Here is a 230,686-nt window from a genome sequence, read left to right as displayed (position 1 = left end):
AGGCGATGGCGGCCGAATGTGACCTCGTGCTGGTGGTGGGTTCGAGCAACTCGTCGAACTCGCAGCGGCTGGTCGAAGTCGCGCTGCAAGCGGGCGCGAGCGGCGCGCACCTGATCGACTACGCCAGCGAGGTCGATCCGGCCTGGCTGGAAGGCGTCACGACCGTCGGCGTGACCAGCGGAGCCTCCGTGCCCGACGTGCTCGTGATGGAGCTGCTCGACGACCTCGCCGAACGCGGCTGGGCGGACGTGCAGGAGGTCACCACGGCCAACGAGAAGATCTCGTTCGCGCTGCCCCGCGAGCTCCGTTCGGACAACAAGGAGACACGCAGCAGCGTGCGCTGATCCGGCGTTCGGACTGCTGGACCGAACAGCACCGGCACCGGACAACAGCATCCGAACAGCGGCGAGGCCGCCCCTCCCGATACGGGAGGGGCGGCCTCGCTCGTGTCCGCTGCGCAGGTCGTTACGGGTGGCGGTGGTCGCGGGCCGGCCGCCGACGGGCGCTGCCCGTGTGGTGTGGACCCGCGGATCGTGCGGATCAGTCCTCGGAGTCCCAGGGGCGCCGGCGCGGCTGGTCACGACCGGGCCGGTCGCTGCGTGGTGGTTCGGACCGAGGTGGTTCGGACCCGCGAGGACGTTTGGGCCGCTGCGGGGGGTCCGGCCGCTCTCCCCTCGGTGGCCGCTGCGGACGCTTGGGGCCGGGGACCGCGTCGGGCCATTCGTCGATGCGCCGTTTGCGTTCCGCGGCGTCGGGCGGCGTCCGCGGGGGCCTGGCCGGCCGGCGGTCCGGAGGCGGCGTGCGCGGTCCACGGTCCTGGTCGGCGGGCCTGGGGCGGCGCGGCGGGGGAGCGTCCTCCGGCCCGCGCGGGCCACGGCCGCCGTCGGCGGGGCGGGGGCCGCGCGGGGGCTCGCCACGTCCGCCCTGGGCATCCGGCCGGTCCTCGGGCGGGCGGGGAGTGCGCCTGCGTCCGGACGTGGCGGAATCGTCGGCAGGGCGCCGACCACCGGCCACACCCGCCCCGGCTGCACCGGCTGCACCGGCTGCGGCGTCGGCCGTGCCGGAGGCTTTGCCCTTCGCGGGGCGCTTCTCCTTCGGGGCGGACTGGCGGTCACCCGTGTCGTCGACTCGGCCGCGCTTGCGTTCGGAGGTGTCCTTGAGCGGCCGGTCGGGGTCGCGTTCGCGGTAGATGCGCAGCACCCCGAGGCCGACCGTCAGCGCCGTCGCGATCGCCATCACCGGAAAGTTGTTGATCAGTGGAGTGCTGATCGCCAGCACGTTGGCGAGGGTGTCGTTGCTCTCCGGCAGCGACGTGTCGGTGAGTACGACCAGCGGCACGGTGACGGCCATGACCAGCGGCGGCTGCACCATCGGCCCGAACAGGTTGCGCCTGCGCACCGCCGCGACGGCGGCGAGCGCGCCCACGACGTAGATCAACTGGAACGGCAGGCCGAGCCCGTCGCTGATCTGCATGCTCAGTACCGCACCCGCGATCGCCGTGACGAGGGCGAGCAGCACCGCGCCCCACCAGGGCAGACCGCGCCTGGTACCGAACGCGAGTCGCTCGTCCCATGCGACGGGCTCGTCCTCGTTCGCGGCGTCAGGATCGCTGCGGCGATCTCGTGTGGCGGTCACAGGGCAACACCGTAGCCGGTAGATCGGCCACGATCGCTACGGATCCTCGACGTTCGTTGCACCGGGTGGTCGGACGAGGTCTCCTGCGGTGACGTCTCGCACAGTCAGGGGGCATGGTGTGAAGTCGACATGAACCCGTGACCTGTGGTTCGGGTGATTCGTCGGGGTATCGGTTCGGTCACAGCCTCCCGGCGTGCGTCCCGGCGGGTCCCGTCGCGTCTCCCGGCCGTGGTCAGTTCGCCGCGGCCTCGTCGCTCTTCCGGATGGCGGGTACCGGCGCCGGGCTGGCCGCGGCCTCCGTCAGCGGGGCGACCGTGCCGCGGAAGTTCTCGAGCGCCTCCAGCTCCCGTTTGCGGGCGGACAGGAACCGCTGCAGATGCGTGCTCGACAGATTCACCGCGTCGACGGCACCCGCGGCCGCGCGGTGCGCCGAGGCCGCGGAGGCACGTACCTGCTCGACGTCGTCCAGCAGGGTGCGTTCCGTCGCGGCGAACATGGCGGCCGAGGCGATGACGGCGAAGCCCGTAGGGCCGCACAGGAACACGCGCCGATCGAGCATCCACCGCAGCAGTTCGGGGTCGGTGTCGAGCGCGGCGACGACCGCGGCGTCCGACGGCACGAACATGACCGTGCCGTAGATCGCGTCGGCCCAGCGCTGGTAGCCCTTGCCCGCCAGTTCGGTCGCACGGGAACGCAGGTTCCGCACATGGACGCGCAGGGCGTCGATGCGCTCGTCGGGGTCGTCGGTCTCGACCGCCTCGGCCCAGATGGCGAGACTCGCCTTGGCGTCGACCGGCACGGTGCGGTCACCGCCGACCCGCAGCACCATGTCCGGTTTCGCCGCGCCGCCGCCCGCCAGGTCCGTCTGCAGGGTGTAGTGCAGGCCCTCGCGCAGGCCGAGCGAGCGCGCCGTCTCGGTCAGTACGTGTTCGCCGAGCTCACCTCTGCCGCTGATCGAGGCGAACGCCACCTCGTACCGGCGCAGCGCCGCCTGCTGCTGGTCGAGCTTCTCCCGCTCCGCTTCGACCTGCCGCGCGGCGGCGTCGGCACGGCGCATGCCGTCCTGGTACAGCCGCCACAGCAGCACGACCGCGGCCGCCAGCAGCGCGGCGGCCACTGTCGCGACCGCCGCGAACACCGTCGAAGCCACAGAGCACGCTCCTCGCTCGTCGATCCCTTCCGGATGTCCCGGCCCGCCGGATGCACCGGCCCGGCCGCGCCGGATCGTCCGGTGGCGGTCGGCCACGTTCCGGGCGGGGGTCGCATCATGGCGCACGCCCCCGACAGAAACCGTTCGGCCGGACCCAGGAGCCTAGTGGGAACACACGTTCTAGTGACACGCCGGGTGGGTGTGCCGGGTTCTGTCGGAGCGGGCACCTAGCGTTGATCGCGTGCGAATGCTCCATACCTCCGACTGGCACGTGGGACGAACCTTCCACGGCGCGGATCTGCTCGCCGAGCAGGACGCGGTCCTCGAACGCCTCGCCGGCCTCGTGGCCGACGAGGCGGTCGACGTCGTCCTCGTCGCCGGCGACATCTACGACCGTGCCGTCCCGTCCGCGGAGGCCGTGCGGGTCGCGACCGCGGGCATGCGGCGGATCCGCGAGGCGGGCGCGGAGCTGGTCCTGACGTCGGGCAACCACGACTCGGCGGCCAGGCTCGGGGCGTTCGCCGAGTTCGCGGCCGCGGGCGGGCTGCATCTGCGGACGACGGTCGCCGGCATTCCGGAGCCCGTGGTGTTCGACGGCGACGGCGCGCCCGTGGCGGTGTACGGCATCCCGTACCTCGAACCCGAGACCGCCCGGCACGCGCTCGGCATCGACGGCAGGGGGCATACGGCGGTGCTGACGGAGGCGATGCGGTGCGTGCGCGAGGACCTGGACGGCAGGCCGGCGGGCACGCGCTCTGTCGTGCTCGCGCACGCGTTCGTCACCGGCGCCGCGGGGTGCGACTCGGAACGGCCGATCGCGGTCGGCGGCGTGGAGCAGGTCCCCGGGTCGGTGTTCGAGGGGGTGGACTACGTCGCGCTGGGTCATCTGCACGGTCCGCAGGTGATCGAGGAGCACATCCGCTACTCGGGCAGTCCGCTCGCGTACTCGTTCTCCGAGGCGGCGCAACGGAAATCGGTCTTCCTGTTCGATGTGGACGGTGACGGTGTCGGCGAGGTGCAGCGGCGGGATCTGCCGGTTCCCAGGCCACTCGCGACGATGCGCGGCCCGCTCGACGACCTGCTCGCGGCACCCGAACACGCCGAGCACGTCGACAGCTTCGTGTCGGCGACGCTGACCGATCGGGTCAGGCCGGTCGACGCGATGCGCAGGCTGCGGGAACGGTTCCCGTACGCGGTGCACCTGGAATGGGAGCCGGAGGGGGCGAAGCAGGACACGCTGCGGTACGCCGAGGCCGTCCGGGGCAGGTCGGACACCGAGATCGCGCGGAGCTTCGTCGAGGACTGCCGGGGCGCACCGCCCAACGACCGTGAGGAGGCACTGCTCGTGGCGGCTCTGGAATCCGCGGGCAAGCACGACCCCGGGCAGGACGGTGCGCCGCGATGAGGCTGCACCGGTTGGAGGTCTCCGCGTTCGGGCCGTACGCGGGCCGGGAGGCCGTGGACTTCGACACGCTCGGCGCCGACGGCCTGTTTCTGCTGCACGGGGACACGGGCGCCGGCAAGACGACGCTGCTGGACGCCGTGGCGTTCGCGCTGTTCGGCAGGGTCCCCGGTGCGCGGGCCGAGGCCAAGCGGTTCCGTTGTGACGTGGCCGAACGCGGCACGCCGACCGAGGTGACGCTCGAACTGACGGTGCAGGGGCACCGGTTCCGGATCGTGCGCAACCCCGAGTACGAACGGCCGAAGCTGCGCGGCGACGGCACGACGAAACAGCAGGCGAAGGCGTCGCTCACGTGGCTCGACGACCCACCGGGCGGCCAACCGCCCGAGGGCGTCACACGCATCGACGAGGTCGCACGCACCGTGGAGCGGCTGCTCGGCATGACGGCCGACCAGTTCTTCCAGGTCGTGCTGCTCCCTCAGGGTGAGTTCGCGCGGTTCCTGCGGGCCGACACGAAGGATCGTGAGGAGCTGCTGGAGAAACTGTTCGGCACGCAGCGGTTCTTCGAGGCGGAGAAATGGTTCAGCGACCGTCGCCAGGCCAAGCGGCGTGAGCTGAACGAGCGCAGGCAGTCGGTGCGGGAGTGGCTCGCGCGGATCGGCCAGGTCGCACGGGAGGAGCCGCCGGAGGACGGTGCTGCCGACTGGGTGGCCGACGTCCGTGCCAGGGCGGGGGAGGCCGTCGCCGCGGCGAGAACGGCGGCCGACGAGTCGGCCACGGCACGTCAGCGGGCTGCCGACGTGCTCGACGAACGCCGCGTCGAGGCCGAGCGGGTCCGCAGGGTGCGCGGTGCTCACGAGAGCTTGGCGGAGCTGGCGAAGGAAGCGGACCTGCGCGCCGAGTGGAAGGCCGAGTTGACGGCCGCGCGGCGCGCCTCGGCCGTGACCGGTCTCGCCACTGAGGCGGACCGGCAGCGCACCCGGCTGGAACGGGCCGGAGAGCGGGACCAGCGGGCGCGCGAGACGTTGGTCGCCCGCGGACGCGCCGACGGCCGGGTGGGGTCGGAACTCGAGGGTGGCGAGCCGGACGTCGGGGCGTTGCGTGCCCGCGCAGGAGAGGTTCGCGAGGAGGCGGGCACGCTGGCCGGGCTCGTCGAGGAGGCGGAGCAACAGGAGCGGGACCGCAAGCGATTGCGGCAGCTGGTCGACACAGCCGAACATGCGACGGCACAGGCTGCGGCGCTGGGCGAGAAGCTGGCCGGACTGCCGGAACGCACGCGGCAGCTCCGGGTGGAGCTGGACGCCGCGGCCGAGGCGGCCGTGCGCCTCGACGCCGTGCGCGCGCGGGAGGCCGAACTGGCACGCACGCTGGGGGAGGCCGAGCGGGTGCCGACCCTGGAACACGAGGCCGCACGTGCCCGCGAGGCCGAGCAGGCCGCGATCGACGCGCATCAGACGGCGCGCGAGGGGCTCCTCGACCTGCGGTCCCGGCGACTCGCCGGAATGGCGGGCGAACTGGCTGGGCAGCTGAGGGACGGCGAGCCCTGCGCCGTGTGCGGCTCGGCGGAGCATCCCGCGCCCGCGGCGGGCACCGACAGCGTGGGCGAGGCGGAGGAACGGGCGGCCACCGAGGCCGAACAGGCCGCAGAGCAGCGCAGGAGCCGGGCGGCGACCGCGCGCCACGAGGCCGACACGGCGCTCGCCGCCGTCGTCGAACGGTTGCAGGATCGCACGGCCGAGCAGATCCGGGCCGAGCTCGGCGAGGTCCGCGAGGAGCTGGCCACGCTGACCGAGGTGGCCGGTCGCAAGGAGCGGCTCGAGCAGCTCGTCCGGGACGGGGAGGCCGAACACGAGGACCTCACGGCGCAGCGGACGTCTGCCGAACGGGAGGCGGCCGCCGCGGAGGAACAGCGGCGCGCCCTCGCCGATCAGGTCGACCAGCGGCAGCGGCGGCTCGAGGAGGCGGCGGGCGAGTTCGCCGACGTCGCGGCGCGGCGGGCCCACCTGATGGAACTGGCGGGTGCGCTCGACGGGCTGGCGGATTCCAGAGCCGAGCTGAGGGAGGCCCGCGAGCGGGTCGACGAGCATGCGGCGGCCGCTGCGGAGGCCGCGCGCACCGCGGGCTTCGCCGACGTCGGCGAAGCCAGGGAAGCGGCTCGCGACGAGGAACGGATCGGCGAGCTGGAACAGTCGCTGGCCGATGCCGAACAGGCCGAGGCGACGGCCCGTGCCGTGCTGGCGGAGCAGGAGCTGGCCGGCGTCGAGCCGGATCGGGCCGTCGATGTCGAATGGGCCCGGCAGGCGGCCGAACAGGCACGGCAGCAGGCAGAACGGGACGCCGCCACGTTGCAGGAGCTCATGCAACGTGTCCGCGACCTCGACGCACTCGCAGGCGAACTGGATTCCGTACTGAGCCGGCTGGCACCGGCGGAGGAGGAGTTCGCCGAACTGGACGCGCTCACCGACGTCGTGAACGGTCGCGGGCAGAACGCTCGCCGCATGTCGCTGCGGTCGTACGTGCTGGCCGCCCGGCTCGAGGAGGTCGCGGTCGCGGCGACGGTCCGGCTGCGGTCGATGAGCCACGGGCGGTACGCGTTCGTCCACTCCGATGCGCCCGGCAGCCACGGCAAGAGCGGCGGGCTCGGCCTCGACGTGCTCGACGACTACTCCGGCATGGTGCGTTCGGCGAAAACCCTGTCCGGTGGCGAGTCGTTCCTGGCTTCGCTGTCGCTGGCGCTCGGCCTGGCGGACGTCGTGGCCGCGGAGACCGGCGGTGCGCTGTTGGACACGCTGTTCGTCGACGAGGGTTTCGGCACGCTGGACGGGGAGACTCTCGACGTGGTCATGGACGTACTCGACGAACTCCGCGCGGGTGGCCGCGTCGTGGGCCTGGTGTCGCACGTGGAGGAACTCCGGCAGCGCATCCCGACTCGACTGCGGGTGCGCAAGGCCCGCACCGGCTCCAGCGTGCGGATCGAGGGCGGGCTCGACGGCGATCTCGGCGTGGCCTAGTCGTTGCGGGGCAGGAGGTTCGTCGCGGTGGCCGGCCTCCTCGGTGTTCCGGCTCAGCGCATCCGGGTGCGGAGGTGGATGCGTTCGCCCGACTTGCCGAAGAGGCTGAGGATCTCCACGGTGCCGCGTCCTGCGGCGCCGAACCAGTGGGGGATCCGGCAGTCGAACTCCGCTGCTTCGCCTGCGCCCATGACGAAGTCCTGGTCGCCGAGCTTGACGCGAAGTTGTCCTCGCAGGACGTAAAGCCATTCGTGGCCGGTATGGGTCCGCAGATGTGGATCCTCGTCGTGGGCGGGGACGACCATTTTGTAGGCGCGGGGTTCGCCCTGTTGCCGCGACAGTGGGATCAGTACGCGGCCGTCCTTTTTGGTGGGTTGTTGGGGTACGCGTGGGTCGGCGATGCGGGGTGCGGCGACGATCTCGTCGAGCGGAACACCCAGCGCCGCCGTGATCGGAAGAAGCAGCTCGAGACTGGGCTTGCGCTGGCCTGATTCGAGCCTGGACAGGGTGCTGGTGGAGATGCCTGTGGCCCGGGCGAGGCCGGCCAGGCTCAGGTTCTTCTTCTCGCGGGCATCGCGAAGCCGCGGAGCGATCTGTTCGATCACGGCGCCGACGCTGGGCTGATCGTCCACGGAATCCAGTTTGCCAGCTGTCCCGGAATCGGCAACGAAAGTTGTCGATTCCGGCGTCGTCGCCGGAAGCTGTCGGCGGAGGTGATCCACATGGACACAACGCCGTTCTCGATCAACCCAGGCAAGGGGATCTGCACTGCTGCGCGCGCCGGTTCGGTAACCGTTGTCGCGACGCCGGCCCGGCTTCCGGCCGATGAATCGTCCGAAGTGGCCGACCGCTTCGGGAGGGAGTGCTGATGGCCGACACCACTGCGGAGACGTCCCGAACCGCGCGGTCGGGCAGGTTGCCTGCCGGCGTGTATCTCCTCGGGTTCTGCCTGTTCGCGATGGGAAGCGCAGAGTTCCTACTCGCCGGCGTTCTCCCCTCGGTCGCCACCGACCTGGAGGTGTCACTTTCCTCCGCGGGATATCTGATCACCGCGTTCGCACTCGGCGTGGTGATCGGCGGCCCACCGTTCGCCGTGCTCAGCGTGCGCTGGCCGCGGCGGACCACCCTGATGATCACGCAGGGAGTCTTCGCAGTCAGTATCGCCGTCGGACTCGTTGGCGACGACTACTCGGTCCTGCTCGCCACCAGAGTTGTAGCCGGCGTCGCCTACGCGGGCTTCTTCGCGGTCGCGACCGTGACCGCCATCAGCCTGGTCACAGCCGAGCGGAACGCCCGCGCCTCGGGCGTCGTGGTCAGCGGCCTCAGTGTCGCCATGGTCGCGGGCGGTCCTGCCGGCACTCTGCTGAGCCATTACACCGCATGGCAGGGCGGTTTCTGGGTGGTGGTTACTCTGACCGTCGCCGGAGCCGTCGGGTGTTCGTTCGTCGTCCCGAAGGGGCAACGCCGAACAACCCCTGCCGCCGAATCACTCGTTTCGCGCGAACTCGCCAACCTGCGCAACCCGCTGCTCTGGGGGATGTGGGCGATCACCGTCCTGACGACCGGTGCCTACATGATCACCTACAACTACCTCGCCGCAATGCTCGCCGACATCACCGCCCTCTCGGAAGCATGGATCCCTGCGGTGCTCACGCTTTTCGGGGTCGGCGCCTTTGTCGGCCTGTCGATCGGTGGTCGGGTCTCCGACAGGAGGCCGCACAGCGCGCTGTTGTCGGGGACCGTGGCCGTAGCGGTCCTCTCCCTGACGATGGTGGTTGCCATCCAGCAGGGCTGGGCTGCGGCGGCGATCGCGTTCCTGCTGGGCATCGGGGCCTTCGTGGTGAATCCGGCCATCTACGGCCGGGTGTTCGCGCTTGCCGCGCACGCACCGACCCTCGCCGGCGCGACCACCGTGTCGGCGTTCCAACTGGGCATCAGCCTCACCCCGGCCCTCGCCGGATTCGCGCTCGGTCAGGGGGCGGCGCTGACCGTCGTCTGCGTGATCGGAGCAACGCTCGCCTGCTGCGCCCTCCCGTTGATCCTGAACGACCGTGCACACCGACGCCGGCAACGATGACCCTGTCGAACGGTCCGCCGAGTACCGGAGGTGCCATCGGTTCGTCGGGCGTGTCCCGACGAACCGGGCGCAACGGTCGCCGTGTTGCCGGCGGTGCGCAGGCGTGGCGCGCGCCGGGCATCGACCGCAGAATCCCGGTACGACGATTCGCAATACTTTACTGGGGTATCAGGCGCGACTGCGTACGCTTTCGCGCAATGACTTCTGACGGCACCGAACAACCGACCGGGATCGTCGACGGCGATCACCACGATGCGCCGGAGGGTACGCAGTCTCCGGAGACCTCGCTTGCCCCGGAGGCCTCGCCCGAGCAGGCCGATCCCTCCGGCGTTCCCACCGCGGGTACGGGTGCCTCCGGTTCCGGCGCCGGAGTTCTCGGCGGCATCGCCGTGGTCAGCGCCGGGCTCGGATTGAGCTCGCTCATCGGTAATCCGCTGAGTGACATGCTGCGTGCCCGCCAGGAGATCGTCGGCCAGATCGAAGCCGGTGCCGGCGGCGGCGATCAGATCGAGGCGTTCTACGGCGCGCCGTGGCATACGACCGCGCTGGTCAACGGGATCATCGCGCTCGTCGCCGCGGTGGTCGGGGGCGTGGTGCTTCTCGCGTACGCGCGACGTTCCGACAAGCGGCCGTGGGTCACGGCTCTGGCCGTGGGCGGTGTCGTCCTCGGACTGCTCGGACTGTTGCTCGCCGGTGGCATGTATCTGGACCTGTTCGCCGCCCAGCCCGAACTTCCCACGGCGCCCCAGCTGGGCACAGGCGGCTGACGCCGACCGTTTCGCCGTTCTTCCCTTTACTCTTCGGAGGTTCCGATATGCGACCTCACCTGACATTGCTCGCCACGGTCGCGGCGGGTGCAATCGTGCTGACCGGGTGCGGCGGCGAGGCGAGTGACAACGCGGGCCAGCAGGGCGAGGCGGCGGGTTCGGCGTCGAGTTCCGCGGCCCCTTCGCAGTCCCAGCAGGGCGGCAAGGGCAGCTCCCAGGTCAGCGACGAAGGCGTCCGCTGGATGGACGGGTTCTGCGGGAGCATGGCCGAGTTCTCGGCTTCGTCCCAGGGCACGCCGAAGCCGCAGACACAGGACCCGGCTGCGCTCAAGAAGTCGATGGACACGATGCTCGGCGCGATCACCCAGAGCACCGACAAGTTCCTGTCCGACATGAACGCGATGGATTCGTCACCCACCGACGGGGGCGACGAGTTCCTCTCGACGGCCAAGGAGTCGTACCGGAAACTCCGCGAGACGGCGAACGAGGCGAAGTCGGAACTCGCCAAGGCGCCCGAGTCGGACAAGCAAGCGACGAGTCAGGCGGTGCAGGCGGCGAGCAGCAAGCTGCAGCAGGTGAACCTGCAGAAGCCGATCAAACAGCTGCAGTCGAATCAGCAACTGGCCGGTGAGTTCCAGCAGGCCCCGAAATGCCGGCAACTGCTGCAGGCCGCACAGCAGCAACAGCAAGGGGCCGGCGGTCAGCAGCAGCCACCACCGCCGGGGAACTGAGCCCGTGCCGCCGCCGACGCCGCCTCGTCCGTACCCGGGCGGCGCTTAGGAGTCCGGTGAGGTGGCGTCGAGTGTGGTGGAGTCAGGCGAAGTGGCGTCAGGCGAAGTGGCGTTCGTGGTCGAGCAGTCGCCGTTTGACGTCGACGCCCCAGCGGAAACCGCCCATCGCACCGCCGACGCGCAGCACGCGGTGACACGGCACGAACAGGGCGCAGGCGTTGCGGGCGCACGCCGACGCCGCGGCCCGAGCCGCGTCGGGGCGACCGGCGAGTGCGGCGAGTTCGGTGTAGGTCACGGATTTCCCGGCGGGCACGGTGCGCAGGACGTCCCAGGAATGGCTGAGGAACTCGCCCGATCGCTGGCGAACGGCGATCGCGTCGACGGCGTCGAACTCGCCCCGGTGGTAGCGGTTCACGGCTGTCGTGACGGCGCCGAGGTCGCGCTTCTCGCGTAGCTCACCGGGACGCAGCGACGGTGACATCACCGGTACGAGTTCGTCCACATCGGATGTCCAGCCGGAGGCGAGAACGGCTCCGTCCGGTGCCACGATCGCGGTGAACGGGCCGGCGTGGGTGTCCTGTGTGGACCAGTGTGCGGTGGTCATGGCGTTCCTTCCTGAAGGTCGGTCACCGGTCGCGGCCGGTCGAGTCGAGTGGGCGGGTGCCGGTGGTGTGGCCGTGGGCGGCCGCGTGGATGTCGTCCGCGGCGGCCCTCGTCGGGGCGGCGTCCTTCGCCGTGGCTGCCGGGTCTTTCTCCGTGGCTGCCGAGCGCCAGAGGTGCATGCCCGCGTAGGAGCGCCACGGGCGCCAGGCGAGCGCGCGGCCGGGCAGCTCGGCCGGATCGATGCCCGCGGCGGCGGACCCCGTTCGCAGTGCGAGGTCACCGTCGAGCAGCACGTCGGGGCGGCCGAGTGCGCGCATGACGACGTAGTCGGCGGTCCACGGCCCGATGCCCGGCTGGGCGAGCAGGTCCCGGCGCAGGTCGTCGGGGTCCCGGCCGGCGTGGACGTCGAGCTCGCCGGATGCCAGCGCCCCCGCCACGGTGCGGACCGCTTCGACCCGGGCGCGGGGTCCGCGGAGAACGTCGGCGGCGTGCTCGGCGACCGTGGACGCGGCGGGGAACAGCCGGGTCGTGCAGCGCAGGCGATCGAACGGGTCCTCGCCGGTGGGGTCGTGGTGGGACCGGTCGTCCCTGTCCGGGCTGTGACCCGGAACGCTCCCGCCGGGCGGGGCCTCGCCGGGTAGGGGCTCGCCGAGCTCCGCGGCGAGCCGGCTCGCCGCGGAGCGGGCGGCGGCGACCGACACCTGTTGGCCGAGCATCGTCCGCAGCACGAGTTCGGGCCCGTCGACCGCGCCGGGGACGCGGATGCCGGGGCGAGCGGCGACCAGCGGCGCCAGTGCGTCGTCCCTGCGCAGTGCGTCGTCCACGGCCACCGGGTCGGCGTCGAGGTCGAGCAGCCTTCGGACGCGGGTGACGGCGCCTGCGAGGTCGCGGACGTCGGTGAGCCACAGTTCGCACGGCACGTGCGCGGTGTCGGCGGCGGCCGTCACGGAGGCCGGTGTCACGGTCATCCGCCCCGGGCCGTGGGGCAGCCGGAGGGTACGCGTGTACCGGGTCGAGGTGGCCCCTTCGACGTCGGCGACCGCGCGGGCGGCGAGGAAGGCCAGCAGCCCGTCGCCGTCGAACGGCGGCCGCAGCGGCAGTCGCAGGCTGAGTGTCGCGCCCGACACCGGTGCCGGGGCCCCCGTGGCTTCGACCCGGCGGGAGGTCGCACGTGTGCGCAGGTCGGACGGGGTCATGCCGAACACGGCGCGGATCGTGTCGTTGAACTGGCGCACGCTCGCGAAGCCTGCGGCGAAGGCGACGTCGGTGAGCGGCATCGCGGAGCGTTCGATGAGCAGCCGGGCGGCGTGGGCCCGGTGGGCACGGGCGAGGGCGAGCGGGCCCGCGCCCAGTTCGGCGGTCAGGACCCGCCCGAGCTGGCGTTCGGAGTAGCCGAGCCTCCGGGCGAGCCCCGGCACGCCTTCGCGTTCCACGATGCCTTCGGCGATGAGCCGCATGGCGCGGGCGGCGAGATCGGCGCGGACGTTCCAGTCCGGCGAGCCGGGCACCGCGTCCGGCAGGCAGCGGCGGCAGGCGCGGAACCCGCGGGCCTGGGCAGCGGCGGCGGTGGGGAAGAACTCGACGTTGCCGCGCTTGGGCGTGATCGCCGGGCACGAGGGGCGGCAGTAGATGCCGGTGGTGCGGACACCGGTGATGAACCGGCCGTCGAACCGGGCGTCGCGCGAGCTCACGGCCGCGTAGCAGCGGTCGATGTCGTGCCAGATGCCGGTGGTGGCCGTTTCGGTCATGCCGTCGATACTGCCACCAGGTCAGCGCCGTGACTCGCGGAAATCGGACACCGCGGCCGGAGTGGTGGCACGGGACCGAGGGCGGCGGCCGGGCGGCACGTACACTTGCGAGCCGTGAGTTTGACCCTCGGCATCGTAGGCCTGCCCAACGTCGGCAAGTCGACCCTGTTCAACGCCCTGACGCGTAACGACGTGCTCGCGGCGAACTACCCGTTCGCGACGATCGAGCCCAACGTCGGTGTCGTCCCGCTGCCCGATTCGCGCCTGGACAGGCTCGCCGAGATGTTCGACTCGGCGAAGACCGTCCCGGCGACCGTCTCGTTCGTGGACATCGCGGGCATCGTCAAGGGTGCCTCGGAGGGCGCGGGGCTCGGCAACAAGTTCCTCGCCAACATCCGTGAGGCCAACGCGATCTGCCAGGTCATCCGCGTGTTCGACGACCCTGACGTCACGCACGTCGACGGCACGATCGACCCGCTGTCGGACATCGAGACGATCAACACCGAGCTCATCCTCGGTGACCTGCAGACGCTCGAGAAGGCGTTGACGCGGATGGAGAAGGAGGCGCGCACCAAGAAGGAGGCGCGCCCGGCCCTCGAGAACGCGAAGAAAGCCAAGGAGATCCTCGACTCCGGTCGCACGCTGTTCGCCGCGCAGCAGGAAGTCGACTTCGAGTCCCTGCGGGAACTGAGCCTGCTGACGACGAAGCCGTTCCTCTACGTGTTCAACGCCGACGAGGGCGTGCTCGCCGACGAGGCCAAGCGCGCCGAGCTGGCCGAGCTGGTCGCGCCCGCCGACGCCGTGTTCCTGGACGCGAAGGTCGAGGCCGAGCTGCTCGAACTGGACGACGAGGAGGCGGTGCTGGAGCTGCTCGAGTCGGTCGGCCAGGAGGAGCCGGGCTTGAACGCGCTGGCGCGCGCCGGGTTCCACACGCTCGGGCTGCAGACGTACCTCACCGCGGGCCCGAAGGAGGCGCGCGCCTGGACGATCCCGCAGGGCGCCACCGCGCCGCAGGCGGCGGGCGTCATCCACACGGACTTCGAGCGCGGCTTCATCAAGGCCGAGATCATCTCGTACGACGACCTGATGGCCGCCGGTTCCATGGCCGACGCCCGTTCCGCGGGCAAGGTCCGCATGGAGGGCAAGGAGTACGTCATGCACGACGGCGACGTGGTGGAGTTCCGCTTCAACGTGTAGCGCAAAATCCCGGGGCTTATACACCTGCTGGTCAGACGTGTCAAACGCCCAGGTCAAGCCGTAGAGGGTATGTATGTCATATCCGGGGATGGCAAAGGGTGTTCCCTGCTGTACTCGGACCCGTGCTGACTTTTCAGGCCGATTGGGGGCTGCCCTGGACGCTGGGCTGTCCCTATGTTGATCTCGCGATGAACCGTCACGGGTAAGGGACCGGCTTCGGTGTTAGACCAGCGCCGGTCGGCGTGGTGGTTGTTGAGCGTAGTAGGCGGACTCGTATTCGGTCGGGCTGAGGTAGTTCAGGCGGGAGTGTAGGCGCGCGTTGTTGTACCAGTCGACCCATTCTGCGTTGGCGATCTCGGGGTCGTCGAAGCCTTTCCACGGTCGGCGCGGCTTGACCAGCTCGGTCTTGTAGAGCCCGATGACCGACTCGGCCAGGGCGTTGTCGTAGGACGAGCCCACGGCTCCGGTCGAGGGCTTGATCCCAGCTGTGTCCAGTCGCTCGGTGTAGGCCACGGACATGTACTGCACTCCGTGGTCGTGGTGCGCGATCAGGCCGGTCAGGTCTTGCCCTCACGGCTTCGGGTCCAGATCGCCTGCTCGACGGTGTCGACGACGAGCTGGCTGGTCATCGTCGTGGCCACTGACCAGCCCAGGATCCGACGGGCGTAGGCGTCAATGACGAACGCGGTGTAGCACCAGCCCGACCATGTCGAGACATACGTGAAGTCCGCCACCCACAGGCGATCCGGTGCCAGGGGCGCGAAGTTGCGGTCCACCAGATCCAGCGGCTTGGGCGTCTTCGTGTCGCTGGTCGTGGTCCGCTTGACAGTCCCGCGGACCGCCCCGGTCAGGCCGAGTTCGCCCATCAGTCGCTCGACCGTGCAGCGCGCGATCGGCGGCTCGTTCTCTGGGCGTTCGCGGTTCAGGGTGAGCCACACCTTCCGCGCTCCGTAGACGCCGTAGTTCGACGCGTGGACCGCGGCGATCCTCGGCTTCAACTCCTCGTCCCGTTGCTCGCGGGCTGTGGGAGTGCGGGAGCGGTGTTCGTAGTAGGTCGCGGGGGCGATCGTGGCGCCCAGATCGGACAGCTGGGCGCAGATCGACTCGGGCACCCCAGCGCAGACCGTCGCCATCGCGGACACCGACATGCTCGTCGATGAACCGCACGATCAGCGCTGTGGCCGGTCGAGTTCGGCCGCGAAGAAAACCGACGCGGACTTCAGGATCGCGTTGGCCCGCTTGAGCTCGGCATTCTCCCGCTTCAACCGCTTCAGCTCCGCCGACTCCTCCGTCCTCATCCTGGGCCGCTCGCCGGCGTCGACCTCAGCCTGGCGGCACCACTTCCGCACCGTCTCCGGCGTACCGATACCCAGCAGCTCAGCGACCTTGCTCATCGCCGCCCACTCCGACTCGTGCTCAGCCCGAACCTCAGCGACCATCCGGACCGCCCGCTCACGCAACTCGGCCGGGTACCTGTTCGACGTACTCCCTGACATGACTCCATCCTTCCCACAGAACGGAGTCTCCGGACTTACCGGGGCGGTTCAGACCTCCGACCCTCCTACAGTTAGGGCCGTCAGCGTGCTACTCCGGGCCATTGCCCGGGCTCTGATCAGTCAGCCCGGAGGAACGCCGGCCCACGCGGCGTCCCACGTCTCCGGTCCGAGCTTGCCGGATGTCGGCAGGCTGTTGGCCTCCTGAAGGTCCAACACGGCTTCCTCGGTCTCCTCGGCGTAGCACCCGGTGCCCTGGAAGTCGTAGCCGTAGGTGTTCATCTGGAGTTGCCAGTCCACCAAGGCCGGATCGCAGTCGCCGTAGGTGTACACGGTGCCTGGCCAACTGGGCCACAACGGATCGTCGGCGACGTCCGGCAACTCCGGGCTGGACTCTGGCGCGGCTGGTTCGGGCGTTGACTCCTCGGGGCTTGCTGACGGGAAGTCATCCATAGGCGGAGGTTCGATTTCGTCGATCCCGGCTGCCTTCTCGGGCTGGTACATCTCCGGGTCGTAGCCCTTGTCGCAGGCGAACTCCCACAGGGCGCCCATCTGGTTGGCCGCCCGCTTGGCGGCCTCCGGGCCGGACATGCTGCCTAGAGCCTTCAGGCCCATAAGGTCTTCCTTCGACATCTGGCAAGTGATCGACTTAGCTTGCTCGAACTCCTGGCGGGCTGCTTCGTCGTTGACGTCGAGAGGCTGACCGGTCTTCATCTCCCCGCCGCCCTTGTTGACCTGCTCTACGTAGGCCTCCCAGGGGTCCTCGGAGGAGCATCCGACGACGAAGAGTACGACGGCAGCGGCAACACCGACGAGCCACAGTCCTCTGAGCATGATTCAGATCCTTTGCTGGAACAGGGTGGACCAGTGTGAGCGGCATTCCGATACTTCCGAAATGGACGAAGGTCCCAAGATTTCGGGCCGTCAGACCGTCAGAAGAAGACGCCGCCGGGAAGGCGGCGGTTCTCGTCGGAGTTATACGCACCTTCCGGAAACCGCCGCCACTCGCGCGCACGGTCGGCATGTTCCCGGCCTTCGACGGGGATTGTGAATTCTTCCCCGTCTGGCGAAGGTCTGGGAGCGCCAGGCGGCCGGATCATGACTACCTGGCTCGCCCGGTACGTGGAAGAAGGGCCGCCAGTATGAAGCCGAGAACCGCCGCTCCTGCCTCGTTCCCGCCGTCACGACGCGTGCCGGCGCACGAAGGCGTCCCGGCAGGAGTGCGCGCAGAAGCCGTACCGCGTGCCGTCGTGCTCGAGAGCGATCGCCTGGGCTCGATCCTTCACGAGCATTCCGCACATCGGATCCAGCAGCATCCCGTCGGGTACCTCGACCTTCCCCGCATCCAAATCGGACCGGAACTCGCGGCTCATCTCGGCGACGACACCGTCCGCCGTCATGGCTTTGCCGTCCAATCCGATGCTGCCGTCGGCGACTCCGACCAGGTTGATCCACAGCCAGCCGTCGGGCCGCTGCCAGCCGTGATCGTTGTCGACGCGGTGCACGGCGCGGCGGAGCCACCCCATCTCGTGCCGTGCGATCTCGTCCCGCCAGGCTTCGGGGACGGTGACGGTGATCCACAACGGCGGTACATCGCCGGGCGCGCCCCAGGTGCCGTCGCCGGTCTGCCAGCCGGCAAGCTCGGCGAACGCGACGTGGGTCATCGCCCTGGCTCGGCGCAGGGTGGATTCGGGCACGATGTCGTCCCCCATGTCACCGGTCAGTCCCATCGTGATTTCGGCCGCCATGGCGGTCTGATCCTCCGGGCCGAGGGCGCCGGCGGGGTGGCGGATCTCGATCAGGTTCATGGCCCCATCCTTCGGTTGCGTTCCGGACGATTCACCCGACGATGGCCCGCCTGCTGCACGGCGTCGATTACTTCGGAAGTAGTTGGAGTCGGCCCCGCTTTGCGGCAGGCTGACCGGTATGACGCACGTCGAGGAGATTTCGGTCGGCAGACTGGTGCGGGAATGGCGGGAGCGACGGTGCCGCTCCCAGCTCGACGTAGCCGTTGCCGCCGACCTCTCGGCGCGTCACCTCAGCTTCGTCGAGACGGGCCGGTCGCGGCCGAGCCCGGACGTGATCGAACGCCTCTGCGAGGAGTTGGAGGTTCCCTTGCGGGAACGAAATCGGCTTCATCTCGCGGCCGGCTTCGCCCCGCCCCACCCGGAACGGCCGCTCGCCGACATCGGTGAAGCCGGCGCCGCCGTGGAGGCGCTCCTCGCCGGGCACGAGCCGTACCCCGCCATGGTTGTGAACGTGCGCTGGGAACTGCTCGCCGGAAATCGGCCGGCGTGGGCCGCCTTCGGTGACGTGGCGCCGTCCCTCCTGGAGCCGCCGGTCAACGTCCTGCGCAGCACGCTGCATCCCGACGGCTTGGCGCGCCAGCTGGGGAACTACAGCCAGTGGCGAAGCCACGTCCTGCGCCGCGTCAGGCGGCAACTCGACCGGACGGCCGCTCCCGGACTGGCCGAGCTGCTCGCCGAGCTCGCCGCCTACCCCGTTCCCGCCGACAACGACGTCGTACTCGGTGAACCCGGTGATCCGGTCATCCCGATGCTGTTGCGGACGGCCCATGGTCCGATGCGACTGCTCTACACCCTCACCGTCTTCGGGGCGGCTCGGGACGTGACCACGGACGAGATCGCCGTCGAGTCGTTCTTCCCCGCCGATGCGGTGAGCAGGAAGTTGCTTCACGAGCTGGCTGCCGACGCCGCTGCTGACACCGCGGCCGACGCCGCCTCGCCGGGGAGTACGTCCCGGTGACCGGAGGCGCCGGGGTCGACCGGGCGGGCCGTTCGCGGGGATCGCCGGTTGCGGTCCGGGTGCTGCGGGCCTACGTTCGGCTGGAACCGATTGCGACCGGTAATCGGTCGTGAGGGTGATGACGTGTGGGGACACTGAGCTACACCGCGACCGTCTCGATCGACGGGTACGCCGCCGACGCGGACGGCGACTTCCAGTGGTCGGCGCCGAGCGACGAGGCGTTCCAGTTCCATGTGGACCGCATGGCCGCGGTGTCGACCGAGGTGCTGGGGCGCAACACGTACCTGCTGATGCGGTATTGGGAGTCCGCTCCGGAGGACGGTTCGTGGGGTGCGGCCGAGCACGAGTTCTCCCGGCGATGGTGCGGCATCGAGCGCGTCGTCGTTTCCTCGACGTTGACACGGGACGACGTCGCGTCCGAACGGGTTCGGCTGGTGCCCGAGCTCGGGCTCGCCGAGCTGGAGAAGATCGTCGCCGAGGCTCGGGGCGAGGTCGAGATCTTCGGGCCGACGACGGCGAGCGCGGCGATCCGTGCCGGCATGGTGCAGGACTTCCGGTTCTTCGTGGTTCCCAAGGCGGTCGGCGGAGGTCTCAGAGCGCTACCGGACGCGGTGGATCTCGACGTGCGTCTGGTCGAGCACCACATCTTCGGCAACGGCACCGCATACCTCCACTACCGGCAACGCTGACCGGACGGGACGTCGACGCGGGCGCCGATGCGTCATGCGGAAGCCGGGGCTCGGGAGGTCGCCGTCCGCAGTGCGAAGAACGCGAGAAGCCCGCCCGCGGTGAACCGCTGGGCCGTCATGAGCCGGGGCCGCGTGGAGACGAAACCCGCGATGTGTGCCGCGGCGAGCACGACCAGGCCGTTCACGGCGACGCCCACCGCGATCTGGACACTGCCGAGCTGCAACAGCTGCGCCCACGCGGGGCCCGCCGCCGGATCGAGGAACTGCGGTAGCAGCGCGGCGTACAACAACGCGATCTTGGGGTTGAGCAGGTTCGTCAGCAGTCCCATCGAGAACAGCCGAGCCTTCGAATCCGGTTCCATGGCGACATCCGTCGAGAAAGGTGAACTGCCACCGGGCTTGAGGATGTTCCAGGCGAGGTAGGCAAGGTACGCGGCGCCGGCGAACTTGACCGTGGTGTAGGCGATCGGCACGGCGGCGAACAGGGCCGACAATCCCGCCGCGGTGGCCAGCAGATAGCACACGAACCCGACAGCGGTTCCGCCCAAACTGATCATGCCGGCGCCGCGGCCCTGGGTGACCGACCGAGAGGCGAGGTAGATCATGTTCGGCCCGGGCGTCAAAGCCATGCCCAGTTCGAGCAGGGCGACTGCACCGAATGCGCTCCATGAGATCACCTGTACGCCTCCTGCGTCTTGGATCGCGTCGTGGGCGCTCGCGGCACCACTGGTCAGGACCATTGTCCCGGGCGGGCGAGCGTGCGAGGGACGCAGCGCCATCCCGCTGACCGGCGTCACCCGAGCTTCGAGCCCCGGTCCGGCTTCGCCCGGAATCGGGTGACAGGACCCCTCGCCTCGGTAGGATCTTCGCCATGTCGGTGTTCTGGGGTGTGCTGGCGGTGATCGGGGCGATCCTGGTGCTCGTCATCGGTGCAGGGGTGGTTGCGTTCGTCCTCGCCAGGATGCGGCTGCGCAGCCGGCTGAACCGGCAGCAGGAGGAGAGCTCGGAGTTCCCTGCCTGGGCGAGCGAGCACGGCTACGAGTACGCCGAGGAGTTTCCGGATTCCGAGGCCGAGCGGACTCGCGGCATGGGTGCGTTGATGCCGTTTCGGGACTTCGTGTTGTCCCGAGCGCATCATGTCTTCTACGACACGGAGAGCGAGAAGGCGCGGTTCGTCTTCCAGCTGACCGTCTACAGCGATCCGCACGACGGCGCGCCGCCGAGAGGCGCGCTGACCGTCGCCGTTGCCGAGGTGCCCGCGAGGAAACCGCCGCATGCCGACGACGTCCACGTGCAAACGAAGAACCGCCGGGAACCGAGCATCCACGCACACGGCCGGTGGGTGACGAGCTATGTCGGCGGCCCGCTCACGTTCGCGTCGATGGACACCGTCACCACCGGCCTCGCGCGGTACCTCGACACCGTGTGAGGTGCCGCGGCGTGGGCGAACAGCACGACCGCGCCGCTATCCGAGGGCGAGTTCGTCGACCACCTCGGCGACCGCGGTCCGTTGCGCGTCGTCGAGCCCCTGGATGGGCAGCGGCAGGCACCGGTGCGGGGCGAGGCCGAGGTGTTCGGCGACGGCGGCGACCACGCGCAGACTGCCGCCGCACTCCGCGAACAGTTCCCACAGCGGTGCGAGCCGGTCGGATTCCGCGGCCGCGTCCGCGGCCCGCCCCTCCTGGGCGGCGCGGGTGATCGTCAACGCCGGTGACGGCAATGTGCCTCCGACAACCGAGTACCAGGCGTCGCAGCCCGCGTTCAGTCCGGTCGCGGCGAAGGCGTCCCCGGAGACGCCGATCGTCACGTGCTCGCCGACGGCCGCCCGGATCGCGGCGACCCGGTCACGGGCCTGGGCCGGGTCCGCGGGCACGCCCGGGATCTTGATCGACGCGATCCCCGGCAGCTGGGCGATGCGGGCGTAGAGATCGACGGTGAAGCCGAACCGCGTGGTGCCGGGGTTGTCGTAGACGATGACCGGCAACTCGGTGTGCTCGGTGACGGTGCGGAAGAGTTCGAACACGTCGTCGTCGGTGAGCGGCTGGTAGGTCATCGGCGCCAGCAGGATCCCCGCCGCGCCGGCGGTTTCCGCACCCTCGACGTGCGCGAGGACCCGGGACGTCCGCAGGTCGCCGACTCCGACGAACACGGGGACACCGTCGGCGTGCTCGACGGCGAGGCGGGCGACGCGGGCGCGCTCGGCCCCGGTCAGATAGGCGTACGAGCCGGTCGACCCCAACGCGGTGACCGAATCCACGCCCGCGTCCACGAGCCGTTCGACCAGCCCGGCCAGCGCCGCCTCGTCGACGGCGTCGTCCCGGAGGCGAGTGTCGTCCCGCAGGGGAGTGAGGGGGAACGCGCTGAGGCCGGTGAACAGCCCGGCTGCGCCGGGTCGTTGCCGCAGGTCGGTCATACCGTCTCCCTCGTCGTTGCACCGATCAGCCTGCGAGTGATGCCCACCCGGTCGCCGAGCTGTCCCACCGCGTCGGCCAGTTCGTCGGCCGCCGACGTGAGTGCGTCGTCGGTCATGGGCGCGAGCGCGTCGACGATGAACAGCGCCGACGTGGTGGCGTCGGTGAGCCCGGTGCGGCGGCCCTGCCGCCAGTTCCACCGGCGGCACGTCACGCCCGACCCGTCACGCCACACGACCTCACCGGGCTGCGGGTGTTCGATCACGGTCTCACCGCCGGCGGCTGTGTCGAACGGCTCGTCTCCGGTCGCCCTGACCAGCCGTGCCGGGCCGTCGTAGGCGTGGAGGTCCTCGCCGCCGAGCGGAACCTGGTGCAGCACGGAAACGGCGTTGTAGATGTCGGTGAGTGCGTTCACCCGTGGCAGGCTCTTCTCGGCGCGGCGGGTGAGCGCTTCCAGACTGTTGCGGGTGCGCTGCGGCTTGGCTCCGAACGCGCGGTAGGCCTCGCGCCAGGCTGCGATGTGCGGCAGCTCGTCGACCGGCGAGTTCGCCAGCAGCGTGCGGGCGTGCGCCTCGGCGGCGGCGATCAACCCGTCGGCGGCACCGTCATCGGCATCCGGTGCGAGACCGTCGACGACGAGCAGCACGGCGCGATAGTCCGGTCGCAGCTCGAACACGTCCGGCTCGACGCTGCAGGCGGCCAGGAACGCGTCGGGGGTCATGGGTTCAGGCATCGGGTGTCTCCGTTCTGTGCGTCGTTCCCACACCCGGTTCGAAGACCGTCAGCGAGAAGCGCGCGGGCTCGTCGTGCGGGTTCGCGTAGGAATGCCGCATGTCGCCGTGAAAGGTCAGTGCGTCCCCGGTACCGACCTCGTGGTCCTGCCCGTCGACCTCGACCGTGATCGCACCCTCCTGAACATGCAGCAGTTCGCGCGTTCCGGCGGCGTGCGCCTCGCTCTCGTGCCGTTCGCCGGCGGCGAGGGTCCATTCCCACAGTTCGACCACGTCGGGCGGGTGCGTGCCTGCCACCAGGATGCCGCGGCCGCCCGAGTCGCCCGTCCACAGCACGGCACCGTCGCCGGCCCTGGTGAGCTTCGTCGTGCGGGAGACGGGTGGTTCGACGAGGGAGGGAAGTCCGACACTGAGCGCCTGCGACAGTCGCAGCAGCGTGCCCACGCTCGGGTTCGCCGTTCCGTGTTCGACGTTCACGACCATGCGCCTGCTCACCCCGGCATGTGTGGCGAGCTGGTCGAGTGTCCACTCGCGGGCACGCCGCTCCTGTTTCACCCGCGCGCCGATCGCACGTGCGAGTGTCTCTGCGTCCTCGTCCACGGAGTGCATCATAGTGCACTGTTCGGGTAGTCTTGCGAGAGAGGTGCGGGCTCGTGGTGGAGTGTCGCGGCCGCTCAGGAGGTGGTGGGGTCTTGCGGTCGCCGCGCCCTGAGTTGCTCGGCCAGGATGTCGCCGTGCCCCGCATGGCGGGCGAACTCGGCGATCATGTGCCCGTAGATGAAACGCAGATCCACGGGGCCGCGGTGCCACGGAAACTGCTCGTCGAGGTCGCGGCCCGCCGTCACGGTGCGGGAGTGTGCGCACGCTTCCAGGAACGACCGGCGGACGGACTCGATCGTGTCGCCGGGAGTGAGAACGAAACTGTCGTCGACGCTGTCCGGCAGTCCCAACTCGGCCCGGGGGACGCCGGCCACTCGCGAGTGGAACCAGATTCGTTCCACGAAGACGGCGTGCTTGACCAGTCCGAGGGGAGTGGTCAGCGACGGCACCAGTCGTGCCCGCGCCTCATGTTCGTCGAGATCGGCCAGGATGCCCAGGATCTGCTCGCGCTGACTGTCGAGTCTCGCCTCGAGCTGCGTGCGTTCGTTCGCGACGTGGATCTCCATGGTGAGACCCTGGCACGGATCGCCCGCCCGCGTGGCGGGAGTCTCGGACCGTGGCCGCGTGGACGGCGATCGGATCGGGCAAGGAAGATCGGGCGGGCGGACGCGGCGGTTCGTGAGAATCAATCACGAAGGGAGCAGTCGTGATCGAGATTCTGAATCGCCTCGTCTCCGCGGTGGAGGACCAGCTCGGCGAGGACCTCGACGTGGCCGCGTTCGCCGGTCGGTCGGGCACCACGGAGTACCACCTTCGCCGCATGTTCTCGTCACTGGCCGGAATGCCGGTGTCGGAGTACGTGCGGCGTCGGCGGATGACTGTCGCGGCGGCGGATGTGGTCGGCGGGGAGGACCTGCTGACGATCGCGGTCCGGTACGGCTACGGGTCGACGGAGGCCTTCGGGCGTGCGTTCCGTGCCGTCCACGGCGCCGGTCCTGCCGAGGTTCGCCGCGACGGCGGCCCCCTTCGCAGCCAATCGCAACTCAGGTTCCGCCTGACCGTCGAAGGGAGCACCGCCATGGATGCCCGCATCGTCGAACGACCCGATCTCCGCCTCATCGGACACGCGGCCCGTGTCCCGCTGATCCACGAGGGCGTGAATCCGCACATCCAGCACCACATCGAGTCGCTTCCCGTCACCGAGCACGAACGCCTCAAGCAGCTCGGCAGCACCGACCCGGCGGGATTGCTGCAGGTGAGTGCCGACCTCGACCCGGACTACACGGAGGGCAGCGAACTGACGTACCTCCACGGCGTGGCCGTCGCCGCCGAGACACCCGTCCCGGAGGACCTCGACGCGATCGAGGTGCAGGCCGGCACGTGGGCGGTGTTCCGCACCGCGGGCGAGCATCCGAAGGCGCTGCAGGACGGGTTCGCGGCGACGGCGACGGAGTGGTTCCCCGCCAACCCGTGGCGGCTCCGCCCCGGCCCTTCGATCGTGTCCGTACTCGAACGGGCAGCCGATTTCAGCACCGCGACGTGCGAGATCTGGCTACCCGTCGAACGGGACTGACCCGGTCCGACGGGTAAGTGGCCTGCCGGACCCGCCGGACGTAGGCTGCGCTGGTGGCCACCGTCGTCCAGGTCAACCTCGTCGTCGCCGACCTCGAGCGCAGTCGGGCGTTCTACGAGCGGCTCGGGTTCGCGTTCCGCGGCCGGAACCGTGCCGGTGCAGGCCCGGCGGAGGCGTGGGTGTCGACGAACGCCGGTGTCACGATGGTGCTGCATTCGACGGGTTTCGCCGCATGGTGGGACGAGAGCGCGCCGCAGCCGTCGGCCGGCGGTCCGCAGGTCGACGTCGAGCTCGAATCGCGCGAACGGCTCGACGAACTCGTCGGCGAGCTGGAACGCGACGGGGCGATCGTCGTCAAGCGGCCGGCCGACATGTCGTGGGGACAACGGTTCGCGATCGTGCGTGATCCCGACGGGCACCGGGTCGGGCTCAAGGCTTCGCTGTGACGGCACCGCGCGGGTGGTGCCGGGCCGACGCGTACGGTCACGGCCGAGATCGACGGAGGGCCGCGCCGTTTGGGGTGTCAGGGGGCGGCGGGCACGCCCGTGCATCTCGGAGGCGGTCGTGAAGATCCGCAAGCGTGACACGGCGTCGTTCGTCAGCCGCCTCCTGTGCGAGTGATCAACGGACGTCGCTTTCGGAGCCCGAACGCCCCCGCGGCCATCGACGCCGCTCCGGCGATACCGGCGACTGCGGCGGTCAGCGCAGCGCCCGCGAATCCCAACATGCTGGACATGGCGCCGAAGGCGAACGGTGCGACGGTGGCGCCCGCGTATATACCGACTTGGACGGTGTGCCCCGCATTCTCGGCTCGGCCCGGGACCAGCCGTAACGTGGCGGCCAACAGTAGTCCGGTCCAGCCCCAACCCGCTGAGAACGCCAGTATCGCGCCGAAGACGAACGTCACCGGGTTTCCGATTGCGATCAGTGCGAGCCCGAATGCCCCGGCGAGCATCATTGCGGTGATCACCGCCGGGTTGCGGTGTGGCGCCCGGTCGGTGAGTGCCCCTGTGGTGAGCCGTACGGCGATGGCGAGGACCGCGCTCAGCGCGAGGAGGTTACCGACGACGGCCGTAGCTACCCCGGAGTGGGTGCCGAGTTGAACGAAGTACGAGGCGACGGCGTTGTTGCCGGTTGCGGACAGGGCGGCGGCCACTGCCCAGAGCACCAACACCCGCCCGACGTTCGGCCGGACGTCGTCGACGTTCTCCGCTTGTACCGGACCTCGGTGGTCCTGGGTCCTGGTCAACGACGAGAGTGTGGCGGGGAGCAGTGCGACCACACCAGCGATCAACATCGCGGCCCGCCATCCGAACGGCTGCAGGACGAGCGCCACGAGCAGGCCGGGGACGAGAGTGGCGGCGCCGAGTGCAGCGCCGACCAGCCCTGCGGCGAGCGAACGGCGGTGCTCCGGAACTCGCGTCGCGATCAGGCGACCCGCAGCCGGCTGGACCACTCCGTTGGTGAAGCCTCCCAGCACCATCACCGCGATCAGTATCGCGAAGCTGGTCGTCTGCGACATCGTGAGCATGACCGCCGACGCGACGAGGCTGGCCGTGGCCAGTACCGCGGAGACGGGCAGTCTCGCGGCGAGGCGCTTGGTGGCAGGCGATCCCAGTGCGGTGGCTGCATAGAAGGCGCTCATCGCCAGCCCGAGGGCAGTGCGGGAGATGTGCAGGTCGGACTGGATCGACGGAGCGAGGGCACCGACGGCAAAGCCGGGCATCACTGTCACGGTTGCGGTGAGCGCGACGGTGACCGTTGCCGGCCAGTGCCCGGCGGCCGGCTCCACGAGAGATTTCTGCGCTGTCGCCATGGTGATCGTCGACGGCGGTTCAGTCGGTTACCGGACGCCAGGCGGGCCCGTCGCCGTCGAGATGAACCTCGCCGAACACCACGTCGGCGAAATGGACGCCGAATCCGATCGTGCGGGGTTCGGCCAGTTCGGCCACCATGCGGCGGCGGACGTCGGCGGACAGGCCGTGGTCGTGATCGGACGCGGCAGACCATTCGGGATGGTCGACCTGGATCGGTGAGTGCAGGACGTCACCGAAGGCGATCAGCCGTTGCCCGTTCGCGGTGATGACGTAGGCCGTGTGCCCGGCGGTGTGGCCGGGCGTGACCATGACGTGCACGTCGGGGAAGATCTCCTCGCCGTCGGCCACGGTCCGCACCCGCGGGTGCAGGGCATCGAGAATCTCCCCGGTCGTGCCGTGCGCTTCGACCAGATGACGCTGTGACCACTCGCGCTCGGCCACCAAGTACTCGGCACCGGTGAACACGCCGGGGGTGGGTTGCCACGCCCAACCGAGGTGGTCGATGTGCAGATGAGTGAAGGCGACCGCCTCGATCTCCTCGGGCTTGCGGCTTAGTGTCGCCAGGTTGTCCAGCATGGTGCCGCCGTGGATGGCACCGTGCGGGTTGCCGGGCTGCGCCGGCAACGACCGGGGGCCGAAACCGGCGTCGATCAGCAGCGCGCGGTCGCCGCGCTCTACCAGCAACCCGCCGATGCTGCCGACCAAGTTGCCGGACTCGTCGAGGTATTCGGGATGCGCAGCCCACACCTCATCGGTGGTGTCGGGAAGCCAGCCACGTGGGGTGAGCTGCACCGACCCGTCCGGCACGTAGGTCACCTTCGTCTCGCCCAGCCGCAGTGACCGCATGCTCGCAGGTCGCCGGAGTCGGCCGGGGTGGCTCGACACGGAGTTCGTCATGATTCGGGTCCCTTCGGTGACATGGGCCGTCGCCGACCTCGGACAACAGCAGGGACGAGCGTAAGGTTATCACTTAAAACTTTCAAGTTATAAATATGCTGACTTCACACGTTTTGCTAGGCTGTGGTCATGACGACGCCGGAACCGCAGGTCACCGCGGAGCGGGAGCTGTGCGGACTGGTGAACGAACTGTCCCGCCAGATCAGCGAGCATGTCCGGGAACGCGCGGCCAAACTGGAGCTGACCGCAGCGCAGGCGACCGCGTTGCGGGAGATGACGGGGCCGATGACCCTGAGTGAGCTGGCCGAACGGATGAGCTGCGAGCCGTCCAACGCGACTTATGTCATCGACAGGCTGCAGAAGCAGGGCCTGATCGAACGCCGCCCGCACCCCACCGACCGCCGCGCGAAGCAACTGGTTCTCACTGCGGAAGGCATCGCGCTCCGGGAGCGGCTCATCGAACTTCTCGTCGAGGAGTCACCGCTGGCAGGGCTGACGCGGGAGCAGCAGAACGTCCTGCACGAGCTGCTCGACCAGGCGGTCACCCAGCGGTGAACTGATCGTGCACTTGCGACGGAGCGCGACCGGACCGGCAGTGGCGAACCGCTGGACAGCCACCCGGTTGGCGAGTCCAGGCAGCTGCAGGCGAGGTCGCGTGACGTCACGAGTCCGGCGGATCGCCCCCGGCCGGGGGCTGGGCGCGTTCGGCGGCGCGGTCCCGCCACAGGGACAGTGTCAGCGACACGCACAGTCCGATGAGGATCACGGCGAACGGTGCCGCGGCGACGACGGCCGAACCCTGCAGCGTCGTCACGCCACGTCCCAGCAGCAGGACGGCGGCGAACGCGGCCGCGAACGACCACATCAGCCGCAGCGGTCTCGGCGGTTTCATGCTCCCGTCCGACGTGGTGCTGCCGAGCATGAACGACGCCGAGTCCGCCGAGGTGATGAACAGCAGCGCCAGCACGGGCACGAGCAGGACGAACGCCAACGTCGCGCCGGGCAGACTGCCCAGCACCTCGACCGTCGCGACGGCCTTGGTGTTGCCCGCGACGTGCGAGACGTCCACGGCGCCGGTCTGTTCCCGTTGCAACGCGGTGCCGCCGAAGACGGAGAACCAGACGACGCTCACCCCGCTCGGCACCAGCACCACCCCGGCGACGATGCTGCGAATCGTGCGGCCGCGGGAGATCCGGGCGATGAACGTGCCGACGAACGGGGCCCAGCCGATCCACCATGCCCAGAAGAAAAAGACCCACTCCTGGTTCCAGGTGTCCCCCGCGGCACCCTCCGCGGCGACGCTCATGGGCAGGAAGCTGCCGGCGTAATCGCGGAGCCCGGTGCCGAAGGTCCCGAAGATGTGCGCCGTCGGCCCGAGAATCAGCACGAATCCGAGCAGTACCCCGCACAACGCGATGTTGACCAGGCTCAGCACACGGATGCCACGGCCGAGACCCGTCATGGCCGAGATGGTGCTGACGGTCATCAGCCCGGCGATGATCGCGATCTTGACGCCGTACGACTCGGGCGCGTCCAGCACGTGGCTCAGACCGGCATTGAGTTCGCGGGTGCCGAGCCCGAGGGACGTCGCGACCCCGAACAGGATCGCGAACACGGCCAGGATGTCGACGGCCTTGCCGATCGGGCCGTCGGCCTTGCTGCCCAGCAGTGGCCGCAGGGCTGCGCTCACCAGCAGCTTGCGGCCGTGCCGGAAGCTGGAGTAGCCGACGGCGATGCCGACGACCGCGTAGATCGCCCAGGCGTGCAGCCCCCAGAACAGGAACGAGTACCGCACACCGACGGCGGCGGCCTCGGCCGACCCGGGCGCAGCCGTGCCGCCGGGCGGATCGGCCAGGTGGATCAGCGGCTCGGCGGTGCCCCAGAACAGAAAACTCAGCCCGACACCGGCGCTCAGCAGCATCGCGATCCACGACATCCAGCCGAACTCCGGTCGCGTGTCGGCGGTCCCGAGCCGCATCCGGCCGACCGGCGTCAGCGCGAGCGCGGCAACGAAAAGCAGCAGCACCAGGACCGTGACCGGATAGGCCGGGCCGAACGTGTCGACCACCAGTTGCCGCGTCGCTTCGAGAACGTCGGCCACGCGCGACGGCACCGCGAAGCCGACGACGATGAACGCCACGGATGCGACGAGCGACACGTAGAAGACCGGTCCCAGCCGCGGGTTGTCGGCCGCGGCGCCGGGTTGTCGGCCGCCCATGTCAGCCGAGTGTAAAGTCTCGCGGCCTCGCGAGCTGCCGTTTCGGTGACGCGGACCGTGTGGCCGTCGTCCTGTTGGAGCCGATCCGCCGCAACCATCCCCGTGTCGAGGGGGACGAATCGCCGGGCGACAGGCGGTCAGGGCCGCCCGGCGTGGGCGGCCCTGACCCGTACGGAGCGCAGCACGGCTTCGCGGGCCGCTGTTCGCGCGTCCTCGTGGAAGTCGGGTGCCGTGCACAGGTACAACGTGCGCCCGTCCGCACCGCCGAGCATGCACGCGAACACGCCGGTGCCGGGCCGGATCTCGTCGACGATCTCACCGCCCCGGCGCACGCGGATGGCACGGTTGCCCGTGGCATCGGCTATCCACAGGGCACCGTCGGAGTCCAGGCAGCAACCGTCCGCGGCGACGACGACCTGCGACAGCGCCTTCTCGATCTCCTGCTCCGTGGGCGGTTCACCGAACGCGGCCCACGTCCTGCGGTTCGTGAGGGTGCCGCCGGCGGCGATGTCGAACGCCGTCACCCGGTTGCCCATGGTTTCGCACACCAGGAGCGTGCCGTCGTCGGTGATGACGCTGCCGTTGGGGAACAGCACGTCCTCGGCCGCCTTCGTGACCGTCCCGTCCGGATCGACCCGCAGCAGGTTCGTCGGCCGCGTCGGCGCGCCGCCCATGAGGTCGAAGCCGAAGTCGCCGACGAACGCGCGGCCGTGATCGTCGACGACGAGGTCGTTGAGATGCCCGCCCACGTAGGGGGACAGGTCCGCGTGGCACACGAGCCGGCCGTCGGACTCGCGCCGCAGCAGGCGGGCGTCCCGCATCGAGACGACGAGCAGCCGGCCGTCGGGCAGCCAGCCGAGCCCGGACGGCTGCTGCGGGACCTCCGCCTCGACGCGCCGATCACTGCCGTCCTCGGCTGCGGAGTAGACGCGATGGGTGTAGAAGTCGGACACCCAGATCCGGCCGTCGTGCCAGCGAGGGCCCTCCAGGAACGACAGGTCGCTCATGACGGTCGTCAGGTCGTGGCTCATTGATTCCTCCCGGATGGGCCGGTGGCCCGGCGTAGCTGTCATTCGGTCGATTGCCGACACGGCCACGGTCACCCGCGGGCCGCGTCGAGGAACCGTTCCAGTTCGGACTGGACATCGGGGCCGCACGGCTGGAAGACGATCTCGCTGACGCCGCTGCTGCGCAGCGTGTCGAGCTTGCGGTGGACCTCGTCGCGGGTGCCGCTGAGGGTCACGTCGCGGAGGGTGGTGTGCCCGCCTGCGTCCCATGCCGCCCGGTCGGCCGGGTTCAACTCGACACAGTGTCCGGAGTGGACGGCAAGGTGTCGTTCGTCCTCCGGTGTGGCGGTCACGACGTCGAGCCATTCACCGCCGCCGGGCAGCGTCCGCACGGCGTCGGGACCACCGAACTCGTACGCGCCGTGCAGGGACAGTGCCCATCCGGGCCCTCCAGCGAGACGGGCGTGTTCCGAGTCGGGTCTTTCGTCGTCGTCCAGCACCGTGCCCCAGGCGAGATATGCGCTCCAGGAGTACTCGTTCACGAAGTCCGGAACCTGCAGCGTGGCGAAGAGTCCGTCGCCCATTTCGGCCGTGACCCCGTTGCCCTTCGGGCCGAGTGCTCCCACCAACACGGGAACGTCGACCGGTCGGGCTGGAGCATGCCCGTCCGGATGCAACATCTGCATGCGCGAACCCTCCCATTCGACGACCTCGCCGCGCAGCAGACCGCGGTAGGCGCGGATGTAGGCGGCCATGAACGACCACGGGACCGCCCGATATCCCATGGCCCGCCGGCCGGTGAAACCCGTGCCGAACGCGACGGCAACCCGGTCCGGGGCGAGCGCGCACAGTGTTGCGGTCGCGGAGGCATTGGCCATCGGATGGCGCAGGCTGGGAACGAGCACGCCCGGGCCGATCCCGATCCGCTCGGTGCGGGCGGCCGCGAGCGCCAGTGTCATCCAGACATCGGGGCTCTGCTGGGGTGTGTCGTACAGCCACGCTCTGTCGTAGCCGAGCCGCTCCGCCAGCACGATGTTGTCGGCCGAATCCAGCGCGGTCGGAAAAGCACAGGACACCTGCATTGGTGCCTCCCTCGGCGTCATCGCCTACTGGGTCGCATGTTCGACGGTTCGTCGCTGTGACCGTCGCAGTGGCACGGCCGCTCTCGTCGCGGTCGCCGTTGCCGTCGCCGTTGCCACCGTCGCCGGCGGGCATCGAGCACTCGGAAAGCCGGATACTGAGCGCTCATTCACCTACCGCGCCGATGCTACTGTGAACCACGTCATAGTCGCAAGGTGGCCTTGTCGAGGTGGTGGAGGAGGCCGAAGGCGCCTGAACACGACGGTGTCGGCACAAGACCGTGCCCGAGTACGGCGGGAGGGCGACGTGACGGAACGCGGAGACCGCACGGCGGCGGAACCCGGCAGGCAGCAGGGCGATCCGGGCGCCGAGTCGGCCCGGTTCTGGGGCCTCGAACGCAGTGAGCAGTCGCGCCGGTTGCTGACCTCGGGGGTGCACTGTTTCGCCGCGAGTGGATTCCACGCCACGACCACGCGCGACATCACCTCCGCCGTCGGCCTGTCACCCGGTGCGCTCTACGTCCACTTCTCGTCGAAGGAGCAACTCCTCTTCGAGATCATCCGCACCGGTCACGTGCGTTCTCTCGACACCGTGCGCGGCGCGGGCACCGGCGCGGACGCGGCAGCCCACCTGCGGGCGCTCGTGCGGCGGTTCGTCGTCTGGCACGCCGAGCACCACGTCGTCGGCCGCGTCAGCCAGTACGAACTCGGGGCCCTCTCGCTGCCGCACCACGAGGAGATTCTCGATCTGCGCAGGGCCACGACCAGCGTGTTCCACGATGCGGTCCGGCGTGGCATCGACGAGGCGACGTTCGCGAACGTCGACGTGCCCCGGGTCGTTCGCGCCGTCCTGTCCCTTGGTGTCGACCTGGTCCGCTGGTACCGACCCGGCGGCGACGATTCGCCCGAGCAGCTCGGTGAGTTCTACGCAGGCCTTGCCCTGGGAATGGTCACGAGTGCGGCCGAGGCGTATCCCCGCCCCGGGCCGCACGCCGCGGTGGGGACGCACCGCTCGACGCGGCCGGACAGGGCGTGAACCGTCGGTGGGCGCCGCTACGGTGAGCGGCAACCGCCGAGAACGGAGCGACCATGGCAGTGGAGATCACCGGTACGGACGCGTGTGGCAACTCGCCGAAGAACGTGTTCGTCGCACGGTTCGAAGAGCAGCTGGCACGCGGTGACACCGACGCGCTGGCCGCGGTTCTCGCGCCGGAGTGTGTGCTCGACGTCGTCGGTTCCGGTGGGGTGCGCACGGTCGAGGGGCGTGAAGCGGCCGCGGCCGCACTGGCCGAGATCGTGCCGAAGGGACTGACGGGTGCGCACGTCGAAGCCGCAGTCACGCACGGCAAGGCGGCCGCGGCCTGGGGGTCCTGGACACTGCGCGGAGAAATCGTGCAGTGGTCGCACGTGTTCTGGTTCCGCACCCTCAAGGCGCAGGACTTCGACCGCATCCGGGTCTTCGGCGGCTGAGCCGCTGGGAGTCCTCGGGCTGCGAACCTGCCCCTCCTCCGTTCGTCGGTAGTAGCAAAGTAGGGACTTTCGGGCTTTCCGGACCTGGTCCAGGTCGACTCACCTAGGTTCGCGATCAACGAGCACGGGCCGCCGACGCCGGCGGCCCGCGTCCGTTCGAGACATCGCTGCCGTCCCCTCCCGGAGGAAGAATGTCGACCGACCAGACCCCGAATCCCCCTCGCGGCTTTTCCCGTCGGCGCATGCTCGCCGTGACGGGTGGCACCGCCGCGGCCGCTGTCGTGGGCGTACCCGCGCTCTTCCGCGGTGGCCTCCCCGAGGCGGCGGCCTCCTCGGTACCGGAGTACCCCGGCGCCGACGACTGGGTGGCCGCCGGTTCCAACGCGCTGGGCGACACCCGTTCCAGCGTCAGTGCCGTGGTCATCCACACCACACAGGGCAGCTATCGCGGTGCGATCAACCACATGGCGGGCGAGAACGGCGTCGCCGCCCACTACGTGGTCCGGTCCTCCGACGGCCACATCACGCAGATGGTGCGGGAGAACCGCATCTCGTGGCACGGCAACGGTGCCAACGACTACTCGGTCGGCATCGAGCACGAAGGCTGGGTCTCCGAGCCCGGCCGGTTCTACACGGCGGAGATGTACCGCGAGTCGGCGAAGCTGGTGCAGCACCTGTGCTCGCGCTGGGGCATTCCGAAGGACCGGGACCACATCATCGCCCACTCCGAAGCTCCCGGTGCCACGCACACCGACCCGGGCCCCGGCTGGGACTGGGACTACTTCATGAAGCTCGTCCGCGGCGAGTGGGTGCCGGCCCAGCCGCCGGCGCCGTGGACCGTCGCGGATTCCGGGTACACGACCGTCTCGACGAACCGCACGGCCCCGCCCCAGACCGCGAAGACCGTGCAGCACCTGCTCAACGAGCACGGTGCGAGCCTGGAGGTCGACGGCATCTTCGGATCGGTTTCGGCCGCCGCGGTCAAGGATTTCCAGCGGGCGAACGGGCTACAGGTCGACGGCGTCGCCGGCCCCAATACGTTCGCCGAGCTCGTCGTGACCAGGAAGAACGGTCACAGCGGCGACGCGGCCGAGGCCGTCCAGGCCGGCCTGAACAAGTACGGTGCCCGCCTCCTGGAGGACGGCCAGTTCGGGCCGCTGACCGCCGAGGCCGTCAAGGAGTTCCAGACCGCCAACGGCCTGTACGTCGACGGGGTCGTCGGCCCGCAGACGTGGGAGTGGATCGCCTGACCGGCCGTCGCCGGCCGGCCCACCCCGGTCCGGTGCCGTTCCCGGGGTTTCCGCCCCGGGAACGGTGCCGGTACCGGCGGTGCCCGGTTCGCGGACGCCTGATTCGCGGATACCTGGTTCGCCGGACACCTGATTCGCCGGACGTCGCGGCGGGCTCGGCGCCCCGGTGGAATCAGGTGCGCGGCCGCCACCGCTTCCACACGGCGGTACCCGCGGCCCGCAGTTTGCCGCCGTGGTGGATCTCGCAGACGACGGTCATCTCCGGTTCGTCGATCGTCGTCAGTTCTGCGGTGATCTCCAGCGGTTCGTCCAGCGGGGTCGGCCTGCGGAACCTCACGTCGAGCCCCGCGGTGACGTAGGCCAGGTGCTCGCCCGGTGCGGGCTCCCAGCCGCGGCGGTCGGCCTCGAGCATGACGGCCGCCGCACCGTGGCAGTCGAGCACCGTGGAAATGATCCCGCCGTTGAGGTAGCCACCGCCGTTGTCGTGCCGCGGCCACGGCGTGAAGGTCGCGCGGACGACACCGTCGACCTCGTAGCTGCTCAGCCGAAGCCCGTCCGGGTTAGCGGGTCCGCAGCCGAAGCACTTCATGTCGGGGAACAGCAGCTGCTGGATGCTCGGGCCCCGGGTGTCGTCGGTGTTCGCGGTCTCGGTGCTCATGGCGCTCATCATGGTCGAGGTCTACCGTCGGCGGTGAGCCGGTCGCGACCGGCCTGCTGACGATGTGAGTCAGGAGACACCAGCATGCCCGAACCGAACAGGAACACCGAACCGAACACACAGCCGCCCGGCGGCGGGACCCGACCGGAACTCGACTGGTTGCCGGGGGCTGAGCGGAATCCAGGGCCGCAACGGAATCCGGGACCGCAGCGGAATCCGGGGGAGCGGCGACACGGCTCCGACCTGCCGCCCGACCACCCCGGCCCGCAGGAGCCGTACCCGCGTCGCCGCAAGCCCGAGGGCTCGGCCGACCAGTACCCGCACGAGACCCCGCAGCGCTACCCTGGCGACGGTGCCCACATCGAGGGTGTGCCGGACGCGCCGACGCGGCGCGCGCCGGGCGAGCGGTGACCGCGGTCGACCGGTTCGTCACGCTCACGGACCGGCTCGGCTGACACATCCGCAGCAGGGCCGGGACCGAGCGGACGGTTGTCACGGGTGCGGGTCGCCCGCCAGTGCCGCGAGGATGTGGACGTCCGCCCGCTCGCCGTCGGCGACGACGGCTTCGCGGCGCGTGCCCTCGAGGACGAAGCCGGCCGCCTCGTAGGCCTCCCGCGCGCGAACATGGCATGCCGCCACCTGCGTCTCCACGCGGTGCAAGCGGGCCCCGTCGAGTGCGTACTCGAGCAGTAGCCGGGCGGCTTCGTCACGGTGGCCGTCGCCGTAGGGGCCGAGCAGGCCCAGCCGGAGCCGGCAGGACGCGTTGTCCGGGTCGAGGTCGGCCAGCACCGCCTCGCCGATGAACGACCCGGTCCCCCGATCCACGACGGCAAGATCGACCCGGTCGCCGCGCTTGCCGCACGAGCCGTACCAGTGCTGGGCCGCCGCCAGATCGTCGAGTGCGGGCACCGCGGCGCCGCGCCCCGGGCACCACGTGAGTGCCTCTTCCCGCATCAGCGCGACCAGACCGGGAGCGTCGGCGGGTAGCGCGGGACGCAACTGCACCAGCTCGCCGGTGAGGACGGGCTTGTTGGCGAAGGCCGGTGGTGCCGTCATCGGGTCTGCGGTCGCCGGGCTCAGTGCGGTTGTGTCTGCCTGCGGTGGCCCTTGGCCGTGTAATACAGCACGGCGCCGGCCAGGCCGATGATCATCACGAACGCGGTGCTGCCGACGACCACCGCCTGCGTGAACGCGTCCCACGGATCGGCGACGGCCTGCCGCTTGTCCTCCTGGTCGGCCAGCGCGGGCGCCGCGCCCGCCAGTAGTGAGCCGAGCACGGTCAGGACCGACAGCGTCGCCGCGGCGGTCGCGCGCCGCAGTCGCCTACCGGGCCCACTCGCGGACACGGTGCGGAAATCGTTGGTACGTAAGGCGATTCGGCTCATGCGCACTCCCTCCTTCTGCTGTCGGATACCCGTGCAACGCCGCGTGACACCGGAAGGTTGCCGGATGCTGCGCACGTCACAGGACATGGGTGAGACGGGGTCAGGAGACTTCCATGATGGCGTCCACGGCACCGTCGATCTCGGCCGCCAGTGAGACGTCCTTCTCCGTGAGTCCGCCGGCACTGTGTGTGCTCAGGGAGAAACGTAACGTGCGCCAGCGGATGTCGATATCCGGGTGATGGTCTGCGCTCTCGGCGAGCTCGGCGACCCGGTTCACCACCTCGATCGCGCGGGGGAAGCTCGGCAACTTCGCCTCGCGCACGATCGCCTCGCCCTCGCGGTGCCAGTTGGGGAGGTGTTCGAGTGCTGTCTGGATGCGGTCGTCGCTGAGTAGCTCCGTCATGTGTCCATGGTGGTGCCGGGAGGGGTAAGCTGCACAGTCGCAGTCGGGCATGTCGGCCGTAGCGTGTCGAGATCACCGTTTCGTGATCATGGTGGCGCGCTCACGGCGCGGGGTGCCCGCCGCCACGGGAGTCCGGTGAACCGGCCGGACTGAGAGGTGGGCACCGAGCCCACGACCGTTCGCACCTGATCCGGGTCATGCCGGCGCAGGGAGGCATGCTCAGCTCGAGCCGTCGTACTCCGAGCCGCTTGCCCTCCGGGTCGCCTGCGGCCCCGGTCGGCGCCGCGGACGGTGCCGACGAGGAGAGACGATGTTGCCGCGCCGTTTGAGCCAGCTGACCGCCGTTGCCCTGACCGGCCTGTTCACCACCGGGTGCACGTTGATCGGGGGTGGGGACGGCGGTGGTGGCGACGCTTCGTCGGCGACGACGGTCACGCTGGCCACGCACGATTCGTTCGCCGTTCCGCAGGAGGTGCTCGACGAGTTCGAGTCGCGGTCGGGTATCCGCGTCAAGGTGCTCAACCAGGGCGATGCCGGAGCGCTGGCGAACAAGCTCGTGCTGACGAAGGCCAACCCGGTGGCCGATGTCGCCTACGGCATCGACTCGACGTTCGCCTCCCGCACTCTCGCCGAGGACGTGTTCGCCCCGTACGACGCCCCGGCCGCAGCAGAGGGTCCGCAGCGTTACGCGCTCGACGACGCGGGCGACCACGGTGCGAGCGGTGACGGGGCCCGGCTGACGGCCGTGGACGTCGGCGATGTGTGCGTCAACATCGACACCGAGTGGTTCGCCTCCCACGACGTGCCCGCCCCGCGCACGTTCGCCGACCTGGCCAGGCCGCGCTACAGCAAGCTGCTGGTGACGCCGAGCCCCGCGACGTCGTCGCCCGGCCTGGCGTTCCTGCTCGCGACCATCGCCGAGAAGGGCGAGAACGGCTGGCAGGACTACTGGCGCAACCTCAAGGAGGGCGGTGCGCAGGTCGTGAGCGGCTGGACCGAGGCCTACACGCAGGAGTTCTCCGGGTCGTCCGGCAACGGCCCGCGCCCGATCGTCGTGTCGTACGCGTCGTCCCCGGCCGCCGAGATCGGCGACGACGGCACGCCTCGCACGAAGGCGCTGCTGGAGACCTGTTACCGGCAGGTCGAGTACGCGGGGGTGCTCTCCGGCACGGAGCGTCCCGACGCGGCGCGCCGGGTCGTCGATTTCCTGCTGTCCCCGGAGTTCCAGCGCACCGTGCCGGAGAACATGTACGTCTATCCGGCCAGGTCCGACGTCGAACTGCCCGGTTCGTGGCGGAAGGCGGCCCCGTTGCCGGACGACCCGGCGCAGTTGCCCGCCGCCGAGGTCAGCGAGGGCCGGGAGCAGTGGATCCAGCAGTGGCGCGAGCTGTACGAGGGCTGAGCCGAGTCGGGCGTCGCGGCCCCGCGGCCGGAGGGGGCCGCGGGGCCGGCGTCGTCGCGCTCGCGGCGCTGCCGATCGCGTTCCTGGGCGTGCTGTTCGCCTGGCCGGTCGTGGCGATCGTGCGGCTCGGCGTCACCGACGGGGGAGTCGCAGCGGCGCTGGCGCAGGCACAGACCTGGGACCTGGCTGCGTTCACCCTCGGGCAGGCGGCGGCGTCGACGGCCGTGGCGGTGTTCGCCGGAATGCCCGTGGCGTTCCTGCTCGCGAGGGCGCGGCTGCACGGGTTCGGATGGGTTCGGACGTTCCTGCTGGTGCCGTTCGTGCTGCCGACGGTCGTCGTGGGGCTGGCGTTCAAGGCGTTGTGGCCCGGCGGTGGGGTGGCGACGATCGTGCTGGCCAACGCGTTCTTCAACGTCGCCGTCGTGGCGCGCACCGTCGGCGGGTTGTGGGCGCACCTCGACCGGCGCGCCGAGGACGCGGCCCGCAGTCTGGGCGCCTCGCCGTGGCAGGCGTTCCGCACCGTGACGCTGCCCGCTCTCGCACCGGCGCTCGCGTCGTCGGCCGCGGTCGTGTTCCTGTTCTGTTCCACGAGTTTCGGTGTGGTGCTGATGCTCGGCGGCGGGCGTTATCGCACGCTCGAGACCGAGATCTACCTGCGGACCGTGGAGCTGCTCGACCTGTCCGGTGCGGCGGCGCTGTCGCTGGTGCAGCTCGCGGCCGTGATCGTCGCGCTCGTGATCGGCGGGGTGGCGCGGCGGCGACGGGAGCGTGCCGCACCGCTTCGCGCCCCCGTGGTGACGGCCCGCAGGCCCGCGGGCCGCGAGTGGTGGGTGGTCGGAGCGGCGCTGACGGTCGTGGCGGGTCTGCTGGTGCCGATCCTGGCACTCGTCGTCCGTTCGCTGTCCACACGCGACGGCTGGGGGTTCGACGGTTACCGCGCGCTGGCGGGTTCCGGCGACGGTGCGCTGAGCGTCACCGGCTGGGAGGCGGCACTGAACTCCCTGCGGACGGCGTTCGACGCGACGGTGCTGGCGATGATCGTCGGGGTGCTCGCCGCCGTCGCGCTGGTGGCGGCGGGGCGGGCCCGTGGCCGGGTGGCACGGCTGGCAGGGGAGACGCTCGACGCGGCGCTGATGCTGCCGCTCGGTGTGTCCGCGGTGACCGTCGGCTTCGGTTATCTGGTCACCCTCGATGCGTTGCCCGGGGATCTGCGCACGTCGCCGATGCTGGTGCCGTTGGCTCAGGCGCTCGTCGTCGTGCCACTGGTGATCCGCATGGTGCTGCCTGTGCTGCGGTCGGTCGACGTCCGGCTGCGCCAGGCCGCGGCGACACTCGGCGCGCCGCCTGCGCGGGTGTGGTGGACGGTGGACCTGCCGCTCGCGGCCCGGTCGCTGGCGGCGGCCGCGGCGTTCGGCTACGTCGTCGCGCTGGGCGAGTTCGGCGCGACGAGCTTTCTCGCCCGCCCCGAGGCGCCGACACTGCCGGTGGCGATCAACGAGCTGATCAGCAGACCGGGCGAGGAGAACACTCAGTTGGCCTACGCGGCGTGCACGCTGCTGATGCTCGTCACCGCGGGCGTGGCCGCCGTCATCGACCGCCTGCGGGCGCCGCACGTCGGGGAGTTCTGAATGCTGACCGTGGACCGGGTCACCGTCACCTACGACCGCACACCCGCGGTGCGTGACGCGTCGCTGGAGATCGCCGACGGCGAGGTGTTGGCGTTGCTCGGGCCGTCCGGTTCGGGCAAGTCGACGTTGCTGCGCGCGATCGCGGGTCTCGAACCGGCCTCCGGCGCGGTCCGCTGGGACGGCGACGACCTGGCGGGCGTGCCGGTGCACCGCCGCGGCTTCGGGCTCGTGTTCCAGGACGGCCAGCTGTTCCCGCATCGCGACGTGGCGGGCAACATCGCGTTCGGCCCGAGGATGCAGGGCATGGCAGCAGGCGATCGCGACCGTCGCGTGGCCGAGCTGCTGGAACTCGTCGGTCTGGCGGGTTACGAGCGGCGGCCGGTCACCGAACTGTCCGGCGGTGAGGCCCAGCGCGTGGCGCTGGCCAGGGCGCTGGCGCCCCGGCCGAGGCTGTTGCTGCTCGACGAGCCGCTGTCCGGGTTGGACGCCGAACTGCGCGAATCGCTGGCGCTCGACCTCGTCGGCGTGCTGCGCCGCGCCAAGGCCACGACACTACTGGTCACGCACGACCAGGAGGAGGCGTTCACGCTGGCCGACCGCCTCGCCGTGCTCGACGAAGGGCGCATCCGGCAGTCCGGCGACGTGATCGACGTCTGGCGCGCACCCGCCGACGAACGCGTGGCCCGTTTCCTGGGGGTCACCACCGTGCTGCCCGGCGAGGTCACCGACGGCCGGATGAGCTGTGCCTTCGGTTCGGCCGATGTCCCGTGGGCCCTCACCGGGCCGGCCACCGTCGGCCTGCGGCCCCACGCGTTGCGTGTCGCCTCCACCGGAGTGCCGGGGGAGGTGGTGTCGCGGGCGAGGCGCCGCGACCACACGCGGGTGACGGTCGACGTGTCGGAGACCGTTCCCGACGTGTCCACCGTCGATGCGGTCGCCACGATGGCGGACGCGGCGCGGCCCGGCGACGAGGTCCGCCTCACCTTGGACCCCGGCGGTGTGGCGATCGTCGGTTAGCGCCGAACCCGCCCGTGGCGTAGTCCGGTTCTCCGTTGGTCGGAACCCCGCTTGGCCGCTGTGAGCTCGTGCTGCTTAGAAGGGTGGTTCGTCGGGCAGTGGCGGCGGTGGTGTCGGTGGCAGCGTGGTGCGGTGTCGGCGGCCGAGGTGGGGCCGTGGTGGGCGGTCCATTCGTGTTGGTGGTCGAGGTCGCAGTGGCGGGCGGGTCGGTGGCACCGGGGATGCATCCGCGATCGCGCACGCGGACGAGGTCGCGGATGGCGGCGGTGGGGCGGCGTCGTCTTCTGCCGAGGCCAGCGAGGCGAGCAGTACCATCTCCTCGGCATCAACCTGCGCCCGTCGGCATCGCAGCGACACGGCCACAGCAGCACTATCCCCAGAACCAGTCGCACCGCGTACTGTTTCGAACCAGAGTTCGAAACAGCAACACCCATAGGTGTGCGCCTGCAGCGAAGTGCCCTCCCGTCGACCTGCCCAGCCGGCGAGGCGAAAGGCCCCCCGAGACGTGCAACTCCGCCTCGGAGACCTGCCGATGAGTCGACAAATCCCGGAGTCGCAGTCCTCGCCGAGAATCGCGAACCCCGGCGGTCAACGGCCGTCGTACCGCCGGGGTCCGGAGAACGCATCACCCGTCCTTGGAAACCAACCGCGCGTACGCGAGCGACCCGCCGATCGCCAGATAGCACGCGGCCTTCAGTGCGCCGTCGATCAGATCGCCCGAGGGGATCGGATCGCGCAACACGTCGACGAGCGACCACCACGCGTCGGTGAGCAGGAACGGGTGCAGCCAGGACAGTGCGTCGAGGCTGCCGAGCACGGCGAACACGATGATGCCGCCGAGCACGGATGCGAGCACGACCATGGGGTGTTCGGTCAGCGCCGAGATCGCGAGCGCGACCGCGCCGACCGCCCACAGCTGCAATGTCACCCAGGCCACGGCGAGTGCGATGCGGCCGAGCGCGTCGGGTATCGACAGCGTCGTACCCGACAGCGTGTACAGCGTGCCGCCCCCGTTGATGACCAATGCGGTGAGGATGCCGCTCACCGCGATGACGGAGGCCGCCACGAGCGTGAACGTCGCCACCCCCAGTGCCTTGACCAGCAGCAGCCTGGCGCGCCCGACCGGCGCGAGCAGCCAGCCGCGCAATGTGCCGGTGGAGGTCTCACCCGCGAGCGCGTCGGCTCCGGACATGGCGGCGGCCAACGGCAGCAGCATCTGCATCGTCATGGTCAGTGCAGCGATCGGCAGGATGAGCACGCTGCCCGCGGCCGCCGCCAGCAGGCCACCGCCGTCGTCGCCGCCCGGCCCACCACCGGGACCGCCACCACCGGGTCCGCCGCCACCGGGTGATGCCGCCGGACTGGTCGTCGCCAGTGCGATACCCATGATCACCGGGATGAGCGCCAGCAGCCCGAGCACGGCGAGCGTGCGGGGCCTGCGGAAGATCCAGCGTAGCTCGGCGCGCACGAGCCGCGGCACTGGAGCCGTGCGCCGCGCAGGTGTCGTCATGACGTCCATGTCGGCGCCTCCTCACTGTCCTGGGTCAGCCTGGCGAACAGGTCCTCCAGGCCGGTGCGGCTGCGCCGCGCTTCGTGGACCGGTACGCCCGCGCCGACGAGCGTGGCGATCACGTCCGGCGCCGCGGCTCGCGTCAGCTCGACGCGCACGCCGTCCGGTGTCGGACGTGCGTTCAGGTGTGCCGCACGCAGGGCAGCCACCGCCGCCGACGCGTCCGTTGTGGACACTTCGAGGCCGGGTGACTCGGATTCGAGCAGCTCCGTCAGGTCGCCCTGCGCGACGAGGGTGCCCTCGTTCAGCACGGCGACGTGCGTGCACGTCGCCTCCACCTCGGCGAGCAGATGGGACGAGACGAGCACCGTCACGCCTTCGCGGTGCAGATCCGCGATGACCGACCGGATCTCCCGGGTGCCAGCCGGGTCGAGCCCGTTGGTCGGCTCGTCCAGGACCACGAGCCTGCGCGGTACGAGTAGCGCGCCGGCCAGCCCCAGCCGCTGCTTCATGCCCAGCGAGTAGCCGCGGTAGCGGCGCCCGCCCGCGCGGCTCAGCCCTACCCTTTCGAGCGCGTCGTCGACCGCGGCGGAGATCTGACCCGCCGTCAGCCGGGGTTCGGCGGCTCCCAGGCGCAGCAGGTTCTCCCGCCCCGACAGGAACGGATGGAACCCAGGGCCCTCCACCAGCGCTCCCACGTCCGGCAGCGCGTCGGCGGCCCGCTCCGGCATCGCATGGCCGAGCAGCTCGACCTCGCCCTCGGTCGGCTGCACCAACCCCAGCAGCATGCGGATCGTCGTCGTCTTTCCCGAGCCGTTCGGGCCGAGCATCCCCAGCACCGCGCCCTCGGGGACGTCGAGGTCGACGTGATCGACCGCGACCGTCCGGCCGTAGGTCTTGCGCAGTCCTCGGGTGCGGGCCGCGAGGGCGGGCCCCTCCTGCTGAGAGGGACCCGCCACCACCGGCTCGGCCTGCGCGGTCACCGGTTCTCCAGTGCCTGGCGCAGGACCTGCTCGGGCACGGCGCCTGCCGCGAGCCTGCCGTCCTCGGTGATCAGTGCGGTGCCGATGCGGGTCTCGATGACGTGCCCGGAGCCGAACTCGCCCTGCACGGGCTTGCCGAACCGGTCGAGCATGCCCTCGACGTCGGTGCCGCCGTTCTCGCCACGATCGCGCAGTTCCTGCGGCACGCGGGTGAGCACGACCGTGTCCCAGCCGTCGCCCGTGGTCCGGAACTGCGGTTCGTCACCGCTGCCGCCGCGGTGGCCTTCGGGCCGGCCCGCCTCGGATTCGGTCACCTCGGTGCCTTCCGGCGGGGAGAACTCGAACAGCCGCTCCGGCTGCGGGCCGAACTCGACCTCGGAGAAGCCGATCTCGAACGCCGGCTCGGTCGTGCCGTGTGTCAGCACCGACATGCGCAACGGCAACCGCTCCTCGGCGTCGACCGCCACGCGGACCTCGCGAACCAGCGTCCGCTCGTCGGGTTTCGGCGTCAGCACCAGCTCGTATGCCGCGCGACCCGCCACGCGCGCCGTCCCGTCGACCGAGACGTTCGACGACTCCTCAAGCTTGTCGACGACCTGCGTCGCGGCCCTGGCGGGGTCCGCCCCGTCCGCCTTCGGGCTGCGGTGCTCGCCCCGCGCACCGGCGGGCAGCGGGGTCCGCGTGGCCGTGCCCTCGGCCGAGTCGTAGGACCAGAGCTCCTTCTCGCCGAGGACGTAGGTCAGCTCGCTCGACTCCTGCTCCAGTGCGACCCGGCCCTTGCCGTCGCCGTCGTAGTAGACGCGTGCGGACTGCGCGTCCAGCGCCGGTACGCCCGGCACGGCCGGGATGCCCAGCTCGTTGTCGACCGTCGCCGTGCCCGACATCGCGGGCGGCTGCGCCTTCAGCACCGAGCCGACCAGCTGCTGCGCCCCGATCTCAGGGAGTTCGGGCGCGCTGTCGGCGCCCGCGGGCATCGCGAGCAGCCCCAGTCCGAGCGCGCCTGCCGCCGTCCCGGCCACCGCCACCGTCGCCGCTTTCCGTTTCGTGTTCACGAGTCCTCCTCGCCCCCGGAGTAACCGCCAGTTTCCCAGTCACCGGCGTTTCCTGACACCGTTGAGTCTTCGCGGCCGGTGCTGAGACCGAGCTGAGAAGGTGCGCCACGCTGAGAAGGCGCTGAGAGATCCCGCGCCCGGGCCGGGAAGGCGGCATCCTGACAGATGTGGAACCGCGAGTGCTGGTCGTCGACGACGAAGTGGGTGTGCGCAAGGCGCTGCGCCGTGGCCTCGGTGCGGAGGGCATGGACGTCACCGTGGCCGCCGACGGCCACACGGCGCTGAATCTCGCCGGGACCGGGGCGTTCGACGTCGTCCTGCTCGACATCATGCTGCCCGGCCTCTCCGGCTACCGCGTGCTCGAACGGCTGCGCGCGGACGGCGTGACGACGCCGGTGCTGCTGATCTCGGCCAAGGACGGCGAGATCGACCAGGCCGACGGTCTCGACCTCGGTGCGGACGGATACGTCGTGAAGCCGTTCTCGTTCGTCGTGCTCGTCGCGCAGGTGCGCGCGACCCTACGGCGCGCCGCCGCCGAAGGTGCCCGTGGACAGTTGCGGATCGGCCCGCTCGTGCTCGACCGCGGACGTCGTGAGGTGTATTGGCGCGAGGAACCGGTTCCGCTGAGTCCCAGGGAGTACGCGTTGCTGGAGGCGCTCGCGGGCCGCGCGGGCACGGTGGTGACCAAGGAGGAGCTGCTGCAGTCGGTGTGGGGCGACCAGCGAGCCGCCACGCGCAACGTCGTCGAGGTGTACGTGGGTTATCTGCGGCGCAAGTTGGACGCGGTGGGGGCGACCGCGTTCGTGCGCACGGTGCGGGGCCACGGGTACGTCGCGGGCGACCCCGATTCGGGCACTGCGACCGGCGAGTGACGAGACCGGCGAGTGACGAGGACCGGCGCGTGACGAGCCCGCCCCCGCGCACGGGAGATCCGCGTCGCCGTCGCTGGTGGCGCGGGAGAAGCCTGCGACTGCGCATCACCGTGGTGGCGACCGTCGTCGCGGCGGCCGTCCTGCTCGTGCTCGCGCTCTTCGCCGGGCGCTTCGTCGGCCCGTGGCTGCGCGCCGGCGTCGATGCCGACCTGCGGACGGCGGTGGCCACGGCCGCACGGGCCGTCGAGTCCGGCACGACGCCATCCACATCGGACGGCCTGCGCGTTCGGGTGCTCGACACCGCGGGCGACCCGGTGGACGGCGGCGCGCCACCCACGCTCGGCGATGAGCACGTCGGCGACCTCAAAGCGGGTCTCGCGGTGACCGTCGGGGGCCGTGACAGTGCCGTGCCCACGCGATGGGCCGGCTCGGTGGTCACCGCACCCGACGGTGCGCAGCGCCTCGTGGTGGCGGAGGCGCCGCTGGCCGGTGCGGCGGCGGTGATCGCCGACGGGGGCAGGCTGCTCGTCGGGCTCGCCGTCGCGGGCGCGGTGCTGGTGGGCGCCGCGACGTGGGTCGTGACCGGTGCAGCATTGCGTCCCGTCGGCCGGATGCGCCGGTCGGTGCGGGCACTGCCGAGCGGTGGGCGACTGCCCGAACCAGGGTCGGCCGACGAGATCGGGGCGCTGGCCGCCGAGTTCAACGGCCTGCTCGCGCGCTACGACGAGGTCGGCGAGCGGCTCCGCAGATTCACCGGCGACGCGGCGCACGAGCTGCGTTCGCCCGTCGCGTCGATCCGGGTGCAGGCCGAGGTCGGCGTCGCGGCCTCCGACGGCGACCTCGCGCAGGAGACGCTCGCGGACGTCCTCGTCGAGACCGAACGCCTGTCGACGCTGCTCGACGGCCTGCTGACCCTCGCGCGCGCGGACGCGGGGGAGGTGCCGGTGGCCGAACCGGTCGAACTGGTCACGGAGGCGCGCGCGGCCGTCGAACGGCTCGGCGCGGACGGACTCGACGTGCGGGTCAGCGCGCTCGTGCCGTCGGCGTGGGCGCTGGCCGCCCCGTCGGAGGTCGAGCTCGTGCTGGACAATCTGCTGCGCAACGCCTGCAGGCACGCGGCGAGCGGCATCGTCGTGTCGGTGCTGGCCACGCGTGCGTGGGTGCGCGTGGTCGTCGACGACGACGGTCCGGGCATCGATCCGGAGCACCGGGGACACGTGTTCGACCGATTCTACCGGGCTTCCGACGACCGGGCGCGCAGCTCCGGCGGAACGGGTCTCGGGCTGGCTCTCGTGGCCGAAGCGGTGCGCCGACGCGGCGGACGGGTCGTCGTCGGCGAATCGCCGGACGGGGGAGCCCGCTTCGAGGTGAGCTGGCGCAGGCACACGACCGCCGACCGTGAGGAGCGGACATGGACCGGGTGATCGTCGGGGCGGCGATTGTCGACGACGGCAAGTTGCTCGTGGGGCAGCGCTCCTATCCCGACGACGTCGCCGGGCTGTGGGAACTGCCGGGAGGCCGCGTGGAACCGGACGAGTCGGAGGCCGACGCGCTGGTGCGGGAATGCCGCGAGGAACTGGGCGTCGATGTCACCGTCGGCGTCCGCGTCGGGGGCGACATCGCGTTGCAGAGTGGCGCCGTTTTGCGCGTCTACGCCGCCGCACTGGTCGACGACGGCGGTACCCCGCAGGCCGCCGAACACAAGGCCTTGCAGTGGGTCGGTGCGGGCGAGGTGGCGGCCGTCGACTGGTTGCCCGCCGACCGCGTACTGATTCCCGATCTCGAGGAACTGCTCGCCTGATACCGGCGAACCCGGTCGCGCGCCGCGGCGGACCGGCGGCGGCGCTCGTCCAGCGCGGCCCGTGCGCGGGCGCAGAACGCGCGGGTTTTCCACGCTGCGCTGGGATGGTGGCGGACGTACGGTCGAGGTATGTACGTCGTATTGGTTACCTACACGGCCCCGGTCACGGACGTGGACTACGCCTTGCCGGACCACGCCGAGTGGCTCACCAAGCAGTACGAGCAGGAGCACTTGATCGCGTCGGGTCGCAGGGATCTGCATCGCGGCGAGGTGATGATCGTGCGCCCGATGTCGAGGTTGAAGATCGACGCGATGTTGGCGTCCGATCCGCTCTCGATCCGGCATCTCGCGTCGTACGAGGTCATCGAGTTCGCCGCGACTCGCACCTGTCACGAGCTGAACGACATCAACGAGCTCCTGGCCGGCTGACGGCGAGCGCACGAGCCGAGCGGGCATGCATCCCGCCCGGGCGGGACAGCACGGCCCGGGACGGTCTCCGTCTGAAACGTCATGCCGACGTGAGCGGTTCCGCGGTACCGGGTCCGACGCGGGCCGGTCGGCCGTGCAGGTCAGGCCGCCTTCGACACCTTCGACTGCATCGTCTTGGCGGTCTGCAGTGCCATGACCGGGCACTTCTTGCACCGCGGCTTCGACTTGCAGCATTTCTTCTTCAGCTGACCGGCCTTGATCATTCCGCGGACCGCGGACTTCGGGTCGTCCTCCTGTGCGAGCGCCACCGCCAGCTTGGTGCTGGCTTTGATGTGCTTGCCGGACTTGTGCTTCTTGCCCACGGGCACGCTCCAGGGGCGACGTCGATTGCCCCTGTTAGGTTAGGCCAACCTCAGTTGTTGTGAAGGGTGGCGCTGACCACACCGAGTCCGACGACGTGCCCTACGGGCGCCCCGCGCCTGGTCGGGCGCTCCCGTTGCGGGGCCGTAGCCCGGGCGGGCGCGGGCGTTGTCCGGGGTGGTCGCGAGGTGTGGCGCCGGGCACATCGCCGCCCCCGGTACGCTGGGAAAAGACCCCGCGCCGCGGCGACGGCGCAGGTCACCCCAACCCTCTTCTCGTATCAGGAGTTCTCGCGTGCCTGCACTCACCTCCGAGAAGGTCAGGACAGACCTCCGGAACATCGCGATCGTGGCTCACGTCGACCACGGCAAGACGACGCTCGTCGACGCCATGCTGCGGCAGTCGGGCGCGTTCAACGAGCGCGACGAGCTGGTGGACCGCGTCATGGACTCGGGTGACCTGGAGCGGGAGAAGGGCATCACGATCCTGGCCAAGAACACGGCCATCCGCCGCAACACCCCGGACGGCCCGGTGACGATCAACGTCATCGACACCCCGGGCCACGCCGACTTCGGCGGCGAGGTCGAGCGCGGCATGTCGATGGTCGACGGCGTCGTCCTGCTCGTGGACTCCAGCGAGGGCCCGCTGCCGCAGACGCGGTTCGTGTTGCGCAAGACGCTCGAAGCCGGTCTGCCCGTCGTCCTCGTGGTGAACAAGGTGGACCGCGCCGACGCCCGCATCGCCGAGGTGGTCGAGGAGACCCACGACCTGCTGCTCGAACTGGCGGGCGACGTCGACGGCATGACCGACGAGGCGATGGACGCCGTGCTGAACATGCCGGTGATCTACGCGGCCGCCCGCGACGGGCGCGCGAGCCTGGAGCGGCCCGTCGACGGTCAGGCCCCGGCCAGCGAGAACCTCGACCAGCTGTTCGAGGTGCTGCTCGACCACATGCCGCCCCCGGCCGCCGATCCGGAGGCGCCGCTCAGCGCCCTCGTGACCAACCTCGACGCCTCCAGCTTCCTCGGCAGGATCGCGCTGGTGCGCATCTACGCGGGCAAGATCCGCAAGGGCCAGACGGTCGCCTGGATCAGGGAGGGCGGTGAGGTCCAGCAGGTGCGCATCTCGGAGCTGCTGGTGACCCAGGCCTTGGAACGGGTGCCTGCGCAGGAGGCGACCGCGGGCGACATCGTCGCGATCGCCGGTATCCCCGACATCACCATCGGTGACACGCTCGCCAACCCGGAGCACGCCGAGGCGCTGCCGCGCATCACCGTCGACGAACCCGCGATCTCCATGACCATCGGCGTCAACACCTCGCCGCTGGCCGGCCGTGGCGGCGGCGACAAGGTGACCGCGCGCCTGGTGAAGGCGCGGCTCGACCAGGAGCTCATCGGTAACGTCAGCGTGCGCGTGCTGCCCACCGAACGCCCCGACACCTGGGAGGTGCAGGGCCGCGGTGAGCTGGCGCTGGCCGTGCTCGTCGAGCAGATGCGCCGCGAAGGCTTCGAACTCACCGTCGGCAAGCCGCAGGTGGTCACCAAGACCGTCGACGGCAAGCTGCACGAGCCGTTCGAACGGCTCTACATCGACGCTCCCGAGGAGTACATGGGTTCGATAAGCCAGCTCCTCGCCGCCCGCAAGGGCCGCATGGAGGAGATGGAGGGCTCCGGCACGGGCCGGATCAAGCTGGAGTACGTGCTGCCCTCCCGCGGCCTCATCGGCTTCCGCACCGACTTCCTCACCGAGACCCGCGGCGCGGGCATCGCCAACCACGTCTTCGAGGGCTACTTCCCGTGGGCGGGCGAGATCCGCACGCGGAACTCGGGTTCGCTGGTCGCCGACCGCCCCGGCCCGGTGACGACGTACGCGATGCTGCAGCTCGCCGACCGGGGCGAGTTCTTCGTCGAGCCCGGTGCCGAGGTGTACGAGGGCATGGTCGTGGGCGAGAACCCGCGCGCCGAGGACCTCGACATCAACATCACCAAGGAGAAGAAGCTCACCAACATGCGTTCGGCCACCGGCGACGAGCTCGAACGGCTCGCCAGGCCGCGCAAGCTCGGCCTCGAGGAGGCGCTGGAGTTCTGCTCCAGCGACGAATGCGTCGAAGTGGCCCCGAAGGTCGTCCGGGTCCGCAAGATGACGCTCGACGGGCCGCAGCGGGCCAAGGAACGGTCGCGCGCGAAGGCACGCGACCGTTCCTGAGCCGGTCGCAGACCGCGGGACGGGTTCGGGAGAAGGGGGAGAACCGGACCCGTGCCGCGCCGGCGGCTCTCGCGTGGTGCGGTGGCGAACGGGCCGCGGCCGGGGGAACCGGTTGACCCTGTCGTGCGTCGGCAATGGTGGCCTCGCCGGGAGTTGACAACCGGTCTGGCAGGCTCGAACCGGCCCGGTGGCGCGTTCCGCGCCGGGGTAGGCGACACGTGAGGGGAGCAGCGGCAGGTGCGCGCGATCATTGGGGGGCGAGCGGGCCGGAAACCGGTCGTGCTCGTGTTCGCGCTGGTGGCCGTCCTGATGACGGCGTGTACGAACATGCCGCCCCCTCCGGTGGTGAGCTCTCCCGTCGCGGAGACGTCTCAGGCGGCGCCCGGTGACAGCTCGGACATCGCCGTGGCGGTCGACTCCATCGGCGGCGGCTACAACCCGCACATCCTGGCTGACCAGTCCACGACCACCCAGGCGCTGGCGACGATGCTGTTGCCGTCGGTCTTCCGGAAGGGCGACGACGGCAGCCGGGTGCTCGACGAGCGGCTCATGCGGTCGGCCGAGGTCACCGCGCACGATCCGTTCACCGTCTCCTACCGGATCCGGCCCGACGCGTCCTGGTCGGACGGCGCGCCCATCGCGGTCGAGGACTTCGTCTACCTTCACGAGGCGATGACGTCCCAACCCGGCGTGGTGGGCGACGCGGGCTACCGGCTGATCTCCGAGATCCGCCCGGCCGACGGCGGTAAACGCGTCGACGTCGAGTTCTCCGAGCCGTACCCGGGGTGGCGGACGTTGTTCGACCACCTGCTGCCGCAGCACCTGATGAAGGACGTCCCCGGCGGTTGGCAGAACGCACTGACCGGCAGCTTCCCCGCCTACGGCGGTCCGTTCGCGATCACGACGATCGACTCCGCCAGGGGTGAGATCGTCCTCGAACGCAACGAGCGGTACTGGGAGGCGCCCGCCGCCGTCGACCGGGTCGTGCTCCGCCGGACCGACCCGTCCGCGCTCGCGGGTGCGCTGGGCAGCGGTACCGACCAGCTCGCCGTCGTCGGTACCGACGAAACCGTCAGACAACGACTCGACGAACTCGATGCCGACGTGAGCGTGTCGGAGGTGCCGCGGCCCTACGTCGTCTCGACGCTGCTGCGGCCGGTGGCCACGCTCGCCGACGGCCAGGTGCGGGAAGCCGTCGAGGCGCTCATCGATCGCGACGCGCTCATCGAGGCGGGCGCCGACGGCGGCCCTTCCGGTTACGAGCGGGCAGGGGCGCACGTCCGGCCGCCTTCGGACGAGGCCTACCGCGCGACGCTGCCCGCCGGCGCGTCGCCGCACCACCCGCAGCCGCGCAAGGCCCGCAGGCTGCTGCAGGAGGCGGGCTACGAACGCGTGGCGGGCACCTGGACCCGTGACGGGCAGCCGTTGTCGCTCGCGCTCGCGGCGCCGGGCCAGCGGCAGCCGTTCGCGGCCGTGGCCGAAGAGTTGACGCGCCAGCTCGTCGAAGCGGGCATCGAGGTCAGGGACGCCACCCCGCAATCGTCGCGGGAGCTGTACAACCGGCTGCTGGCACCCGGTGAGAACGCCGACGGGGCGTTGCAGGTCGACATCGCCGTCGTCGGCCGCCCGGTCAGCGGCGACCCGGCCTCGTCGCTCGCGTCGTCCTACGGTTGCGCCCCGCTCGCCACCGGCGGTGCCGACGGCCGAGAAGGCGAGGACGGTTCCGGGGAAGGAAATACCGACGAAAGTTCGGAATCGGCCGACGGTCGTACGGCAGAAAGTACGCCGGGCGGAGCAGGCGACGGTTCCGGATCCGACGAAAGTGAATCCGGCGAATCCGGCACACAAACCGGTGAGGCCGCTGATTCCGGTGCCGGTTCGAACGAGACCGAAAGCGCGCAGAGTGGCGATTCGGACGATGCCGGGATGCGGCCCGCCAATCCGGCCGGCTACTGCGACCCGGAGCTGCAGTCGGTCATCGTCGATGCGCTGACCGGCTCGAAACCGCTCGACGAGGCGCTGCGCACCGTAGAGCCGGCGCTGTGGGACGCCGGGGTGACGATTCCCCTGTTCCAGCCCACAGACACGGTGGCCGTCACCTCCGACGTCGAGGGTGTGCGAACCGCGCCGATGCCCGCCGGTCCGTTCGCCTCGGCGGTCGAGTGGAGCCGCGGCGAGAAGTGATTCGGGCGGGCGGGCCGTCACGACCGTCGAACATTCCCGCCGTTTCGATACCCGTGCTTGTGCTCGAGGGTTTACATTGCTCCTCACATGCCACTCGGTGGGCGGCAAATGTTTACCGAACGTAAGAAGTGGATGTCCGGACGCTAGGCGGAAGTCACCCTTTGGTCACGATCGCTAGGCAGATGGTGACTCGCAGTGCCTCCGGTTCCTAGCGTTCCTCCGCATATGCGCCAAACGAGTGGCTTGGCGTGTCATATGCTCCGGTCAGACCGGCCGGAGGGTGTGGACTCTGCGGTGCGGACAACCGCAGAGTCTTCAGTGCTAGGAGGGCACACGAATGAGGAGATCCAAAGCAATCTCCGCCATGGCTGTGACGGCTGTGTCGGCTCTGGTGCTGACCGCCTGTGGCGGTGGAGGAGGAGACAACTCGGACGGCTCGTCGGCCGACGTGGCGAGCATGGCCGAGGGTAAGGCGCAAGAGGGCGATGTCTTCAAGCTCGCCGATGTGCCCGAGATGGACCCGGTGACCGTCGCGATCGACGACAAGTTCACCGCCTACAACAACGACACCGCGGATGCCAACAGCTCGTACAACAACTACGTGCTGACCTCGGTGCTCGCCGGTCCGACTCTGCTGGACGGCAACAACAAGGTCCTGACCAACGGCGACCTCATGGAGTCGATCGAGGTCACCTCCGAGGACCCCTACACGGTCGAGTGGAAGATCAAGGAAGGCGCCAAGTGGTCCGACGGTGAGCCGTGGGACTGCTCGGACTTCTACCTCTCCTGGTTGGCGCACTCCGGTAAGGCCGAGGGCTTCAACGTCGCCTCCAGCACCGGCTACGAGCTGATCGACCAGCCCGAGTGCAAGGACGCGCAGACCTTCACCGCCGAGTTCTCGCAGCCCTACATCGACTACAAGGGCCTCTTCGCTGCGGGCGCCATCCTCCCGGCGCACGTGCTGGAGAAAGGCACCGGCATCGACGACATCACGTCGATCAAGCCGGACTCGCCGAAGGTCTCCGACGTCGCCGAGTTCTGGGCCGGTGAGTGGAAGGGCTTCGACGCCGAGACGATGCCGGGTTCCGGTCCGTACAAGATCAAGAGCTTCGACCGGAACTCCGGTCGGGTCGTGCTCGACAAGAACCCGGAGTGGATCGGCGCCAAGGGCGGCCCCAAGGAGGTCACCGTCCGCACGATCCCGGACACGCAGGCCATGGCCACCGCGCTGGAGAACGGCGAGATCGACGTCGCCGCCTCGACCCAGCCGGACGCCACCGCTGCCACGACGATGCAGAACCTCGAGTCCCAGGGCGTCACCTACGGCTCCGCGCCGCAGCTGACCTACGAGCACCTGGACCTGAACTTCAAGCGCATCTTCGCCGACGAGGCCGCGCGTAAGGCCTTCTTCGCGGTCGTTCCGCGGCAGCAGATCGTCGACAAGCTGCTGAAGGGTGTCCAGCCGGACGCCGAGGTGCTGCAGAGCATCGTGTTCTTCCAGGGTGAGGACGGCTACCAGGACGTCTACTCCGACAAGGCGGGCCAGGGCGCCGAGGCGGCCGAGAAGATCCTGCAGGAGGGCGGCTGGAAGAAGGGAAGCGACGGCATCTACGCCAAGAACGGCGAGCGGTTCTCGATCGAGATCTCGCACAACGAGAACGCCCGCCGGAAGCAGACCGTCGAGATCATCCAGTCGGCGGCGGCGAAGGCCGGTATCGAGGTCAAGGACGACCAGGACGCCAACTTCCTGGCGGGCCGCGTCGACAAGGGTGACTACGACGTCGCCCTGTTCGGTTGGTCCTCGGAGCCGTTCAAGACTACGCAGGCGGCGCTCTACTCCTCCGACGGTGGCCAGAACTGGCAGGGCCTCGAGAGCAAGGAGGTCGACAAGGCCTACGAGCAGGCCGTCGCGTCCACCAAGGAGGACGAGGCCCGGAAGCACTACCAGGAGGCCGACAAGGCGCTGGCGAACGAGTACGCGACGCTCCCGCTCTTCGCCACTCCCTCGATGTGGGGCTTCCGCGGTATCGACCGGGTGTACATGCAGTCCTACAACGGTGCGCTGTGGAATGTCGGTGAGTGGGAAGCCGCCGAGTGACCACTCGGTTTCTCGCCCGCTGACAGTGCCCTGAGCACTCGACCGCGCTGACGCGGACCGTCGGGGGTCGGACAGACCGTCCGGCCCCCGACGTCCGACGTAAGTACCTGTTTACTCTGCACTCGGAACCACTATCGTGGCGCGAGCAGTAGCGCATGATTTCCGGGCGGGGCTCGGACTAGGAGCAAGTCGTTGAACCTGGTTGTCTATATCCTTCGCCGCTTGGCGATTTCGATTCCGATCCTGTTTGTCGGAAGTTTCCTGGTTTTCTGCATGGTCGCGGCCGCGGGTGATCCTCTCGGCGAACTCAGAACGCAGCCAGGGGTGAGTCAGGAGTCGATCGACCAGCTGTCGCATCAGCTGGGGCTCGACATGGGCATCGTGCCGAGATACTTCGACTGGCTCGGTGGCTTCCTCACCGGCGACTGGGGTATCTCCATCGCCCAGGGCTCGAACATGCAGCCCGTGTTCCCGAAGATCATGAGTGCCTTCGAGGTCACGATCCAGCTGATCCTCGCGGCGGAGATCATCGCGCTGCTGCTGGGTGTCGCCGTGGGTGTGCTCGCGGCGGTGAAGCAGTACACGCCGATCGACTACATCGCCACGACGATGGCCTTCATCTTCTTCTCGATGCCGATCTTCTGCGTGGCGATCGTGCTGAAGATGTACGGCATCGACCTGAACGTGATGATCAACGATATGGGCTGGGACTCCTGGCTCGGCAATCCGTTCCTGAAGACCACGAGCCCCGAATCGCTCAGCGGGGACGGCTTCTTCGATTCGATCATCGGATACATCGGCGGGTTGCTGCTGCCGACGCTGTCGATCATGTTCATCAGCTTCGCGGCCTACAGCCGTTTCCAGCGGTCGTCGATGCTGGAGACGATGAACATGGACTACGTCCGAACGGCGCAGGCCAAGGGTATTTCGCAGGGTCGGGTGATCATGCGGCACGCTTTCCGCAACGCATTGATCCCGGTGACGACGCTGTTCTCGGTGAACTTCGTGACGGTCGTGACCGGCGCGATCATCACCGAGCGGGTGTTCGCGTGGAACGGTATGGGCTCGGTGCTCGTCGAGGCCGTGAACAAGAACGACCCGAACACGCTGATGGGCTGGATCGTGGTCATCGCCGTCGCGGTGGTCGTCGCCAACCTCATCGCAGACCTGGTTTACGGCATTCTGGACCCGAGGATTCGCGTTGGCTGACTTGAACTCGATGGAGGCCGGTGTCGAGTCCGGCCACGGCAAGAACTCCGGCGGAAGCGACCCCGAGGCGCTTCCGGAGGCCCGCAGTCAGGGCAGGATGGTGCTGCGGAAGTTCCTGCGGCACAAGCTCGCGATGGGCAGCGTGGTCGTACTCGCGCTGATCATTCTCGGCTCGATCATTCTGCCGCTGTTCTATCCGCACAGCTACGCCGACGCGTCGTTCTCGTCCTATGTGGAGCCGAGCGCCGAACATCCGCTCGGCACCACCCAGGTCGGCAAGGACATGATGGCCCAGGTGCTCAGGGGAACCCAGTTCTCCCTGCTCATCGCCATCACCGTGGCCATGCTGACGACGATCATCGGCGTCGTCCTCGGTGCGCTCGCCGGCTATCTGCGCGGATTCACCGACTCGGCGATCTCCCGGCTGACGGACCTGTTCCTGATCGTGCCGTCGATCGCGGCGGCGGCGATCATGGTGCGGGTGCTCAGCGGCAGCTGGTACGTCGTGGCGCTGGTGCTGGCGATGTTCGCGTGGATGCCGATCGCGAGGATCACCCGAGCCGAGGCGATGTCGCTGTCGCAACGCGAGTTCATCGAGGCCGCGCGCGCGTCCGGCGCAGGAACCGGGCGGGTCGTGTTCAAGCACCTCGTGCCGAACATGGTCGGCACGATCACCGTGAACGCCACGCTCGCCGTGGCGCAGGCGGTGCTGGCCGAGGCCGCGCTGTCGTTCATCGGCCTGGGTGTGCAGATCCCCGACACCTCGCTCGGCCTGGTGATCTCGGAGAACTACGAGCAGATGCAGGGCAGGCCGTGGTTGTTCTTCGGCGCGTTCACGGTCCTGGTGCTGATCTCGCTGACGATCAACTTCATCGGTGACGGGCTGCGGGACGCCTTCGACCCGCGGCAGCGCAAGGTGAAGGCATAACGCCGCCGGTGGGCCGCCGCCTCACGGGGCGGCGGCCCACCGCCGTGTCGACGGCACTAGCCGGCGGCGGCACTAGCAGCAGCGGGCGCGAGGGTTTCCTCGCGCCCGTTCTCGTGTGTTCGGGGATGTTCTCCTCCGGTGCCGGGCGGGCTTCTCACGCGCGAAAACGGGGCGGTCGCCGCTTCCCTGAGGAAACGACGACCGCCCCGTTGATCGGCAAACGCGCTAAGCCGTAGTAGCGCTGAGCCGCAAGCAGCGCTAGCTCATTCGGCGAGCGTGTAGCGGCCCGCCTCCCAGGCTTCGCGGCGTTCCCGCTGCTTCGCCGGGTCGGCCACCGGGGCGGCGGCCAGCAGGCGTTTGGTGTAGTCGTGCTGCGGGTCGTGCAGCACCTGGTCCCGCTCGCCGGTCTCGACGAGCTGGCCCTTGCGCATCACCGCGACCCGGTCGGCGAGCAGGTCGACGACGGCGAGGTCATGGCTGATGAACAGGCACGCGAAGTGCAGGCGTTGCTGCAGGTCGAGGAACAGGTCGAGGACCTTGGCCTGCACCGATACGTCGAGTGCCGACGTCGGCTCGTCGGCGATGAGCAGCTTCGGGTCGAGCGCCAGCGCACGTGCGATCGCGATGCGCTGCCGCTGGCCGCCGGAGAGTTCGTGCGGGTAGCGGTTCCGGTAGTGGCCGGAGAGCTGCACCTGGTCGAGCAGATCGGTGACGCGCGAGGTCAGCGCCTTGCCGGAGAGCACCTTGTGCAGCACCAGCGGCTCGGCGATCGATTCGCCGATCGTCATCTTCGGGTCCAGTGTGGAGGCCGGGTCCTGGAAGACGATGGAGAAGTAGCGGCGCATCGGGCGCAGCTGCTTCGTCGACAGCTTCGTGATGTCACGGCCGCCGACGGACACGGTGCCGGATGTCGGGTCGAGCAGCCGGGTCGCACACCGGCCGACGGTCGACTTGCCGGAGCCGGACTCGCCGACCAGGCCGAGGATCTCGCCCCGCTGGATGCTCAGCGACACGTCGTCGACGGCGCGGACCTTGTTCTTGCGGCCGCGGCCGGGGAACTCCAGCACGAGGTTGCTGAGTTCGAGTGCCGGTGCCTCGTCCTTGACGTCGCCCGCGAGTTCCTCCTCGACGGCCTTGAGCCGTTCCGCGACCTCGGAGTCGGAGATCTCCGGTTCGGACGGCGTGGCCGATTCGGATTCGAGGAGCCTGCGTCCCGCGGGGCGGGAGCCCAGCACCGGCACCGCGGACAGGAGACGCTTGGTGTACTCCTCCTGCGGTTCCGCGAACAGGTCCGCCACGGGCGCCTGCTCGACGATCTCGCCATTGTACATGACGAGCACGCGGTCGGCGAGGTCGGCTACGACGCCCATGTCGTGCGTGATCAGCACGATCGCGGTGTTGAGCTCGTCGCGCAGCTGACGCAGCAGCCCGAGGATCTCCGCCTGCACCGTCACGTCGAGGGCCGTCGTGGGCTCGTCCGCGATGATGATCTTCGGGTCGCACGAGATCGCCATCGCGATGACCACGCGCTGGCGCAGCCCGCCCGAGAGCTGGTGCGGATACTGCGTGATCCGCGTGTCGGGCTCGGGGAATCCGACCAGTTCGAGGAGCTCGACGGCTCGCTTGTCGGCGGCGGCCTTCGACATGTCCTTGTGGTGCGCCTGCAGCGACTCCCGCAGCTGCCAGCCGATAGTGTACATCGGGTTCAGCGCGGTCATCGGCTCCTGGAAGATCATCGCCACGTCGTTGCCGCGGTGCTTGCGCAGCTCCTTGGGCGACAGCCCGCCGAGGTCGAGGTCCTCGACCCTGCGTGCGCCCGTGATCGACGATGTCTTCGGCAGCAGGCCGGGCACGGACATCGAGGTCACGGACTTGCCCGACCCGGACTCGCCGACGATCGCGAGGATCTCCCCGGGTTCGACGTCGAAGCTGATGCCCTTGACGGCATCGACCGGACCGTCCTCGGTCTTGAACGAGATATGGAGGTCCGAAATAGACAGGACTGGCCCGGTTGTGCCGGCGACCTGCGGTGATTGTGTTTCTGTGCTCACCAGATGCCCTTCGAGTGCGGGTTCGGGTGCCACGTTCGGTGGTCGTGGACGTGGCCGCGAGGATAGTCGACATGGGCCGTTCGAGGGACGGGTCGAAGGAACTAATGTTGAGCTGTGATCTCGGACGATGAGCGCGGGACTGACGGACAGCGGGGACCCGGCGGACGCGAGAACGGCGCACCCGGCGTCGTGCTGGTGCATGCGCATCCGGACGACGAGAGCATCACGACGGGCGGCACGATCGCCCGCTACGCGGCAGCCGGGGTGCCTGTGACCGTGGTCACCTGCACTCTCGGGGAGGAAGGCGAGATCATCCCGCCCGCCCTGAGTGAGCTCGGCGCGTGGGCGGGCGATCAGCTGGGCGGATACCGCAGCGGGGAGCTCGCCGCGGCGGGAAGGGCCCTCGGCTGGACCGGCCACCGGTACCTCGGCGGCATGGGCCGCTGGCGCGACTCGGGGATGGCGGGCACCCCGGCGGCCGAGCATCCCCGCGCGTTCACCGGCGGCGACCTCGACCAGCAGGCCGAACAGCTGACGGCGATCCTCGACGAGTTGCGCCCCCAGGTCGTCGTCACCTACGACGCCCACGGCGGGTACGGGCACCCCGACCACATCCGGGCCCACGAGATCACCATGGCGGCCGCACCGCGGGCGGCGTCGGTGCAGCGGGTGTTCCACACGGTCTCGTCGCGGCGGGCGGTCGCCGACGGCCTGGCGGCCCTGCGCACCAGGGGTGACGTCGGGTTCCGGGTGCCCGCCGACGACGAGCTGCCGACGACCCCGGACGAGGCCGTCACGACGGTGGTCGACATCGGCGCACACCGGTGGCGCAAGTTCGCCGCACTCGCTGCGCACGAGACCCAGATCGACGTCGGGCCGGACTGTTTCGCCCTGTCCAACGGCATCGCCCAGCCGGTCCCCGAGGCCGAGTACTTCGTGCTGGCCCACGGTCCGGCCGAGGGCGCGGAGAAGGACCTGTTCGGAGGTCTGCGGTGAGCCCGGAACGGTCGTGGGTGACCACAACGGCATGGCTCGTGCTGCTCTCCTTCGACGCCGTGCTGCTGGCCCTGCTCGAACTGTTCTTCCTGCCGCTCCGCCTCGACGGAACGTTGCTGCCCCGTATCGGCGACGTGCCGTTCCCGGTCGTGGTCGTGCTGGCGGCCCTGACGACGCCGTGGCTGGTGTCCGCGGCCAGCAGGCTCGGCGAGCGCAGGCTCGGCATGGTGCCGCTCGTGGTGTGGGTACTGACGGTATTGGTGGTGGGCATCGCGGGTCCCGGTCACGACCACGTCCTCGTGGCGGACCTGCGTACGCTGCTGCTGCTCGGCTGCGGGGCGATTCCCGCGGCGCTCGTGCTCGGCGGCGTCCTGGGCCGCGCGGCACGGGACAGGGAACGGCGGAAATCGTCGCCGCAGGCGAAACGCACCGGGCCGAGCCCGACACCGACACGGAGGTGACCGCGGACATGGCCGAGCACATCACCGACGCCTACGTGGTCGGCGTGTTGCGTCCGTACGTGCGCGCCACGGGGCCGCTGGTGGACGCCCTGCGGGAGAAGGACCCGTTCTCGGTGCTGGCGCGGGAGGCCGAGGACCCGGTGATCGACGAGCCGCGGGTGCGCGACCGGCTGCTGCACGGGCTCAACGCCGTGAAGCTGCCGGGGACGGCCGCCTGGACGGACATGGACACCGAGGCGCGCACGAAGTGGTGGACGGGCCGGGTGGGCCGGTTCACGTCGTTGCTCGCGGCCGTCCCCGGAATCGCCGGGGCGGTGTCGGACCTGTTGCCGGTGCAGGACACCATCGGCGCGGCCGGTCAGGGTCTGCTGCTGTGCGCACTCGCGGGCGAACGCGGCCACACGGACGTGGCCACGCGGGTGCGGCTGATCGCCTGGGTGCTGTTCGAACGGGAGATCCCGGCCGAGCTCGCGGAGGGCAGGAAGGCCGACCGCGGCGCAGAGGACGCCGAGACCGAACGTCTCACCGAGGAACTCGACGGCGAACGGTCGGCACGCGGCAAGGCGTCGCTCAAGACGGTGGCCCGCACACTGTGGCACCTCGGCCGGTCGCTGCAGCAGATCCCGGACGAACTGGAGAAACGGCCCAGCGGACGGTTCTATCACCACGCGATCGGGATGCTGCCCGGTATCGGGCTGGCAGGCGACTACCTGGGCGAGCGGTCCGGGCTCAAACGGGTCGCGAAGCGAGCGGACAAGTGGTTCGCCGCCCATCCGGCACCCGTCGACCGGGGTGACGTGTCACCCGGCCGGGACTGACCGACCGGCAGCGAACCGGACTGGCCGGTCGCACGAGCCGCGAGGCGGGTTCCCCGTCCAGGGCGGATCAGCGCCAGAACATGAACGCCAGCTGGCCGAGCTGCGCGGCGATGTCGCTGCCGCCGACCGCGCCGAAGATGGCGCCCGTGACGTCCCACAGCGCTGCGCTCACGCCCGGCACGGCGATGATGAAGGCGAACAGCACCAGCGGGGCCCACGGCCGGGCCTTCGCGCCGAACTCGCGCGCCTGCGGCGACAGGTACGGCTCGATCGCGCCGTAGCCGTCCAGTCCCGGCACGGGGAGGATGTTCAGCACGAACGCCAGGATCTGCACCGACGCCAGGTAGGACAGGCCGATCCCGAGCCCGGCTGGCATGGGCACGAGCACCACCACGAGCGTCAGCAGGACGCCCAGCACGAGGTTGCTCAGCGGGCCCGCGAGAGACACCCACGACGACACCTTGCGGGAGCGCAGCGCCCAGCGGTTGATCCACACCGCGCCGCCGGGGAGCGGGATGCCGCCGATGGCGAGGATGATCAGTGGCAGCACCAGCGAGAGCACCGGATCGGTGTAGTGGCGGATGTCCATCGACAGGTAGCCCTTGAGTGCCACCTCCCTGTCACCGCCGCGGTAGGCCACGATCGCGTGACCGAACTCGTGCAGTGTCAGCGATACCGCCCAGCCGCCGAGGACGAGCACGACGATGCCGAGCGTGCCGACGACGTCGCGGTCGACGCCGCCGAGGTTGACCGACAGCGGCGGGAACAGTGCACAGAGCACACCGCCGACGGCGGTGGCGGCGAGCAGGGCGTAGAAGAGCGGGCTGGGCCGGACCACTGAACGTTGCACGTGCCCATCCTCGCGCACCGGGTGCACGGCCCTTGTAAGTGGCGTGCGGAGTCGGTGGCGGGCCGGGTATGTGACCGGCAGGGCGGCGCCCGGTGGTCCGGTCCAGCCGTCCGCCGATCGGTGCCGCCCGGTCGACGCGTCGCGTTCGACGTGGTGGGATCGGGCACGGAAACCAGGTGTGAGATCGGCGTGTGGTTCCCTCGGCGTGTCCGCTTGCCAAACGGCCGCGATCTATCCCCCATCCTCGCTACTCCGCTTGACCTCGTCGCACTACACAGGTGTAATCACATTGATGTCATTCGCTGCCGAAGGGGGGCAGTGCAGGGCAGGTTCGCACTGCGAACCGGTCTGACGGGCTCAGGGGACGAACACCGCCAGCCTGGGAGTGCGTGGAAGCGAGGAGGCGGACGTGCGGTTGGACATGACGGGAACCGAGCGGGGGCGGCCGGTGGACCGGGCGGCTCAGGCAGACGGCGAATTCGAGGCTCTCGCAGAGCTGCTCGACGTCACCGAAGAGCAGGAGTGGCAGGAACGTGCACTCTGCGCGCAGACCGACCCGGAGGCGTTCTTCCCGGAGAAGGGCGGCTCGACGCGCGAGGCCAAGCGGATCTGCCAGGGCTGCGAGGTCAAGGACGACTGCCTCGAGTATGCACTGGCACACGACGAGCGCTTCGGCATCTGGGGCGGACTGTCCGAACGGGAGCGCCGCAAGCTGAAGAAGCGCGCCGTCTGACGGTGCTCGACACTCACTCTCACGGGCAGGCGTAGCGTGCGCACGCGAGTGTGCGCGAGAAGGGCGAGCCCGGTGCGGGAACCTGTGACGTTCACATGCTGACGTCGCTACCGGTCATTCGCTGCGGCCGGTGATCTCCCCGCGCCGGTGGTCCTCCCGCGCTGGTGACCCTCGAGCCCCGGAGTGACTGAGTGCCCCGAACATCGCAGTCCGGACCCGCCGAATCCGACGGCCCCGAATCCGACGGTTCCCGTGCCGGGCGGGACGAGGTCGATCAGCACGAGATCGAGCCGGACGGTGCGTCCGATTCGGACGGTGCGGCAGCCGCCGGTGGCGACACGGCAGCCGGCGACACGGCAGCGGACGTGGCAGCCGGCGGCGACGAGCCGGTCGACGCGGACGGCACACCGTCGCCGGATCACTCCTCGTCCTCGGCTCGGCCGGTCGGCTCCGCGTTGCGGCGATTCCTGACGGCACCTCCGACCGTGCTGGCCGTGTCGCTGGCCGGGTTGTCATTGTTGCTCAACGGGGTGGCTGCGGACCGGCTCGGCCTCGAGCTCGCGGGTGGTGCGCTACTGCCCGTCGGTGACCTCGGCGCGGTGTGGTCGGCCTACCTCGACGCGTGGCACGGCGTGGCAGGCGGCACGACGAGTGCAGGCTCGCCCGCGCTGGCCGTGCTGGGTACGGCAGGTGCCGTGCTGGGTGGACCTGCCGCGGCCGTGTCACTGCTGCTGCTGTTCGACCTCCCCGCGTCGGCGCTCGTCGCGTATGCGGCGACCCGGCGCCTCAACGCGGGCCGGTGGGTTCGCGCGGGTGCGGCCGCCGCCTATGCGCTCGCGCCCGCCTCGATCGACGCGGGCGCGTCGGGGCGGATCGGTGTGGTGGTCGTCCACATCGCGTTGCCCGCGGTCGTCGCCGGAATCGCGTCGCTGCTGACCAGCGGCGACATGCGCAGACTGCCGCTCGGCGCGTGGTGCGGGCTGGGTATGGCGCTGATCGGCGTGTTCTCCCCGATCGCCTACGGCATGGTGCTGGCAGGACTGATCGTCGCGTTCGTGGCGTTGCCCGTTCCCGGTGGGCGGTCGTGGAAGGGGCTGTCGGCGCTGGTCATGGTGGTGTTGCTGCCGCTCGCGCTGGCCCTGCCGTGGTTGCCGACGCTCGTCACGCATCCGGAGTTGCTGCTGCACGGGCTCACCGGACCGGCGGACGCGGTGTCCGTGGCAGGCCTGGCCGGCTTGCATCCGTCGGGTGGGGCGCCCCTGGGGCTCGTGCTGGTGGTCGTCGCCGTGGCCGCCGTCGTCACCGCGGCGTCCGCGCGGATGGCCGCTGGGGCGATGCTGGTGGTGATCGGCTGCGCCGGCGTGGCCGTGACACAGCTCGTGCGGGCCGAGCCGGTCACCGGCGGTGGGCCGATGCCGGGATACGCCGGGGCGCCGCTGGTCATCGTCACCGCAGGTCTCGTCGCGCTCGTGCTCGGCGCTCGTCGCGGTGCGGGAGGCGGTGCGGATGGCGGTGCAGGAGGCGGTGCGCCGCGGGCCGCGCTGCTCGGCGGTGCGGCGGTCACGCTGGCCGTGCTGGCGACGGCCGCTTTCCTCGGCGTGGCCGGTGAGGTGCGCACCGGTGGTGGTGTCCGGCTGCCCGCTGCCCTCGACGAGGACCTCGACGACAATGGACGTGGAGTGCTGGTCCTCGGCCACGACGGCCCGGGCGGGCCGGTGCCGGACCGGTTGGCTGCCGGGCGCACTCCGCAGTTCGGGGACGACGCGCTCGCACCCGTCGGAGGTATGGCCGAGCGGCTCGAAGGCTGGCGCAACGGGTTGCTCGGTGGTTCCCGCGACGCCGTCACGAACGCAGCGGCGGCCGGTGTCGAGCTCGTCGTGCTGCCGCCGGGGGAGAGCGGCGACGCGCTGCGCCGCGACGCGAGCGAGCTCGTTCGTCCCGCGCCGTCGACCTCCGACGGCCGGACGGTGCTCCGCCTGACACCGGAGGCCGGTCAGGTCACACTCGTGTCCCCCGAACAGGCGCACCGCGCGGTCAGCGGCAGCGCCCCGAACGACGAGCTCATGCGCGGTTCGGCGATCGCTCCGGTGGATGCGCGGCTGCCCGAAGCGCGGGTTCGTGTCTCCGAAGGTCCCGGCGGCAGGCTCCTGGTTCTGGCCGCGGAGTACGAACCGGGATGGAGCGCCACGGTCGACGGCGAACCGGTGCCGATCACGCCCGCGTGGGGACACCAGGTGTCGGTGGCGGTTCCGGAGTCGGAATCGGAGGTCGTGGTCCGCTACACCGCGCCGTGGCACTCGGTGTTCCTGCTCGTCAGCGTGGCCGCGCTGCTGTTCGCGGCGCTCACGGCGGTCCCGGGAAGCGGCGGACGCCGGCGCCCGTGATCCGGCTCAGTGGCCGCCGTCGATGATGTCCGGTTCCACGCCGATGTAGGCGGCGATCTGTTCGACGAGCACGTCGTGCACCAGGTCGGCCAGATCCGAGGGGTCCTGGGCACGTGCTTCGAGCGGCCTGCGGTAGAGCACGATGCGCGCCCGGGTCGGCAAGCCCGAACGGTCGACGCCCGCCGGGACCAGCCGTGACAGCGGAACGGCGCCGTCGTGCAGCACCCCTTCGTCGACGGTGCCGGGTGGGCCGTCCTTGACCTCGGGCACGTCGTCGACAGCGACGTCGAGCTTGGTCAGTTCGCTGCGCCAGCGGCCTTCGATGGGTTCGAGTGCGTCCAGCACCAGCGAGTCGAACCGCTCGGCGGGACTCGACGCCGCGGGCAGGCTGGCCGGATACAGCGGGCCGCGGAGGCCCCGCCCGTGGCGGTCGCGTCGCATACGCCGTCGAAACCGTGCACCTCGAGCCGTCGTCACCGGGCCAAGGGTACCTATCTGCCCGCCCGCGCCGCACCAACCTTCTCGGCGAACCACGCCGCAGGCCGACCAGCGAGACACGGGTACCCGAGCCCGGCCACCGACGAGTGGGTCGCCTACTGCGCAGGGGCTGCCGCCGTGTCGCAGGGACTGCCCGGGTACGTACCCGCCCACCCCTCAGCTCCGGCACCGCCGAGATGGTGGTGGCGGGCGACGGGTGGGCGGGCGTGTCAGCTACCCCTCTCGTGGGATGAGGGGCTATCGTGATCAACCGTGCGGAGCGTACGGAAGTGTTCGCGGACGGGCTGTCATGAGCCCGCTGTCGCTACGCTGACCTACGCCTATGGTGACTCGACCGCTGTGGTCGGCCCGCTCGCGACGTCGTCCGAGCCGCATTCCTACGACCTGTGTGAGGCGCACGCGATGCGGTTGACCGTCCCGCGCGGCTGGGAGGTCGTGCGGCACGAGGGGGAGTTCTCGCCTCCTGAGCCGACGGTCGACGAGTTGACGGCGTTGGCGGAGGCGGTGCGTGAGGCGGGCCGTCCGGAGCCGGCCGAGCAGCCGGCCGCGGTGTCGGACCGTTCCGGGGAACCGGGTGCGATGGGGACGACGGGTACGGAACCCGGAAGGCGCGGACATCTCCGTGTTCTTCCCGGTCACGCCTGACTGCGGCGGGGCGACGTCGGCGCCCGCCGGTAGCGGTGTGCGCAGTCCGGCCGGGCCGGGCGATCCCGTCACCGGTGCGACACGCTCAGTGATTCCGTCCGGGTGTCGTTACCGCTGCGTTGGGTTGATCGGGCGAATGGGTAGGCTCCGGGGCGGTATTTCAGGCTCTGGGGAGTCACCAATCGGATGATCTGGGAGTGAGGCGTGTCAGACCTGTCGGCCATCGTGAAGGCCTACGACATTCGTGGCGTCGTCGGTGACCAGCTGGATGCAGGCCTGGTGCGGAACTTCGGTGCCGCGTTCGCCCTGCTCATCAAGCCCGACTCGCCGTCGGTGGTGATCGGGCACGACATGCGTGATTCGTCGCCCGAGCTGGCGTCCGCCTTCGCCGAGGGGGTGACGTCGCAGGGACTCGATGTCGTGTCCATCGGCCTTGCCAGCACCGACGAGCTGTACTTCGCGTCCGGCAAGCTGGCCATGCCGGGTGCGATGTTCACCGCGAGCCACAACCCGGCGGAGTACAACGGCATCAAGCTCTGCCGTTCGGGGGCAGCGCCGGTCGGCCAGGACACCGGCCTGGCGGAGATCCGCGACACGGTCGAGCACGGGGTCCCGGAGTTCGCGGGCCAGGCGGGCGCGATCACCGAGCGTGACGTGCTGTCCGAGTACGCCGAGTATCTGCGCTCGCTCGTCGACCTGACGGGGATCCGCCCGTTGAAGGTGGTCGTCGACGCGGGCAACGGCATGGGCGGCCACACGGTGCCCACCGTTTTCGAGGGACTGCCCATCGAGGTCGTACCGATGTACTTCGAACTCGACGGCACCTTCCCGAACCACGAGGCCAACCCGCTGGACCCGAAGAACCTCGTCGACCTGCAGGCGAAGGTGCGTGAGACCGGTGCCGACGTCGGCCTGGCCTTCGACGGCGACGCCGACCGCTGTTTCGTGGTCGACGAGAACGGTGATCCGGTGTCTCCGTCGGCGGTCACGGCGCTCGTGGCGACCCGGGAACTGGCCAAGGAGCCGGGCGGGGTCGTCATTCACAACCTCATCACGTCGAAGGCCGTGCCGGAGATCGTCGCCGAGCAGGGCGGCACGGCGATCCGCACCCGCGTGGGCCACTCGTTCATCAAGGCCGAGATGGCGCGCACGGGCGCGGTGTTCGGTGGTGAGCACTCTGCGCACTACTACTTCCGCGACTTCTGGCGCGCCGACACGGGCATGCTGGCTGCGCTGCACGTCCTCGCCGCGCTGGGCGAACAGCCGGGCACGCTGTCTGAGCTGACCGCGCGGTACTCGCGCTACGCCGCGTCCGGAGAGATCAACTCGACGGTGGCGGACCAGGCGGGCCGCGTCGCCGCGGTGAAGGACGCCTACCAGGGCCGCAACGGTGCCTCGGTCGACGAGCTGGACGGGCTGACCGTCGACTTCGGCGACCGGTGGTTCAACCTCCGTGCGTCGAACACCGAGCCGCTGCTTCGGTTGAACGTCGAGGCGCCCGACGAGGCGGCCGTGGCGGCGTTGACCGACGAGGTGCTGGCCATCGTCCGTGCCTGACCGGTCCGCGGCGGAAACCGGACCGGCCGCGGACGAACAGTTTTCGACTGCCCTCCGGGAGGAGGGCCAACCGTGGTAAATAGGAAAAATGGCCGTCACTCTCGATCCGCAACTGCTCGACATTCTCGCGTGCCCGTCGGCGGACCACGCCCCGCTGACGGCCGGCTCGCCGGATGACCCTGCCGCCGACGTGCTGACCTGCACGTCCTGCGGCAGGCAGTACCCCGTGCGGGACGGCATTCCGGTGCTGTTGCTCGACGAGGCCGACGGCGGCGATCCGGCCGCCGACACCGCAGGCACGGGCGATTCGCCGGCCGGCGGCGATTCCGGGGCCGGCAGTGCTTGACGACACGCTGCTCGACGACCCGCGCCGGCTCGACGACGCCGACACGGGTGGCGTGTTGCGCGCGGCCGCGATGGCCGGTGCGCAGGTGCGGTCGACGATCGAGGCCGCGACGGAGCTGGAGCTGGCCGAACGGCTGGACATCGGGCGGCCCCGATCGCTGGTGATCATCGTGCGGCCGGGTGCAGGGCACGGCGCGGCCCAACTGTTGACGGCCCTGCTCGCGCCCGCCTGCCCGGTGCCGGCGGTGGTGACAGACACGGTGCCGCCGTGGATCGGGGCGCTCGACGTCGTGCTGGCACACACCGACGACCCGTACGACCGTGACCTCGCGGTGTCGCTCGAACGCGCGGCCCGCTACGGCGCGACGGTCGTGCTGTCGGCGCCACCGGACGGCCCTGTTGCGTCCGCCGTGGCCGGCCGCGGCCTGGTGCTGTCGCCGCGGGTGGTCGGCCCGCCCGAGCTGGCGTTCCCGCGTGCGCTGACCACGGGTCTGCTCACCGCGGGTGCGCTCGGCCTGCTGGTGTCCGACGTCGACGGCCTGGCGGACCGGCTGGACAACGAGGCGGCCCGCGGGCATCTCGAACACGAGGCGTTCGTCAACCCGGCGAAGTCGCTGGCGCTGCGGATCGCGGACCGGACGCCGCTGCTGTGGGGGCTCGACCATGCGGGCGTGGCCGTCGGGCAGCATGCGGCGTACGCGCTCGGGGCGCACGCGGCGGTCGTCGCGGACGTGTCCGATTACCGCCAGGCGCTGGCCCGTCCTGCGCTGCACGCGATGGCCGCCCGCGGGGGTGACGAGCGGGACATCTTCGCCGACCCGGATTTCGACGAGGTGAGTGGTGCCGCGCCCCCGCGCGCACTGCTGTTGTCGGTGCGCAGTGGCCCGGCGACCGACGAAGCGCGGCTCCGGGTGGGTGAGACCCTGCCCACGGCCGACGTCCTCGCCCCGGCGGAAGAGCTGGCCGACGCCGATGACGTCGCGTGCGCCGCCGTGCTGGCGTTGCGATTCGAGTTCGCTGCGGTGTACCTGGGGCTCGCGGCTGGAACCATCGGGGGAGCCGGCCGCGTCGCGCCGCTGTCACTGTGACGGTGGCACGGCCGGGCGAGGCCGGCGAGGAGTGGAGTTGACCGTGGAGCTGCTGCAGGGCGCGGTGCGGGCATATGCGTGGGGGTCCCGCACGACGATTCCGGAGCTGCTGGGCCGCCCTGTCCCGTCGCCGCATCCGGAGGCGGAACTGTGGTACGGGGCGCATCCCGGCGATCCGGCGCGGGTGCGGCGGGCGGACGGCTCCGAAGTCAGCCTGCTTGAGATCGTCGACGCCGATCCGCACGGTCAGCTCGGCACCCGGTGCGCCGACCGGTGGGACGGGCGGTTGCCGTTCCTGCTGAAGATCCTCGCGGCGGAGGAGCCGCTGTCGATGCAGGCACACCCGTCGGCGGAGCAGGCGGCCGAGGGGTACGCACGCGAGGAGGCCGCGGGCATCGCGCGCGACGCGGCGAACCGCAACTATCCCGACCCGACGGCGAAGCCGGAGCTGGTGTGCGCGCTGACCGAGTTCCACGCGCTCGCCGGGTTCCGCGATCCGCATCGGACCGTGCGGTTGCTGCGCGAGATCGAGACGCCCGGGTTGGCCCACTACGTCGGACTGCTGGCGGGGCAGCCCGACCCGGACGGGTTGCGCGCGCTGTTCACGACGTGGATCACGCTGCCGCAGTCGGCGCTCGACGAACTGCTTCCCGAGGTGCTCGATGCCTGCGTGCGGCACGTCGAGGGCGGGGGAGAGTTCGCCGAGGAATGCCGCACGGTGCTGCAGCTCGGCGAGGCGCATCCGCGCGACGCGGGTGTGCTGGCCGCGTTGCTGCTCAACCGCGTCACGCTGCATTCGGGCGAGGCGCTGTACCTGCCCGCGGGGAACCTGCACCTGTACCTCTACGGCACGGCGATCGAGATCCTCGCCAACTCCGACAACATCCTGCGCTGCGGGTTGACCCCGAAACACGTCGATGTGCCCGAACTGCTGCGGGTGGTCGATTTCCGGTGCGGTGACCCGCCGGTGCTGACCGGGGAGCCGGACGGACCGGCCGCGGTGTACCGCACCGGCACGCCGGAGTTCCAGCTGTCCCGGGTCGACTGGGAGGCCGTGGACCGGCGCGAGGTCGAACTCGACGGTCCGGGCCCGGAGATCCTGCTCTGCACTGCCGGCGAGGTGCTGCTCTACGACGACGAGGGTACGAAGGTGGAGCTGCGCCGGGGCGAGTCCGTGTGGCGGCCGGCTTCGGATCCGGCGGTGCGGGTCAGGGCCGTCGGCGAGCACGTCGCACAGCTCTTCCGCGCCACCGCGGGCACCTCATTGCGCGGGCATTAACCTTCCTTTACTCACCGTGCTCGACCGGTCACCCTGGCGGGTTCCGGATCGCTCGCGGGCTCTAGGCTTCGGCCGTCACGTCGAGGAGACCGGAGGGTTGAACTGTGGCGGCAACCGGAGGAACGAAGGCGATCCTGGCGGCGCTGGCCGCGAACGCGGGTATCGCGGTGGCGAAGTTCGTGGGCTTCGTGATCACGGGTTCCTCGTCGATGCTCGCCGAGTCGGTGCACTCGGTGGCCGACACCTCCAACCAGGGCCTGCTGTTGCTCGGCCAGAAGACGGCCAAGCGGAAGGCGACCAGCGAACACCCCTTCGGTTACGGACGTGACCGGTACTTCTACTCGTTCATCGTCGCGTTGCTGCTGTTCACGCTCGGGTCGGCGTTCGCGCTGTACGAGGGGGTGCACAAGGTGCAGCATCCGGAGGAGCTGAGCTCGCCGCTCGTCGCCGTCGTGATCCTCGTCCTCGCCATCGCGCTCGAGAGCTACAGCTTCGCCACGGCGGTCAAGGAGTCGAAGGCGATCAAGGGGAACCGCAGTTGGTGGGGGTTCGTCCGGCAGTCGAAGACGCCCGAACTGCCGGTGGTGCTGCTGGAGGATGCGGGGGCGCTGTTCGGCCTGGTGTTCGCGCTGATCGGCGTCGGGCTGGCGGTCGTGACCGGTGATCCGGTGTGGGACGGCGTCGGCACGCTGATGATCGGGGTGCTGCTCGGCATCATCGCGATCACGCTGATCATCGAGATGAAGAGCCTGCTCATCGGCGAGGGATCCGGCGAGAAGGAGCTGGACACGATCGTCGGCGAGCTGACCGCGGGTGAGGTCGAGCGGGTCATTCACATCCGTACCCAGTACATCGGCCCGGACGAGCTGTTGATCGCGGCCAAGCTCGCGATGCGGCGGGGGATGGCGCTGACCGAGGTGGCAGCGGCGATCGACGACGCCGAACGCCGCGTCCGCGAGGCCGTCCCCACGGCGCGGCTGATCTATCTGGAGCCGGATCTGGACCGCACACCCGCGTAGGCGCCGGGGTACGCCGCACCCCGGCCACACCCTCCGGTACTGCAGGCCGAGGCGCGCCGGGTTCGGGATCGCGAGGGCGCGGACGGACGGCGCGGACGGACGTTGCCGGGTGTGATCGACCGGCGATCAGCAGATCGGTCACGTTCAGTCGTCACGACTGTGCTCCACCGCGAGGACGTTGTGACTCGATCAGGTTACTGATTCGGCCCGAAGTGATCACTTTGACCGTGATCGACTAGGGAGTATCACCCGGTCGGGTCTAGGGTTCGGACGGCCCGTTTGCCTCGTTGCAGACGTTCGTCCCCGATGTCCCCCGCGTCCGATCCCCAGGAGTCTCCTGATGTCTGTTGGTCCGCGTCTCCGCCTGCGCGCGCTCGTCACATCGACGATGGCGCTGGGCTTGCTGGCCGGTTCGATGCCCCTCGCCGCGGCGACCGACGAGCCGAACGAGGATTCCCGAGCCGTGGTCGTCGAAGGCAACGTCGACGCGGGTATGAAGGGCGCCTGCGAGAAGGCCGGATTCGACGGCGAGCCGATCGACAAGGCCGACGTCGCCTTCACCGGCGGGCAGAACGAGCGGTTCCTGACCATCACCGACGTGCCCGCCGACGTCGAGATCACCGGAATCCTCGTGAAGGGCGGCCCGCGCTACAACCGGTACGAGCCGGGCGAGCGAGGGCTGCCGCAGGAACCGGCGTGGGTGAAGCTGCGGTCCCCGCTGAACAACGGCGGGCAGCTCCCGGCCATCAGCCACTGGTTCCTCTGTGGAACGAGCGGCCCGACGGAGACGACGACTCCGCCCGAGACGACGACCCCGCCGGAGACGACGACCCCGCCGGAGACGACCCCGCCTCCGAAGACGACGACGCCTTCCGAATCGACCACTCCGCCGGAAACGACCACGACCGGTACCGACACGACGTCGTCCACGACGGCATCGAGCGGCCCGTCGTCCACGACGTCGAACGCGGGCGCGCCGACCACGACCTCACAGCCTGCCGTCGCGCCGGCGGGCGACACCGACGACCTCGCCTCGACCGGCTTCGGCGCAGGCTGGTTGCTCGGCCTGGGCGCCCTGCTGCTCGCCGGGGGAGGGGCCCTGTTGGCGCTCACGCGTAAGCGGCGCACGACCTCCTGACGGACCTGTCACCCTGACCCGCCCGGGTCGTGCTGCTCAGCACGGTCCGGGCGGTGGTGCGCGGTTACCGGGAGGCGACGGTTCCCCCTGAGCCGACGCCGTGGGGATATCCTCACCGGGTTGGTTGCTGTGAGGTGACGACTTGCCGGAGTGCTGCTCGCCGGAGTGGACGCGGCGGCGAGTGGGTGGCCGATCAGCCTGCGGCCCAGGCGAGGCAGGGAGGCAGTGGCATCGTGGCCGGTAACGGGATCTGGCGCACCAAATCCGTAGAGCGGTCCATTGCGGACACCGACGAGCCGGGGACCCGGCTGCGCCGCAACCTCAGCGCGTGGGACCTGACGGTATTCGGCATCACGGTCATGGTCGGTGCCGGCATCTTCACGCTCACCGCCCGCACGGCGGGTGACCTGGCCGGGCCGTCGGTCGCCGTCGCGTTCGTACTGGCCGGCATCGCATGTGGTCTGTCGGCTCTGTGCTACGCGGAGTTCGCCTCGACGGTGCCGGTGGCCGGCAGTGCCTACACGTTCTCGTACGCCACGTTCGGCGAGTTCCTCGCGTGGATCATCGGCTGGGACCTCGTGCTCGAGTTCTCGGTCGCCGCGGCCGCGGTGTCCAAGGGCTGGTCGGTCTACCTCGAAGAACTGCTGGCCTCGATCTTCGGTGCGAACGTCGCCACGACCATCGAGTTCGGCGGGATCAGCGCCGACTGGGGTTCGCTGCTGCTCGTGGTGACGCTGGCGGTACTGCTGACGCTGGGGACGAAGTTGTCGTCGCGGTTCAGCATGGTGGTCACCACGATCAAGGTGCTGATCATCCTGTTCGTGATCGCGCTGGGCATCGCTTACATCACCCCGGACAACTACACCCCGTTCATCCCGCCCGCGGCGGCGGGCGAGGACGCGGGCGGCGGCATCGAACAGTCGCTGTTCTCGGTGCTGGCGGGTGGTTCCGGCAGCGTCTACGGCGGCTTCGGCCTGCTCGCCGGTGCGTCACTGGTGTTCTTCGCGTTCCTCGGGTTCGACATCGTTGCCACGACCGCCGAGGAGACGCGCAACCCGCAGCGGGACGTGCCCCGCGGCATCCTCGGCTCGCTCGCGATCGTCACGGTGCTGTACGTGGCGACCTCGCTGGTGATCGCCGGGATGGTGCCGTACGGCGAGCTCTCGACCGCCGCCGAACCCGAGGGGCGCAAGACGCTCGCGACGGCGTTCACGTATCACGGCGTGGACTGGGCCGCCCACATCGTGTCGATCGGTGCCGTCGTCGGCCTGATCACCGTGGTGATGGTGCTGCTGCTCGGCCAGCAGCGGGTGCTGTTCGCGATGTCGCGCGACGGGTTGTTGCCGCGCGGACTGGCCAAGACCGGGCAGCGCGGCACGCCGGTGCGGGTGAACGTGCTCGTGACCGTCGTGGTCGGGGTCGCGGCGACGTTCTTCGACGCGAGCCAGCTCGAAGAGATGGTCAACGTCGGCACGCTGTTCGCGTTCATACTGGTGTCGGCCGGTGTGATCGTGATGCGCAAGAAGCGGCCGGAGTTGCCACGCGGCTTCCGGGTGCCGTGGGTGCCGGTCATCCCGATCCTGGCGATCGGCGTCTGCCTGTGGTTGATGCTGAACCTGACCGTGCTGACGTGGCTGCGGTTCGTGCTGTGGATGGCGCTGGGCGTGGCGATCTATTTCGCCTACGGCCGGCGGAGTTCGGTCCTCGCGCGAGAGCAGAAGGAGGTCTCGACCGACTCCTCCGATTGAGGCAGCTTCCCAATGCGACGGGCTTCCCAATGCGACGGGCTGCATCACCCGGTGTAGGCGCGACGTACGAAAGATGGTCCCGGCGCCACTCGTGTGCGAGTAAAGTTCCGCGCGGCACATCACTGCCCGTCACTGCGGGTGGGGTGGATCGACCTGCCGCCGGATCTGTACGGAGTGCCTCATGCGCGTGACCCGTTCGTTGGCCGTGGCCGTCGTGACCGGTGCGGTCGTGTTCGGTTCCGCGGGCATCGCGAGTGCCGGCCAGGATTCCGGGATTCCGCACGGTGACGGCGGTGTGGTCGTGCAGGGGAAGGACGACCGTGATCCGGTCGATCGCGGTGAGGATCCGGGTGAACCCGCAGGCGGCGAGGACGGCTTGGGCGGCGGTGACGACCGGCGTGGCCGCGGCGACGGAGGCCACGAACGACGCGGCGGCGACAGCGACCGGCCGCTGTGCGAGGACGACCGGATGCACCGCGGCGAGCTGGCGATCGACCCCGATCGGGCCCGCGGGGCGTCCGGCTGGGACGAGGCGGACTGGGACCTCGGCGACGGCCGCCTCGGCGGCAAGCAGGGATGGTTCAGCCACTGGACGCACTGTGTCGAAACCCCACCCGCTCCGGACAATCCCGGGCAGCCGCCGAAATCCGAACCCGATGCCGACGTGCACGCAGGCCCCGACGACGACGGTGGGGACGACGGTTCCGAGTCCGAGTCCGGATCCGACTCGGACACCGATTCCGGGCCCGAGGTCGAACGCACCGAGCGGCCCGAGTCGCACGTGGACGGTGCGCCCGCGGAACCGACGCGGGACGCGACCGCCGATCGGCATCCGCAGGATCCGGCGGGTGGGCACTCGGTGAACCACGATGCGTCGTCCGCGGCACCCGCGCCCTCGATGCAGCGGGCCGATGCGGGCCCCGACGACGACGGCGCCGCCGCAGCCGCTTCGGGATCCGACGACGGCGAAATGGGCTTAGGTGGCGCCCTGCTGCTGATCGGCGGCGGTGGTCTGCTGGCAGCCGCCGCGGCGACGCTCCTCGCTGCCCGCACCCGCCGCGCCTGACTCGTACCCGGGCATCCGTCGGCGTCCTGCGCGGATCGCACACGTATCAATCAACATCACACACTTTCGATTGCTGCACTTGTGTGACTGTGTTGACTTTTGGGTGATTCGGTTTCAAGGTGAGGATGATCGAGGAACGGAGTGGTTCACCGATGTCCCTGACCGGGCCGGACAAGCGAGTCAACGACGATCAGCCGGCTGAGTCCGGCGTCTCCCGAGGAATCAGCCGCCGCGGGATCCTGGGTGCGGGCGCCGCGGTGCTCGGCGGACTGGCGGTGCCGGGCATGTCGGCCGCGTCGCTGCTGCCGTGTGCACCCGCTGCCGCACAGGCGAGCGGCGGCAGCGGCTATCCGGAGTGGAACAACAATCTCGAGCTGTTCGATGTCGGCTCGGAACCACCGCACGCGACACTCATGCCGTACGCCGGTGTGGACCAGGCGCTTGCGGCCGATCGCACGCGGTCGCCGTTCCGGCTGGACCTCGATGGCGAGTGGCGCTTCCGGCACGCCGACAACCCGGCGTCGCGCGACCCGGAGTTCCACCGTCGCAACGTCAACGATCGCGGCTGGGACACGATCCCCGTGCCGGCCAATTGGCAGTTGCACGGGTACGACTTCCCCATCTACACCAACATCACGTATCCGTGGTCCGGAGCCAACGGCAAGGGCGAGAACCCGGAGCCGCCGTTCGCGCCGACGAAGTTCAACCCCGTGGGTCAGTACCGGCGCAGCTTCACGTTGCCGCCGAACTGGCGGGGCCGCCGGACCTTCCTGCACTTCGAAGGCGTCAAGTCGGCGTTCTACGTGTGGGTGGGCGGCGAACTGGTCGGGTACCGGGAGGACTCGTACACCTCGTCCGAGTTCGACGTGACGCGCTTCGTCAAACCCGGTCACAACGAGATCGCCGTCGAGGTGTACCGCTTCTCCGACGGCGACTGGATGGAAGACCAGGACATGATCCGGTTGTCCGGCATCTTCCGGTCGGTCTACCTGTTCTCGACGCCGACCGTGCACGTGCGCGACTTCCGGATCGACACGCCGTTGCGTGACGGCTACACGAACGCCGACCTGGCCGTCACGGCGAACGTTCGCGACTACACCGGTGCCGAGCGCGGCACGTTCACGGTCGAGACGCAGCTCTACGACGACGGCGGGAATCCCGTGTGGAACGATCCGCTGCGCCTCCCCTCCGACTTCGGTGCGGGCGGGGAGGAAGTGACCACGCGTGGCAGCAAGCCGGTCGAGAAGCCGCAGTTGTGGTCGGCCGAGCATCCGAACCTCTACACCGCGGTGCTCGTCCTGCGCGGCCCGGCCGGCGACGTGCTGGAAACCTTGTCCACCCGAGTGGGCTTCCGCGAGTTCGCCATGGTCGACGGGCTCATGCGGATCAACGGCGAGCCGATCACGATCAAGGGTGTCAACCGGCACGAACTCCATCCGGACCGTGGCTCGGCACTGACGCGTGAGGACATGGTGTCCGACATCCGTGTGATGAAGCGGATGAACGTCAACGCGGTGCGGACCTCGCACTACCCGAACGATCCGCTGTTCTACGAACTCGCCGACGCCTACGGCCTGTACGTCATGGACGAGACGAACCTCGAGACGCACGGCATTCGTGACGAGTACCCGGGTTCGCATCCGGAGTGGACGGACGCCGTCGTGGCGCGCGCCAAGAACGTCGTGCACCGCGACAAGAACCACGCCAGCGTCATCATTTGGTCGCTCGGCAACGAGGCGGGAGGCGGCAGCAACTTCGTCGCCATGCACGACTGGATCCGCTCCTACGACGACATGCGGGTCATCCACTACGAGGGCGACGACAGGCCGGAGGTCAGCGACGTCCGGTCGGCGATGTACGAGAGTCCGTCCAGAATGGAGGAACGGGCGAGCGAGTCGGACACGCGCCCGTACGTGATGATCGAGTACGCCCACTCGATGGGGAACTCGACCGGAAACTTCCGGGAGTACTGGGACATCGTGCGGTCGCACGACGTGCTGCAGGGCGGGTACATCTGGGACTTCGCGGACCAGTCGCTGCGCGAGCCCGTTCCGAACGGCCGGGGCACGTATCTCGCCTACGGCGGCGACTGGGGTGACGATCCGAACGACGGAAACTTCTGCGCCAACGGCGTCGTCACGGCGGATCGCGGGTTGAACGGCAAGGCCGCCGAGGTCAAGCACGTCTACCAGGACATCCTGCTCTCGTCGGACGACCCGAGCTCGGGCAGGGTGACGATCACCAACGAGCACCTGTTCACCGACGTCGTAGCGTACGCGGGAAGCTGGGAGGTGGTCGCCGACGGCGAGGTCGTCGAGACCGGCGAGCTGACGCGGGAACAACTGTCCGTGCCGCCGTCGTCCAGTGCGACGGTCACCGTGCCGTTCACGAAGCCCGCGAACCCGGCGCCGGGGGCTGAGTACTTCCTGCGGCTGTCGTTCACCACACGCCAAGGCACGCTGTGGGCCGATCCCGGGTTCGAGGTCGCCAAGCACCAGTTCCCGATCGACGTGGGCAGTCCCGAGGTCGAGCCGGTGCCGCTGGACTCGGTCCCTGCGCTGGCGGTGGACGACTCCGGCGGTTCGGTGACGGTGACCGGTGACGACTTCACGGTCGTGATCGGGCGAGAGACGGGCGTGATCACGTCGTACGTCGCGAACGGGCGCACGCTCGTCGAATCCGGGCCGGTGCCGAACTTCTGGCGCGGGTCGACGGACAACGACCTCGGCAACGGCCAGCCGGATCGCAACGGGACGTGGCGTCACGCGGGTGCGCGTCGCACGGTGACGAACGTGTCGGTGGAACCGGTGCGGGACCGGGCGGTGGTCGTCACGGTGGAAGGCACGCTGCCGACGTCGACGGAGTCGAGGTACACGACGGTCTACACGATCTTCGGCAATGCGGAGATCAAGGTGGACAACACGGTGCAGCCGGGGTCGGCCTCGTTGCCGTACATTCCGGAGGTCGGCACGATGCTGCGGTTGCCTGCCGGACTCGACACCATGCGGTTCTACGGCCGCGGTCCCGAGGAGAACCATTGGGACCGCAAGTCGGCCTCCGAGGTGGGCGTGTACGACTCGACCGTCGACGAGCAGTGGACGTCGTACATCCGCCCGCAGGAGAACGGCAACAAGACCGACGTCCGCTGGTTGGCGTTCGTCGGTACCGACGGCGCCGGGCTGCTGGCGACCGGGGAGCCGGTGCTGGAGATCAACGCCTCGCGCTTCACACCGGAGGACCTCTCCGGCGACGCGCGGCACGACTACCAGCTGACACCGAGGGACGAGATCGTGCTGCGGTTGAATCACCGGCAGACCGGTGTCGGCGGCAACGACTCGTGGGGCCAGCAGCCGCTCGACGAGTACAAGCTGTTCGCCGACACGGACTACGCCTACAGCTACCGACTGCGGCCACTGTCGAATGTGGACGAGGCGATGGCGCTGTCGCGGAAGCCGACCGCGAGCCCGTGACCGTGGCTCGCGCACGGTCGGTGGCGAGGACCCGGTGTGAGGTGGGGCCGGCCAGGGAGACGGCGGTCGTCGTTCCCGCCCGCCCGCGGACAGGCGGGCGGGTCAGGCGGGATCCGGCGGGTGCGGGTACCGCTGGTCGCCGATCTGCCAGCCTGGCCCGCTGTCGAAGTACTCGCCGGAGGCGACGGGCAGTGCGAGGTTGCGTTCGACGGTGGTGAGCATGCCTTCGTACCACCGTGCGTAGTCCGGGTCGGACACCCGGCGGGTCAGCGCGGGCTCCGCGTTCTCGAGGAGGTCGGCGATATCGGCCGGTGCCGTGGCCGCGGTGACCTCGGCGTCGAGGAAGGAGGTCTCGGAGCCGGTCGTGTACTTGACGGCCGGTGTACCGGATCCCTGCGCCCATACCTGGATCCGCAGGTGCAGTCCGGTCGGGGCCACGCCGGCCGTGATCCGTGCGTGCTGTTGTCCGCGCCGGTGCAGGACACGCACACCCTGCAGGATCCGCAGTGGGATCAGCTGCAGGGTGGCGTGGCGCAGGGACTGCAGGGCGCCGTCGTCGAAGGCGACGAGCCGGACGTCGGTCACGTCCGTGCGGGTGGTGGCGATCGTGTAGGCCGCCGTGAGCGCGGCCTCGCGCTGAGGCCAGCCGTAAGCACCCGCGCTGATCAGTGGGAAGGCGACGGTGCGGGCGCCGAGTTCGTCGGCGACCTCGAGAGCGCGGCGGTAACAGGGTTCGAGCAGGCCGCGGTCGCGCTCACCCGCGCGGAGATTCGGTCCGACCGTGTGGATCACCCACCGCGCGGCCAGTTCGCCGGCGGTGGTCCAGCCGGCGTCACCGGTCGCGAGCCCGTCGGGGAAGCGCCGCACGCAGTCGTCCAGTACGGCACGTCCGCCCGCGCCGTGGATGGCACCGTCGACGCCGCCTCCGCCGCGCATGCCGTTGTTGGCGGCGTTGACGACGGCGTCGACGTCCTGTTGCGCGATGTCGCCGAGGACCGGCGTGATGGTCGGCATGCGGCCGATTCTCGCGCAGGTGCCGCCGCCTCCGGGCGGGTGCTCCTACGTGGTGCAGCGTGATTTGCCGAGGATGTCGCCGAACAACGACACCTGTTCGGCCAGTCCGGCCGACAGGTCGGCGTCCTCGAGGCCCGCGGCCATGACGACGGCGCGATCCCACTCCGGGTCGCCCACGTAGTCGGCGTGTTTGCGGACGCCCGCGGCCCAGCGCCTGCCGCTCACCGGTTCCCGCATCGGATCCGGCAGCCAGTGGTCGCCGCCGAGGACGAGCACACCGGTCGGCCCCTGCACGGCCGGCTCGACCGCGCCGATACTGCCGTCGCCGCAGTAGCCGACCCCGAGCAGCATGCCGCCCGCCACCTGGTGCCGCCATGTGGTGGCGCCGCCGCCGAACGCGTCGGTACCGCGGCACAACCCGCGCCACCGGCCGTCCAGTCGGCCGTTGAGCCGTGCGAGTGATGCCGACGGGAACATCGCCGGGAACGCCCGCTGATAGCCCCACTGCAACGGGGCGCCCGCGGTCAGCAGCCCGAGGCGTTCGCGGTCCTCGTCCGGCAGCTCGTCGGCCAGGCGTGCGGCAGCCAGCACCGTCAGCAGGCCACCCACGTGGTACCCGGCGAGGACCACCCGCGTGTTCGGCTCCTCCAGGTGTGTGCGCGCCCGTTCGGCCAGTTCCGGCACGACCTTCAGCGCGTAGGACGGCGGAACCACGGGGTGGGCGGCACGCGGCCAGAAGCACGCCAGGTCCGTGAACGCGCCGAGGTGCCTGCTGCGCTGATCCCCCGTCGCGGCGGTGTAGACCGCGCGGAGCAGACCTGCCGCGAGCGCCCCCAGCGCGAGCACGCCGACCGCCGACAACGGCGCGAGCCAGTCCGGCACGGGCCCCATCGTGGCCCGCAGCCCCACGAGCGCGACCGCGCCGGCGCCGAGCGCACAGGCGAACGTCAACACCAGCCGGTGCAGGTATTTGCGGTCCCAGCCCGCGCGTGCCCATGCGGACGAAGCGGCCTCGTCGTCGGCAGCGGGGGCCTCTTCGCCCTGTAGCAGCGTGACGATGTCGGGAACGCCGCGGCGGACGCGGCGCAGCGACGATCCGACGACGGCCCAGGTCGCGAGCAGTCCCGCAACGACGAGTCCGCCGCCCCACAGCATCGTGATCAGGTCGTACCCCTCGGGCAGTCGCAGCCCGTCCGCGCCGAGCAGCTGGCGCAGCGCCACCGCGAGCCCGGCACCGAACCCGCCGCCGAGCAGACCTGCGAGCGCCAGCGCCGGTGCCGCCGCCCAGCCGCCGGCCCACGGCCGGAGCCGGTGCGGCAGGTGCGCCCACTCACGGCGCGCCAGCAACGCCGTCGGGACCAGCACCAGCGCGAACACCGCGCACGCGGCCAGCAGCGCGGCGCCGACGAGCTCCACCGTGGGGTTCGTGCCCGGCAGCGTGGCTGGAAGGGGTGCGGCGACGACTGCGGCCGCCACGGTCAGGGCGATCGCCACGCCGAACAGCGTCGCCCGCGTCGGCGCGGGCAACAGCCGTCGCGCCGGGGTCACGCTCACCAGCAGCACCGACCCCAGCAGCACCAGCGTGGTGACCCACAGCGCAGCCGCGGGCGTCTCGGCAGGCATCGTCGACGGCCCGCCGAGCAGCAACAACGCCGTGACGCCGAGCGCGGCGACGACGTGCACGCACCGCAACGCGGCCGTGTCGGCGACGTCGGAAAGCCCGCCGCCCAGATGATCGCGCAGCGGTTCGACGTGGTCGCTCGGCCGCCAGCTGGTGCGGGACACCCCGAACAGCACCGCGGCCACGGCCAGCAGCGGCAGCAGCCCGGCCGCCGTGCGCAGCCCCGGCACGTCGCCCAGCCACGACGGCGCCGAGTCCAGGCAGCCCGAGCCCGGAGTGAGGCACTGCGCGGCGAACAGGTCCAGAGTCACCACGCCGAGCTGCGCCACCAGCAGCATCGTCAGCAGCACCGCCGCCACTCGCAGCAGGCCGCGGCACACGCGGTTCAGCGCCGCCGACGCCCGTGAGCCCTCCGGAACCGGCGGCAGCATCCAGTGCGCCACGTTGGCCAGCGAGAACGGGAACAGCAGCGCCCAGGTCGCCTTCGCCGCACTACCGGAGGTCATCCGGTTCCACAGGTAGCCCTCCAGCGTGCGCGGCATCGATCGGCCGAGCGCCTGCAGCACCGGACCGGGAGCCGGCCTGCGGAGCCGGTCGGACGGGCGGACGATCCGCCCCGTGCCGTCGCCGTCCACATCGACGGTGCCGACGGAATCGAGCAGCGACTCGCCGGTCGTGCCGACCAGCCCGGGCACGCGAAGTTCGACGACCCGGGTGTCGGGGCCGGGGAGAGGCACGTGGACGCCTCCTAGCTGGGTTGACGCTTCCTGTTGGCCGAACTGCCACGGTAAACGCCGAACGCGAACGCGGGAGTCCCGACTCTCCAGCGCGTCCGCCGGTTAGCCCACACGGGTGGTGCGAGCCTGGGCTTCGTCGTAGTGATAGCGCTTCGGGGATATGTGCTATCACTACCAGGGTGAAGCAGCTCATCACCCGCATCGACGACTCGCTGCACGCGAAGGTCAAGGCGAAGGCCGAGGCCGAGGGGCGCAGCGTGAACGACCTCGTGTCCGGCCTGCTCGAAGCCGCCGTCGAGGACTCCGAAACCGACGAGGCATGGCACCGGCGACTGATCGCCGACGGCACACTCGTCGAGTTCACCCCGGCCGGTCCGGTACCGAGTCACGAGGAGCTGGAAGCGCGGTTGGTCGGACTCGGTACGGCGGTCGGCGAGGCCCTCGACCAGACGCGGGGGCGCTGGTGACGACGTTCTACGCCGACACGAGCGCGGTCGTCGGGGCATACCTGCCCGGCGAGCCGGGCCACGCAGAGATCCGCGACCTGCTGTTGCAATCGGAGTCCCGTGTACTCACCAGTGAGCTCACCCGAGTCGAGTTCGCCAGCGCGACGGCAGCCGCGATGCGCGGACGGCGCCTCGAGGACGCGAGGCTGCTCGTCGCACGGTTCGACGCCGACAATGGCCCCGGACGCCCGTTCAAGGTGCTGAGTTTCGACGGCGGGACCGTGCTGCGCACCGCACACGGCCTGGTGTTGGAACACGTCGGACTGCGCACGTTGGACGCGTTGCACCTCGCGATCGCGATCTCGGACGCGCGTCGCCTCGTCGACGACGGTCCGGTCTTCGTCACCCGCGACAACCGACAGGCCGAAGCGGCGAAAGCCCACGGCTTCGAGCTGGCCTGAGTCGGGTTCGTCCTCGGCCGCCACTCCGGCGAAACGCACCGCGCCAGTGCTGAGATCCGGCGACCTCCCCTCGATGGCCCCTGTCCAGGCCCGCCCGTCGCCCGACCACCGCCCCTCAAGGAGGCGCTTCGCGCCGCGGCTACTCTGCAGGCGTGGGTCGATTGGTGGTCATCGAAGGGCTGGACGGGGCGGGCAAGCGCACGCTGACCGACGCGTTGACGGCGGCACTGCGCGATGCGGGTGCGAGCGTGGCCGCGACGGCCTTTCCCCGGTACGGCGTCAGCGTGCACGCCGACCTCGTCCGCGAAGCACTGCACGGCGACCACGGCGACCTGGGCGAGTCCGTCTACGGCATGGGCCTGCTGTACGCGCTCGATCGTCGCGGGGCCGCCGACGACATCCGCGACCTGCTCGCCCGCCACGACGTCGTACTGCTCGACCGGTACGTCGCATCCAACGCCGCATACCAGGCCGCACGACTGGGCGAAGGAGTCGACAGCGACGTCGTGCGCTGGGTCCGCGCGCTGGAGATCGACCGGTTCGGCCTGCCCGTGCCCGATGCGCACCTGCTGCTGCGGGTGACGCCCGACGTCGCGGCCTCCCGTGCGCGCGGCCGGGCCGAGGCCGACACGGCGAGAGCCCGCGACGCGTTCGAATCCGACGACGACCTCCAGTCGCGCTGCTCGGCCGTCTACGACGAGCTGGCCGCCGCGAGCTGGCTCTCACCGTGGCACGTGGTCGACGGCGCCGACCGTGTCGACGCCGCCGACCTGGCGAAACGCCTCCTCGCCTGATCGGCTTCCCGGCGCTGCGGGCAGCCGCCCTGCCAGGTGGGCGGTTGCGCTGTCATGCCCCGAGGTTCCCGTGGGGGCGCTCACTGCGCCGGGAGCGGATGGTTCGCCAGGATCGTGCCGCCGGGATCGATGCGGTCGCGGAGGTGTCGCAACCGGTGGGCGGTCTCGGGGGTGAAGGCCGAGCGCACCTCGTCCGGAGTCGACGGGCCGAAGGAGAACGACAGGTTCGCGCCGAGCGTCTCCGGTGCGAATGGCGCCAGTACCTCGGCATGCAGTGAAGCCACCTCGGCGTCGGTGGCCTCCGACGTCGGCGTCACCGGGGAAAGCACGGACACGAGGTAGTCCGCCTCGCGGTGCCCGATGGCGCCCGACGTCCGCGCGAACGCGCCGCCGAGGTGCCGCAGCCCGGCCACGCACATGACGGGCGCCCCGGGCCCTGCCGCTGCCGGGAAGCGTGCGAGCGCCCGGGGGTCCAGCGACTGCAGCATCGCCGTCCGCGACCGATAGGCGTGGGGCCGATCGGGTTCGTCGAAGATCGCACCGCAATCCGAGAACGGCCGGGTTCGCAGCGTGTCCTGCAACACCGGCAGCGCCTCCCGCAGCCGTTCGGCGCTGCGCAGCCCAGCGCCACCGTGCACGTCGTCGGCCGGCGCCACGCACACCTGCAGCTGCGCGACATGGCGGCCGCGGAGGGCCTCCGGTACTCCGGGTGCGTCGGGGAAGACGAGCATGGCGACACCGGACGTGACCTCGTCCGGAACCGACGTGGTCCACCGGCGCCAGCGTTCGAGGACGTCTCCAGCCTCGGCCACGTCGACGTAGAGACTGCCGCCGTAGACCTCGGGGACCGCCACGAGATCGATCTCCATCGCAGTGACGATGCCGCCACCGGCTCCGCCGCCGCGCAACGCCCAGAACAGCTCGCGTTCGAGCGCATCTTCCGACGTCGACGTCACCCGGCGGAGCGTGCCGTCGGCGGTCACGACTTCCAGTGCGCGCACGTGGTCGGCGGCGTAGCCGTAGCGGCGTCCCAGCAGCCCCATGCCGCCGCCGAGCGTGTACGGGACGGCGCCCACGTGCGGGGAACTGCCCGACAACGGTGCCAGGCCGTGCGGGGTCACCACGTCGAGCACGTGCTGCCACGTCGCGCCGCCTTCGACCCTCGCGGTGCGCCGTACGGGGTCGACCTCGACGCGCGTCAGTCCGCGCAGGTCTACGAGCACGCCGCCGTTGAGCGCCGCCGTCAGTCCGTGTCCGCTGACCTGCGCGGATACGCGCAGGCCGCGGTGTGCTGCGTAGGCCACGGCGGTGCGCACGTCCCGGGCCGTTCGCGCCGACACGACGCAATCGGGCCGATGCGCGGTCGCGCGCTGATAGCCGGTGCACGCGGCGTCGAACCCGTCGTCGCCGGGCAGCCGGAGGGTGCCGTCGAGGTCGGGCAGCGCCGTTGCCAGGGAGCTGTCGGGGGAAGAACTGGTCGATCCGGTTGTGTTCGCCATGACGGCGACCGTAAGGAGACTCGAGGACGCATCATGTCCTCGAGTCATGGCAGAGTTGCCTCCATGTCGGTTCGTCAGGAGATGCCCGGCAGGCTGCTGCGGCTGCTGTCCCTGTTGCAGAGCAGACGAGAATGGCCGGGAGGGGAACTCGCCGAGCGCGTCGGCGTGACCACGCGGACGCTACGCCGCGACATCGACCGGCTGCGCGCACTGGACTATCCCGTGGAGAGCACGGGCGGCACCGGTGGTGGCTACCGGCTCGGCCGGGGCGGCAGGCTCCCGCCGCTGGTCCTGGACGACGACGAGGCGGTCGCCGTCGGCGTGGCGCTCGCGGCGGCCGCGTCCGTGAACCCGGATCTCGGTGAGAGCGCGACGGGGGCGCTGGCCAAGCTCGGGCAGGTGCTGCCCGCGCGCCTGCGGCCGCGGCTGGCCGCCGCCGGTTCCGTCGCGGTGGCACCGCCGCGCGGCGTTCCCGTCGATGATCTGCCCGACGGGGTCCACGCGGACGGACCTGCTCGCGACGCAGGGGTCGGGCACCCCGGGGTCGACCCCGACCGGCTCGCGCTGCTCGCGGGCGCGTGCCGGGACGCCGAGGTCGTGTCGCTGCGCTACGTGAGCAGGGGCCGCGGAACCGACCGTCGCGTCGAACCGCACCGGCTCGTCCTCGCCGAAGGACGCTGGTACCTGTCGGCCCACGACCTCCGCCGCGACGCCGCGAGGATCTTCCGGCTCGACCGCATGCGCGACGTCACCACCACGGGACGCCGCTTCGTGCCGCGGCCACAGTCCGAGGACCCCGTTGCGCAGCTGCGGGCGTCCTTCGCGGCGGCGACGTACCGGAACACCGCGCACGTGACGATCGGGCTGTCCGAATCGGAGGTCCGTCGCTGGGTGCCCGCCCTGCCGGGCGCGCTGGAGGCCGAAGGGCCCGACCGGTGCAGGGCCCGTGTCTCGGCCGACTCGGCCCGACTCGTCGTGCAGTACACGGCGATGCTCACCGCCGTGGCCGCAGCTCGAGGTGCCGCCGTCACCGTCGACGCCGAGGCCGCCGTCGCCGAACCGCTCCGCAGCCTGGGCGCGACGCTGAGCGCCACCCCGTGACGTGTCACACGCACGCAGCGGCACCGAGCGCCAATGCTCGACTGCCGTCGACCGAGGCTCAGACCGGGAAGTGGCCGAGCTGTGCGGACAGCTCCATCGCGGCCTCCCGCATCGGGCCGATGATCTGCCGGATGCGCTGCCGGGACAGGCGGTACGACGGCCCGGAGGCGCTCATCGCCGCGATCACCGATCCGCCGTCCCCGTAGATCGGCACGGCCACGGCGTGGAGCCCGAGTTCGAACTCCTCGAAGCAGGCCGCGAACCCGTCGTCGGCGATCCGGCCGAGTTCGGCCGTCAACTCGTCGGGGGCTGTCGTGGTGCGGGGCGTGAACTCCTCGAGCCGGTCGCGCAGCATGTCGCGGCGGCGAGCTGGTGGCATGTAGGCCAGCAGGACCTTGCCGCTGGAGGTCGCGTGCAGCGGGGTGCGCCTGCCGGTCCAGTTCTGCGCAGTGATCGACGCCGACCCGACGGCCTGGCTGATGTTGATCGCGATCCCGCCGTCGGCCACGGCGATGTTGACCGTCTCGCCGAGTGAGTCCGCGAGGCCCTGGCAGGTCTGGTTGCCCAGCTTGGCCAGGTCCATCCGGCTGGTCGCGGCGCCCGCGAGCCGGACGATCCCGAGCCCGATCTGGTACTTGCCGCGGTCACTGACCTGCTCGACGAGGTTGCGCATCTCCAGCGCGGACACGAGCCGCGACGCGGTCGACTTGTGCACGCCCAGTTCGTCGGCGATCTCGGTGATGCCCGCCTCGCCGTCCTTCGCGAGATGTTCGAGGATGCTCACGGCGCGGTCGACGGACTGCACCGGGCTCTTCGGCTCGTCGGGCGGGTCCGGTTCCGCGACGGGTTCGGGGCCGAGGCCGGTCCGGACCGGTTCGGCCGCGCCCAACGGAGAGTCATCGGAGTTCCGGGCGGCGGGAGAGGCAGCGTCGGAGTTCCGCATAACGCAACAGTAACTCCTACAGCGGCGAGAATCGCCCCTTCAGCGGTAGATGTGAGCTATGACCTTTGCCGAGCGTGCCGCAGCCGCTCGCGCGAGTAACCATACGGCACCCCTGCGGGTCATGACGTTACGCCACCCGGAGCAGTCGTCGAGTGGTGGGGACACGCCGAACCAGGGTCTCCCGCAGTCGCGGGTGACCACAGTGCGAATATGGGCGGCATGAAGGCACGTGTGCTGGTCGTCGACGACGACCCCGCTCTCGCGGAGATGCTGACCATCGTGCTGCGCGGTGAGGGCTTCGAGACCGCGGTGGTGTCCGACGGGTCCCGCGCGTTGTCGGCGTTCCGCGAGATGAAGCCCGACCTGGTGCTGCTCGACCTCATGTTGCCCGGGATGAACGGCATCGACGTCTGCAAGGCCATCCGCGCCGAATCGGGCGTCCCGGTCGTCATGCTCACGGCCAAGAGCGACACGGTGGACATCGTGCTGGGTCTCGAATCCGGGGCGGACGACTACGTCGTCAAGCCGTTCAAGCCGAAGGAACTCGTCGCGCGCGTGCGCGCCCGGCTGCGCCACAACGACGGCGAGCCGGCCGAATCGCTCGTCATCGGTGATCTCACCATCGACGTCCCCGGTCACCAGGTGACCAGGGAGGGCGAACCCATCTCGCTCACGCCACTGGAGTTCGACCTGCTCGTCGCGCTCGCGCGCAAGCCGCGGCAGGTGTTCACCCGTGAGGTGCTGCTCGAGCAGGTGTGGGGCTATCGGCACGCGGCGGACACCCGGCTGGTCAACGTCCACGTGCAGCGGTTGCGGTCGAAGGTGGAGCGCGACCCGGAACACCCCGAGGTCGTGCTGACCGTGCGCGGTGTGGGCTACAAGGCGGGCCCACCATAATCGGCTCATGAGAGATCGCCTGACCGGACTCGGCGGGCTGCTGCTGGGGCTGGCCCGCCGCGTCGCGGCGTTCGGGCGGCGTAAGAGCACCGCGTTCAATGAGCTGTGGCGGCATTCGCTGCAGTTCCGGGTCACGGTGTCGACGCTGGCGATGTCGGCCGCGGTCGTGTTCGTGCTCGGTATGGTGCTGCAGAACCAGATCACCGACCGGCTCATGACGACCAAGGAGGACGCGGCGACCGCCCAGCTCGACGCGGTGGTGCGCACGGTCGAGAGCGAGCTCGTCGGGGACGCGGGCCAGGACGACGCCCTGCGCGAACGGCTCACCAACGCGGTCAACCGCATCACGACCAGCTCGGTCGCGGCGCAGGACGCCTCCAGCTCGGCCGCCGGCACGTTCGAGCCCGTACTCGCCGCGGGCGACCCGGAGCGGCCCGCGAGCCGCACGATCTCCGCGGGTCCGTACGACAAGGTCTCCGGCAGGCTGCGCGGGTTCGTCGAGAACAACACGCCCGCCAAGGAGTTCCACACCGCGGGCGGCACGACGTACCTGGCGATCGGCGCGCCGATCACCACGACCACCCGCCCGCTGCAGGTCTACCTGTTGTTCCCGCTCACCTCGGAACAGAACACGGTCGCGACCGTGCAGAACACGCTGGTCGTAGGCAGTTTCGCACTGCTCGCCCTGTTGGCCGGTATCACCAACATCGTGGTGCGGCAGGTCGTCCAGCCCGTGCGCAGGGCGGCCGGTGCGGCCGAACAGTTCGCACACGGGGAGCTGGACCGCAGGCTCGAGGTCATCGGCGAGGACGATCTGTCGAAGCTGGCCGTCGCCTACAACGAGATGGCGGCGAGCATCCAGCGGCAGATCCGCCAGCTCGAGGAGTTCGGCGAACTGCAACGGCGGTTCACCTCGGACGTCTCGCACGAGCTGCGTACCCCACTGACCACGGTGCGGATGGCCGCCGACGTGCTGCACGCCTCACGGGAACAGTTCCCCGCCGGGCTGGCGCGGTCGACCGAACTGCTGACCGACGAGCTCGACCGGTTCGAGCAGCTGCTGGCCGACCTGCTGGAGATCTCCCGGCTGGACGCCGGTGTGGAGGAGCTGTCGTCGGAGGTCACCGACGTCCGGCCGATCGCGCAGCGCGCGGCCGAGCAGGTGAGCGGGCTCGCCGAGTCGATGGGCAGCCCGATCGAGGTCGACCTGCCGGACGAACCGGTCGAGGCCGAGGTCGATGCCCGGCGCATCGAGCGGATCCTGCGGAACCTGCTGGCCAACGCCGTCGACCACGGCGAAGGCAGGCCGGTCCGATTGCGCCTCGCGGCGACGGAACCCGAAACCCCCGCCACGGCCGAACCCGGCGACGGCACCACGGACGAGGCCGGGGCCGAGGGCGGATCCGGCAGCACGGCCGAATGGCCCGGCGCCGTGGCCATCACGATCCGCGACCAGGGCATCGGGCTGCGTCCGGGCGAGTCGGAGCTGGTGTTCAACCGGTTCTGGCGTGCGGATCCGTCCCGGAACCGGCGTACCGGGGGCACCGGGCTCGGCCTGGCCATCAGCCAGGAGGACGCGCGCCTGCACGGTGGCACACTCGATGCGTGGGGCGAGCCCGACCGCGGGTCGTGCTTCCGCCTCACCCTGCCGCGCAGGGTCGGCGGCGCGTACACGGCGAACCCGCTGCCCCTGCCACCTGAGGACGCGCGTCCTGCCGCCGGCGCCGACGGGGCCCGCGACGTCCGGACCGACCTGCAACCAGGGGAGACGGTGTGACGACACAGGAATCGCGCGCCCTGGCCCGTTCACGCAGGCTGCGCCCGTGGGCGGCGCTGGGCTTGGCCGCACTGCTGGTGAGCGGCTGCGCCGCGATCCCGGCCGAATCGCAGCCCGAGGCCCTGCCGCAGCAGCAGCGCGGGCAGCAGACCGAGGCCGTACCGGAGCCCGCCCCCGGGCTGGACCCGTTGTCGCTCGTGCGGGAGTTCGTCGAGGCGAGCGCGGAACCTGCCAGTGACTACGCGGCGGCCCGTGCCTATCTGTCGCAGCGGGCGCGCAAGCAGTGGCAACCCGATTCGTCCGTCGCCGTGATCGAGGACGAGTTCAGCACCGTCTTCGGCTCCGACGACGAGCGGAGCGGACCTGTCACCACCAGGCCCGACGCCGAACCCGGTGAGCGTCGTGACGACCGCGCAGGTGACGAGACCGGCGAGGCCCCGGCGGGGGACGGCCAGGCAGGGGCCGAGGGCGACCAGCCGCGCAGTACGCCCGGGTCGGCGCCGCCCACGAGGCAGGCCCCGGCGACCGGGACGTCGCCCCCTGGCGGGTCCACGGCCTCGTCGGCCCCGGACGAACAGATCGTCACCGTCCGCGGCGGGCACGTCGGCAGGCTCGCGGCCGACAGCTCGTTCATCCCTGCGGACGACGCCGTCGAACAGAACGTGCGCCTGCGCAAGGAGAACGGGGAGTGGCGGATCGTCGACCCGCCGCAGAGCGTGCTGATCACCGTCTCCGACTTCGACGAGACCTACTTCCGCGTGCCGGTGTACTTCTTCGCCCCCGAGTCGAACGTGCTGGTGCCCGATCTGCGCTACGTCGTCGCCAGCCCGCAGTCGGGGCTGCCGGCACGAGTGGTGGACCTGTTGCTGGCCGGTCCGTCGGACGGGCTGACCGGGGCGGTCCGCAATCCGCTCGGCGACAATGCCTCGCTCAAGACCAACGTGACGACGACGCGGGACGGCGCGCTGGCCGTGCCCCTCACCGGGGTCGAGGACAAGAGCGACCACGACAGGGAACTCATCGTGGCGCAGCTCGTGCGGTCGCTGCAGACGGTCACGACGAGTCGCGTGCGGCTGTTGTCCAACGGCAGTGCGCTCGTGCAGGATCACCGCGACTGGCGCCCCGGCGAACTGCCGTCCTACCAGGCGGCTGCGACGCCGAGCTCCGACCTGCCCGGTCTCATGACAGCGGACGGCAAGGTCCACTCGCTGGGCAACGGGGCTCCGATCCCGGGACCCGCGGGGTCGGGCGACATCGAGGTGCAGAGCGCGGCCCAGTCGCTCGGCGGGGACCAGCTGGCGGTCGTCGAACGGGCCGATCGCGGCGTGCGGTTGCGGATCGGGCCGTACGGTTCGCGGGGACAGGCCGTCGAACTCGATGCGCGGACGATGACCCGGCCGACGTGGGTGCCGGCGACCACGCGCAGCGAACAGTCTCGTGAGGTGTGGACCGTCACCGGCGGTGAGCGGGTGGTGCAGGCCGTCACCGACGCCGAGGGCCGGTGGGTCACGCAGTCGGTCAACTCGGCCGAGATCAACCCGATCGGTGACATTGACGAGCTACGGCTCTCGCGCGACGGCACGCGCGCGGCGATGGTCATCGGCGGGAAGGTGGTCGTCGCGGCGGTCGTGCGGGACAACGACAGCCGGACGTCGGCTGCGCTGCGCTCCCCGCGTGTGCTCCAGGGCGACGAACTCGACGACGCGGTCGCACTGGACTGGACGGGTCAGGACGCCCTCGCGGTCGCCACCCAGTCGGAATCGAGCCCGGTGGTGCGCGTGCCGGTCGACGGGCTGCGGATCGACCAGTTCAACAGTTCGAACCTCATCGCGCCGATGCGTGGCATCACCGCCGCCCCGGGGCGGCCCACGGTCGTCGCCGACGCGACGGGACTGTGGACGGCCAGCGACCTCGGCGACGTGTGGCGTCCCCACGACCGGCGTTCGTCCTCGGCGGTGCCGTTCTACCCCGGGTGACGTTCACCCCGTCGCACGCGCGTCGTGGCGCCTGATCCTCGCCGGAAATGTCGGGGCCGGGCGGCATGCTGCCCGGCGTGACGAAACAGGGGATGGCCGCGGGTGCGGCGGCGTTGCTGGACCTGGTGCTGCCGGAGAACTGCGCAGGCTGTGACGCACCGGGAGGGGCGTGCTGCCCGTCGTGCCTGTCCGCCTTCGGGGCAGCGCGGCCGGCCGCGGTGCACGGCGCAGGTGCGCCGGGCGGGCCCACGTATGCGCTCGCGCGTCACGCCGACGTCGCCAGGGCGCTCGTCGTGGCGCACAAGGAGCGCGGCAGGCGAGGCCTGACGCGGCCGCTGGGCAGGGCTCTCGCGGCCGCCCTGCCGCGGCTGCCGGAGGCGAGGCCCGACGCGGCGGGCTCGTGGTGGCTGGTTCCGGTGCCGTCCCGGCGGAGTGCGGCTCGCGCGCGCGGCGGTTCGCACGTGCTGGCGCTCGCCAGGGCCGGTGCCGCGGCGCTGAGCGAGGCGGGTCTGCCCGCTGCGGTCGCACCGGCACTGCGGCTCGCCGCGGGCGCGCGCGACGCCGTCGGGCTCGACCGCAGCGAGCGCACCGCGAACCTCGCGGGCCGGCTCCGGGTCGCGGCCGCGGGAGCGCCGCCGCCCGGTGTTCCGGTGGTGCTGCTCGACGACGTCGTCACCACCGGGGCGACCCTCGGTGCGTGCCGTGCGGCGCTGCGGCGGTCCGGCATCGAGCCGTGTGTGGCGCTCACCCTGACAGCGGCCTGATCGGTATGGCTCGGATGGTCCAGAGCACCGGGGGATGCGCCCACGGCGGCTGTTGACCGCACCGGACCCGCGATCGGGTGAGTCGGAACCACGGCGGGAGGCTGTTCGTTGTCCGGGTATGAGCAACCGCCTCGTCACCGTCCGCCAGGCGCTTACGCGCTCGTCGTGCGGCAGCCGGGTGCCGTTCACCCCGATGTTGCTCCGATCGAGTCCGGACGAGGGCTTGCATGCCGGTTTCCGGCTCCGGAACGTGACCACGGTTCACCGTCCGACGTCCCCCGCACCGGGGGCTGTTCTCCGAGCCGGAACCGGGCTAATGTGCACCGCTAACAGCAATTCCCGGCAACAGGGAGGTGGCCAGTAAATGTCCCTGGCGCCGGCGGAAAGCTGAAATCCCGGAAATTGATCAGCGTGCCGCATGAATGACGCATGATCGATTTCTTCTCCCCGGTGCCGGTGTTCGCTGCAATGGACTCGCTTTCCGCGAGGGAGGTCGCGTATGGATATCGTCGTCAAGGGCCGCAACGTGGAGGTCCCGGAGCACTACCGGCAGCACGTGAGTGAGAAGCTGGACCGGCTCGAACGATACGACCGCAAAGTCATCCGCTACGAGGTGGAGCTTTTCCACGAGCGCAATCGACGCCAATCCAAGAACTGCCAGCGTGTGGAAATCACGGGTAGGGGCAAAGGACCTGCCATGCGTGCGGAAGCGAGTGCGGGCGATTTCTACGCCGCGCTCGACGCCGCTGTGAGTAAGCTCGAAAACCGGATGCGCCGGGCACACGACCGTAGAAAGGTGCATTACGGACGGCGCGTTCCGGAATCCGTTGCGGAGGCCACCGCAGGCGGGGCCGACAGCCGGTCCGGCGGTGGTACGACCGCCGTCATGGAGGCCCCCGCCGAAACCGAGGACATGGACGGCGCGGTCATGTCGTCGGCAGCGGACACCGTCAGCGCGGACGGCGCCATCCGGCTGCCGTCCCAGCGCTTGGACGACGGTTTCGACGATCTGGCGATCGCCGACCGCGGCGACATCGGTGACGACCACGAACCCGGTCGCATCGTGCGGGAGAAGCAGCACTCGGCCAAACCGATCACGGTGGACGAGGCCCTCTCCGAGATGGAACTCGTCGGGCACGACTTCTATCTGTTCAACGACGCCGACGCGGGCAAGCCGAGCGTCGTCTACCGCAGGAAAGGATTCGACTACGGCGTGATCCGGCTGGGCTGACCCCGCTCGGGCATTTCGTCTCAGGGTGGCCCGCGTACACCACGTGTGCGCGGGCCACCGCCGTGTCCGGCGCCGGGCCGCCGGACGACCGGCCGAGGTGGTGCCGCCGCCGCAGCGGTATCCGGTGTGGGCCGGGCGGTGTTCAATCGGTGTGAGGCCGGGAGGGCACTTTCGTTGCACCGCGTACCCGGCACGCCGAGCCGTGTGCGCACGGGCCTGCGCATTCCCTACGATGGGCAGTGCTGCGTGGGCGCGGGTGTGCTTTGGCGCCGGCTGCCGCGCGGCGGACTCGGCTGCCCAGGCGCGGGCCGGGGTGGCGCACGAGAAACCGAACCAACTAGCGAGGTCGACCCGGATGCTTCTGAACCGCCTGCTCCGTGCGGGCGAGGGCAAGATGGTGAAGCGGCTCAGCCGTATCGCTCAGCACATCAACACCCTCGAAGACGACGTCACAAGCCTCTCCGACGCCGAGCTGGCTGCCAAGACCGACGAGTTCCGCAAGCGGCATCAGGACGACGGCGAATCGCTCGACGACCTGCTGCCGGAAGCGTTCGCGGTCGCGCGTGAGGGTGCCCACCGGGTCCTGGGGCAGCGCCCCTACGACGTCCAGCTCATGGGCGGTGCCGCACTGCACCTCGGGCAGGTCGCCGAGATGAAGACCGGTGAAGGTAAGACGCTGACGTCGGTCATGGCCGTCTACCTCAACGCCATCTCCGGCAAGGGCGTCCACATCGTCACCACCAACGACTACCTGGCGAAACGTGACGCCGAGTGGATGGGCCGGGTGCACCGTTTCCTCGGGGTGACCGTCGGGTCGATCGTCGCCGACATGCCGTCGTCGCAGCGCAAGGAAGCCTACGACTGCGACGTCACCTACGGGACGAACAACGAGTTCGGGTTCGACTACCTGCGCGACAACATGGCGTGGAGCCTCGACGACTGCGTGCAGCGCGGCCACAACTTCGCCATCGTCGACGAGGTCGACTCGATCCTGATCGACGAGGCGCGGACGCCGCTGATCATCTCGGGTCCCGCGGACCAGTCGTCGCGCTGGTACGTCGAGTTCGCGCGCATGGCGCCGCTGATGAAGAAGGACACCCACTACGAGGTCGACGAGCGCAAGCGCGCGGTCGGTGTCACGGAGGCGGGTGTCGAGTTCGTCGAGGACCAGCTCGGCATCGACAACCTCTACGAGGCGGCCAACACGCCGCTGGTCGGGTTCCTCAACAACGCCCTCAAGGCGAAGGAGCTCTACAACAAGGACAAGGAGTACATCGTCCGCAGCGGTGAGGTCATCATCGTGGACGAGTTCACCGGCCGTGTCCTCTCGGGCAGGCGCTTCAACGAGGGTATGCACCAGGCGATCGAGGCGAAGGAAGGCGTCGAGATCAAGGCCGAGAACCAGACGCTCGCCTCGATCACGCTGCAGAACTACTTCCGTCTCTACGAGAAGCTCTCGGGCATGACCGGTACCGCCGAGACCGAGGCCGCGGAGTTCCATCAGACCTACAAGCTCGGCGTCGTGCAGATCCCGACGAACCGGCCGATGATCCGCTCCGACGAGTCGGACCTGATCTACAAGTCCGAGCAGGCCAAGTTCGAGGCGGTCGCCGAGGACATCGCCGAGCGGCACGAGAAAGGCCAGCCGGTGCTGGTCGGCACGACCAGTGTCGAGAAGTCGGAGCACCTGTCGAAACTGCTGCTCAAGCTCAACGTTCCGCACGAGGTGCTCAACGCGAAGCAGCACCACCGCGAGGCGCTCATCATCGCCAAGGCCGGTCAGCGCGGCGCGGTCACGGTCGCGACGAACATGGCGGGCCGCGGTACCGACATCGTGCTCGGCGGCAACCCGGACATCATCGCCGACGAGACGCTGCGTGAGCGCGGGCTCGACCCGGTGGAGAGCTCCGAGGACTACGAGGCCGCATGGCCGGAGGTGCTCGAAGAGGTCACTGCGGGGGTGAAGGCGGAGGCGGACGCCGTGCGTGAGGCCGGCGGGCTGTACGTCCTCGGTACGGAGCGGCACGAGTCGCGGCGGATCGACAACCAGCTGCGCGGTCGTTCCGGCCGGCAGGGTGATCCGGGTCTGTCGCGGTTCTACCTGTCGCTGGGCGACGAACTCATGCGGCGGTTCAACGCCGCGATGGTGGAGACGGTGATGAACCGGCTCAACCTGCCCGAGGACGTGCCGATCGAGCACAAGATGGTCACCAAGGCCATCAAGAGTGCTCAGACGCAGGTCGAGCAGCAGAACATGGAGATCCGCAAGAACGTCCTCAAGTACGACGAGGTGCTGAACCAGCAGCGCAAGGTGATCTACGCCGAGCGTCGCCGGGTGCTCGAGGGCGAGGACCTGCGCGAGCAGGTGCAGAACATGCTCCGCGACGTCGTCAGCGAGTACGTCAAGAGCGCCACCTCCGAGGGCTACGCCGAGGACTGGGACTTCGAACAGCTGTGGACGGCGCTGAAGACGCTGTACCCGGTGTCGCTCGACTGGGAGCAGCTGGTCGAGGACGACGAGGACCTGAGCCCCGAACGCCTGCAGGAACTGCTGCTCGACGACGCCACCGCCGCGTACGAGGCGCGTGAGGCCGAACTCGACACGACGGTCGGCGAGGGCGCGATGCGCGAACTCGAGCGGCGCGTCGTGCTGTCGGTGCTGGACCGCAAGTGGCGCGAGCACCTCTACGAGATGGACTACCTCAAGGAGGGCATCGGCCTGCGCGCGATGGCGCAGCGGGACCCGCTGGTCGAATATCAGCGTGAGGGCTACGACATGTTCTCCGGGATGCTCGAGTCCCTCAAGGAGGAGACGGTCGGCTTCCTGTTCAACCTGCAGGTCGAGGCGCAGCAGCCGCAGGCGGACGCGCCGGAGGCAGCCGAGGCGCCGGTCCCCGCCGCACAGGGCGCAGGGTCGGGCCAGGGGTCGCAGCAGAGCGCGAACCAGAGTGGCGGTTCGCGATCGGGCAGGCACGCGAAGCCGGCCCCACCGCAGCCGGCGGCCGAACCGGCCGCGCCGGCCGCTCTGCAGGGCAAAGGCCTCGACGGTGCCGCGCCGCAGGCACTGACGTACTCGGGCCCGGCCGAGGACGGCGGTGTCGAAGCGCGCGGCACCGGCGCGGACAAGCCGAAGAACTCCGCAGCGAGCGGCAGTCGGCGTGAGCGCCGCGCCGCCGCACGCGAAGAGGCCAAGAAGAACAAGAAGTCCGCGAAGAAGTAGAAATCGTACTCACCCTGCGTGGCGGTGCCCGCTGAGAACCTGCGGCGGCCGTCCGCTCGTCTGACCGCGGGGTATCGATGTGCCACGAGCGGGGCCTGTCGGGAACTGTTCCCGACAGGCCCCGCTGTCGTTTCGGCGGGACGTGGTTCTCAGCCTTGCCGGAGTGGCGCCGTCACGCCGTTCGCGGGTCGAGCACGGCGAACTGAGTGCAGCACCAGTGACGAGCGCGGCGTTCGAAACGCGCCGTCACCGCCACCGTCCGCGCCTGCGCCCGCGTGGTCGCGGCGACTTCGAGGGAATCGTCGGCGGACCGGCACAGATGCGTCGAATGCAGCTGGTACCGTGGCCGGTTCCGCGGCGTTTCGTCGCGCATTCTGGTGGACAGTTCGGGCGACAGCCACGGGGTCAGCTGCGCCACGGGCCGCAGTCCACTGTGTACCTCCAGCAGTGCGCCGAGTATGCGCTCCACCTGATTCTTCGAGAGATCCCTGCGAGGTCGGCTTCCGGTTCGCTGGTCCGGGATTCCGCTCAACAGGGCCGTGATATCGACGTCCGGCAGTGCGCGCGACCCGTCACGGCCGGCCGTTCGGGTGTCGCGGCACTCGTGGTCGTCGAGCGCCTGAATGCGCGGCCGGTCGGCCTGAGTAGTCATACTCATTTCCCCCTCTGGGTAATTCTTCGCAATTCCCGCGAACTCTTCGTGGCCCGCTATGGAATAGAGGTGAATTACGCCGGCACGGATTCCGAAGACGCCCGGTTTGATGTATTTGAAGAAAATGTCCACGAACGTCGCAATGATCCGCTAGGACACCGTCGGGTTACGCTCGGGTGCGTGACCGGATCGGATACCGACGGCCGCACGCTGAACGGGATCGTGCTCGACTACGCGGGCGTGCTCACCGACAGCGGCGGCGAGAACCTGCTGGAACTCGTCGACATCGCGCGAGAGCACGGGGTGCGCACAGCGCTGCTGTCCAACGCGGCGGGCGGCGGATCCGTCCGGCGGCGACTGCACGGACGGTTCGACGACCTCGTCTTCTCCGGTGAGGTCGCCGTCATGAAACCGGAGCCCGAGGTCTTCCTGCTCACGGCCGAGCGGCTTGGGCTGCCGCCGGAGGCGTGCGTGTTCGTCGACGACGCCCCTGGCAACGTGTGGGGAGCCGTCGCGGCGGGGATGGTCGGCGTCCGTCACACCTCCGTGTCGGAGACGATCACGGAGCTGTTGGCGCTGTTCCCGGACCTGCCGTCGGACATGTCCCGTGAGCCGCCGTCGACCGACGTGCCCTTCTGACGTCGGGAGCCTGGCCCCGGGAGCTGCTTCCGGACGCCCTGCTCTTGGACGCCTGCTCTCGGGCGGCCCTGCTCCGGGACACTCCGCCCTGGTGCTGTCGCGCACCCGGAGCGAGGTGCTCAACCCGCGTGGCCGCGGCGCACCAGTTCGAAGCACAGCACCGCCGCGGCGGCCGACACGTTCAGTGATTCGACGTCGCCGGGCATCGGGATGGACAGCCAGCTCGCGACGTACCCGGCCACCTCCGGGTCCACGCCCTCGGTCTCGCCTCCCAGCACGAACGCCGACCGTGCGGGCAGTTCCGCGTCGAAGAGCGGTTCGGCCGCGTCGTGCACCGCGTCGGTCGACGTCGAATCCGTCGAACCGAGTGCGTACACGGCGAAGCCCGCATCGGTGAGCTGCTCGGCCGCGTCGAGTGCGGTGCCGGTGCGCAGCACGGGAGCTCGGAACGCGACCCCGGCCGACGCCTTGACCACGAGCGGGTCCAGCGCGGCGACACCCTTGCGCGGGACGACGATGCCGCCGAGGCCCGCCGCCGTGGCCGTTCGCAGGATCATGCCGACGTTGGCGGGAGTCGTGACACCGTCGAGCACGAGCACCGGCGCAGGCGGGGTGCGGTCGGCCAGCGCCTGTGCGAGGGGCCGCATCCGCGGGGCGACGACGTCGGCGAGCACGCCCTGGTCCTGCTTGCCGTTGCCGGCGAGCACCTTCACCCGGTGCGCACTGGCGTGTTGCACCGCCACCCCCGCGTCGGCGGCGGCGCCGCGGATCTCCGAGGCGGCCGGGCCCCGTGCCGTGTCGGCGAGAATCACTTTGTCGACCTCGAGCTCGGGGTCGGCGAGTGCTTCGAGGACGGGCTTGCGGCCGTAGACGGTAAAGAACCGGTCCTTCGGCGATACGGCGTTCGGGTCGGTCACGCTCGTGAGTGTTCCACGTGCCGGGCCCGCCCTCTGTGCCAGGATCGGGGCATGCCCGACCGTCTGCCCGCGCTGGACGCCGCCCAGCTGTACGGCGAACAGCCCTCGACGCCGATGCACGTCGGCAGCGTCGCCGTGTTCGAGCGCCGCAGCGACGGCTTCGACTTCGACACGGCGATGCAGGTCATCGCTCAGCGACTCGACTATCTGCCGCGCTACCGCACACGGTTGCTGCCGGTTCCGGGGCATCTGGCGCCGCCGGTGTGGGCCGACGACGTCGACTTCGACCTGGGCTATCACGTGCGCCGGTCGGCCCTCCCCGCCCCTGGCAGTGACGACCAGTTGTTCGACCTGGTCGCCCGGCTGATGCAGCGCCCGCTGGACCGGGAACGGCCGCTGTGGGAGGCGTACTACATCGAGGGGCTCGAAGGGGACAGGGTCGCGCTGGTGACGAAGGCGCACCAGGTGCTCGTCGACGGTGCACGCACGGTCGATCTCGCCCAGGTGCTGCTCGACGAGGGCACCGCGGACCGGGCACAGGTTGCGGGCGAGTGGACGCCGCGGCGCATGCCGGGGTGGCCCCGGCTCGTCACCGACGCGCTCACCGACGCCGCGACGAAGCCCGCTGAGCTGGTCAGGAACGTGCGATTCCTGGCACGGGACGTCGTGTCGGGCCTCGGCAGGAGCGCACGGACGGCTGGTTCGTTCGCCGCGGCGGCGCGATCGGCCACGGCGCCGGCCCGCACCGGGCCCGCACGGCGGCTCAACTCGCGGGTCTCGGGCGGGCGTGTGTTCGCGGGTGTCCGCACCGACCTGAACACCTTCAGCCGCATCCGGTCCGCCCGCGACTGCACGGTCAACGACGTCATCTTCACGGTGCTGACCGGTGCGCTGCGCAACTGGCTGGAATCGCGGGGCCAGCACGTGCCGCCCTCGGCCTCGGTGCGGGCGCTGGTGCCCACGGCGGTGCAGCACGAGGACGCCGAGTTCTCCCCGGCGGAACTGACCACCAGCAGGCTCGTTCCGTACCTGATCGACCTCCCCGTCGGCGAGCCCGACCCGATACTGCGGCTGCAGCACGTGGCCCACGAGATGGCCGAACAGTTCGGCTCGGACCGGCCGGTGACGGCCAGGACGATGGTGAAGATGGGAGGATTCGCACCCGCGACGATGAACGCGCTCGCCGCCCGGGTCGCCGGTTCGCTGCCGCGGCGTGGGTTCAACGTGCTCATCGCCAACACGCCGGGACCGCAGGAATCGCTGTACGCGGGTCCGGGACGGTTGTCGGCGATCTACCCGGTGCTGCCACTCGGGCGGGATCAATCGCTCGCGGTGGGTGTCACCTCGTACCAGGGTGATGTCTACTTCGGATTGAACGGTGACCGGAAGGCCATGCACGACGTCGACGTCCTCGCGGACATGATCGAGGAGTCGCTGGAAGAGCTGAGGGGTAACAAATGGTGAGGGTGTACGTGCCCGCGACGATCGGCATGCTGCGGCATCTCGTCTCCGAGGGACAACTGACCCCCGTGCGGGGGACGGCGTTCTCGCTGACCCCTGCGCTGCGCGAGGCGTACGTGAGCGGGTCGACCGAGGAGCTCGAGTACGCCGCGCTGCTCGACGCCGCGAGGGCGTCGCTGCGGTTGCTGGCCTCGCACGAGGACGCCGAGCAGGACTCGGGATCGGGCATAGACGAGAAGGAGCCGCCGCGCCGGGTGGTGATCGCCGCGGAGATCGAGGACAACGACGTCACGCCGCGGCCCGACCTGGACAGTGCCGTGGTGCGCATGGCGGGGTCGGTGACGATGGACGACATCGCCGCGGTGCACGTCGACGCGGTGGAGGCCGAGCAGGCCGTGGTGGCCGCCGCCGATGTGATCGACCGTGCCGACCTGGGCGATCTGGACGCGGATTTCGTGCTGGGCGAGGCCGAGGACCACGAGCTCGCCTGGTACGCGCCGCAGGAGGTGCCGTTCTTCCTCGAACTGCTGTGACCGCGGGCGCCCCGCCCGGTGAGCCGTGTTGCGGATTCCGGGGCCCGTGTTGCGCCCCGCGGGGATCGTGTTGCGCCTTGCGGACCCCGTGTTGTGCCCATGGACACGCTCCGGTGGTGGTCGGGGCGATCGGTCACCGGGGCGCGCGGATCGGCACCGGAACGGATGTCGCGGTTGTTCTCCCCGCAGGCCCGGTGTGGCGGGGAGAATCGGCACCAGGAGAACCGCCCACAAGGCAGCAGAGGAGAGCGTCATGACCACCATGGACGCCGTGACATCCGTACCGGTGCCGGTGAACGAGCCCGTGTACGCATATGCACCCGGCAGCGCCGAACGGGAGAGTCTGCAGCGCAGGCTGGCCGAACTCGAAGGGGAGAAGGCCGAGCTGACCCAGACGATCGCCGGTGAGCGCCGCATGGCAGGCGGGGACCGGTTCGACGTCGTCCAGCCGCACGACCACGGTCACGTACTCGGCGTGAGTGCGCAGGCCACCCGCGAGGACGTGGGCCATGCCGTGACGGCGGCGAAGGACGCGGCCAGCGCGTGGAGCGAGCTGCCGTTCGACGAGCGTGCCGCCGTCTTCCTGCGCGCCGCCGACCTGCTCGCGGGACCGTACCGGGACACGATCAACGCCGCCACGATGCTGGGCCAGTCGAAGTCGATCCAGCAGGCCGAGATCGACGCGGCGTGCGAACTGATCGACTTCCTGCGGTTCAACGTCCATTACGCCCGCCGAATCCTCGCCGAGCAGCCGAACTCGGTGCGCGGCGTGTGGAACCGCATGGAGTACCGGCCGCTGGACGGGTTCGTCACCGCGATCACGCCGTTCAACTTCACCGCGATCGCGGGCAACCTGCCGAGCGCACCGGCCCTCATGGGCAACACTGTCGTGTGGAAGCCGACGCCGACCCAGCAGCTCGCGGCTCACTACACGATGCGGGCGTTCGAGGAGGCGGGGCTGCCGCCGGGCGTGATCAACCTCGTCACCGGCGACGGGCAGGCCGTCAGCGAGGTCGCGCTGGCCGACCCCGGGTTCGGGGGCCTGCACTTCACCGGCTCGACCGCTACGTTCAAGAAGCTGTGGCGCGCGATCGGCGACAACCTCGACTCGTACGGCTGCTACCCGCGGATCGTCGGGGAGACCGGTGGCAAGGACTTCATCGTCGCTCACCCGAGCGCGGACTCCGACAAGGTGGCGGCCGCGCTCGTGCGCGGTGCGTTCGAGTACCAGGGGCAGAAGTGTTCCGCGGCCTCCCGGGCCTACCTGCCACGCTCGCTGTGGGAAGGCGGGCTGCGCGACCGCATCGCGGACCTGACCCGCGATGTCACCTACGGCGACGTCACCGACCTGTCGAACTTCGGCGGAGCGGTCATCGACGCGCGCGCGTTCGCCAAGCACCGGGAGCTGTTGTCGAGTGTGGACGGCGACGCCGCGCTCGAGGTCCTCGTCGGCGGCGGGTGTGACGACTCGGTGGGCTACTTCGTCGACCCGACCGTGCTGGTGACGACGGATCCGCAGCACCCGGTGATGTCGACCGAGTACTTCGGCCCGATCGTGGCGGTGTACGTCTACGACGACGCCGAGTACGAGCGGGCGCTCGAACTGTGCGACACGACGGCGGGATACGGGCTGACGGGCGCGGTGTTCGCCGACGACCGCGCGGCGATCGGCCAGGCGCACCGCGCGCTCCGCCACGCCGCGGGCAACTTCTACGTCAACGACAAGCCCACGGGGTCGATCGTCGGGCAACAGCCGTTCGGCGGCAGCCGCGGTTCGGGCACGAACGACAAGGCCGGGTCGATGTTCAACCTGCTCCGCTGGGTCAGCCCGCGCTCGGTGAAGGAGGCGTTCGACGCGCCGACGTCGATCGGCTACCCCCACATGGGCTGACGGCCTCCTCGCGCGTGTTCTGCACTCGGCACCGCGTGTCCTGCATTCGGGACCGTCGCCCGGGGTCACCAATCGAGCGCGTCCCACCGGATTGCCGGTCAGGGCGGGGGCCGCAGACGAAAACCCCGGGCTCCGCGTGAAGGCGGAGCCCGGGGCTCGTCGAATGCCGGAAAACCGGCGGGGTGCGCGTCAGTTCGGCAGACCGCCCGACGGCATGTCCTGGACCTGGTCGGCCGGAGGCTCCTCGACGTTCACCGGAGCGCCCCAGTCGGAGTAGTTCATCTCCATGGTCATGCCGCCCTGGGCCATCTGCGAGGCGTTGCCCCCGGCCTTCTCGGCGACCTGCTTCATCATTTCGCTCATGTCCATCGTGACCTTGACCGGCAGGTCGTCGCTGTTGAGCCAGATCTCCATCGGGATCGTGGCTTCGACGCCGTCGAACATGGCCTTGTTGGCGCCGGTCATCTGGCCGACCTCTTCGGCGAGCTTCGCGAAGTCGAGGTCGAGGGTGTAGTGCGTGGTCTGCTCGCCGTCCAGCGTGGTCTCTTCGCTGTCGGTGATCTCGCCGGCCTTCTGCGCGAACTCGAGCATCTTGGTCGGGTCGTTCATCTCGGCGCTCTGCGCCTGACCGAGCTCGGCCATGTCGCCCTTCATCCACGTGCCGCCCATGTTCATGTACATGGTCTGGCCGATCATGCGGGTCTCGACCTCCTGGCCGGAGCCGGGCATCGACATGGTCATGCTGACCTTCGGCTCGCCGCCGAACTCGCCTTCGCCCTTGTAGGACATGTCCTGGCCGGCGAACGACATCGTGCCGTCGAACTTGGCGGTCTTCTTCGCGGACGTGCTCTGCGACGCCGCGTCGGCCAGCGTGCCTGCGTCCTTGAACAGGTTGCCGACCGAGGCGCCGCCGTTACCGCCGTTGCCGTCGCCCGAGCCGCCATTGCCGGCCGCGTTGTCGTCGCCGCCACCACAGGCGGACAGGGTGAGCACCAGGGCTGCAACCCCGGCCACCAGTGAGGTCTTGCGCATGTGAGATCCCCAAAAATCGTCGATGCAGCCGCTGCTGCGCCTGCTTTCCACTGCGATGTGCCGCTTACGGTAGCGGTTCCGTGGGCTGCGCCACGCTTCACGGGGCCCTCACTGCGGGGCGACTTTCGTCGGTGCCACCCGCCGTGACGCGGCCGCCGCGATCCGTCACGCGTCGAGGCCCGCGCGCGAGGCCAGGAGCCGTCGCAGCGAAGCCAGTCGCGCGCCGCCTCCTTCGACGGCGTCGAGTGCGCAGTCCGGGTCGGCGGGCGGGCCGAGGTGCCCGCAGCCCGAAGGGCATTCCTCCGCGGCTTCCGCGAATCCGCTGAACGTGCCCACGATGTCGTCGGCCGTGACGTGCGCGAGCCCGAACGAGCGCACGCCGGGGGTGTCGACGACCCAGCCCGCCTCGTCGCCGGGCAGCGGCAGTGCGATCGCGCTCACCGACGTGTGCCTGCCCTTGCCGACCGCGCTGACCTCACCGGTCGCGAGATCCGCCTCCGGCACGAGCCGGTTGACCAGCGTGGACTTGCCGACACCGGAATGCCCGACGAACGCGGACACCCGCCCCTCCAGCCGGTCGACGAGCTCGTCGATGTCGCCGTCACGGCTGGTCACGACGGCGGGTACGGCCAGGTCGGCGTACTCGGCCAACAGTTCGCCGGGATCGGCGAGGTCCGCCTTGGTCAGGCACAGCACCGGGTCGAGCCCACCCGTGTAGCAGGCGACGAGACACCGGTCGATGAACCCGGTGCGCGGCGGTGGGTCGGCGAGTGCCGTGACGATGAGCAGTTGTTCGGCGTTGGCGACGACGACGCGCTCGTACGGATCGGTGTCGTCGGCGGTGCGCCGGAGCACGCTGGAGCGCTGCTCGACGCGCACGATTCGCGCGAGGGTGTCGGGTTTGCCGCTGACGTCGCCGACGAGGTGCACCCGGTCGCCGACGACGATCGGCGTCCTGCCCAGTTCGCGGGCGCGCATCGCGGTGACGGCGCGGTCCGGATCGGACTCCACCGCGCACCGCCAGCGGCCGCGATCGACCGACGTGACCATCGCCGGCACCGCCTCGGCGTGGCTGGGACGGCGTTTGCTGCGCGGACGGGTGCTCTTGCCGGGGCGCACGCGCACGTCGCTCTCGTCGAGCCTGCGCCAGTCGCCACGGGCCACGGACGTTCACCTTCCTGCCGGTTCACCTACCGATGATCGAGCCCGCGCCGCCGCGGCGCACGACGTTGCCGCCGGCTCGTCGGTGGGGTAATGATCCCTCATCGGCCTCGCCCGGGGTCGGCAGGCGTGCCACGCTGGGTGAGGAGTCCGTCGACGAACACAGGGAGACGCCATGTGCGGCCGTTACGCCGCCACGAAGAGCCCGGCCGCGTTGATGCAGGAGTTCGAGGCGGCCGACGGCACGGAGGGGCACGCACCCGGGGAGAACTACAACGTCGCACCGACCAAGAACGTGGTCGGCGTCGTCGAACGGCATCCTCGTGACGCCGAGGGCAACGTGGACCCCGATGCGCCAGCCGAGCGTGCCCTGCGGGTGTTGCGCTGGGGACTGGTGCCGTTCTGGGCGAAGGACGCCGCCATCGGCAACCGCATGATCAACACCCGCGCGGAGACGGCGGCGGAGAAGCCCGCCTTCCGCAAGGCACTGTCGCGGCGCCGCTGCCTGATCCCCGCCGACGGCTGGTTCGAGTGGAAGGTCGGGCCCGTTCCGGAAGGGCAGCCGAAGAAGAAGGCGCCGAAGGAGCCGTTCTTCATGACCGGCCGGGACGGCTCGTCGCTGGCGTTCGCGGGCATCTGGGAGACGTGGCGCGACCCGAAGGGCGAGCCGGACGCTCCGCCGCTGGTGACGTGCTCGATCATCACCACGGAGGCGCGCGGCCAGCTCACCGACATCCACGACCGGATGCCGCTGCTGATGCCGCCGGACCGATGGCACGATTGGCTCGACCCCGACCGCACGGACGTGACGTCGTTGCTCGAACCGCCGGGGCTCGACGTCGTCGACACGCTCGAGCTGCGCCCGGTGTCCACGCTGGTGAACAACGTGCGCAACAACGGACCTCAGCTTCTCGACCGCGTCGACGAGGCGGTCGAGCTCGACACCGACGGCGCGGCGGCGCCGGCGGACTCGGCGGCCCCGTCGACTGCGGAATCCTCGGAGGGCGCCCTGTTCGACGTGCCGGGTGCGCGATGACCACGGCGCAGGTGGACACGCCGCACGGCCCGGCCCGGGTCGAACTGCACCTCGCCGAGGAGGCAGGCGCGGGCCTGTTGCTCGGACACGGAGCAGGAGGCGGGATCGGCGCGCCGGACCTGGTTGCCGTCGCCGGAGCGGCACGCAAGCAGGGCGTGCACGTGGCGCTTGTGGAACAGCCGTACCGCGTGGCGGGCAGGAAAGCGCCCGCGCCGGCGAAACAGCTGGACGCGGCGTGGCTGGCGGTCGTGGAGGAGCTGTCCGGCCGCTGGTTCGAAGGGCTGCCGCTGGTGTTCGGCGGGCGGTCGTCGGGAGCGCGGGTGGCGTGCCGGACCGCGGAGCAGGGACAGGCCGACGCGGTGCTGTGCCTCGCATTCCCTGAGCACCCGCCGGGCAAGCCGGAGAAGTCGCGGCAGGCCGAGCTCGACGGCGTGCGGGTGCCCACGCTCGTGGTCCAGGGGGAGTCGGACTCGTTCGGCAGGCCGGTGGCGGGACCGCACCGGGAGATCGTCATGGTCCGGGGCGATCACAGCCTGAAGGCCGACCTCGACGGTGTCGCGCGTGCCGCCTCGGAGTGGCTCGCGCGGGTGACCCGGCCACTCGTTTCCTGACACGCAACGTGGCCGCCTTACTCGCGTTGAGTGCCCCCAAGGGCACCCTGGTTGCGTTGAGTGCCACCAAGGTGCCCTTGGGGGAGGTATCGACACTCCGGTCGGAGATCGCCCGTTCGGGTGAGTCAGGCTGTGATAGCTGACACGGTGGCTGCTGTCAGCGTGATGAGGTCGGCCGGGGCGAGTTCGATCTCCAGGCCCCGCCGGCCACCCGAGATCAGCACCGTGGCGAATGTCTCGGCCGAGGCGTCGACGACGAGCGGCAGGCGCGAACGGTGGCCGAGCGGTGAGATCCCGCCGACGACGTAACCCGTCGCCCGCTGCGCCGCGGCCGGGTCGGCCATCCTCGCCTTCTTGCCACCCGCGGCTGCGGCGAGCGCCTTGAGATCGAGTTGCCCCGTGACCGGCAAGACCCCGACGGTCGACACGCCGTCGACGGTCGCGACGAGCGTCTTCAGTACCCGCTCCGGTGCGACTCCCAGCGCTTCGGCGGCCTCCAGTCCGTACGACTCGTGACGCGGGTCGTGCTCGTAGGTGTGGAGTGTGTGCTCGACGCCGCGCTTGGCCAACAGTGCCGTCGCCGGTGTCCCCTTACCCGCCATGACGTGCAGGCTAGGCGACTCGTGAAATGCCGCCGCCGGGGGTGGGAATACCCGATCGAGGGTCGTCGTTGCAGGGGGTGTGCCGACGATTCTGACCAGACCCGAGAGCGCCAGGGGCGTATCCTCGGTCGAGACATATGTGCCGTCGGTGGCGGGTAACCGAAGCCGGCGCGAGAGGCACAGCACGAGCGCCGAGATCATCGCTGACCCGGCCACCGATCTGGAAGGGAACGGTTTGCCGAGCACGCAGAACTCTGCCGAGCCCGCAACCGCTGAAACAGCCGAGCGACCGAGCGCCGAGACTGCGACACCGTCCGACGCCCCCGACCGCACCGCGGAGGCCGAGAGCCCCGAGGGCGAGCAGGACCGCATCGCGCGGTTCGAGCGGGACGCGATGCCGCTCATCGACCAGTTGTACTCGGCTGCGCTGCGCATGACCCGCAACCCCGCCGACGCCGAGGACCTCGTCCAGGAGGCCTACCTCAAGGCGTACTCGGCGTTCTCTTCGTTCAAGAAGGGCACGAACCTGAAGGCCTGGATGTACCGCATCCTGACCAACACGTTCATCAACGGCTACCGCAAACGTCAGCGGCAGCCGCTGCAGCAGCCGACCGAGGAGATCACCGACTGGCAGATCGCCCAGGCGGAGAGCCACACCTCCACCGGGCTGCGGTCGGCCGAGGTCGAGGCCATGGACAAGCTGCCCGACACGGACGTGAAGGCGGCGCTGCAGCAGCTGCCCGAGGAGTTCCGGCTGGCCGTGTACCTGGCCGACGTCGAGGGCTTCGCGTACAAGGAGATCGCCGAGATCATGGACACGCCGATCGGCACCGTGATGTCGCGGTTGCACCGTGGGCGCAGCCAGCTGCGGAACATGCTCGCCGACGTCGCCACCGACCGTGGTTTCATCCGGCCCGCGAACGCGACCCCGGAGGTGGCTGGCCGATGAGCACGCTGGAACAGCCGGACCACAAGCCCGAGCAGGACCGTGACGTGTGTTGCGACGAGGCGCTCGCGGAGATCTATCTGCTGCTCGACCGTGAGTGCAGCGCCGACCGCGACGCGCAGCTGCGCAAGCACATCGAGGACTGCCCGCCGTGCCTCGAGGAGTACGGCATCGACGACCAGATCAAACAGCTGCTGCACCGTAAGTGCGGCGGAGATCAGGCGCCGGTGGACCTCAAGGAGCGGCTGCGGGCGTCGATCCGCAGGACCGTCGAGGAACGCGGTGGCGTGCGCTTCAGCGAGACCGAGCTGACGATCGAGCAGGTCCGCGAAGGCTCCGACGGCACCTGACCGCAGCCGCGTCGGACGTCCTGTCACCGCGGCACGGCACTCCACAACGACATCCGTGACAGAGCAAGACCCCGGCGACTTCCGCAGAAGTCGCCGGGGTCTTCGCCGTTTCTGACGGCCGCTCGGGGCGGCGGATCAGGTGTTGGGCTTCTTGCCGTGATTCGCTTTGTTCTTCTTGCGATCGCGGCGCTTACGTGCACGCTTCGACATGTTCATTCCTCCATGACTTGCTGGCCCCAGTGTGGCATGTGCGTTCCCCGCTCTCTTCGGCTGGGCGGGGAGCTCCCGGAGCCGCCACCGGTTGTGACGCCTGCTGCTGGTGGTGGGACTCGGACGAGGCGGGTGGGAGTATTGCAGAGCGGATCACGACCGGTCCGCGTACGAATCGTGACGATGTGCGGTGGTCGATAATCGATGTCCACACTTGCGGAACTGCTCGCCGACAACACCGGCCTGCCGGGCGAGGCGGTCGACCATCTGCAACTCGTGGTTGCCGAATGGCAGCTGCTCGCGGACCTGTCGTTCGCGGACTTCCTCATGTGGGTTCCCGTCGCCGGCAGTGACGGTGACTTCGTGTGCGTCGCGCAGGTGCGGCCGACGACGGGCCCGACGGCGCACGTCGAGGACGTCGTGGGCACGCGGTTCACGGCGGAGGAACACCCGCAGCTGTCGCGTGCCGCACGGGAACTGCGGTTGTGCCGCGAAGAGGAGCCGCACTGGTACAACGACCTGCCGATGCGCAGAGAGGCGATCCCGGTGCGGTTCGGGGACCGGGCGGTCGCCGTGCTGAGCCGCGACACGAACCTGGCGTCGCCGCGGGTGCCGAGTCCACTCGAGATCGCCTATCTGGGCAGCGCGGCCGACTTGTGCCAGATGCTCGCCGACGGTACGTATCCCAGCCCGGACGGCGGTACCGACGTGCACACGAGCCCGCGGGTCGGCGACGGGCTGATCCGCGTCGACCAGCACGGCACGGTCGTGTTCGCCAGCCCCAACGGCCAGTCCGCGTATCACCGCATGGGTTACGAATCGGATCTGATCGGCGCGCGGCTGGCGCCGCTGACGCGGTCGTTGATCCGTGATCCGTTCGACGCGACGGAGATCTCGCATCGCATCCTCGACGCCGTGGCGGGCAAACCGAGCACCCGCGCGGAGGCGGAGTCGCGGCGGGGTGCCGTCGCGTTGTTCCGTGCGCTGCCGCTGCGCCCGGCGGGCAGACCCGCGGGCGCGCTGGTGCTCGCCCGCGACGTCACCGAGGTCAAACGCCGTGACCGGGCGCTGATGTCGAAGGACGCGACGATCCGCGAGATTCACCACCGCGTGAAGAACAACCTCCAAACTGTTGCCGCCCTGTTGCGGTTGCAGTCACGCCGGACGCCCAGCGGCGAGGCGCGGGAGGCCCTGACCGAGTCGGTGCGCCGCGTGTCGTCGATCGCCATGGTCCACGAAGCGCTGTCGATGTCGGTGGACGAGAAGGTCGACCTGGACAAGCTGTTCGACAACGTGCTGCCGATGGTCGGCGAGGTCGCCACCGCCGAAGCACACGTGAAGCTGTCGCGCAGCGGTTCGTTCGGCATCGTCGCGGCCGACATCGCCACGCCGTTGGTGATGGTGGTCGCCGAGTTGGTCCAGAACGCGGTGGAGCACGCGTTCGAACCGGGACAAGCCGGCGAGGTGGAGATCGCGGTCGACCGGTCGGCCGGCCGGCTCGACATCGTCATCCGCGACGACGGACGCGGCCTGCCTTCAGGGTTCTCGTTGGAACGCGCCGACGGGCTCGGTTTGCAGATCGCCCGGACACTGGCCGAATCCGAGTTGCGCGGGTCGCTGTCGCTGCGCGGCGGCAGTCACGGCGGCACCGAGGCGAACCTCCGGGTGCCGCTCAATCGTCGCGGCTGAATCGGATTCCGGAACACTCCGCTCGCGGAAACGGCGCTTCCCGAAACCCCGCTCCCGGAAAACCCGTGCACGCGGAGTCCCGTTTCTCCGAGACAGCGAACATTCGCGGTAACCCCGGCTGTGCGAATGCATTCGCACGCTGCCCCGGACACGCTTGAGGCCCCGGACACGCTTGAGGGCCGGCACCCGAATAGGGATGCCGGCCCTCAAACCTTTTGCCTCGGCCCCAGTAAAAAGTATTTACGTCAATCCGGGCAAAAGGCAGGTCGTATTACCTGCGGCGGTCTGCTCAGGCGTTGCTGTGCTGACCGACCTGTGCGCGGCGACGCTTGAGCGCACGACGCTCGTCCTCGTCCATGCCGCCCCACACGCCGGCGTCCTGGCCGCTGGCCAGGGCCCAGGCGAGGCAGTCGGAAGCGACGGTGCAGCGGTGGCATACTGCCTTCGCGGCAGCTACCTGCGAGAGGGCGGGGCCACTCGTTCCCACGGGGAAGAAGAGTTCCGGGTCCTCGTCTCGGCAGGCCGCGCGGTTGCGCCAGTCCATTCTTGAGCTCCTTCTCAAGACGCGGGGGTGCCGCGCCAACGTCGTCTTGGCGGTCGTTTTCGGGGTGCTTGTGAATGCTTTCACGAGTCCCGGGCTTCGACAAGTGTTTTCGGCGGATCGGTGAGTCAGGTCACGGCAGCAAAACGCCGATCTGACCTGCGGCTTTACCTCTCAGCAACGCCGCCCGTCGATCGAACTTTGCGGCGAGTGGAGCCTCAGCGTCGATGAGCGGCAACCGGGGTTTGCCGGAGGTGATCAGCTGGTTGCTGTTCACCGGCTGCGACCAGTCATACCGCGACGGTGAGCGCCCGTGGGACGCTCCGGAACTCCACCCTGGTGCGCGTTCCGACCAGGTCTCCGTCGACCTGAAAGTTTACGGGTTTTTCGGCTTTCACGCAGACGGACGACACATCGTCTTCGCGAATCAGCCGTCGACCTCGGTGTTTGCCCTGATGCAAGGCCTGCCTGAGGTGGCGCAGCACCGTCGCCGTGCCCATCTTGCGCAGTGCGAAGAGCCCCAGGCCGGTGTCGAACGAACTGCTGGTGTTCAGGTGCACCGGCCGGGAGCCGAGGTAGCTCCACGGGTCGGTGTTGGAGACGAACACGGTCCGCACGTCCGCCGGTTCCTCGCCGGGCAGCTCGAGGCTCATCGCGGGCCTGCCGTGCGGCGGCCTCAGATAGGCGGAAACGGCCGTGCGGGCGTACAGCGCCGGGCTCGTGCGCTTGCCGCGCTTCGCGTCGACGCCTGCCACGACGTCCGCGTCCCAGCCAAGGCCGGCGTTGAACGTGAACCAGCGCGCCCCGCTCGCCACCGCGCTTGAGGTGTCGTCCGCGCGCGCTGCGGCGCGTCCGCCGTCGGCGATGCCGAGCCCGACCCGCCGCGTGGAACCCGTGTCCACGGCATGCAACAGGCGGTGGGTCGCTTCGACAGGATCGCGGGGCAGGCCGAGGGCGCGCGCGAAGACGTTCGCGGAACCGCCGGGGACGACCCCCAGCATCGGCGCGGGCACCGGCGGCAGTGAACCGGGGTCCGCCGGCGAGCCCGGCAGCACTCGCCCGGTCTCGTGGTCGCGGACGTCGCGCAGGCTCCCTGGCCCGTGCCGCGCAGCGCGACCGGCACCGTCCATGAGGCCGTTGACGACCTCGTTGACCGTGCCGTCCCCGCCGTGCGCGACGACGAGGCCGACGTCGCCGAGTTCGCCACGCGCGGCCGCGCGGGCGACCGTCATCGCGTGACCACGGTGCTCGGTCTCGACCACCTCGAGCTTCACCTGACTGGCGAGGGCGTGTGCCAGTACGTCACGCCCTCCCGGTGAGGTGGCGGTGGCCTGTGGATTCACGACGAGAACTGCGCGCACTCGTCCAGCGTAGGTGAATCGCCAGCCCGTTCTCCTGGCCTGCTGCCTCCTGCCGTGGTCGGCGAACGTGTCGACTTCCGCCGTGACGAGTGCACCCCGGACGACCGCCGGCTCATCGACGACACCTCGAATCCTTGTCGCGATGGTGGGCGCCGGAAAACGGCCGTCCGGGTGGCATACCATCGAAAGCGTTCACGCACGGTCACATCCGAGGGAAGGCCCGCTCGTGGCGCTCGCCGACAAGATCTCGCCCGCGCCCCGCGAAGTCCGGTACGCGGGGCTGCTGACGGCACTGCCGGGCTTCGCGCTCATCGCGATCGGTATCGCGCTCGCGGTCACCGGCAGGAGTCCCGATCTGGCCGCCGAGGTGAGCTACTACGTCGTGCTCGGTGTCGCCGTGCTGGCCTGTGCGGCGGGGCTGCTGCTGGGCAAGACCTGGGCGCGATCGCCGTCCCTGGTCGTCGCGCTGATTCTCGTGGGAGTCGGCTGGTACGCGGCCGGCCCTTCGGACCAGTCGGCGTTCGGGGTGCCGATCATGATCGCCGGTGTCACCGTGATCGTGCTGCTCTTCCGCAGGGACTCGCGCGCGTGGGTGCTCGGCCAGCGGCCCGACGAAACGGAGGAGGAGGCCGCCAGGCGCGGCGGCGTGTCCGGCAGGGCCGCCGAACGCGACGAGCCCGGGGACGGCTGAGCTGCTCCAGGGGTCGCCGGGCGTGGCGCACGAGCCGGTCAGCTCGCCTGCTCGGCGAGCTCCCGCAGCGGGGTGTCGGTGAGGCGGTAGACCGTCCATTCGTCCATGGCGACGGCCTCCAGCGATTCGTAGAACGCCCTCGCGGGGTTCCAGTTCAGCACCCACCATTCCAGGCGCGCGTAACCGCGTTCGACGCATTCGGCGGCCAGGCCGGCCAGCAGCGCCTTGCCGAGCCCCGAACCGCGGTGTTCGGGACGGACGAACAGGTCCTCCAGGTAGATGCCGTGCACCCCGCGCCAGGTGGAGAAGTTCAGGAACCACAGCGCGAAGCCCACGACCTCGCCGTCGGCCTCGGCGACGTGGCCGTAGAGCGCGGGCTTGTCGGCGAACAGCGCGGCGTGCAGCTGATCGGAGGTCAGGTGGCACTCGTCGGGAGCCTTCTCGTACTCGGCGAGCGCGTGGACCAGGTCGACGACGGCGTCGACGTCGTCGGTGCGGATGCGGCGGATCGTCATGGCTCCGAGCTTCGCACCGCCGGTGTGGGGCGAGGACGCGAGGGGCGAGGACGCGAGGGGCGGCGCCGCCTCAGGTGGGCGGAACGTTGAGGTGGCGGAGCTGCGGCGCGCCGCGGTCGTGGCCGAGGACGGAGATGCTCGCCGGGTCGACGCGGAAGCCCTCCCCGAGTGCGGCATCGAGGCCGAGCCAGCGGGCGATCAGTACCCGGCTGAAGTGGCCGTGCCCGATGAGCACGACGTCGCCGCCGTTCAGTGCTGTCCGGGCGCGCTCGAGTACGCGATCGGCCCGTGCGGCGACCTGGGCGGGCGCTTCGCCCTCGGGTGCACCGTCGGTCCACAGTGTCCAGTCGGGGACGGTGCGGCGGATCTGTTCGGTGGTGATGCCCTCGTACTCGCCGTAGTCCCACTCGGCGAGTTCGTCGCAGGTCTCGTCGACGTCGATGCCCGCCAGTCGTGCCGTGTCCCGTGCGCGTGCCCGCGGGCTGCACAGCACCAGGGCGGGGTCGGTGCCGCCGTGCAGCACGGCGTAGGTGCGGCCCGCGGCGTGGGCCTGGCGCTCGCCGACGCCGGTCAGCGGGACGTCGGTGTGGCTCGTGTGCTTGCCCGCGGCGGACCATTCGGTCTGGCCGTGCCGGAGGATCAGGATCGCGTGTTCGGACACGAGGGCACCGTATCCCGGCACCATGCCCACCGGTTGGTTACCGGCGGGTAATATGTGGTCATGACCTCTCAGGATGTGGCGAGCCCGGCGACGAACCCGACATACGCGATGTGGCGGAAGTTGTCCGGCTCGGCGATCGGCAAAGGCGTGTTCTCCGCCGCACTGTGCCTGCGCGTGCCGTACTTCGGTTCGGTGCTGCCGAGAGTGCGGGACATGCGGCCAGGGCGTTGCGAGGTGGCGGCGCCCAAGTGGATCGGTGTGCACAACCACATCAAGACGTTCCACGCCATCGCCGCCTGCAACCTGGCCGAGATCGCGATGGGCATGCTCGCGGAGGCGACGATCCCGGCGACGCACCGGTGGATCCCGAAGGGGATGTCGGTGTCGTACGTCGCGAAGGCAGGCACGTCGCTGACGGCCGTCGCCGAACTGCCGGAGCTGCCACAACTCCCGGAGGACGGCGGCGACGGGGTCGAGGTGCTCGTGCCGGTCGACATCCGGGACCGGTCCGGCCGGACGGTCGTCACCGCCGACATCACGATCTGGGTGACCCCGCGGAAGTGAGCCGTTCGCCGGTCGTGTGCGGTTCCCGGCACGTTGCGCTTGCTGTTAAGTCAACCGAGTGAACTTCCGGGACAATGTGAAGTGTCTTCGCGTTTTTGCTTGCCTACTCACGCGTAGGCAGTTCAGCATCCCGATCCATGACACAGTTGTCCCGCCGGAAGTTCCTGGGCTACGCAGCTCTCAGCTCGGCTGCCGCCTACGGTCTCACCACCATCTCCACCCGGCCCGCCCATGCGGCCGACGCCCGTGACGGCCTGCCGGAGTACTCCCCGGCCGTCGTGATCGGCACGGGTTACGGCGCGGCGGTGACGGCGCTGCGACTCGGCGAGGCCGGAATTCCGACGGTGATGCTCGAGATGGGGCAGCTGTGGGACACGCCCACCGCCGACGGTTCGGTCTTCTCGCCGATGCTCTCGCCCGACAAGCGCTCCATGTGGCTCAAGGACCGCAGCGAGATGCCGCTCGCGTCGTTCCTGTGGATCGACATCAACACGAACATCGAGCGCTATGCCGGCGTGCTCGACCGCGTGCACTACGGCGACATGTCCGTCTACCTCGGCCGCGGTGTCGGTGGTGGCTCCCTGGTCAACGGCGCCATGGCCGTCACGCCGCGGCGGTCCTATTTCGAGGAGATCCTTCCCGGCGTCGACGCCGACGAGATGTACGGCACCTACTTCCCGCGGGCGAACACGGCTCTCCGTGTCAACGACATCGACCGCGGCTGGTTCGAGGACTGCGACGCGTATCAGTACGCGCGGCTGTCGCGGAAACACGCCGAGAAGGCCGGCTACCGCACGACGTTCGTGCCGAGCGTCTACGACTTCGACTACATGCGGCGCGAAGAGGCGGGCGAGGTGCCGCGGTCGGCGCTCGACTCCGAGGTCATCTTCGGCAACAACCACGGCAAACGCTCGCTCGACAAGACCTACCTCGCCGCCGCGCTGGGAACCGGCAACGTGACGATCAAGACGCTGCAGGAGGTGCGTGACATCCGCCGCGGTGCCGACGGTACGTACCGCCTCACGGTGCGTGAACTCGACGAGACGGGCGGCGTCGTCGCGCGGCGGGAGATGGGTGCGAGGCACCTGTTCCTCGGCGCGGGCAGCATCGGATCCACCGAACTGCTGTTGCGCGCCAGGGACACCGGCACGCTGCCGGGCCTCGGCGAGGAGATCGGGCAGGGCTGGGGCCCGAACGGCAACGTCATGCTCGGGCGTGCCAATCACGCGTGGGATCTCACGGGGACGCTGCAGTCCGGCATGCCCGCGCTGGGAATCGACGCCTGGGACGACCCCGACAACCCGGTGTTCGCCGAGATCGCACCCATGCCGGCCGGGGTCGAACTGTGGGTCAGCCTGTACCTGGCGATCACGAAGAACCCCGCGCGCGGCCGTTTCACCTACGATCCGGCGTCCGACTCGGCGAGGCTGCACTGGACTGCCGAGCAGGGACAGGCCTCGATCGATGCGGCCAAGGTGCACTTCGACCGGATCAACGGCGTCAACAACACGGTGTACCGCCACGATCTGTTCGGCGACACGCGCGCGTTCGAGAACCGGTTCACCTATCACCCGCTCGGCGGTGCGGTTCTCGGCGAGGCCACCGATCTGTACGGGCGCGTGAAGGGTTACGACAACCTGTACGTCACCGATGGGGCGCTGATCCCCGGCAGCACGGGTGTGAACCCGTTCGTGACCATCACCGCACTGGCGGAGCGCAACGTCGACCGTGTCCTGGCCGAGGACATCCGCCGCTGACCATCGGGGTCTCGCTCCCAAGGGCACCATGGTGGCGTTGAACGCACCGAATCTTCCCTTGATCAAGCCCAGCGCCGCATCAGGCCCGCCGGCGCATGACTGTGTCCGTTGCCCCCAAGGTGTCCTTGAGGGCAACGCCGGACCTCAGGCGGGTGCGTTCGCGCGTAGCTCTGCGTAACGGGCGAGGCAGTCCTCGTAGCGGGGTAGCAGGCCGGAGTCGCGGGCCTCGGTGAGCGACGGGGCGGCGCGGTCCTTGTCGGAGAGGACGTACTCGACGTCGCCGGGCCACGGCAGGCCGAGGTCCGGATCGAGGGGGTCGATGCCGTGTTCGGCCGGCGGGTTGTACGACGTCGAGCACAGGTACGTCATGACCGTGTCGTCCTCGAGGGCGATGAAACCGTGCCCCAGTCCCTCCGCGATGTACACGCCGCGGAAGGTCCGGCTGTCGAGTGTCACCATGTCCCACGTGCCGAACGTGGGAGAGCCGGTGCGCAGGTCGACGACGATGTCCAGCAGGGAGCCATTCGGGCAGTAGACGTACTTGCCCTGCCCCGGTGGCACGTCGGCGAAGTGGATGCCGCGGATCGTGCCGCGGCGGGACACGCTGTGGTTGGTCTGCGCCACGGTCAGCGGATGCCCGACCGTATCGAGGAAGGCCGGCTCCTGGAACGGGGCGGTGAACAGACCGCGCTGGTCACCGAAGACGGGCGGGGTGAACTCCACGGCGTGCGGGACGGCCAGCGTGCGGGCTTCCATGCTGAAATCCTATGCAGCGGCGCGAAGCGCCTCCGGCTGGGCGGCGGAGGGTGACGGGTGGGCCCTAGGCGGTCACGCGCAGCGCCTCCGGCTGGGCGATGATGGGAGTGGCAAGATCCACCCAAGTCGGACGTCCGTCTTGCTAGCGGCGGCGTGACCTGCGGAAACGGGGGTGGTTCTGTGATCCGGGCCGCACTGGCACGGCTGACAGCGCGTGGAGATGTCACACTGGACGGACCGCCGCGTCCGCGGCTACGCCTGAACCAAGGGCCTTATGACGGACACCTTGCCGGCAGACGGTGCTACCGCGCCGAGTCGCCGGGACCGAGGAGCCCACGAGCCAGCGGAGTGCCCGCTGGCAGTTTTCCTTTTCAGCCCTGGAGATAGACGTGTCCCAAGCTCAGGTGAGTGACGACGACATCTTCGGCGGACACGAGGGCGGCAAGCTCTCCGTGTCGGCCACCCGACCCATCACGCAGGCGCGCGACCTGTCCATCGCCTACACCCCCGGGGTGGCGAAGGTCAGCCGCGCCATCGAGGACCAGCCGGAGCTCGCGAAGCGCTACACGTGGGCGGACCGGTTGGTGGCAGTGGTCAGCGACGGCACGGCGGTACTCGGGCTCGGTGACATCGGCGCGAGCGCTTCGCTGCCGGTCATGGAAGGTAAGTCGGTCCTGTTCAAGACGTTCGCCGGGTTGGACTCGATTCCGCTCGTGCTCGACACCAGCGACGTCGACGAGATCGTCGAAACGCTGGTGCGGCTGCGTCCGTCGTTCGGCGCGGTGAACCTGGAGGACGTGTCGGCGCCCCGGTGCTTCGAGCTCGAGGACAAGCTCAAGGACGCGTTGGACTGCCCGGTCATGCACGACGACCAACACGGCACGGCCATCGTCGTGCTAGCGGCGCTGCGGGGCGCGAACCTGGTGGCCGGTCGTGACATCGCCGACCAGCGGGTCGTGATCTCCGGCGCGGGCGCCGCGGGCGTGGCGTGCGCGAAGATCCTGCAGGCCGCGGGTGTCGGTGACGTCACGGTCCTCGACTCGCGGGGGATCATCCACACGGGCCGGGACAACCTCAACGCGATCAAGACCGAGCTGGCCGAAACGACCAACAAGGCGGGCCTGCGCGGCGGCATCGACGAGGCGATGGCCGGCGCGGACGTGTTCATCGGCCTGTCGAGCGCGACGATCGACGAGAACCTCCTCGCGACGATGGCGCCCGAACCGATCGTGTTCGCACTGTCCAACCCGGACCCCGAGGTTCACCCGGACGTCGCGGCGAAGTACGCGTCAGTGGTGGCCACCGGCCGCAGCGACTTCCCGAACCAGATCAACAACGTGCTGGCGTTCCCCGGGGTGTTCCGCGGTGCGCTCGATGCCGGTGCTCGGGCGATCACGGAGAACATGAAGCTCGCGGCGGCTGAGGCGATCGTGTCCGTGGCGGCCGACGAACTCGCGGCCGACCGCATCGTGCCGAGCCCGCTCGATCCGAGGGTCGCCGAGGAGGTGGCGACCGCGGTCGCGAAGGCCGCGGAAGCCGACGGCGTCGTCGGCTGACGGCGGATCGCCGACAGCTACCAACTGCCCCCAGGGGCACTTTGGTTGCACTCGATGCAACCAAAGTGCCCCTGGGGGCTTCTCGTAGGCAGGGTCAGTCGCCCAGCTCGGTGCGGACCTCGGCCACGCGGTGACGCGGCAGGTCGATGAGCCGGTCGTCGGAGACGTCCTCGGGGGCGTCGGGCCAGATGTTGCCCAGTCGGCCGTGCGCCCGCGTGAGCAGGGCGCGGGCCGCCGCGTCGGTGTGACCGGTGGCGCTGGCGGGCGGTTCGGCGACGACGACCGCGTGCGTGTTGTCCGGAGTGCTGCGCAGCAGCCGGAGCCGGTACTTCGGGCCGATCAGTTCGGTCAGCCCGCGCTGCGACGCCGCGTCGACGAGGTCCGGATGTGAGTTCGGCAGCAACACCGCCACGCGATCGGCGTTCACGGCCAGCAGGGTGCGCAGCAGCCACGGCCCCGGGTCGGCCCCGAGGTCCACGGCCACGGCCGTGCCGGGCTTCGTCGTGACCGGCTTCGTCCAGTCGGCGCCGCGTTCCTCGACGTCGAGTCCGTTCTGGCCCGCGATGGTCCGCAGCGCCGTCAACAGCTCGTCCGTGGTCTCTCCTGCTTCGAGTGACTGTGCCCCGCGCGTGTAGATGGTCTGCTTGCTGCTCTTCCTGCCACCCTTGCGTGCCTTCGTCGTGGGCTGGCAGACGTACAGGTCGGCCGCGCTGCCGATCGCCTGCGCACCGCTGTATCGGTGGAACCCGGGCACGATCGATTCGAACGCAAGGCCCAGGCCGACGAGTGCGCGCTGGGTGCGGTGGCCGAGTGCGGGATGCCGGGGGCTGTAGCCGTAGGCGAGCACCAGGCGCCCCGCGGGCGGGTCGGCGAGGCATTCGAGCCCCCTGGTGGCGAACAGCCCCATGCCCTCCGGGGTGTACGGCGGGTCGCTGAACACGATGTCGGCCTTGCCCATCACCGACAGCGGGAGGCCGAACCGCAGATCGGCGTGGACGGTGCGGATCGTCCGGGAGCTCTGCCGGTCGACGTAGTCGAGGATGCGGTCGTCGACGTCGATGACCGTCAGCTCGGCCTCGGGACGCAGCGCACGCACCGCCAGTGAGGTCAGGTCGTGGTCGCCGAGAAACGTCAGCCGGGTGCTGCGCAGGTCGTAGTGCTCGTCGAGCCAGCGCGCGCGGCGCACCACGGTGTCGGCGGTCGCCTGCACGTGGTCGAGCGCGGGAAGCGGCGGCGGCACGTGCGCGATGTGGCGTGCGACTTCCGCCTCGAGGCCGTCCGTGGTGTGCGGACTGCCGGCTTGCTGCCGGTGGGCGTCGACGACGTCGGGACGCAGGCGTAGGCGGTCGCCGTCCCGTTCGAGGTCGTCGCCAAGGGCCTGCAGCAGTTCCTCGACCGTGCGCCGGGGAGCGGCCAGTTCGCGCACGAGGTCGTCGAACAGCCAGCTGCGCTCGGTCAGCAACGCGATGGCATGCCGCAGCGACTTCGCGTCCACGCCGAACACCTGACGCACCGAATTCATGGCGCCTACCCTAGATGCCCTGAGCAGCGGCGCGGACGCCCGGCCGACTCCGAAGGTGCGGTTCTGTCGGCCGTCTCGGTTACCGTCGGGCGGACCTGTCACGCGGGTCACAGGCCGCGTGACAGGTGCGGGGCAGCGACCTCAGGGGCAGGCCTCGGGGGTAAAGACATGGGGGCGGACGCATGGGGGCGGAAATCTGGGGGCGGCGGTCTGGGGCGAAGGTCTGGTGCACAGTGTCCGAGTGCCGAGGAAGCAGGAGACGACCATGACGATCGAGTTCCGCGGCGTCACCAAGCGTTACGAGGACGGGGCCCTCGCGGTGGACGAGCTGTCGCTGACCGTGCCGGACGGCAGCATGACCGTGTTCGTCGGTCCCTCCGGATGCGGCAAGACGACGTCGCTGCGCATGGTGAACCGCATGGTGGAGCCCACCGGCGGGGAAGTACTGCTGGACGGGCGTAACGTGCGCGACGCCGATCCGGCCGAGCTGCGACGGGGAATCGGCTACGTCATCCAGCACGCGGGTCTGTTTCCACATCGGACAGTGTTGGGCAACATCGCGACCGTGCCGATGCTGTCCGGGTGGAGCCGGCGGTCGGCTCGACGCCGGGCCGGTGAGCTGCTCGACACGGTCGGCCTGCCCGCCGAGCTGGGTTCGCGGTATCCGGCCCAACTCTCCGGGGGCCAGCAACAGCGGGTTGGGGTCGCACGTGCACTCGCCGCGGATCCACCGGTGCTGCTCATGGACGAACCGTTCTCGGCCGTGGACCCGGTCGTGCGGGAAGGGTTGCAGGACGAACTGCTCGACCTGCAACGACGGCTCGGCAAAACGATCGTGTTCGTCACGCACGACATCGACGAGGCGGTCCGGCTCGGCGACCGGGTCGCCGTTCTCCGCGTGGGCGGCCGGTTGGCGCAGTACGGCACACCCGCCGACGTACTGCGCCATCCCGTCGACGACTTCGTCGCGGAGTTCGTCGGCAAGGATCGCGGCTACCGGGGGCTGTCGTTCCTGTCGGCGGGTGATCTGGAGGTCGACGACGTCGCCACCGCGGCGATCGGTTCCGTGCCCGAAGATTCCGACGAATGGCGGCTGGCGATAGACGCCGAGCGCAGACCACGCGGTTGGCTCGCGCCCGGTTCCACAGTGGACGGCCGACTGGCCGAGGTCGACCTCGTGGCCGGCGGTTCGCTGTACCGGCGGGGCACGTCCCTGCGCGGCGCGCTCGACGCCGCGTTGTCCTCACCCGCGAGCCTCGGCGTCGTGGTGGACGACGACGGCGCCACCGTCGGGGTCGTCACCGCGCGCCACGTGCTCGACGTGATCGAGCGGCACCCTGCCAGCGTCACCGCGACGAGCGGCACCGCCAACACGACCGCGACAAGCCGAACCGCGAACCCCACCGCGACAAGCCGAACCCCGAGAGCGTGACCGCGACGTGAGTATCACCGACGAGCTCGCCACCTACCTCGGCAGCGCGAACACCCGTGCCCAGTTGTGGGCGGCGCTGGCCGAGCACTGCTACCTGGCTCTGCTCCCGATCCTGCTCGGTGTCGTACTGGCGGTCGGCGCGGGGTGGCTGGGGCGCACGTGGCCTCCGGTTCGAGGAACGCTCGCCGTCGCGGCGAACCTCGTCTACACGATCCCGTCGCTGGCGTTGTTCGTCGTCATTCCCGGCGTCATCGGCACGACGATCCTCGACAGTGTCAACGTCGTCATCGCGCTGTCCCTGTACACGGCCGCACTGCTGGTTCGCCCGATGCTCGACGCTCTCGACGCCGTGCCGCAGGCCGTGACGGCGTCCGCCACGGCCATGGGATACCGGCCGGCACGCCGGTTCTTCGGCGTCGAACTCCCACTCGCCGTGCCGGTACTCGCCGCGGGCGTCAGGGTCGCGGCGGTGAGCAACATCAGTCTGGTCAGCGTCGGCGCGCTGATCGGGGTCGGCGGCCTCGGCAGGCTGTTCACCGACGGCTTCCAACGCGAGTACTACGCACCCATCGTCGTCGGAGTGGTACTGACCCTCCTGCTCGCACTCGTGGTGGATCTCCTCCTGGTGTTGCTGCGCCGCGTGCTCACGCCGTGGCAGCGGCCGGCGTCACCGAACCGGCCCGTCGCAGCGGGGGAGGCCGCATGATCGCCGAGACTCTCGCGTGGTTGGGCGACCCGGCGAACTGGAGCGGCCCCGGGGGAGTGCCGGCCCGCGTGCTCGAACACGTGGGCTACGTCGCCCTGGCACTGGCCATCGCCCTCGTCATCGCCGTACCCGTCGGATTGCTGGTGGGGCACACGGGCAAGGGTGCGGTGCTGCTGGTCGGCGCGGGCAACATCGTGCGCGCGTTGCCGACGCTCGGCGTGGTCACGCTGTTCTTCCTGTTGCTGGCAGAAAGCACACCCGCGGCGGTCGTCGGCCTGGTGGTGCTGGCCGTGCCACCCATCATGGCGGGCACGTACGCGGGCGTGCAGGCGGTCGATCCGCACGTCGTCGATGCGGCGAGCGGGGTCGGCATGCGCGGGATGCAACGGCTGTGGCAGGTCGAGGTGCCCATCGCCCTGCCCATGGTGCTCGGCGGCGTGCGCAACGCGGTGCTGCAGCTCGTGGCGACCGCCGCGGTCGCGGCATACGTCGGGCTCGGCGGACTCGGCCGCTACCTCATGGACGGACTGGCCATCCTCGACTATGCCGAGGTCGTGGCCGGGGCGCTGTTCACAGCGGCACTGGCCGTGGTGCTGGACCTGCTGTTGGCGGGGCTGCAGCGGACCGTGGTGCCGCGCGGCGTGCGCTTGGCCGAACTCGCGACGTCGAAGGGGGCCGCATGACCGCGACGCCGAGCCACGGGGTCAGCCGCCGATGGCGACACATCGTCTCGTTGTGCGCGGTACTGGCGCTGGCGGCCGCGTGCGGCAACCCGTTGCGCGGAGGCGCCGAGGGAGGCGACGACGGGCGCATCGTCATCGGCGCCTCCGATGTCGGGGAGAGTCTGCTGCTCGCGGAGATCTACGCCGGTGCGTTGCGTGGCGCGGGCGCGGACGACGTCACGGTGCGGCCGCCGGTCGGTGGTCGTGAGGTGCTGGTCCAGGCATTGCGGGATCGGTCGCTGACGCTGGCGCCCGACTACAGCGGCAACCTGCTGCGGCACTTCGACCAGGACACCTCGGCGACGACCTCGGCCGAGGTCTACCGGGAACTGCCCGGTGCGCTGCCGGAGGGCCTCGAGGTGCTGGACCAGTCCCCGGCGGAGAACACCGACATGCTCGTCGTGCGGGGTGATCTGGCCGCACAGGGTGTGCGCACGATCTCGGACCTCGCTCCGCGTTGCGACCGGCTCGTCTTCGGCGGTCCGGGCCAGTGGGGCGAACGTTGGCGTGCGGAGATCCGTGAGCTGTACGGCTGCGAGTTCAAGGAGATCCGCACGACGGACACGGGTGGACCGGTGACGGTGGAGGCGTTGCGGTCGGGCGAGGTGCAGGTGGCGAACATGTTCAGCACCTCGGCGTCCGTGTACAGCAACGGGTTCGTCCCGTTGGACGACGATCGCGACATGTTCCCCGCGCAGAACATCGTTCCGCTCGCTGCCGAAGGGGCGCTGTCGGCACGGGAACGCGCGGCGCTCGACCGGGTGTCCGCAGCCCTCACGACCGAGAAGCTGACCGATTTGAACGTCGAGTTCTCGGAGCGGAAACGCAATCCGGCCGACATCGCCGACGAGTTCCTGGCGCAGGCCGGGGGTCGCTGATTTCGTCCCCGCCGCACGCGGGGGCCGGAGCGCTACCTTGGTAGCAGACCTTCGTTGGGGGCTGAACGATGGGTCTTGCCGCGGCGGTGCAACGCGAATTGCACCTGCCGGTCACGGTTTGAACGCATTTTCCCTGCCGGTGTGGACCATTACGCCGTCGTGATTGCGACGAACAGAGTAGGAACACTACTTTCGTCGCAATTTTGGAAAAATTCTCCTTGATGTGATCTCGCCGCGTTCTCGCTTACTGTTCGGCGCATTCCGGACAAAGCTCGAACGGAAGGGAAAAGCGTGCGTACCGATAAGCGAAAGGTCGGCACGGCCGTCGGGGTGGGCACAGCCGCCGCGGCCCTCGTGCTGGGCATGGCAGGCACCGCAGGCGCCGTACCGCAGGAAGGCGCCATCATCGGTGCCAACGCGGACACCGCGGTCGCCGGCAACTACATCGTCAAGCTGAAGGACGGTGTGCAGACCACGGCCGCCGACCTGGGCGGCAAGGTCGAGCACAGGTTCTCCAGCGCACTGAACGGCTACTCGGCCGAGATGTCCGAGGCGCTGGCCAAGCGCATCGCGGCAAACCCGGCCGTCGACTACGTCGAGCAGGTGCAGACCATGCACACCGCCGCGGACCAGGCGAACCCGCCGTCGTGGGGGCTGGACCGCATCGACCAGCCGGACCTGCCGCTCGACGACAACTACTCGTCGCCGAACGACGGCGACGGTGTCACGGCCTACATCATCGACACCGGCATCCTGACCTCGCACGAGGACTTCGGCGGCCGGGCCACGCACGGCACCGACACCGTCGACGGCGACAACGACGCCACGGACTGCAACGGCCACGGCACGCACGTCGCCGGCACCGTTGGTGGTTCCGACTACGGCGTTGCCAAGAACGTGGACCTCGTCGGCGTCCGGGTGCTCAACTGTCAGGGCAGCGGCACCAACGCGGGCGTCATCGCCGGTATCGACTGGGTCACCGAGAACGCCTCCGGCCCGTCGGTCGCCAACATGAGCCTCGGTGGCGGCGCCTCGACCGCGATCGACGAGGCCGTGCAGAACTCCATCGCCTCCGGCGTGACCTACGGTCTGGCCGCGGGCAACGACTACGGCGCCGACGCGTGCAACACGTCGCCGGCCCGCACTCCGGAGGGCATCACGGTCGGTTCCACGACCGACACCGACGCCCGGTCGAGCTTCTCGAACATCGGCTCCTGCGTGGACATCTTCGCTCCGGGCAGCGACATCACGTCCGCATGGATCGACAGCGACACGTCCGAGAACACGATCTCCGGCACGTCGATGGCCACCCCGCACGTCGTGGGTGCGGCCGCGGTGTACCTGTCCGCCAACCAGGGCGCCACGCCGCAGCAGGTCGGTGACGCGCTGGTCGCAGGCGGTTCCGAGGGCGTCGTGTCCAACCCGGGCACCGACTCGCCGAACGTGCTCCTGAACGTGGTCACCGACGGGTCGACGCCGCCGGACGAGCCGGACCCCGAGCCTGGCGACTGTGAGGCCGTCACGAACAACGACACGACCGCCATCCCGGACGCAGGTTCGATGACCAGCACGGTCACAATCTCCGGCTGTGAGGCAGCCTCGGCCGATGCCACGGTCGACGTCGACATCACCCACTCCTACCGCGGCGACATCGCGCTCGACCTGGTCGCCCCGGACGGTTCGGACTACAACCTGAAGACGTCCGGGTACGACTCCCGCGACAACGTCAACGAGACCTACACGGTCGACCTGTCGGGTGTCTCCGAGCCGAACGGCGAGTGGACGTTGAAGGTGACCGATGCCTACTCGTGGGACACCGGCACGCTCAACAGCTGGACCCTCACCCTGTGAGACCGGCCTGACACACCTCACCCGGTGCAACCCCCGGCCGGGTGATCAGGTGAAAACCCCCAGGGGCACCTTGGTGGCGTTCAACGCCACCAAGGTGCCCCTGGGGGCTCGTGCCTGCTACACGGAGTACCGCCCACATGTCACCCGGGTGGGTCTCCGGTGGACATGAGAAACCGGCCCGGCGGAGTCGAACTCCGCCGGGCCGGTTCCTCGTTGCCGTGGGGTTGCTGCTTACTCGAAGGCCTTCGTGATGAGCGCCTTCTGCTCGACCTCGTGCACCTTCGACGAGCCGGCCGACGGGGCCGCCATCGGCCTGCGCGCCACCACGTCGAGGTTCGCCAGCACGTCCGGCAGCTTGCGTGGCAGGTTCAGGCCGAAGTACGGCCAGGCGCCCTGATTCTCCGGCTCCTCCTGCACCCACACGACCTGCTGGGCGTTCGTGAACCGGCCCAGTGTCTCGGCCAGCTTCTTCTTCGGCAGCGGGTAGTACTGCTCGACTCGCACGATCGCGATGTCGTCGATCTCCTGCTTCTCGCGCTCGACGAGGAGCTCCCAGTACATCTTGCCGGAGGTGAGCAGCACCTTGCGGGCCTTCGCCGGATCGACGTCGGCGTCGTCGATGACCGACAGGAACTTCGACTCGCCGGTGAAGTCCTCGACCGACGATTTCACGTTCTTATCCCTCAGCAGGCGCTTCGGGGTGAAGACGATCAGCGGCCGCTTCACACCGTCGAGCGCGTGACGCCGCAGCAGGTGGAAGTAGTTCGCGGGCGTCGACGGCACGGCCACCGTCATCGACCCCTCGGCGCACAGCGCCAGGAATCGTTCGATGCGGCCGGAGGTGTGGTCGGGGCCCTGGCCCTCGTGGCCGTGCGGCAGCAGCAGCACGACGTCGGAGAGCTGGCCCCACTTGGCCTCACCGGATGAGATGTACTCGTCGATGACCGACTGGGCGCCGTTGACGAAGTCGCCGAACTGCGCCTCCCACATCACCAGCGCGTCCGAGTTGGCCACCGAGTAGCCGTACTCGAAGCCGACGGCCGCGTACTCGGACAGCGCCGAGTCGTAGATCATCACGCGGCCCTGCTCGTCGGCGAGGTGCTGCAGCGGCGAGTACTCCTTGCCGCTGTCACGGTCGATCAGCACCGAGTGGCGCTGGGTGAACGTGCCGCGGCGCGAGTCCTGGCCCGACAGCCGCACGAGCCGCTGTTCCAGGGCGAGCGAGCCGAATGCCAGCATCTCACCGAACGCCCAGTCGATGCCGCCCTCGCGGGCCATCTTGGCGCGCCGGTCCATGACCGGCTTGACGCGCGGGTGCGGGTTGAAGCCCTCGGGCACGTTGACGAACGCGTCGCCGATGTGCTGGACGGTCTCGCGGGACACGGCGGTCGGCAGGTTCGCGGGGACCTGCTGTTCCCCCTCGACCGACGGGCTCGGCGTGACCGGGTGCTTCTCCAGTTCGCGCACCTCGTTGAAGACGTGTTCGAGCTGGCTGGAGAAGTCCCGCAGCGCGGCCTCGGCCTCTTCCATCGAGATGTCGCCGCGGCCGATGAGCGCCTCGGTGTAGGTCTTCCGGACGCTGCGCTTCTTGTCGATGATGTCGTACATGCCCGGCTGCGTCATCGAGGGATCGTCGCCCTCGTTGTGACCGCGTCGCCGGTAGCAGATCATGTCGATGACGATGTCCTTGTTGAACGCCTGGCGGTAGTCCACAGCCAGTCGCGCGACCCAGTAGGCGGCCTCCGGGTCGTCGCCGTTCACGTGGATGATCGGCGCGCCGATCATCTTGGCGACATCGGTGGCGTACTTCGACGAGCGCGCGTGCTCGGGCGCGGTCGTGAAGCCGACCTGGTTGTTGATGATCACGTGCACGGTGCCGCCGGTGCGGTAGCCGCGCAGCAGCGACAGGTTCAGCGTCTCGGCGACCACACCCTGGCCTGCGAACGCGGCGTCGCCGTGCAGCAGGACGGGAAGCACGGTGAAACCGTCGACGTCGCCGCCCTTGTCGAGGATGTCCTGCTTGGCGCGGACGATGCCCTCGAGGACCGGGTCGACCGTCTCCAGGTGCGACGGGTTCGCCGTGAGCGACACGCGGGTCTCGCCGTCACCGAACATGCGGAAGTACTTGCCCTCGGCGCCGAGGTGGTACTTCACGTCGCCGGAGCCGTGTGCCTGGCCCGGATCGAGGTTGCCCTCGAACTCGCGGAAGATCTGCGAGATCGGCTTGCCGACGATGTTGGCCAGCACGTTCAGCCTGCCGCGGTGCGGCATGCCGACGACGACCTCGTCGAGACTGTGCTCTGCGGCCTTGTCCAGCAGCGTGTCCAGCATCGGGATGACCGTCTCGCCGCCTTCGAGCGAGAACCGCTTCTGGCCGACGTACTTGGTCTGCAGGAACGTCTCGAACGCCTCGGCCGCGTTGAGCTTGCTGAGCACGTACTTCTGCACCGTGGGCTCGGGCTTGTCGTGCGGGATCTCGACGCGGTCCTGGATCCAGCGGCGCTCGTCGGGGTCGAGGATGTGGGTGTACTCGACGCCGACCGTGCGGCAGTACGAGTCGCGCAGCACGCCGAGGACGTCACGCAGCTTCATCTTCTCCTGGCCCGCGAACCCGCCGACGGCGAACTCGCGGTCCAGGTCCCACAGCGTCAGGCCGTGCGAGAGGACGTCGAGGTCCTCGTGGCGGCGCTGGCGGTAGTTCAGCGGGTCGGTGTCGGCCATCAGGTGACCGCGCATGCGGTAGCTCTCGATGAGCTCGAGCACCCGGGCGGTCTTGTCGATCTCGCCCTCGGGGATGTCCGAGACCCAGCGCACCGGCTCGTACGGGATCCGCAGCGACGTGAAGATGTCGTCGTAGAACCCGTCTGCGCCGAGCAGCAGCTCATGGATGCGCTTGAGGTACTCGCCCGATTCGGCACCCTGGATGATGCGGTGGTCGTAGGTCGACGTGAGCGTCATGATCTTGCTGACGCCCAGGTCGATGAGGGTCTTCTCGCTGGTGCCCTCGAAGTGCGCCGGGTACTGCATCGCACCCACGCCGATGATCGTGCCCTGGCCCGACTGCAGCCGCGGCACCGAGTGGTTCGTGCCGATGCCGCCCGGGTTCGTCAGCGAGATCGTGGTGCCCGCGAAGTCGTCGGCGGTGAGCTTGTTGTTGCGCGCCTTGCGGACGATGTCCTCGTAGGCCTGCCAGAACTGCAGGAACGTCATGTTCTCGCAGTTCTTGATGGACGCCACGACGAGGTTGCGGGCACCGTCCTTGCCCGGCATGTCGATCGCCAGGCCGATGTTGACGTGCTCCGGCGTGACGGCGTGCGGCTTGCCGTCGACGACCTTGTAGTGCCGGTTCATGTTCGGGTACTCGTGCAGCCCGCGGATCATCGCGTAGCCGATGAGGTGCGTGAACGAGATCTTCCCGCCGCGCGAACGCTTCAGGTGGTTGTTGATGACGATGCGGTTGTCGGCCATCAGCTTCGCCGGCACCGCACGCACACTGGTCGCCGTCGGGACGCTCAACGAGGCGTCCATGTTCTTCGCGATCGCCGCGGCCGGACCACGGAGGACCTTCGACTCGGGCTCGCTCTTCTCGGGCTTGTCCGCCTTGGTCGCGGCCTTGTCGCTCTTCGTCCCGTCGGCGGCGGCCTTCTTCTCGCCGGTCGCCGGAGCCTGAGCCGCGGGGGCCTGCTTGGCGGAGTCGGACCGGGCCGGGGTGGCTTGGGCCGACGTGGACTGGGCCGAGGTGGATTGGGCCTCGGTGGATTGCGCCGGAGTGGGCTGCGAAGAAGTCGCGGACTTCGGGGCCTGCGACGGGGTGGGCCTGCCGTTGCCCTGTGCCTGCGCCGGAGCCTGCGCCCGGCCGTTGGCCGACGGGTCGGCCGCCGTGGTGTCCGGCTTTCGCTCTTGCGTGGGGGAGAAGTCTGCGAAGAACTCATGCCACGCGGAGTCGACGGAAGAAGGGTCGGCGAGGAACTGGTCGTACATTTCCTCGACGAGCCATTCGTTGGGGCCGAACTGTGACGCAGGGCTGCTGCTGGACACGGCTGGGACTCGCCTCTATCTGTCTCGATGTGCCAATTACGCGCGTACCAGGCTAACCCCCGTGCCGCCGGGACGGTCACCGAACTCGCACTTGGTGACCGGATCCGCAGGCTCGGGGCAACCCGGATTTCTCACTGAATCGATACCGGTCGCTGGGCGTACACCCGAGACTCGTCGACTCCGGAGGCAGCCGCCGGTCTTCGTGACCGGAGTCATGTCGGCTCCGGGCGTGCCGGCTCCGGCGGGGCGATCACTCGGTGGCGGGCGCACCGGCCAGTGGGGGTCCGGCTGCGGGAGGTCGCGCCGCCGCGGCCCCGTCACCGAGGCGCCACAGCCGGGCGTACGCCCCGTCGGCGGTGAGCAGCTCGGCGTGGGATCCCTCCTCGACGACCCGCCCGTGGTCGAGCACGACGATCCGGTCGGCGCGCGCGGCCGTCGCGAGCCGGTGGGCCACGACGAACGTCGTGCGGGTGGCCGCGAGCCGGTCGGTGGCCCGCAGCACGGCGTCCTCGGTGGCGGGGTCGAGTGCGGCGGTCGCCTCGTCGAGGAGCAGCACGTCGGGGTCGACGAGTTCGGCCCTGGCGAGCGCGACGAGCTGCCGCTGGCCCGCCGACAGCGCGCGCCCGCGTTCGCCGACCTGCTGGGCGAATCCGTCGGGCAGCGCGGCGACGCCGTCGAGCGCACCCACCGCGCGGACGGCGGCCTCCACCTCGGCGTCGGTCGCCGAGGGGCGTCCGTACCGGACGTTGTCGGCGACCGACCCCACGAACAGGTGCGGCTCCTGCGGCACGACACCAACGCGGCTGCGCAGCTGCGCGAGGTCGTAGTCGCGCACGTCGACGCCGTCGATCCGCACCACGCCGGCCGTGGCGTCGTAGAACCGTGCGAGCAGTTTGACGGCCGTCGACTTGCCCGCGCCGGTCGCGCCGACGAACGCGACGGTCGTGCCCGCGGGGACGTCGAGCGAGACGTCGGCGAGCGCGGGCGTGTCGGCGCCCGGGTAGTGGAAGTCGACGTCGTCGAGTTCGATCTCGCCCCGCAGCCGTTCGGGAACGGCGACCGGGTGTTCGGGCGGCGGTACCGAGGTCGGCGTCCGCAACAGGTCACCGATCCGGCGCAGGCCCACTTTCGCCTGCTGGTAGCCGTCGAACACCGTCGAGAGCTGCTGCACCGGCGAGAAGAACAGCCCGAGGTACAGCAGGAACGCCATCAGCACGCCGGGCGAGAGCTCACCGCCTGCCACTCCGGTCGCCCCGGCCGTGAGCACCAGCACCTCGGCCACCCCCGACAGCAGCGTCACGAACGGGAAGTACGTCGCCACATAGCGCTGTGCGCGCAGGCGGGAGCGGCGGTAGTCGTCGCTGCGGGAGGCGAAATCGCGGGCGGACCGCTCCTCGCGGGTGTAGGCCTGTGCGACACGAAGCCCGCTGACGTTCTCCTGCATGTCGGCGTTCACGGCGCTGACCCGTTCGCGCGCCTCGGTGTAGGCGGCCGAGGCACGCCTGCGGAACAGCACCGTCGCGACGATCAGGACCGGCAGTACCGCGAACACGTACAGCGACAGTCCTGGAGCGGTGACGATGAGCGCGACACCGATGCCCACGAGGGTCAGGACGCTGACGACCGCCGTGGCGAGGCCGGTCTGGAGGAACGACGACAGTGCGTCGACGTCGGTGGTCATCCGCGTCATGATCCGCCCGGACAGTTCGCGCTCGTAGTAGTCGAGCCCGAGTCGCTGGAGGTGGGCGTAGCTGCGGACCCGCAGCAGGTACAGCACGGATTCGCCGGTGCGGGCGGTCAGCCGGGTCTGCAGCGCGATCGCGAGCCAGTCGAGCGCGATCACCACGAGCCCGGCCGCGGCCGCGATGAGCACGACGGATTCGGCGCCGGTCTGCACGCCGTGGTCGACCCCGCGCTGGTAGAGGGCGGGTATGGCGATCGTCGCCAGTGCGTCGATCGCCACGAACGCGATGACCGCGGCCAGCAGGCCCCGGACCGGGTGCAGCAGGCTCGCGAGCCGGAACCGCGGGTCGGGCGCCGTCGGATCGAGATCGCCGAGGTCGGGCCGGTCGGTGGCGGGTGGAAGCGCGCGGACCCGGTCGAGCAGTTCGGGGGTCGGCGGCAGGTCGAGCGATGCGTGGCCGCCGGGGCCACCGCCACGCCCGGTGGCTGCGGCAGCACGACTCGTCGATACCGATGGTCTCGACGAGTCGGCCGTGGCCGTGGCGGTAGCCGCAGTGCCGTCGTGCTCCGCGCCGCCGGTACCGCCGTGCGGCCACAGCGCCGGAGTGACACCTCCGGGGGCGGGCTCGGCGGGCACACGGTGGCCGGGCTCGTCGACGTCGTCGCCGGGGCCGGACACGAGCTCGCGGTACAGCCGGCAGCGTGTCTCGAGCTCGCCGGCGGTGCCGACGTCGACCACGCGGCCCGCGTCGAGCACCGCGATGCGGTCGGCCAGCGCCAGCGTGGAGCGACGGTGTGCGATCAGGAGCGTGGTGCGCTCGCGCATCACCTCGCGCAGTGTGTCGTGAATGGCGGCCTCCGTGGCGGTGTCGACCGCGGAGGTGGCGTCGTCGAGGACGAGTACGCGCGGGTCGGTCAGCAGCGCACGAGCCAGGCCGAGGCGCTGCCGCTGACCGCCGGAGAGGGTGAGCCCGCGCTCGCCCACCTGCGTGTCGTAGCCCTCGGGCAGTGCGGAGATGAACTCGTGCGCCTCGGCGGCCTTCGCGGCGGCGATCACCTCGTCGTCGGACGCGTCGGGCCTGCCGTAGGCGATGTTGTCCCGCACGGACGTCGAGAACAGGAACGCCTCCTCGAACACGACGCCGACGGTGCGCCGCAGTTCGGTCAGGCCGAGATCGCGGACGTCGGTCCCGCCGACGCGCACCGTGCCCTCGTGGACGTCGTAGAAGCGGGGCAGCAGCAGCGAGATCGTCGATTTGCCGGAACCGGCGGTGCCGACGAGTGCGAGGGTCTCACCGGGCCGGGCGCGCAGGGACATGCCGTCCAGTACAGGTTCGGACAGGGTGTAACCGAACCGCACGTCCGCGAGCTCGACGTCCAGCGGACCACCGGGAACCGGTTCCGGATCGGCAGGTTCACGTACCTCGGGCTGGGCATCGATGAGCTCGTGCACGCGTTCGGCACCCGCGCGCGTCAGCTGGGCCTGCACGACGAGGCTCGCGAGCATGCGCGCCGGCCCGGTGAGCGACGAGACGTACGTGGCGAACGCCAGGAACGTGCCGAGGCTGATCTGGCCGCGCAGCGCGAGGATGCCGCCGACCGCCAGCACGGCGATCTGGCCCGCAGCGGGGAGTGCGCCGGTCGTCGCCGTCGGAACGGCCGACAACTTGGCGGCGCGGAGGCGCTCGGCGAACAGCGTGCGCGCCGACCGGGACAGCTCCGCCGTCTCGCGCTGCTCCTGGCCGAAGCCCTTGACCACGCGCACGCCCGTGACGGTCTCCTCGACGTGCTGCGCGATCTCGGCGGCGCGCTGCTGGGCCGACCACGTCGCGGGGAACAGCTTGCGCCTGCTGACCGCGAGGACGATCGCCACCGCGGGGCCGACGACCAGCGCGATCACCGTCAACAGGGGCGACATCCACAGCATCGCACCGAGGGCCAGGACCGCGAACACCACCGAACCCGCCGACAGCGGCACCTGCATCAGGAACCCGGTCACGAGCTGTAGATCGGTGATGGCGCGCGAGACGATCTGCCCGGTGCGCAGCGAGTCCTGTTTGCCGCCGTCCAGCCGTGACACCGCGGCGAACACCGACTGCCGCAGGTCGTGCTGGACGTCGAGGGCGAGCCTGCCACCGACGTAGCGTCTGCCGAACGCCGCACCGAACGCCAACAGGTGCAACGCGAGCAGCGCGGCCGCCAGCCACGGGAGATCGGCGGTCGAGCCCGCGACGGCGCCGTCGACACCCTCGCGGATGAGCAGCGGACTTGCCGCCTGCACACCGACGCCGAGAACCGCGGCCCCGAACGCGAGGACGACGAGCGCCGGGTGCCGCCAGCACGCGGCGGCGACCCGGCGCACCCAGCCGCCGCGGCGGCCGGCCGGGCCGGAGGTTCCGGGCGGATCGGTTTCGTTCGCGGTGTCGCTCTCCGCGCTGCCGATCCGCCCCGACACTCCCGGCTCCTCCTCGTCGACTTCCTGCTATGTGATGTCGCGCTTCTGGTTGGCCGCCCAGCCTCCGCCGAACAGCAGCATGGCCCAGGCGATGAAGATCAGCGCGGAGGCCCACCACGAGAACGCACCCGGTGCGCCCGCGGTGTACTGCATGAGCCACACCGCTTCGTCGTCGATCGTGTCGGGCACGGCCGCACCGGCGGCGCCGAAGGCCTCGGCGCCGATCGCACCGACGATGCCGTTCAGCGTGCCGTTGGGCAGGACACCCCCGAGCCACGATATGCCGCCCCAGCCCCACATGACGAGCACGAGGAGGTTCTCGACGATCAGGATCCAGATGATGGACGTCACCGTCGCGCCGATGGTGCTGTTCCACAGCGCGCCGAGGCCCACACCGAACAGCGTCGCCAGGATCGAAGCCAGTACACCCGCGCCGAGGATGCCCATCCAGTAACCGGCGTCGGGAATTCCCGGCGAGTCGACCGTGATCACCGTGCCGAGGCTGGCGAACCCGACGATGACCACACCGTAGATGGCGCCCCACAGGATGTAGGTGATCATCTTCGCGCTGAGGGCGGAGACGCGGTTCGGCGCCGTGAGGAACGTCGTCGTGATCGTCTTCTTGCCGTACTCGCCCGCGATCGCGAGGATCCCGAGGATCAGCGGGAACAGCAGTCCGATGTTGATCCCGTGGGCGAGCGCCAGCAGGCCGACGGGCAGCGTCGTGACCTCCACGCCGGCCGCACGCCCGAGTTCCTGCGCGTCGCTGCTGCCGAGGTAGTCGTTGATGTCGTTGGTGATCGCGCCCCAGCCCAGTGCGAACAGCAGGGCGAGCACCATCGTCGGGATGAGCAGGCCCCACCAGCTCTTCGTGGTGAGGATCTTGCGCATCTCGGCCTTGATCAGGTTACCCATCACTGGCCACCTCCCCAGCCTTGCTGGCCCGGCTGCTGGTAGCCCGGTGCCTGATACGGATTCTGCGGCGGGCCGGCCTGCGGCCCCGGCGGGAAGCCGGGTGGCGGCCCCGGCGGTTGCTGCGGTGGCTGTGGTGGTTGCTGGGGCGGTTGCCCGTTCGGCGGCGGGCCCCCGGCGTACTGCGGGCTCGTCATCTGGAAGAACAGCTGCTCGAGGTCGGCCTTCTCCTCTTCCATGCCGTAGACGGCCACCCCCGCCTTCGCAGCGACGTCACCGATCTGCTGCACGCCCGCGTTCGTCACGGCCACCCGGCCGTCGTGGGCGGGCTGCACCTCGCCGATACCCGCCTCGCGCAGCGCCGTCACGAGCGCGTTAGCGTCCGCGGGCTGCACCAGCACGCGGGAACGCTGCGAGGCGCGCAGCTGCTCCAGCGGGCCGTAGTAGCGCGTCATGCCCGCGCTGACGATGACGACCTGGTCGATCATCTGCTCAACCTCGGAAAGCAGGTGGCTCGACACCAGCACCGTGCGGCCCTGCTTGGCGAACGACTGCAGGAATCCGCGCAGCCACGCGATGCCCTCCGGGTCGAGGCCGTTGGACGGCTCGTCCAGCACCAGCACCTGCGGATCCCCGAGGAGCGCGGTCGCGAGTGACAGTCGCTGCCGCATGCCGAGCGAGTAGCCGCCCGCAGGACGGTCCGCCGCGGGGGTGAGTCCGACCATCCCCAGCATCTCGTCCACGCGCTGATCCGGAACGCCGATCGCGGCCGCGTACACCCGCAGGTGGTTCCGCGCCGTGCGCTTCGGGTGGAAGCCCTCGTTCTCCAGTACCGACCCGACGACCCGCGCCGGGTTGCCGAGCTGGGTGTACGGGCGTCCGTTGATCGTCGCCGCACCCGATGTCGGTGTCACCAGTCCGAGCAACATGCGCAGGGTCGTCGTTTTCCCCGCGCCGTTCGGTCCGAGGAACCCCGTGACCGAACCCGGTTCCACGGTGAAGCTCAGGTTCTGGACCGCCGTCACGGCCCCGAACTGTTTGGTGAGGTTCTGCACCGCGATGCGGCCACTGCCGTCGTGCATTGTCCATCCCCTTTGGTGCGCTGTGGCCCCTGCGACCGCGCCTGGCGTGCGGTCGCGCCGCGTGACGGTGATGCGCGCCCCTCGTCCGTCTGGCGGGCGAGGGCGTCCGCGGCGCTCGCGAACGGGCGCCCCGTCACGGTGGCGGTCGCCATCCTGCCGCATGCCCTGTGCTGCAGGTGGGGAGGTTGGGTGATTCGCGGTTGAAATCCCGGAGCGGTGCCCGGAAACGGTTACTCTGGGTGTTCCTGTCGGCATTCACCGTGCGTCAAGTCAAGCCTTGACGGGACACTGGTGGGGCTTGTGAACAAAAAACCTGAAGACTTGCCGACCCCGGGGCGGCGAAGCGTCGACCGACGACCTAAGCTGGTACGTGGCGGCCCGCTCCCGGTGACCCCCAGGCTGGTTGAGCGGGCCGCCCCTAGTCGTGTGACGCTGCGCAGTCACCTTTGCCCTGCCGCACGGCCTCGGTTCGCCGGGGTCGATCGCGGCCCACGCCGGAGGGCTTCGCCGGCAGACCTCGGACTCAGCTGCACACCCTGTGTGATCGCAGCCGGTATCCGGTGGTTCGGTACGGCCGTGGGCCGGCGTCCGGGCGAACACCGGCCCACGGCGCCGGATCACCGAATGGCCGGGTCACCGCGTCACTGGATGGCCTGGTCACAGGTCGGCGGGCGTGTAGGTGAGGTCGTGGGCCGTCGCCACCGGTTCGTTCGTCAGTGCGCCCGCGTGTGTGTTGAGCCCCTTGGCGAGGTTCGGGTCCGCACGCAGCGCACCCTCCCAGCCGTCCTCGGCGAGCCGCAGCACGTACGGCAGCGTCACGTTCGTCAGGCCGTAGGTGGACGTCCTCGGCACCGCGCCCGGCATGTTGGCCACGCAGTAGAACACGGAGTCGTGGACCCGGTAGGTCGGCTCGTCGTGCGTCGTCGGACGGGAATCGGCGAAGCAGCCGCCCTGGTCGATCGAGATGTCCACCAGCACACTGCCCGGCTTCATCCGTGCCACGAGGTCGTTCGAGACGAGCTTCGGAGCCTTCGCTCCGGCCACGAGCACGGCGCCGACCACCAGGTCGGCCTCCAGCACGGCCTGTTCGAGCGAGAACGCGTTGGACGTCACCGTGCGGATCCGCCCGCCGAAGTCGCTGTCGATCTGGCGCAGCCGGTCGACGTTCGTGTCCAGGACCTCGACATCGGCACCGAGCCCCAGCGCGATGCGCGCGGCGTTCAGGCCCGCCACGCCGCCGCCGATCACGACCACCCGCGCCGGGTGCACACCGGGGACGCCGCCGATCAACACGCCGCGGCCCCCGCCGGGCTGCATCAGCGAGTACGCGCCCACCTGCGGAGCCAACCTGCCCGCGACCTCCGACATCGGCGCCAGCAGCGGCAGTGTCCCGTTGGGCAGCTGCACCGTCTCGTACGCGATCGAGGTCGTGCCCGCGGCCATCAGTGCCTCCGTCAGCGCCCGGTCCGCGGCCAGGTGCAGGTAGGTGAACAGCACCTGGTTCGAGCGCAGCCTGCCGTACTCCTCGCTGATCGGCTCCTTGACCTTCAGCACGACGTCACCCTCGGACCACGCGTCGTCGGCGGTGGGCAGGATCTTCGCGCCCGCCGACACGTACTCCTCGTCCCGGACCGCCGAACCGAGTCCGGCGCCCGCCTCCACGTAGACCTGATGGCCACGCGCGGTCAGCTCGTGTGCTCCCGCCGGGGTCAGGGCAACCCGGTACTCGTGCTTCTTGACTTCCTTCGGGACGGCGATGCGCACGGCTTCCTCCTCGGTGGCGGGCGCCAGTCCGGTCGGGCCGGCGCACGTCGGTTCCGTTTCCTTGTGAGAACGGGGTCTTGTGGGAACGGGCCTGGTGGGAATGGAGTCTTGTTGGAATGGTGTCTCCGACCACGGTGAACCACCCGGACGGCGGTGTCATCGTGCTGCAAGAACAATTATCGGCTCACGCTGTGGTTCTAGGATGACAACACGTTGACCTCTAGTTCACTCGAGATCGCAAGGTGGTCGGCATGCGAGCGGTGTGGTGGACGAAGCAGGGCGGACCGGAGGTGCTGCAACCGGGAGAGGCGGAAACGCCGGAACCCGGACGCGGTGAGGTGCTGATCGACGTCGAGTACGCGGGCATCACGTTCGTCGAGACGCAGCTGCGTGCCGGCCGTGGGCCGATCGCGTGGGAGCCGCCGCTCGTTCCCGGTAACGGTGTCGGGGGCGTGGTGTCCCGGACGGGCGGCGGGGTCGACCATGCGCTCGTCGGTGCCCGCGTGGTGAGCGGGCTCTCGGGCAGTGGCGGCTACGCCGAGCACGCTGTCGCCGCCGCGGATCGGCTCCTTCCCGTGCCGGGCGGCGTGTCGATGCCGGAGGCCGTCGCGGTGCTCGCCGACGGGCGCACCGCGATGCTCCTGCACCGCGGCGCGGCCCCCGGCCCCGGCGAGCGGGTGCTCGTCGAGGCGGCCTCGGGCGGAGTGGGCGGCCTGCTCGTGCAGCTCGCGGTCGGAGCCGGGGCGGTCGTGGTCGCCGCCGCGGGTGGGGAGCGGAAACGCCGGCTCGCGCTGGACGCGGGCGCGTCATACGCCGTCGACTATCTCGATCCACACTGGACGGACGAGGTCCGGGAAGGGCCGGGCGGCGTGGATGTCGTCTACGACGGGGTCGGGGGCGACATCGGGCGCGCGGCGTTCGGCCTGCTCGCACCCGGTGGCCGGATGATCGTCCACGGCGCGGCGAGTGGAGTCACGACCGGCATCTCTCCCGAGGAGGCGGAGACGCGGGGCGTCACCGTCACCGGCGGACTCGACGCCACCCCGGAGACGCTGCACACGTGCGCACGAGACGCCCTCGCGGAGGTGGCGGCGGGGCGGCTGCGGCCCCGGATCGGTGCGATCCACCCGCTGGAACGCGCGGCCGACGCGCACGCGGCCATCGATGCGCGCACCGTGGCGGGAAAGACCCTGCTCGCCGTGAACCCGTGACGGCGGGCCCGCGCCCGGTCGTGGCGGTCACGACCAGCGCAGGGTGAGCAGCTGTGCGACGAGCGCCAGCCGCACGTCGGGATCGTCGAGGTCGAGACCGGCGAGGTCGAGCAGTTTGCGCATGCGGTATCGCAGCGTGTTGGGGTGCACCTGCAGCGCGGCGGCCGCACTGCGCGGATCACCGGGATGACGCAGCCAGTGGTAGAGCGTGTCGACGTACTCGGTGCCCTGCGCCTGATCGTGGTCGAGGAGGATGCGGAGCGGGCCGAGGCCCGTCACGTTGGCCGCCCGGGCTGCGGTGGCGGTGCGGTGCAGCGTGAGCGGGGTCCACACCTCGTCGAACGTGACGGTGCGTCCCGGCACGACGCCGGACCGCAGCAGGCCCAGCGCTTCGTCGGCCTCGGCCCGCGACGCCGGCATGTCGCCGAGCTCGTAGGCGCCGCCTGCGGCCGCGTGGAGTTCCCCCGCCTTCGGGCCCGCCTGCATGTCGTCGAGCGCCGTCCGCAGTTGCGGCCAGGTGCCCGCGCCCCCGTGTTCCGGCACGACCGCGTACAGCAGGCCCGCGTGTTCGGCTGCGACGGGCTGGCGGCCGATGCCCTGGGACAGCCGTTCGAGCAGCGCCAGCCGCATGCCTTCGCCGTCGAGCGTGTCGCCGCCGGGAGTGTCGATGACCACGACGCGGTGCGGCTGCTCGGTCAGGCCCAGCTCGGCGACGGCCTTGCGCGGTCCTGCCTCGCCGTGCAGGAGTTCCCGCAGCACCTCGGCGTAGGCGCGGCGGCGGACGTCGGCGTGTGCCCGGCGCCGCAACAGGTGCAGCGCCACGACCGGGGCGGTGTCGGCGAAGGCAGCGGCGCGTTCGTCCGGTACCGGGCCGTCGACGACGGCCCACATCGATCCGAGCAGCTCACCGCCCATGCGCACCGGCGCGATGAGACGTGGCAGCGTGCCGTCCTTCTGCCCCGGCACGAAGATCGTCTGCCTGCCGCGGGTGAGGTCACGGAAAACGCCGCGGGACCGGAAGCGGGCCAGCACGTCGTCGGGGATGCGCCTGCCGACGATGGTGGCCACGCGCGCGGGGTCGGTGAGGTCCTGCCGCGCCGAGTACGCCAGCACGCGGGAGTTCGTGTCCTCGATCGTCACGGGCGCGTCGACGACCGAGGCCACGGCGTCGGCCAGCCGGAACAGGTCGCCCGCCGCCGGGTCCGCCTCGAGGGTCTCGGACTCGTCGGCCTCGGCGTCCAGCACGGTGCGCAGCAGCCAGACGAGCTGGGCCCACGCGGTGGCCTCGTGCACCTCGATCAACCCGATGCCGGCGCGCCGCGCCGCCCCGCGTACGGCGGACTGCTGCGCGATCGGTGCTTTGACCAGCACCGCCGTCGCCTCGCGACCTGCGGAGTCCTTCAACAGCGTCACGGCGGCGGTCGCGTCCGGCACGGCGACGCCGAGGACGAGGTCGCCGGCCCCCGGGTTCGTCGCGGCGGCGGGTTCGGCGATGACGACGTCGGCGACCGCGGCAGACTCGTCCGGCAGGTGCAGCGCGTGGAGCAACGTCGGCCCGACGCGGTCGACGACCGTGCGGACGGCGATCATCGGCTCGCGGACCTGCTGCTCATCATGGACGGCGAGCATACCGCCGGAGGCACCCGATGCCTGTGTCGATCTATGTGGAGCCCCCAGGGGCACGTTGGTTGCATTCAGTGCAACCAAAGTGCCCCTGGGGGCATGAGGACGCGCCAGGAACTCAGTCGAGCAGCGCCTCGGCGATCCACGGTTCGACGGGCAGGTCGCGTTCCAGGCACGCGGTCGACAGCCGCATGGTCCAGCGCAGTGCCTGCACGATGAGGCTCTCCACCTCGTCCGGCGAGGCGTTGGCGAGTGCGATCTCCAGCTGCTGGCTGGCGTCGTCGGTGTTGCCGTGGACCTCGGCAAGCAGCGTGCGGACAGCGGTGCGCACGGGCGGCTCGGCGTCGTCGATCGCGACCTCTTCGCCCTCGGAGTCGAAGACCTGCACCTTGACGGGTGCGGCGCCCCCGTCACCGAGGGTCGCGACCATCTCGCTGCAGGTGCCGAACAACAGCAGCATGAGCGCGCGCGTGTCGTCGGTGGCGAGCGCTTCGAGCGCTGCCGCTTCGATCGCAGCGGCGTCGTCGCCGAGCCGCATGGCGAGCAGCGCCCGCTGGGCGGTTTCGACGAGCCGCGACGGCGTTCCTTCCTCGTGCACGGGTGTCATCAAACACCAGAAGCGCCGTGATCGTCGTGCGCCCGCAGGGGTGATCATCGTCGCGGCGCAGCTACGAGGGGTCTATTTCGCCGCGTAGAGCGCGCCGAGAGCGAGCCGGGTGAGCAGTTCGGCCAGGTCCTCGTGGGGCAGGTGCCGGTTGTGCGGTGTGGAGTTGATGAGGCCGAACACGGCGTGTGCCGCGGAGCGGGCGTGGGGTTCATCCAAGCGCGGGACGGCCGCGCGCAGTGCCGTGACCCACACCTCGACGTACTGGCGTTGCAGCCTGCGGACGCGCCTGCGGTCCTCGTCGGCGAGGCTCGCGAGACTGCGTTCGTGGACGGTGATCAGCGCGGGTTGCTGCAACGCGAAGTCGACGTGGAACCGCACGAGACCGGCGAGGATCGCATCGACGTCACCGGATCGGCGGACGCGTTCGGTGCCGCCCGCGAGCAGGTATTCACTGATGCCCGTGAGCATTTCGCCCAACATCGCATCCTTGCTGCGGAAGTGGCGGTATAGTGCCGGGCCGGTGATTCCGACGGCGGCGCCGATGTCGTCGATTCCGACGCCGCGGAATCCGTGCTGAGCGAACAGCTCCGCCGCGGCGGTCAGGATCTGGTCCCGCCGGGACGGCTTCCCGCCGCCGGGCGGTATCGTCCCGCCGCCGGGAGAGGTCGCTGCACTGGGGATCATGATGTCACTGTACGGGATGAAGTTAGCGAGCGCTAACTTCATCCCGACTTCCGATATGAACCGTGCGGGGTAACTCTGGCGCTTTCCCTCCTTTCCGGACCGTTTCCGCTGGTATTCGTCTACCGGCCAACGGCAAACGGAAAGGCGGCCCCAGATGGTCAAAGGTTCCCGTATCGCCGCCGCGGCGGCGATCGCGGCGCTGGCGCTGGTCGGTGGTGCGACCACCGCGGGTGCGGCGGAAGCGACCGCCTACGACAGTTACGTCGCCCTCGGCGACTCCTACTCCAGTGGCGCCGGCGCAGGTGACTACGGCGATTCGGGCGGCTGCAAGCGCAGCGCGAACGCCCACCCGCAGCTCTACGCCGACGCCAATGGCATCAACGACTTCCAGTTCGAGGCCTGCCTGGGGGCGCGCACCGGCGACGTGCTCGCGCAGGCCGATGCGCTCTCCGCGGACACCGATGTCGTCACGGTGTCGGTCGGCGGCAACGACGCCGGGTTCGTCGACGTCATGATCGATTGCACGACGAGCTTCGACCAGGGTTGTATCGACCGGGTCGACGAGGCCAAGGAGTACGTCGACACCACGCTGCCGGGCCTGCTGGACGGCGTGTACGACGAGATCAGGGCCAACGCGCCGAACGCCGAGGTGTTCGTCCTCGGCTACCCGCGCTTCTACGAGATCGGAGGTTCCTGCAACGCCGGGCTGAGCGACACCAAGCGGGCGGCCATCAACTCGGGTGCCGACGCGCTGGCGGAGACCACGTCCGAGCGCGCCGCGGCCGCCGGTTTCACGTTCGTGGACGTCCGGGACGAGTTCACCGGTCACGAGATCTGTTCCGACGACTGGTGGCTGCACAGCGTGACGTGGCCGGTCGACGAGTCGTACCACCCGAATGCCGCCGGTCAGTCCCACGGCTACTTGGCCGCACTGGAGGGTGCGGCCGGCTGACGTCGATTCCGGACGGGTTTTCCCGTCGAACGCCTGGACCTCAGGGTTAGTAGCCGCTAACATCGGACCTGGTGTTAACGGCTACTAACCCTGAGGTGTGTCATGGACGGTCCGGCGCTCGCCAGCCACGCTGACCCGAACAGCGAGGCGTACTCCCGCAATGTCGCAGGGCACGGTGAGTTGGTCGAAGATCTGCGTAAGCGGCTTGCCGTCGCCCGATTGGGTGGTCCGGAGAAGACGCGTGCCCGGCATGTGGAACGCGGCAAGCTGCTGCCGCGGGACCGGGTCGACGCATTGCTGGACCCGGGATCGGCGTTCCTCGAACTGTCGCCGCTCGCGGCGACCGGGCTCTACGACGACGAGGCTCCCGCCGCGGGCATCATCACCGGCATCGGCCGTGTCTCCGGCCGTGAATGCGTGATCGTCGCCAACGACGCCACCGTCAAGGGCGGAACGTACTACCCGATGACGGTGAAGAAGCACCTGCGCGCGCAGGAAGTGGCTCTGGACAACAACCTGCCGTGCATCTACCTGGTGGACTCCGGCGGGGCGTTCCTGCCGCGGCAGGACGAGGTGTTCCCCGATCGGGAACACTTCGGCCGCATCTTCTACAACCAGGCGACCATGTCGGCCCGAGGCATCCCGCAGATCGCCGCCGTCCTCGGCTCCTGCACGGCAGGCGGTGCCTACGTGCCGGCGATGAGCGACGAAGCGGTGATCGTGCGCAGCCAGGGCACGATCTTCCTCGGCGGGCCGCCGCTGGTGAAGGCCGCGACCGGTGAGGTCGTCACGGCCGAGGAGCTCGGCGGTGGCGACGTCCATTCGCGACAGTCGGGGGTCACCGACCATCTCGCCACCGACGACGCCGACGCACTGCGCATCGTGCGCTCGATCGTCTCGACCCTCGGACCGCGGGAACCGAAGCCGTGGGACGTCGAGCCCGCCTGCGAACCGGCCGCCGACCCGCGCGAGCTCTACGGCGTCGTGCCCACCGACTCGCGAACGCCGTACGACGTGCGCGAGGTGATCGCCCGCGTCGTCGACGGCAGCAGGTTCGCCGAGTTCAAGAAGGAGTACGGCACGACGCTCGTCACCGGATTCGCCCGGATCCACGGTCATCCGGTCGGGATCATCGCCAACAACGGTGTGCTGTTCGCCGAATCCGCCATGAAGGGCGCCCATTTCATCGAGCTGTGCGACAAGCGCTCGATTCCGCTCGTGTTCCTGCAGAACATCACGGGCTTCATGGTCGGAAAGGACTACGAGGCCGGCGGAATCGCCAAACACGGCGCGAAGATGGTCACGGCCGTGGCCTGCGCCAGGGTGCCGAAGTTCACCGTGATCATCGGGGGCTCGTTCGGGGCCGGCAACTATTCGATGTGCGGCCGCGCGTACTCGCCGCGGTTCCTGTGGATGTGGCCGAACGCGCGGATCTCGGTGATGGGCGGCGAGCAGGCGGCGTCGGTGCTCTCGACCGTCCGGAGGGACGCGATCGAATCGCGCGGCGGCGAATGGTCCGCCGACGACGAGGAGTCGTTCAAGGAACCGATCCGGCAGCAGTACGAGGAGCAGGGGAACCCGTACTACTCGACGGCGCGGTTGTGGGACGACGGTGTCATCGACCCAGCCGACACCAGGACGGTGCTGGGGCTGGCGCTGTCCGCGTCGGCGAACGCGCCGCTGGAGCCGGTCGGCTACGGCGTCTTCCGGATGTGAGAGAGGACGGTTCGACAGGCATGTTCGATACGGTTCTGGTGGCCAACCGCGGCGAGATCGCCGTCCGCGTCATCGCCACGCTGCGGAGCATGGGGATCCGGTCGGTGGCGGTCTACAGCGACGCCGACGCCGACGCCCGGCACACCCGTGAGGCCGACGTGGCCGTGCGCCTCGGCCCTGCCGAGGCGGCCCGTAGCTACCTGTCCGTTCCTGATGTCGTGCAGGCCGCGGTCGCCACCGGGGCGCAGGCGGTGCATCCCGGCTACGGGTTCCTCGCGGAGAACGCCGAGTTCGCGGCGGCCTGCGCCGAGGCGGGGATCGTGTTCATCGGCCCGCCGACCTCGGCGATCGATGCCATGGGGGACAAGATCCGCGCGAAGGCCACCGTGTCCGCGGCCGGGGTCCCCGTCGTCCCCGGCAAGTCCGACGTGGTGGATTACGCGGCGGCTGCCGACGAGGTCGGCTATCCGGTGTTGCTCAAGCCGTCCGCCGGTGGTGGCGGGAAGGGCATGCGGCTGGTCACCGAGCCGGGCGAGCTGGCGAGCGCGGTCGAGGCGGCGCAGCGGGAGGCGCGCGGCGCTTTCGGTGACGACCGGCTGTTGATGGAGCGCTTTGTCGACACGCCGCGTCACATCGAGATCCAGGTGCTGGCCGACGCCCACGGCACGGTGCTGCATCTCGGCGAGCGCGAGTGCAGTCTGCAACGCAGGCACCAGAAGATCATCGAGGAGGCGCCGTCGCCACTGCTGGACGCCGACGCCCGTGCCCGTATGGGCGCGTCCGCGGCCGAGGCGGCCCGGTCGGTCGGCTACGTCGGCGCGGGCACGGTCGAGTTCATCGTCTCGGCGACCAATCCCGACGAGTTCTTCTTCATGGAGATGAACACGCGGCTGCAGGTGGAGCACCCGGTGACCGAGGAGGTCACCGGTATCGACCTGGTCGAATGGCAGGTGCGGGTGGCTGCGGGGGAGCCGCTCACGATCGGCCAGGACGACGTACGCCTCGACGGGCACGCCGTCGAGGCACGGGTCTACGCCGAGGATCCCGCCCGCGGGTTCATCCCCACCGGTGGCACCGTGCTGGGGCTCGCCGAGGCCACGGGTCCGTATGTGCGCGTCGACTCCGGCGTCGCGGAGGGCACGCGGGTCGGGTCCGACTACGACCCGATGCTGGCGAAGGTCATCGCGTGGGGCCCCGATCGGTCGGCCGCGCTGCACCGGCTCGACCGGGCGCTGGCCGGCACCGCGGTCCTCGGGCTGCAGACCAATGTGGAGTTCCTGCGCCGCCTGGTGTCCGACGAGGACGTGCGTTCCGGGAACCTCGACACGGGCCTGGTGGAGCGCAACCTCGAGGATCTCACCGGTTCCGGCGTGCCGGAGGAGTTCTTCGTGGCCGCCGCGCTCGACCGGCTGCTCGCACTGGAACCGGCAGGCCCCGTGATCGATCCGTGGGACGTGCCCAGCGGATGGCGCATGGGTGCGGCCGCGGGTGTGACCTTCCTGCTGCGTGCGGGCGATACCGAACGGCTGGTACGAGTCGAAGGGCCCGCCTCGGGCGCGCTCGTGACGGTCGGCGACGCCGAACCGGTCGCGGCATCGGCGAGCGGGTCCTCCCGCGCTCTCGACGTCCACTGTGGATCGCGATATCGGCGGTACACGCGCGCCGAGGCCGCCGACGGCACCGTGTGGTTGAGCTGCGACGGCGTCGCGGTGGCGATCGGTGAACGGCCGAATCTGCTCGCCGCGCGCGCAGATGACGTCGACGCGGGCCCGGTGACGAGCCCCATGCCCGGCACCGTGCTGGTCGTCAAGGCCGCGCAGGGGGACGAGGTCACGGCCGGTACACCGTTGCTGGTCGTCGAGGCCATGAAGATGGAGCACACGATCACCGCGCCGGTCGACGGCGTCGTCACCGAACTCCCCGTGCGGGCGGGCCAACAGGTCGCGCTCGACGAGAAGCTTGCACTGGTCACCCCTCAGGAGCAGACATCATGATCGACTTCCGGCTCGGCGACGAGTACGAAGCACTGCGCAAGACCGTTCACGACTTCGCCCAGTCCGAGGTGAAGCCGGTGATCGGGGACTTCTACATCCGGGAGGAGTTCCCGTACGAGATCGTCGCGAAGATGGGCGAGATGGGCCTGTTCGGCCTGCCGATCGCCGAGGAGTACGGCGGTATGGGCGGGGACTACTTCGCACTGTGCCTCGCGCTCGAAGAGCTCGCCAGGGTGGATTCGTCGGTCGCGGTGACGGTCGAGGCGGGCGTGTCGCTGGGCGCCATGCCGATCTACCGGTTCGGCACCGAGGAGCAGAAGCGACGGTGGCTGCCGTCGCTGTGCACCGGTGAGGCGCTCGGTGCGTTCGGCCTGACCGAGCCGGGCGGCGGGTCGGACGCCGGGGCGACGAAGACCCGCGCCGTCATCGACGACGGGGGAGATTGGGTCATCAACGGCAGCAAGTCGTTCATCACCAACTCCGGCACGGACATCACCAGCGTCGTCACCGTCACCGCCGTCACAGGCACGAAACCGGACGGCGGCAAGGAGATCTCGGCGATTCTCGTGCCGTCGGGCACGCCGGGGTTCACGGTGGCCCCGAAGTACTCGAAGGTCGGCTGGAACGCGTCGGACACGCACGAGCTGGCGTTCGACGACTGCCGCGTTCCGGTGGAGAATCTCCTCGGGGAGCGGGGCCGCGGATATGCCCAGTTCCTGCGCATTCTCGACGAGGGGCGGATCGCGATCGCGGCGCTGAGCGTCGGTCTCGCGCAGGGCTGCGTCGACGAGTGTCTGCGGTACGTGGGTGAGCGGGAGGCGTTCGGCAGCAAGATCGGCGCCTACCAGGCGATCCAGTTCAAGATCGCCGACATGGAGGCGCGGGTGCACTCCGCACGGTTGGCCTACTACCAGGCGGCGGCGAAGATGTTGCGCGGGGAACGGTTCAAGAAGGAGGCGGCGATCGCCAAGCTGGCCTCGTCGAACGCCGCGATGGACAATTCCCGTGACGCCACGCAGATCTTCGGTGGCTACGGGTTCATGAACGAGTTTCCGGTCGGCCGATTCTACCGGGACGCCAAGATCCTCGAGGTCGGTGAGGGGACGAGCGAGGTGCAGCGGATGCTGATCGCGCGTGAGCTCGGCCTGGAGTGACGCCGGATCGCGCGTCGGCCGCTCCGGGATCGTCGGCGGCGGGATCGTCGTCGCGGGAGTTGCGTCGGGGGAGTGTCTTCGCGGCCGATAGACGTGATAGAAATACCGGTATAAGTATTCGGGTTGGCGGCGGGCGTGCGGTCCGTGGTGGAGGATGTAGGCGATGGTGGAGCTGAAGACGCCCGGCGAGATCGAGGCGATGAGCGTGACCGGCACGTTCGTCGCCGAGGTCCTCGGTGACCTGGCGCAGCGTGCCGAACCCGGTGTCAACCTGCTCGACCTCGAACATCGAGCGCGCGACATGATCAAACACCGCGGCGCGACGTCCTGCTACTGGGACTACGCGCCGTCGTTCGGCGAGGGACCGTTCCGCAACGTGATCTGCCTCGCGGTCAACGACGCGGTGCTGCACGGCCTGCCCCACGATTACGACCTGCGCGACGGCGACGTGCTGACCATGGATCTGGCGGTGTCGATCGACGGCTGGGTGGCCGACTCGGCGCGCACCGTGATCGTGGGCACCCCGCGACCCGGGGACGCGGGGCGCGACGACGTGCGGCTCGTCGAGGCGACCGAACGCGCGCTGGACGAGGCGATCGCGGTCGCGCGGCCGGGGAATCGGCTCGGTGACATCTCGGCGGCCGTCGGCGAGGTCGCGTCGCGCTACGGCTACCCGGTCAACACCGAGTTTGGCGGGCACGGTCTCGGCCGCACCATGCACGAGGACCCGCATGTGCCCAATGCTGGGCGCCCCGGTCGCGGGATGCCGCTGCGAGCGGGGCTGACCATCGCGATCGAGCCGTGGTTCGCCGCGGGCACCGACCGCATCGTCTACGACCCCGACGGCTGGACGATCCGGTCGGCCGACGGCTCGCGCACCGCGCACAGCGAGCACACGATCGCCGTCACCGAGGACGGGCCGCGTATCCTGACGCTCAGGAGCTGAACCCGAGCCGGCTGGAGGTCCCGGTGATCGCGATTCCGTCGCAGCTGGCGTCCGCGGTGTCCAACGTCGCCGACAAGGTCGCCAAGGGCGGCGTGGCCGACCTCCGGCCCGTGCCGCGGGTGCTGATCGACCGCGGTCCGAACCGGTCGGTCTACCGGATGACCGGCCAGCAGCCGCCCGCGTCGGGTGACCCGGTGCTGCTCGTGCCGCCGCTGGCCGCGCCCGCGCTGTGCTTCGACCTGCGCCGCGGCTGCAGCCTCGCCGAGCACCTCACGGACGGGGGCAGGCGCACCTACCTCGTCGACTACGGAAGCGTCGCGTTCGCCGACCGCAACCTGGGCATCGAGCACTGGATCGACGACGTGCTTCCGCGCACGATCCGCAAGGTCAGCGACGATGCGGGCGGGCGGCCCGTGCACGTCGTCGCCTGGTGCCTCGGTGGCATCTTCTCCGTGCTGACCGCCGCCGACCGGCCGGAACTGCCGATCGCGTCGCTGACCACGATCGCCTCGCCGTTCGACTACACCGCGATCCCGCTGGTCGCGCCGTTCCGGCCGCTCGTGGAGTTCACCGGCGGGCACATCCTGACGCCGTTCTACCGGCTGCTCGGCGGCGCGCCGTCGGCCGTGGTGACGCAGGTGTTCCGCGCGACCGGGATCGACAAGGAGGTCACGAAGCCGCTCGCCATTTTGCGCAATCTCGACGATCGTGACTACCTGGCGCAGATCGAGGCGGTCGACCACTTCATGGCCAACATGCTCGCCTATCCGGGCCGCACGTTCGGGCAGATCTACCACCGGTTCTTCCGCGCCAACGACCTGTCGGCAGGAACCTTCGCACTCGACGGCCGTACGATCTCACTGGCGAAACTGGACGTCCCGACGCTCGTCATCGCAGGTGAGAACGACAGCATCGCGCCGCGCCGTGCGGTGGAGCGGCTGGTCGGCCTGCTCGAGAACGCGCCGGAGGTGCGCTACCGTCTCGCGCCCGGCGGGCATCTCGGTGTGCTCACCGGGCGAGGCGCACGCAGCACGACCTGGCGCCACGTCGACGAGTTCGTCGACGAGCACGCGAGTCCTCGGTAGGGCGAACCGTCACTCCGGCATTCGGCGGCCGGGTATGGTGCGAATGGTCCGGGTACGGAAGGTTTCGGGTCGAGGCTGCCGACGGGAAAGGGTGGAGCCGTGGCGAACGGCAAGAGGGCCGTGGTGGCCGATGACGAACTGCCGATTCCGCAGGAGCTGCTCGACGCACCCGGGTATGTCGCGCGCAGGTTGTACCAGGCATACCTCGCGGCGTGGGTGCGTATGGTCGACGCGAGTATCACGGGTCCCCAGTTCGCCGTGCTCGTCGCGGTCGACGATTATCCGGGTGAGGACCAGGGATCGTTGGCGCACGTCGCCGCGCTGGACCGGTCGACGATGGCAGACGTCGTGCGCCGCCTCGAAGTGCGTGGGCTCATCGCGCGGGAAACGGCCGAGAACGACGCGCGCCGCAAGCTCCTGTACCTGACCGATGAGGGCCGGGAGCAGCTGGAAGGCGTGAACCGGCGCGCTCGTGACCTGGACGAGAAGCTCGTCGAGGGTAACGACGTCACCGTCACCAAGCAATGGCTGGCCGAGCTCAACGCTCTTGCCGAGCACTGGGAGTCCCTGGTCGAGGACTGATTCTTCGGCCTTTCGCTGCGGTTTCGGCCGACGTCGGTCGGAATCGGCTCCGCCTGCCCGGTGCGTCGTGCCCGGTGCGTCGTGACCGGTGTGCTGCACCGGCCTACGACGCTGCACCGGCCTCGCGCACCTGGCCGCGGGAACCGCCTGATACCGGCCTGTTTCCCGCGCATTAAACCTGAGTCCTCCTATTGACTTCGGAAGTTAGTCCGTGTTCGGATCAAATCAGTCCGAACGCGGACGGATTTTTCCGGCCGTGTGACCACGGCGATGTGGAGGCGTTGTGCACGCTAGTCAGTCCTATGAGGTCACGATTGTCGGCGGCGGTCTCGGTGGCTTGACGGCCGCACTCGCTCTGCGGCAGAAGGGCCTTCGGGTGACGGTGCTCGAGCAGGCGCCGCAGCTCGGCGAGGTCGGTGCGGGAATCCAGACTGCGCCCAACGCCAGCCGGGTACTTACGGGTCTGGGGTTGCGCAGGCAGCTGGAGGCGATCCACACCGAGCCACTCGATCAGGTGCGCCGTCGCTGGCAGGACGGCAGCGTCATCGGCCTGACCTCGCTGGGCGAGCACTGCAAGCGGACCTACAACGCTCCGTACTGGCACTACCACCGTGCGGATCTGCACAAGGTCCTGCTCGACGCCTGCCTCGACCAGCAACGGCCGGGGCCCGTGGTCGCAGTGCACACCGGAAGCCGGGTGACCACAGTGGACACGGCGAGCCGGATTCGGCCCGTCGTGCTGACCGAATCCGGTGAGCGGTACGAAAGCGACGTCGTGGTCGGCGCGGACGGTATCCGGTCGGCGGTGCGGGATCTGATCGGCATGCGCGACACCCTCGAGTTCTCCGGCGAGATGGCCTACCGTGTGCTGATTCCCGGCGACAAGATCGCCGCCGACCCGGCGACACGATGGCTGGTGGACCGCTTCCAGAGCACCATCTGGTACGGCCCCGGAAGACATCTCGTGCACTACATGATCCGCGGCGGCGAGTATCTCAATGTCGTGGCACTCGTGCCGTGTAGCGACGAGGTCGCCGAGAAATGGAGCGCACCCGTCGGATCGGATGAGCTCGTGAACGCGTTCCCGGGTTGGGACGACCGAGTGCCGGCGATGTTGTCCAAGGCGGAAGGTGACGCGATGGCGTTCGCGCTGTACTACCGCAGGCCGGATCCCGTGTGGATGGACGGCCACGTCGCGTTGTTGGGTGATGCCTGCCACGCCATGCTTCCGTATCAGGCCCAGGGCGCCTCGCAGGCGATGGAGGACGCAGCCGTGCTGGCCGAGGAGCTCGGGTCGGTGCCGGTCAGCGGTGTCGAGGGGGCGCTCACCCGTTATGTGTCGCGGCGCGCGAAACACGCGGGCATGGTGCAGGACGCTTCACTCGAGAACAAGCGGTTCTACCACCTGTCCGATGGTCCGGAGCAGCGGGAGCGGGACGCGAAGCTGAAGAACTTCACCGGTGAGTCCCATGTTTCCTACGAATGGTTGTGGAGCGGAACGCCGTTGAACGACCCGGACGACGAATCGTTCGCCTACCAATTCCCCCGATGAGCTGCTTGCCCTGAGGAACGTACTGCCGGTGACGAGCGGCACCGATGCGCACTTCCCGTCCCCACCCACGGAAGAAAAGGCAGGTCTGCAATGAAAACGGCCGAGCAGATCGTTCAGGACCTACCCTGGAAGTGGTCCGTCCAAGGAAAGATCTTCATCATCGGCGGACTCGGGTACATGTTCGACGCCTGGGACGTCATTCTGAACGGTTTCCTCACCCCGCTCGTCGGCGACCACTTCGGACTGACCACCGGTGAGCGTGGACTGGTCGCCACGGCCAACCTCATCGGCATGGCGGTCGGGGCGGTCGTGTGGGGCACGATCGCCGACCGAATGGGCCGTAAGAAGGCGTTCAGCATCACGTTGGCGCTGTTCGCGTTGTTCTCCGTGCTCGGGGCCGTATCGCCGAACTACGAGGTCTTCCTGCTGTTCCGGTTCCTCGCAGGCGTGGGACTGGGTGGCTGTATCCCCGTCGACTACGCGCTCGTTGCGGAGTTCTCGCCGCGCAGAGTGCGCGGCAAGGTGCTCGCCGCGATGGACCTGTGGTGGCCGATCGGCGGCACGTTGTGCGGTTTGTCGGCGACCTTCCTCTCGCCGCTGGACGGTAACTGGCGCTGGATGCTCCTGATCATGGTCGTGCCGGCGTTGCTGTTGTTCTGGATCCGCCGTGGGATCCCGGAGTCACCGCTGTATCTGGCGAAAGCGGGCAGGGAGGCCGATGCCCGCGTCGTGGTCGACAGTCTCGTCGCACAGACCGGGGCCACGACGCAGGCCTACTCGGTCGCCGCGGACGAGCCCGCGAAGGAGGGCACCGGTGGCGTGCGCGCCGCACTCGGCCAGTTGCGGATGATCTGGACCTTCAATCCGAAGATCACCTCGGTGGCTTGGGTACTGTTCATCACGGTCATGACCGTCTACTACGTCGCCTTGACCTGGATGCCGTCGATCCTGAAGGAAGAGGGCTACGACACCTACGCCGCGTTCGCGAACACGACCCTGATGACCGGTATCGGCATCGTCGGGGTGATCACCTCGGTGTTTCTCGTCGAATGGATGGGCCGTAAGTGGGTGCTGGGACTGTCGGCTCCGCTGGCCTCGGTGATGCTGGTGGCGTTCTCACTGACTCTCGGTATGGAGACGGCGGCCCTGGTTTGGCTCGGCATCTTCGGATTCGTCGTTCAGCTTGCCATCCCGGTGCTGTACGCGTACGTCTCGGAGCTGTACCCGACCAACCTCCGAGCCAGCGGATTCGGCTGGGCGTCCTCGATGAGCCGGGTCTTCAGCGGTTTCATCCCACTCATCTTCGGCAGCATGCTCTGGCCGGTTCTCGGCCTGACGAACACGTTCATCGTGCTCGGTGCGGTCGTGCTGGCCGCCGTCGCGTGGATGGCCGTTGCCGCGCCCGAGACGAAGGGCAAGGAGCTGGACCGGGTCGAGGAGAGCGCGCAGGATCCCGACCCCACGCCGGCGGCCTGAGCGCGCAGGGAGGAGCGTCACGATGAAACCACCACCGTTCACCTACCACCGGGCGCGCGATGTCCAGGGCGCGGCGGACCTGGTCGCCGAGCTCGGGGAAGATGCCAAGTTCCTCGCCGGCGGGCAGAGCCTGATCCCGATGATGAACTTCCGTCTCGCGCGACCGGAACATCTGATCGACATCGGGCGGCTGCGCGAACTGTCCTTCGTGGACGCGCGAGCCGACTCCCTGCGGGTGGGTTCGTTGAGCACCCACCGGGCGGTGGAGACGGCGGATCTCGGCGCGGGATTCGCGGTCGTGCGCGACACCATGCGGTGGATCGGACACCTGCCGATCCGGGCGCGGGGAACCGTCGGCGGGAGTCTCGCGCACGCCGATGCGACCGCCGAGTGGTGCCTGCTCGCCGTGCTGCTCGACGCGGACATCGTCGTCGCCGGTTCCGGCGGCCGGCGGCGGACGATCGCCGCGCGCGAGGCGTTCCTCGGCTTCTACACGACGGTGCTGGAGGAGGACGAATTGATCGTGGAGGTCTTGTTCGGCAGACCTGCTCCGCATGCCGCCGTGACGGAGTTCGCCGAGCGCAAAGGCGACTTCGCGCTCGTTTCCGCGGCCGTCGACCTGGACCTCGGTGCGGGCACGGTGTCGGGTGGCCGGGTGGCGCTCGGCGGCGTCGGGCCCGCAGTGACGCGGGTTCCCGAGGCCGAGCAGGTGCTGCAGGCGGGTGGACGAGCGGGAAGGGAACTGTTCGAGGAGTGTGCCCACGCGGCCGCAGCGGCCGTCGAGCCGCCGGAAGACGGCGATGCGGGCACCGAGTACCGCAAGGCGCTGGTGCGCAATCTCGTGATCCACGCGTGTGAGGAGGCGGTGGCCCGGTGACGTTCGGAGCGGCGACAGAAGGCGGGGAGCGCGAACCGGACCTCCGGGTCGACGGCAGCTGGGTCGGAGCGCCGGTGACGCGTAAAGAGGATCCGCGGCTGCTGACCGGTGGCGCGCAGTTCGTCGACGACATCCATCTCCCGCGGATGCTGCACGCGGCGTTCGTGCGCAGCACGGTCGCGAGTGGGCGCATCACGTCGGTCGACCTGTCGCGGGTGCTGGAGGTGCCGGGCGTCGTGGCCGCGTTCACGGCCGAGGACCTGCACCTCGGTGACATCACGCCGCGGCTCGACCGGCCGGCGGAGGAACACACCGAGACGTCGATGCCGATCCTGGCGCGCGAGCGGGTGCGTTTCGTCGGGGAACCGGTGGCGGTGGTTCTCGCCGACGACCCGTACGCGGCCGAGGACGGGATCGAGGCCGCCGAGGTGACCTACGACGTCACGCCGCCGGTGCTGTCGGAGGTGCAGGCGCTCGCCGCCGGTGCGAACGCCGTACACGACGAGGCGCCCGGCAACGTGTTGCTCGACGTGTCGATGTTCGCCACCGACGGCATCGACGACGTCTTCGCGGAAGCTCCGTGTGTGGTGCACGTGCGGGCCAGTACGGGCAGGCAGAACGCGTTGCCGCTGGAAACCAGGGGCGTCGTGGCCGGCTGGGACCCGCGGGCGCAGCAGCTGCTGGTGCAGACGTGCACGCAGGTGCCGCACCAGGTGCGCACGGCGCTCGCCGGCTCGCTCGGCATGGCCGAGAGCGCGGTGCGGGTGCTCGTGCCGGACATGGGCGGTGGGTTCGGCATCAAGTGTGTGGTGGGCCGTGAGGAGATCGCCGTCGCAGCGGCGGCCACGCGCGTGCGCAGGCCCGTGAAGTGGATCGAGGACCGCAAGGACTCGCTGTCGGCGTCCTTTCTTGCTCGTGAGCAGCGCTACGACGCGCGTGCGGCGTTCGACGAGACCGGGCGCATCCTCGGCCTGGACGTCGACGTGCTGTGCGACATGGGCGCGTACTCGTGCTATCCGTTCACGGTCGGCATCGAACCCCTGATGGCCTCGTCGGAGATGCCCGGCGTGTACCGGGTACCCGCCTACCGCGTTCGCGGGCGTGCCATCGCGACGAACAAGGCGCCGACGGCTCCCTATCGTGGCGTGTCCCGTCCGCAGCATGTGATGGTCATGGAGCGGCTCGTCGAGCGTGCCGCGCGGGAGCTCGGACTGGACCCCCTCGAGGTTCGCCGCCGGAACCTGATCACGGTGTTCCCGTACACCGGTGTCAACAACGTGACCTACGACCCGGGTTCCTACCTCGAATCCCTCAACCTGTGCGAGCGAGTGATCACCGACGAGGGGTGGTACGAGACCAAGCGTACGGCCGCGGAACAGGGAAGGTTTCTCGGCATCGGGTACGCGTGTTTCAACGAACGCACCGGATACGGGTCCGACGCGTTCGCCAAGCGCAAGATGCAGGCCGTCCCGGGCTTCGACATCTCGGAGATCCGGATGGACACCGCGGGTTCCGTGGTCGTCACCACGGGAACGATGAGTCACGGCCAGAGTCATGAGACGACCATGGCGCAGATCGTGGCCGACAAGCTGGGCCTGCCCTTGGACAAGGTGAGGATCCAGCAGGGCGACACGGACCGGGTGACCTACGGATGGGGTTCGTTCGCCAGCCGGTCGATCACCATCGGCGGGACTGCCGTGGCGCTCGCCGCGGGAAACCTGGGCGGAAAACTCGTCGAGCTGGGCGCACATCTGCTCGAAACGCAGCGAGACAACGTCGAACTCGCCGACGAGGGGGTGCGGCAGAGGGACGACCCTTCCCGTGCATTGTCCTATCAGGATATAGCCGACGTTGCTTACCTGAAGTCGCATCTGCTGCCGAAGGACACCGAACCGGGTCTGCAGGCGAGTGCGAGCTTCGACGGCGTCGGAGACGGCACGTTCTCCAACGCCAGCCACGGCGTCGTCGTCGAGCTGCACCGTGACACGGGGCGGGTGGAGATCCTGCGGTACGTCTGCGTCGAGGACTGTGGCGTGGCGATCAATCCGCAGGTCGTCGACGGCCAGGCCAGGGGAGGCATCGCCCAGGGCATCGCCGGTGCACTGTTCGAGAAGGTCACCTACGACGACAACGGTGAGCCGTCGGCCGCGAGCTTCCTCGACTACAAGGTGCCGACGGCCTGTGAGATCCCGGACGTGTCGATGCATCACCTCGAGACACCGTGCCTGTTCACCGACAACGGCGCGAAGGGAGCGGGTGAGGGCGGCACGATCGGTGCGCCCGCGGCCGTGCTCAACGCCGTCAACGACGCACTGCGTCCCACCGGTGTGGAACTGAACGACACGCCGATCACGCCGCAACAGGTATTCGACGCGCTGACCGGCGCACTGGAGGTCGCCCCGTGACCGAACACGACAAGGTGCTGCTGACCCTGCAGGTCAACGGCGCTTCCCACGAGGTGGCCGTCGAGGCACGCCGCACCCTCGCCGACACGTTGCGGCACGACCTGGAGCTGACCGGCACGCACGTGGCGTGTGAACACGGCGTGTGCGGTGCCTGCACCGTGTTGGTCGACGGCGACCCCGCCCGTTCCTGCCTGATGTTCGCCGCGCAGGCGGAGGGCAGCGAGATCCGGACCGTGGAATCCCTTGCCGGTGACGACGGGACATTGTCCGACCTGCAACGGGCGTTCTCGGCGAACCACGGACTCCAATGTGGATTCTGTACACCGGGGTTTCTCATGCTCGCGGAGGGCTTTCTCGCCGAACGGCCGGACGCAGGCCGTGAGGAGATCCGGGAGGTCGTCTCATCGAACCTGTGCCGCTGCACCGGGTATCAGACCATCGTGGACTCGATCCAGGACTGCGCCGAACGCAGGCGTGAAACGAAGGAGACCAGCGCATGATCCTCGAACACGAGATCTCGGTACCGGCACCGCCGCATGAGGTGTTCACGCTGCTCGGTGACGTGGAACGGGTGGCCGGATGTGTGCCCGGGGCGGCGGTCGAGGGCAGGGAGCCCGAGACGGGCGGTGGCGAGGCGTATCGCGGCAGGGTCAAGGTGAAGGTCGGCCCGATCTCCGCCGAGTACACGGGCGTGGTCCGGTTCCTGGACGTCGACGACACGGCACTCTCACTGCGCCTGCAGGGACGCGGCGCCGACGCACACGGCAACGGTGATGCCGAAGCCGAGGTGCTGGTGACACTGATCGACACCGGCGGAGGCACCACGGTGTCTCTCAAGACCGACCTGGTGATCCGCGGCAAGATCGCACAGTTCGGCAAGGGCGCGATCAACAAGGTCTCGGACCGCATCCTCGAACAGTTCGCGGTGAATCTGGCTGCGCTGCTGGCGGGCGACGGTGCGCGGGTACAGGAGGCCGCCGCGGGTGGCGTGACACCTCACCCGGCCACCGAGTCGTCGGCACCCACTGCCACCACCCCCGCATCCGCCCCGTCGGAACTGGACGGACTGGCACTGGTCGCCGGACCGCTCGCGAAATATCTGCCCGTGGCGGGTGCGTTCGCGATAGGCCTGGCCCAGGGCTGGCTGTTGGCCACCGTCCGGTCACAGGCCAAGCAGCTCAAGGAGGTGCGCCGTGTACGGAGCTGACACCGACGAGACGTACTCCGGTGCGGGGTTCGGCGCACCGATCCGTCGTGGTGCACGACCGGCGATCGTCGTGGTCGACCTGACCAACGGATTCACCCGGGACGAGTATCCGACGGGTGCCGACCTGACCGACGTCGTCGGTGCCACCGCGACGCTCGTCGAACGCGCAAAGGCTGCCGGGGTGCCGGTCGTGTACACCACGATCGCCTACACGCTCGCGGAGGCGCGCGGCGACGTGCTGCCGTGGCTGGACAAGGCTGCGGGCATGCGATCGCTGGTGGAAGGTAGCGCCGAGGCCGCGGTCGACGACCGGCTTCCGTTCGGCGAGCAGGACCACCTCGTGACGAAGAAAGGGGCGTCGGCCTTCTTCGGAACGTCACTCGCGGCGATGCTCGTGGCAGCAGGCTGCGACACGGTGCTGGTGTGCGGCGCGACCACGAGCGGCTGTGTCCGCGCCACGGCCGTCGATGCGGTCCAGTCCGGCTTCCCGGTGCTCGTGCCGCGGGAGTGTGTCGGTGACCGTGCCTCGGGTCCGCACGATGCGGCGCTGTTCGACATTCATGCCAAGTACGGCGACGTGATCGACCTCGACGACGCCCTGAATTACCTGACGAACCCGGAACCGGTGAGCACTCGATGACCCGACGCCTTCTCACACAAGCCGCCCTGGCGGACCTCGCGGACGTACCGGCCACGAGCAGGTGGGTGGTGAAACCGGACGGTCTTCGCTTGCACGCACTGGACTACGGCGGCGACGGCACGCCCGTCGTGGTCCTGCCGGGGATCACCAGCCCGGCGATCACCATGGACTTCGTGGCCCGGCGGCTCACCGATCTCGTCCGTCCGGTCGTGGTGGATGTGCGTGGCCGTGGCCTTTCGGACGACGGGCCTTCCGCGACGTTGCGTGACTACGCCGACGACACCGCCGCCGTCTCCGCCGCTCTGGGACTGCGGCGACCGATCCTGCTGGGGCACTCGATGGGCGCGCGGATCGCCGCGATGCTGTCGACCACGATGGACGTCGACGGTGCCCTCCTGGTCGATCCGCCGATGAGCGGACCGGGCCGCGGGCCGTATCCCACCACGCTCGCGATGTTCCTGACCCAGCTGGAACAGGCGCAGCGCGGTACCGACGCCGACGAGGTGGCCGGATGGTGGCCGACGTGGCCGCTGCGCGAGCAGGAACTGCGGGCGCGCTGGCTCGCCAGCTGCGGAGCGGATGCGATCACCGCGACACACCACGGCTTCGAACACGAAGACTTCTTCGCCACGTGGCCGTCGGTCACGGCCGCGCCGGTGCTGATGTACGGCGCGAACAGCCCCGTCGTCACGGCGGACGGGGCCCGTGAAGCCGCGGAGTCCAATCCGGACGCGCGAATGATCGAGATTCCGGAGGCCGGGCACATGGTGTTCTGGGACAACCCGGAGGGCGCGCTGAGCTCGGTGCGTACCGCGCTGCAAGCCATGACCAGCGCAAGTTCGACGATGCGATGAATGTGGAGGACCAATGAATCCGAACCAGCTCAACGACATCTGCCTTCGGCAGCTCACGTTCAGCGGGGTGCACGAGGCGGAGACCGTCGCGGTGCTCTCGCGCGGTGCGGAACGGGCGGACTTCGCCGACTCGTTCATGTTCGCCGCTCAGCAGCTCGGGGCTAGCACCTATCATATGCGGCTCCCGGACGCGGCGGACGCGGCGGGTGCGTGGGCGGTCGGCGAATCAGGGCTGGCGGGCAATCCACTTGCAGTGGACGCACTCAAGCAGGCGGACATGCTCGTGGACCTGACGTTCCTGTTGTTCAGCAAGGAACAGTTCGCGATCCAGGACGCGGGAACCCGGATCCTGACCTGTGTCGAGCCCGCGCCGCTGCTGGCCAAGCTGATGCCGACCAAGGAACTGCGGGAACGGGTCGAAGTCGGCGACGAGATCCTCAAGAAGGCCAAGACGATGCGGATCACGAGCCCGCACGGGACGGATGTGACGTACCAGCTCGGCGTCTACCCGACGATGACCGAGTACGGCTACACCGACACTCCCGGCCGCTGGGACCACTGGCCCGCCGCCTTCGTGTTCACCGGAGGCGCCGACGACGGTGTCGACGGCACGATCGTGCTCGCACCGGGCGACGTACTCCTGCCGTTCAACACGTACGTGCAGAACCCGGTGAAGTTGACCATCGAGAAGGGATTCATCACCGACATCCGCGGACTCGACGGTGCGTCGAGTCTGGACGCGGATCTGCTCGCGTCGTACATCAAGTCGTTCGACGACCCACGCGGATACGGCATGTCGCACGTCGGATGGGGCCTCGACGAGCGCGCACAGTGGCACGGGTTGACGCAGTTCCCCGGTGGCATGGGAATGGAGCTGCGCAGCTTCTACGGCAACGTGATGTTCTCCATCGGACCGAACAACGAACTCGGCGGGCCGAACGACACCCCGTGTCACTTCGACATCCCGATGCGCGGGTGCTCGCTGTTCCTCGACGACGAGCCGATCGTCGTCGACGGCGATGTCGTCGTTTCGGACATGCGGCCGGGCGGGAAGTGATCGCCGTGGCCGACCACCACATCGGACTCATCGTTCCCAGCTCCAACCTGACGATGGAGACCGAACTCCCGCGGATGCTGCGGGCACGGGAGGAGGCCGACCCCTCGGATCGTTTCGTGTTCCACAGTGCGCGGACGCGCATGCAGCAGGTCACCGAGGAGCAGCTGCGGGCGATGAACGCCCAGTCGGAACGCGCGGCTGCCGAGCTGGCGGATGCGCGGCCCGACGTCGTCGCCACGGCGTGCCTGGTGGCGATTATGGCCCAGGGGCCGGGCTACCACTGCACCGCGGAGGACGCGATCACCACGGCCATGCGCGCCGAAGGTGCTCAGGCTCCCGTCGTGTCGAGCGCGGGGGCGTTGCTCGACGGCATCGGTGCACTCGGAGCGAGTCGGGTCGCGATCATCACGCCATACCTGAAACCGCTCACGAAGCTGGTCGCCGACTACATCGAGGACGCGGGCATCGAGGTCGTCGACGCGCTCAGCCTCGAAGTCCCGGACAACCTCGCCGTGGGCAGGCTGGACCCGGCCGGCCTGCGTGAGCACTGGAAGAAGCTCGATCTGTCGAACGCAGACGCCCTCGTGGTGTCGGCGTGTGTGCAGATGCCGTCCTTGCCGGCGGTACAGGCGGTCGAGGACGCGGCGGGGTTGCCCGTGTTGTCGGCGGCGACCGCGACGACCCACCGCATTCTGACCGAGCTCGGCCTGCCCGCGACGGTGCCGGGTGCGGGCAGGCTGCTCGCTCAGACGTCGAGCTGACCGAGGCTCGCCAGCTGCTGCTCGAAGGGGACGAAGTCCGAGAAGCCGTCGCTCGCGCGGCGGCTTCTCGGCGCTCCGGTCATGGCGCCCGCCAGTTCGCCCGCCGCGCGGTCGATGCGGGCGTGCAGTTCGCTCGCGTCCTCGCCGCCCCAGTCCTGCGACGCCGCGTACACGCCGGTGGGCATCACCGTGGCGCGCAGGTAGGACAGCAGCGGCCGCAGGGCGTGGTCGAGGGCCAGTGAGTGGCGGGGTGTACCGCCCGTGGCTCCGATGAGCACGGGTGTTCCCGTCAGGGCGCCGGCATCGATCACGTCGAAGAACGACTTGAACAGCCCGCTGTAGGAAGCGCTGTAGACCGGGGTCACGGCGATGACGCCGTCGGCGCCGGTCACGGCGTCGAGCTCGGCCTGCAGCGCCGGACTCGGAAAGCCCGTCACCATGTTCTTGGCGATGTCGACGGCCACGTCGCGCAGTTCGACCACGCGGACCTCGGGCTCCTCGCCACCGGCGTCGCCGAGCTGCTTGGTGAGCGATTCGGTGATCCGGTCGGCCAGCAGCCGGGTCGACGACGGCGACGTGGTGCCCCCGGACACGATCGTGAGCTTCATCGGGCCTCACCCGCAGTAACGGTCTCGGTGTTCTCGGCGGCCAGCAGCGAGGCGTGCGTCGGGGCGTCCGGCACGTGTGCGGGACGGTTCTTGGCGAACTCCTCGCGCAGCACGGGCACGACCTCCTCGCCGAGCATGTCGAGCTGTTCGAGCACGGTCTTCAGCGGCAACCCGGCGTGGTCGACGAGGAACAGCTGCCGCTGGTAGTCGCCGACGTTCTCCCGGAACGTCAGGGTGCGGTCGATGACCTGCTGCGGGCTGCCGACCGTCAGCGGGGTCTGCTCGGTGAACTCCTCGAGGGACGGCCCGCCGCCGTACACCGGCGCGTCGTCGAAGTACGGCCGGAATTCGCTGACGGCATCCTGCGAGTTCTTGCGCATGAACACCTGGCCGCCGAGCCCGACGATGGCGCGGTCGGCGGAACCGTGGCCGTAGTGTTCCCAGCGCTGCCGGTAGAACTCGACCATGCGGCGGGTGTGCTCGAACGGCCAGAAGATGTGATTGTGGAAGAAGCCGTCGCCGTAGTAGGCGGCCTGTTCCGCGATCTCCGGGGTGCGGATCGAACCGTGCCAGACGAACGGTGGCACGCCGTCGAGCGGACGCGGCGTCGACGTGAAGCTCTGCAGCGGCGTGCGGAACTTGCCTTCCCAGTCGACGACCTCTTCGCGCCACAGCTTGTGCAGCAGGGCGTAGTTCTCGATGGCGAGCGGCACGCCCTGGCGGATGTCCTTGCCGAACCACGGGTAGACCGGGCCGGTGTTGCCGCGGCCCATGATCAGGTCGATGCGGCCGTCGGCGAGGTGCTGCAGGTAGGCGTAGTCCTCGGCGAGCCGCACCGGGTCGTTGGTGGTGATGAGGGTGGTTGCCGTGGACAGGACGATCCGTTCCGTCTGCGCGGCGATGTGGGCCAGCAGCACCGTCGGGTTCGGCGGGGCCGCGAACGGCGGATTGTGGTGCTCGCCGGTGGCGAAGACGTCGAGCCCGACCTCTTCGGCCTTGCGCGCGATCCGCACCGTCGCCTTGATCCGCTCGTTCTCGGACGGCGTCGTGCCGTTGGTCGGGTCCGTGGTGACGTCCCCGACGGAGAAGATCCCGAACTGCATCGCTGTCACCCTGCCTCAGGTAGTTGTGCGTTCAACTAATAACCCTAACGGCAGCGACTCGGACGCTATTCCCGCCCCCGTGAGCCGGTCCGTCCCCCGGCGATGTGAAGCCCCCAAGGGCACCTTGGGTGCGTTGAGCGCCACTTTTCTTCCCCTCGTTCGTCGGGGCGCGCGAGGGGAAGAATAGGAGCGTTGAGTGCACCCAAGGTGCCCTTGGGGGCAGTGGTCGGTCCGGCCGAGGTGCGCCGGTGCTTCGGCGCGTAGCCGGGAGCGGGACCTCGTGCCGGGCCGTTTGCCCTACACGTGTGCGGGTTGCGGCGTGTCCTGCGGGGCGATGATGAACTCGGGCTCGCGCCTTTTGCTCGGCATGGCGATCAGCGTGCCGATCGCCGCGACCGCGGCGAGCCCGGCCGCGGCGAGCATGGCCCAGTTCATGCCGGTCATCCACGCGTCGGTCGCCAGGTCGACGAACCGTTCGGTCACCGCAGGGCCGGCCTGCTGCTCCAGTGCGGGCGCCACGCCCTGCACGGCCGCGGGGAAGCTGCTCTCGGCGGCCGCGGCGGCTTCCGGTGGCAGTCCACCGGTCGCTTCGCCGATCCCGTTGCTGTAACCCCGCGCGATCAACGAGCCGAGGACGGCGATGCCGATCGAGACGCCGAGCTCACGCACCGTGTCGTTCATCGCCGAGCCCATCCCTGACCGGTTCTTCGGCACCGACGCGATGATCAGGTTCGTGGCGGGCGGCATCACGAACACCATCCCGAAGATCACCACGAACAGCGGCAACAGGATGCCCCAGTAGCCGGTGTCTCCGTCCCAGGTCGAGCACAGCAGGAAGCCGGTCGCGATGATCACCAGTCCGAGTCCGACGGTGAACCGCGAGCCGATCGCCGCCGCGACCCTCGGTACCAGCGGCGACAGCAGCAACATCGGCAGCATGATCGGCAACGTCGCCAGTGCCGACTGCAGTTCGCCGTACTCGAGCACCAGCTGGAACAGTTGCGCCAGCAGGAAGAACGACCCGCCGAGCGCGAAGAACGCGATCGTCACCGCCGCGGACGACGACGAGAACAGCGGGTTGCGGAACAACTTCATGTCGAGCATCGGGTGCGGCGTGCGCCGTTCCCACCAGATGAACAGCCCGATGCCGGCGATCGCTGCGGCGACGGCGACGAGCACGCCGGGCCGGGTCCAGCCGTCGTGCGGCCCCTCGATGATCGCGTAGACGAGACCGAGAATGCCCACCGTCGACAGCAGTCCACCGAACCAGTCGATCGGCGTGCGCTTCTCGTCCTTCGACTCGTGGGACAGGATCTGGTTCGCGACGAAGGCGACGACACCGAACGCGACGCTCATCAGGAACGCCGATCGCCAGTTCCAGAACTCCAGCAATACGCCGGAGAACACGGTTCCCAGTCCGGCACCGGCTCCCGCGACACCGGTCCACACGGCGATCGCACCAGCTCGCTGGCTGCGCGGGAACGTCGTGTTGATGATCGACAGCGTCGACGGCATGACCATCGCGGCGCCGATGCCCATCACCCCGCGCGCGACGATCAGTTCGATGCCGCTGTCGGCGATGAGACCCGCGTAGAGCGACGGCACGGTGAACAGCACCATGCCGACCTGCAGAACCAGCTTCCGGCCGTAGCGGTCCCCGATCGCACCCGCGGTGAACAGCAGCGCCGCGAACACGAGGGAGAACAGGTCGACGACCCACGTCTGCTCGGCCTGGGTGATGCGCAGATCGCTCGTCATGCCCGGCAGCGCGAGGTTCATGCTCGAGTTCGCCAGCATCACGGCCAGCAGGCTCGTGCACATCGCGGCGACGATGATCCAGCGTCTGCGGAACACGTCGAGGGAGATGCCCTCGGCGACCGCTTCGTCGAGTTGCCGTTGTCGGCGCTGCGGTTTCGACTCGGCCGTCGTGGCGGACGCGCCGGGTTGGCTCATCGAGACTCCTTCGGACGGTGGTCGGTTCCTCCGTGCCTGCGGCGGGCGGGGGTGGTCGGTGCTGCGGGCGGAGACGGTCAGTGCTGCGGGCGGATGCCGTCGCGCAGCAGGTCGACGACGGTGTCGACGTGCCGTCCGGGGTCGCCGCCCTGCGCGACCCAGGTGCGGCTCGCGACGCGCAGTGCCGCGCCCGCCGTTTCCAGGACCAGCTGGGGGTACACGTCCCGGTCGGGATCGCCTCCGGTGAGACGGGCGATGTGGGCTTTGCCCTGCCGGAGCAGGTCGGCCGCACTCGGTTCACCGGGCGCGTGCGCCTCGGTCGCGAGCACCATCGAGGGGGAGGCCGTGGCGAGGGCGTCCGCGGCGGCGATGAGTGCCGGGTCCGCCTCCGGGGCGGTCATGGCCGCGTGCAGCGCGTGGCGGACGGCCTCCCACGCGGGCTCGCCGTCCGGACGTTCGGTGAGGGCGTGGGTGAACGCCGCCGCGAGGGCGTACAGCGGCCGGACGAACGCGGCGTCCTTGGTGGGGAAGTAGTTGAAGAACGTGCGCCGCGACGTCCGTGCTCGCTCGGCGATCGCGTCGACAGTGATCTCCTCGGTACCGCCCGCCTCGGTGGCCAGATCGATGGCCGCGCGGCACAGCGCGAGTCGCGTCTGCACGCGCTTCGTCTCCCGAATTCCCTGCCGCATACGGGCCACACTACGCGCACACTCTGCACTTGAGTGCAAAATTCCGTGCTCGTGTAAGTGACGACACAGGAGCGTCGGCCACACCTGCGGTCAGGTTCGGCCGGGAATGCGCGTCCGGAGCATCCTCGTTGCACGGCGTATGAAGGCGATCGTTCTCAATCGGTACGGCGGACCCGACGAGCTGACCGTGGCCGACCAGCCCGACCCGAAGGTGGCGCCCGGGGAAGTCCTGGTGCGCGTGAAGGCTGCCGGCGTCAATCCTGTCGACTGGAAGCTCGCCGCGGGCGGGCTCGACCCCTTGATGGAGACACGTTTCCCGCTGATCCCCGGCTGGGATGTGGCCGGTGTCGTCGAAGCGGTCGGCCTGGACGTCGACGAGTATGCCGTTGGCGACGAGGTGATCGGCTACGTCCGCAAGGACCACGTGGAACTCGGTTCGTACGCCGAATTCGTCTCGGCAGGCGTGCGGCTGCTGGCTCCGAAGCCGGCCTCGCTCGACTGGGCACAGGCTGCCGGACTGCCGTTGGCGGGGCTCACGGCGTATCAGGCGCTGCGCAGGCTGGGCGTCGGCGCGGGGGAGACCGTTCTGCTCCACGCCGCCGCCGGCGGCGTGGGGGCGCTGGGCGTCCAGGTGGCGAAGGCACTCGGCGCGCGGGTGATCGGCACGGCGAGCGAACACAACCACGCGTTCCTGCACGAGCTCGGCGCTGAACCCGTCTCCTACGGCGAGGGCCTGGCCGACCGGGTGCGTGAGCTCGCGCCGGACGGGGTCGACGCGACCGTCGATTTCGTCGGCGGTGAGGAAGCGGTCGACGTCTCCCGGCAGGTCACGAAGGACCGCACCCGCGTGGCATCGATCGCCGATCCGGCGGTGGCCGAGTACGGCGGCCGGTACATGTGGGTGCGGCCGAGTGCCGAGGACCTCACCGAACTGGGCAGGCTGGCCGACGCCGGCAAACTGGGCGTGCACGTCGACCGCACCTATCCGCTCGCCGAGGCCGCCGTGGCATGGCGGGTGAGTCAGGCGGGCAACGTCCGCGGCAAGCTCGTCCTGACGGTCAGCTGACTTCGCCGTTCCCCGGGCGGAAGGCCGACAGGCTCGACCTCGACGCGCTGCCGGGGACCATCGAGTCGGAGACGTGCGACGCACCGGAACGGTTTCGGCCGGGGATCAATCGGCGGGGGATCAATGGGCGGGGGATCAAGCCGTGTCCGGTGCACATCGGAATCGCCCATGTCGGCCACCGCGAGTGTGCCGTCGCCGGGGGTGCGCGGCTGTCGTTGCGCGGTTGTAGTGGTGAGGGATCATCCGATCGCGCCGGGCTGCACCTCGCCGTACGCGCTCGTTGGAATCGCCCAGATGGCGTGATCCGAGATCGCGTAGTGCGAGACGGCGTGATCCGAGACGGCGCAGTGGGAGTAGCCCAGCGGGAGATGGCGCAGCCGGAGCTGGGGCGGTGGCAGGAGGGAAGTAGGCGCGGCTGTCCTCGCCTGAGGCTCCGGTTTCCGGGGCGTCGGTGTCTGAAGCTCCGGTGTCTTAGGCTCCGGGGCTGGAGCGGGCGGTGCCGGAGCGAGTAGTGGGCGGTTCCGTGGTGTCGCCGTCGTCCTTGGTGTGGCACGTTTCGTCGTGTGGCACGTTGTCGTGGTGTGGGGCCGGAGCGAGCGGTGGTGAATGTTCCCGCGCTTCGCGACGCGGTCGGGCGGGCCGAGCGCCGCCCTACGGCCGGGATCGACAACATGGCCGCGTTTCATGCCGCGCAGGTCGCCGATCGGTCGCATCGCGAGGTCGTCGGGCCGTTGCTGCCCGGTGCTGGCCCGAACGGCCTGGTGAGCTTTCGGGGCGCGATCATCGCCGAGTGGGGTGACGTCGACCGGCCCGAGATGTGTTTCTCGGTCACCAAGACCGTGCTGTCCGCCGTCGCGGGTGCGGCTTTCGACCGCGGACTGCTTCCGGACGTGCATGCTCCGGTCGAAACCACGGTCGACCTGCCGCTGCACCTCGGGCCGGAACTGACGTGGCACCATCTGCTCCAGCAGACCAGCGGGTGGGCCGGACAACTGTGGGGGAAGCCGGCCTACGCCGATGTGCAGAGTCTGCGCGACGGCGGTTCGGCCACGTACGCCGCGCCGGGCTCGGAGTGGGCCTACAACGACGTGCGGGTCAATCTGCTGGCGCTCGCTCTCACCGCGCTGTGGCGCCGGTAGGGCCCTTGGCGCCGTGTCACCGGCCGTTGTCACGATCCGGTGACGGAGTAGAGGCGGACGGTAACGAGCGGTCCGAGTCGGCCGACGGCCCTGACAGAGACTTTGAGGGGGTCTGATGGTCGACGTCGACATGCGCGCCGCTGGCGGCCGCCGACCTGTGCCGGGCGCTGCGGTCCGCACCGACCGGTCGCCGGGCGGAGCGGAGCGGGAGCCCGGCGTGCCGGGGTGGGTGCGGACCGCAGCCCGGCGACGGGCTCGGAAGCCGACGTGCGCGCCGCCGACGGCGGCGCGCCTTGATCCCACAGAGCCAAGTTCGGCAGTGCAAAAGATCGGAGCTAGCGGCTGATGGCATCGAACGATCGCGAGGTGTCTGTCTATCGCTTACAGGGTGGCCTTTCACTCGCAGAGTACCTCCTGGAGCCTGATGACCAAGTTCGTTCGAGCGACCAGGAACTCGAACAAGATGGTGTTTCGTGCTTAATTCGTTATGGTCATCTTGAAACGCATGAGCCGCAGTGGGTTAGCCACGCAAGAGACCTCACCGGCCTGTCGCTCTCGTTGCCGAGAATGTCCCCTTTCGCGGTTTTGCTAATCGATGAAGGGAAGTGGGTCTACGCACTTACCTGGGGCGACGGGTACTTGATGCTTGATCGGGAGACGCGTGCGGATCCGGGGTTCGGCTTGGCGTTTGCGATCAGAAGGCTCGATGAATTTCACATTGGCGCCATGACGCTGCACTCGCTAGATTCTTCTGCGCGTACGGCGCAAATTTCCTATCCTGGTGGGGCTGATGTCGGGAAGTACGGCGTTGCAAGATTTGGTGAAATCGTCGGCCGTCTTCGAGGAAGCGCGGACCTCTCAGATTTGACCTATGGAAAATCACGCAAAACAAAAAAGGACAGGATAATCTCGGGGCTAGATTCATTAAGGGTCCCGGTGGCACGCCAATTTGATGGCATGCGTAGCGATTTGGATGCTATATCACGAGTCGTAGACAGTCCTACTCCGGACAATTCACTGCGGTCTGTAACCGCGGTGCGCCCCATAAAGTCGGGACACCCGATGCTGCCTAAACTGCAAACAGCTCTCGTTCGTTCGCTTAAGAGCAAAGCAAGCAAGTCTGTTGCCCAGGGGACGCCGCTTGAGTTGGCTGAATCCTCGGACGAATTGATGTCGGTTAAGGTCCTTCGCTTAGCGGGAAGCGGGCCGATGCTGATCAAGGTAGATGAGTTGTTGGAGGAGATCAAAGGTAGGATTGGCCGGCTGGATGAGCATGATGTCTACGACTCGCTGCGAACGGGTTCCATCCAGGCCTATTCCGATAGCACAGGTACGGAGAAGGTGCGAGGCACCACGAGCGCGCTGAAGTGGCTTTACTTCGAGAAAACCATAGGGAACCACCGATATATTCTCCGATCGGGCAGTTGGTATCAGATCGGCGAAAATTACGTTGACCAGATTCGAGATGAAGTAAGTCGTCTCCTTGAAAACAAGTATGACGTTGAATTTCCGTTATGGAATGGGTCTGGCCAGGATAGTGACGAAAATTCTTATAATAAACTGGCCGCCGAGAGGCTTGGTGCGGTCTGTTTGGACGCAAAATTTGCAAAGACGACGCAAAATCCAAAGATTGAGTTGTGTGATATTTACACGAGCTCGCATGAACTCGTACATGTTAAATGGCTCGGTAGTGCGTCTTCATTAAGTCATCTTATTGCGCAAGCTGAAGCATCTATTAGCGCGTTAACGTATGAACCTGCTGCAATGGAATGGCTGACTAGTCAGCTGAACCAGAGTTCGAAAGGTAGGATAATTCCTAAGGGGGTACCGTCAACCGTAGTCCTCGCCTGCGGTGGGCGCAAATGGAAGGCGCGCGATCTGTTCGCAATGTCGCAAATCAACCTGTTAAGGTTTGCCAACGCGTTGCCTCCGAATGTTGACCTAAAATTCGCTGATATTCCCTACGGGCCTAAACCGAAAGCGAAGTAGGCGGGCGCAACTATTCTGTTCAGAAACTAACGACACGCGATACTAGCTAGCACAGGAAGTTGGCAAACAAGGAAACCGCCCGCTCACTGCGCAACACAGTCGACGGGCTGTTTCCCTTGTTCCACAACCTACTTCAGTTCGGCGCTGGACTTGCCGAGCAGGCGCCGGGCGATGATGAGCTGCTGGATCTGCTGGGTGCCTTCGAAGATGTCGAGGATCTTCGCGTCACGGCTCCATTTCTCGAGCAGCGACTCCTCCGTGTAGCCGTACACGCCGGCGAGCTCGACGCACCGCAGCGTGATGTCCACACCGGACCGTCCCGCCTTGGCCTTGGCCATCGAGGCCTGCAGTGAATTCGGCTTGCGGTTGTCGGCCATCCACGCCGATTCGAGGGTGAGCAGGTAGGCCGCTTCGTAATCGGCCTCCAACTGGAGGAACGTGGCGGCTGCGGCACTCTGGGCGTTCGCGGGCTTGTCGTAGTCGATGTCGACGCCTGCGTCCTCGAGCACACGCCGGGTCTCCTCCAACGCAGCCCGCGCGACGCCGACCGCCATCGCAGCGACCATGGGTCGGGTGTTGTCGAAGGTCTGCATGACCCCCGCGAAACCCGTCTTCGTGTCGATCTCCGGGCTGCCGAGCAGGTTCTCCTTGGGAACACGGCAGTTGTCGAACCGCAGCACGGCCGTGTCCGAGGCGCGGATGCCGAGTTTGTGCTCCAACCGCACCACTTCGAAGCCCGGCGTGCCCTTCTCGACGACGAACGACTTGATCGCCGCGCGGCCCTTCGACCGGTCCAACGAGGCCCACACGACGACGCAGTCCGCCCGCTCACCCGCGGTCACGAAGATCTTCTCACCGTTGATGACGTACTCGTCGCCGTCGAGTTCCGCGGTCGCACTCACCGCCGCCGAGTCGGAACCGAAGCTCGGCTCCGTGATCGCCATCGCGGCCCACTTGCCCTTGAACCGCTCGAGCTGCTCGTCGTTCGCCACCGACGCGATCGCCGCGTTGCCGAGGCCCTGCCTGGGCATCGACAGCAGCAGCGCCACGTCGCCCCAGCACATCTCGATCGCGCCGAGCACGGTGGACAGGTTGCCGCCGTTGCGGTTGCCCCTGTCGTCGTCGCCGTCGTCCTTGCGTACCCCGGAGGCGCCGGCGCCGCCCTCACCGGACGAATTCAGACCGTCCAACAGGGACGCCAACATATCCAGCTCGGTAGGATACGCGTGCTCGGCACGGTCGTACTTCCGCGAATTCGGGCGGAACACTTCCGCTGCCGCCTGGTGCGCCTGGTTGACCAGCGCCTTGGCCTTCTTGGGGATCTCGAGGTTGATCACAGCAAGCCCTTTCTGCGCTGCTCTACAGGAGAACGATGCCGTCGACGGCGCCGATCGCGCGCAGGTCGCGGTACCAGCGCTCCACGGGGTGCTCCTTGATGAAGCCGTGCCCGCCGAGCAGCTGCACGCCCGCGCTGCCGATCTGCATGCCCTTGTCCGTCGCGAGTTTGCGGGCCAGTGCGACCTCGCGGGCGTAGGGCCTGCCCTGCTCGGCCCGGGAGGCGGCACGCAACATCGTCAGCCGCATGCTCTCCAGCTCGATCGCGATGTCCGACACCTGGAACGCCACCCCCTGGCGGTGGCTGATCGGCTCGCCGAACGCTTCACGCTCGTTGACGTACGGGACGACGTAGTCGAGCACCGCCTTGCCCGTGCCGCACGCGAGCGCCGCCCAGCCGATCCGGGACAGGCGCACGACGTCGGCGAACACCTCGCGGCTGCCGCCGCCCAGCAGCGCGCCCGCGGGCAGCGTCACGTTGTTGAGCACGAGCTGCGCCGTCGCGGCGCTGCGCAGGCCCATCGCCGGCTCGGCTTCCACCGACACGCCCGCGGTGGCCGCCTCGACGATGAACAATGCGGGACCGCGGCCTTCGAGGTCGGCCGAGATGACGAACAGTTCGGCGTCCGCGCCGCGCGGCACGAGCGATTTCACGCCGTCCAGCCGGTAGCCGTTCGGGGTGCGCTTCGCGCGGGTCCTCGGGGTGAACGGATCGAACAGCGGGGTGCGCTCCTGCAGCGCCAGCGCCGCGGCCGGCACATGCTCACCCGCGAACGCGGGAACGTAGGTCGCCTGCTGGTCGGCGTCGCCCCACTGCACGAGCGTGTTGCTCACCGCCGACGGCGCGAGCACCGCCACGGCCAGCCCCATGTCACCGTGGGCCAGCGACTCGGCCACCAGCGCGTTGGTGACGACCGACCGCTCCGAGCCGACACCGCCGAGCTCCTCGGGGATGCCGATCTGCGTCACGCCGAGTTCGGCGGCCCTGCCCAGCAGGCCGTCCGGGGGCGCGAGCTTGTCGTCGGCCTCGGCCGCCGCGGGCCGCAGCTGTTCCGCCGCGAACTCGTCGACCGTCTCGACGATCATCTGCTGCTCGTCGGTCGGTTCGAGGTCGAACAGCGAGGCCTCGGGAGCCTTTTCGAGGCGCGCCGGCTTGCCGAGCCGCGTCGTCGCCTTGAACGTGCGGTTGGCCGCGCCCACCGCCTGGAAGCCGGCACGGGTGGCCGACGAGACGAGACCCTCCACGGGCTTGCGCAGCCCCGCGCGGTCGATCAGCTTGCTTCCTGCCAGCCGGTTCAGCGCGGCGAGGCCGAGGCCCATGGCGTCGCGCCCCTGCTGCGGATTCTGTCGAGCCACAGTCATCCCCTTCGGTTACCTACTCGCGAGTAGGTTAACGCGAACGCCGGTGACTCGCCAGTAGGGGGCGCGCGAGGCCGAGGTGGCGCCTCCCATGGCGCGCGGCCTTCCGGGACGAGCGCGGCCGGTCACGGCAGAGTGTGCGAGTCGCGGCCGGGTGAGGGTCGGAGCCGAGGTGAGAGTCGGGACGGAGACTCTGCACGGCGTGTCCTACTGGGCGTGTCCGACCTGGCCGGACGGCTCCGTCGACCGCGGGGCCCGTTCCGCATCGTGGGTGTGTCCGCCCAGCACGGTGGCCATGAGCGTGACCAGCTCGGCGGGAAGGTCGGGCCTGCGATTGACCCTGCGGGTCCGGGTGAGGTCGTTCGCCACGGTGAGTGCGGCGTGCACGGTGATCTTCGCTTCCCTGGCGTCGAGTTCGGGGCGTGCGGCTTCCAGCAGCCGGACCCAATGGGCGACGTACTCGCGCTGGATCCGCAGTAGTTCGGGGCGGTCGCGTTCGTCGATGTGCACTCGGTCGACGGAGAACGACACGAGCAACTCCGGCTGGCCCGTCAGTGTCGCGACGTAGGACTCGGCGAGCCGCTGCAGCGCCGGCCACTCGCCGTCGGAACGCAGCGCGTCCTCCGCGGCGAGCAGGAGACGGTCGCCCGCCCTGCGCCCGATGGCGCCCAGCAGGCTCGCCTTGCTGGGAAAGTGCCGATACACGCTCGGCCCCGCGATGCCGGCTGCACGGCCGATGTCGTCCATGCTGACGGCGCTGAACCCGTGGGACGCGAACAGCTCGGTGGCCTCGGTGAGGATCTGCTCTCGACGGGACGGTGCCGTGAGCGGTTCGGCCAGGGCGCGGCCACCGGGCGCCGCCACACCCGATGCCGCACTCGACGTCGGCGCCTGCGATGTCACAGGGTCATCCGTTGCAGCGCCGTGCGTCACAGTGCCGTCCGTCGCCGTGCCGAATGCCGTGGTGGGGGAGGGTGCGTCGGTGCCGGGCGGTGCGGAGCCGGCAGGCAGGTCGGTCTTCAGTACGCGGGTGGCGATGTCGACGAGCAGCTGTTCGAACCGTCGTTTCGGCACGCTCGTGCGGTGGACGGACACGCTGCCGAACACCGAGAGTCCCGCCCAGCACAGCAGTTCGGCGTCCTCGGGTGGCAGTTCCGGTCGGACCCGCAGCAGCAACTTGGTCCACGTCGCGAGCATTGCCCCGGAACGTTCCCGCAGGTCACGCTGGGTTTCGACGTCGAGGTGCCTGCCTTCCCAGCGCCACAGTGCCGCGGCGTCCCTGCGGTCGACCGATTTCCCTGCGAGCTCCGCCAGCAGAGTGCTGAGCTGGTCCGGTGAGGGGTGGGCGCCTGCCAGGGATGCGGCGCCGGTGGCGTCCTCGATCTCTTCCAGGCCTGCGCGCAACACGTGCGCGAGGATCGCCTGCTTGTCCTTGAAGTGGCGGTACAGCGCGGGCCCCGTGATGCCGGCGGCCGCGGCGATGTCGTTGATGCCCACCCCGTGATAGCCGCGCGCACGGAACAGCTCGGCCGCGACGGCGGCGAGCTGCGTCTTGCGGTCGCGGGGCCGCTTGTCGCTTGCGCGGGGCCCTTTGCCGCCGGGTGCTGTCCGTGCCATAGGTGAGACAACTTTAGCGTGGCCAGTTCAGCTGACAACCCATTGACACCATGGGAATAAGGCGGATTATGTTAGTAGCGATTAGCACCGGATCTACATGCATGGACACTGTCGACCAGGTCGGCTGCGTGCTTGCCGTCAGCCGCGAGGAAGGACCGTTGGTGTGAGTACAGAGGCGTTCATCTACGAGGCGATCCGCACGCCTCGTGGCAAGAACAAGGGCGGAGCCCTGCACGGGACGAAGCCGGTCGACCTGGTCACGGGTCTGATCGACGAGCTCAAGAGCAGGCACCCGGGTCTCGACCCGGCCAGGATCGAGGACATCGTCCTCGGCGTCGTCTCGCCGGTCGGCGACCAGGGCGCCGACATCGCGCGGGCCGCGGCGATGGCGGGCGGCCTGCCCGACACGGTCGCGGGCGTGCAGCTCAACCGGTTCTGCTCGTCGGGTCTCGAAGCCGTCAACCAGGCCGCCGCGCGCGTGCGCTCCGGTTGGGAGGGCCTGCTGCTGGCAGGCGGCGTCGAGTCCATGTCGCGGGTTCCCATGGGCACCGACGGCGGCGCGATGTTCACCGACCCGGCGACGAACTACGACACCTACTTCGTGCCGCAGGGCATCGGTGCCGACCTGATCGCCACCCTCGAGGGCTTCTCGCGTGACGACGTCGACCGCTTCGCCGTCCGTTCGCAGGACAGGGCCGAGGCGGCGTGGTCCGGTGGCTACTTCGCCAAGTCGGTCGTGCCGGTCAAGGACATGAACGGCGTGACGATCCTCGACCACGACGAGCACCGCAGGCCCGGCACCACGGTGGAGGACCTGGCCAAGCTCAAGCCCGCCTTCGAAGGTATCGGCGAGATGGGCGGTTTCGACGCGGTGGCGCTGCAGAAGTACCACCAGGTCGAGAAGATCGACCACGTCCACACCGGCGGCAACTCGTCGGGCATCGTCGACGGCGCCGGGCTGGTGCTGATCGGCAACGAGCAGGTCGGCAAGGACCTCGGCCTGACGCCGCGGGCTCGCATCGTGTCGGCCGCGATCACGGGATCGGATCCGACGATCATGCTCACCGGTCCGACGCCCGCCACCGAGAAGGTACTCGCGCAGGCGGGCATGACCACCGACGACATCGACCTGTTCGAGCTGAACGAGGCGTTCGCCTCGGTCGTCATGAAGTGGATGAAGGACCTGAAGCTCCCCGAGGAGAAGGTCAACGTCAACGGCGGCGCCATCGCGATGGGTCACCCGCTCGGCGCCACCGGCGCGATGATCCTCGGCACGATGGTCGACGAGCTGGAGCGGCGCCAGGAGCGGCGCGCGTTGCTGTCGCTGTGCATCGGCGGCGGTATGGGTATCGGCACGATCATCGAGCGTGTGTGAGGGCGAGCGAACAACAATGACTGAAGCCAAGACCATCCGCTGGGAGCAGGACTCCGACGGCATCGTCACCCTGACGATGGACGACCCCAAGCAGTCGGCCAACACGATGAACGCGGACTACCGCGAGTCGATGGGCGTCGTGCTCGACCGTCTCGAGTCCGAGAAGGACTCCATCACCGGTGTCGTGCTGACCTCGGCGAAGAAGACGTTCTTCGCGGGCGGAGACCTGAACGACCTGATCAAGGCGACGCCCGACGACGCCGCCGAGATCACGGAAGCGAGCAACGAACTGAAGGGGCAGCTGCGCCGGCTCGAGACGCTGGGCAAGCCCGTCGTCGCCGCCGTCAACGGTGCGGCGCTCGGCGGCGGCCTGGAGATCGCGCTGGCCTGCCACCGCCGGATCGTCGCCGATGTCAAGGGCACGGCCATCGGCCTGCCCGAGGTGTCGCTGGGCCTGCTGCCCGGCGGCGGCGGCATCGTGCGCACGGTCCGCCTGCTCGGCATCCAGAGCGCCATCATGAACGTCCTCGTGCAGGGTCAGCGGCACCGGCCCGCCAAGGCACTGGAGCTCGGCCTCGTGGACGAGCTGGTGTCCAGCGTGGACGAACTGCTGCCGAAGGCCAAGGCGTGGATCAAGGAGAACCCCGAGGGCGGCGTGCAGCCGTGGGACCAGAAGGGCTTCAAGATCCCGGGCGGCAGCCCGTCGAACCCGAAGTTCGCCGCCAACCTGCCCGCGTTCCCCGCGAACCTGCGCAAGCAGCTCAAGGGCGCGCCCATGCCGGCGCCGCGTGCCATCCTGTCCGCCGCCGTCGAGGGCGCGCAGGTCGACGTCGACACGGCGAGTCTGATCGAGACCCGCTACTTCGTCAGCCTCGTCACCGGCCAGGTCGCGAAGAACATGACCAAGGCGTTCTTCTTCGACCTGCAGGCCATCAATGCAGGAGAATCGCGCCCCGACGGCCACGAGCAGTACCAGGCCAAGAAGGTCGGCGTGCTCGGCGCGGGCATGATGGGTGCCGCCATCGCCTACGTGTCGGCGAAGGCCGGCATCGACGTGGTCCTCAAGGACGTCTCGCAGGAGAACGCCGAGAAGGGCAAGGGCTACGCGGCCAAGCTCGAGGAGAAGGCGCTCAAGCGGGGCAAGACCACGCAGGAGAAGTCCGACGCGCTGCTCGGCCGCATCACACCGACGGCCGACCCGGCCGACCTGAAGGGCGTCGACTTCGTCATCGAGGCCGTGTTCGAGAGCACCGAACTCAAGCACAAGGTGTTCCAGGAGATCGAGGACGTCGTCAACCCCGACGCCGTGCTCGGCTCCAACACCTCCACGCTGCCCATCACCGGCCTGGCCGAGGGCGTGCAGCGGCAGGAGGACTTCATCGGCATCCACTTCTTCTCGCCGGTCGACAAGATGCCGCTCGTGGAGATCATCCGCGGTGAGAAGACCTCCGACGCCACGCTGGCGAAGGTCTTCGACTACACGCTGCAGATCAAGAAGACGCCGATCGTGGTGAACGACAGCCGGGGCTTCTTCACCTCGCGGGTCATCGGCACGTTCATCGCCGAGGCCGTGGCCGCGCTCGGTGAGGGTGTCGAGCCGGCCACCATCGAGCAGGCCGGTTCGCAGGCCGGCTACCCGGCGCCGCCGCTGCAGCTGATGGACGAGCTGACGCTCACGTTGCCGCGCAAGATCCGGGTCGAGACCAAGGAGGCCATCGAGGCCGCAGGCGGTACGTGGGACGCCCACCCGTCGGAGGCGATCATCGACCGGATGATCGACGAGTTCGACCGCAAGGGCCGTTCGACGGGGTCGGGTTTCTACGAGTACGACGACGAGGGCAACCGGACACAGCTGTGGCCGGGCCTGCGGGAGGCCTTCGACAGCGGAAGCGGCGACGTTCCGTTCGAGGACCTCAAGGAGCGCATGCTCTTCGCCGAGGCGCTGGAGACCGTGAAGTGCTTCGACGAGGGCGTGCTCAACACCGTCGAGGACGCCAACATCGGCTCGATCATGGGCATCGGCTTCCCGCCGTGGACCGGTGGTGTGATCCAGTACATCAACGGCTACGAGGGTGGTCTGCAGGGCTTCGTGGCGCGCTCCAGGGAGCTCGCCGCGCGCTACGGCAACCACTTCGAGCCGCCGGCCTCGCTGGTCGCCAAGGCCGAGAAGGGCGAGATCTACGAGTGATCGCCTTCGCCTGAGCCAGGCGTGAACGAACGGCACGGCCCCGGTCGCGAATCCCCGCGACCGGGGCCGTGTTGCTGTTCCGGGAGCCCGTGTTGCAGATTCCGGGACCCCGAATCCGCAACACGAGGCCCGGGATCCGCAACACGCGGGTTGGGGACACGCGGTGCTGGGCGCAGAACACGGCGGGAGCTACAGCAGCGGCGGGATGCGGGCGTCGACCAGGTTCGGGCCTGGCTCGGCGAGCGCCCGGCGGAAACTGTCGGCGAGTTCCTCCGCGGTGGTCGCCACCGATGCGGGCACGCCCATTCCCTCGGCGATCCTCGTGAAATCGATGTCCGGTGTGGACAGATCGAACAGGCCGGTCTTGGTGGGATCGACGTCGCCGGCACCGGTGCGCTGCAGCTCCATCCGGAGGATCGCGTACGCGCGGTTGTTGAGGATCACCGTCGTCACGTTGAGCCCTTCGCGGGCCTGTGTCCACAACGCCGTGATCGTGTACATGGCACTGCCGTCGGCCTGCAGATTGATCACGGGACGTTCCGGTGCCGCGACGGCGGCGCCGGTGGCGACGGGAATGCCCTGGCCGATGGCGCCGCCGGTCAGCGACAGGACGTCGTGCCGCGGTGCGCCGGCCGTCGCAGCGGCGAGCAGCAGGCCCGAGGTGTTGGTCTCGTCGACGACGATCGCGTTCTCCGGCAGCAGCGCGCCGATGACGTCGGGCCAGGTGGCCACGAGCAGCTCCCCTGTCGGCAGCTCCGGCCGGTGTGCGGGCGCGAGCGCCGGTTCGGCTCCCGGCGCGACGAGGTCGGCCAGTTCTTCGAGCGCTGCCGTGACGTCCTGACCCGGAGCGGCGAGGGTATGCAGTTCGGCGCCGGACGGCACGAGATCGCCGCGCTTGCCCGGGTAGGCGAAGAACGTCGTGGGTGGCTTCGCGCCGGCGACGACGATGTGCCGAGCACCGCTGAGCTGCTGTTCGGCCTGCTCGGGTACGTACCCGAGACGTTCCACCGCCGGCAGGCCGGCTCCGCGCTCCAACCGCGCGGGAAACGTCTCGACGAACAGTCGCACGCCCAGTGCCTCGGAGATCCGGCTCGCCGCACGCAGCGCAGGTTCGCGGCACGCGTCGCCGCCGAGCAGGATCACCGCCGGCTCGCCGCTCCGGCACACCGACGCGACATCGTCCACAGTGGACGACGGGGTGGGCCGGGCCGGTGTGATCGGCCGTGCGGGAGCGCCGCCGTCGCTCCACGAGGCGTCGGCGGGCAGGATCAGGGTCGCCACGCCGCCGGGAGCGTTCTGTGCGGCGGCAACCGCGGCCGCCGCGTCCTTGCCGACGTCCGCAGGCGTCGTCGACCGGACCACCGGCCCGAGCGTTGCGGCGACGGCGTCGATGTCGGACTCCAGCGGCGCGTCGTACTGCTTGTGGTATGTCGCGTGGTCGCCGACGACGTTCACGACGGGAGAGTGCGCGCGACGCGCGTTGTGCAGGTTGGCCAGGCCGTTGCCGAGGCCGGGTCCGAGGTGCAGCAACGTCACTCCGGGAGTGCCGGTGATCCGCGCGTAGCCGTCGGCCGCGCCGGTGACGGCGCCTTCGGCGAGCCCGAGCACACCCCGCACCCGCGGGTCCGCCTCCAGGGCCGCGACGAAGTGCATCTCGGACGTGCCCGGGTTGGCGAACACCACCTCGACACCCGCGCCGGCCAACGTGGCCAGCAACGCCTGCGCTCCGGTCATGCCCTCGCTCATGGGTGTCCTGCCGCCCTTCCTGGAACGCCGGGTTCAGCTCGTCCTGGCGAGCGCCTCGCCTGCGCGCCTGCCGGTGAACAAGCAGCCGCCGAGGAAAGTGCCCTCCAGCGAGCGGTAACCGTGCATGCCGCCACCGCCGAACCCCGACGCCTCGCCCGCCGCGTACAGGCCCGGCACCGGCTCGCCCGTGTCGCCGAGTACGCGGCCGTCCAGGTCGGTCTCCAGGCCCCCGAGCGTCTTCCGGCTCAGCACGTGGAGCTTCACCGCGATGAGCGGACCGGCCTTCGGATCGAGCATCCGATGTGGCGAGGCGACGCGGATGAGCTTGTCACCGCGGAACTTCCGCGCCCCGCGCAATGCCGTGATCTGCATGTCCTTGGTGAACTCGTTGCGGATCTCGCGGTCGCGGGCGACGACCTCGCGGCGGATCTGGTCGACCGACAACATGTCCTCGTCGGTCTTGGCGTTCATGCCGCGGACGAGGTCGTCGAGGTTGTCGGCGACGACGAAGTCGGGGCCCTTGTCGAGGAACGCCTGCACCGGCCCGGGCGGACCGGGCTTGACGCGCTGCAGCGTCATCTTCAGGTCCTTGCCGGTCAGGTCGGGGTTCTGTTCCGAGCCCGAGAGCGCGAACTCACGCTCGACGATCTTCTGCGTCAGCACGAACCACGAGTGGTCGTGCCCGGTGCGGCGCAGGTGTGCCAGCGTGCCGAGCGTGTCGAACCCGGGCAGCAGCGGGACGGGCAGTCGCTCGCCGGTCGCGTCGAACCACAGTGACGACGGCCCCGGCAGGATGCGGATGCCGTGCTGCGGCCAGACCGGGGAGTGGTTGTCGATGCCCTCGACGTAGTGCCACATGCGGTCGCGGTTGATCAGGTGCGCGCCCGCGGCCTCGCTGATGCTCAGCATGCGTCCGTCGACGTGCTCGGGAACGCCGGAGAGCATCGTGCGCGGGGCCTGTCCGAGGCGGGCGGGCCAGTTCCGGCGGATGAGGTCGTGGTTGCCGCCGATGCCGCCGCTGGCGACGAGGACGGCCTGAGCGGTGAGTCCGAACTCACCGGTGACCTCGCGGGAACTGCTCTCGCCGCGGGCCACGCCGCTGGGGGCGAGCACCGATCCGGTCACGCCGTCGACGGTTCCCGCCGAGGTGGTCAGTTCGTCGACGCGATGCCGGAAACGCAACTCGACCTGCCCGCGGTCGACGGCCTCGCGGACGCGCCGCACGAACGGGTCGAGCACGCCGGGCCCGGTGCCCCAGGTGATGTGGAAGCGGGGCACGGAGTTGCCGTGGCCCATGGCGCCGTAGCCGCCGCGCTCCGCCCAGCCGACGACCGGGAAGAATTTCACGCCCATCGCGGCGAGCCACGCCCGCTTCTCGCCGGCGGCGAAGTCCACGTAGGCCTCGGCCCACCGGCGTGGCCAGGCGTCCTCCTCGCGGTCGAAACCGGCGGTGCCGACCCAGTCCTGCCAGGCGAGTTCGTGGGAGTCGCGGACGCCGAGCCTGCGTTGCTCAGGACTGTCCACGAGGAAAAGGCCGCCGAACGACCAGAAGGCCTGCCCGCCGAGGGAGGCCGGGGGCTCCTGCTCGACGACGATGACGCGCTTGCCGGCATCGGCCAGCGTGGCCGTCGCGGCCAGTCCGGCCAGTCCCGCGCCGACGACGATGACATCCGCGTCCATGGGCACCTCCGCTCCGAGTCGCCTGCAGGTTACCGCCGCGGCGCCGTTGTGACACGGGGCCGCGGTGGATCACCGGCCGACAGCAGGGCGCCGGCCCGTGAAGGTGCCACCGGGCCGGCGCGTGAGAGAGCCGAAGGGGCCGGTCCGCGCCAACGATACCGGCCCCTCGGTCACTCTAGGTGTCCTCGCTGGTGGTTCAGACCAGCCAGCCCAGCAGGTGGGAGAGGCCGGCGAGAACCGAGGTGATGACGTCGCCACCGTGCATCGCAAAGTGCTGCATTTGGAGGGGCTCCTTCGTATCTGGAGTGATTCGTTGACATCCGTGTGTTCGCGACGCACACGTTGCTTTCGAAAGCACGGCAACGCTTTCAGCGCGCCCGGCTGCTGTCAAAAGTCCGCGGGAGCCCTCGCCGTGAAACGTGAAATCTTCTCAGTCTAAACACGTAAGGCTTTCGTGTTTTCGCGTGGGCCCGCTGCGCGGCATCCGGGATCACGGTGCGTGATGACCGCGATCCTGGTGACGCTCGGTGATAACGATCATGGACCACGGGCGCGGCGTGTCGTCTCCCCGTCGGGTGATGTCGGATCACGTCGCGTGAGTTCGGTCGAACCACTCGTTCGAGGGAATGCCGGATCGGCTGCGGGTGTCCCGGTGCGGACACGACAGCGGGGCGGGAACGCCGTTCGGCGTGCCCGCCCCGCCGGTGACCGCGTGCGCGTCAGTCGCGTGCGTACGTCATCGTCTCGCCCTCGACGCCGCGCAGCCACATGTCCTGTGCCGCGCTCGCCATTGCGTCGAGGCCCTCCTCGATCGTGGCGAACACGTTGCCGGGCACCCAGCCCGCGTCGCCGTTGATGAGCAGGTTGTTGCGGCCGTAGAAGATCGCCAGGTCGGTGGCGCCCCGGTCGCTGTGCGCCTCGCTGCCGTCGTCGTAACCGTAGGCGGGGTTGCCGATCTCCCACGGTTCGAAGCCGAAGTAGCAGACGTCGCCGGGAATCGGGGTGACCGTCGGATTCTCCCGTCCCGGCTTCGGTTCGGGCAGCGGCGGCACGAGCGTGTAGATCTCGTTCCTGGCGTACTTCGCGTGATACGCCGACCCGCTCTGCGGCAGCGCGTCCCACACGGCCCGGCACGTCCGCGGCGCCTCGTCGTCGAGCAGGCGCGCACGGCAGGACACGCCACGCTTGTCGAGGGTGATCGTGATGTACCTGCTCATCGCGTGCCCGCCCGCTACTTCGTCACCTCGGCCACGACACCGGCCCAGATCTCCAGTGCCTCGTCCACCTGTTCGGACGTGACGACCAGCGGCGGGATCATGCGCACCACGTTCATGTAGGCCCCGCACGTGAGCATCAGCAGGCCCCGTTCGGCGGCCAGCTTCTGCGCCGCCTGCGCCGTCGTGTTGTCCGGCTTACCGTCGGCGGTGGTGAACTCCGAGCCGACGAGCAGGCCGAGGCCGCGCACGTCACCGATCGCGGGAGTCTTGTCGGCGACCGCGCGCGCACCGGCGAGCAGTTGCTCGCCTCGTTCGGCGGCGTTGGCGACCAGGTTCTCGTCGCGGATGACGTCGAGGGTGGCGACGGCCGCGGCGCACGACACGGCGTTGCCGCCGTAGGTGCCGCCTTGCGAGCCTGGGAACGCCTTCGCCATCAACTCGGCCGACGCCGCGATGCCCGACAGTGGGAAGCCGCTGGCCAGTCCCTTGGCGATCGTGATGACGTCCGGCTGCACGCCGAAGTGATCGTGACCCCAGAACTTGCCCGTGCGGCCGAACCCGGTCTGGATCTCGTCGACCACGAGCAGGATGCCGTGTTCGTCGGCGCGCTCGCGCAGGCCCGCCATGAACTCGGGATTGGCGGGGACGTAGCCGCCCTCGCCCAGCATCGGCTCGATGAAGAACGCGGCCGTCTCGCCGGGGGCGGTCGCGGTGGCGAACAGGTAGTCGAGCTCGCGCAGAGCGAAGTCGGTGGCGGTCTTCTCGTCCCAGCCGTAGTGGTAGGCGAACGGGAACGGTGCCATGTGGACGCCACCCATCAGCGGCGAGATGCCTGCGCTGAATCGCGTGCCGGAGGTGGTCATGGTGGCGGTGGCGACGGTGCGGCCGTGGAATCCGCCCTGGAACACCACGACGTTCGGCCTGCCGGTGGCCTGTCGCGCGAGCCGCAGCGCCGCCTCGACGGCCTCGCTGCCCGAGTTGGCGAAGAACAACGAGTCGAGGCCGGTGGGCAGCACGTCGCCGAGTCGCTCCGACAGTTCGAGCAGCGGCTTGTGCATGACGGTCGTGTACTGGCCGTGAACCAGTTTGCCGACCTGTTCCTGTGCGGCGGCGACGACGCGCGGGTGGCAGTGCCCGGTGCTGGTGACACCGATGCCCGCGGTGAAGTCGAGGTGCCTGCGGCCGTCGGTGTCGTAGAGATACGCACCTTCGCCGTGGTCGACGACGACCGGGGTCGCCTGCTTGAGCAGAGGGGACAGCGTGGCCATGACTGCGGCTCCTTCTCGGGTTCCGGGGGCTGACCTCGGTGGACGTCGGTGTCACCGGTTGCCGGACGCGGTGGTTCCGGTCCAGGCTCGAACCCGGCGCCGTCGGGGCGCGGTTCCGGGTCCGGAGTCCGCTGCCGACGGGGTTGTAGATTGTCAACAATGTTCGTAGCATAGCCGTGCAGGCGGCGCAATGACACCTCGCGCGACAGGAACCCGATGCCCGCGCGACGCGGCACGTGTTCCGGCGAGGGGCGTCCTGACTCGGTCATGGGTCGGCTGTGCGCGGACCGGGAACCCCGATCGCACGTGGGATCTTCGACGAACTTGGGAGCTGTGGCATGAGCACGGTCAGTGAAGCCGGTGTCGTCTCGGCGGTGAACAAGGAACTGTTCATCGGCGGCAAATGGGCCCCGGCGGCCGGAAACGCGACGTTCGACGTCCACGATCCGGCGACGGGTGATGCGTTGTGCGCCGTGGCGGACGCCTCGCCGCAGGACGGCATCGCCGCGCTCGAGGCCGCGTCCACCGCGCAGGCCGACTGGGCCGCGCACCCGCCGAGGGAACGCGGGGAGATCCTGCGGCGGGCCTACGAGAAGCTCATGGCGCGTCAGGACGAGCTCGGGCTGCTGATGACGCTGGAGATGGGCAAGCCGCTCGCCGAGGCCAAGGGCGAGATCGCCTACGCGGCCGAGTTCTTCCGCTGGTTCGCCGAGGAAGCGGTGCGGATCGACGGGGGCTATGCGGTCGCGCCAAACGGCAGCGGGCGGTTCCTCGTCACCAACCAGCCGGTCGGCCCGTGTCTGCTGATCACGCCGTGGAACTTCCCCATGGCGATGGGCACGCGGAAGATCGGCCCCGCCGTCGCCGCGGGCTGCACGATGGTCATCAAACCCGCTGCGCAGACGCCGTTGTCGATGCTGGCGCTCGCCGGGATCCTGGCGGAGGCGGGCCTGCCGGACGGCGTGCTCAACGTCGTGACGACCACGCAGGCCGGCGGGGTGATGGAGCCGATGATCCGCGACGGGCGCGCGCGGAAACTGTCGTTCACCGGGTCGACCGCGGTCGGCCGCAAGCTCCTCGAACAGTGCGCGGGCACCGTCATGCGGACGTCGATGGAACTGGGCGGCAACGCGCCGTTCGTCGTCTTCGACGACGCCGACCTCGACGCGGCGGTCGACGGTGCGATGCAGGCGAAGATGCGCAACATCGGCGAGGCCTGCACGGCCGCGAACCGGTTCTACGTGCACAGCGCCGTGGCCGACGAGTTCTCGCGCAAGCTGACCGAGCGCATGGAAGGCCTGCCCATCGGCCGTGGCACCGAGGACGGCGTCGTGGTGGGTCCGCTGATCGACTCCGCCGCGATCGACAAGGTCTCGGCGCTCGTCGGTGACGCGGCGCAGCGGGGAGCGACGGTGCTCACCGGTGGGGCCACTGTGGACGGACCTGGCAACTTCTACCAGCCGACGGTGCTGACGAATGTGCCGCAGGAGGCCCGGATGACGTCCGAGGAGATCTTCGGCCCGGTGGCGCCGATCTCGACGTTCGAGACCGAGGACGAGGCGATCACGGCGGCCAACGACACCGAGTACGGGCTCGTCGGCTACGTCTACACGCAGAACCTCACCCGGGCGCTCCGGGTCAGCGAGCGGATGGAGACCGGCATGGTCGGCCTGAACCAGGGCGTCGTGTCGAACCCCGCGGCGCCGTTCGGCGGCGTCAAGCAGTCCGGGCTCGGGCGCGAGGGCGGCACCGTCGGCATCGACGAGTTCCTGGAGACGAAGTACATCGCGGTCGGTGGCCTGTGAGCACATACCGCATCGCGTCGATCCCGGGCGACGGCATCGGCGTCGACGTCCAGCGCGAGGCCCGGGTGGTTCTCGACACCGCCGCCAAGCGATTCGGCTTCGGACTGGACTGGACCGAGTTCGACTGGAGCTGTCGGCGCTACGCCGAGACCGGTTCGATGATGCCCGCCGACGGCATCGCGACGTTGCGGCCGTTCGACGCGGTGCTGCTCGGTGCGGTCGGGTTTCCCGGGGTGCCGGACCACGTCTCACTCTGGGGCCTGCTGATCCCGGTGCGCAGGGCGTTCGCACAGTACGTCAACCTGCGGCCGGTGCGGCTGCTGCCGGGAACGACCTCGGTGCTCGCCGGCCGCGACGGCGACGAGCTGGAGATGGTGATCGTCAGGGAGAACTCCGAGGGCGAGTACTCGGAACTGGGAGGCAGGCACAACGCCGGCGGCCCCGGCGAGTTCGCGCTGCAGGAATCGGTGTTCACGCGCGTCGGCGTGGAACGCATCGTCCGCTACGCCTTCGAGCTGGCGCGCACGCGGCAGCACAGGGTGTGCTCGGCGACGAAATCGAACGGGATCATCCACACGATGCCGTTCTGGGACGAGATCTTCGCCGAGGTCGCCGCCGGGTACCCGGATGTCGAGGCCGAACAGCTGCACATCGACGCGCTGGCGGCGCGCATGGTGCAACGGCCGGATTCGCTCGACGTCGTGGTCGGGTCGAATCTGTTCGGTGACATCCTCAGCGATCTCGCTGCGGCGATCACCGGCGGGCTCGGTATGGCCCCGTCCGGCAACATCAATCCCGAGGGCGAGTTCCCTTCGATGTTCGAGGCGGTGCACGGCAGCGCGCCGGACATCGCGGGGCAGGGGATCGCGAACCCGGTGGCCCAGATCCTCGCCGCGGCGATGATGCTCGACCAGCTCGGCGAGAAGGCGGCGGGCGAGGCCGTTCGCGGTGCGGTGCAGTCGGTGCTGTCCGGCGCCGCGGCGCTCACCCCGGACCTCGGCGGCGATGCGACGACGGCCGAGGTGGGATCCGCCGTCGCGGACGCGCTGTAGCCGGCACGGACGCCCTGTAGCCGGCACGGACGACAGCAGGTGCGGACACGCGCTGCTGTAGGGACGGCGAGTGGTCCGTGGCCGCCGGGATGCCGACGTCTGCACCGTCGGTGGCCCGGCGGCCGCTATGCTCGACGACACGGTCCGTTCGGACCGTCCCGACCGAGAGCCAGCCGGTCGGGGCCTGTTGTGATGTTCGACACGAGGCGAAAGGCCGGGGTTGTCGCGGATGGTGTGGTCATGCTCGATGCTTTGAAACGCTCGGTCCCGCTGTTCGTCTCCGCAGCCGTCCGCAACCCGAAGGCGGTCGGTGCGGCTGCGCCGAGTTCGCGTGCGCTCGCGGCACGGATGGCCTCGGCCGTGCCGGCCACGGCCGAGCCACCCACCGTGGTGGAGATCGGCGCGGGCACCGGTGCGTTCACGAGGGTGGCGAGCGAACGTGTGTCCGATGGTGGCCGCTACATCGCGGTCGAACAGGACGAGCGCATGGCGGGCCACCTCGAACGCACCCACCCGAACGTCGAGGTCGTCAACGGTGATGCCGCGCAACTGGGCACGCTCCTGGCCGACCGGGGTGTGACCAGCGTCGACGCGGTGCTGTGCGGCCTGCCCTGGTCGCTGTTCACCGTGGAGCTGCAGCGCCGGATCCTGCGCGAGATCTCGACGGCCATGGCGCCGCACGCGGTGTTCACGACGTTCGCCTACGTCCACGCCGCGCGGATCCCCGGGTCGAAGCGGTTTCGCAGCGAGGTCGAGGCCGTGTTCGAGGACGTCGAGGTGCAGTCGCCGGTGTGGCGGAACCTGCCGCCCGCGATGACCTACCTGTGCCGCGGAGCGCGCGGCACCGACTGAGCGGGCCGCCTGCCCGCGTCGGCGTGCCGGGTCAGGCGCTGTCGGCCGCGTCGTGGCCGGAACCGGGCGCCAGGCGGCGCACGGCGTCGGCCATGTGCTCGTCGAGCAGCCGCAGCAGTTCCGGTTCGTCGCCTGCGCGGACGGCCGCGATGATCGCGTTGTGCTCGGCGATGCGCTCGTCGGTCTCGTACTCGCCAGTGGGGTAGGTCCGCTGCAGCTTCGTCAGGCACATGCGGGTCTCGATCATCAGCGTGCGGGCCATACGGCGCAGCCGGGGACTGCCGGAGGCGTCGATGAGCGCCTCGTGGAACTGCAGGTCCGCTTCGGACAGTGCGGTCGGATCGCCCCCGGCGTCCGCGTCGGCCATTCGTGCCACGGCCTCGTCCAGCACCGCGGCGATCGCGTCCCTGTCGGGTGCGCGCACCACGAGTGTCGCCGCGGCGCGTTCCACGGCCGAGCGCGCCGTGTAGATGTCCTGGATGTCACCGGGTTCGAGGTCGATGACGAACAGGCCACGGTGGCGCTCGCTGCGCAGCAGACCCTCGGACACGAGCCGTTGCATCGCCTCGCGCAGCGGCCCGCGGGAGACCTCGAACCGGGAGGCCAGTTCGGCCTCGCCGAGTTGCATCCCCGGCGTCAGTGTTCCCGCCATGATCGCCTCGCGCAGCCTGCGGGCGATGATCGCGGCCGTGGACTCCCGGTTGACGGGTTCGATGTCCGCGATCATCGGCGGCCCTCGGTGCGCAGCAGCGTGCCCAGCCCGTCGTAGGTGCGGGTGACGCCTGCGATCCGCAGGCCCTCCCACACGGTGACCTGGTTGGCGGTCAGCACCGGTTTGCCGAGCCGGCGTTCGATCTCGTCGACGAGCGCCAGGGTGCGCATCGCGGTGTCCGGCACGAGCACCGCATCGGCCTCCGGGTGGTCGTGGCTCACCGCCAGGTCGACGACCCGCTCCGGCGGCAGGTCCCCGACCTCGGCGGCGGTGTCGATGTCGGCGGCCGAGGCCGACACCACGTCGATCCCGCCGCGGCCGAGGAAGTCGGCGAACAGCTTCGCCACGTCGCCGGGATAGCTGGCCGCCACGGCTACCGTGCGCAGCCCGAGCGTCTGGGCGGAGTGGACGAACGCCAGGGAGGTGCTCGACGCGGGGAGTCCTCCAGCGGCCTCGGACAGTCCGGCGACCTGCTCGGCCGCTCCGTCCCAGCCGTAGACGAAACTGCCGCTGGTGCAGGCCCAGACGACCGCGTCGGGGGAGTGCTTGGCCAGCAACGCGGCGCCACCGGACAGTCGCGCGGGCGAACCGAGGTCGAGCAGCTCGGGCACGGCGTGCAGATCGGTGCCGTAGATGTGCTCGACGGGCAGCGCGGTGCCGTCGCCGAGCATCCGCTCCGCCCGTGGATAGTCGTCCTCCGCGGCGTGATCCGGGTAGATGAAACCGATCGTGGGCACGAGGCACCTCCTCGGCGTCCGTGGGGTCCACGGTGGACACGGCCGCCGGCCACTGCCCGAGTGACGGCGGCTGCCTGCGTGGCGGCGGTGGGATCCGAGGCGCACCTCGGATTGTTGACAATCATACGACCCACTCCTAGCGTGTCAACGGTGAATGCGGTGACCGAGACCGGCACACCCGTGCTGGCCGTGCTGACAGGTGACGCCCCGCCCCCGGACATGACTGCGGTCGAGCAACGGGCCGAGGTTCGGTACACCGACGCCGCCGGGCTCGCCGATGCGTTGCGCGGAGCCGACGTGCTGTTCATGTACGACTTCCTGTCGACGGTGCTGCCGTCGGCGTGGCATGCCGCCGACCGGTTGCAGTGGCTGCACATCGCCGCCGCGGGTGTCGATCCTGTGATGTTCCCGGAACTGCAGGCCAGCGACGTCGTGCTCACCAACGCGCGCGGCGTGTTCGACGACTCCATCGCCGAGTACGTGCTCGGCCAGGTACTCGCGTTCGCCAAGGACATGCCGCGCTCGCTGCGGCTGCAGGACGCACGCAGCTGGCGGCATCGCGAGACCGAACGGATCGGCGGGGCCTCGGCCGTCGTCGTCGGCACCGGGCCGATCGGCAGGGCCATCGCGCGGCTGCTGCGCGCGGCGGGTCTGCGGGTGTCCGGCGCGGGCAGGCGCGCGCGCTCCGGCGACCCGGACTTCGGGACGGTGCACTCGACCGACCGCCTCGCCGAGTGCGTGGCCGACGCCGATTACGTCATCGCCGTCGCGCCGCTGACCGACCAGACGAAGAACATGTTCGACTCGGCCGCGTTCGCGGCGATGAAGCCGTCCGCGCGGTTCATCAACGTCGGCCGTGGCGAACTGGTCGTCACCGACGATCTCGTCGCCGCACTGCGGTCCGAAGTGATCGCGGGAGCTGCGCTCGATGTGTTCGACACCGAACCGCTGCCCGCGGAGCATCCGCTGTGGACGATGGAGAACGTGCTGATCTCCCCGCACATGTCGGGTGACGTCGTGGGCTGGCGGCGTGAACTCGTCGGTGTCTTCACGGACAACTTCCGCCGGTGGAGCGCAGGGGAAGCGTTGCGCAACGTCGTGGACAAGCAGCTGGGCTACGTGCCGTCCGGAACCTGATCACACCCCGCATGCCCGTGGTGTGACGAGGCCTCCGGACGCCGCCGGAGTGTGCGCACCTGCCTGCTGGTCAGCGTGAGCAGGGTGGCGACCGTCACGAGTACGGCTCCTCCGACGAGCGTCGCGGATCTGCCGAACTCGGCGGCCAGCGGACCCGCCGCCATCTCGCCGACCGGCAGCGCGATGAAGGAGCCGAGCATGTCGTAGGAGTAGACCCGCGCGAGCCGGTCGGGCGGGATGTTCTCCTGCAACGACACGTCCCAGGCGATGGTGAACTGCTCGACGGCCATGCCCGCCAGGAACATCACCGCCATGAGGGGTACGAGTTCTGGCAGGTGCGCGAGGAACACGAGCGGGACGCACTCGGCGAGCATCACCCCGACGCCGATGCGCAGCGCGTACCGCGGGCGCCACCGAGCGGCCAGGAATCCGCCCGCGAAGGCACCTGCGGTCTGTGCGGCGAGCACGAAGCCCCAGCCACCGCGGCCGATGCCTTCGTCCGCGATCGCGGGGCCCAGCACCACGATGCCGCCGGAGATGACGGCGTTGACCACCATGAACTGCAGCACGACGAGCCACACCCATCGGCGTGCCGTGAACTCGCGCCACCCTTCGGCGAGCTCGCGCAGCGGCGATCCGGGTGCGCCGTCGCCCGCAGCCGGGGCGTGCACCCCGTGGTAGGCGACCGCCGACAGCGCGAACAGTGCCGCGTTCGCCCCGAGTGTCCACCCCGGACCGCTGGCCGCGACGAGCAGGCCGCCGAGCGCGGCGCCGCCGATGCGCCCTGCGTTGGCCGCGGCACGAACGAGTGCATTGGCCTGGGTCAACAGTGACGGCGGCACGGTTTGCGGGGTCAGCGCCGCTGCGGCGGGCAGGGAGATCGCGGCCACCGCTCCGTTGGCGACGCTCAGCGCGATGAGCAACGGCACGTTCGCGAATCCACAGAGGACACCGACCGCGATGGCCGCCTGGGTCAGCGCGGCCGCGGCGCCGGTTCCCTGGAGGATCACCGCGCGCGGGAACCGGTCGGCGAGGACTCCCGCCAGCAGCAGGAACGCGACGTTCGCCAGGGATCGCGCCCCGACGACGAGGCCGAGCTGGATGGGTGAACCGGTGAGGTCCAGGACGGCGAAGGCCAGCGCGACCGGCGCGATGGCGTTGGCGAACTCGTCGAACGTGCGGCCGAGGAACAGGTTGCGGAAGTCCGGCAGGCGGAGCGGAGCCGTGATTCCTTCGGGGGTCGGCGCGGGCTCGCGCGGCGGTGTCGCCGTCATCGCTGCTCCAAGCGGAACAGGGCGACGGTCGCGCTGACCCGGTGGGTGCCGGGCGTGCGGGGCGGCTTCGCGTGGGCGTGCAGCAGGTTGCCGAGTTCGTTGGCCAGCGCGCGGGCGCGTTGCCAGACCCGCTCGTCGACCCACACCTCGGCGTCCGTGGTCGAGTACTTGGCCCCCGGTTTCCGCTGTGCGGACCGGCGTGTGAGTTCGTCGGCGAGTGCGTTGAGGAGGATGCGTTCCTCCTCGGGTTCCCGGTCGAGAAACGGGCCCGCGCTGGCCGGATCGTGCCGGTAGCGTTTGGCACGCCCACCGCGGATCACCACTTCCCCTGCGGGTTCCACCAGTCCGGCGGTGTGCAGGCGGCGCAGGTGGTAGCTGACGTTGGCCTGTTTCTCACCCAGTTCGCGGGCGGCTTCGGCCGAGCTCATCGCCGCTCCGGTCAGCAGCGAGAGCAGTCGCATGCGCAGTGGGTGGGCGAGCACGCGCAGGCGATCGAGGCGGTCTTCGGTCACGAGACGGCAGTCTCCGCGGGCGCGAGCGCAACTGTCAAACGTGTATTTTGGGGTCGGCGGTTGTCGCCGTATTCCCCTCGCCGTGGTGGAGGACCTCACGGTGCGAACGAAGGCGACGCGGGGTAACCCTGGAGGTATGCAGACGATCACCTTGGGCAGGAGTGGCCTCGACGTCTCGCGCATCTGCTTCGGTACGTGGCAGATCGGCGGCGACTGGGGCTCGTTCGACTCCGACGCCGCGATCGAGGCCATCCGGCAAGCGCGCGAACTGGGCGTGACATTCTTCGACACGGCGCAGGCGTACGGCTTCGGCGCGTCCGAGGAACTGCTCGGCACCGCGTTGCGGCCCGATCTGGACCGGGACCGCGACAGTGTCGTCATCGCGACGAAGGGCGGCATCGAACCGGGCAGCGACCGGCCGCGGAAGGCGACCCGGGAGTACCTGCGCAGCGGGGTGGAACAGAGCTTGCGTCACCTCGGCGTCGACCACATCGACCTCTACCAGGTGCACTGGCCCGACGAGCGGACACCGGCCGAGGAGACGGCGTCGGCGCTGCAGGAACTCGTCGACGAGGGCAAGATCCGCCACGCGGGAGTGTCCAATTACGACAGCGAGCAGCTCGCGGCGTTCGATCGCACGCGGCCGGTCGAGACACTGCAGCCGCCGTACCACCTGCTGCGCCGTGACATCGAGACCGATCCGCTGCCGTACGCGCGATCCCACGACATCGGGGTGCTGGTCTACAGCGCGCTCGGCAGCGGACTGTTGACCGGCGGGCTGACGGCCGACGCCACGTTCGAGGCGTCGGACTGGCGGTCGCAGTCGTCGGCGTTCCAGGGCGAGAACCTGAGGCGGAACGTCGCGGTGGTCGAGGAACTGAAGGAGTTCGCGGCGGGGAAGAACGCGAGTGTCAGCCAGCTCGCCATCGCGTGGACGCTCGCGCAGCCGGGTGTGCACGTGGCGATCGTCGGTGCGCGCAGGGCGCGCAACATCGCCGACAGCGTCGGTGCCGCGGACCTGGAGCTGACGGCGGACGAGCTGGCGGAGATCGAACGCATCACCGCGGCGGGCGTCCCCGTCACGGGCGCAAGCCCGGAGGGCATCGCCTGACGCGCAGTGGTCGGCAGTCATGCCCCCAAGGGCACTTTGGTTGCATTGAGTGCGACCAAAGTGCCCTTGGGGGCTTTCGCCGGCTGAGGGGGCGGCCCGTCCGGTTACTGCGGGTGGCCGGCCGGGTGGGTGTCAGCGGGTGGTCTTCTCCAGGTCCGTCAACGCCGTGTCGAGGTGTGTGAGGAGGCGCTGCAGATGCGGCACGCTGCGTCGGCAACCCGTGATGCCGACGTCGAGGTTGTCGCCCGACGTGGTCAGCGTGATGTTCACCGCCTGCCCGTCCAGCAGCACCGACGCGGGGTAGATGCCGTCGAGCCGCGCCCCGTTCCAGTACATCTGCTTACGGGGCCCCGGCACGTTCGAGATCACCAGGTTGAACGGCGGACGGGTGTTCCCGGCGATTCCCGGCACGGGGCTCGCCGCGAGGGGAGCGACGTTGAACGCCGACAGCAGCAGCGCCTGCAACGGGGTGAGTTCCCGGAACACGCGTTTGGCCTCCGAGGTGGACCTCGCGACGGTCGCCAGGCGCTCGTCGGCGTCCTGCAGGTCGGTGCCGAGATTCGCGAGCAACGCGCCGATCTGGTTGCCGGAGGACTCTCCCACCTCGCGTGCCGACCGCATCGACACCGGCACCATCGCGGTCAGCGGCGAGGTCGGCAGCGCGTGTCGTTCGATCAGATACTCGCGCAGCGCACCACCGCACATGGCGAGTACGACGTCGTTGCGGCTCACCCCGGCTGACGAGGCGACCGTCCTGATCCGCTCCAGCGGCCACGACTGTGCGGCGAACCGTCTGGCGCCGCCGATCGGCACGTTGAACATCGTCCGCGGCGCTTCGAGGGGCAGGGTGAGCGTGCGTTCGCGGAACGCTTCGCGAGCCACCGACAGCGCCGCGCCGGGTGCACCGGCGAGCTCCCGTGCAGTTCCGGCTGCGGTGCGCAGCGCCTCCATCGGGTCCGGCGCGCCGCGCGGCGTGCGCCGCCGGGTGTCGCGTTTACCCCACGGCGGCGGGCACGAGCGGTCGTCGGGGTCGTCCGACAGCACGCCGGTCGCCTGCCGCAGGGCGGACACGCCGTCCATCATCGCGTGGTGGATCTTGCTGTACACGGCGAACCGTCCGTCGGCGAGTCCTTCGACGAGGTGCACCTCCCAGAGCGGGCGGTGCCGGTCGAGCAGGGTGCTGTGCCAGCGGGACGTCAGTTCGAGCAGTTCACGGATGCGGCCGGGGCCGGGTAGTGCCGAGTGGCGGAAGTGGTAGTCGAGGTCGAGCTGGGGGTCGCGCTGCCACGCGAGATAGCCCGCGGTGTTGACCGGTCTGCGCAACCGCCGCTGGAACGTCTCCCGCACGGTCGTGCGCTGCAGCAGGGTTTCGCGGAGCTCGCGCAGGTACTCGGGCCCGGCGTCGTCGGGCGGCGTGAACAACTGCAGCCCGCCCACGTGCATCGGGTGTTCGCGGGTTTCGATCGCCAAGAACATCGAGTCGGTCACGGGCATCAGCGACATCGGGCGCCACCTCCCACGGGTCGAGGACCGCCGCCCGGAGCGTGCGGTGGCAGGAGTGTACGCACCGGTGTCGGTGTCGTGACCATCCCGACGGAGCCGCAAGCCGGGAATTCCTTCGTATACCGGCGTCCGCGCCGTGCGGTGGTGGGCGGGTACCCACTAGCGTCGGTGGTATGACCATTCCGACGGACCCGGAGACCGGGGAGTTCCACCGTGCGCCCAACGCGTTCACCGCTCGCATCACCTCCGGCGGCGGTGACGGCTGGCCCGTCGAGGCGGGCCGCTACCGCCTGGTCGTGAGCCGCGCGTGCCCGTGGGCGAGCCGGGCGCTGGTCGTCCGCAGACTGCTGGGGCTGGAGGACGTCCTGTCGCTGGCCGTCGCCGACCCGATCCAGGACTCCCGCAGCTGGCGGTTCACGCTCGACCCTGGCGGCGTCGACCCGGTGCTCGGCATCCGGTTCCTGTATGAGGCCTACGAGCGGGCCGACCCTGCCTACGACGGTGGCATCAGCGTGCCCGCGATCGTCGACGTGCCGAGCGGGAAACTCGTCACCAACGACTACCCGCGGATCACGCTCGACCTCGACACGCAGTGGACGGCGCTGCAACGCGAGGGGGCGCCCGAGCTGTACCCGGAGGCGCTGCGCGACGAGATCGACGCCGTCAACGCCGACGTGCACCGCGACGTCAACGCGGCCGTCTACGAAGCCGGCTTCGCCACGAAACAGGCAGCGTACGAGGACGCCTACGATCGGTTGTTCGCCCGGCTGGACGCGTTGTCGGATCGGCTGGCACGGCAGCGCTACCTCGTCGGTGACACCATCACCGAGGCCGACATCCGGCTGTTCACCACGCTGGTGCGGTTCGACGCCGTCTACCACGGCCACTTCAAGTGCAACCGCCACAAACTCACCGAACTGCCGGTGCTGTGGGCCTACGCCCGCGACCTCTTCCAGACACCCGGTTTCGGTGACACGGTGGACTTCGACCACATCAAGCGGCATTACTACGGCGTGCACGAGCAGGTGAATCCGACGGGCATCGTGCCGAAGGGGCCGGACCTGTCGGGCTGGACCACCGCGCACGGCAGGGAGCAACTGGGCGGACGCCCGTTCGGCAACGGTACGCCTCCGCCTCCGCCGCCCCCGGAGGAGGCCATCACCTCGGGGTCATGAGGTCTCCTCGTATCCTCTCGGCGTGGCAGCGACCGGAGGATGCACGGCAGGCAGGCGGCTCGCGGACGCACTGCGCGAGCTCGAGGTCGATCGGGCGTTCGGGTTGCCCGGCGTGCACAACCTGCCGGCGTGGAACGCGCTGTCCCAGCAGGGGGTCCGGCTGATCGGCGTGCGCCACGAGCAGTCGGCCGCGTTCGCCGCCGACGGTTACGCCCGCGCCACCGGGCGGCTCGGGGTGGCGGTGGTGACGACCGGTCCCGGAGCCGCGAACACCCTCGCGGCCGTCGGTGAGGCGCACGCGTCGGCGTCCCCGGTGATCGTCATCGCCACGGACGTGCCCGCCACCCTGCGGACTCCGGGCGTCGTGCGAGGGGCGCTGCACGAGACGTCGGACCAGGGCGCGATGTTCGCCCCGGTGACGAAGGCGACGCTGACCGCCGAGTCGCCGGACGACATCGCCCGCGTGGTCCGCAGAGCGGGCCGGATCGCGAGGCGGCCGCAGAGCGGCCCGGTGTACGTCGGCATTCCCGCGGACTTCCTCACCGCGGAGGCCGCCGATCCGGTGCCCGCCGAGTCGACGGAGGTGATCCATCGCGTCGACGTCGCCGCCCTGCTGCAGGCACGTGAACTGCTGAGCACGGCGCGGCGCCCGGTGATCTGGGCCGGCGGCGGGGCACTGCGCGCGGGTGCGGGCGAGGCGCTCGGGCAGCTGGCCGAATGCCTGGCGGCCCCGATCATCACCACCTACGCGGCCCGCGGCATCGTGCCGCCGGACCATCCGTGCCGGGCGTCGAACCCCGTGCACACCCCCGAGGTCGGCGCGCTGTGGGACGAGGCGGACGTCGTGCTCGCCGTCGGCACCGACTTCGACGGCATGATGACGCAGAACTGGCGGATGCCGAAGCCATCGACGCTGATCACCATCAACGTCGATCCCGCCGACGCGGCGAAGAACTATCCGCCGGATCTCCAGCTCACCGGTGACGCCCGCGAGGTCACCGAGAACCTGGCACTGGGCATGCCGCGGCGATCCGGCCTGACCGAGCTCTCGCGTAGGCTCGATGACATCGAGACCCGCGTGCGCAGGCGCATCCGTAGGGAGGAACCGCAGGCTGCGGAGCTGCTGACCGCGCTCGCCGAGACGGTGCCGGACGGTGCGGTGCTCGTCTCGGACATGTGCGTGGCCGGCTACTGGATCGGCGGTTTCTACCGCGTGCCCGCGCCGCGCAAACTGGCTTATCCGATGGGCTGGGGCACGCTCGGCTTCGGTTTTCCCGCGTCCCTCGGTGTCGCCGCCGCGGGCGGTGGCCGGGCGGTGTGCGTGACCGGCGACGGCGGATTCCTGTACGGCGTCGGCGAACTGGCCACCGCGATCCAGGAGAACCTGCCGATCACCGTGGTCGTGGTCGACGACAGTGGATACGGCATGCTCCGCTACGACCAGACGCGCGGTGGGCTGCCCCAGGAGGGCGTCGATCTCGTGACACCGGATTTCGTCGGGCTGGCGAAGTCCTTCGGGGTCGACGCCGACCGGGTCGACGGGTTCGGCCGCGCGTTCCGCAGGCGACTCCGCGAGTTCACGCGCTCGGAGGAGCCGAACCTGCTCGTCGTGGCCGCCGAGCTGAGTCCGCCGCTGAACACCTCGCCTCGCTGGTACCGCCGCTGACCCCGGGCGGCACCCGGGGCGCCGCGAAGGGCGGCCGAGGGGCGGCGTCGGCCGGCTGTGACGCCGCGTTGTGGCGCCGCGCTGTGACGCCGGTTGGCCCGTGCCGGTGGGTTCGCGGCGTGGGGTTTGCAGGTGCGTTCGCCACGTACGCTGGCCGTCATGAGTGATACCGCGACCGCAGAGCGGGTGCTGTCCGAGGCCACGACGATCGCCGTGGTGGGATTGAGTCGTGATGCCGCGAAGTCCGCGCATTCGGTGCCCGCGGCGATGCAGTCGGCGGGTTTCCGTGTGATCCCTGTCCATCCGTCGGCCGACGTGCTGCTGGGTGAGCGGGTGTACCACTCGCTCGGTGACGTCCCGGAGCCGGTGGACATCGTCGACGTGTTCCGCCCGTCCGCCGAGGCGGCCGGGGTTGCCAGGGAGGCTGCGGCGATCGGGGCGAAGGCGTTGTGGCTGCAGCAGGACATCGTCTCGGCGGAGGCGCGCACCGTCGCGGCCGAGGCGGGGATGGACTACGTCGAGGACCAGTGCATCGCCGTGGTCCGCGCGGTTGCCGGCATCACACGGTGATCCACGGCGTTGCGCGGTGATCCCCGCTCGCGCGACGCCTGTCGCGTGAGCGGGTCGTCACGCCTCGGCGCCCGGTCCGCCACTGCCCACATGGTCGACCGGCACGTCCCCGGTGTGCGCCAGGCACAACGTGTGGAGCAGACCGGCGAGGGCGTCGCGTTCGGACTCGTCGAGCACGGCCAGTAGCCGGTCCTCGTGGGCGAAGATCGCGCCCGCGGTGTCGTCCACGATCCGGCGCCCGGATTCGGTGAGGCGTACGAGAACGCTGCGGTCCTCGCCGGGTTCACGGGACACCCAGCCTTGACGTTCGGCCCGCGTCAGCCGTTGTGAGATCGCGGCAGGGGTGACGCCGTCGTACTCGGCGAGCTGCCGCGTGGTCAGCGCGTACGGTGCCCCGCTCCGGCGCAGCGTGCCGAGCAGGTCCATCAGTGCCGGGTCGATGCCTTGTCTGCTCAGCAGTTGCCGCCGTTCGATGCCGAACGTGTGGGCCAGGTGCCAGATCCGCGTGACGATCGCGATCGACGACGGGTCCAGGTCGGGCCGTTCCCGGCTCCACGCGGCCATGATGTGTGCTGCTCGATCCTGTTTGCTCACGGCCACGAGCCTACATTAAGGTCTTAACAGACAGCACGTTTAGACCTTAAGGAGAGCCTTGTGTACGTCGTCACCGGAGGCGGAACCGGAATCGGCAGGGCCGTCGCCTTGTCACTGCACCAGCGCGGCGAGCCTGTCCTCGTCGCCGGGCGCCGGCGCGCGCCGCTCGACGACGTCGCCGGTCACTCCGGCGGCGCGGTGCGGACCGTGTGCTGCGACCTGTCGACACCGGAGGGCGCACGGACGCTCGCCGCGGCGGTCGACGCCGACGTCGACGGGCTCGTGCACTGCGCGGGCGGCAACCCGGCCATCGGTGGCCCGGAAGCGTCGACGTTGGAGGCCGAAGCCGACCTGGTGCGGGAGACTCTCGACAGCAACGTCACGTCGGCGGCCCTGACCGTCTCCGCCCTGTCGGGCCACCTGGTCATGGGCGCTTCGGTCGTGCTCTTCGGGTCGATCGCGGCGGAACACGGTGTGGGCTATTACGGGCCGGCCAAGGCCGCGGTCGCCTCCTATGCACTCGGGTTGGCCGCCGCGTTCGGGCCGCGGAGGATCCGGGTCAACTGCATTTCGCCGGGCTACATCGCGGAGACCGAGTTCTTCGCGGGGACGATGACACCCGAACGAGAGGAGGAGCTGCGCGCGGCCACCACGCTCGGCAGGACCGGGGTTCCCGATGACGTCGTGGGCCTCACCGAGTTCCTGCTCTCGTCACGTTCGCAGCACATCACCGGCCAGAACCTCCACCTCGACGGCGGCGCCCACCCGACGCGGTAGGCGCGGCGGGCGTGCCGACGACGGATGAGCGGGCCGGTGGCGGTAAAACCCTGTCGGTCCCGGCACGTCGCAGGTATCGTGCAAGACATGTCTCCACCGTGACGCTCGACGTACCGCCGATGCCCGAAGAATCACCGCGGCGACCCCGTCGCCCGCCTGTCCCGGCGCGCCTGCGTCTGGGCGGTGCTCGCGGACGCGGTGCCGCTGTATCCGCTCTACGCGCTCTTGTTCAGCGCGCACGGCCTGTCCGACGCGGAGATCTCCGCGCTGCTGGCCGTCTGGTCGCTGACCGGCGTCGTCGCCGAGGTACCCACGGGTGCGCTCGCCGATCGCTTCTCCCGAACCGGCTCGATGGCCGCGGGCGGTGCGGTCCAGGCACTGGCCTACGTGCTGTGGACGGCCTTTCCCGGATTCGCCGCGTTCGCGGCCGGTTTCGTGCTGTGGGGCGTAGGCGGCACGCTCGTCTCCGGCGCCGTCGAGGCATGGCTGTACGACAGCCTCGTCGAACTCGGTGAGCCGGAACGATTCCGCCGGATCTACGGCCGGCTCGACGCCTGTGAACTGCTGGCGCAGGTGCCCGCCGCCCTCGGCGCGACCGTGCTGCTGCCCCTCGGAGGGTTCGAGCTGGTCGGCTGGGTCAGTGTCGCCACCTGCCTCGGCGCCGCCACCGCGACGGTCCGGCTTCCCGAACCCGCTCGATCCGACGACGGGGCTGTCTCCGCCGCAGGCGGCGTAGCCACCACCGAACCGGCCGAGCCCGGATACGTCGCCACGCTGCGAGCCGGGATCGTCGCCGCGGCGCGCGGTCCCGGCGTGCGCTCGGCGCTGCTGGTCGTGGCGCTGCTGACGTCGTTCGACAACATCGAGGAGTACTTCGGCCTGCTCGCCGAGGACTGGCACGTTCCGGTGCAGTGGGTGCCGCTCGCCGTGCTCGGTATCCCGCTGGCCGGAGCTGTCGGGGCCCTGATCGCAGCGCGTGTTCGCGACGCGTGGGCGACTCCACTGTTGGCAGCGGGCGTGGTGCTGTTCGCCGTCGCAGGACTGTGGGCGCATCCCGCGGGCCTGGCGCTGGTTGCGGTGTTCTACGCGCTGTACCGGGCGGTGCTCGTCGTCGTGGAGGCGCGGTTGCAGGAACGCATCACGAGTGACGCGCGGGCGACGGTCACGTCGATCGCCGGGGTCGGCACCGAGCTGGCGGGCCTCGTGCTGTTCGCCGCGTGGGCGCTCGCCGGACTCCCCGCCGCGCTGGTGCTGGCCGCGCTGATCGCCCTCGCCGTGACACCGGGGCTGCGCTCACGGAACCCTGGCCCTTCGGGGGCCGTCCGACCACACACCACGGGCGAAGGGACGCGGTGATGGACGAGCGGCGCAGTGGAGGTCCGGAAGCGGGCGCGGACGACCGGGCCACCGCGGCGGAGTAGGACGCCGAGCCGGGGGAGCCTGCCGAGGCGGAAACCGGTGGGCGCCCTGCTGCCGCGGACCGGCACGGGTGGTGGAAGCGGTCGAAGCGGTGGCACCGGATCGCCGTGCTGTGCGGCGCGGGTCTGGTTGCCGCGGCCGTCGCCGGGTTCGTCGTCGTGGCGGTGCACAACTCGTCGGCACCGGCCGACGCGGTCCGCGAGTACGTCGACACGATCGCGCGAGGGGATGCCGAGGCGGCGAACCGCATGGTGGATCCGGCGGCCTTCCCCGGACGCGAGATCGATACGTCGCTGCTGACCGATGCCGTGCTCGACTCCGCGCACCGGCTGAGCATCGAGAAGATCGAGGTCAGGGAGATCGACGGGGAGTCGGCGGACTCGGTGGTGTTCAGCCGGGGCGGTGCGATCGCCGAGGTTCACGTCGGTTACCTCGTCGAAGGCGCAGCGGAGTACCGCGGTGAGGCCACGCTGCGCGCACGGCTGAGCGGATCGACGCTCGGGTTGTGGGAACACTGGACGGTGATCGATCCGCTGGTCGTCCCCGCGTACGTCGAGTCCTCGCTGCAGCGGGTCGAGGGCGTCGCCGGGATGGAGGGAGCCACGATCGGCGACGCGCACGTGCCCGCGAACCGGCACGGTGTCGATGCCGTCAACCGCACCTACGTCCTGCTGTATCCGGGCGTGTACACGGTGCGCGGTGTCGAGTCGCCGTACTTCACGTCCGAGCCGGAGACGCTGGTCGCGGTGCGGCGGTCGTGGGACGCCGACGAATTCTGGCAACCGGCCGACCACACGCCGCCCCACGGCCTGGCGCGGGTCGGCTACGACGAGACCCCCGAGTTGCTGAACGCGGTCTCCGCGGAGCTGAAACGGCAGCTCACGGCGTGTGCCGAAGCCGTTCCCGATCCGCTGCCGCGGTGCCCGCACGGAATCGCGGGCTACCGCGAGATGACCGGCGCCACCATCGACCGATTTCCCGCGGTGCGCTCGTTGGGACTCGCACAGTCCGGCGGCAACGCGCCCCCGTACCTGTGGCTGCACACCGACAGCGACGGCCTGGTGGACGCCCACCTGTCCGACGGCACCGACGCGTCGGTGAGTTTCTTCGTGTCCGCCGAGGTGCGGATCGACGAGGCGGGCGAGGTGTCGGTGCGGCTGTCCGGTTGGTGACTCCGACGGCCGTCATCGATACCGGGACCGCCGACGGACGCAGCCGCATATCGTGGGGATCATGCTGCTCGAGGACCTGCGCCGTGACCTGCCCGCCGACCGACTCGTCGACGACCCGGACGTCGTCGCCGGATACGTCCACGACGAGGCCGAATGGGCGCCGCACGGCAAACCGGAGGTCGTCGTGCGACCACGCACGGCCGAAGAGGTCCAGACCGTGGTCCGCGCGTGCCTCGCGCACGGAACCCCGCTGGTCACGCGTGGTGCGGGCACGGGCCTGTCCGGCGGGGCGAACGCCGTCGACGGGTGCGTGCTGCTGTCCACCGAGCTGATGACGTCAGTGCGGGAGATCGACGAGTCCGAACGACTGGCCGTGGTCGAGCCGGGCGTGGTGAACGACGACCTGCGCGCGGCGTGCGCCGAACACGGCCTGTGGTATCCGCCGGACCCGGCCAGTGCCCCGTGGTCGACGATCGGCGGCAACGTCGCCACCAACGCGGGCGGGCTGTGCTGCGTCAAGTACGGCGTGACCCGGGATTACGTCCTCGGCTTGCAGGTCGTCACGGGCACCGGGGAGCTGGTGCGGCTCGGCAGGCGCACCGCGAAGGGCGTCGCCGGGTACGACCTCGCCGGGTTGATGGTCGGTTCGGAGGGCACGCTCGGCGTCGTCACCGAGGTCACGGTGAAGCTGCGGCCGCTGCGCGATCCGGAGCACACCGTTGCCGGGTACTTCTCCTCGATCGTCGACGCGGGACGCGCCGTCGCCGCGGTCGCCGACGCGGGAATCACCCCGTCCGCGCTGGAACTGGTCGACCGGCACTGCCTCGCCGCCGTCGACGCGTGGAAGAACATGGGGCTGTCGGTCGAGGCCGACGTCGTGCTGCTCGGCCGTACGGACGCGCCGGGCGCGGCGGGCGAGCAGGAGGCCGACCGTATGCTGGCCTGTTTCGAGCAGGGCGGCGCCACGTGGGCCGCACGGTCGACGGATCAGGAGGAGGCCGACGCGCTGTTCGCGGCCCGCCGCCTGGCCTACCCGGCGCTGGAACGGCTCGGTCCGCTGCTCACCGAGGACGTGTGCGTGCCGAAGGCCGCCGTGCCGGAGATGCTGGCCCGGATCGAGGCGGCTGCGACGCGGCACGACACCCGGATCGCCAACATCGCGCACGCGGGCGACGGCAACCTCCACCCGCTGCTGAGCACACCTCCCGGGGACGACGCCGCCCGCGAGCGTGCGCAGGAGGCGTTCCACGACATCATCCGCGACGCCCTCGAACTCGGCGGCACCGTCACCGGTGAACACGGCGTGGGGCTGCTCAAGAAGGACGGGCTCGGCTCGGAGTTGGACGGCGAGGTCGTCGCCATGCACCGGGCGGTCAAGACCGCGCTCGACCCGCACGGCATCCTCAACCCCGGCAAGGTCATTCCGGACTGACACCCGCTCCGGCGACGGGCCCGTCAACGGCGGTGCAGGTGTATCGGCAATCCGTCGGCGGGCACCGGCAGCGAGGTGTTGTCCCAGCGTGGGTGCACCCCTTCGGGCACGGACCACGTGTAGGTGCGCAGCACCTCGTGGAGGATCGCCTTCACCTCGAGCGTGCCGAAGTGCATGCCGATGCACTTGTGCACCCCGCCGCCGAACGGGATCCACGCGAACCGATGCCCGCCGTCCTCGCGGCGGGACGCGGAGAAGCGGTCCGGATCGAACCGATCCGGGCCGGTCCAGATGCCGGGGTCGAAGTGATTCACGCCCGGCGCCGCGACGACGGCTGTCCCGGCGGGGACGTGATGACCGGCGATCTCGGTGGGTTTCACGGTCATCCGCATCAGCGTCGGCACCGGTGCCACGAGCCGCAGCGACTCCTTGATGATCAGGTCGAGCGTCGTGAGGCTTTCCAGCGCGTGGATGCCGGGGACGTCGTCGCCGAGGGCGAGCGACTCCTCACGGGCGCGTTGCTGCCACTCCGGGTGCTTGCCGAGATAGTGCGCCGCGGCGCTGGTGGTGATCGTCGAGGTGTCGTGCGCGGCCATCATCAGGAAGATCATGTGGTTGACGACGTCGTCGTCACTGAACCGCTCGCCGTCGTCGGTGGCCGCCTGGCAGAGTCCGGCGAACAGGTCCGAGCCGGCGGATTCCCGCGCCGCGGGCAGGTGCCTGCGGAAGTAGCGTTCCAGGGTCCTGCGGCCCTGCACGCCCGCGCGGAACCGGGTCCCGGGCAGCGGGTACCGCACGATCGACGTCGCAGCGCGCACGGCGGCGACGAACGCCCGGTTGATCTCGTCGAGGTTCTCGTCGCCGCCGCGGCCGCCCATGAACACCTGCGTCGCCACGTCCAGCGTGAGTTGCTTGAGCAGCCAGTAGATGCGCACCGGCCGGTCGGCGGTCCACTGTGGAACACTCGCCCGCACCGAAGGGCCCAGCTGATCGACGTAGCCGGTCAACCGGTCGCGGGTGAATGCGGACTGCATGATCCGGCGGTGCATGCGGTGCTCGTCGAAGTCGAGGAGCATCAGGCCGCGGTGGAAGAACTCGTCGATCAGCTGGGTCCAGCCCTCCTGGGAGAAGGCCTTGTCCTTGTTGACGAGGACCTGCTGGGTGGCGTCGGGGCCGCCGACGGTCACCACGTCGGGGCCGACCGAGCCCATCCACGACACCGGGCCGAACCGTTCGTAGCGGTCCCGCAGGAACTCGTTGCCGAACCGGATGTAGCTGAGCGTGTGGCCCACGAGAGGCGGGCCGTGGTCCCCGCGCACCGGTCTCAGGCCGCTGCCGTCCGGAGGCGGTGCCAGGGAGCCGACCCGGCCGCGGGTCGCGCGCAGCCACGCCTCGTCGACGGCTCGCGGGGCGGGCGCCGCGAGTACGGACGACAGCCGCTCGCGCGCCGCCCGGTTCGTGCGTTCCACCAGTGAAACCATGGGAACTCCCGTCGCAGAAACGGATTCGCGGAACTCGCTACCCTTGGGGTCTACAGTGGACGATCGATACCGGTACCGCCGATGGTCGTGATGACGATGCCGGCGACGTCCCGTTGCCGGTGGCCGAACGGCGGGAGTCGCCCACCTCCCCGTTCCATCCGCCCCGTTCCATCCGCGCCTCCTCGCGTCGAGCGGACATGCCGGGACCTGATCTTGACCGGCGACCGCCAGCATCCAACTGACAACCGTGCATGTCAACATCGGCCGAACGGGTGGCGGACGGTGAACCTCAGGTCAACCGGGCCGGGAGCGTCTCGTATCCCCGCAGGATGCGTGTCGGCCGGTGTTCGGCACCCGGCAGCAGCCGCAGGCCGGGGAAGCGGTCGAACAGGGCGCGCAGCCCGACCTCGCCCTCCATGCGGGCCAGTGCGGCACCCAGGCAGTAGTGCCGGCCCGAGGAGAACGCGATGTGCTCGCGGGCGTTCGGCCGTGTCACGTCGAACGTGTGCGGGTCGTCGAACACCTCGGGGTCCCGGTTGGCACCCGCCAACAGCGTCGTCACGAGCGCACCCGCGCGGACCCTGGTGCCCGCGATCTCGGTGTCGCGCACGGTGGTGCGGCCGGTGAGCAGCACGGGCGGGTCGAACCGCAGGATCTCGTCGACCGCGCCGGGCCACAGCGACGGATCCTGGCGCACCTTGTCGAGCTGTTCGGGGTGCTCACGCAGTAGTGCGATCCCATTACCCAGCAGGTTCACGGTCGTCTCGAACCCGGCCGCGAGTACCAGGCCCGCCGTCGCGCGGAGTTCCTTGTCGTCCAGGCCAACGCCGTCCTCACGCGCCTCGACGAGCTTGCTCAGCAGGTTGTCGCCCGGGTCGGCCTTAAGCGCGGCGAGGTGATCGCCCAGCCACGCGTCGAACTCGTCCAGTGCGCGGTCGGTGTCGCGGAACTGCCGCCACGACATGCCCATGTCGAGACTCGGGGCGGCCGCGGTGCCGAGGGTGAGGACCTTGTGCCGTTCGTGGTCCGGGACGCCGAGGATCTCGGCGATCACGGTCACCGGCAACAGGCTGCAGTAGGTCTCGACGAGGTCGACCTCGTCATCCGCCTGTGCTCGGGCTTCCAGGGCGTCCAGTAGCTCGGCTGCGATCTCCTCGGTGCGCCTGCGCAGGTTCTCCACCGCGCGGGCGGTGAACACGCGGGTCACGAGCTTGCGGTAGCGGGTGTGCTCGGGAGGCTCGGTCGCCAGCATCGACGGCGCCTCGACCGGATGCAGGTGGTTCGAGGCCGACCAGGTGCTCAGCCTGCCGAGTACGCCGTCCACGCGGTCGATCCCGGCGCGCACGTCCTGCGAGGTCAGGACGTCGCGGACGACGGAATGCCGTGAGACCAGGTAGGAGTACTTCCCGCGGACGACCGGTCCGCGGCCGTGGACCTCGTCGAACAGGCCCGTCAGTCCCCTCGTCGGGGTCTCCGCGGACTCGGTGAACAGTCTCGCCTGCAGGTCGCCTTCTCCCGCGGCACGGCGGAGTGCGACGCGGGGAATCGCATGGGTCACGCTCCAGCGCACGGCCTTCTTCGCGACGGACACCGTTGGCCTCCCGTTGTCTACTGCCGAGTAGGTACGGGGTCCAGTCTGCCCCCGACCATCCGCCGGGAAAAGGGGGACGCTTCGAGCGCGTCGCGCGGGACGTCCGTGATCGCGCCTCAGCCGCGCCGGCCCGCACCGGCCAGCGCGACGATCGAGGATTCGAGGGCGCGGCGCAGCGTGTCGAGCTCGGGAGCCCCGGGCGGGTGCTGCAGCATCCGGTGAGCGAAGCCGTCGGTCAGCGCGATGATCGCGTGCGCCAGCTCCCCGGTGTCCATGCCGGGGGCCGGGTCGCCGCGGGTCGTGTCGTCGGGGGCGGTGTCGGCGGACGCTGTGTCGGCGGGGGCTGTGTCGGCGGACGTCGCGTCGAGGGAGGCGACGAGCCGCTCGTGCAGCCGGGCGTAGCTCGCGGCGATGCGCTCGGCCCAGCGCGGGAGATAGGCCGCTCGGGCGGTGAACGCCCACAACAGGGCGTTCTCCGCGCGGGTGTGCTCGTCGAGGGGCAGTACCTGGCGCAGATAGTCGGCCAGCGGAGCGTCGTCCGGTAGCGCGTTCCAGCGTTCGACGAGCCGTTCGTCGGAGAGGTCGAGTGCGCACAGCAGCAGCTCGTCCTTGGTGGTGAAGTACTTCTGTACCGCGCCCGCCGACATTCCGGCCTCGGTCGCGACGGCGCGGATGCTCACCGATTCGAGCCCCTCCGTTGCGGCCAGGCGCAGCGTCGCGTCGGCGATGGTGAGCCTGCGGGCCTCCCGGTCGACGACTTTCGGCATCGGTCCTCTCCCCGTCGATCCCACGACAGTGGCGGCGGGTGAGCCTCTCACGTCGCCCCGGTTTCGGATACGATCGTATCCGAAACCGTGATGTGGGGGAGACCATGACGCAACGGGCCGCATCGCAGCGCGACGAAGGGCGCCGTCAGCCCACGAGGGACAGGCGCAGCGCCCGCGGCAACGAACTCGCCGCGGGGCTGGCACGCGGACCGGTCGAGGTCCTGGACTTCGTCCTCCCGCTGTGGGCGGGGAGTGTGCTCGGGCTGTCCCCGTCGGCCATCGGCGTGCTGACGGCCACCGAAACGCTCGTGTCGCTGCTGGCACGCCCGGTGGCCGGCGCGCTGGCCGACCGGGCGGATCGCGGACGGGTCGCCGCCGCGGGTGCGCTGCTGTACGCGCTGTCGTTCGCCGGCTACGCGGTGGCGGGCGGGCAGACCATGGCGATGGCGGCGGCGGTCGTGGGCGGTATCGGCGGTGCGTTGTTCTGGGTGGCGCTCCGGGCCAGGGTCGCCGAGGGCCTCACCGATGATTCGGGCGCGTTCGCCAAGCTGTTCGCCGCGGAGGGAACCGGCACGTGGATCGCCTTCGTCGTGGCGCTCACCGCGGTGTCGCAGATCGACTACGCGGGCGTGTTCTGGCTCGGCGCCGCGGCCTCGGCGGGCGCCGCGGTGGTGCTCGCCGGCGGTGGACCTTCGCGCGGCTCGGCGAGGGAACCGGTGCCCGCGTTCCGCGCCCTCGGCAGGCGGCTGTGGCCGCTGCTCGGCGTGGTCGCGCTCACCGCGCTCGCCGAGACGGGCGTGGCGCTGTTGCTGATGCTGCACCTGCAGCGAGGGCACGACCTCGACATCGGCGCTATCGCGGCCGTCTTCCTGCCCGGATTCATCGTCTACAGCACGATCCCGGAGTACCTGCACGGCGTGGTGACCCGGCTGGGCAGGACGACCGTCGTGTCGGTGGCGCTGGGGTGCAGCGCGGTGTTCGCGGGCACACTCGCGTTCGCGCCCAATCCATGGGTGATCGCGGGCGCCTGGATCCTCGCGGCTGCGGCGTTCGCGGCGGCGATCCCCGTCGAGCAGGCCGCCGTCGCCGAGGCGGCGGGCGTCAGCCTGGGCCGCGGAATGGCGGTGTACGAGAGCGCGGTGCTACTCGGCGCGACGGCCGGTGCCGCGAGCGCAGGGGCCCTCTACGAGATCGACGGCGGCTGGCAGCTCGCGTGCGGTTTCGCCGCGGGCGTGCTCGCCGTGGCCGCGGTGCTGATGCGCATCGCACTGCGGAAGGTCGGCGTGACCGACCGGCCCGCACCGACGCCGGGAACCGCGGACCCGGCGACCACCCCTGAACAGGGGGCCACCGAGGACTCGCAGTCGGCTGCGGGGGCCGATACCGCGGCGAGCACGCCGGCCGGATCGACCACCGCCGCGGCGGCCGCATCCACATCCGCAGTCCTGCCCCAGCAGCCCCGGGATCCCGATGAAGGCACGGAATCCGGGGCGGAATCCGGCACGGTGCCGCACAGTGAAACGGAGACGGTGATGACCGACGCGGAAACCACACGGAATCGGGAGAAGGCCTCGCCGCTGCAGGCGTGGGGCGTGCACGCGGCGGTGTATGTCGTCGCGCAGATCGCACTGGGTATCGCGGGCTACAGCTGGCCGGTCGAAACCGTGCTCGGCTGGCCGCACGAGGCGGAGTACTTCTGGAACTCCTCGGGACACTGGTTGCTCAACGCCGGCCGGATCTGGACGTTCATCTTCGTGCTCGACACCGTGTGGTCGGTCGGCCGCGCCCTGCTGTCCCGACGGAGCCGATGACGCGTAACGCCTCCGGGTCGGCGGGCGGCGGGATACGGTACCGGGCATGATGTCCCGTACCGATCCCGGCGTGGTGCGCCGGGCAGCGGCGTGGAGCGAATGGCGCAGGCCTCGCCCGGATCCGCCGATCCAGCGCTCGGACGTGGCGATCACGGCCGGGGTGTTCGCCGGCATGATCATCGCGATGCTGGCGGTCAACGGCATGGGGGCCCAGACCTTCGGGACCGCTCCGTCGCTGGCGGAACAGCTGGTCTGGGGCACCGGGCTGTCGCTGCCGCTCGTGGCGAGGCGGCGATTCCCCGTCGCGGTGCTGCTGTTCGTCGGGGCGGTGTTCATCGCAGCGCAGGCGCGCCAGATCGGAGACAACACCGTGCCGTCGGTGTGCGTGTTCCTCGCGAGCTACAGCGTGGGCGCGTGGGAGCGGAACCGCAGCCTGGCGCGCTGGTCGCGGGTCGCGGTGATCATCGCGATGTTCCTGTGGCTCGCCGCCTCGTTCATCTGGGCGATGGCCGAGGACCTGCCCGAATTCCCCGGGTCACAGGGGCCGTTCGAGCCGGTCCTCGCGTCGGTCGTGTACGCACTCCTGTTCAACGGCGTGTTCTTCGCAGCCGCGTACTTCTTCGGGAACATGGCCTGGGAGACGGCGCGCCGCCGAGCCGAGCTGGAACAGCGCAACGACCAGTTGCGCCGGTCGCAGGAGGAGAACCTCCGCGGGGCGCTCGTCGCGGAGCGGGTACGGATCGCCCGGGACCTCCACGACGTCGTAGCGCACAGTGTGGCGGTGATGGGGGTCCAGGCGGGCGCCGCGCGCCGCATGCTCGACCGCGATCCCGTGCTGGCAGGCGAGGCGTTGCAGACGGTGGAGGAGACGGCCCGGTCGGCGATCGGCGAACTGCGCGGACTGCTGGGCGTGCTGCGGTCGGAACCCGATCCTGCCGAGCTCGACGGCGGCCCGGCGGTGGGCGCCGGTGAAGGTGCCGACCACGGCGCTGCAGATGACGGGACGGCGGGTCACGGGACGGCGGGCCGTGACGTGACGGACGGCGACGAGGGCGAGCTCGGCAGGCGCGCGGCGTCGCCCGGCCTGGGCGACATTCCGGAGTTGGTGTCCAGAATGGACGCGACGGGTATCGAGGCGCGGTACGGCGTCTACGGCGAGGAGCGGCCGGTGCCGGATGCGGTGGCGTTGTCGGCCTACCGCATCGCGCAGGAGGCGCTGACCAACGTCGCCAAGCATTCCGGGGCCGCCGAGGTCGAGGTGCGGCTGCGGTACCTGGCGAGTTCCCTCGAGGTCGAGATCGTCGACGACGGCTACGGCCGGCCGTCGGAGGGCGGCAGCGGTCTCGGCCAGGCGGGAATGCGGGAACGTGCCGCGGTGCACGGCGGCCGGGTCGAGGTGGGTCCGCGGGGTAGCGGACGGGGCTACCGGGTGTGGGTGAGCGTGCCGCTCGGCCCGCGTCCGGTGCCGCGTCGGACGCAGGAGGGGACCGGATGACCGAGTCGTTGCGGGTCGTGCTGGTGGACGACCAGGACCTGGTACGGGCGGGGTTCCGGGTCATCCTGGGAGCCGAGCCCGACGTGACGGTCGTCGGCGAGGCGGGCGACGGACGGGAGGCGGTCCGGCTGGCCGGCGAGCTGCGCCCGGACGTCGTCCTGATGGACGTGCAGATGCCCGAGGTGGACGGCCTCGAGGCGACGCGCCGCATCCTCGGCGAGCAGGCGGGCTCGGCAGCCCCGACCAAGGTCGTCATCCTCACGACGTTCGATCGGGAGGACTACCTGTTCGAGGCACTGCAGGCGGGCGCGAGCGGGTTCCTGTTGAAGAACGCCTCGCCGGAGGATCTCGTCGAGTCGGTGCGCATCGTCGCCCGCGGGGACGCGCTGCTGTCGCCGGAGGTCACGCGCCGCGTCATCGCGCGGTTCAGTGCCCCGCCCGCCGCACCGTTGCCGGCGACCAGGCCGGACGTGCTGACCGAACGCGAGTACGAGGTGCTGGTCATGTTGGCGCGGGGCGCCTCCAACGGGGAGATCGCCGAGCGGTTCGTCGTCAGCGAGGCGACGGTGAAGACGCACGTGTCGCGCGTGCTGACGAAGCTCGAGCTGCGCGACCGGACGCACGCCGTGGTGTTCGCCTACGAGAACGGGATCGTGGCCCCCGGCACGGCATGACCGACCGGCCCGCCGCCGAGCGGTCCGGCGGGATCATCCCCGAGGGTGACGGCCGGGATACATCGCCGGCCTGACGCGCGCGCCGGCGCCGGCTCCTAGGCTGCTCGTATGTTGAAGGTGAATGGCGTCAGCCGGAGCTTCGGCGACCACCGGGTACTCGACTCGGTGTCGTTCGACGTGAAGCCCGGCCGGATGACGGGGTTTCTGGGGGCCAACGGCGCCGGCAAGACCACCACGATGCGGATCATTCTGGGGGTCCTGAAGGCGGACGCGGGCTCGGTGACGTGGAACGGGCAGCCGGTCACCCAGGGGGTGCGCCAGCGGTTCGGGTACATGCCGGAGGAACGCGGCCTGTACCCGAAGATGAAGGTCGCGGATCAGATCCAGTGGTTCGGCAGGCTGCACGGCATGTCGGCGGCAGCGGCGGCGTCGAGCACCGAGCGGCTGCTCGAGGAACTCGACCTGAGCACGCGTGCGAACGACAAGCTCGAGGCACTCTCGCTCGGCAACCAGCAGCGCGCGCAGATCGCGGCGTCGCTGGTGCACGATCCGGAACTGCTGATCCTCGACGAGCCGTTCTCGGGCCTGGACCCGATCGCCGTCGACACGGTGCTGCGGGTGCTGCGACAGCGCGCCGCCGACGGGGCGCCGGTGCTGTTCTCGAGTCACCAGCTCAGCGTGGTCGAGCAGCTGTGCGACGACCTGGTGATCATCTCCACGGGTGAGATCAAGGCCAGTGGCGAGCGGGACGAGCTCAAGCAGCGCTACGGCACGCCGCGGTACGAGCTGGTCGTCGGCTCGGACGCCGGGTGGCTGCGCGATGTTCCCGGCATCAAGGTGACCAGTGTGGACGGTCCGCGGGCGGTGTTCGAACCCGCGTCAACGGACGGTTTCCGCAACGGTGGGGAGGCGCTGGACCAGCGGATCCTGCAGGAGGCGATGCGCCGCGGCGAAGTGCGTGCGTTCACGCCCGTCGTGCCGTCACTCAACGAGATCTTCAAGGAGGCGATCTGATGACCAGCGTCGAGGAGCGGACCTCCGTCGAGTCTCGCAACGACAGTGACGGCGTGTCGTTCATGCAGGCCACGCGGCTCGTGGCGGAACGCGAGATCAAGGCTTTCCTGCAGATGAAGGGATTCTGGATCGGGCTGGCGGCGATCGTCATCGGCCTGTTCGCCGCGTCGATCCTGCCGAACGTGCTCGGCGGCGGGGACACGAAGGTCGCCGTCACCGGTGCCGAGGTGGCGCAGACCCTCGAAGCGGGCCCGTTCGACGTCGAACGCACCGACGACGTCGCCGCCGCCGAGGAGCTCGTCCGCACCGAACAGGTCGAGGCGGCGGTCGTGCCGGACACGACCGGCCAGTCGGCGACGGGGGTCTCGGTCGTCGCGCTCGAGAACCCGCCGAGTGACCTCATGGCGTCGCTGGGCTCGCCGCCGCCGGTGAACCTGCTCGACCCGGGCGAAGTGGGCGAGGGCGAGAAGCAGCTCGTCATCATGGTGTTCGCGCTGGTGTTCATGCTCTTCGCCATGGGAGGCACGGCGATCGCGCAGAGCGCCGTCACCGAGAAGCAGACCCGGGTCGTCGAGATCCTCGTGTCGACACTGCCGGTGAAATCCTTGCTGGCCGGCAAGATCGTGGGCCACACGCTGCTCACCGTCGGCCAGGTCGTCGTGCTGGCCATCGCCGCCCCGATCGCACTGCAGGTCGGCGGCAACGAGGCGCTGCTCGAGGTGATCCTGCCCGCGCTCGGCTGGTACGTGCCGTTCCTCATCCTCGCGTTCCTGCTGCTGGCCTCCATGTGGGCGGTCGCCGGGTCGCTGGTGAGCAGGCAGGAGGATCTGGGCTCGACGATGGGCCTGGTCATGACGCTGGTGTTCGGCCCGTACATGGCCGTCATCTTCCTGGCCGACAACGCGACAGCCATGACCGTGCTCTCGTACGTGCCGTTCTCCGCGGCCATCGCGATGCCGGTGCGCCTGTTCACCGGTGAGGCGCAGCTGTGGGAACCGTTCGTGTCACTGGGCCTGATCGCCGTCATGATCGTCGTGATCACGGCCGTGGCGACCCGTCTCTACACCGGTTCGCTGCTCCAGACCGGCGGTAAGGTCAAGCTCTCGCGCGCCTGGTCGTCGGCCTCGGACTAGGCGATCATCCGGCAGCGGTCCCCGGTCGGCGCATGCCGGCAGGGGACCGCTGCCGTTTCCCTCATGTGGACGGCCGGCTCGAGAACGTCAGCGTGACGTGGTTCAGCGACGCGGGCAGGCGGCCCGGGCCGAGCCGGGTACCACCCGTGCCGGTGAGCCGGACCTCACGACGTCCCAGGATCGCCGCGAGCAGGGTCGCCGTCGTGAACAGCACGACGTCCCTGCCGGGGCAGGCCGCGGGGCCGCTGCTGAACGGAACGAGTGCGGGCTGTGCCCGTGCCCTGCCGTCGAGCCAGATGTCGGGGTCGAACCGGTCGGCGTAGGGCAGCCTGCCGGAATCACGGTGGAACAGTGGTGTGAACGCCAGGAACGTGGTGCCCTCGCCGCCCCACGCGGTATCGGCGCGCGCTTCGCGGAGCAGCGCCGGAGTGGTGGGCCAGAGCCGCAGTGATTCGAGGACGCAGGCGCGCAGGAACGGGAGCTGCCGCACCTCGTCCTCGCCGCGGTGCCCGGCTTCCTCGCGTGCGCGGGCGTGTGCGCCGGGGTGGGTCGCGATCAGTGCCAGCGCGCGGAACGTGGCGATGCCTGCGGCGTCGAAGGCGAACAACCAGTGCGGCACCTGACCCGCCGCGTCGAGTCCCGTGTCGCCCGGCCCGGTGCCAGCCTGCCGCGCGTCCGCGGCGACGGCGTTCAGTGCGGAGACGAGGCTGCCCTGCCGGTCCAGACCGGTCTGCTGCCGGACGAGAGCGAGGAACCGGTCCCGCAGCCGCCGGTTTCTCGGCAGCAGATAGGCCCAGTTGGCGTCCTGTCTCAACCGGCCGAGCAGATCCGTGACCTCCCGGTCGTCGGCGGTGTCGCCACCGAGCGTGACCTGCCGGACGATCCGCCACCAGACGGTGGAGAAGTCCTCCCATCCGATGCCGGACGGCAGGTCGTCCGCACCGGTGCGGATCGGATCCACCCACTCGCTTGCCAGATGGTGCAGTTCCCGTCCCGGTTCGAGTGCGTCCTCGTTGGCGTCGCGGCGCCGCTGCCGCCACGGGCCCTCGGAGACCAGCACCCCGTGTGGCTGGAACCGGCTCAGCGCGGCACGTTTCTCCAGTGTCGCCGGGCTGAACGGAACCGGCGCAGCAGCGAGCATGCGGCCGGCGTCCGCGTGATCGAGGAGCACGGTGACCGAACGGCCCGGCAACCGCAGCCGAACCGGCCTGCCGTGGTGAGTGCGCCGGAGTCTGCGCAGCGTCGCGATGGCGCGGCGGTCGAGGTCGAAACGTTCCGCCAGGTGCATCACCGCGGGGCGGCGCGTGATCGGCCCCGCGGCGATGGTCGGGGCCAGCACCGTCGCGGCGACCCGTGCCGTCTCGGCGACGGACGCGGTGTCGGAGGCCGGATGCGGCTGGTCCCCGCGGAGCGTCCCGCCCGAGGGGGCTGTCGTCGGCGTGGCGGATCGGTCGGAAGTCGTCATGCCACAGTGATTTCCCGATGCGGCGCACGTGAATCGACCTGATCGCGCCGGGCCGGACGCTCCCACGACGGGTGCCGTCACCGGCTGGTGACGGCACTGGCGGTGACTGCTGCAGGGCCGTGACTGCTGCACCGCCGTGTTGCAGGGCGGTGCCGATCACCGGATGTCGTTGCTCACCGGGTGTCGCGAGCGGTGCGTTTGCGTGCGGCGTTGCCGGGAACACGGCGGACATGTCGGACAGGAATGCGTGGCACCAGGGCAGGCCGCACACCGGCCGTTGGGCGCGGACGCTCGTCTGTGTCATCGGTGCGTGTTACCTGATCCTCGGCGTGGCGGGGTGGGTGAGCGGCCCCGGCGGGGTACTGGTCTTCAGTTCTGGGCCACTGCTCGACGTCGTACGCGCAGGGGTCGGGTTGCTGTGCCTGACGGCGTTGCACCCACGTGCCTCGGCCACCGCGCTCGGCTGGTTCCTGTTCGTCGGTTTCACCGCGCTACTGGCCTATGGCATCCCGGCGGCGATCGCGGCGGATCCAGCCGACGTGAAACGGGTCTTCCCGCTCTCGTGGGCCGACAACGTCGCGCACCTGGTGACGGCTTTAGTGGGGTTGTCGATCGGGATGTCGCGGTATCCCGTGCGGGACACCGTCGCGCCCGGCGAGCGCGGGAATGGCTGATTTGCCCGGTTTCTCATGCACTGTCCACAGTGGTGGCGACGGGCGGGAACGGTGTGCGATTCGCAGCAACCCGGGAGTACCGAGATCGGACGGATCGGCCCGTTAGTTCGCGGCTTCGTTGGGAAACCGGCGGGGGCCGGCGAACACGAAACGGAGGGGACGCGGCGGTGACGACACCGCCGGGCCCTCCGGACGAATCGTGAGGAAAAGGAGGACAGATGACGACGCCCGAGAGCGGTCGTGTGACCGGGACGAAGGACAAGAACTACAACGTCATCTGGTACGTCGAGGCGTGCCTGAGCAACGCGCTGCGCCTGGAGACCTACATCGGCGACGCCGAACGGGACGGTGACTCCGAACTGGCCGAGTTCTTCCGCAAGGCACAGGCCGACAGCCGTAAGGGCGCCGAGCAGGGCAAGGAACTGTTGCGGAAGCGACTGTCGTCCTGACGAGCCGCGCTCCGATGCACGCTCGGGCGCACGTTCCGGTGGTGGTCGCGGGTGCCCGAGCGTTCCGGGGCACCCGACCACCACCGGCCGGTTGCGGGCAGGGGCGGCAGCGAAGCCCATGGCACAGCCCGGCCCTATTCACAGCCCAGCCCAGCTAACAGTGAAGCCCATGTCGCGGCGAAGTAGATACCGCGTGAAGCCGGTACGGCGTGAAGCAGCGTGCCCGCCGGGGCGATGGCCCTCGGCCCGTCGCCCGCGTTTATCCGGGCGACGGGCCGGGCAACGCTGGGGTAGTCCGGCGACGAAAGGAGCGCCCGATGCAGCACGGCGAGTTCGAAGCGGTGACACCGCCGCAGGACACCGGAGCGCCGGACAGCGTCGAACAGGATCCGGCCGCACTGGGCGGTGCCGAGGATCTCGACGAGGACCGGTTGCAGCAGGACCCGCTGGAGCGCGGGGTCGAGCCGCCCGAACAGTGGTCGGGTGTCGACCGCTGGGGGACAACGCCGTCCGAGGAGCGCGAGGGTGAACCCCTGGACGAAAGGCTGGCCGAGGAACAGCCCGACACACCGACGCCACCTCCTCCCGAACAGGAACCGGATCTGCCGCGCGGGCTCGACACCGAGCGTGGTGAGGAGGCTGACAAGGCCGGCGGTTCGGTGGCGGACGCGATCCGCACGCCGCGGCCGCCCGAGTGACGCGAGGACGGGCGATGCACAGCAGCGAACCGCGGGACGTGCTGGCCGTGGAGGGCCCGTTCGCGTGCGCGTACTTCGACGCCTCGCACGGTGCGGACGTGCTCGTGGTCGATGGTGTCGAGTTGCCGGCCGGGGTCGGTGCGCTGCCGCGCTACTGAGCCGTTCCGGTGGAGGGATCCGAATGAAACGTGAGAGTGATCAGCACGCACCGAGGGTGGACGACCAGCTCGAACGGGAGCTGGAGGGTGCGCTGCGCGGCAACCGGCCGTCGCGGACGGACGAGCCGAGGGATCCGGAGCCGCCCGCCGACGACGATCCCGACGTCGCGGGATGGTCGCCGCGTACGGAGGACGAACCCGAGTGACCCGGGCGTGTATGCAGGGGGCCGCCCGGCGGTCGTTCAACGCTCATCTGTGCCCTCCCCGTCGAGGTCGCCGCTCGGGAATCCGTGCTCCCGATTCTCCCGAGTCCCGCTGTCCTGGGTGCCGCTGTCCTGGGCGCCGCTGCCGATGACGCGACTGTCGGTGATGCCGAGACGGCGGAACACCTCGGGAAGGTCGTCGAGTACGGGTGTCCGCATGTCCCGGCCCATGAGGGTGGCGCGCAGGTAGAGCCCGTCCCCGATCAGGCCGATCAGCTCGGCGGTCAGCGGGTCGTCGACGTACTCGTGGGCCAGGTCCGTCCACATGCGAAACGACGTGGCGAGGGCTTCGTCGGCCTTCGGTTCGCTGCCGAGTAGGCGGAGCGCCGCCACGGATGTCCGGTGGGCGGGCTTGGCCATGTCGGCGTCGGTCACGGATGTGCTGAGCAGGTACCGGACCATGCCCTCCGGGGCGTTCCTGGCGTGTTCCATGTCGCTGCGGGTGCGGTCGAGTAGCCGGTGGATGAGGCCGTCGAGGAGTGCGTCCTTCGATTTGAAGTGGTAGAGCAGGCCGCCCTTCGACACGTCCGCCCTCGACGCGACGGCGTCGAGCGTGACGGCGGCCAGGCCCTTCTCGATCAGCAGGTCCTCGTAGGCGTCGAGGACCTGTTCGCGTGCGGATGGTCGTCCCATGCCGGGTCACTCTACCGCCTTGACTGAACCGTCTGGACGGTCTACTTTCGAAGTGCTGGCAAACTATACCGGCTGGACGGTTCATAAATCGGAGGAGACGTGGACAGGGCGGGAACGCGCGACTGGGCGGCACTCGGCGTGCTGGTACTCCCGGTGCTGCTCATCAGCGTGGACATGACGGTGCTCGGCTTCGCCCTGCCCTACCTGAGTGAAGACCTCGCTCCGACCGGTGCCGAGCAGCTGTGGATCGTGGACATCTACTCGTTCGTACTCGCCGGTCTGCTGGTGCTGATGGGGTCGGTGGGCGATCGCATCGGCAGGCGCAGGTTGCTGCTGTCGGGCGCGGCGCTGTTCGGGGCTGCGTCGGTGCTCGCTGCGTTCGCGGTGACCCCGACGATGCTGATCGCCGCTCGGGCACTGCTCGGCGTGGGTGGGGCGACGCTGATGCCCTCGACGCTGTCGCTCATCCGCACGATCTTCACCGACCCGGCGCAGCGCAGGCTCGCGATCGCGGTGTGGGGCTCCGGTTTCTCGGGCGGGATGGCGCTGGGCCCGGTGGCGGGTGGCTGGCTGCTCGAACACTTCTGGTGGGGCTCGGTGTTCCTCGTCAACGTGCCGGTGATGGTCGTGTTGCTCGCCGTCGGGCCACTGCTGCTGCCCGAGGCGAAAGACCCCGCGCCGGGCCGGTTCGACCTGTCGTCGGCGGTACTGTCGCTGGCCGCGGCGCTGCCCGTGGTCTACGGCATCAAGGATCTCGCCAAGCACGGACTCGGACCGGCGCCGCTCGTCGCGATCGCACTGGGACTGGCGGTCGGTGCCGTGTTCGTGCACCGGCAGCGGACGCTCACCGACCCGATGATCGACCTGCAGTTACTGGCCAAGCGCGAGTTCAGCGTGTCGATCGGCACCAACATGCTGGGTGTGTTCGCGATGACGGGGCTGCTGTTGCTGGTCCCACAGTATCTCCAGCTCGTGCTGGGGATGCCGCCGTTGACCGCGGCGCTGTGGATGCTGCCGATGACGGTGGCGGGTGTCGCCGGCTCGCTGCTGGTGACACGGTTGGCCCGGCACGTCCCGGTGCCGCAGCTGATCGGCGCGGGGCTGGTGCTCGCCGCGGTGGGGTTCGCGGCCGTGGCCGTGCTGGGCGCAGGTGCGGGCCCCTGGCTGATCGTGTCGGCGCTCGTGCTCGTCGGATTCGGCGTGCCGCTGTCGGAGGTGCTGACGAACGACCTCATCGTGTCGACGGCTCCGCCGGAGCGGGCAGGCTCGGCGGCGGCGATCTCCGAGACCGGCTTCGAACTGGGCGGCGCGCTGGGGACCGCGGTGCTCGGCAGTGTGGCCATGTCGATCTACCACTCCGGAGTGCCCGCGGATGCGCCGCACGCGGCCCGCGAGACGCTCGGCGGTGCCGTCGCGGCGGCGCGTCACCTGCCGCAGGGCCAGGCCGAGGCGCTGCTCGACACGGCGAGGGAAGCGTTCGTCACGGGCATGCGGATCAGCGCCGTGGCCGGCACCGTGCTGCTGGTGCTGACCGCGGCGCAGGCCGTCGTCCTGCTGCGCCGCCCACGTACGGACGCCGCCGTCCCGGTTCGAGCCTGACGGCAAGGAGATGCCCCGCCGCAGGCGCCCTCCTCGCGGTCAGTCGAGCACGGCGTAGGCCTCGACCTCGACGAGCACGTCGGGTTCGAACAGATACGCCACGTCGATGACCGACAGCGGCGGCAGCGGTGTGGGAATGCCGAGTTCCTCGGCCGCCTTCTCGATCCCGGTGAGGAACGGTTCCATCATTTCCGGATGCCATCCGGTGGTGAAGAAGCGCAGCCGGACGACGTCGGAGAAGCTCGCACCGGCGCCTGCGAGACCGCGCGCCGTGTTGCGGAGCGCCTGCGCGACCTGTTCGGTCAGGTCGCCGGTCGCGACGGGGTTGCCTGCGCCGTCGCGGGCGATCTGCCCGGCGACGTGGACGTGCCGGCTTCCGGTCGCGACGGCCACGTGGTGGTACGGGACGGGTTGGAACATGCCGTCGGGGCTGAAGGTCTGCACGGTCATGCGGAACGCCTCTCACGGTGTGCGCCCCGTGGCCCGCGAACGGATGTGCTGCGCCGGCTGTTGCGGGGAAAGTATCCGATGAATACCTTGTATCCGAAAGGAACTTCAACGAGACCAGGTGTCATGACGGAAACCACCGATCCGGGGCGTCTCGGCCCGGAGCACCGCGAACTGCTGGGTCAGGTGCTGGACAAGTGGTCGCTGGAGGTGCTCGACCGGCTGTGTGAGCGGCCGCGGCGGTTCAACGAGCTGCGGCGCGCGATTCCCGCGGTGACTCAGAAGTCGCTGACGGCGACCCTGCGGCGACTGGAGCGCAACGGGATGGTGGAGCGCGAGATCGTGAGTACCCGGCCGGTCGGCGTCGAGTACCGGATGACGCCGCTCGGCAAGACGCTCCAGGGCCTGATCGACGCGTTGCTGGAGTGGAGCGCCACGCGGCTTCCCGAGGTGAACCGGGCGCGCGACCGCTTCGACGACGCCGAACGGGAAGCCGAACAGGGATCGGTCTCGCGGTAGGCCGGGTCAGCGCAGGACGGTCGCCGCGAGGTCCCTGAGGATCTCGTCGATCTCCGGTGCCAGGTCCGCCGTCTCCGAGGTGAGCAGCCACAGCGCGCCACCGTCGACGCCGAGCAGCAGCAATCGGGCGTGCCTGCCGGGGTCGCCGTCGCGGAGCGCGCCCTCCGCGGCGAGGACGTCGAGCCACGCGGTGACCCGTTCGTGTGCACGTCGCACCGCGGACGCCCACAACGCGCGGCGGTCGGGCGTCGAATCCGGTCCGGCCACCGCCGCGACGGTGGCCGCCCACTGTTCGAGGCCGTCGGCCGGTGTCACGAACTGCCGCAGGCATTCGACCAGCCTGTCCACGGCCGGGATGCGTGTGTCGCGGATACGCAGGTCGCCGAGTCTGCTGTCGAACACCGCGTCGGTCACGACGTCGTACAGGTCGCGCTGGGTGGGAAAATAGTAGCGCAACGTGCTCGCGCCGACCCCGGCACGAGCGGCCACCGCGCGCACGCTCAACGCGGCCATGCCTTGCTCGACGGCGATCTCCCGGGCTGCGGTCACGATGCCCTGCCGGTGGCCCCCCATGGCTCTCCTCTCGTCGTGATGGTTCCGCCGTTTCCGGCGTTGGGCCCGTGTTGTCGTCCCGGCGATACTAGTACAGTGTACTAATCACTGCGCAGGCGATGTCCGTGCGCATTTTCTGGGGACGAAAGGAATCAGGGGAGAACATGATCAGCAGCGTGCAGGAATGGGCTCTTTCCCTGCCGTGGTTCCTTCACTGGGTGGGAATTCTGGTACTGGGGGCTATCCCGTTCGTCGAGTCTTACCTCGGGTCGGTCATCGGCGTGTTGTCGGGTCTGTCGCCGTTCGTGGCGATCCCGGTGGCGATCGGCGGCAATGTCGTCTCGATGCTCGCGTTCGTGTTCGGGGCGCACGCGGTGCGCGGACGTGTCATTGCGGGCCGTGAGGAGGTCCCGCTGACGCCCCGGAAGCAGAAGCTCAAGGAGCGGTTCGACCGGTACGGTGTGGCGGGGGTGAGTCTGCTCGGTCAGATGGTCCTGCCCAGTCAGATCACGTCCGCGCTCATCGTGTCGTTCGGCGCCTCGCGGAACCGGGTGATCCTGTGGCAGGTCATCTCGATCATCCTCTGGGGTGTGGTGTGCGGCATCCTCGCCGTGTACGGCGTCAATGTCTTCGCCTGAACGCGGTTCCGCCCGAGCGTGTGCCGGTCTCCACGGCGGCGGGTACGGCCGGTCGCACCGCCCGTCGTGTGCCGTGGCGGTGGCGCGGATCCGCGGCGGTGCGGGCGTACCATCGGCGCCCGCACCGCCGGCGGCGATGAACCGCATCCCGCCCGCACGAGAACAGCAACACCGGAAGACAGCAACACCGGGAACAGCAACACCGGGAACAGCAAAGGTGGGGACATGACCGTACGGACGGCCGTCATCGGTTTCGGATTGGCTGGCCGCGTGTTTCACGCGCCGTTTCTGCAGTATGACGATGCGTTCTCGTTGGATTTCGTCGTGACGGGTAGCGAGGAGCGGGCGCGGGAGGCGCGGGAGTCGTATCCGGGGGTGTCGGTGTTGCCGGATGTGGCCGCGTTGTGGGAGCGGTCGTCCGATGTGGATCTGGTGGTGATCGGGACGCCACCGGCCACGCATGCGGACATCGCGGCGGCGGCGCTGGATGCGGGTTTGCATGTGGTGGTGGACAAGCCGTTCGTGACGACGAGCGAGCAGGGCCGGGCGTTGATCGACCGCGCGCGCCGGGCGGGGCGTGTCCTGACGGTGTATCAGAACCGCCGGTGGGACGGGGATTTCCTGACGCTGCGGGAGTTGGTCCAGTCCGGTGCGTTGGGTGAGGTGTACTCGTTCGAGTCGCGGTTCGAGTGGTGGCGGCCCGGGGGCGGGCGTGGTTGGAAGGCGAGTGCGGGGGTCGCCGAGGGTGGCGGGATTCTGTTCGATCTGGGGACTCATCTGATCGATCAGGCGGTGCAGTTGTTCGGGCCGGTCGAGGATCTGTGGGCGGATGTGATCACGCGCGGGTCCGACAAGGCCGATGACGATTCGATGGTGGTGCTGCGGCATGCGAGTGGGACGCGGTCGCGGTTGGTGATGTCCGGGTTCGCGGCGTTGCCTGCGCCGCGGTTCCATGTGGCGGGTTCGCGTGGCGGGTTCACTATCTGGGGGTTGGATCCGCAGGAGGACGCGTTGCGTGGGGGTGCCAGGCCTGGTGATGCCGGGTTGGGTGTGCGCGGTGAGGCACAGTGGGCCACGGTCGGTACGCGGGACGAGCAGCGGCGGGTGGAACCGCGCCGCGGGGATTACGGCGGCTTCTACCGCAAGCTCGCGGAGGCCCTCGCCGGCACCGGAGACGTTCCGGTTGACCCGAACGACGCGGTCGAAGTCCTCGAACTCGTCGAACGCGCCCACAGCTTCGCCGCTCGCTGAAACCGCGCCGCTCGCTGAAGCCGCGGGTCGCCGCCGTGACCGCGGTCGGCAGCCAGTCTGTCGACCGCGGTCACGGGACTGATTACAGCCACCGTCGGCAAAATCGGCGACCGTGACGACACCATGTGAGTATCAATCGGCTCGACAAGAAGTATTGGCGTCGAGCCTGTGCTGTCCATCACCGTTGCGGGTGGCGCTTCTCCCAACGACGGGACGAATGGATGGACACACGACGTCACACGCCGGCCGCGCTCGTGGCCGCTGCCCTGCTCCTCCTCTCCGGCTGCGGAGGAGGTGAGGATCCGGCCCGCAGTGAGACCCCGCTCGACGTGGTGGCACTGTCCACCTACGGCACGGGCACGGCGACGTTCGCCGACGTGGCCGCCGTCGCCGATGCCGTGACCGCGGAGCAGGGGACCCGGTTCCGGATCATCACCTCCGGTACGGCGATCGGGCGGATGCTCCCGCTCAAGGACGGCCAGACACAGTTCGCCCGCACCGGCGACGAGTACATCTTCGGTTTCCGCGCCGAGCACGAGTTCGCCGACGAGGACTGGGGGCCACAGCCGACGCGAGTGGTCTGGGGCCCGACCGCGCCGCACAGCTGGATGGCACGGGACGGCTCCGGCATCCGCGGGGCCGCCGACCTCGAAGGCAAGCGGGTCCCGCGGATCACGGCCAACCCCTCGGTCAACCAGAAGACCGAGGCGATGCTCGCCAGTGCCGGGCTCAGCTGGGCGGACGTCCGTCCCGTCGACATCGGCTACGGCGAGCAGCCGGACGCGCTCAAGGCGGGCAAGCTCGACGTGCTGTTCCAGCAGGTGTACGGCTCCTCGCTCGCGGAACTCGAATCGACCACGCCGGTGCACTGGTTGGAGTTCGACGCCGGCGATCCGCGCACGCGGCGGGCGATCGAGGAGAACGTGCCGTCGGTGGAGCTGCGTTCGTTCAGCGGTGCGCCGGGTCAGGAGGAAGGCGGCTCGGACACCGGCTTCTGGTACGCCGTTCCGATCATCACCTACGCAGGTACCTCCGACGTGGTCGCCTCCCAGCTGGCCAAGTCCATTGTAGACAGCTACGACACGTACCGGGACGCGACCTCGACCACGGATCTGTGGTCGACCGACCACGCGATGATCGCGCCGGTGGAGGTGCCGTTCCACCCCGGCCTCATCGAGGTCCTGAAGCAGGAGGGCGTGTGGACCGACGAGGCCCAGCACCGGCAGGAGGAACTGCTGGCACAGGAGAAACAGCTGCGCCGCGGCTGGCAGCAGGTGAAGGGTTCGGAGAATCTTCGCCGGGACTGGGCGGCCTGGAAGAAGCAGCACATCGAGGAGGCCGGCGATGAATGACGTGATCGACGACCGTTCGGCCGGCGGCCACGGCGACGGCCACGGCGACAGTCACGGCGACGGCGACCCCGCAGGCGAGCGGCACGCCGCCGCACCGGCTGCGGAGCCGGCGCGGCTCACGGCCGGGCAGCGGTTCTGGGCGACCGTGGCCGTGACGCTGACGGTCGCCGGAGTGCTGGTGGTGCTGAACCAGGTCTTCTTCTGGAACCCAGGCGGTTTCACGCTGCTGCTGAACGCGTTCCTGTACGTCGTGCTGGCGTGCTTCCTGTCGCAGGTCTTCATCCTCGTCAGGGCGCGTAAGTCCGCCGAGCGGTCCCGCTTCGCGGTGCCCTGGTACGACGCCGTCCTCGCCGTCGGCTGTGTCGCGACCAACCTGTACTTCGCGAGCCACGCCGAGCAGATCTCGCTCGAGGGCTGGGACTACGCCGCACCGCCGCTCGCGGTCGTTGCGTCGTTCGTGCTGTGGCTGCTGGTGCTGGAGGCGCTGCGGCGCACGGCCGGACTCGTCGTCACGATCATCGCGGGTGCGTTCTCGCTGTACCCGTTGATCGCGGAGCAGATGCCCATCGGGTTCCTGCAGGGCGTGCCGTTCCCCATCGAGCGCGCGGCGACGGTCCACGCGCTCGGACCGGACTCGATCCTCGGACTGCCGTTGCAGACCGCGGGTGCGATCCTGATCGGTTTCCTGGTGTTCGGGGTCGTGCTGCAGCGCACCGGCGGCGCCGAGTTCTTCATCGACCTCGCGCGCAGCGTCTTCGGCCACGCCCGCGGTGGTTCGGCCAAGGTCGCGGTGACGAGCTCCGCGTCCATGGGCATGATGAGCGGCTCCGCGGTGTCCAATGTGCTCACCACCGGCCCGATGACGATTCCGGCGATGAAGCGTGCCGGCTATCCCGGCACGTACGCGGCCGGTATCGAGGCCACGGCAGCCACCGGTGGGTCGATCACCCCGCCGATCATGGGCACGGCGGCGTTCCTGATGGTCTCGTTCCTCGGCATTCCGTACTCCGAGGTGGCACTCGCGGCGGCAGCGCCCGCGCTGCTGTACTACGTCGGCGTCTTCACCCAGGTCGACGCCTACGCCGCCCGCACCGGGATGCGCGGCGAACCGCGGTCACACCTGCCGAAGGCCCTGGCGACACTGCGGACGGGTTGGCCGTATCTGCTGGCCCTCGGCGCGCTCATCCTGCTGCTGGTCTGGCAGCGTGACGAGGCGCAGGCGCCGTTCATGGCGGCGGCGCTGCTGCTGGCGATCGCGGTGCTACGGCCGCGGAACCGGCTCGGGGCCCGTGGCCTGCTCGCCGTGGTCGTCGACTCGGGCCGGTCGATCGCCGAGATCGTCGGCATCATCGCGGGCGTCGGGCTGATCGTCGGTGCGCTGTCGATGTCCGGGGCTTCGCTGTCACTGGCCCGCGAACTCGTCGCGGCCGTCGGCGACAACGTGCTGCTGATCCTCATCGCCGGCGCGATCACCTGCTTCGTGCTGGGCATGGGGATGACGGTGTCGGCGGTGTACGTCTTCCTCGCGATCGTGATGGCGCCCGCACTCGTCGAACTGGGCGTCGACCCGGTCGCCGCGCACCTGTTCGTCATCTACTGGGCGGCCGCCTCGTACATCACGCCACCGGTCGCGCTGGCCGCGTTCGCGGCGGCCGGCATCGCCCGCACCTCGCCGATGGCCACGGCCGTCACGGCGATGCGGCTGGGCGCGGCCAAGTACATCGTGCCGTTCTGTTTCGCGCTCAACCCCGCCCTGGTCGCCCAGGACGACGTCGGCTCCGTGCTGCAGGCCGTCGGCTTGGCGATCGTCGGTGTGTTCGCGATGGGTGCCGCGTTCGAGGGCTACGCACCGCTGGTGGAGGTGCGGATGCCGGGGTGGGCGCGCGCGGTTGCGCTCGTCGCGGGTGTCGCGCTGCTGCTGCCGGAGACGGTCTCGTCGGTGACGGGCCTGGTCGTGGTGGTCGTGCTGCTGGCCGCACTTCGGGCGTTCGGTCACTACGGGGCTCCGCCGGAGGTTCGCGGTGGCAGCGACGTCGGCCACGACGGGTCGGTATCGGATGGAGCGGTATCGGATGGGGCCGTGTCGGATGGTGGGCCGCCGGACCGGGCCGGATCGGGTGAGCGGCGGGAGAACGATCCGGAGGTCCGCACGTGACCGGGTCGAAGGTGACGACGCTGGCCGAGGCTGTCGCCGCACACGTGCGGGACGGGATGACCGTGGCACTGGAGGGATTCGGCCATCTGATCCCGTTCGCGGCGGGGCACGAGATCATCCGGCAGCGCAGGCGTGACCTGACGATGTGCCGGATGACGCCGGACATCCTCACCGATCAGCTCCTGGTCGCCGGCTGCGTGAGCAGGCTCGTGGCGTCGTTCTTCGCCAGCGGTTCGGCCGGGTCGCTGTACGAGATCCGGCGGCGGGTCGAACAGCACGATCCGGCGCCGCTGGAGACGGAGGAGTACTCGCACTACGGGATGTACTGCCGCTACGAGGCGGGTGCGAAGCGACTGCCGTTCCAGCCGCTGCTGTCCTATGTGGGCAGTGATCTTCCTGCGCTGAACCCTCGTATCCGTTCGGTGGAGAGTCCGTACGGCGAAGGCAGGGTGTACGTCGTACCGCCGCTCAATCCCGACGTGACGATCGTGCACGCCCAGCGGGCCGACGCGAACGGCAACACGCAGCTGTGGGGGATCACCGGGGCGCAAGCCCCCGCCGCGTACGCCGCCTCGGCCGTGATCGTGACGGTCGAGGAGGTCGTCGCGCCGGAGACGGTCCGCGCCGACCCCAACCGCACGCTGATCCCCGCACACGCAGTGGACGCGGTCGTCGAGGTGCCCGGCGGCGCGCACCCGTCGTACGCACAGGGCTGTTACGACCGGGACAGCGCCTTCTACCGGGAGTGGACCCCGATCAGCAGGGACAGGGAGAGGGCGCTCGCGTGGATCGACGAGTGGATCCACGGCACCGCCGACCACGCGGGCTATCTCGCCAAGCTCGGCGAGCAGCGCTGGGACGGGCTCCGGGTCGCTCCGGCCCCGTCGGGTTCGGTCTCGTACGGACGGAGGCAGGGATGACGGCCGACTCCTCGGCCCGGGTCGGTGGCTCGTCCACCGCGGACGCGGCGATCACGGAAGGGGTCACTGTGGACGTATCCGAGGTGCCGCCGCACAGCGCCGAGTTCCTCGCCACGGTCGCCGCGCGCGAACTCGCAGGGCGCCATCGGGTCTTCGCCGGGGTGGGGCTGCCGACCCTGGCCGTGGACCTGGCCAAACGCACTGTCAACCCGGGCGTCGAACTCGTCTACGAGTCCGGTGTCGTCGGTGCGCATCCGGAGGCGATGGCCGAGGGGATCGCGGACTCGGTTCTGGTGTCGGGGTCCGAGGCGATGTTGAGCATGGACGCGCTGTTCGGCTACGTGCTGCAGGGCGGTTACGTCGACGTCGGGTTCCTCGGCGCCGCGCAGGTCGACCGGATCGGCAACATCAACACCTCTGTGATCGGCGACTGGCGGCGGCCGGAGGTGCGACTGCCCGGATCGGGCGGCGCGAGCGACATCATCGCCTCCGCCCGCGAGATCGTGGTCGTGCTGCGCCGCCACGACCCGGCTGCGCTGCCGGAGGAGGTGGACTTCTGCACCTCGCCGAGCCCCGTCAGGGCGCGGCGGCAGGACGGGTTCCATCAACCGCAGGGTGCCGGGGTCACCACCGTGATCACCCCGCTCGGGGTGCTGCGCAGGCCCGACCGTGACGGCGAGCTGGAGCTCGCGGCGGTGCACCCCGGCGTCACGGTGGCCGAGGTGACCGGGAACACCGGCTGGGACCTGCGCGTGCGCGGCGACGTGGCGGAGACGCCGCGGCCCCGCACCGAGGACGTCCGCCTGCTGCGGGAGGAGATCGACACGGTGCGGCTGTATCTGCGGTGACGGTGAATCTGCGGTGACGGCTCCGCGGCCGGTCACAGCCCGCCGTAGCCGTCGGGTGTGGGCAACGCGCGTTCGGACAGTTCGAGTACCCGGTCGACGGCGGGCGTGGTCTCGGTGCGCCAGATCAGGCGGGCGAGCGCTTCCTCCCTGCCCCCTTCGAGCGGGATGACCGACAGGCCGGTGGTGATGACGTTCCGGAACGCCGTGTCCACGGTCATCGTCAGCCCGACCCCTGCGGCCACGAGTGCCATGAGCGTCCAGGTGTCGGGCCCGTGCTGGGCGATACGCGGTGTGAATCCGGTCTGTTCGGCCTTGCGGATCGCGGTGTCACGCAACGACGAGCCGCTCGCGGCTTCGAGGAACACCCACGGCTCGTCGACGAGTTCGTCCATGCCGACCGAGTCACGTCCCGCGAGCGGGTGCGATTCGGGGACGACGATGACGTAGTGGTCGACGCGGACGACGCGGGAGCGCATGCCGGACGGCGTGGCGTCCCAGCGCACGATCGCCATGTCGAGGGTGCCGTCGGCGAGCTGGCCGATCGCGTCGGAGCCGTAGGTCGTGCTGCTCAACGCCAGTTCGATGCCCGGCTGCTCCTGGCGGACGCGCTGGGCGAGGGCGCTGATCAGCGGGTGTGACGACGGGCCGGCGAAGCCGATCGAGACCTTGCCGACGGCGCCCTCGCCCGCGTGGGCGACCGCCCGTTCGGCGGCATCGAAGGCGTTCACGATGTCGTACGCGGCGGGCACGAGCGCCTCGCCCTGCGCGGTCAGGCTGACGCGGCGGGTGGTGCGGTCGAACAGTGGCGAGCCGAGGTGGCGTTCGAGTTGCTGAATGGTGCGGCTCAGTGGCGGCTGGGCGATGTGCAGTCGTGCGGCGGCCCTGCCGAAGTGCAGTTCCTCGGCGACGGCGAGGAAGGCCTTGACGTGGTGGAGGTCCATCCGGCGTCTCCTGGCTCGGGCGTGCTGCCGGTCACCGGCGACCGGCAGCGGGCGGGAACGCGGGAAATTGATGCGCGTGTTCGATGGATACCATACCGATTACGCCATTGCCGGGTATCGGACCTGTTGGCAGGATCAGGGCATGGTCGACACCGACGCCGACTCGGCTCCGACGCTCCCGCTGGCCGGCATCCGCGTGGTCGCGCTGGAGCAGGCCGTCGCGGCGCCGCTGGCCACCCGGCACCTCGCCGACCTGGGCGCCGAGGTGATCAAGGTCGAGCGGGTGGGCGAGGGTGACTTCGCCAGGGCCTACGACGACGCGGTCGGCGGCGTCGCCTCGCACTTCGTGTGGCTGGGCCGCGGGAAGAAGTCGCTCGCGCTGGACGTCAAGTCGGAGCGGGGCGGCAGGTTGCTGGGGGATCTGCTGGCCACGGCCGACGTCTTCGTGCAGAACCTGGCGCCCGGTGCCGCCGCCCGTCTCGGCCTCGACTCCGCCGCGCTGCGCGACCGGAATCCGCGGCTGGTGACCGCCGACCTGAGCGGTTACGGCGACGGTGGTCCGCAGGCGGGCCGCAAGGCCTACGACATGCTCGTGCAGGCCGAAAGCGGACTCGTGTCGATCACCGGGACGCCCGAGCAGGCCACCAAGACCGGCATCCCCACGTCCGACATCGCCGCGGGCATGTACGTGCTCACGTCGGTGCTCGGCGCGTTGTTCCGGCGCGAACGCACGGGCGAGGGCGCGAGCGTGGACGTGTCGATGTTCGACGCCACCGCAGAATGGCTGGGACACCCCATGTACGTGGCGATGTACGCGGGCAGGCAGCTGCCACGGCTCGGACTGAGCCACGCCGCGATCGCGCCGTACGACGCCTACCCGACCCGGGACGGTCAGGTGCTGATCGGCGTGCAGAACGACCGCGGGTGGGAGGCGCTGTGCCGCGAGGTGCTGTCCGACTCGGACCTCGCCGCAGATCCACGGTTCGCGACGAACGTGCTGCGGGTGGAGCATCGCGGCGCGTGTGACGCGGAGGTCGGAGTGCGCACCGCGAGGTTCGACACGGCCACCCTCGAGGCGCGCCTCGTCGAGGCCGGCGTGGCCGCCGCCCAGGTCAACGACATGGCGGGCCTCATCGCCCATCCACAGCTGTCCGAACGCGACCGGTGGCGCGAGGTGCACACCGAGAACGGTCCCGTGCGGGCACTGCTGCCACCGATGACCTACCGCGACGTCGAACTCGTCATGGGAGACGTGCCCGCGCTCGGTGCGCACACCGACGAGACGCTCACCGCCCTCGGCGTGGCGGCCGGGGAACTCGAGAACCTGCGCGCCGACGGCGTGATCCAGTGACGGACAGGAGGGCCACCACCATGACCACGACGCCCGATCCGATGTCGAAGCGCGGTCTCGAACAGGTCGGCGACGACGACTTCGCCGCGATCCTCGCCGCGGCCCGCGACTTCGTGCGCAGCCGGGTGGTCCCGCGGGAGAACGAGATCATGGAGGCCGACGCGATCCCGGACGACCTGCGCGCCCAGGTCGCGGACATGGGGCTCTTCGGCTACGCGATCCCGCAGGAATGGGGCGGACTCGGGCTGAACCTGACGCAGGACGTGGAACTGGCCATGGAGTTGGGCTACACGTCGCTCGCGCTGCGGTCGCTGTTCGGGACGAACAACGGCATCGCGGGCC

206 protein-coding genes, 1 pseudogene and 1 riboswitch (2 of these 208 cut by a window edge) are annotated in these 230,686 nt (G+C 69.9%); of the genes and pseudogenes, 128 read left to right on the top strand and 79 right to left on the bottom strand.

Going from position 1 to position 230,686, the window contains the following annotated elements; all coding sequences use genetic code 11:
• Positions 1-344, top strand: the final stretch of a protein-coding gene (locus LY12_RS12040; RefSeq protein ID WP_253856019.1) for a 4-hydroxy-3-methylbut-2-enyl diphosphate reductase. 649 nt of this gene lie to the left of the window's left edge; 344 of the gene's 993 nt are visible here — the last part of the coding sequence; its start codon lies off the left edge, out of view; the stop codon is at positions 342-344.
• 196 nt (positions 345-540) lie between these two features.
• Here the strand turns inward: LY12_RS12040 and LY12_RS12035 are convergent, their stop codons facing one another.
• Both LY12_RS12035 and LY12_RS12030 read right to left on the bottom strand, forming a co-directional pair.
• Positions 541-1,635, bottom strand: a complete 1,095-nt coding sequence (locus LY12_RS12035; protein ID WP_253856017.1) for a DUF6542 domain-containing protein — start codon at positions 1,633-1,635, stop codon at positions 541-543.
• 232 nt (positions 1,636-1,867) lie between these two features.
• A complete protein-coding gene (locus LY12_RS12030) occupies positions 1,868-2,785 on the bottom strand; it encodes a DNA recombination protein RmuC (RefSeq protein ID WP_253856015.1) in 918 nt (305 codons plus the stop codon).
• Positions 2,786-3,026: 241 nt separating this feature from the next.
• Between LY12_RS12030 and LY12_RS12025 the strand changes: the two genes are divergently transcribed.
• Both LY12_RS12025 and LY12_RS12020 read left to right on the top strand, forming a co-directional pair.
• A complete protein-coding gene (locus LY12_RS12025; RefSeq protein WP_253856013.1) occupies positions 3,027-4,190 on the top strand; it encodes an exonuclease SbcCD subunit D in 1,164 nt (387 codons plus the stop codon).
• The gene (locus LY12_RS12020) at positions 4,187-7,198 is read left to right on the top strand and encodes an AAA family ATPase (protein WP_253856011.1); all 3,012 of its coding nucleotides are present in this window, start codon (positions 4,187-4,189) and stop codon (positions 7,196-7,198) included. The genes LY12_RS12025 and LY12_RS12020 overlap by 4 nt, the downstream gene beginning before the upstream one ends.
• A gap of 53 nt (positions 7,199-7,251) precedes the next feature.
• On the opposite strand, the gene LY12_RS12015 is transcribed toward LY12_RS12020, so the two are convergent.
• A complete protein-coding gene (locus tag LY12_RS12015) occupies positions 7,252-7,830 on the bottom strand; it encodes a helix-turn-helix domain-containing protein (protein WP_253856010.1) in 579 nt (192 codons plus the stop codon).
• Positions 7,831-7,920: 90 nt separating this feature from the next.
• On the opposite strand from LY12_RS12015, the gene LY12_RS12010 reads away from it, so the two are divergent.
• From LY12_RS12010 to LY12_RS11995, 4 genes are all read left to right on the top strand, one after another.
• Entirely contained in the window at positions 7,921-8,067 is a 147-nt protein-coding gene (locus LY12_RS12010) for a hypothetical protein (protein ID WP_253856007.1), read from the top strand.
• Positions 8,067-9,275, top strand: a complete 1,209-nt coding sequence (locus LY12_RS12005) for an MFS transporter (RefSeq protein WP_253856005.1) — start codon at positions 8,067-8,069, stop codon at positions 9,273-9,275. The genes LY12_RS12010 and LY12_RS12005 overlap by 1 nt, the downstream gene beginning before the upstream one ends.
• Positions 9,276-9,472: 197 nt before the next feature.
• Positions 9,473-10,042 carry a hypothetical protein gene (locus tag LY12_RS12000; RefSeq protein WP_253856003.1) on the top strand — a complete coding sequence of 190 codons (570 nt, stop codon included), beginning with the start codon at positions 9,473-9,475 and terminating at the stop codon, positions 10,040-10,042.
• A 47-nt stretch (positions 10,043-10,089) separates the two neighbouring features.
• Positions 10,090-10,773 (top strand): hypothetical protein, encoded by a 684-nt coding sequence (locus tag LY12_RS11995; protein WP_253856001.1) that lies wholly within the window; start codon positions 10,090-10,092, stop codon positions 10,771-10,773.
• A gap of 97 nt (positions 10,774-10,870) precedes the next feature.
• On the opposite strand, the gene LY12_RS11990 is transcribed toward LY12_RS11995, so the two are convergent.
• Positions 10,871-11,377 carry a methylated-DNA--[protein]-cysteine S-methyltransferase gene (locus LY12_RS11990; RefSeq protein ID WP_253855999.1) on the bottom strand — a complete coding sequence of 169 codons (507 nt, stop codon included), beginning with the start codon at positions 11,375-11,377 and terminating at the stop codon, positions 10,871-10,873.
• Between the two features lie 22 nt (positions 11,378-11,399).
• Positions 11,400-13,124: a DNA-3-methyladenine glycosylase 2 family protein gene (locus LY12_RS11985; protein ID WP_301302489.1), complete on the bottom strand. Its 1,725-nt coding sequence runs from the start codon at positions 13,122-13,124 to the stop codon at positions 11,400-11,402.
• Positions 13,125-13,238: 114 nt separating this feature from the next.
• Between LY12_RS11985 and ychF the strand changes: the two genes are divergently transcribed.
• Positions 13,239-14,321 carry a redox-regulated ATPase YchF gene (ychF, locus tag LY12_RS11980; protein WP_253855997.1) on the top strand — a complete coding sequence of 361 codons (1,083 nt, stop codon included), beginning with the start codon at positions 13,239-13,241 and terminating at the stop codon, positions 14,319-14,321.
• 222 nt (positions 14,322-14,543) lie between these two features.
• Here the strand turns inward: ychF and LY12_RS11975 are convergent.
• From LY12_RS11975 to LY12_RS11965, 3 genes and pseudogenes are all read right to left on the bottom strand, one after another.
• Positions 14,544-15,817 (bottom strand): annotated as a pseudogene (locus LY12_RS11975) (IS3 family transposase).
• A 120-nt stretch (positions 15,818-15,937) separates the two neighbouring features.
• On the bottom strand, positions 15,938-16,648 hold the full coding sequence (locus LY12_RS11970) for a peptidoglycan-binding domain-containing protein (protein WP_253855995.1): 711 nt from the start codon (positions 16,646-16,648) through the stop codon (positions 15,938-15,940).
• Between the two features lie 347 nt (positions 16,649-16,995).
• Entirely contained in the window at positions 16,996-17,622 is a 627-nt protein-coding gene (locus tag LY12_RS11965) for a hypothetical protein (RefSeq protein WP_253855993.1), read from the bottom strand.
• A 118-nt stretch (positions 17,623-17,740) separates the two neighbouring features.
• On the opposite strand from LY12_RS11965, the gene LY12_RS11960 reads away from it, so the two are divergent.
• Positions 17,741-18,580 (top strand): helix-turn-helix domain-containing protein, encoded by an 840-nt coding sequence (locus tag LY12_RS11960; protein ID WP_253855991.1) that lies wholly within the window; start codon positions 17,741-17,743, stop codon positions 18,578-18,580.
• 125 nt (positions 18,581-18,705) lie between these two features.
• A complete protein-coding gene (locus LY12_RS11955; protein WP_253855989.1) occupies positions 18,706-19,269 on the top strand; it encodes a dihydrofolate reductase family protein in 564 nt (187 codons plus the stop codon).
• A 32-nt stretch (positions 19,270-19,301) separates the two neighbouring features.
• Here the strand turns inward: LY12_RS11955 and LY12_RS11950 are convergent, their stop codons facing one another.
• Positions 19,302-19,946 carry a LysE family translocator gene (locus LY12_RS11950; RefSeq protein WP_253855988.1) on the bottom strand — a complete coding sequence of 215 codons (645 nt, stop codon included), beginning with the start codon at positions 19,944-19,946 and terminating at the stop codon, positions 19,302-19,304.
• A gap of 194 nt (positions 19,947-20,140) precedes the next feature.
• Between LY12_RS11950 and LY12_RS11945 the strand changes: the two genes are divergently transcribed.
• A complete protein-coding gene (locus tag LY12_RS11945; protein WP_253855986.1) occupies positions 20,141-20,698 on the top strand; it encodes a hypothetical protein in 558 nt (185 codons plus the stop codon).
• A gap of 36 nt (positions 20,699-20,734) precedes the next feature.
• On the opposite strand, the gene LY12_RS11940 is transcribed toward LY12_RS11945, so the two are convergent.
• The 4 genes from LY12_RS11940 to LY12_RS11925 form a co-directional block, all read right to left on the bottom strand.
• Complete coding sequence (locus LY12_RS11940) at positions 20,735-21,682, bottom strand: dihydrodipicolinate synthase family protein (RefSeq protein WP_253855984.1); 948 nt, start codon at positions 21,680-21,682, stop codon at positions 20,735-20,737.
• A complete protein-coding gene (locus LY12_RS11935; protein ID WP_253855982.1) occupies positions 21,679-22,413 on the bottom strand; it encodes a B3/B4 domain-containing protein in 735 nt (244 codons plus the stop codon). The genes LY12_RS11940 and LY12_RS11935 overlap by 4 nt, the downstream gene beginning before the upstream one ends.
• Positions 22,406-23,011, bottom strand: coding sequence for a helix-turn-helix domain-containing protein (locus tag LY12_RS11930; protein ID WP_253855980.1), 606 nt, complete (start codon positions 23,009-23,011; stop codon positions 22,406-22,408). Before LY12_RS11930 ends, LY12_RS11935 begins: the two co-directional genes overlap by 8 nt.
• Before the next feature lie 74 nt (positions 23,012-23,085).
• On the bottom strand, positions 23,086-23,577 hold the full coding sequence (locus LY12_RS11925) for a DinB family protein (protein WP_253855978.1): 492 nt from the start codon (positions 23,575-23,577) through the stop codon (positions 23,086-23,088).
• Between the two features lie 140 nt (positions 23,578-23,717).
• On the opposite strand from LY12_RS11925, the gene LY12_RS11920 reads away from it, so the two are divergent.
• On the top strand, positions 23,718-24,584 hold the full coding sequence (locus LY12_RS11920) for an AraC family transcriptional regulator (protein ID WP_253855976.1): 867 nt from the start codon (positions 23,718-23,720) through the stop codon (positions 24,582-24,584).
• A 53-nt stretch (positions 24,585-24,637) separates the two neighbouring features.
• The gene (locus tag LY12_RS11915; protein WP_253855974.1) at positions 24,638-25,030 is read left to right on the top strand and encodes a VOC family protein; all 393 of its coding nucleotides are present in this window, start codon (positions 24,638-24,640) and stop codon (positions 25,028-25,030) included.
• A gap of 152 nt (positions 25,031-25,182) precedes the next feature.
• Here LY12_RS11915 and LY12_RS11910 read toward each other — a convergent pair whose 3' ends face one another.
• Both LY12_RS11910 and LY12_RS11905 read right to left on the bottom strand, forming a co-directional pair.
• Entirely contained in the window at positions 25,183-26,400 is a 1,218-nt protein-coding gene (locus LY12_RS11910) for an MFS transporter (RefSeq protein WP_301302487.1), read from the bottom strand.
• Positions 26,401-26,419: 19 nt separating this feature from the next.
• Positions 26,420-27,298: an MBL fold metallo-hydrolase gene (locus LY12_RS11905; RefSeq protein WP_253855970.1), complete on the bottom strand. Its 879-nt coding sequence runs from the start codon at positions 27,296-27,298 to the stop codon at positions 26,420-26,422.
• Between the two features lie 129 nt (positions 27,299-27,427).
• On the opposite strand from LY12_RS11905, the gene LY12_RS11900 reads away from it, so the two are divergent.
• Complete coding sequence (locus LY12_RS11900) at positions 27,428-27,853, top strand: MarR family winged helix-turn-helix transcriptional regulator (protein WP_253855968.1); 426 nt, start codon at positions 27,428-27,430, stop codon at positions 27,851-27,853.
• Between the two features lie 106 nt (positions 27,854-27,959).
• On the opposite strand, the gene LY12_RS11895 is transcribed toward LY12_RS11900, so the two are convergent.
• The 3 genes from LY12_RS11895 to LY12_RS11885 form a co-directional block, all read right to left on the bottom strand.
• Positions 27,960-29,516 (bottom strand): BCCT family transporter, encoded by a 1,557-nt coding sequence (locus tag LY12_RS11895; RefSeq protein ID WP_253855967.1) that lies wholly within the window; start codon positions 29,514-29,516, stop codon positions 27,960-27,962.
• Between the two features lie 137 nt (positions 29,517-29,653).
• The gene (locus tag LY12_RS11890; protein ID WP_253855965.1) at positions 29,654-30,547 is read right to left on the bottom strand and encodes an SMP-30/gluconolactonase/LRE family protein; all 894 of its coding nucleotides are present in this window, start codon (positions 30,545-30,547) and stop codon (positions 29,654-29,656) included.
• Between the two features lie 68 nt (positions 30,548-30,615).
• The gene (locus LY12_RS11885; protein ID WP_253855963.1) at positions 30,616-31,605 is read right to left on the bottom strand and encodes an LLM class flavin-dependent oxidoreductase; all 990 of its coding nucleotides are present in this window, start codon (positions 31,603-31,605) and stop codon (positions 30,616-30,618) included.
• Positions 31,606-31,909: 304 nt separating this feature from the next.
• Between LY12_RS11885 and LY12_RS11880 the strand changes: the two genes are divergently transcribed.
• The 3 genes from LY12_RS11880 to LY12_RS11870 all read left to right on the top strand — a co-directional run bounded on the left by LY12_RS11880 (position 31,910) and on the right by LY12_RS11870 (position 34,322).
• Positions 31,910-32,638: a TetR/AcrR family transcriptional regulator gene (locus tag LY12_RS11880; RefSeq protein WP_253855961.1), complete on the top strand. Its 729-nt coding sequence runs from the start codon at positions 31,910-31,912 to the stop codon at positions 32,636-32,638.
• Between the two features lie 53 nt (positions 32,639-32,691).
• A complete protein-coding gene (locus LY12_RS11875; RefSeq protein ID WP_253855959.1) occupies positions 32,692-33,072 on the top strand; it encodes a nuclear transport factor 2 family protein in 381 nt (126 codons plus the stop codon).
• A gap of 191 nt (positions 33,073-33,263) precedes the next feature.
• A complete protein-coding gene (locus tag LY12_RS11870) occupies positions 33,264-34,322 on the top strand; it encodes a peptidoglycan recognition protein family protein (RefSeq protein ID WP_301302485.1) in 1,059 nt (352 codons plus the stop codon).
• A 172-nt stretch (positions 34,323-34,494) separates the two neighbouring features.
• Here LY12_RS11870 and LY12_RS11860 read toward each other — a convergent pair whose 3' ends face one another.
• A complete protein-coding gene (locus LY12_RS11860) occupies positions 34,495-34,980 on the bottom strand; it encodes a PaaI family thioesterase (RefSeq protein ID WP_253855958.1) in 486 nt (161 codons plus the stop codon).
• Positions 34,981-35,064: 84 nt separating this feature from the next.
• On the opposite strand from LY12_RS11860, the gene LY12_RS11855 reads away from it, so the two are divergent.
• Positions 35,065-35,391, top strand: coding sequence for a hypothetical protein (locus LY12_RS11855; protein WP_253855957.1), 327 nt, complete (start codon positions 35,065-35,067; stop codon positions 35,389-35,391).
• 81 nt (positions 35,392-35,472) lie between these two features.
• On the opposite strand, the gene LY12_RS11850 is transcribed toward LY12_RS11855, so the two are convergent.
• The 3 genes from LY12_RS11850 to LY12_RS11840 form a co-directional block, all read right to left on the bottom strand.
• Positions 35,473-36,036 (bottom strand): GNAT family N-acetyltransferase, encoded by a 564-nt coding sequence (locus LY12_RS11850; RefSeq protein WP_253855956.1) that lies wholly within the window; start codon positions 36,034-36,036, stop codon positions 35,473-35,475.
• Positions 36,037-36,056: 20 nt separating this feature from the next.
• The gene (locus LY12_RS11845; RefSeq protein WP_253855955.1) at positions 36,057-36,365 is read right to left on the bottom strand and encodes a hypothetical protein; all 309 of its coding nucleotides are present in this window, start codon (positions 36,363-36,365) and stop codon (positions 36,057-36,059) included.
• Positions 36,366-36,465: 100 nt separating this feature from the next.
• The gene (locus LY12_RS11840; RefSeq protein WP_253855954.1) at positions 36,466-36,768 is read right to left on the bottom strand and encodes a 4a-hydroxytetrahydrobiopterin dehydratase; all 303 of its coding nucleotides are present in this window, start codon (positions 36,766-36,768) and stop codon (positions 36,466-36,468) included.
• 114 nt (positions 36,769-36,882) lie between these two features.
• Positions 36,883-36,997: riboswitch (TPP riboswitch) on the top strand.
• A gap of 81 nt (positions 36,998-37,078) precedes the next feature.
• Between LY12_RS11840 and LY12_RS11835 the strand changes: the two genes are divergently transcribed.
• From LY12_RS11835 to LY12_RS11825, 3 genes are read left to right on the top strand one after another with little or no spacing between them, the layout of a single operon-like run.
• Positions 37,079-38,170 (top strand): thiamine ABC transporter substrate-binding protein, encoded by a 1,092-nt coding sequence (locus LY12_RS11835; RefSeq protein WP_253855953.1) that lies wholly within the window; start codon positions 37,079-37,081, stop codon positions 38,168-38,170.
• A complete protein-coding gene (locus LY12_RS11830) occupies positions 38,146-39,798 on the top strand; it encodes an ABC transporter permease (protein ID WP_253855951.1) in 1,653 nt (550 codons plus the stop codon). The genes LY12_RS11835 and LY12_RS11830 overlap by 25 nt, the downstream gene beginning before the upstream one ends.
• Positions 39,799-40,815: an ABC transporter ATP-binding protein gene (locus LY12_RS11825; protein WP_253855949.1), complete on the top strand. Its 1,017-nt coding sequence runs from the start codon at positions 39,799-39,801 to the stop codon at positions 40,813-40,815.
• Between the two features lie 625 nt (positions 40,816-41,440).
• Here the strand turns inward: LY12_RS11825 and LY12_RS11820 are convergent.
• The 3 genes from LY12_RS11820 to LY12_RS11810 are packed head-to-tail and all read right to left on the bottom strand — an operon-like array spanning position 41,441 to position 44,360.
• On the bottom strand, positions 41,441-42,334 hold the full coding sequence (locus LY12_RS11820) for an ABC transporter permease (RefSeq protein ID WP_253855947.1): 894 nt from the start codon (positions 42,332-42,334) through the stop codon (positions 41,441-41,443).
• Complete coding sequence (locus LY12_RS11815; protein WP_253855945.1) at positions 42,322-43,308, bottom strand: ABC transporter ATP-binding protein; 987 nt, start codon at positions 43,306-43,308, stop codon at positions 42,322-42,324. The genes LY12_RS11820 and LY12_RS11815 overlap by 13 nt, the downstream gene beginning before the upstream one ends.
• On the bottom strand, positions 43,305-44,360 hold the full coding sequence (locus LY12_RS11810) for a LolA family protein (RefSeq protein WP_253855943.1): 1,056 nt from the start codon (positions 44,358-44,360) through the stop codon (positions 43,305-43,307). Before LY12_RS11810 ends, LY12_RS11815 begins: the two co-directional genes overlap by 4 nt.
• 167 nt (positions 44,361-44,527) lie before the next feature.
• On the opposite strand from LY12_RS11810, the gene LY12_RS11805 reads away from it, so the two are divergent.
• The 4 genes from LY12_RS11805 to LY12_RS11790 all read left to right on the top strand — a co-directional run bounded on the left by LY12_RS11805 (position 44,528) and on the right by LY12_RS11790 (position 47,462).
• A complete protein-coding gene (locus LY12_RS11805; RefSeq protein WP_372493500.1) occupies positions 44,528-45,232 on the top strand; it encodes a response regulator transcription factor in 705 nt (234 codons plus the stop codon).
• Positions 45,233-45,261: 29 nt separating this feature from the next.
• Positions 45,262-46,656 (top strand): HAMP domain-containing sensor histidine kinase, encoded by a 1,395-nt coding sequence (locus LY12_RS11800; protein ID WP_253855941.1) that lies wholly within the window; start codon positions 45,262-45,264, stop codon positions 46,654-46,656.
• Positions 46,644-47,033: a (deoxy)nucleoside triphosphate pyrophosphohydrolase gene (locus LY12_RS11795; RefSeq protein WP_253855939.1), complete on the top strand. Its 390-nt coding sequence runs from the start codon at positions 46,644-46,646 to the stop codon at positions 47,031-47,033. The genes LY12_RS11800 and LY12_RS11795 overlap by 13 nt, the downstream gene beginning before the upstream one ends.
• Before the next feature lie 129 nt (positions 47,034-47,162).
• Entirely contained in the window at positions 47,163-47,462 is a 300-nt protein-coding gene (locus LY12_RS11790) for a YciI family protein (protein ID WP_253855936.1), read from the top strand.
• Between the two features lie 140 nt (positions 47,463-47,602).
• Here the strand turns inward: LY12_RS11790 and LY12_RS11785 are convergent, their stop codons facing one another.
• Positions 47,603-47,824 (bottom strand): hypothetical protein, encoded by a 222-nt coding sequence (locus LY12_RS11785; protein ID WP_183651275.1) that lies wholly within the window; start codon positions 47,822-47,824, stop codon positions 47,603-47,605.
• Between the two features lie 292 nt (positions 47,825-48,116).
• Here LY12_RS11785 and typA point away from each other — a divergent pair, with 292 nt between their 5' ends.
• The 5 genes from typA to LY12_RS11760 all read left to right on the top strand — a co-directional run bounded on the left by typA (position 48,117) and on the right by LY12_RS11760 (position 56,446).
• Positions 48,117-50,027, top strand: coding sequence for a translational GTPase TypA (typA, locus tag LY12_RS11780; RefSeq protein WP_253855934.1), 1,911 nt, complete (start codon positions 48,117-48,119; stop codon positions 50,025-50,027).
• 237 nt (positions 50,028-50,264) lie between these two features.
• A complete protein-coding gene (locus LY12_RS11775) occupies positions 50,265-52,211 on the top strand; it encodes an ABC transporter family substrate-binding protein (RefSeq protein ID WP_253855933.1) in 1,947 nt (648 codons plus the stop codon).
• A gap of 337 nt (positions 52,212-52,548) precedes the next feature.
• On the top strand, positions 52,549-54,309 hold the full coding sequence (locus LY12_RS11770) for an ABC transporter family substrate-binding protein (protein WP_253855930.1): 1,761 nt from the start codon (positions 52,549-52,551) through the stop codon (positions 54,307-54,309).
• A gap of 192 nt (positions 54,310-54,501) precedes the next feature.
• Positions 54,502-55,518 carry an ABC transporter permease gene (locus LY12_RS11765; RefSeq protein ID WP_253855928.1) on the top strand — a complete coding sequence of 339 codons (1,017 nt, stop codon included), beginning with the start codon at positions 54,502-54,504 and terminating at the stop codon, positions 55,516-55,518.
• Between the two features lies 1 nt (position 55,519).
• Positions 55,520-56,446, top strand: coding sequence for an ABC transporter permease (locus LY12_RS11760; RefSeq protein ID WP_372493522.1), 927 nt, complete (start codon positions 55,520-55,522; stop codon positions 56,444-56,446).
• A gap of 263 nt (positions 56,447-56,709) precedes the next feature.
• Here the strand turns inward: LY12_RS11760 and LY12_RS11755 are convergent, their stop codons facing one another.
• Positions 56,710-58,497, bottom strand: coding sequence for an ABC transporter ATP-binding protein (locus tag LY12_RS11755; protein ID WP_253855926.1), 1,788 nt, complete (start codon positions 58,495-58,497; stop codon positions 56,710-56,712).
• 195 nt (positions 58,498-58,692) lie between these two features.
• Here LY12_RS11755 and mshB point away from each other — a divergent pair, with 195 nt between their 5' ends.
• The 3 genes from mshB to LY12_RS11740 are packed head-to-tail and all read left to right on the top strand — an operon-like array spanning position 58,693 to position 60,772.
• Positions 58,693-59,493 carry an N-acetyl-1-D-myo-inositol-2-amino-2-deoxy-alpha-D-glucopyranoside deacetylase gene (gene mshB / locus LY12_RS11750; RefSeq protein ID WP_253857323.1) on the top strand — a complete coding sequence of 267 codons (801 nt, stop codon included), beginning with the start codon at positions 58,693-58,695 and terminating at the stop codon, positions 59,491-59,493.
• A 17-nt stretch (positions 59,494-59,510) separates the two neighbouring features.
• Entirely contained in the window at positions 59,511-59,954 is a 444-nt protein-coding gene (locus LY12_RS11745) for a hypothetical protein (protein WP_253855924.1), read from the top strand.
• A gap of 8 nt (positions 59,955-59,962) precedes the next feature.
• On the top strand, positions 59,963-60,772 hold the full coding sequence (locus LY12_RS11740) for a hypothetical protein (RefSeq protein ID WP_253855922.1): 810 nt from the start codon (positions 59,963-59,965) through the stop codon (positions 60,770-60,772).
• A gap of 67 nt (positions 60,773-60,839) precedes the next feature.
• Here LY12_RS11740 and LY12_RS11735 read toward each other — a convergent pair whose 3' ends face one another.
• The gene (locus LY12_RS11735) at positions 60,840-61,622 is read right to left on the bottom strand and encodes a site-2 protease family protein (RefSeq protein WP_253855920.1); all 783 of its coding nucleotides are present in this window, start codon (positions 61,620-61,622) and stop codon (positions 60,840-60,842) included.
• Between the two features lie 409 nt (positions 61,623-62,031).
• On the opposite strand from LY12_RS11735, the gene LY12_RS11730 reads away from it, so the two are divergent.
• Together LY12_RS11730 and LY12_RS11725 are read left to right on the top strand one after the other, a co-directional pair.
• On the top strand, positions 62,032-62,355 hold the full coding sequence (locus LY12_RS11730; protein ID WP_253855919.1) for a WhiB family transcriptional regulator: 324 nt from the start codon (positions 62,032-62,034) through the stop codon (positions 62,353-62,355).
• A 191-nt stretch (positions 62,356-62,546) separates the two neighbouring features.
• Complete coding sequence (locus tag LY12_RS11725) at positions 62,547-64,739, top strand: YfhO family protein (protein ID WP_253855917.1); 2,193 nt, start codon at positions 62,547-62,549, stop codon at positions 64,737-64,739.
• 6 nt (positions 64,740-64,745) lie between these two features.
• Here the strand turns inward: LY12_RS11725 and LY12_RS11720 are convergent, their stop codons facing one another.
• The gene (locus LY12_RS11720) at positions 64,746-65,180 is read right to left on the bottom strand and encodes a metallopeptidase family protein (RefSeq protein WP_183783280.1); all 435 of its coding nucleotides are present in this window, start codon (positions 65,178-65,180) and stop codon (positions 64,746-64,748) included.
• 309 nt (positions 65,181-65,489) lie between these two features.
• Between LY12_RS11720 and LY12_RS11715 the strand changes: the two genes are divergently transcribed.
• The 10 genes from LY12_RS11715 (at position 65,490) to lacZ (ending at position 78,592) form a co-directional block, all read left to right on the top strand.
• Complete coding sequence (locus LY12_RS11715; RefSeq protein WP_253855915.1) at positions 65,490-65,882, top strand: DUF3499 domain-containing protein; 393 nt, start codon at positions 65,490-65,492, stop codon at positions 65,880-65,882.
• A gap of 204 nt (positions 65,883-66,086) precedes the next feature.
• On the top strand, positions 66,087-67,439 hold the full coding sequence (locus tag LY12_RS11710; protein ID WP_253855912.1) for a phosphomannomutase/phosphoglucomutase: 1,353 nt from the start codon (positions 66,087-66,089) through the stop codon (positions 67,437-67,439).
• Positions 67,440-67,527: 88 nt separating this feature from the next.
• Positions 67,528-67,785 (top strand): Trm112 family protein, encoded by a 258-nt coding sequence (locus tag LY12_RS11705; RefSeq protein ID WP_253855910.1) that lies wholly within the window; start codon positions 67,528-67,530, stop codon positions 67,783-67,785.
• Positions 67,778-68,872, top strand: coding sequence for a hypothetical protein (locus LY12_RS11700; RefSeq protein ID WP_253855908.1), 1,095 nt, complete (start codon positions 67,778-67,780; stop codon positions 68,870-68,872). The genes LY12_RS11705 and LY12_RS11700 overlap by 8 nt, the downstream gene beginning before the upstream one ends.
• A 43-nt stretch (positions 68,873-68,915) precedes the next feature.
• Positions 68,916-70,151 (top strand): mannose-6-phosphate isomerase, class I, encoded by a 1,236-nt coding sequence (manA, locus tag LY12_RS11695; protein ID WP_253857321.1) that lies wholly within the window; start codon positions 68,916-68,918, stop codon positions 70,149-70,151.
• 104 nt (positions 70,152-70,255) lie between these two features.
• Complete coding sequence (locus LY12_RS11690; RefSeq protein ID WP_253855906.1) at positions 70,256-71,170, top strand: cation diffusion facilitator family transporter; 915 nt, start codon at positions 70,256-70,258, stop codon at positions 71,168-71,170.
• Between the two features lie 340 nt (positions 71,171-71,510).
• Positions 71,511-72,308, top strand: a complete 798-nt coding sequence (locus tag LY12_RS11685) for a hypothetical protein (RefSeq protein WP_253855904.1) — start codon at positions 71,511-71,513, stop codon at positions 72,306-72,308.
• Positions 72,309-72,541: 233 nt separating this feature from the next.
• Positions 72,542-74,056, top strand: a complete 1,515-nt coding sequence (locus tag LY12_RS11680; protein ID WP_253855901.1) for an amino acid permease — start codon at positions 72,542-72,544, stop codon at positions 74,054-74,056.
• A gap of 181 nt (positions 74,057-74,237) precedes the next feature.
• Positions 74,238-75,122 carry a hypothetical protein gene (locus tag LY12_RS11675; RefSeq protein WP_253855899.1) on the top strand — a complete coding sequence of 295 codons (885 nt, stop codon included), beginning with the start codon at positions 74,238-74,240 and terminating at the stop codon, positions 75,120-75,122.
• A 152-nt stretch (positions 75,123-75,274) separates the two neighbouring features.
• Entirely contained in the window at positions 75,275-78,592 is a 3,318-nt protein-coding gene (lacZ, locus tag LY12_RS11670) for a beta-galactosidase, LacZ type (protein ID WP_253855897.1), read from the top strand.
• A 102-nt stretch (positions 78,593-78,694) separates the two neighbouring features.
• Here lacZ and LY12_RS26090 read toward each other — a convergent pair whose 3' ends face one another.
• Positions 78,695-79,606, bottom strand: a complete 912-nt coding sequence (locus LY12_RS26090) for a macro domain-containing protein (protein WP_308292105.1) — start codon at positions 79,604-79,606, stop codon at positions 78,695-78,697.
• Between the two features lie 45 nt (positions 79,607-79,651).
• Positions 79,652-81,964 carry a hypothetical protein gene (locus LY12_RS11660; protein ID WP_253855895.1) on the bottom strand — a complete coding sequence of 771 codons (2,313 nt, stop codon included), beginning with the start codon at positions 81,962-81,964 and terminating at the stop codon, positions 79,652-79,654.
• A 179-nt stretch (positions 81,965-82,143) separates the two neighbouring features.
• On the opposite strand from LY12_RS11660, the gene LY12_RS11655 reads away from it, so the two are divergent.
• The 3 genes from LY12_RS11655 (at position 82,144) to LY12_RS11645 (ending at position 83,665) form a co-directional block, all read left to right on the top strand.
• Positions 82,144-82,431, top strand: a complete 288-nt coding sequence (locus tag LY12_RS11655) for a toxin-antitoxin system HicB family antitoxin (RefSeq protein ID WP_253855894.1) — start codon at positions 82,144-82,146, stop codon at positions 82,429-82,431.
• Positions 82,428-82,871 (top strand): type II toxin-antitoxin system VapC family toxin, encoded by a 444-nt coding sequence (locus LY12_RS11650; RefSeq protein ID WP_253855892.1) that lies wholly within the window; start codon positions 82,428-82,430, stop codon positions 82,869-82,871. Before LY12_RS11655 ends, LY12_RS11650 begins: the two co-directional genes overlap by 4 nt.
• Before the next feature lie 152 nt (positions 82,872-83,023).
• Positions 83,024-83,665 carry a dTMP kinase gene (locus LY12_RS11645; RefSeq protein WP_253855891.1) on the top strand — a complete coding sequence of 214 codons (642 nt, stop codon included), beginning with the start codon at positions 83,024-83,026 and terminating at the stop codon, positions 83,663-83,665.
• An 80-nt stretch (positions 83,666-83,745) separates the two neighbouring features.
• Here LY12_RS11645 and LY12_RS11640 read toward each other — a convergent pair whose 3' ends face one another.
• Positions 83,746-85,164: an FAD-binding oxidoreductase gene (locus LY12_RS11640; RefSeq protein WP_253855890.1), complete on the bottom strand. Its 1,419-nt coding sequence runs from the start codon at positions 85,162-85,164 to the stop codon at positions 83,746-83,748.
• Between the two features lie 63 nt (positions 85,165-85,227).
• Between LY12_RS11640 and LY12_RS11635 the strand changes: the two genes are divergently transcribed.
• Complete coding sequence (locus LY12_RS11635; protein ID WP_253855889.1) at positions 85,228-86,265, top strand: helix-turn-helix transcriptional regulator; 1,038 nt, start codon at positions 85,228-85,230, stop codon at positions 86,263-86,265.
• A gap of 58 nt (positions 86,266-86,323) precedes the next feature.
• Here the strand turns inward: LY12_RS11635 and LY12_RS11630 are convergent, their stop codons facing one another.
• Positions 86,324-87,070: an IclR family transcriptional regulator gene (locus LY12_RS11630; protein ID WP_253857319.1), complete on the bottom strand. Its 747-nt coding sequence runs from the start codon at positions 87,068-87,070 to the stop codon at positions 86,324-86,326.
• A gap of 357 nt (positions 87,071-87,427) precedes the next feature.
• Between LY12_RS11630 and mtrA the strand changes: the two genes are divergently transcribed.
• From mtrA to secA, 6 genes are all read left to right on the top strand, one after another.
• A complete protein-coding gene (gene mtrA / locus LY12_RS11625) occupies positions 87,428-88,105 on the top strand; it encodes an MtrAB system response regulator MtrA (RefSeq protein ID WP_301296804.1) in 678 nt (225 codons plus the stop codon).
• Positions 88,106-88,112: 7 nt separating this feature from the next.
• Positions 88,113-89,882, top strand: coding sequence for an ATP-binding protein (locus LY12_RS11620; RefSeq protein ID WP_253855886.1), 1,770 nt, complete (start codon positions 88,113-88,115; stop codon positions 89,880-89,882).
• Positions 89,879-91,858: an LpqB family beta-propeller domain-containing protein gene (locus LY12_RS11615; protein WP_253855884.1), complete on the top strand. Its 1,980-nt coding sequence runs from the start codon at positions 89,879-89,881 to the stop codon at positions 91,856-91,858. The genes LY12_RS11620 and LY12_RS11615 overlap by 4 nt, the downstream gene beginning before the upstream one ends.
• A 92-nt stretch (positions 91,859-91,950) precedes the next feature.
• Complete coding sequence (locus LY12_RS11610) at positions 91,951-92,622, top strand: ComF family protein (protein ID WP_253857317.1); 672 nt, start codon at positions 91,951-91,953, stop codon at positions 92,620-92,622.
• 499 nt (positions 92,623-93,121) lie between these two features.
• On the top strand, positions 93,122-93,853 hold the full coding sequence (hpf, locus tag LY12_RS11605; RefSeq protein ID WP_253855882.1) for a ribosome hibernation-promoting factor, HPF/YfiA family: 732 nt from the start codon (positions 93,122-93,124) through the stop codon (positions 93,851-93,853).
• 355 nt (positions 93,854-94,208) lie between these two features.
• Complete coding sequence (gene secA / locus LY12_RS11600) at positions 94,209-97,073, top strand: preprotein translocase subunit SecA (protein WP_253855880.1); 2,865 nt, start codon at positions 94,209-94,211, stop codon at positions 97,071-97,073.
• Positions 97,074-97,245: 172 nt separating this feature from the next.
• Here secA and LY12_RS11595 read toward each other — a convergent pair whose 3' ends face one another.
• On the bottom strand, positions 97,246-97,857 hold the full coding sequence (locus LY12_RS11595; RefSeq protein ID WP_253855878.1) for an Rv3235 family protein: 612 nt from the start codon (positions 97,855-97,857) through the stop codon (positions 97,246-97,248).
• Positions 97,858-97,905: 48 nt separating this feature from the next.
• Between LY12_RS11595 and LY12_RS11590 the strand changes: the two genes are divergently transcribed.
• Positions 97,906-98,364: an HAD-IA family hydrolase gene (locus tag LY12_RS11590; protein WP_253855876.1), complete on the top strand. Its 459-nt coding sequence runs from the start codon at positions 97,906-97,908 to the stop codon at positions 98,362-98,364.
• Between the two features lie 119 nt (positions 98,365-98,483).
• On the opposite strand, the gene LY12_RS11585 is transcribed toward LY12_RS11590, so the two are convergent.
• Positions 98,484-99,281: a TrmH family RNA methyltransferase gene (locus LY12_RS11585; RefSeq protein WP_253855874.1), complete on the bottom strand. Its 798-nt coding sequence runs from the start codon at positions 99,279-99,281 to the stop codon at positions 98,484-98,486.
• 51 nt (positions 99,282-99,332) lie between these two features.
• Here LY12_RS11585 and LY12_RS11580 point away from each other — a divergent pair, with 51 nt between their 5' ends.
• From LY12_RS11580 to pruA, 3 genes are all read left to right on the top strand, one after another.
• On the top strand, positions 99,333-100,745 hold the full coding sequence (locus LY12_RS11580; protein WP_253855871.1) for a WS/DGAT/MGAT family O-acyltransferase: 1,413 nt from the start codon (positions 99,333-99,335) through the stop codon (positions 100,743-100,745).
• Positions 100,742-101,275 carry a DUF6912 family protein gene (locus LY12_RS11575; protein ID WP_253857315.1) on the top strand — a complete coding sequence of 178 codons (534 nt, stop codon included), beginning with the start codon at positions 100,742-100,744 and terminating at the stop codon, positions 101,273-101,275. The genes LY12_RS11580 and LY12_RS11575 overlap by 4 nt, the downstream gene beginning before the upstream one ends.
• 262 nt (positions 101,276-101,537) lie before the next feature.
• Positions 101,538-103,166 carry an L-glutamate gamma-semialdehyde dehydrogenase gene (gene pruA / locus LY12_RS11570; RefSeq protein ID WP_253857313.1) on the top strand — a complete coding sequence of 543 codons (1,629 nt, stop codon included), beginning with the start codon at positions 101,538-101,540 and terminating at the stop codon, positions 103,164-103,166.
• A 189-nt stretch (positions 103,167-103,355) separates the two neighbouring features.
• On the opposite strand, the gene LY12_RS11565 is transcribed toward pruA, so the two are convergent.
• Together LY12_RS11565 and rsgA are read right to left on the bottom strand one after the other, a co-directional pair.
• Positions 103,356-104,198 (bottom strand): SCO4651 family lipoprotein, encoded by an 843-nt coding sequence (locus LY12_RS11565; RefSeq protein ID WP_253855869.1) that lies wholly within the window; start codon positions 104,196-104,198, stop codon positions 103,356-103,358.
• A gap of 165 nt (positions 104,199-104,363) precedes the next feature.
• Entirely contained in the window at positions 104,364-105,362 is a 999-nt protein-coding gene (rsgA, locus tag LY12_RS11560) for a ribosome small subunit-dependent GTPase A (protein WP_253855867.1), read from the bottom strand.
• A gap of 172 nt (positions 105,363-105,534) precedes the next feature.
• Here rsgA and LY12_RS11555 point away from each other — a divergent pair, with 172 nt between their 5' ends.
• A complete protein-coding gene (locus tag LY12_RS11555; RefSeq protein WP_253855865.1) occupies positions 105,535-106,395 on the top strand; it encodes an SOS response-associated peptidase in 861 nt (286 codons plus the stop codon).
• Complete coding sequence (locus tag LY12_RS11550; RefSeq protein ID WP_253855863.1) at positions 106,392-107,006, top strand: alpha/beta hydrolase family protein; 615 nt, start codon at positions 106,392-106,394, stop codon at positions 107,004-107,006. Before LY12_RS11555 ends, LY12_RS11550 begins: the two co-directional genes overlap by 4 nt.
• Before the next feature lie 125 nt (positions 107,007-107,131).
• On the opposite strand, the gene ybaK is transcribed toward LY12_RS11550, so the two are convergent.
• Positions 107,132-107,608: a Cys-tRNA(Pro) deacylase gene (gene ybaK, locus LY12_RS11545; RefSeq protein ID WP_253855862.1), complete on the bottom strand. Its 477-nt coding sequence runs from the start codon at positions 107,606-107,608 to the stop codon at positions 107,132-107,134.
• A gap of 235 nt (positions 107,609-107,843) precedes the next feature.
• Here ybaK and LY12_RS11540 point away from each other — a divergent pair, with 235 nt between their 5' ends.
• Together LY12_RS11540 and rsrA are read left to right on the top strand one after the other, a co-directional pair.
• The gene (locus tag LY12_RS11540) at positions 107,844-108,557 is read left to right on the top strand and encodes a sigma-70 family RNA polymerase sigma factor (RefSeq protein ID WP_253855861.1); all 714 of its coding nucleotides are present in this window, start codon (positions 107,844-107,846) and stop codon (positions 108,555-108,557) included.
• Complete coding sequence (gene rsrA / locus LY12_RS11535) at positions 108,554-108,904, top strand: mycothiol system anti-sigma-R factor (RefSeq protein ID WP_253855860.1); 351 nt, start codon at positions 108,554-108,556, stop codon at positions 108,902-108,904. The genes LY12_RS11540 and rsrA overlap by 4 nt, the downstream gene beginning before the upstream one ends.
• A gap of 135 nt (positions 108,905-109,039) precedes the next feature.
• On the opposite strand, the gene LY12_RS26250 is transcribed toward rsrA, so the two are convergent.
• Positions 109,040-109,114: a 50S ribosomal protein bL37 gene (locus LY12_RS26250; RefSeq protein WP_369299110.1), complete on the bottom strand. Its 75-nt coding sequence runs from the start codon at positions 109,112-109,114 to the stop codon at positions 109,040-109,042.
• Positions 109,115-109,318: 204 nt separating this feature from the next.
• On the opposite strand from LY12_RS26250, the gene LY12_RS11530 reads away from it, so the two are divergent.
• Complete coding sequence (locus LY12_RS11530) at positions 109,319-110,803, top strand: sensor histidine kinase (protein WP_253855859.1); 1,485 nt, start codon at positions 109,319-109,321, stop codon at positions 110,801-110,803.
• Positions 110,804-111,092: 289 nt separating this feature from the next.
• Here the strand turns inward: LY12_RS11530 and LY12_RS11525 are convergent, their stop codons facing one another.
• From LY12_RS11525 to LY12_RS11515, 3 genes are all read right to left on the bottom strand, one after another.
• Complete coding sequence (locus tag LY12_RS11525; RefSeq protein WP_183655860.1) at positions 111,093-111,347, bottom strand: WhiB family transcriptional regulator; 255 nt, start codon at positions 111,345-111,347, stop codon at positions 111,093-111,095.
• A gap of 130 nt (positions 111,348-111,477) precedes the next feature.
• Positions 111,478-111,621 (bottom strand): hypothetical protein, encoded by a 144-nt coding sequence (locus tag LY12_RS11520; RefSeq protein WP_253855858.1) that lies wholly within the window; start codon positions 111,619-111,621, stop codon positions 111,478-111,480.
• A gap of 13 nt (positions 111,622-111,634) precedes the next feature.
• On the bottom strand, positions 111,635-112,705 hold the full coding sequence (locus tag LY12_RS11515) for a diacylglycerol/lipid kinase family protein (protein ID WP_253855855.1): 1,071 nt from the start codon (positions 112,703-112,705) through the stop codon (positions 111,635-111,637).
• Positions 112,706-112,931: 226 nt separating this feature from the next.
• On the opposite strand from LY12_RS11515, the gene LY12_RS11510 reads away from it, so the two are divergent.
• A complete protein-coding gene (locus LY12_RS11510) occupies positions 112,932-113,396 on the top strand; it encodes a hypothetical protein (RefSeq protein WP_253855852.1) in 465 nt (154 codons plus the stop codon).
• A 38-nt stretch (positions 113,397-113,434) separates the two neighbouring features.
• Here LY12_RS11510 and LY12_RS11505 read toward each other — a convergent pair whose 3' ends face one another.
• Together LY12_RS11505 and LY12_RS11500 are read right to left on the bottom strand one after the other, a co-directional pair.
• Positions 113,435-113,911 (bottom strand): GNAT family N-acetyltransferase, encoded by a 477-nt coding sequence (locus tag LY12_RS11505; RefSeq protein ID WP_253855850.1) that lies wholly within the window; start codon positions 113,909-113,911, stop codon positions 113,435-113,437.
• Between the two features lie 70 nt (positions 113,912-113,981).
• Entirely contained in the window at positions 113,982-114,596 is a 615-nt protein-coding gene (locus LY12_RS11500; RefSeq protein WP_253855848.1) for a histidine phosphatase family protein, read from the bottom strand.
• 36 nt (positions 114,597-114,632) lie between these two features.
• On the opposite strand from LY12_RS11500, the gene LY12_RS11495 reads away from it, so the two are divergent.
• Entirely contained in the window at positions 114,633-115,136 is a 504-nt protein-coding gene (locus tag LY12_RS11495) for a hotdog fold domain-containing protein (RefSeq protein ID WP_253855845.1), read from the top strand.
• Between the two features lie 137 nt (positions 115,137-115,273).
• A complete protein-coding gene (locus LY12_RS11490; protein WP_253855843.1) occupies positions 115,274-116,893 on the top strand; it encodes a GMC oxidoreductase in 1,620 nt (539 codons plus the stop codon).
• A 144-nt stretch (positions 116,894-117,037) separates the two neighbouring features.
• On the opposite strand, the gene LY12_RS11485 is transcribed toward LY12_RS11490, so the two are convergent.
• Positions 117,038-117,649: a dTDP-4-dehydrorhamnose 3,5-epimerase family protein gene (locus LY12_RS11485; protein WP_253855841.1), complete on the bottom strand. Its 612-nt coding sequence runs from the start codon at positions 117,647-117,649 to the stop codon at positions 117,038-117,040.
• Positions 117,650-118,038: 389 nt separating this feature from the next.
• Here LY12_RS11485 and LY12_RS11480 point away from each other — a divergent pair, with 389 nt between their 5' ends.
• Entirely contained in the window at positions 118,039-119,205 is a 1,167-nt protein-coding gene (locus LY12_RS11480) for an NAD(P)-dependent malic enzyme (RefSeq protein ID WP_253855839.1), read from the top strand.
• 94 nt (positions 119,206-119,299) lie between these two features.
• Here LY12_RS11480 and LY12_RS11475 read toward each other — a convergent pair whose 3' ends face one another.
• On the bottom strand, positions 119,300-120,727 hold the full coding sequence (locus LY12_RS11475; protein WP_253855836.1) for a bis-aminopropyl spermidine synthase family protein: 1,428 nt from the start codon (positions 120,725-120,727) through the stop codon (positions 119,300-119,302).
• Between the two features lie 265 nt (positions 120,728-120,992).
• On the opposite strand from LY12_RS11475, the gene LY12_RS11470 reads away from it, so the two are divergent.
• From LY12_RS11470 to LY12_RS11450, 5 genes are all read left to right on the top strand, one after another.
• Entirely contained in the window at positions 120,993-122,159 is a 1,167-nt protein-coding gene (locus tag LY12_RS11470) for an ABC transporter ATP-binding protein (protein WP_253855834.1), read from the top strand.
• A gap of 7 nt (positions 122,160-122,166) precedes the next feature.
• On the top strand, positions 122,167-122,865 hold the full coding sequence (locus LY12_RS11465; protein WP_253855832.1) for an ABC transporter permease: 699 nt from the start codon (positions 122,167-122,169) through the stop codon (positions 122,863-122,865).
• Entirely contained in the window at positions 122,862-123,548 is a 687-nt protein-coding gene (locus LY12_RS11460) for an ABC transporter permease (RefSeq protein ID WP_253855830.1), read from the top strand. The genes LY12_RS11465 and LY12_RS11460 overlap by 4 nt, the downstream gene beginning before the upstream one ends.
• Positions 123,545-124,465 (top strand): ABC transporter substrate-binding protein, encoded by a 921-nt coding sequence (locus tag LY12_RS11455; protein WP_253855827.1) that lies wholly within the window; start codon positions 123,545-123,547, stop codon positions 124,463-124,465. Before LY12_RS11460 ends, LY12_RS11455 begins: the two co-directional genes overlap by 4 nt.
• A 363-nt stretch (positions 124,466-124,828) precedes the next feature.
• Positions 124,829-126,316: a S8 family peptidase gene (locus LY12_RS11450; RefSeq protein ID WP_372493521.1), complete on the top strand. Its 1,488-nt coding sequence runs from the start codon at positions 124,829-124,831 to the stop codon at positions 126,314-126,316.
• A gap of 231 nt (positions 126,317-126,547) precedes the next feature.
• Here the strand turns inward: LY12_RS11450 and LY12_RS11445 are convergent, their stop codons facing one another.
• The 5 genes from LY12_RS11445 to ald form a co-directional block, all read right to left on the bottom strand.
• Entirely contained in the window at positions 126,548-130,354 is a 3,807-nt protein-coding gene (locus LY12_RS11445; RefSeq protein ID WP_253855823.1) for a multifunctional oxoglutarate decarboxylase/oxoglutarate dehydrogenase thiamine pyrophosphate-binding subunit/dihydrolipoyllysine-residue succinyltransferase subunit, read from the bottom strand.
• A gap of 250 nt (positions 130,355-130,604) precedes the next feature.
• Positions 130,605-134,492: an ABC transporter ATP-binding protein gene (locus tag LY12_RS11440; RefSeq protein ID WP_372493496.1), complete on the bottom strand. Its 3,888-nt coding sequence runs from the start codon at positions 134,490-134,492 to the stop codon at positions 130,605-130,607.
• 27 nt (positions 134,493-134,519) lie between these two features.
• A complete protein-coding gene (locus LY12_RS11435) occupies positions 134,520-135,407 on the bottom strand; it encodes an ABC-2 transporter permease (protein WP_253855821.1) in 888 nt (295 codons plus the stop codon).
• On the bottom strand, positions 135,407-136,486 hold the full coding sequence (locus LY12_RS11430; protein ID WP_253855818.1) for an ABC transporter ATP-binding protein: 1,080 nt from the start codon (positions 136,484-136,486) through the stop codon (positions 135,407-135,409). The genes LY12_RS11435 and LY12_RS11430 overlap by 1 nt, the downstream gene beginning before the upstream one ends.
• 657 nt (positions 136,487-137,143) lie before the next feature.
• On the bottom strand, positions 137,144-138,250 hold the full coding sequence (gene ald / locus LY12_RS11425) for an alanine dehydrogenase (RefSeq protein ID WP_253855816.1): 1,107 nt from the start codon (positions 138,248-138,250) through the stop codon (positions 137,144-137,146).
• 251 nt (positions 138,251-138,501) lie between these two features.
• Here ald and LY12_RS11420 point away from each other — a divergent pair, with 251 nt between their 5' ends.
• Positions 138,502-139,461 (top strand): zinc-binding dehydrogenase, encoded by a 960-nt coding sequence (locus tag LY12_RS11420; protein ID WP_253855814.1) that lies wholly within the window; start codon positions 138,502-138,504, stop codon positions 139,459-139,461.
• 27 nt (positions 139,462-139,488) lie between these two features.
• Here LY12_RS11420 and LY12_RS11415 read toward each other — a convergent pair whose 3' ends face one another.
• From LY12_RS11415 to LY12_RS11405, 3 genes are all read right to left on the bottom strand, one after another.
• Positions 139,489-141,051, bottom strand: coding sequence for a PucR family transcriptional regulator (locus LY12_RS11415; RefSeq protein ID WP_253857309.1), 1,563 nt, complete (start codon positions 141,049-141,051; stop codon positions 139,489-139,491).
• A gap of 151 nt (positions 141,052-141,202) precedes the next feature.
• Complete coding sequence (locus LY12_RS11410) at positions 141,203-141,691, bottom strand: hypothetical protein (RefSeq protein WP_253855812.1); 489 nt, start codon at positions 141,689-141,691, stop codon at positions 141,203-141,205.
• Between the two features lie 72 nt (positions 141,692-141,763).
• Positions 141,764-142,375, bottom strand: coding sequence for an SACE_7040 family transcriptional regulator (locus LY12_RS11405; RefSeq protein WP_253855810.1), 612 nt, complete (start codon positions 142,373-142,375; stop codon positions 141,764-141,766).
• A 154-nt stretch (positions 142,376-142,529) separates the two neighbouring features.
• Between LY12_RS11405 and LY12_RS11400 the strand changes: the two genes are divergently transcribed.
• The 17 genes from LY12_RS11400 (at position 142,530) to LY12_RS11320 (ending at position 161,633) form a co-directional block, all read left to right on the top strand.
• Entirely contained in the window at positions 142,530-143,327 is a 798-nt protein-coding gene (locus LY12_RS11400; RefSeq protein WP_253855807.1) for an SGNH/GDSL hydrolase family protein, read from the top strand.
• A 102-nt stretch (positions 143,328-143,429) separates the two neighbouring features.
• Positions 143,430-145,043: a carboxyl transferase domain-containing protein gene (locus LY12_RS11395; protein WP_253855805.1), complete on the top strand. Its 1,614-nt coding sequence runs from the start codon at positions 143,430-143,432 to the stop codon at positions 145,041-145,043.
• A gap of 20 nt (positions 145,044-145,063) precedes the next feature.
• Entirely contained in the window at positions 145,064-147,037 is a 1,974-nt protein-coding gene (locus tag LY12_RS11390) for an acetyl/propionyl/methylcrotonyl-CoA carboxylase subunit alpha (protein WP_253855802.1), read from the top strand.
• Positions 147,034-148,191, top strand: a complete 1,158-nt coding sequence (locus LY12_RS11385; protein ID WP_253855800.1) for an acyl-CoA dehydrogenase family protein — start codon at positions 147,034-147,036, stop codon at positions 148,189-148,191. Before LY12_RS11390 ends, LY12_RS11385 begins: the two co-directional genes overlap by 4 nt.
• Positions 148,192-148,354: 163 nt before the next feature.
• Positions 148,355-149,137, top strand: a complete 783-nt coding sequence (gene map / locus LY12_RS11380; protein WP_253855798.1) for a type I methionyl aminopeptidase — start codon at positions 148,355-148,357, stop codon at positions 149,135-149,137.
• A gap of 23 nt (positions 149,138-149,160) precedes the next feature.
• Positions 149,161-150,222 carry an alpha/beta fold hydrolase gene (locus tag LY12_RS11375; protein ID WP_253855795.1) on the top strand — a complete coding sequence of 354 codons (1,062 nt, stop codon included), beginning with the start codon at positions 149,161-149,163 and terminating at the stop codon, positions 150,220-150,222.
• Positions 150,223-150,321: 99 nt separating this feature from the next.
• On the top strand, positions 150,322-150,804 hold the full coding sequence (locus LY12_RS11370; protein WP_253855793.1) for a MarR family winged helix-turn-helix transcriptional regulator: 483 nt from the start codon (positions 150,322-150,324) through the stop codon (positions 150,802-150,804).
• 283 nt (positions 150,805-151,087) lie between these two features.
• Positions 151,088-152,356, top strand: coding sequence for an FAD-dependent monooxygenase (locus LY12_RS11365; RefSeq protein ID WP_253855791.1), 1,269 nt, complete (start codon positions 151,088-151,090; stop codon positions 152,354-152,356).
• Between the two features lie 90 nt (positions 152,357-152,446).
• Positions 152,447-153,832: an MFS transporter gene (locus LY12_RS11360; protein ID WP_253855789.1), complete on the top strand. Its 1,386-nt coding sequence runs from the start codon at positions 152,447-152,449 to the stop codon at positions 153,830-153,832.
• A 22-nt stretch (positions 153,833-153,854) separates the two neighbouring features.
• Positions 153,855-154,709 (top strand): FAD binding domain-containing protein, encoded by an 855-nt coding sequence (locus tag LY12_RS11355; protein ID WP_253855787.1) that lies wholly within the window; start codon positions 153,855-153,857, stop codon positions 154,707-154,709.
• Positions 154,706-157,114: a xanthine dehydrogenase family protein molybdopterin-binding subunit gene (locus tag LY12_RS11350; RefSeq protein ID WP_253855786.1), complete on the top strand. Its 2,409-nt coding sequence runs from the start codon at positions 154,706-154,708 to the stop codon at positions 157,112-157,114. Before LY12_RS11355 ends, LY12_RS11350 begins: the two co-directional genes overlap by 4 nt.
• On the top strand, positions 157,111-157,614 hold the full coding sequence (locus LY12_RS11345; RefSeq protein ID WP_253855785.1) for a (2Fe-2S)-binding protein: 504 nt from the start codon (positions 157,111-157,113) through the stop codon (positions 157,612-157,614). The genes LY12_RS11350 and LY12_RS11345 overlap by 4 nt, the downstream gene beginning before the upstream one ends.
• Positions 157,611-158,321, top strand: coding sequence for an SRPBCC family protein (locus LY12_RS11340; protein WP_253855784.1), 711 nt, complete (start codon positions 157,611-157,613; stop codon positions 158,319-158,321). Before LY12_RS11345 ends, LY12_RS11340 begins: the two co-directional genes overlap by 4 nt.
• Positions 158,308-158,961, top strand: coding sequence for an isochorismatase family protein (locus LY12_RS11335; RefSeq protein WP_253855782.1), 654 nt, complete (start codon positions 158,308-158,310; stop codon positions 158,959-158,961). Before LY12_RS11340 ends, LY12_RS11335 begins: the two co-directional genes overlap by 14 nt.
• The gene (locus LY12_RS11330; protein ID WP_253855781.1) at positions 158,958-159,815 is read left to right on the top strand and encodes an alpha/beta fold hydrolase; all 858 of its coding nucleotides are present in this window, start codon (positions 158,958-158,960) and stop codon (positions 159,813-159,815) included. The genes LY12_RS11335 and LY12_RS11330 overlap by 4 nt, the downstream gene beginning before the upstream one ends.
• Positions 159,816-159,828: 13 nt before the next feature.
• Positions 159,829-160,872 (top strand): 2,5-dihydroxypyridine 5,6-dioxygenase NicX family protein, encoded by a 1,044-nt coding sequence (locus LY12_RS11325; protein WP_253855778.1) that lies wholly within the window; start codon positions 159,829-159,831, stop codon positions 160,870-160,872.
• Positions 160,873-160,877: 5 nt separating this feature from the next.
• The gene (locus LY12_RS11320; protein ID WP_308292103.1) at positions 160,878-161,633 is read left to right on the top strand and encodes a maleate cis-trans isomerase family protein; all 756 of its coding nucleotides are present in this window, start codon (positions 160,878-160,880) and stop codon (positions 161,631-161,633) included.
• On the opposite strand, the gene LY12_RS11315 is transcribed toward LY12_RS11320, so the two are convergent.
• From LY12_RS11315 to LY12_RS11300, 4 genes are all read right to left on the bottom strand, one after another.
• Positions 161,618-162,241 carry an FMN reductase gene (locus tag LY12_RS11315; protein WP_253855775.1) on the bottom strand — a complete coding sequence of 208 codons (624 nt, stop codon included), beginning with the start codon at positions 162,239-162,241 and terminating at the stop codon, positions 161,618-161,620. The genes LY12_RS11320 and LY12_RS11315 overlap by 16 nt on opposite strands.
• Positions 162,238-163,344, bottom strand: a complete 1,107-nt coding sequence (locus LY12_RS11310; RefSeq protein ID WP_253855773.1) for an LLM class flavin-dependent oxidoreductase — start codon at positions 163,342-163,344, stop codon at positions 162,238-162,240. Before LY12_RS11310 ends, LY12_RS11315 begins: the two co-directional genes overlap by 4 nt.
• 297 nt (positions 163,345-163,641) lie before the next feature.
• A complete protein-coding gene (locus tag LY12_RS11305) occupies positions 163,642-165,297 on the bottom strand; it encodes an MFS transporter (protein WP_253855771.1) in 1,656 nt (551 codons plus the stop codon).
• 77 nt (positions 165,298-165,374) lie between these two features.
• Complete coding sequence (locus tag LY12_RS11300) at positions 165,375-165,986, bottom strand: TetR family transcriptional regulator (RefSeq protein WP_253855768.1); 612 nt, start codon at positions 165,984-165,986, stop codon at positions 165,375-165,377.
• A 139-nt stretch (positions 165,987-166,125) separates the two neighbouring features.
• Between LY12_RS11300 and LY12_RS11295 the strand changes: the two genes are divergently transcribed.
• The 3 genes from LY12_RS11295 (at position 166,126) to LY12_RS11285 (ending at position 170,180) form a co-directional block, all read left to right on the top strand.
• Positions 166,126-167,052, top strand: a complete 927-nt coding sequence (locus LY12_RS11295) for an NADP-dependent oxidoreductase (protein WP_253855766.1) — start codon at positions 166,126-166,128, stop codon at positions 167,050-167,052.
• A gap of 671 nt (positions 167,053-167,723) precedes the next feature.
• The gene (locus LY12_RS11290; protein WP_253855763.1) at positions 167,724-168,191 is read left to right on the top strand and encodes a serine hydrolase; all 468 of its coding nucleotides are present in this window, start codon (positions 167,724-167,726) and stop codon (positions 168,189-168,191) included.
• A gap of 345 nt (positions 168,192-168,536) precedes the next feature.
• A complete protein-coding gene (locus LY12_RS11285; RefSeq protein ID WP_253855761.1) occupies positions 168,537-170,180 on the top strand; it encodes a TIGR04141 family sporadically distributed protein in 1,644 nt (547 codons plus the stop codon).
• A 128-nt stretch (positions 170,181-170,308) separates the two neighbouring features.
• Here the strand turns inward: LY12_RS11285 and LY12_RS11280 are convergent, their stop codons facing one another.
• The 3 genes from LY12_RS11280 to LY12_RS11270 form a co-directional block, all read right to left on the bottom strand.
• Positions 170,309-171,517: an acyl-CoA dehydrogenase family protein gene (locus LY12_RS11280; protein ID WP_253855759.1), complete on the bottom strand. Its 1,209-nt coding sequence runs from the start codon at positions 171,515-171,517 to the stop codon at positions 170,309-170,311.
• A 22-nt stretch (positions 171,518-171,539) separates the two neighbouring features.
• The gene (locus LY12_RS11275; protein ID WP_253857305.1) at positions 171,540-172,835 is read right to left on the bottom strand and encodes an acyl-CoA dehydrogenase family protein; all 1,296 of its coding nucleotides are present in this window, start codon (positions 172,833-172,835) and stop codon (positions 171,540-171,542) included.
• Positions 172,836-173,081: 246 nt separating this feature from the next.
• Positions 173,082-174,491, bottom strand: a complete 1,410-nt coding sequence (locus tag LY12_RS11270) for a TetR/AcrR family transcriptional regulator (RefSeq protein WP_253855757.1) — start codon at positions 174,489-174,491, stop codon at positions 173,082-173,084.
• Between the two features lie 163 nt (positions 174,492-174,654).
• Here LY12_RS11270 and LY12_RS11265 point away from each other — a divergent pair, with 163 nt between their 5' ends.
• Entirely contained in the window at positions 174,655-175,866 is a 1,212-nt protein-coding gene (locus tag LY12_RS11265) for an acetyl-CoA C-acetyltransferase (protein WP_253855755.1), read from the top strand.
• A gap of 16 nt (positions 175,867-175,882) precedes the next feature.
• The gene (locus LY12_RS11260) at positions 175,883-178,054 is read left to right on the top strand and encodes a 3-hydroxyacyl-CoA dehydrogenase NAD-binding domain-containing protein (protein ID WP_253855753.1); all 2,172 of its coding nucleotides are present in this window, start codon (positions 175,883-175,885) and stop codon (positions 178,052-178,054) included.
• Positions 178,055-178,243: 189 nt separating this feature from the next.
• On the opposite strand, the gene LY12_RS11255 is transcribed toward LY12_RS11260, so the two are convergent.
• The 4 genes from LY12_RS11255 to LY12_RS11240 all read right to left on the bottom strand — a co-directional run bounded on the left by LY12_RS11255 (position 178,244) and on the right by LY12_RS11240 (position 183,965).
• Entirely contained in the window at positions 178,244-179,788 is a 1,545-nt protein-coding gene (locus tag LY12_RS11255; protein WP_253857302.1) for an acetolactate synthase large subunit, read from the bottom strand.
• 45 nt (positions 179,789-179,833) lie between these two features.
• Entirely contained in the window at positions 179,834-181,480 is a 1,647-nt protein-coding gene (locus LY12_RS11250) for an FAD-binding dehydrogenase (RefSeq protein ID WP_253855751.1), read from the bottom strand.
• A 719-nt stretch (positions 181,481-182,199) separates the two neighbouring features.
• Positions 182,200-182,697: a DUF3830 family protein gene (locus LY12_RS11245; protein WP_253855749.1), complete on the bottom strand. Its 498-nt coding sequence runs from the start codon at positions 182,695-182,697 to the stop codon at positions 182,200-182,202.
• Between the two features lie 14 nt (positions 182,698-182,711).
• Positions 182,712-183,965 carry an aspartate aminotransferase family protein gene (locus LY12_RS11240; RefSeq protein ID WP_253855746.1) on the bottom strand — a complete coding sequence of 418 codons (1,254 nt, stop codon included), beginning with the start codon at positions 183,963-183,965 and terminating at the stop codon, positions 182,712-182,714.
• A gap of 338 nt (positions 183,966-184,303) precedes the next feature.
• Here LY12_RS11240 and LY12_RS11235 point away from each other — a divergent pair, with 338 nt between their 5' ends.
• From LY12_RS11235 to LY12_RS11225, 3 genes are all read left to right on the top strand, one after another.
• Positions 184,304-185,770: an NAD-dependent succinate-semialdehyde dehydrogenase gene (locus tag LY12_RS11235; RefSeq protein ID WP_253855744.1), complete on the top strand. Its 1,467-nt coding sequence runs from the start codon at positions 184,304-184,306 to the stop codon at positions 185,768-185,770.
• Entirely contained in the window at positions 185,767-186,822 is a 1,056-nt protein-coding gene (locus LY12_RS11230; protein WP_253855742.1) for a tartrate dehydrogenase, read from the top strand. Before LY12_RS11235 ends, LY12_RS11230 begins: the two co-directional genes overlap by 4 nt.
• Before the next feature lie 240 nt (positions 186,823-187,062).
• Positions 187,063-187,674 (top strand): class I SAM-dependent methyltransferase, encoded by a 612-nt coding sequence (locus tag LY12_RS11225; protein WP_253855740.1) that lies wholly within the window; start codon positions 187,063-187,065, stop codon positions 187,672-187,674.
• A 31-nt stretch (positions 187,675-187,705) separates the two neighbouring features.
• Here LY12_RS11225 and LY12_RS11220 read toward each other — a convergent pair whose 3' ends face one another.
• Positions 187,706-188,401, bottom strand: a complete 696-nt coding sequence (locus LY12_RS11220; protein ID WP_253855738.1) for a GntR family transcriptional regulator — start codon at positions 188,399-188,401, stop codon at positions 187,706-187,708.
• Positions 188,398-189,123, bottom strand: a complete 726-nt coding sequence (locus LY12_RS11215; RefSeq protein WP_253855735.1) for a maleate cis-trans isomerase family protein — start codon at positions 189,121-189,123, stop codon at positions 188,398-188,400. Before LY12_RS11215 ends, LY12_RS11220 begins: the two co-directional genes overlap by 4 nt.
• A gap of 159 nt (positions 189,124-189,282) precedes the next feature.
• Between LY12_RS11215 and LY12_RS11210 the strand changes: the two genes are divergently transcribed.
• A complete protein-coding gene (locus LY12_RS11210) occupies positions 189,283-190,260 on the top strand; it encodes a D-2-hydroxyacid dehydrogenase (protein ID WP_308292127.1) in 978 nt (325 codons plus the stop codon).
• On the opposite strand, the gene LY12_RS11205 is transcribed toward LY12_RS11210, so the two are convergent.
• Together LY12_RS11205 and LY12_RS11200 are read right to left on the bottom strand one after the other, a co-directional pair.
• Positions 190,239-191,534 carry an MFS transporter gene (locus LY12_RS11205; protein WP_253855733.1) on the bottom strand — a complete coding sequence of 432 codons (1,296 nt, stop codon included), beginning with the start codon at positions 191,532-191,534 and terminating at the stop codon, positions 190,239-190,241. The genes LY12_RS11210 and LY12_RS11205 overlap by 22 nt on opposite strands.
• Positions 191,531-192,046, bottom strand: coding sequence for a helix-turn-helix domain-containing protein (locus LY12_RS11200; protein WP_308292102.1), 516 nt, complete (start codon positions 192,044-192,046; stop codon positions 191,531-191,533). The genes LY12_RS11205 and LY12_RS11200 overlap by 4 nt, the downstream gene beginning before the upstream one ends.
• Positions 192,047-192,182: 136 nt before the next feature.
• Here LY12_RS11200 and LY12_RS11195 point away from each other — a divergent pair, with 136 nt between their 5' ends.
• Entirely contained in the window at positions 192,183-193,157 is a 975-nt protein-coding gene (locus LY12_RS11195) for an aldo/keto reductase (protein WP_253855732.1), read from the top strand.
• A gap of 132 nt (positions 193,158-193,289) precedes the next feature.
• On the opposite strand, the gene LY12_RS11190 is transcribed toward LY12_RS11195, so the two are convergent.
• Positions 193,290-194,660 carry a WS/DGAT/MGAT family O-acyltransferase gene (locus LY12_RS11190; RefSeq protein WP_253855731.1) on the bottom strand — a complete coding sequence of 457 codons (1,371 nt, stop codon included), beginning with the start codon at positions 194,658-194,660 and terminating at the stop codon, positions 193,290-193,292.
• 173 nt (positions 194,661-194,833) lie between these two features.
• Between LY12_RS11190 and LY12_RS11185 the strand changes: the two genes are divergently transcribed.
• The 3 genes from LY12_RS11185 to LY12_RS11175 all read left to right on the top strand — a co-directional run bounded on the left by LY12_RS11185 (position 194,834) and on the right by LY12_RS11175 (position 198,071).
• Complete coding sequence (locus tag LY12_RS11185; RefSeq protein WP_253855730.1) at positions 194,834-195,835, top strand: glutathione S-transferase family protein; 1,002 nt, start codon at positions 194,834-194,836, stop codon at positions 195,833-195,835.
• A gap of 22 nt (positions 195,836-195,857) precedes the next feature.
• Positions 195,858-197,501, top strand: coding sequence for a thiamine pyrophosphate-binding protein (locus tag LY12_RS11180; protein ID WP_308292101.1), 1,644 nt, complete (start codon positions 195,858-195,860; stop codon positions 197,499-197,501).
• 159 nt (positions 197,502-197,660) lie between these two features.
• Positions 197,661-198,071, top strand: a complete 411-nt coding sequence (locus LY12_RS11175) for a CoA-binding protein (protein WP_253855729.1) — start codon at positions 197,661-197,663, stop codon at positions 198,069-198,071.
• Between the two features lie 57 nt (positions 198,072-198,128).
• Here the strand turns inward: LY12_RS11175 and LY12_RS11170 are convergent, their stop codons facing one another.
• Positions 198,129-198,665: a MarR family winged helix-turn-helix transcriptional regulator gene (locus LY12_RS11170; RefSeq protein ID WP_253855728.1), complete on the bottom strand. Its 537-nt coding sequence runs from the start codon at positions 198,663-198,665 to the stop codon at positions 198,129-198,131.
• Between the two features lie 60 nt (positions 198,666-198,725).
• Between LY12_RS11170 and LY12_RS11165 the strand changes: the two genes are divergently transcribed.
• The 4 genes from LY12_RS11165 (at position 198,726) to LY12_RS11150 (ending at position 203,465) form a co-directional block, all read left to right on the top strand.
• Positions 198,726-199,442, top strand: coding sequence for an SDR family NAD(P)-dependent oxidoreductase (locus tag LY12_RS11165; RefSeq protein ID WP_253855726.1), 717 nt, complete (start codon positions 198,726-198,728; stop codon positions 199,440-199,442).
• A gap of 183 nt (positions 199,443-199,625) precedes the next feature.
• Entirely contained in the window at positions 199,626-200,798 is a 1,173-nt protein-coding gene (locus LY12_RS11160) for an MFS transporter (RefSeq protein WP_253855725.1), read from the top strand.
• 170 nt (positions 200,799-200,968) lie between these two features.
• Positions 200,969-202,033, top strand: a complete 1,065-nt coding sequence (locus tag LY12_RS11155) for a hypothetical protein (RefSeq protein ID WP_253855723.1) — start codon at positions 200,969-200,971, stop codon at positions 202,031-202,033.
• A gap of 61 nt (positions 202,034-202,094) precedes the next feature.
• On the top strand, positions 202,095-203,465 hold the full coding sequence (locus tag LY12_RS11150) for an FAD-binding oxidoreductase (protein ID WP_253855722.1): 1,371 nt from the start codon (positions 202,095-202,097) through the stop codon (positions 203,463-203,465).
• 23 nt (positions 203,466-203,488) lie between these two features.
• Here the strand turns inward: LY12_RS11150 and LY12_RS11145 are convergent, their stop codons facing one another.
• The 3 genes from LY12_RS11145 to LY12_RS11135 all read right to left on the bottom strand — a co-directional run bounded on the left by LY12_RS11145 (position 203,489) and on the right by LY12_RS11135 (position 207,304).
• Positions 203,489-204,946 carry a cytochrome P450 gene (locus LY12_RS11145; protein ID WP_253855719.1) on the bottom strand — a complete coding sequence of 486 codons (1,458 nt, stop codon included), beginning with the start codon at positions 204,944-204,946 and terminating at the stop codon, positions 203,489-203,491.
• A gap of 289 nt (positions 204,947-205,235) precedes the next feature.
• Positions 205,236-206,537, bottom strand: coding sequence for a cytochrome P450 (locus LY12_RS11140; protein ID WP_253855717.1), 1,302 nt, complete (start codon positions 206,535-206,537; stop codon positions 205,236-205,238).
• A 116-nt stretch (positions 206,538-206,653) separates the two neighbouring features.
• Positions 206,654-207,304: a TetR/AcrR family transcriptional regulator gene (locus LY12_RS11135; protein ID WP_253855715.1), complete on the bottom strand. Its 651-nt coding sequence runs from the start codon at positions 207,302-207,304 to the stop codon at positions 206,654-206,656.
• Between the two features lie 104 nt (positions 207,305-207,408).
• Here LY12_RS11135 and LY12_RS11130 point away from each other — a divergent pair, with 104 nt between their 5' ends.
• The 5 genes from LY12_RS11130 to LY12_RS11110 all read left to right on the top strand — a co-directional run bounded on the left by LY12_RS11130 (position 207,409) and on the right by LY12_RS11110 (position 213,431).
• Positions 207,409-209,115, top strand: a complete 1,707-nt coding sequence (locus LY12_RS11130; protein WP_253855713.1) for an MFS transporter — start codon at positions 207,409-207,411, stop codon at positions 209,113-209,115.
• A 46-nt stretch (positions 209,116-209,161) separates the two neighbouring features.
• The gene (locus tag LY12_RS11125; protein ID WP_253855711.1) at positions 209,162-210,610 is read left to right on the top strand and encodes a sensor histidine kinase; all 1,449 of its coding nucleotides are present in this window, start codon (positions 209,162-209,164) and stop codon (positions 210,608-210,610) included.
• A complete protein-coding gene (locus LY12_RS11120; RefSeq protein ID WP_253855709.1) occupies positions 210,607-211,284 on the top strand; it encodes a response regulator in 678 nt (225 codons plus the stop codon). The genes LY12_RS11125 and LY12_RS11120 overlap by 4 nt, the downstream gene beginning before the upstream one ends.
• Positions 211,285-211,392: 108 nt before the next feature.
• Positions 211,393-212,298, top strand: coding sequence for an ABC transporter ATP-binding protein (locus LY12_RS11115; protein ID WP_253855707.1), 906 nt, complete (start codon positions 211,393-211,395; stop codon positions 212,296-212,298).
• Positions 212,298-213,431 carry an ABC transporter permease gene (locus LY12_RS11110; RefSeq protein WP_253855706.1) on the top strand — a complete coding sequence of 378 codons (1,134 nt, stop codon included), beginning with the start codon at positions 212,298-212,300 and terminating at the stop codon, positions 213,429-213,431. The genes LY12_RS11115 and LY12_RS11110 overlap by 1 nt, the downstream gene beginning before the upstream one ends.
• 61 nt (positions 213,432-213,492) lie before the next feature.
• On the opposite strand, the gene LY12_RS11105 is transcribed toward LY12_RS11110, so the two are convergent.
• Positions 213,493-214,896: a cytochrome P450 gene (locus tag LY12_RS11105; RefSeq protein WP_253855704.1), complete on the bottom strand. Its 1,404-nt coding sequence runs from the start codon at positions 214,894-214,896 to the stop codon at positions 213,493-213,495.
• A 230-nt stretch (positions 214,897-215,126) separates the two neighbouring features.
• On the opposite strand from LY12_RS11105, the gene LY12_RS11100 reads away from it, so the two are divergent.
• The 5 genes from LY12_RS11100 (at position 215,127) to LY12_RS11080 (ending at position 217,081) form a co-directional block, all read left to right on the top strand.
• A complete protein-coding gene (locus LY12_RS11100; RefSeq protein ID WP_253855702.1) occupies positions 215,127-215,570 on the top strand; it encodes a DUF4383 domain-containing protein in 444 nt (147 codons plus the stop codon).
• Between the two features lie 218 nt (positions 215,571-215,788).
• Positions 215,789-216,019 carry a hypothetical protein gene (locus LY12_RS11095; protein WP_253855700.1) on the top strand — a complete coding sequence of 77 codons (231 nt, stop codon included), beginning with the start codon at positions 215,789-215,791 and terminating at the stop codon, positions 216,017-216,019.
• Between the two features lie 317 nt (positions 216,020-216,336).
• Positions 216,337-216,717 (top strand): hypothetical protein, encoded by a 381-nt coding sequence (locus LY12_RS11090; RefSeq protein WP_253855698.1) that lies wholly within the window; start codon positions 216,337-216,339, stop codon positions 216,715-216,717.
• 14 nt (positions 216,718-216,731) lie between these two features.
• A complete protein-coding gene (locus tag LY12_RS11085; protein WP_253855696.1) occupies positions 216,732-216,875 on the top strand; it encodes a hypothetical protein in 144 nt (47 codons plus the stop codon).
• Between the two features lie 23 nt (positions 216,876-216,898).
• Entirely contained in the window at positions 216,899-217,081 is a 183-nt protein-coding gene (locus LY12_RS11080; protein ID WP_253855695.1) for a hypothetical protein, read from the top strand.
• A gap of 36 nt (positions 217,082-217,117) precedes the next feature.
• On the opposite strand, the gene LY12_RS11075 is transcribed toward LY12_RS11080, so the two are convergent.
• Positions 217,118-217,771, bottom strand: coding sequence for a TetR/AcrR family transcriptional regulator (locus LY12_RS11075; protein WP_308292100.1), 654 nt, complete (start codon positions 217,769-217,771; stop codon positions 217,118-217,120).
• 87 nt (positions 217,772-217,858) lie between these two features.
• Between LY12_RS11075 and LY12_RS11070 the strand changes: the two genes are divergently transcribed.
• Positions 217,859-219,370, top strand: a complete 1,512-nt coding sequence (locus LY12_RS11070; RefSeq protein ID WP_372493520.1) for an MFS transporter — start codon at positions 217,859-217,861, stop codon at positions 219,368-219,370.
• Positions 219,371-219,409: 39 nt separating this feature from the next.
• On the opposite strand, the gene LY12_RS11065 is transcribed toward LY12_RS11070, so the two are convergent.
• Positions 219,410-219,820 (bottom strand): RidA family protein, encoded by a 411-nt coding sequence (locus LY12_RS11065; RefSeq protein ID WP_253855693.1) that lies wholly within the window; start codon positions 219,818-219,820, stop codon positions 219,410-219,412.
• Positions 219,821-219,943: 123 nt separating this feature from the next.
• Between LY12_RS11065 and LY12_RS11060 the strand changes: the two genes are divergently transcribed.
• Positions 219,944-220,336 (top strand): winged helix-turn-helix transcriptional regulator, encoded by a 393-nt coding sequence (locus LY12_RS11060; RefSeq protein ID WP_253855692.1) that lies wholly within the window; start codon positions 219,944-219,946, stop codon positions 220,334-220,336.
• Positions 220,337-220,342: 6 nt separating this feature from the next.
• On the opposite strand, the gene LY12_RS11055 is transcribed toward LY12_RS11060, so the two are convergent.
• Positions 220,343-220,909, bottom strand: coding sequence for a TetR/AcrR family transcriptional regulator (locus tag LY12_RS11055; protein WP_253855691.1), 567 nt, complete (start codon positions 220,907-220,909; stop codon positions 220,343-220,345).
• Between the two features lie 98 nt (positions 220,910-221,007).
• Here LY12_RS11055 and LY12_RS11050 point away from each other — a divergent pair, with 98 nt between their 5' ends.
• The 6 genes from LY12_RS11050 (at position 221,008) to LY12_RS11025 (ending at position 228,052) form a co-directional block, all read left to right on the top strand.
• Entirely contained in the window at positions 221,008-221,526 is a 519-nt protein-coding gene (locus tag LY12_RS11050) for a hypothetical protein (protein WP_253855690.1), read from the top strand.
• 225 nt (positions 221,527-221,751) lie between these two features.
• Entirely contained in the window at positions 221,752-222,777 is a 1,026-nt protein-coding gene (locus LY12_RS11045) for a Gfo/Idh/MocA family protein (RefSeq protein WP_253855689.1), read from the top strand.
• A gap of 221 nt (positions 222,778-222,998) precedes the next feature.
• Positions 222,999-224,129, top strand: a complete 1,131-nt coding sequence (locus tag LY12_RS11040) for a TAXI family TRAP transporter solute-binding subunit (protein WP_253855687.1) — start codon at positions 222,999-223,001, stop codon at positions 224,127-224,129.
• Positions 224,122-226,284: a TRAP transporter permease gene (locus LY12_RS11035; protein ID WP_253855685.1), complete on the top strand. Its 2,163-nt coding sequence runs from the start codon at positions 224,122-224,124 to the stop codon at positions 226,282-226,284. The genes LY12_RS11040 and LY12_RS11035 overlap by 8 nt, the downstream gene beginning before the upstream one ends.
• A complete protein-coding gene (locus tag LY12_RS11030; protein WP_308292099.1) occupies positions 226,281-227,204 on the top strand; it encodes a CoA transferase subunit A in 924 nt (307 codons plus the stop codon). The genes LY12_RS11035 and LY12_RS11030 overlap by 4 nt, the downstream gene beginning before the upstream one ends.
• Complete coding sequence (locus tag LY12_RS11025) at positions 227,201-228,052, top strand: CoA-transferase subunit beta (protein ID WP_253855683.1); 852 nt, start codon at positions 227,201-227,203, stop codon at positions 228,050-228,052. Before LY12_RS11030 ends, LY12_RS11025 begins: the two co-directional genes overlap by 4 nt.
• Positions 228,053-228,084: 32 nt before the next feature.
• Here the strand turns inward: LY12_RS11025 and LY12_RS11020 are convergent, their stop codons facing one another.
• Complete coding sequence (locus tag LY12_RS11020) at positions 228,085-228,993, bottom strand: LysR family transcriptional regulator (RefSeq protein WP_253855681.1); 909 nt, start codon at positions 228,991-228,993, stop codon at positions 228,085-228,087.
• 142 nt (positions 228,994-229,135) lie between these two features.
• On the opposite strand from LY12_RS11020, the gene LY12_RS11015 reads away from it, so the two are divergent.
• Both LY12_RS11015 and LY12_RS11010 read left to right on the top strand, forming a co-directional pair.
• Entirely contained in the window at positions 229,136-230,344 is a 1,209-nt protein-coding gene (locus tag LY12_RS11015) for a CaiB/BaiF CoA transferase family protein (RefSeq protein ID WP_253855679.1), read from the top strand.
• 20 nt (positions 230,345-230,364) lie between these two features.
• On the top strand, positions 230,365-230,686 hold the beginning of the coding sequence (locus tag LY12_RS11010; RefSeq protein ID WP_372493495.1) for an acyl-CoA dehydrogenase family protein. 878 nt of this gene lie beyond the right edge of the window; 322 of the gene's 1,200 nt are visible here — the first part of the coding sequence; the start codon lies at positions 230,365-230,367; its stop codon lies off the right edge, out of view.

The sequence above is a fragment of the Prauserella alba genome, from assembly GCF_024171735.1.
GTDB lineage: Bacteria > Actinomycetota > Actinomycetes > Mycobacteriales > Pseudonocardiaceae > Prauserella > Prauserella alba.
Note: the sequence above shows the minus strand (reverse complement) of the source record. Positions and strands in the feature narration are given on the sequence as shown.

Bases quoted from the DNA above. Each gene is read 5' to 3' on its own strand.
- LY12_RS12020 (WP_253856011.1), top strand. From the start codon at position 4,187: ATGAGGCTGCACCGGTTGGAGGTCTCCGCGTTCGGGCCGTACGCGGGC.
- LY12_RS12010 (WP_253856007.1), top strand. From the start codon at position 7,921: ATGGACACAACGCCGTTCTCGATCAACCCAGGCAAGGGGATCTGCACT.
- LY12_RS12005 (WP_253856005.1), top strand. From the start codon at position 8,067: ATGGCCGACACCACTGCGGAGACGTCCCGAACCGCGCGGTCGGGCAGG.
- LY12_RS12000 (WP_253856003.1), top strand. From the start codon at position 9,473: ATGACTTCTGACGGCACCGAACAACCGACCGGGATCGTCGACGGCGAT.
- LY12_RS11995 (WP_253856001.1), top strand. From the start codon at position 10,090: ATGCGACCTCACCTGACATTGCTCGCCACGGTCGCGGCGGGTGCAATC.
- LY12_RS11990 (WP_253855999.1), bottom strand. From the start codon at position 11,377: ATGACCACCGCACACTGGTCCACACAGGACACCCACGCCGGCCCGTTC.
- LY12_RS11985 (WP_301302489.1), bottom strand. From the start codon at position 13,124: ATGACCGAAACGGCCACCACCGGCATCTGGCACGACATCGACCGCTGC.
- LY12_RS11970 (WP_253855995.1), bottom strand. From the start codon at position 16,648: ATGCTCAGAGGACTGTGGCTCGTCGGTGTTGCCGCTGCCGTCGTACTC.
- LY12_RS11965 (WP_253855993.1), bottom strand. From the start codon at position 17,622: ATGAACCTGATCGAGATCCGCCACCCCGCCGGCGCCCTCGGCCCGGAG.
- LY12_RS11960 (WP_253855991.1), top strand. From the start codon at position 17,741: ATGACGCACGTCGAGGAGATTTCGGTCGGCAGACTGGTGCGGGAATGG.
- LY12_RS11945 (WP_253855986.1), top strand. From the start codon at position 20,141: ATGTCGGTGTTCTGGGGTGTGCTGGCGGTGATCGGGGCGATCCTGGTG.
- LY12_RS11940 (WP_253855984.1), bottom strand. From the start codon at position 21,682: ATGACCGACCTGCGGCAACGACCCGGCGCAGCCGGGCTGTTCACCGGC.
- LY12_RS11935 (WP_253855982.1), bottom strand. From the start codon at position 22,413: ATGCCTGAACCCATGACCCCCGACGCGTTCCTGGCCGCCTGCAGCGTC.
- LY12_RS11925 (WP_253855978.1), bottom strand. From the start codon at position 23,577: ATGGAGATCCACGTCGCGAACGAACGCACGCAGCTCGAGGCGAGACTC.
- LY12_RS11910 (WP_301302487.1), bottom strand. From the start codon at position 26,400: ATGGCGACAGCGCAGAAATCTCTCGTGGAGCCGGCCGCCGGGCACTGG.
- LY12_RS11905 (WP_253855970.1), bottom strand. From the start codon at position 27,298: ATGACGAACTCCGTGTCGAGCCACCCCGGCCGACTCCGGCGACCTGCG.
- LY12_RS11900 (WP_253855968.1), top strand. From the start codon at position 27,428: ATGACGACGCCGGAACCGCAGGTCACCGCGGAGCGGGAGCTGTGCGGA.
- LY12_RS11895 (WP_253855967.1), bottom strand. From the start codon at position 29,516: ATGGGCGGCCGACAACCCGGCGCCGCGGCCGACAACCCGCGGCTGGGA.
- LY12_RS11890 (WP_253855965.1), bottom strand. From the start codon at position 30,547: ATGAGCCACGACCTGACGACCGTCATGAGCGACCTGTCGTTCCTGGAG.
- LY12_RS11885 (WP_253855963.1), bottom strand. From the start codon at position 31,605: ATGCAGGTGTCCTGTGCTTTTCCGACCGCGCTGGATTCGGCCGACAAC.
- LY12_RS11875 (WP_253855959.1), top strand. From the start codon at position 32,692: ATGGCAGTGGAGATCACCGGTACGGACGCGTGTGGCAACTCGCCGAAG.
- LY12_RS11870 (WP_301302485.1), top strand. From the start codon at position 33,264: ATGTCGACCGACCAGACCCCGAATCCCCCTCGCGGCTTTTCCCGTCGG.
- LY12_RS11860 (WP_253855958.1), bottom strand. From the start codon at position 34,980: ATGAGCACCGAGACCGCGAACACCGACGACACCCGGGGCCCGAGCATC.
- LY12_RS11855 (WP_253855957.1), top strand. From the start codon at position 35,065: ATGCCCGAACCGAACAGGAACACCGAACCGAACACACAGCCGCCCGGC.
- LY12_RS11850 (WP_253855956.1), bottom strand. From the start codon at position 36,036: ATGACGGCACCACCGGCCTTCGCCAACAAGCCCGTCCTCACCGGCGAG.
- LY12_RS11845 (WP_253855955.1), bottom strand. From the start codon at position 36,365: ATGAGCCGAATCGCCTTACGTACCAACGATTTCCGCACCGTGTCCGCG.
- LY12_RS11840 (WP_253855954.1), bottom strand. From the start codon at position 36,768: ATGACGGAGCTACTCAGCGACGACCGCATCCAGACAGCACTCGAACAC.
- LY12_RS11835 (WP_253855953.1), top strand. From the start codon at position 37,079: ATGTTGCCGCGCCGTTTGAGCCAGCTGACCGCCGTTGCCCTGACCGGC.
- LY12_RS11825 (WP_253855949.1), top strand. From the start codon at position 39,799: ATGCTGACCGTGGACCGGGTCACCGTCACCTACGACCGCACACCCGCG.
- LY12_RS11820 (WP_253855947.1), bottom strand. From the start codon at position 42,334: ATGGACGTCATGACGACACCTGCGCGGCGCACGGCTCCAGTGCCGCGG.
- LY12_RS11795 (WP_253855939.1), top strand. From the start codon at position 46,644: ATGGACCGGGTGATCGTCGGGGCGGCGATTGTCGACGACGGCAAGTTG.
- LY12_RS11790 (WP_253855936.1), top strand. From the start codon at position 47,163: ATGTACGTCGTATTGGTTACCTACACGGCCCCGGTCACGGACGTGGAC.
- LY12_RS11770 (WP_253855930.1), top strand. From the start codon at position 52,549: ATGAGGAGATCCAAAGCAATCTCCGCCATGGCTGTGACGGCTGTGTCG.
- LY12_RS11740 (WP_253855922.1), top strand. From the start codon at position 59,963: ATGGCCGAGCACATCACCGACGCCTACGTGGTCGGCGTGTTGCGTCCG.
- LY12_RS11720 (WP_183783280.1), bottom strand. From the start codon at position 65,180: ATGCGACGCGACCGCCACGGGCGGGGCCTCCGCGGCCCGCTGTATCCG.
- LY12_RS11705 (WP_253855910.1), top strand. From the start codon at position 67,528: ATGGCCGTCACTCTCGATCCGCAACTGCTCGACATTCTCGCGTGCCCG.
- LY12_RS11685 (WP_253855904.1), top strand. From the start codon at position 71,511: ATGTCTGTTGGTCCGCGTCTCCGCCTGCGCGCGCTCGTCACATCGACG.
- LY12_RS11675 (WP_253855899.1), top strand. From the start codon at position 74,238: ATGCGCGTGACCCGTTCGTTGGCCGTGGCCGTCGTGACCGGTGCGGTC.
- lacZ (WP_253855897.1), top strand. From the start codon at position 75,275: ATGTCCCTGACCGGGCCGGACAAGCGAGTCAACGACGATCAGCCGGCT.
- LY12_RS26090 (WP_308292105.1), bottom strand. From the start codon at position 79,606: ATGCCGACCATCACGCCGGTCCTCGGCGACATCGCGCAACAGGACGTC.
- LY12_RS11640 (WP_253855890.1), bottom strand. From the start codon at position 85,164: ATGGCGAACACAACCGGATCGACCAGTTCTTCCCCCGACAGCTCCCTG.
- LY12_RS11635 (WP_253855889.1), top strand. From the start codon at position 85,228: ATGTCGGTTCGTCAGGAGATGCCCGGCAGGCTGCTGCGGCTGCTGTCC.
- mtrA (WP_301296804.1), top strand. From the start codon at position 87,428: ATGAAGGCACGTGTGCTGGTCGTCGACGACGACCCCGCTCTCGCGGAG.
- LY12_RS11620 (WP_253855886.1), top strand. From the start codon at position 88,113: ATGAGAGATCGCCTGACCGGACTCGGCGGGCTGCTGCTGGGGCTGGCC.
- LY12_RS11610 (WP_253857317.1), top strand. From the start codon at position 91,951: ATGGCCGCGGGTGCGGCGGCGTTGCTGGACCTGGTGCTGCCGGAGAAC.
- hpf (WP_253855882.1), top strand. From the start codon at position 93,122: ATGGATATCGTCGTCAAGGGCCGCAACGTGGAGGTCCCGGAGCACTAC.
- secA (WP_253855880.1), top strand. From the start codon at position 94,209: ATGCTTCTGAACCGCCTGCTCCGTGCGGGCGAGGGCAAGATGGTGAAG.
- LY12_RS11580 (WP_253855871.1), top strand. From the start codon at position 99,333: ATGCCCGACCGTCTGCCCGCGCTGGACGCCGCCCAGCTGTACGGCGAA.
- pruA (WP_253857313.1), top strand. From the start codon at position 101,538: ATGGACGCCGTGACATCCGTACCGGTGCCGGTGAACGAGCCCGTGTAC.
- LY12_RS11565 (WP_253855869.1), bottom strand. From the start codon at position 104,198: ATGCGCAAGACCTCACTGGTGGCCGGGGTTGCAGCCCTGGTGCTCACC.
- LY12_RS11555 (WP_253855865.1), top strand. From the start codon at position 105,535: ATGTGCGGCCGTTACGCCGCCACGAAGAGCCCGGCCGCGTTGATGCAG.
- LY12_RS11550 (WP_253855863.1), top strand. From the start codon at position 106,392: ATGACCACGGCGCAGGTGGACACGCCGCACGGCCCGGCCCGGGTCGAA.
- ybaK (WP_253855862.1), bottom strand. From the start codon at position 107,608: ATGGCGGGTAAGGGGACACCGGCGACGGCACTGTTGGCCAAGCGCGGC.
- rsrA (WP_253855860.1), top strand. From the start codon at position 108,554: ATGAGCACGCTGGAACAGCCGGACCACAAGCCCGAGCAGGACCGTGAC.
- LY12_RS11530 (WP_253855859.1), top strand. From the start codon at position 109,319: ATGTCCACACTTGCGGAACTGCTCGCCGACAACACCGGCCTGCCGGGC.
- LY12_RS11525 (WP_183655860.1), bottom strand. From the start codon at position 111,347: ATGGACTGGCGCAACCGCGCGGCCTGCCGAGACGAGGACCCGGAACTC.
- LY12_RS11505 (WP_253855850.1), bottom strand. From the start codon at position 113,911: ATGACGATCCGCCGCATCCGCACCGACGACGTCGACGCCGTCGTCGAC.
- LY12_RS11500 (WP_253855848.1), bottom strand. From the start codon at position 114,596: ATGGTGCCGGGATACGGTGCCCTCGTGTCCGAACACGCGATCCTGATC.
- LY12_RS11495 (WP_253855845.1), top strand. From the start codon at position 114,633: ATGACCTCTCAGGATGTGGCGAGCCCGGCGACGAACCCGACATACGCG.
- LY12_RS11490 (WP_253855843.1), top strand. From the start codon at position 115,274: ATGACACAGTTGTCCCGCCGGAAGTTCCTGGGCTACGCAGCTCTCAGC.
- LY12_RS11485 (WP_253855841.1), bottom strand. From the start codon at position 117,649: ATGGAAGCCCGCACGCTGGCCGTCCCGCACGCCGTGGAGTTCACCCCG.
- LY12_RS11475 (WP_253855836.1), bottom strand. From the start codon at position 120,727: ATGAATTCGGTGCGTCAGGTGTTCGGCGTGGACGCGAAGTCGCTGCGG.
- LY12_RS11470 (WP_253855834.1), top strand. From the start codon at position 120,993: ATGACGATCGAGTTCCGCGGCGTCACCAAGCGTTACGAGGACGGGGCC.
- LY12_RS11460 (WP_253855830.1), top strand. From the start codon at position 122,862: ATGATCGCCGAGACTCTCGCGTGGTTGGGCGACCCGGCGAACTGGAGC.
- LY12_RS11455 (WP_253855827.1), top strand. From the start codon at position 123,545: ATGACCGCGACGCCGAGCCACGGGGTCAGCCGCCGATGGCGACACATC.
- LY12_RS11450 (WP_372493521.1), top strand. From the start codon at position 124,829: ATGGCAGGCACCGCAGGCGCCGTACCGCAGGAAGGCGCCATCATCGGT.
- LY12_RS11435 (WP_253855821.1), bottom strand. From the start codon at position 135,407: ATGGGTAACCTGATCAAGGCCGAGATGCGCAAGATCCTCACCACGAAG.
- LY12_RS11430 (WP_253855818.1), bottom strand. From the start codon at position 136,486: ATGCACGACGGCAGTGGCCGCATCGCGGTGCAGAACCTCACCAAACAG.
- LY12_RS11420 (WP_253855814.1), top strand. From the start codon at position 138,502: ATGCGAGCGGTGTGGTGGACGAAGCAGGGCGGACCGGAGGTGCTGCAA.
- LY12_RS11415 (WP_253857309.1), bottom strand. From the start codon at position 141,051: ATGATCGCCGTCCGCACGGTCGTCGACCGCGTCGGGCCGACGTTGCTC.
- LY12_RS11410 (WP_253855812.1), bottom strand. From the start codon at position 141,691: ATGACACCCGTGCACGAGGAAGGAACGCCGTCGCGGCTCGTCGAAACC.
- LY12_RS11405 (WP_253855810.1), bottom strand. From the start codon at position 142,375: ATGATCCCCAGTGCAGCGACCTCTCCCGGCGGCGGGACGATACCGCCC.
- LY12_RS11400 (WP_253855807.1), top strand. From the start codon at position 142,530: ATGGTCAAAGGTTCCCGTATCGCCGCCGCGGCGGCGATCGCGGCGCTG.
- LY12_RS11395 (WP_253855805.1), top strand. From the start codon at position 143,430: ATGGACGGTCCGGCGCTCGCCAGCCACGCTGACCCGAACAGCGAGGCG.
- LY12_RS11390 (WP_253855802.1), top strand. From the start codon at position 145,064: ATGTTCGATACGGTTCTGGTGGCCAACCGCGGCGAGATCGCCGTCCGC.
- LY12_RS11385 (WP_253855800.1), top strand. From the start codon at position 147,034: ATGATCGACTTCCGGCTCGGCGACGAGTACGAAGCACTGCGCAAGACC.
- map (WP_253855798.1), top strand. From the start codon at position 148,355: ATGGTGGAGCTGAAGACGCCCGGCGAGATCGAGGCGATGAGCGTGACC.
- LY12_RS11360 (WP_253855789.1), top strand. From the start codon at position 152,447: ATGAAAACGGCCGAGCAGATCGTTCAGGACCTACCCTGGAAGTGGTCC.
- LY12_RS11355 (WP_253855787.1), top strand. From the start codon at position 153,855: ATGAAACCACCACCGTTCACCTACCACCGGGCGCGCGATGTCCAGGGC.
- LY12_RS11340 (WP_253855784.1), top strand. From the start codon at position 157,611: ATGATCCTCGAACACGAGATCTCGGTACCGGCACCGCCGCATGAGGTG.
- LY12_RS11330 (WP_253855781.1), top strand. From the start codon at position 158,958: ATGACCCGACGCCTTCTCACACAAGCCGCCCTGGCGGACCTCGCGGAC.
- LY12_RS11325 (WP_253855778.1), top strand. From the start codon at position 159,829: ATGAATCCGAACCAGCTCAACGACATCTGCCTTCGGCAGCTCACGTTC.
- LY12_RS11315 (WP_253855775.1), bottom strand. From the start codon at position 162,241: ATGAAGCTCACGATCGTGTCCGGGGGCACCACGTCGCCGTCGTCGACC.
- LY12_RS11310 (WP_253855773.1), bottom strand. From the start codon at position 163,344: ATGCAGTTCGGGATCTTCTCCGTCGGGGACGTCACCACGGACCCGACC.
- LY12_RS11305 (WP_253855771.1), bottom strand. From the start codon at position 165,297: ATGAGCCAACCCGGCGCGTCCGCCACGACGGCCGAGTCGAAACCGCAG.
- LY12_RS11300 (WP_253855768.1), bottom strand. From the start codon at position 165,986: ATGCGGCAGGGAATTCGGGAGACGAAGCGCGTGCAGACGCGACTCGCG.
- LY12_RS11295 (WP_253855766.1), top strand. From the start codon at position 166,126: ATGAAGGCGATCGTTCTCAATCGGTACGGCGGACCCGACGAGCTGACC.
- LY12_RS11290 (WP_253855763.1), top strand. From the start codon at position 167,724: ATGGCCGCGTTTCATGCCGCGCAGGTCGCCGATCGGTCGCATCGCGAG.
- LY12_RS11285 (WP_253855761.1), top strand. From the start codon at position 168,537: ATGGCATCGAACGATCGCGAGGTGTCTGTCTATCGCTTACAGGGTGGC.
- LY12_RS11275 (WP_253857305.1), bottom strand. From the start codon at position 172,835: ATGGGCCTCGGCCTCGCCGCGCTGAACCGGCTGGCAGGAAGCAAGCTG.
- LY12_RS11270 (WP_253855757.1), bottom strand. From the start codon at position 174,491: ATGGCACGGACAGCACCCGGCGGCAAAGGGCCCCGCGCAAGCGACAAG.
- LY12_RS11260 (WP_253855753.1), top strand. From the start codon at position 175,883: ATGACTGAAGCCAAGACCATCCGCTGGGAGCAGGACTCCGACGGCATC.
- LY12_RS11255 (WP_253857302.1), bottom strand. From the start codon at position 179,788: ATGACCGGAGCGCAGGCGTTGCTGGCCACGTTGGCCGGCGCGGGTGTC.
- LY12_RS11250 (WP_253855751.1), bottom strand. From the start codon at position 181,480: ATGGACGCGGATGTCATCGTCGTCGGCGCGGGACTGGCCGGACTGGCC.
- LY12_RS11245 (WP_253855749.1), bottom strand. From the start codon at position 182,697: ATGAGCAGGTACATCACGATCACCCTCGACAAGCGTGGCGTGTCCTGC.
- LY12_RS11240 (WP_253855746.1), bottom strand. From the start codon at position 183,965: ATGGCCACGCTGTCCCCTCTGCTCAAGCAGGCGACCCCGGTCGTCGTC.
- LY12_RS11235 (WP_253855744.1), top strand. From the start codon at position 184,304: ATGAGCACGGTCAGTGAAGCCGGTGTCGTCTCGGCGGTGAACAAGGAA.
- LY12_RS11225 (WP_253855740.1), top strand. From the start codon at position 187,063: ATGCTCGATGCTTTGAAACGCTCGGTCCCGCTGTTCGTCTCCGCAGCC.
- LY12_RS11220 (WP_253855738.1), bottom strand. From the start codon at position 188,401: ATGATCGCGGACATCGAACCCGTCAACCGGGAGTCCACGGCCGCGATC.
- LY12_RS11205 (WP_253855733.1), bottom strand. From the start codon at position 191,534: ATGACGGCGACACCGCCGCGCGAGCCCGCGCCGACCCCCGAAGGAATC.
- LY12_RS11195 (WP_253855732.1), top strand. From the start codon at position 192,183: ATGCAGACGATCACCTTGGGCAGGAGTGGCCTCGACGTCTCGCGCATC.
- LY12_RS11190 (WP_253855731.1), bottom strand. From the start codon at position 194,660: ATGTCGCTGATGCCCGTGACCGACTCGATGTTCTTGGCGATCGAAACC.
- LY12_RS11185 (WP_253855730.1), top strand. From the start codon at position 194,834: ATGACCATTCCGACGGACCCGGAGACCGGGGAGTTCCACCGTGCGCCC.
- LY12_RS11175 (WP_253855729.1), top strand. From the start codon at position 197,661: ATGAGTGATACCGCGACCGCAGAGCGGGTGCTGTCCGAGGCCACGACG.
- LY12_RS11150 (WP_253855722.1), top strand. From the start codon at position 202,095: ATGCTGCTCGAGGACCTGCGCCGTGACCTGCCCGCCGACCGACTCGTC.
- LY12_RS11145 (WP_253855719.1), bottom strand. From the start codon at position 204,946: ATGGTTTCACTGGTGGAACGCACGAACCGGGCGGCGCGCGAGCGGCTG.
- LY12_RS11135 (WP_253855715.1), bottom strand. From the start codon at position 207,304: ATGCCGAAAGTCGTCGACCGGGAGGCCCGCAGGCTCACCATCGCCGAC.
- LY12_RS11130 (WP_253855713.1), top strand. From the start codon at position 207,409: ATGACGCAACGGGCCGCATCGCAGCGCGACGAAGGGCGCCGTCAGCCC.
- LY12_RS11125 (WP_253855711.1), top strand. From the start codon at position 209,162: ATGATGTCCCGTACCGATCCCGGCGTGGTGCGCCGGGCAGCGGCGTGG.
- LY12_RS11120 (WP_253855709.1), top strand. From the start codon at position 210,607: ATGACCGAGTCGTTGCGGGTCGTGCTGGTGGACGACCAGGACCTGGTA.
- LY12_RS11115 (WP_253855707.1), top strand. From the start codon at position 211,393: ATGTTGAAGGTGAATGGCGTCAGCCGGAGCTTCGGCGACCACCGGGTA.
- LY12_RS11110 (WP_253855706.1), top strand. From the start codon at position 212,298: ATGACCAGCGTCGAGGAGCGGACCTCCGTCGAGTCTCGCAACGACAGT.
- LY12_RS11105 (WP_253855704.1), bottom strand. From the start codon at position 214,896: ATGACGACTTCCGACCGATCCGCCACGCCGACGACAGCCCCCTCGGGC.
- LY12_RS11100 (WP_253855702.1), top strand. From the start codon at position 215,127: ATGTCGGACAGGAATGCGTGGCACCAGGGCAGGCCGCACACCGGCCGT.
- LY12_RS11095 (WP_253855700.1), top strand. From the start codon at position 215,789: ATGACGACGCCCGAGAGCGGTCGTGTGACCGGGACGAAGGACAAGAAC.
- LY12_RS11090 (WP_253855698.1), top strand. From the start codon at position 216,337: ATGCAGCACGGCGAGTTCGAAGCGGTGACACCGCCGCAGGACACCGGA.
- LY12_RS11085 (WP_253855696.1), top strand. From the start codon at position 216,732: ATGCACAGCAGCGAACCGCGGGACGTGCTGGCCGTGGAGGGCCCGTTC.
- LY12_RS11080 (WP_253855695.1), top strand. From the start codon at position 216,899: ATGAAACGTGAGAGTGATCAGCACGCACCGAGGGTGGACGACCAGCTC.
- LY12_RS11075 (WP_308292100.1), bottom strand. From the start codon at position 217,771: ATGGGACGACCATCCGCACGCGAACAGGTCCTCGACGCCTACGAGGAC.
- LY12_RS11065 (WP_253855693.1), bottom strand. From the start codon at position 219,820: ATGACCGTGCAGACCTTCAGCCCCGACGGCATGTTCCAACCCGTCCCG.
- LY12_RS11060 (WP_253855692.1), top strand. From the start codon at position 219,944: ATGACGGAAACCACCGATCCGGGGCGTCTCGGCCCGGAGCACCGCGAA.
- LY12_RS11055 (WP_253855691.1), bottom strand. From the start codon at position 220,909: ATGGGGGGCCACCGGCAGGGCATCGTGACCGCAGCCCGGGAGATCGCC.
- LY12_RS11050 (WP_253855690.1), top strand. From the start codon at position 221,008: ATGTCCGTGCGCATTTTCTGGGGACGAAAGGAATCAGGGGAGAACATG.
- LY12_RS11045 (WP_253855689.1), top strand. From the start codon at position 221,752: ATGACCGTACGGACGGCCGTCATCGGTTTCGGATTGGCTGGCCGCGTG.
- LY12_RS11040 (WP_253855687.1), top strand. From the start codon at position 222,999: ATGGACACACGACGTCACACGCCGGCCGCGCTCGTGGCCGCTGCCCTG.
- LY12_RS11035 (WP_253855685.1), top strand. From the start codon at position 224,122: ATGAATGACGTGATCGACGACCGTTCGGCCGGCGGCCACGGCGACGGC.
- LY12_RS11025 (WP_253855683.1), top strand. From the start codon at position 227,201: ATGACGGCCGACTCCTCGGCCCGGGTCGGTGGCTCGTCCACCGCGGAC.
- LY12_RS11020 (WP_253855681.1), bottom strand. From the start codon at position 228,993: ATGGACCTCCACCACGTCAAGGCCTTCCTCGCCGTCGCCGAGGAACTG.
- LY12_RS11015 (WP_253855679.1), top strand. From the start codon at position 229,136: ATGGTCGACACCGACGCCGACTCGGCTCCGACGCTCCCGCTGGCCGGC.